Genomic DNA, 230686 nt, shown 5'->3' on the forward strand with positions numbered 1-230686 from the left:
AGGCTTGTCCAATGTTGTCGAAATCACACCTTCTGAACCATTGACCACTTTGTCAGCTGTTGCAGGCAGTCAACGAGTTACCTTGAAATTCCCTGCTTTAACAGGGGCATCTGGTATCGTTGTTGAACAATCTACAGACGGTATCACATTCACTCCGGCAACGACATCGGAGACGTTGGATGCTGCTTCTACGAGCGCAATTGTAACTGGATTAACGAATGGAACAACGTACCATATCCGATTGTCAGTCGTATCGGGTGAACATGCAGGCTTGTCCAATGTGGTTACTATTAAACCAGTTGCACCTCAATCTTCCGGAGGTGGAGGTGGAGGGCTGCCTACAATAAATACGACGAAAGTTATTGTTTCTGACCAAGCCAACGGTGGTAAAGTCGTTCAGGAAAAAATTACACAATTAATTGGAGACAACTTAAAAGTATCAGGGAAAATAAAATCGGCAAACGGCCAAGAGCTTAATGTGCCGAATATTGAGATGAATGAAGATGGAAGCTTTACGCTTCCGAAAGTTGCACCTGGCGAATATAAATTGTCGTTGAACGTTATCGCGCCCAACGGAGAAAAGCTAGCTGGTCCTGCTGGTAAATTAATTGTCGATAGTAACGGAAATGCAAGCTTATCCGTTGATCTGGTTGATCCCTATGGTACGATTCTCGATACGATAACAGATCAGCCGATCGCTGGTGTGAATATGAAATTATACTGGGCAGATACAGAGCTGAACCGTTCCAAAGGTAGAGTCCCTGGAACTCAAGTTAAACTGCCTGAGCTGCCGGATTTCTCGCCAAACAAAAACCACAACCCGCAAAGTAGCTCAGACAAAGGCGAATACGGCTGGATGGTTTACGCAGATGGTGATTACTACTTCTTAGGTGAGAAGAATGGATACATCGTTTTTGACAGCCGTGACGATAAACGTGAGATGAGCTATGGGGATGATAGCTATATTAAAGGCGGGGTCATCCATGTCGGTCAAACGATCGTAAAATTCAGCTTCTCCGCACAGCCGAAAGTGAAAGCCACAGGCAATCATAGTCCATACATGATTGGATATCCTGACGGGACTTTCCAACCGGATCGTGGAATTGCCCGATCTGAGGTCGCTGCGATCTTATCCCGTTTGTATACATCTTCAGCGAGCTCTAACAAAGTATCATATTCGGATGTGAGCGCAAATTATTGGGCTGTGGATGCTATCAAGATTGCAACCAATAATAAATGGATGGTCGGTTCCGGCAACAATACATTCAAGCCGAAGAATCAGATCACTCGAGCGGAATTCCTGCAAATACTCACGAATGTGTATAAATGGGACGTCGTTAAGGAAAGCACATACTCTGACATAACGGGACACTGGGCTGAAAAAGCCATTGCAACGGCTGAGAAGCAAGGTCTGCTGTCTGATTTTACGGAGAAGACCTTCAGTCCGAACCAACCTATTACGAGAGTAGAAGTTGTCCGGATCTTTAACCAGCTGCAGGAACGCAAGCCGTGGGACATCCATGTTGGACTGAAATGGACCGATGTTCCGGAAAGCTATGAGCATTATTCAGACGTTATGGAAGCTTCGATTCCGCATCCATTCGAGCAATTCGAGACCGGAATCGAAAATTGGAAGGAATAGAATCAATTCAATGTAAACTTATAAACAATTGATTTAGTAGGACTTTGGGGACGGATGAGAATAACAGCTCAATGTGCTGGGCCACATCGTTTGAATCCCATGTCGTTTAGAAGCACTGACCAATGTGACTGTTACTGAAGAACAAATTAATGCCTTTGCCCTCTCAGGGTGTCAGCAACCGAGAAATTCAAGATCATCAATAAATTTAATTTAGGGTGGCATAATCGTCCGTTACAGGATGAATATGCCACCTATTTTCTTGGTGTAATACATCAAACGGGATGGGCTATTGAAGAAAAAGCAGGGTACTTGGTCATCGGGGTTGATCTGGATGGTTGCAAGTATGTGCTTGGGATGTGGATGAGGAAGACGATGCTAAGTTCTGGATCGGTGTTCTCAATGACCTGAAAACCATGGTGTACAAGATATTCTCACCATGTGCGTAGACATCTGGAGGCTTCACACAAGTGATTCAGCCTTTTACTCCAAGACAGATATTTAGAAGTGTGTTATCCACCAGATCCGAAACTCCACCAGATTTGTCTCTTACCAAGATCTTAAGAACGTGTTATTTCGCAATTCTCATTCATTAACTCAATGGCTCTGTACACTTAAAGATTCAATATATATCAAGTAAATGAATATTAGGATTACTATAATAATTATATTGGAATTTCTAAATATAAAACAATATTACATAAAGAAGGAAGTATTTAAGAAAGTGTCGAATTAGTTCAAATGACCTAATTTTTCATCTTAAATAAAGCAACGAAATTTCTATATAAATAATTTTTTTTAGTAGGGTGGTTCTCTGACAAATGCGATCCCGATTCCCTTAGGTCCATTTTTAGAGCCAAAGGAAATACAGTCATGATATATGTTTATTATTAATCGAGCTGGTATGAGGTGAATTAAGGTCTGTAAAATTTATCTCACTAAGGGGATACATTATGGCACTTATAACGAAAAAAAGAACTCGAAAAACTATAAGAGACAAGGCTAAAATCCATGATCAAGTAGACGCGACTTTTTTTAGTTTCTTAGATATGGCTGGAAATAGGTATCTCCAAATAGATACATATGGGAGAGAAGAACGGGTTATACCAAATAAGATTAGCCAATCATTCCAAATTGATAGGGAAGCTGCGCTATTTCTGATTGAGTTACTTCAAAGGGAGTTTCAAGAATAGATATTTGGAGGATTTATGAGTAAAACTTATGAGCTTGTCAATCCATTTGCGGATGCTATTGTTGAGTCATTAAGAGCCGTCGGTTATAGCCTAGAAACGGCTATTTCAGACATTATTGATAATAGTATTTCAGCCGGCGCTAAAAAGATCCAATTAACATTTTTTTGGGACGTAGAACATTCGTATATTCGAATTGAAGATAATGGACGAGGAATGACGAGAGAGGAACTAGTCGAAGCAATGAGACTAGGAACGCGTAATCCTCTACAAAGCAGAAGTGAAAGGGATTTAGGCAGGTTTGGACTGGGATTGAAGACTGCCTCATTCTCTCAATGTAGAAGACTTACTGTAAAATCTAAGACTTGTAGCACGATTAATAATACACGATGCTGGGATTTAGATTTTATCCAGTTAGAAAGATCATGGGCACTTCTTGATGAAACGTTCAATGAACAATCCGAAGAAAGATTAGCTACCACGATGAACAACGAAGCAGGTACCATTATTTTATGGGAAAATATGGATAAGGTATTAGGAGAGAAAATCAATAATAAATCACACGATAATTTTTTGAAAAAAATTGAACGCACTGAGAAACATATAAGTATGGTGTTTCATCGATTTTTAAAAGGCGCACATGCCATAAATATATTCATTAATGGGAACAAGATTGTGCCGTGGGATCCGTATATGACTGATGAGATGACTACGATAGAATTTCCGGAACAATCATACTCGGATGGTAAAGGTATCATTACCATAAAACCGTATCTATTGCCTCACCATTCAAAATTGACTAAAAAGGCCTATATACTTGGTGAAGGTACTAAAGGTTGGAACGAAATGCAAGGCTTCTATATCTATCGGAACCAACGACTATTAGTAGCCGGTGATTGGCTTGGATTATTCAAGAAAGACGAATCTTGTAAGCTAGCAAGAATAATTGTAGATATACCAAATAACCTGGATGTTGCCTGGGACATTGATATAAAGAAAGCTTCAGCTAGACCACCTGATTTCATCATAGACGAATTGGCACTAATTGGACGACGGGTAAGAGAAGCGTCAACAAAAGTATACTATCACAGAGGGACTACCGTACAAAAGAGGTTAAATCAGGAAGTGATCAGTACTTGGAAGCAAGTGCAACAACACGGTAATATCTCATTTAGAGTCAATAGAGATCATCCTATTGTTTCCTCACTATTTAAGAATAATACTCAGGTTAAAAAGGAAGTTGAAGCACTACTATCATTAATAGAAGAAACAATTCCAATTGATCTTATTTCTTCCCACAGCATAAGCAACCACCAACAAGTAAGAGACGAAAAAATAAAGTTAGATGAAATCAGATATGTACTGAGCGAAGTAATTGTAGCATTAAAAGAGGGTGGTCTAGGAGACGAAGCAATAAGAAATCAAGTGTCACGAATGGATCCATTTAACAAATACCCAGAAATCATTGCAATGCTCATATAACTCTAAGGAGGTTCTCAATTCAACATGGGACAATACAAAAGTGCAAGAATTATCGCATTAACCTTATATGAACAAGAGTATAAGCAAACCCAAGATATCGATCAATCGATTAAGAATGCTGTTGAAAAAGCTATAACGCTGTTTTCAGATGTAGACAAGAATCTCCTTATAAGTGATCTTAAGGAGTCAATCAACATATCTGTTGGAAACTCATTCGTATTGCAAGGTAAAGATATTGATTATAAGCCGTGGCTAACAGCGGAAAATAAGACTCAAACAAAATGGACATTATGGGAGAGATACCGAAGATATCTATTAGAGGAGAAAAGATGGGGTACTGAGGTGGTTCAAAGTTTAGATAATACCACCGATGATATTCTTGGCCTTATTCAGAATCCAAAAGTCGACCATCCATTTGACAGAAGAGGACTTGTTGTAGGATACGTACAGTCGGGTAAAACGGCTAATTTTACAGGAGTAATAAATAAAGCGATTGATGCAGGATACAAACTGATAATTGTTCTTGCAGGCATGCATAACAGCTTAAGAAGCCAAACGCAAATGAGATTGGATGAAGAAGTTCTTGGATTTGAAACTAGCAAAAAAATAGTGGGTAAAATTCATGAAGCTGTAGCTGGAGATAAAAGAATTGGTGTAACAACACTAACTGGCGAAAATTTTGTGAATGTCGGCTTTTTGACATCGAGAGATGAAAAGGGTGATTTCAATCGTAGAGTTGCAAATCAAATCACAATTCAACCAGGGAGTATCCCGTTTTTATTAGTTGTTAAAAAGAACGCCAGCGTTTTGAAAAATTTATTAGATTATTTTCGGGATGACAGCCCATTGGCGAAGCATGATGCTAAGAGCAACTTGAAATCGGTTAGTAACGTTCCATTGTTAATTATCGATGATGAGGCGGATCAAGCCTCAGTTAACACTGGGGATATAACAGATGAGGATGGAAGTATTCTACAGGATTATGAGCCATCTAAAATCAATAAATTAATACGGGAATTATATGTAACTTTTGACCAGAGAGCATATATCGGATACACAGCGACGCCATTTGCCAATATTTACATACATGATACTGCGGTTCATGAACAATATGGAGCCGAACTGTTTCCTAGCAGCTTCATAATTAGCCTTCCCAAACCTTCGAGTTATACTGGACCTGCTGAAGTATTTGGTTTATCTGAAGATGATGATTCTGAAGAGCAACCGATCATTCGAATAGTAGATGACGGAGAACGATTGATCAAAGAGAGTCATAAGAAAACAGATGTTCCAAATATATTACCCGATTCGTTAATAAAGGCAATGTATTCATTCTTATTATCAACAGCAATCCGTCGAGTCAGAGGACAAAAAAAAGTCCATAACTCCATGTTAATCCATGTAACTAGATTCAATGTTATACAAAACAAGATCACATTAATGGTTGAGGAACAAAAGAATAAGATAAGAAGACAACTACGTTATGGTGAAGCAAGTGGAAATTCTCTTGCAATTAAGGATGAGCTGAAGTCATTATGGGTCCAAGATTACCTACCTACCAGTAAGAAAATGAGGGGAGATAAGTCTACAGAAGAGTGGGAGGATATTGAAAAGGAACTTCTTCCTGCCATGGAAAGTATCATTGTAAAAGAAATAAATGGATCTGCTGGTGATGTGCTAGATTATAAGGATAACAGTGAAGATGGTATTAACGTTATCGCTGTTGGTGGAGACAAACTGTCTAGAGGGCTTACCTTAGAAGGACTGACTGTTAGTTACTATTTAAGAGCAAGTCGTATGTACGACACTCTTATGCAAATGGGCAGATGGTTTGGTTATCGGGTAGGATATGAAGATCTGTGTAGGCTCTATACAACTAAAGACTTATTCAAGTGGTTCCGTCATATTGGTGTCGCAATGGAGGAGCTACGAGCTGAGTTTCAGTTGATGGCGTCAAGAAAATCGACACCGGATGAGTTTGGACTCCGGGTTAGGGCGCATCCAATTATGGAGGTTACAAGCCGACTGAAGATGAAAACAGGTACTCCAATGAAGATGTCGTATAAGTGTAGTATTAGTGAGACAACCATTTTTAACATGGATGAGGATGTACTTGATAGAAACTTTTCTGCAACTGAAACATTTTTACGTACATTAGGTCAGCCAGATAAAGATTTCAAGACTAAGTTAGGTCATGAGAAGAATGATAGCCATTATTTTTGGCCAAATGTTGATGGTGCCAGAGTGGTTCAATTCTTGGAGCAGTATACAACGCATTCGGATGCAGTTCGTGCAAACAGTAGACTCTTGGCTAATTACATCACAAATCAAATTGGTTACCAAGAGCTAACAGACTGGACGATAGTATTGATATCTATTAATGAGACGAAAGATTTTTACCAGAAGAGAATTGCTGATCTTGCGGTAAACTGTGTTACTAGAAACTCTGATAATACATCAGATAGGTACAATGTAACTAGCATTAGAAGGCTTGTAACTCCGAGTCATGAATTGTTAGATTTTGGCCCTGATCAGTTGGAGAATATAAAGGTGAAAAGTGATGGCGACAAGATCCAAAATATTATGGCTAGGAGAGAAAGAAGCAGCGAGAAAGGTCTGCTAATGATATACTTGTTGAATCCAACTAAGTTAGAAGTTAGTCAAACACCTGTAGGAATTGCATTAAGCTTTCCTGATAGTGAGACCGCAGCGCAGGTTGACTATGTAGCCAATAATGTTTATATGGAGAATGAGTTGTTATGACTGAATATAAACAGATATGGTCAGAGTTGGATCAAGACAAACGTATCAAGGAAAATAAGGAGTTACTCGCTAGATTAGTTACTGATCGATCGGAGATCAAAATATTCTTCGCTACAGAAGGATATCTAGGCCATCGTTATATTTTAATTAAGCTACCCAATAAGTGGTCAAATGATATTGTTCAAAACCTTCCCATCTGGAAGGGGATTTCTATCGAACAAGCGTCAATGAATATATTAGATCATAATATTTCATGGTACTTGATTATTAAGAATAATTTTGAAGAAATAAAGAACATTTTTGAGGCATTCATTGGAAATGTATGTGACAATTTACTTCAGGCAGATGAGGAAGTAAAAATCCTAGAGATAGTAGAGCAAACATTGAGTCATTGGAAGTCATTTTTTGAAGAGTATGGTTTTACGGGGTTATCGGATTCAGCTCAGCGTGGACTATATGGCGAACTATGGTTCCTGAGATGTCTAATTAAAGAAAGTCCGTTATCAACAGTTAAGCTAGTGGAGAGATGGAAAGGACCAAACCGGAAAACTCATGATTTTAGCAATAAATCCATTGCTGTTGAAATTAAGACATCTACTGCGAAAAAGCATCACAAGTTTCAGGTGTCTGGAGAAAAACAGCTGGATGATAGGGGGTTAAAAAAATTATATCTTGTTTTTTTATCCTTTGCTGAAATGGAATCAACTGGAGAATCCTTGAATGGAATAATTGAATGGCTGATAGTCTCCCTTGATGCGTTTCCTGCGGCGCAAAATCTGTTTAAGGAAAAGCTGTTTCAAGTTGGTTATTCTATTGCACATTCTTCTCTCTATACGACCGGTTTCATTAATAGGGAAGTAAGGACGTTTTTGGTGCAAGAAGGCTTTCCTCGACTATTATCTGAGAATTTGCCTGACGGTCTAGGTGATCTTACTTATTCTGTCGCTGTAGCATCATGCAGAGATTATGAAATTCCTCTAAATTTAGCTATAAGCGATATTTCGGGAGATGATTAAGAATGTCAGTTGAAAAATTCTCGCAGGATTTTTTAGAAAATATATTGTTAGAAGCCGAGGCTAATGGAGAATTCCATGAAAATATATTCACTCAGCACTTTTTGGAATATTTGATTGAGGCTGATGAGTGCATAGAGCCACAAATATGTCATTATAAGAAGCCAGGATTAAAGCTTAACGCTTATGATTTACATGAAGATAATGATACTTTACTTATCTTTGTTTCAGTATTTGATAATCTATCGTACAACAGTAAAATCTCCAAAAAAACTCTTGGAGATGAATTTGAGCGCGGAAAAAGGTACTTCGAGAAGGCAATTAAGGGCTTTGGTTCTACTATGGAAGAATCAAACGAGATATTTGATACAACAAATTTAATATATACCCTTAAAGATGACTTGAAACATGTGAAAATTTATATTATCACAAATGGGATCGCTGTTCCTGAAATCTTTCCTGATAAAAATATAGGTGATATCACATTGTCTTTTCATATTTGGGATATCGAAAGATTGTATCAGTTTACAAATAGCGAGGGTGGTAGAGAAGAGCTCGTTATTGATTTTGAAAAGGAGTTTGGTGGTGTCATCAAATGTCTGAAGGTAGCCAAGGAAAATGAAGTTTATAATGCCTACCTAGCTATAATGCCAGGTAATGTATTAGCAAATATATATGAAAAATGGGGACAGAGGTTAATTGAAAGGAATATTCGATCTTATTTGCAGGCAACAGGAAATGTAAACAAAGGAATGCGAGATACTATTCGAGATAATCCCTATATGTTCATGGCATATAATAACGGCATATCTACGACGGCTGAAAGTGCATCCTATAAAGATCATGAGGATGGCTCTATTGATTTGATTTCGTTGACAGGATGGCAGATTGTAAATGGTGGACAAACTACTGCGTCGTTATATCAATCGCTAAAGAATAAAAATGATTTAAGTGATGTTTTTGTACAAATGAAGCTCACAATACTTAAGGATAGTGAAAAGACAAATACAATTGTGCCATTGATCTCACGTTATGCAAATAGTCAAACGAAGATTAATATTTCAGACTTTAATTCCAATGACAGTTTCCATATTGAACTTGAAAAACATTCGCGTGAGATATGGGCCCCTAATAAAGACATTAGAGGAAAGGCAACAACAAAATGGTTCTATGAACGTGCTAGAGGACAGTATATGGTTGAATTGGGCAGACTCAATACCCCAAAGCAAAAATTAGAGTTTAAAAATCAACACCCAAATAAACAAAAATTAGTGAAAACTGCTGTTGCTAAATTTGAAATGTCGTGGATACAGGAGCCCCATATTGTCAGCAGAGGAGGAGAGACGAACTTTGCGCAATTCACAATAAAAATCTCAAATGACCCTGCGAGCTTTGTACCTAATGAGCAGTATTTTAAGAGATTGATAGCAAAAGCAATATTGTTTCAAACATGCGATGATATTGTAAATAAGCTTGATTTTGGTGGGTATAAGGCGAATATTGTTACTTACTCAATTGCCATTTTATCATATTTAGCCTCCGATAAAATTAACTTAGATTTGATTTGGAAAAAACAAGTAGTAAGTGATGACATCCAGAAAGCACTTCGCAAGATAGCGAATTTTGTATTTAAGCATATTACCAATCCCCCTGTAGCTGGAACTAATGTCACTCAATATTGTAAACAAGAAGTTTGTTGGATTAAATTGAAAAGTAAGACTGAGCAACTAAATTTGTCTTTCACCGATGTTAAAGAGGAATCAAGTATTGAATCGGAAGAAGAATATGTAGAAGTTGAAAGTGTGATAGCTTCAGCAAGTGAGAATGATGAAATTTATACAGCGGCTTCGGATATTTGGTATGACTTATTTAAATGGGCAAGAGCAAATAATTACTTTAATGTCTGGGAACGCAATTTTATTTATTCAATAGGCAGAATCATATTGGATGGAAAGCAACTTACAAATAGACAACTTGTTCAAGCAAAAAAGATTTATTCTGAGGCGATAGTGTTAGGATTTAAAAATTAATAAAGTAAAACAAGAGGATTATTCAAGTTACTGTCGAATTTATTCATAGGAACAAACGTTCGGTCGAGGGTGGGCTATATGAGAGAAATGCTAATTGTGGATTTATTTTCAGGTGCTGGTGGTATGAGTTTGGGGTTCAAACAAACAGGAAAAATTAAAACTTTATTTGCTGTAGAAAATAACCCGAATGCAAAAAAAACTTATAAGCACAATCACGGCGAAGATTTGCTTGTACTGGATAATATTATTAAAGTTAATTTTGAGGAGTTAGCATTAACATTATCAAACAAAGAAATGTCGGTCGATATTGTTATTGGAGGTCCTCCTTGTCAGGGGTTTTCTAATGCAAATAGACAAAAAAATACATTGATTTCAAGTAATAATCAACTAGTGAAACATTACTTGCGAGCCATAGAACATCTTAGACCTAAAGCCTTCGTTATGGAGAATGTTAAAATGATGGGTTCACGTACTCATAAGTTTTTCTATAGTCCAGAAGATTTAAATGAGCTTCAATGTTTGGGGTTTGAAAAGAAGTTAAAGTCTGAGGAGTATCCGTTAGCCAAAAGCACACAATTTGATCAGGAACTACTACAGTTTCTTAACAATATATTGGATTGTGAGAGATATTGTCTAAAAAAAGAAATTCACCAAAAACTCGTATCAATTCTCAAAAATGCATCAAGTGAGACAAAGTTTAATAATTATATTCAGAAAAACAAATCTATGATTGAATTTATTTTAAGGTCATGGGATGAATACCATAGAGATATCTGGTCAGATACTTACAGGGAATATTGGAACGCGACAAAAGAATCTCTTACGAATTATGTGAACTCATCAGTAAATTACGTTGGTGTAATTGAATCGATTAGAACAATAGTTGAAGTACAGAAAGTGTTCTATAAAATGCATGAAATTGAACAGAACATGATTGAATATCAACCTATTAAAGAATTACATGGTGAACTAGTGATCAATCTACGTACGTATAATGTGCTGGAATATGTATTGGCCAAACTTAAGTCACTTCAATATGAAATTGAAAAAGGAGTCCTGAATTCAGCTCATTTCGGAGTTCCACAAGAGCGGGAGAGACTCTTTATAATTGGAGTTAAGAAGGAAAGTATTGCACCGACAAAACATGTGAAATTACCTGAAGGATATCTAAAAGAAAAAAATCAATATAATACTGTCTATCATGCTATCCAAGACCTCGAAAAATTTGCGCCGAAAACGAATTGTGATGCCGAACCGATTCCTAAGGGAGACAGAGTATCGAGTCACCCGTTGACACGCTATTTAGATGATAATGACACTCTTAATAATCATGTCATGACAGATACAAGAGACACGGCACTTCAGAGGTTTGAAAAAATTAGCCAAGGGCAAAACTTTCATAATTTAAGCGATGAGGATAAAACGACTTACTCCGATCCAAGTCGTACACAAAATACTATCTATCAAAGATTAAATTACAATGCCCCCTCAGGAACAGTGTTAAATGTAAGAAAGTCTATGTGGATTCATCCAATAATTAATAGAGCAATTAGTATTAGAGAGGCAGCGCGTTTGCAGTCTTTCCCAGATAGTTTTAGATTTGTGGGATCTAAGGACTCGCAATATCAACAGATTGGTAACGCGGTTCCCCCATTACTTGGGCGAGCCGTCGCTGAACAAGTGTTAGATATTATGGGAATTGAAGTTCAAACTAAGTTAGCTGATGAGTTGCAACTAAGGGTTACACAAATAACAGTATAAAAAGTAAAAGCCAAGTTGATGTTAGAAATCACAATGAGGCTTTTACTTTTTATTATTTGAAAATAAGCCCTTGAATAATAGCGATTCATATTTGGTTTAATTTGTTCACTATGAAGATTCAATCGTTATGAATTAAGTAGGCGATTTATGATTACACAGCACTATTCTTAAGGTTAGAAGGTTATTGCAGGTAAGCACCTCGGAAAGTCAAGTCTGCTATAGTGTTTGCACGTCTAAATTATAATTAATATTGAATTTCATAGTGTAATCGTTAATTAAGTTACAACATTATTCAAATTAAAAATAATGCTTTGGCCTTTGGGAAATTTAAACATGGGAATCCAAAACCGTTCACCTTCCCAATCCTTTGATTTATTTCCAATTAATCTATATAGAATGAGCATTGGAATAGTATCTACTGAATTATGCTTTATAAACTCATTTACTTCTTCAGACAAAATAGCCCCAATACCCTCTCGTTTTTCACTATACCCAATATCATTGTCAAGTGAATAATAGAAATGTCCCTTTTCTATATTATTCTCAGATAGCCAATCTAGGTATTGAACAATTACTTTACTATTCCAGCCTCCATTTTTAATAACAGGTATTTTATTCAGGAGTTGAATAATATCTTTTACAGAGATATCGTATAGTTTTTGTGATTCAGGGAATTTTCTTGTGACAAAGTTATCGATTTCTTTGGTAATCCCTTCTACAAAGCCTCTGCGGAATTCCGGAACTTTAGGAAAGTAAATGGATCCAGCCTGAAAGGCACCAACTGCTTTTGGTATAACATTGGGGCGTGTAGGTTTTAATTTATTGAAGTCTAGATATAGAGTGTTTTGTATTCCATTTTTATCGATTATCTCTCTCTGTGTTTTATCATGAATAGAAACAGTCTCAAATAAATCAGCGAGATCATTAGGGATAAAGATACGTGTGACATCTAAATCTCCTGATCGATAACCACACATTCTAGCATGTTGTATGAGTGTATCCACTTGTGGAGATGTTGAATGTCGTCCATAGTAAGTAGTGAGTAGTCTAGGAATTGTTAGCCCCCTACTGAACTTGTTACCCCCAATTAAAATGTTATATCTATAGTTTGAATTTATCTCATTATCAGTAGAAGAATTAAGAACTCTTATACTACTGTTAACAAGATTTCGAGAAAGCATTAATAAGACATGCTCGAAATCGACCTTTCCATCAACATTAAATGTTTTAGTCAAGTCTAAGTATTCTTCTCTCAATAGAAAATATATATCATTATTTAATTTGTTCTTAATTGTCAACTTCAAATCGGTTTTAAACCTGTCTATAAAATATTTGATTTTCTCGTGTACCTTTTGTAGCGGACTTATATGACATAAGAAGCTATAGCTCTGTGGCTTTTTCGTCAATTGAATTTCTGTCAACATCTTTAAGGTGGCTGCTACATAAAAAGAGCATAAGGCTTGTTTTATACCGATGGGCACATTGTAATCGATAAAATTTTCAATTTCATTATCGGTAAATAAGGTGAGTTCATCCTTTTGTAATTCTCTAATTACATTTTCCCTATTTTCAAGAAACAAAGTTTCTAATCCAATATATCCATTACCAACAGTAGCCAACTCTACAAAACTGGGGGATAAAAAGTCTGTTTGCAATATTATTGCTTGTGGTGTTGCTGTTACCTGCAAAAATAAATTTAGCTTTTGTTTTGATATAATGTTTTTGAGGTGCTGATTAATAGTGCTGGGCGGTTTATCTTCAAAACGCTGATTAGTATTTAATCCAACAGCATCTGCTTCGTCATCTATAATTAAAGTGGGAATAGTACATGCTTCATACTGATCAATGAACTCTAGTAACTTAGTGAGGTCTGAGGGATTCTTTTTACATATTACAACTACGCCTTCATCATCTAATGTTTCCTTTATATACTCATAGGGTTCATAAAGAATTGTACTTATGTGGTTAACATACATTCCTTGTAAAGATTCTTGAGATCGATTTAGGGTTTGTTGCTGTAAATCATTATTGTTATCTGTAAGTAGTATGAAAAACTTATAACCATTATCTGAAGCAATTGCAATTGTCATGTTTATAATATTTGTTTTTCCACTCTGGACTAACCCGTAAAGGAGACCTAGTTTACTATCATTATCAAATTCAGGACAAGGAGCATGTTTAAATATCCTTTTAGCGGTGGAGATTAAATCTGATGTAGAGTTTTCGCCAATATCCTCAACTAATAAACTCTTGAAATTATTTACATGGAAGCCATCTTCAATAATATCTATGTAGCTCATTATTAATGGACCCCCTTAATATAGATTCTACCTACTCTGTATAATATATGGTATCATTTTACTCAGGTAAATAGTAGTAAAAAGGGGACAAGCTTTGATGACAGTCAATGCAAATGATGATTGGAGACCAGAGGTAGTTAATCATCTGAATACCTCAGTATTTTATAATGAATTAATAAGTAGACAAGGAGCAAACTCGGCTGTTGGTTCTTTAATAACTATTATCAACGATTCTTGCTATTATGCATACCAAAGAACAAAAGTAATAATTAGATATATGGAACAATATACATTGCATGATGGTGATCATCTATTTAGAGTTTTGAAGTTAATGGAAAAAATTGTGCCAGTTGAGGAAGTAAAGGAACTCGGTAATCTTGAATTAGCCTTATTGATTTTAAGTGCATTTTTTCATGATATAGGTATGGCACCAGATTCAAATGAAGTTGAAATTTGGCTCGGTCGCATTAGTAGTAATGATATGACCCCTGAACAAAGACAACAAAAATTTAAGTATGAGAAATACTGTTCTACAAGTCCTTCACTTCAAAGAAGGGTGAATAGAAATATCGCGACTGGAAACCATCAGCAAGTAGTACTTCTTGAAAAACATCAACTATCTGAATGGATAAGAAAAACACATGCTGATAGAGCAAGAGAAATTGTCAACTCACAGAGAGCAGACTTTAAGTATAAAGATTGTAATTTCGCTTCTATTTTAGGAGAGATTTGTGTCAGTCATAACGAAAATCCCTACTCTTTGCTACGGGAAGACAATAATATTAACCCAAATTTATTAATCTCCAATGGAGAGTATGTAAATGTTCCATATATAGCAATAATATTAAGACTTGCTGATATACTTGATTTTGATTCGAAAAGGACTCCAAAGGTATTGTTTGATCATATTGGAGTGAAAAATCCTATTAGTCTTGCTGAGTGGCAAAAGCATAGATCAATAGATGGTTGGAACATATCTTCAGAACAAATAACTTTTTCAGCTACATGTGACCATCCTGCGATTGAGAGATCGATTAAAGACTTTTGTAACTACATTGAGCAAGAAATTGCAAGTTGTCATGGTGTCCTAAGAGAATTGAACTATACCTATGATAGAAGGCATCTGAGAGAAAAGTATAATATCAATGTATCAGCTCCTGTTAAGCCACAGATAAGAATTGCAGAAGACGATTTTGGGAAACCTAAGTACCACTATATTGACGCATATTTTAAACTTAATCAGTCAGAGATTATAGAGCTATTGATGGGGACGAATCTATATGGAGATACATCATTTGCTTTACGTGAATTGATCCAAAATTCGCTAGATACTTGTCGTTTCCGTTCAATAAAAGAAAACGATTGGGGTAATCTCTACCGGCCTCAAATAAGTATCAGGTTTAATCGTGAGGATTCCGTTGACATATTGGAAATCGAAGATAACGGTATGGGAATGGATGAAGATATAATAAAAAAATATTTTTCGAATGTCGGTTCTTCATATTATAGATCCGATGAGTTTTATCAAGATATGGCAATTGCATCCAACTCTTTCACTCCTATCTCGAAGTTTGGTATTGGCTTTTTGTCAGCATTTATGGTGTCTGATTCAATTGAAGTAGATACTGTAAGGAAAACAGATCGCTATCAAATATCCGAACAACCATTAAATATCGAAATAGAGGGAGAATCGGGGATATTCTTGGCCAAAATTGGTTCGAGGGAACATCCAGGAACTAAAATTAAATTGTATTTGAAAGAAGGGCATCCATTTGGATATCCAAATGAGAAACAAGCTGACTCAAGGTTATTGAAAATATTAAATGAAGTTATTCGATATAATTCAACTGAAATTGTCGTTGAGACTGATGAATTTATAGTGAATTATGATTCTTATGGAGAAGAGATTGAAGTATTTATTACTGAGGATATTGCCGAGTATACTAAAGAGATTCAACTGCCGCTAGATGGTTTAATAGATGGGCTATCAGGTACACTCAAATGTATTTTTTTGTTTGATGATAAAGTAATAAAGGAAATAAAAATGCCTAAAAAGACTTATACAGATGAAAATGGACAAATCACAGAATATTCAAGAAGTTTTATTTGTGAAATGGGTTCTATTAATGAAGTTACGAATTTCGTTACAACTACTACAAAGAAATCCATCTCATCTAGAGGATACTTAACAATGGGAGGTATTAGTATAAGTGATAAATTGTTTGTTAATAACAGTGAAAAAATAAATAATGATAATAATTTAGGAACATTCATATGGCCATTCCCTGTTATTTACGACATTAAACTTTCTAATGAAGTGGTAATTAACTTAACTGCTTCCAGGAATAATATCATAATTGATGATAAGTGGTCGGAGTTTAAGGATATTTTATGCAAAGTCGTGGCAATTAGATTAATTGAAACTATCGAGGATGAAAGTATTATTGGAAGTTTGATTCAACTTGTCTCAAATGGTATTGAAGCAGAAGAATTAAAAAGGCACTTAATTTTACAATACGGTGAGTATGCTTCCAAAACGGCAAAGGAACGAATTGGTGGTAGCCCTATTTAGTGGGAGTTGGAAAAAGTCGAAATTGCGGACTGGCTCGTGATATTATCCCCTTCAAGTAGACACTCGAAAAAACCTCATGATATCATTGGGGAATGGGTGAACTTGGAGTAGTTTTTGTATGGGTAAAAGGACAATCTCCTGTTGTTTTCTTAGGTGAGGCAGAGTGAGTGAGGCATGAGGGAGGTCGTCCGATTAGTTTCGTGTGGAGTGACAACGATGATTGATGTCGCAGCGGCGATATAGAGAATAAGGATGGCAAGATATTGATCGCCCGTCGACGAGAAGGGAAGCCCCAAGCTGGATTGTGGGAATTCCCCGGTGGGAAGATTGAGGCTGGAGAGACTGCGCAGACTTGCTTAATTCGTGAGCTTCAGGAAGAGATGAACATACGGATTGACCCAGGTGAGCTTTTTGGAATCAATGAGTATGATTACGGCTCTATACAGATCCGACTTATTGCTTACTGGGCAGCATTCGTTAGTGGAGATATTCGACTCGTCGATCATGACGAATATGCTTGGGTGAAGAGGGACGAGCTCGGGAGTTACATTTTCGCTCCAGCGGATGTTAATTTTGTAGAAATGTTACTGTGAATAATGATCACTCGAAAGTCGCTGATGCCTAGAGCATTGGCTTTTTTTTATATGGGAGTTTGATTTGGATCAGCAAACCGTAGAACCCAAGGCAGGGGTAAGACAAACAGAGTTATTGGTAAGCCAATTTTTCGACATAAATTAAATAATTTCGTCAATTTAAAAATACCGCGAAGGCTGGATGCTACGCGGTTTTTGTCTATTTTTTGGCCGAATCTTTCATTATTCTTTTATTTGACTTCAGTAGACTTATATAAATGATGATTTGAAGTTTACTGAACTTATAGCTGGATTATTGATGGGAGCGAGATGTAAATGAATAGAAAAGTAAAGCAGACTTATCGTAAAATATTAAGTTTCATGCTGGGGATGCTGATTTTTTTGTCAGGAGTACCCTATATGGGCGCTCCAATGGTTGCCCATGCGGCCACTGTACAATGGGCTGATGTAGGCTCCGCCGGTTTTTCGACAGGTAATGTAAATTATACAAGTATAGCTATCGACAACAGTGGCACGCCCTATGTTGTGTATCAGGATGAGGGCAATAGTTATAAAGCAACTGTAATGAAATATAACGGAAGCTCATGGGAAAATGTAGGCTCTGCCGGTTTTTCGACAGGTAGTGTAAGTTATCCAAGTATAGCCATCGACGGTAGCGGCACGCCCTATGTTGCGTATCAGAATTTGGGTAACGGCAATAAAGCAAATGTTATGAAATATAACGGAAGCTCGTGGGAAAATGTAGGCTCCAACGGTTTTTCCGCAGGTGGAGTAGAATCTACAAGTATAGCCCTCGACAGCAGTGGCACGCCCTATGTTGTGTATAGGGATGCGGGTAGCGGCGATAAAGCAACCGTTATGAAATTTAACGGAAGCTCGTGGGTGAATGTAGGCTCCGCTGGTTTTTCGGCAGATGCCGCAAGTTATACGAGAATAGCCATCGACAGCAGCGGCATGCCTTATGTTGTGTATATGGACGATGCTAACAGCTTTAAAGCAACCGTTATGAGATATAACGGAGGCGCGTGGGAGAATGCAGGCTCCGCCGGTTTTTCGGCAGGTGCTGCATTTCATACAAGTATAGCTATCGACAGCAATGGCACGCCTTATGTTGTGTATCAGGATGGGGGGAACAGCAATAAAACAACCGTTATGAGATATAACGGAAGCTCGTGGGAGAATGTAGGCTCGGCCGGATTTTCGTCAGGCAGTACAAGTTATACAAATATAGCCATCGACAATAGCGGGACGCCTTATGTTGTGTATCAGGATGGGGGCAGTAAAGCAACCGTCATGAAATATAACGGAAACGCGTGGGAGAATGTAGGCTCCGCCAAGTTCTCGGCAGGTACTGCCATTTTTACAAGTATAGACATCGACAGCAGCGGGGCGCCCTATGTTGTGTATAAGGATTTAGGAAACGGCTCTAAAGCAACCGTTAAGAAGCTTACATTAACATACAATGTAACTTATAACGGCAATGTCGCTACGACCGGAAGCTCGCCGACGGATAGCACCATGTATCGGATGGGAGATACGGCCACGGTTCTGGGCAACACGGGAAGCTTAGTGAAAACGGACTATACGTTCTCGGGCTGGAATAAGAAGGCGGACGGAACTGGGACGAATTACGTGGCAGGCGACCCGATCAGCATAAGCTCAGACGACGTGCTACTGTACGCGAAGTGGAAAATAACAAACGCGGCCGCACCGAGCATCGGGACGCAACCGACGGGGGCAACGGTGAACGAAGGAGCCAGCAGTCCGAGCTTAAGCGTAACAGCTACGGTGAGCGATAGCGGAACGCTTAGCTACCAGTGGTACAGCAACACGATCAGCAGCAATAGCGGCGGCACAGCAATCAGCGGGGCAACAAGCGCATCGTATATAGCGCCGACGACAACGGCGGGCACGAAATACTACTATGTCGTGGTGACGAATACGAACAGCAGCGCGACGGGTAACCAAACGGGCACGGCAACGAGCAGCGCGGCGACGGTAACGGTGAACGCGTTGATTAACGCGGCTACGCCGAGCATTGGCACGCAACCGATGGGGGCAACGGTGAACGAAGGAGCCAGCAGCCCAAGCTTTAGCGTAGCAGCTACAGTGAGCGATAGCGGAACACTGAGCTACCAGTGGTACAGCAACACGACCAGCAGCAATAACGGAGGCACAGCAATCAATGGGGCAACGAGTGCATCGTATGCAGCGCCGACGACAATGGCGGGAAAGACCTACTATTATGTCGTGGTGACGAACACGAACGGCAGTGCGACGGGCAACCAAACGGCCACGGCAACGAGCAACGTAGCGACGGTAACGGTGAACGCATTGACTAATGCGGCTACACCGAGCATCGGCACACAGCCGACGGGGGCAACGGTGAACGAAGGAGCCAGCAGCCCGAGCTTAAGCGTAGCAGCTACGGTGAATGACGGAGGAACGCTGAGCTATCAGTGGTACAGCAACACGGCCAGCAGCAATAGCGGCGGCACGATAATCAGCGGTGCAACGAGCGCATCGTATGCAGCGCCGACGACAACGGCGAGCACGACGTACTACTATGTCGTGGTGACGAACACGAATAGTAGCGCGACGGGCAACCAAACGGCCACGGCAACGAGCAACGCGGTGACGGTAATGGTGAACGCGCTGATCAATGCGGCCGCACCGAGCATCGGGACGCAACCGACGGGGGCAACGGTGAATGAAGGAGCCAGCAGCCCGAGCTTTAGCGTATCAGCTACGGTGAATGACGGAGGAACGCTGAGCTATCAATGGTACAACAACACGACCAGCAGCAATAGCGGCGGCACAGCAATCAGCGGGGCAACAAGCGAATCGTATGCAGCGCCGACGACAACGGCGGGCACGACATACTACTATGTCGTGGTGACGAACACGAATAGTAGCGCGACGGGCAACCAAACGGCCACGGTGACGAGCGGCGTAGCGACGGTAACGGTGAACGCGCTGACCAATGCGGCCACGCCGAGCATCGGGACGCAGCCGACAGGGGCAATGGTGAACGAAGGCTCCAGCACGCCTTTGAGCGTAGCAGCTACGGTGAGTGATAGCGGAACGCTGAGCTACCAGTGGTACAGTAACACGGCCAATAGTAATAGCGGCGGCACAGTAATCAATGGGGCAACGAGCGCGTCGTATGCAGCGCCGACGACAACGGCGGGCACGGCCTACTACTATGTCGTGGTGACGAACACGAACAGCAGCGCGACCGGTAACCAAACGGCCACGGCAACGAGCGGCGTAGCGATGGTAACGGTGAATGCGCTGATCAATGCGGCCACGCCGAGCATCGGGACGCAACCGACGGGGGCAACGGTGAACGAAGGAGCCAGCGCGCCTCTAAGCGTAGCAGCTACGGTGAGTGATAGCGGAACGCTGAGCTACCAGTGGTACAGCAACACGACCGGCAACAATAGCAGCGGCACTTCAATCAGCGGCGCAACAAGCGCATCGTATGCAGCGCCGACAACAACGGTGGGAACGACCTACTACTATGTCGTGGCGACGAACACGAACAGCAGCGCGACGGGCAGCCAAACGGCCACGGCAACAAGCGACGCGGTGACGGTAACGGTGAACGCGCTGACCAACGCGGTCGCGCCAAGCATCGACACGCAACCGACGGGGGCAACGGTGAACGAAGGAGCCAGCGCACCTCTGAGCGTAGTAGCTACGGTGAGCGATAGAGGAACGCTTAGCTACCAGTGGTACAGCAACACGACCAGCAGCAATAGCGGAGGCACGGCAATCAGCGGAGCAACGAGCGTATCGTATGCAGCGCCGACGACAACGGTGGGAACGACCTACTACTATGTCGTGGTGACGAACACGAATAGTAGCGCGACGGGCAACCAAGCGGCCACGGCAACGAGCGACGTAGCCGGGTTGACCGTCAATGCGGTAGTGATATCAGCACCTGCGGCGCCTACGGGGCTTACAGCAATAGCTGGGAATGGACAAATTGATCTAGCCTGGAACGGCGTCTCGGAATCAGTCACTTATAGTGTCTATGAGGGCACGGATTCCGGCTCCTACAGCTTAACCCCCATAGCGACAGTGAGCAGCGCAACCTACAGCTACACCGCAACGGGGCTGACGAACGACCAGACCTATTATTTCGCAGTAAAGGCGAGCAACGCGGGAGGAAGCAGCAGCTACTCTAACGAAATCAGCGCAACACCGAAAGCAACACCGAGTGGATCCAGTAATGCGAATTTGAGCAGTATGGCAGTATCAGGAATAACGTTGAGTCCGTCGTTTGATACGGGTACATTTTTTTACAACGCGAGTGTAGCGAATGGTGTATTGTCGGTGACAGTGACACCAACAATATCGGATAGCCATGCAACGGTGAAGGTGAACGGAGCGGTAGTGACGAGCGGACATTCTTCTGGGGATATCAGCTTGAACGTGGGTAACAATACGATCGACGTAGAAGTGACGGCACAAGACGGGAATTCCATGCGGACGTACACCGTGAATGTAACTAGAGCAGAATTAATAACGGCCAGTTCATCTGCACCGATTCAGGTGACGACTGACCCTGTTTCCATTATCGTCCCAGCGAACGTAGCGAATGCCGAGATAGAGGTTGCAACGACAACGTCAGGATTGAACAAAGAAGCGACGCTCCCATTAGTGGATGTACTAGCGATTACGACTTTGGGCAATGTGAGTGTAACGATTCCAGACGGAACGACAATTACGGCTCCCGCCAATTGGGACGGCACAATCAAGCTGCCACAAGTGCTAAGCAACGGCAGCGTAACGATAAGTAGCGGCATCGCGAGTGCTGTCATTGAAGTCGGATCGACGGATGTATCGATTACGTTCGACAGAGCGGTACGTATACTGTTCCCGAACCAAGGGGGCAAAAAGGCTGGCTTCATACAAAACGGCGTGTTGACCGAGATTACGGGCACGGTAACCTCAGACACCCAAGCAGCGGCAGACAACGAAATTGCTGCAGGCGGAGACGCCAAATTAACGGTTGGCGGCGATATAGTTATTTGGACAAAACACTTTACCCAATTTGTCATCTACACGCAAGTCAACTCTACGAGCAACACCAATACCGGCAGTGGAGGCGGTGGTGTCGTAGCCAACTCAGCAACGATTGTAGCTGCTAGCGGGGGAACGATAACGCTGAATGGAGCCACAATCGAAGTTCCTGCCGGAGCGACGGACAGTAACATTCAAGTTACGGTAGATATCGTTAGCGACGCCTCGATTCTACCGATGGACAGCGCCTTGCAATTGGTCGGCAAGGTGTATGAGATTAAGAAAGACAAGGCCGGTGAATTTAACAAGCCGATCGTTATTACTTTACCTTACGACAAGACGCTGGTGGACTTTTCGAAGCAAACGGTAGACGTATATTGGCTGAATGAACAAACCCATCAGTGGGTGTTATTAGACAGCCGGAAAGTCGACAAAGCGAACGGAACGGCATCCGGATCGGTGAACCGTTTTGCGAAATTTGCCGTTCTGGCATTGGATAAAGCGAAGACCGAGCAGCCGCAAACGAACGAAGCGGACTTTACTGATATCATAGGGCATTGGTCCGAAGCGAACGTGCGGGCACTGGTGAAGCTCGGCGCAATTAGCGGCTATCCTGACCACACCTTTAAGCCTAATGCGAACATCACAAGAGCGGAATTCGTGACTGTCATCGTTAAAGCGTTCCATATTGAGGCACAAGAAGGCAAAGCCTTCGCCGATACGGAAACTCACTGGGCCAAGAACGCGATTACGACAGCCGCATCGGCAGGTATTGTTACCGGGTATAGCGACAACAGTTTTGGACCGAACGATTTCATTACCCGCGAGCAAATGGCTGCGATTGTCGTTCGCGCGGCCAAGCTAGCTGCCGCTGACAAGAGCATCAACTTTTCGGACGGTGCCGATATATCCGAATGGGCGATCACGGCTCTTGCAACGGCGACAGCTAATGGCTTGATCAACGGTTATGTAGACGGCACAGTGAAACCGAAAGTGAACACGACCCGCGCCGAAGCGGTCACGGTCATTTTCAAAGCAATCCAAGTGATTTCCCGATATCAATAAGTATGATTACGGCTCCATAAGATCCGACTTATTGCATAAGCACCAGCGGATATCAAGTTTGTTGAAATGTTATTGTGATTAATAATCTCTCGTCTCTCGAATGTCGCTGATGCCTAGAGCATCGGCGATTTTTCTATAGGGTCAAAATTATTAATAATAAATACTATATTTAGTTTTCTTGATATGATTAAATAAGTAGTCGTAACAAGTAAGCCTGTTTGCTGCGGGAATGAGGAGATACATCTTGAGAATAACATTAGCAAGCTATTATTTTTTGTTTTATTTGGCCATGTCTGTTTTTATGCCATATGCGGGCCTATATTTTAACGAGAGGGGCTTTAGCTCCACCACAGTTGGTCTTATCTTGTCATTATGGGCGATGGTTAGTATTGTTGCTCAACCCGTTATGGGCATGATTAATGATCGGTTTAACAATCCTCGTAAAATATTGATGATTTGCGCCATAGCCGCTCCGATACTAGGCATGGGGTTTGAAATCGTAGAGGGAATTGCTTGGATTGTGGTTCTGTCAATCTTCTTCGCATGGTTCCAATCCGCTGCTGGACCGATTGGTGATTCAATGGCTGTGGAAATTGCCAGCAGTAAAGGATATTCCTTCGGCAGCATTAGGCTGTGGGGAGCATTAAGCTATGCGGTTGGGACATTCATTACGGGCATTCTATACGCTAAATACGGCTATGACAATATCTTTATCTATTATTTAGTCGTTAGCTCAACGATATGCTTGGTGATTTTATTTTTTCCTAAAGCCCAAGCCGCTCGTCAAAAATTCACGTTATTCGGTCAGATGAGTGAGGTCGTTCGGAATAAGCCCTTTGTTATATTCGTGGTCACAAGTATGCTCATGATGATGTCCGCCGCCATTAATCTGAACTTTTTGCCGCTGTACTTCAAGGAAATGGGTTTTGATAAAAGCTGGATCGGGAGCGCATATGCGATTGCCGCCATTCTTGAGGTTCCGATGTTCTGGGTAGCGACCAAGCTGAGCAGAAGAATAGGTAGATATCAAGTGTTGTGTCTGGCTGCTGCGATTTATGGCATTCAGTATTTCACCTTGTTTATGGTCGACAATGTCTCTGTGACGCTAGCGGTTCAACTGCTGAATGGAATTGCGTTTGCATTCGCCGCAGGTACGGCTGTTGAGGTTGTACAGAGTTACTCCACCAAGGGGACAGCAGCGACGATGCAAACCGTGTATGCGGCTGTGACCTGGGGAGTTGGAGGTATTGTTGGCAATGCAATGGGGGGCATAGTCATTGACCGTTGGGGCGGCCCCATGCTTTATTTGATCTTGTGCTGTTTATGTACGTCTGCTTGCTTGCTGTTTATCGCGAACAAGCACCATCAGAAATTGGTTAATGAGAGTTATGAGGTTAGTGCTTCTTAGTGAATGAATGTGGAATCACTTATGATAAAGTGTTATCACACTCAATAAAATCAATGATCTCCCGAATGTCGCTGATGCCTAGAGCATCGGCGATTTTTTCGATATGGGCAAAATTAATGTTAGCGCGCTTACCATTTGCAAGCTCACTCAAAGCAGCATGTCTCACATCGGATAAGCGGGATAGTTCCCTCAAAGATATTCCACGTTGCTTGATTAGACCGGATATTTTAACGATTACTTTTTTGGACAAAAGGATCACTCCAGCTGGTTAATGACTATACGCAAAAACGTACCATATAATGAATTATGTCCTGGTACGTAAATACGTAACGTGGAGGCTGAAGTTTAGGAGTGACATGCATGGACGGTTGGATTAAAGTGGTAATGTACATATGGATTATTGAAGCAATGGATGGAACTGCATGGCGAAATGGGTTCACTCCAAAAACAATGGCTATACATCAAAGGGGTTCAAGATGTCTACCCTACGAGAGCGTGATTGTTTGGTAAAGCTATCGTCAGGGGACTACCACTACCGCCTATTTCTGGCTTTGTTCATTTGCGAATAAGTTAGAAGAGCTGCAATCATCATGGCAGCAAAACCAATATTTTCGGCCGTTTCCGGCGTAGCTCCAAATAAAATACATATTTGTGTGGTTAGTATTCTAGAAAGAAGTGCGATCCCAATGATCAGTAAAGGTCGGGTAAAATTAAATCTACGCATGAGATAAGTCCTCCATATGTGACTAATTAGATTATAAGTTAATAAGTTGAGTCTATCATATAAACGCTTCCATATCCCAATCCAATCAAAATACACTGAATTCCGTTCATTCGTTATATTCCAATTCGTCGGGGATGAGATTGTCGAGCAACGCTTCACCATCAAGCAATATCATGAATATCGCCGGGGAGAAAATGTACTCACTATAGAGGACTGAAGCGGGATCTACCTTTACTACTTAAGCGAGCAAACTTACGTGATCCTATGTATGAATTGACTGGGTATTGAGCTTCATTATTACCCCCAACCAACTCGACAATCTCCCAAGATTGCCGAGTTTTTCTCGTCAATCCCCTCTTCTCGAAACCGTTTGTCGAATTTTGTTGACAACTTTTATGTATTGGTTTAATATTTCGTTAATACATTATTCCAATAAGACAACTAGGAATTATGAGGTTTATTATTTTCAAGCTAGTTGTCATGAGCAAGGTTTCGAAAATAATGATGGGTTACAACAGGGGGATTACTTATGAAGTTCAAGAAGATTAACGTACTGGTATCTGTAATTATATTGTCTATCTTGCTCGCCGCATGCAGCAGCAAGAATAATACAAATGAAAAGGGCGCAGAAGCATCAGCGAGCCCAAGCGCTACACAGAAGGAACAGAAGGAATACAAAAATGAATTGAACATCGCACTTACAGCACAACCGCCAACGTTGGATTCTGCAGTGACTGTGTCGGCTGTAGCGCTAGATACTGCTGGGAATATTTTTGAACAACTGTTCACTCTCAATGCCGATTATAAGCCTGTACCAGTGCTTGCGGAATCGGTAGAAATTAGCCAAGACGGTTTGACGTATACGTTTCCGCTTCGTAAAGGTGTTAAGTTCCATAACGGCAAAGAGATGACATCTGAGGATGTCGTGGCATCGATGAACCGCTGGTTAGCGATATCTTCACGTGCGAAGGTCCTTTTGGTGAATGCCAAATTTGAAGCCATCGATACCTATACAGTGAAATTAACGGTAGAGAAGCCCTCTTCCGACGTCTTGATTCTCATCTCTTCCCAAGCACAGTTCCCATCGATTATGCCTAAGGAGATCATTGATACCGCACCGGCAGATGGAGTTACGGAGTATATCGGAACAGGGCCATACAAGTTCCAAGAATGGAAGCAAGATCAGTACATCCACTTGGTGAAATTCCAAGACTATCAATCCTCGCAAGAAAAGGCAAGCGGATTTTATGGCAGGAAGGATGCTCCTACAGAAAATCTTTACTTCCATTTCGTAACGGATCACTCGACGCGCATTGCAGGTGTGAAGACTGGCAAGTACGACATTGCTGATAGTATTCCAATCGAGAATTACGACGAGCTTGCAGCCGATAAGAATCTTGAATTGCTTTCCTTCCCTGGTGGTGCTTTAACGGCATTCTTGAATACAAGCGAAGGATTGTTATCCGATGTGAAATACCGTCAAGCCATTCTAGCTGCACTTAATAACGAGGAAATCATGTTAGCAAGCTTCGCTAAGCCAGAATTATACTCTCTTGCGCCAGGCTACTTAGGTGCGAACCAGGTGCAATGGGCTAATGATGCGGGAGCAGAATATTACAACCAAGCAGACCCGGAAAAGGCGAAAAAATTGCTTAAAGAAGCAGGCTATAACGGAGAAGAAATTACGTTGCTTACGACTAAGGATTATGCGGAAATGTATGCAGCAACATTGGTTATCCAAGAGCAGCTTCGTCAGATCGGCATGAATGTTAAAGTCGTTAACTATGACTTCCCTACCTTCTTGGAAACTAAGAACGATCGTAGCAAATGGGATCTGTTCGTAGCGAGCACGGGTTATCAATTAACACCGCCGCAGCTGTTAGCTGTAAATCCGGATTGGGCTGGATTGAACGACGACAAAGTAAAAGCATCACTGGCAGCGATTCGCGGAGCAGCGACTCCAGAGGATGCTAAGAAGGAATGGGAACAACTACAGGGCTACTTATATGAAATCGGTTCTTCCACCGTTATTGGACATTACAACGGAATTGTAGCTGTTAACAAGTCCATTGAAGATTTCGAACTATTCGAGGCGCCGGTCGTGTGGAATGCTAAAATAGCAAAATAATCAGCATAGAGGTGGGTGTTACAAGTTACCCGAGTAACTTAGCTAACGCCCTCTTTTCTTTTCGGTATATACAAAATAGTTAAATGAGGGGTTTTAGTGCTAGCTTACATTACAAAAAGACTCTTATCGCTAATTCCTGTACTGTTTGTCGTTACGATCGCTATCTTCTTAATTATTCATATAACTCCCGGTGCTCCCGCTGCCGTGATTCTGGGGATCGAAGCCTCAGAAGCTGAAATAGAAGCGCTCAACGAGGAGCTTGGCTTAAATCGCCCGATATACGAGCAATATTTCAACTGGGTCGGGAATTTATTGAAGGGCGATTTGGGGCAATCCATTTCGATGCATCAACCCGTCGGTCAAGCGATTGCCGAACACATCGGACCGACTCTCTCTTTGGCGATATTAGCCCAGATCATAGCGCTGATACTAGCCATTCCCTTCGGAATTATTGCCGCCTACAAGAGAGGAACTGCAGTGGATTATTCACTCATGGGCGTATCCTTGCTTGGAATGGCGATACCCAGCTTCTTACTAGGATTATTACTCATGCTTGTCGTAGGCGTTAAGCTTCAGTGGTTGCCTGTGGCTGGTTATGAGTCGCTGAGTAATGGCTTGTGGGCGCACTTGCAATATTTAATTCTCCCAGGGATTTCATTGGGGACGATCCAAGCGGCTCTGATTACGAGAATGACTCGATCGTCCATGCTTGAAGTGTTAAATCTGAATTACATCAAAACAGCTCGATCCAGAGGGCTAAGCGAGACAAGGGTGCTGCTTAAGCATGCGTTTCGCAATGCATTTCTACCCATTCTCACGGTCATCGGGCAGACGTTCGGCGTATTGGTGACAGGAGCAGTCGTCGTGGAGTCTATTTTTAATATTCCCGGTTTAGGACAATTAATCTTGAATTCAATCGCAAGAAGGGACTTTGCCGTTATCCAAGGCGTTGTTCTTATCGTGACGGTTATCTATGTAGGATTAAATTTAATCATCGATTTACTATACGGCTTTGTCGATCCGCGTGTACGTTTGGACCGCAAATAGGGAGGGGGGTTCAATATGATTACGCTCCAGAAAAAAGAAGATATTGCTCAGATCAGCGAAAGATTGAAGAAAGAGCAACGCACCTTACGCTTTCGTCGCCTGAAATCCAATTACGGACTATTAATCGGCGCGACCATTATTATTTTATTAATCGTATTAGCGATTATCGGCCCGTTATTCACCCCCTATGGTCCATACGGAATGAAGGTATTGGATCGGTTGCTTCCGCCTAGCGCGGATCATTGGCTAGGGACGGACGAATTCGGACGGGATTTGTTTACCAGAATCATCTACGGCGCAAGAGTATCCATCAGCATAGGTCTCATCGTTGCGCTGCTATCCTCGTTTCTCGGATTGATCATTGGGGTTTATGCGACTTATTACAAAATATTAGATCATATTTTAATGCGAATTTGCGATGGTTTAATTGCGATTCCGGGTATATTGCTTGCCATTGCTTTGATGGCTGCGCTTGGCGCTTCCTCATTCAATGTCATTGTGGCGTTAACGGTTGTTTTTACCCCGAACATTGCGCGAATCGTGAGATCCACGGCACTAGTCGTTCGTGAGCAAACTTATATTGAAGCGATGCATGCTCAAGGCGCAAGCAACTCGCGTATCATATGGCTGCATATCGTTCCCAATACGTTATCGCCTTTACTTGTACAGGCTACGTTCGTGTTCGCCGAGGCGATTATTTCGGAAGCTGCTTTAAGCTTCCTGGGAGCTGGCATTCCTGCTCCGGAAGCGAGCTGGGGCAATATCCTGCAAGCGGGTAAGCTGGTTATCTATAAAGCCTGGTGGATGGTCGTATTTCCGGGCGTAGCGATTATTATTTCTGTTCTCAGCTTAAATTTATTCGGTGACGGCTTACGGGACTACCTAGATCCTCGTGTGAAGCTTAAACAAAAGAAATCATGATACGGATCAAGTTGGAGGTGTTTCTATGAACAGTGTGCCTCTATTGGAAGTGAAAAATTTAAAAACACATTTTCATACAGAGCGGGGAAGAGTAACGGCAGTAAACGGGGTCAGCTTCACGATAAACAAAGGGGAAATTATCGGAATTGTCGGGGAATCGGGCTGTGGGAAGAGCGTAATGTCTCAGTCTATTATTCGGTTGCTGGAGCATACGGATTCAATTGAGTATGAAGGAGAAGTTCGGTTCGATAATCAGGAATTGCTCTCTATGCCGATATCCCAGCTTCGAGCTATTCGGGGCGATGAGATCGCGATGATTTTCCAAGATCCGCTTTCTTCACTTAATCCTGTCTATACCATCGGCAACCAAATCGTAGAAGTGCTGCGTCAGCATCAGAAAATATCGAAAAAAGAAGCGCACAAAAAAGCGATCGAAGTGCTGAGAGCCACGGGTATCCCGTCTCCGGAAATAAGAGTGAACGATTATCCTCATCAATTATCGGGCGGGATGCAGCAACGCGCAATGATCGCTATGGCGCTGTCCTGTGAGCCAAAGCTCTTAATTGCGGATGAGCCGACAACTGCGCTAGACGTTACGATTCAAGCGCAAATCATCGAGTTGATTATGGAATTAAACCGGACAATGGGAATGGGTGTTTTATTTATTACTCATGATCTGGGAGTCGTTTCTGAGATTTGTACGAGCGTGAAGGTTATGTACCTCGGACAAATTGTAGAGGACACGACGACAGAAAGGTTATTCGCGACGCCTCTGCATCCGTATACGCAAGGGTTGATCAAGTCCATTCCGAGAATGGATGGGAACCGCCATGAGAAGCTGCATGTAATCGAAGGGACAGTTCCCTCTATTGCGGATATTCCGCGGGGCTGCAGTTTTTCGACTAGATGTCCTTATGCTGATGAACGGTGCTTCAACGAGGAACCTTTAATGGAAAAGGTGAACGCCGAGCATAGTGTGAAATGCTGGAACTATGCAGCCATTAACAACTTAGAGGGGAGGGCCTGATGTGAGGAATGAAACGACTGCTAATCAACCGATTCTGGAAGTGATCTCGCTCGAGAAGAAGTTTCCGGTGTATGGATCCTTCGGCAAATGGTTTGGGACGAAGTCCTATGTGAACGCCGTGACGGATGTATCCTTTCGCTTGTATAAAGGAGAAACGTATGGATTGGTTGGAGAATCAGGATCAGGTAAAAGCACAACAGGCCGCACGATATTAGGGCTTACTCCCGCAACCTCTGGGCAAGTGCTGTATGAGGATAAAGATTTAGCGAAGCTGACGAGAAATGAATTACGCAAGTTCCGCAAGGATATTCAGTTCGTATTTCAAGATCCATTCTCCTCCTTGAATCCAAGGAAAAGAATCGGCCCTATTCTAGAGGAGCCGCTACTCATTCATAAGATGGGGGATCAGAAGCAACGCCAGGAGCAAGTGTTTCGCATATTAGAAATCGTCGGATTACAGCCAGAGCATTATTTTCGATATCCGCATGAATTTTCCGGGGGACAACGGCAGCGGGTTGGCTTGGCAAGAGCACTCATTATGAATCCGAAAATCATCGTATGTGACGAGCCCGTATCGGCGCTGGACGTTTCCATTCAGTCGCAGATTCTGAACATCCTGAAGGAGCTGCAGAAGGAGCTCCAACTAACGCTTTTATTCATCACGCATGATATTAGTGTTGTTCGCTACATCTCTGATCGCATCGGCATTATGTATTTAGGGACGATTGTCGAGGAAGCTTTAACAGATGATTTATTTAACGAACCGTTGCACCCTTATACGAAGGCGCTCTTCTCAGCCGTTCCTGATTTCACTCGTAATCGGTTGAGCGAACGGGTCATTCTCAAAGGTGAAATTCCATCTCCATTATCTCCACCTTCGGGCTGTGTTTTTCATACGAGGTGCCCTTATGCGACGGACATATGTAAAGCGGAAGTACCCGGCTTAAAGGAAGTACGTCCTAATCAGCGTGTGGCTTGCCACCTTATTTCAGCTCACTAACATCTCATTAAAGGAGTTATAAACCATGACAACAATTAAAATCGTAGAAGGTCAAAATGAAATATCTAATGAAGCGGGCTTACAGATCATTGGCAGCACAGCGCCAAACCAAAGCGGCTTGTCTCCAAGAGAATTACTGGAAGCGGCTCTAGGCTTGTGCGTATCGATATCTCTGCAAAAGATCATGGACTACGACAAGGTTGAATACGATAAGTCCTCGATCGGCGTGGAAGTGAAGGCGACGAAGGCTGCGGACGGAACGAACAGATTCTCTAACTTCAATGTGCAGGTTAAGCTACCTTCGACGTTGGACGAGACTTACAAGAAGAAGCTGATGAGCGTGGTGGAGCGGGCATGCACGATTGGCAATACGCTTAAAGAAGGCGCAGTTATTGAGACGATAGAAATCTAATGTTAGTCTAGGGTAGGTAGTATAGTGCGCTATTGAATTTCAAACCGAGGACGGATTTGCGGGGGAACTCGTCTATCCGTCTTTTTCGTATGGTTTTTTGTTGATCGAAACTTCAGGGATACGCTTTCTCAGTTTGGCATTTGGGAAGAATGGAACAGCTTTGAGCGCCAATATGCCATGTAAGAAATGAAACAGTGGATGGAAAGAGATAAACTTCCTTACGATGAACTGGCCGAACTCTACAAGAGTAGTTTACAACGTTTATTCAATAATCAAAGTTAGTATTCTCCTAGATTTAGGAAGCGATCAGTTTCTATTTTTGGTAAAATAGATGTATACATAAAAATAGAGAACCGGGAGAGTGGAAGAAATGCCGATTAGAGCAGTCGTATTCGACTTCGACGGTACGTTGATGGACACGGAATCATGTGCTTACGACACGATCTGCAGCATCTACGCTGAACACGGGCAGGAGCTTCCATTGGAAACTTGGGCGGTCTGCATCGGAACGGTCGGAGGCTTCGATCCTTACCGCGATCTGGAAATGAAAACGGGACGGACTTTGGATCATGAGGAACTGCGAAACTGCTATAGAACGAGGCATATCGAAAATGTAAAAAGCGTCTCGCTCCGCCCCGGAGCATTGGATCGGCTGGAGGAAGCACGGCGCCTGGGATTGAAGATCGGTCTGGCTTCCAGCTCGGATCGCGCTTGGATCGAAATGCACTTGGAACGGCAGGGGATCCGCGACTATTTCGAAGTCATCCGATCCTCGAACGACGTGAAGCGCGTTAAACCGGATCCGGAGTTGTACAGATTAGCCGTGGAAGCGTTGGGCGTAAGCCCAGAGGAAGCGATCGCCGTCGAAGATTCGATGAACGGACTTCGCGCTGCCAAAGCCGCGGGACTTCACGGTCTCGTCGTTCCTAATCCGGTCACGGCACAGATGGATTTCTCCGAAGCGGATCTGCTCCTCGAGAGCTTGGAAGGGTCGACTTGGGAAGAAATCATGCAGCTGGTGTTAAGATAGCGGCTGACTGATTATATAAAGCAGGTGAATATCATTGATTTCGCCGCAACTCGGATCGAGGATTCGTACTTTACGGGGGTTGTAATCGGATATGTGCCGAAATGATGACCATTTTGCAGGTCGCGGAAACCCTTCTTGATTACAAACTAGCTTTTGACATTCATATATTGGTGTTGTTGACAGTTTGAGCGATAACTACCCCCGCCGTCCGGCTATGCTGGATGAGCTTGAGGGGGTAAGAAGGAAGTTGAAGTAACGATAGCCGACGAATGCGGTGAAAAGATCATAGAGGAGACTCGAAAATGAGAATAAGTGCCAATAGCGGTTCCACGCTACCTAATCTATATACTGCGACAGCGACTTCCGACTCTCCTAGAATGGAAAGCAGCGACCTATCGCAGCTTCTTCGCCACGATACCGTGGAGCTTAGCGATGTCGTTTCCCGTGAACTGCCAATCGGAGTGATCGAGCATAAACCTGCGCAAATGTACTTTAATGAAGAGATCAAAGCTTCTTTAGACAAAGTACTTGCCGGGAAAGGCCCGGAAGTCCGCGAAGCGGTAGATCGTCTGATTGAATCCAATTTGTTTGCTGCCAACGTAGATTATAGCTCCGAGGAGCGATCTGCTTTAACAGAAGCGGGTCTTACTCAAGCTAAGTTTCTTGCGGACAATTATATGCAACCCGAAGAAGGATCGGAATTCTTGGATACGATCAAATTGTTGGCCGCGGTTGCCACTACCCGACAGATCGATCCGGAGACAGGCCGTGTATCCTACGTTGAATTACCTCAAAAACCCCGCGGAGCGCCGGAGGATTATGTGAGCGCAGGGGATTTGATGAAAAAGTATGATCCTGAATCGTACTCGAAATTACAAGAGGCAATCGTCAGCGGTGGAAATACGGGGAGCATACACATTCAATTTGCAAAAAAGCTGCAGCAAAATCCAGACTGGGTAAAGGCTTATCGCGAAGATCAGGATAAGCTCATGAAGGGTTTGCGATCAACCCAAATCGATAACCGATTTGAGAGCGTAAATGCAAGTAACATAAATGATTTCGTAGACTCGATGAAAAATCAAATCGCAGGGTCGTCTTTATCCAACAAGGATCTCATTTTGGCTAATACATTGGCTTTTGCCCGAACGCTGGGAATCTAGCAAATTCGCCGCTCCCGAGAATAACGGGGTGGATAATCATGCTAAATTCGTCTATTAAATCTGCATTTAATAGACTCTGCACCAGATCGGCGCTTCCCGGAACGATAATGTTGCCTTCGATCTCCCTTTTAAGCTCGGTTATACACGGTTTCAAATCACCGCTAAGCAGTGAGATCGTATCGCCGTAATCACCCCAATGCACTTCCTTAAGTTCACGATAAATTAAAGGGATTGACCTTCAGATCATCTCCTTTCGTCCCCTTAGATCTCTTTCCCCAATAAGGTAATAGGGTAATCTCCTAGGTCGGTTCTGACCTTCTGAGATTACCCTATTTGCGTTGAGCAACCGAGCATTTCCCGATTCACCGAAAGTCGCATCACCTGCTCCAACTAAGGTCTAGGAAATCGCTCTACTTCGGACCATTACAAGTAGAATTGCCAATGTTTATAATTCACTGAGAGGTAATATTTGGTTTAAGTTTCACGCAAACCCATATGACCAACGTTGCAATTAGGAGGTCGGAACATGCGACTAGAGATCAATCAAGTTGGCAAACAATACGAACGGAACCGTTGGGCACTAAATGAAATCAATCTACAATTGGTGCCCGGTATTATCGGCTTACTTGGACCGAATGGAGCTGGGAAGTCGACGCTAATGCGCATTCTCGCAACGATATCCAAGCCCACAAAAGGAACTGCATTGTGGAATGGAATCGATATCGCCAAGCATCCTAATGAACTAAGAAGTACCCTTGGATACTTGCCTCAGGATTTTGGCGTATATCCGCATCTGAATCCTGTCGAGTTCTTACAATACATAGCTGCTCTTAAAGGCTTAAATGTTCGCTATATGAAGTCTCGAATTCTAGATTTACTTGAGCTCCTGAATTTACACGGTGCTATAAAAAGGCCAATCGGTAGCTTCTCCGGTGGGATGCGCCAGCGAATTGGCATTGCGCAGGCTTTGCTGAACGATCCACGGCTACTTATTATCGACGAGCCGACCGTAGGCTTGGATCCGGAAGAACGGATACGATTTCGTAATCTTCTGACGGATTTGTCTGGTGAACGGATTATCATTTTCTCTACACACATCGTATCGGACATCGAAGCGACAGCGGATCAAATTGCAATCTTATCCCAGGGTAACCTGCTGGCGAAGTCGAATCCTAGCCAGCTCTTGAGCAGGATGCAAGGTAAAGTATGGTCGGTTGTCATCTCCGAACAAGAGCTGCAGGATGCGCGATCACGCTGGATGATTAGTGGTACCATTCGACACGAGGATGGAATGCTGCTTCGTATTGTCTCAGATATACCGCCGTTGCCGCATGCAGCTCAAGTTTCTCCTAGTCTAGAGGATGCCTACTTGTACATCAGATCAGCTCAGGAAGAGGGCGTAGGATGAAGGCCCTCCGAACAATCTATCACATTGCTCGTGCTGATTTCTTAGAGCGAGTAAGACAGTTTTCCTTCCTAGTCATTCTCGGACTCAACATGCTAGCAGCGTACTTCTTCGTCCCACCATCTGATGCAGGTTATGTGACACTATACATGGATGAATACCGAGGGATATATAATTCGGCTTGGGTAGGAGGTTCAGTCGCAATTTCCACAACGCTCTTTCTCACCTTATTTGGATTTTACTTGGTGAAGAGCAGCATACAACGAGATGACAGAAACAAAGTGGGACCGATCATCGCAGCGACTCCTGTGGAGAAGCTTCACTATTTGCTTGGTAAGGCATGCAGTAACTATACAGTTTTGTTTACCATCGTGTCGGTCATCATGCTAATGTCATTGACCATGCAGCTTGTCCGGGGAGAAGTGATGCAGGTTGAACTGTGGCCGTTGCTGTCTCCATTCCTGCTATTGACACTACCGTTTATGTTTGTCGTAGCGGCTCTTGCTGTCCTGTTCGAATCCCTTAAAGTGTTGCGCGGGATGCTGGGCAATGTTATTTTTTTCATCCTGTTTATCGGCTTTAGTTCAAGCTCATCCTTATTCGGATTTGGAACAGATGTGATTACGTCAGATATGAGAAATAAGCTCGCCCTATTGCATCCGGATTATTCGGGTGATTATGGGAGTGGCATTCTTATTCTGGATAAGCCGCTTAAGTTGTTTGAATGGAACGGTGTGGATTGGACGAGTGGACTTATTTTGCAGCAGCTATTACTAATCCCTGCGGCATTTGTATTCGTTGTTCTTGCTGCTTTATTGTTTCGAGGCTTTCGGGGGTCTTCCTTCTCAGCAGGTTCTGGCGGTGACGCAGCTGTGAAGAGACAATCTGTGAATATATCTGACGACACGGTTACAGCTACAACTACATCTGCATCAGCTTCATCAACCGAGTCGGAGCGGACTATGTTACGGGCAACTTCACTGGCTCCAGTGCAGCTTCAAAATTCAATTGTCCCACTGATTCGGGCAGAGCTTCGCCTAATGATGAAGAGCGTTTCGCTTGGCTGGTTTGTTATTGCGGCAATTCTCGCTGTTCTCTGTCTTGTACTCCCTTTTACAGTGTCTATGAATTGGATATGGGCAATGACCTGGATATGGCCTATCGTCCTCTGGTCAGAAATGGGAAGTCGAGAGGTTCGATTTCGGACACATACTCTTGTCGCATCAAGTCCCCGTTTCGTCTCTCGTCAATTGCTCGCGGTATGGATCGCGGGATTAATGTTGACCGGCCTTACAGGAAGCGGCATGCTCATTCGGCTTTTGCTGGAGGGAGATACAGAAACCCTCATTTACTGGCTTTCCGCTGTCATCTTCATTCCAAGCCTAGCGCTTGCAGCGGGTGTACTGACGCATACGAAAAGAACCTTTGAGGTGCTCTATATGATCTTGTGGTATTTGGGACCTTTCAATAAAATGCCACTCCTGAATTTCTTGGGGGGCGAGTCTAGCTCATGGGTTAAGGGGACGCTGTACATTTTGATAAGTATAGGATTCCTGTTGATTACTTTCCAGGCGAGAAGACGCTTAGCGCAAAATGGTTGAGTGATTGCGAAATTTCATGGAACAATTTGAGGAGGAATTGAGATGGTTAGAAAATCATTTGGTAAATTTTCCGCGCAATATATGATTTTATTCGGTCTAGTTGGGCTATGTATTGGGGGAATTCTATTTATCTAGAAGTAGCCGGAGTGGATATCGCTATTGTTATCGGCACAACATCTTACGAGGGAACGACAGCAGGACTTATTTTTCTAATCGGTGCTCCGATCATTCTTGTCCTATTAGGCTTTGTAATATCATTATTCACCTATTCATGGAGTAGAAGGTAAGCGACAAACAGAGGGGAGTTTGATTTATTCCAGTGTTCTCTATCTTGACCCCCTATACGTACAGGGATATGATTATAACTTCTGCTAGAGGACAATAGGCATGGCATCCAGTGAGCCATTCAGGGTGTAGTTATTAATTGCCATTTGACTACTTTGGTTGGAATCCATTAAAGTGAAATGCACACTATTCCTATGTGGCAAATTAATATAAAGGGGCACATCATGAAACGCACATATTATTCCCTAACACTCCTATTGATTCTGGCATTCGTCGTAGCTGGCTGCGGAAATGCAAAGAATAATAATACAGGTGCTGATGCTCAAAACAAGCTTAAAGTCGGCATTATGTCCGGTCCTGAAGAGGATATTTGGAAGGTTGCTAAAGAGGTTGCAGCCAAAGACGGATTAGAGCTTGAGCTTATACTTTTCAACGATTATGTACAACCTAATAAAGCTTTGGAAGACGGCCAACTGGACGCGAATTCATTCCAGCATGGACCTTACTTGGATACGTTTAATCAGAATAACGGCACGCATGTTGTGAAGCTAGCTGATACGATTAACTACCCGATGGGTGTATATTCCGAGAAGATTAAAGATTTGACTGAGCTGAAGGATGGCGACGTATTAGGCTTGCCGAATGACCCGACTAACGGTGGAAGAGCCTTGATCCTGTTTGAAAGTGCGGGCCTCATTAAATTAAAAGATGGCGTTGGAGTAACAGCAACGATTCGTGATATTGTAGAGAACCCTAAGAACTTGAAATTCAAGGAGCTGGATGCAGCTTTTATTCCTAAAGCATTGGGCGAATTGACAGCTGCCGTTATTAATACAAACTTTGCAATTGATGCGGGCTTGAGTCCAACTAAGGATTCGATTTATAAGGAGCCAAAGGATTCACCGTGGGTTAATATTATTGCAGTTCGCGAAGCGGATAAAGATAAGCCGATCTATCAAAGATTAGTGAACGCTTTTCAATCGTCTGAGGTTAAAGCGTTAGTCGAGGAGAAGTACGGCGACTCGATGGTTACGGCTTGGTAATAAAAGCGCAATTCACGGACGCAGGTCTCTCTGATTAAAGGGGAGGCCTGTCGTTCTATTTAAATGCTAATTGCAATGATGAGGGAAGGTAGATATTTTTGATTCAATTAGACCATATATCTAAGGTTTTCTATCAAGATAAACGGAAGATCGAAGCCGTCAAGAACGCCACGTTACAGGTGAAAAAGGGTGAGATTTTCGGAATTATTGGATACAGCGGAGCGGGTAAAAGCACATTGATTCGCTGCATTAATTTTCTGGAGAAGCCTACCCATGGCGTTGTTCGAATTAATGGCGTAGATTTAGCAAGCTTGAAGGAAGCAGAGCTACGGGCGACTCGCAGACGTATCGGGATGATTTTTCAAAGCTTTAACCTGTTATCGTCTAATACGGTTTTTGATAATGTGGCAACCCCGTTGTACCTAGTGAATGCGCCGAAAAAAGAAATCGCCAAGAAGGTGCGCGAGCTACTGGAGCTGGTAGGTCTACAGGACAAGGAAACTTTCTATCCTTCCCAGCTATCTGGTGGGCAGAAGCAGCGAGTGGCTATTGCGCGCGCTTTGGCAAGTGATCCGGAAATCTTGCTATGTGATGAGGCGACCTCGGCATTGGATCCGCAAACGACGGATTCGATTCTGGATTTGCTGCTTGAAATCAATCGCAAATATAAGATTACGATAGCCTTAATTACTCATGAGATGCATGTCATTAAGAAAATATGCGATCGGGTAGCTGTGATGGAACAAGGCGAAGTGGTTGAGCAGGGCAAGGTGCTGGACATTTTCTCCAACCCGCAGATGCCCATTACCAAAAACTTTATTAAGAGCATCTTTGACGTCAATCTTCCCGAGCATTTGTGGAATAAAATACAGGATGAGGATTATCCGGGGAAAATTCTACGTATCTCATTTGTTGGAGATCATGCGGGCGAACCGATTCTGGCTGATTTGGCGACCAAATACAATTTGCGCCCGAATATTTTGTACGGGAATATTACGCAAGTGAAGGATACAACGTTTGGCTGCCTTATTATTCGTGTATCCGGTGAAGTGTCGTCTATCGATGCGGGTATTCAAGATTTAATGACACAACAGCTGCAGATCGAGGTGATTGAACATGCTGGCTGATTATATCGATAGCTTAACGGAATACAGCGATTTGTATTGGACCTCCATTAAAGAGACGGGAATCATGGTTGGCTATGGGCTAGTTATTTCCACAATTATTGGTCTGTTTCTAGGCATTGTTCTCGTTGTCACTCGGGCAAATCACATCTACGAGAACAAAGTCATCTACCAGGTGCTGAATATCGCCATTAATATTTTACGTTCTTTACCTTTTATTATATTAATGGTCGCCATTATTCCGTTTACGAAGTTTATAGTAGGAACTAGTATTGGGGTAAAAGGTGCGATTGTGCCGCTTGTTGTGTATACGGCTCCATATCTTGCGCGTCTAATGGAATCAGCTCTCTTGGAAGTAGACAAAGGTGTCATTGAAGCGTTCCAAGCGATGGGAGCCACGCGGAATCAGATAATCGTACGGGTATTGCTGAAGGAAGCGCGACCGGCGTTGATTCTAGGGTTGACGATAGGGACAATCGGCTTAATCGGTGCATCGGCGATGGCTGGAGTTATTGGAGCGGGAGGCTTGGGAGACGTCGCTATTCGATACGGCTACCAGCGCTGGCAGCCTGAAGTGATGATCACCTGCGTTATTCTCCTCGTCGTTGCTGTGCAGGTGGTGCAGTCTTTAGGCACGGTTATCGCGAAACGATTGCGTAAGCGGTAGTTGGCAATAGGTTAGTTGAATGGAGAAATCCACCCTGCAACTTGGGTGGATTTATTGTTGCTTTAGGTTATATAGCACTAGGTGACGCCGCTGTAACGTCACCTAACTAGAAACTATCTTTACACTAACTCGATATACGGTTCACCTAGAATTTCTTTGAACGAATATGCATCAGGCGAAAGCTCCTTATGAACAAAGGCTTGAACCTCATGAGGTTGAAGATCATACATGATTTCAATTTCTTTCGAGAACAACAGAATTTCTTCTCCAAGGAGTTTTGTTAATGTTGGGATTGTTTTAGCTTGAAGAGGCTGTGTTCCCAAGGCTTGCTCCAACGCCTGAACGTAGTTATCCAGCGGACGTGCGCCGACGATTTTTACACCTTTATTGTCTTCATTAACGATTATGATCGTTGGGAATCCTCGAACACCAAGTGATCCAGCAAGCGCAAAGTCTTGCTCCATCAGCTGCTGGCCTGTTGCAGATTCTGCTTCTCGCACAATGGCTTCTCCATCGAGACCCATCTGATTAACGATATCAACTAATACCGACTCATCCCCGATGTTCCGATTAAAGGCAAATACCGCTTCTCTTGCACGACGCAAAAAAGTCCTTCCTAGCTGCTCATCCTTCTGCTGAACGATCTTTAACACTCGGGAGGGTGGGTAAGACGATTGGATGTGATTATCAAGCCATAATGAACCGTCGATCGGCATACGGGAGTGCTCCCCAACTTCTCTCCAGTGTCCCGCTACATCTGAGGGCTTACCGATCCCATTTTTGACATCAGCAAATCCATCCCAACCCTTCAGCAATCCCCCGACCACAGTATGGAACTTGAAGTATTGTCCATATTGCACCTCGAATCTCCTGATAACCGGTTCAAGCGCCCAGCAGTGGGAGCAGATTGGATCGGTGACATAATACAGGTTAACTTTTTTCTGAGGTAGGTTCAGATCGATAATTTCCATTACGTCATCTCCAGCATCACCGCAAACCCCTGTTGTAATATCGCAAGCCATTGGATTGTTACTCATCCTTATTCCCTCTTTTCTTTAAGCATCTTTATGGATTTGGGCCCATTTCTGGATCGGTTCTAAGGCTACAGTCAACGATCGACCCTTTTCCGTTAAAAGATACGAAGTGGTCACTTGAGGCTCGACTGTTACTTTCTTTTCGATTAATCCATACTGGGCGAGCTCGGTTAATTTGATGGAGAGTGCCCTTGGAGTAATGTCTGTAAGATCTCGTTTGATTTCTGAAAAATGGGCGGAGCCGCTCGGACAAAGGGAAAGGTAATGCAGAATTAATCCGTTCCACTTTTTCCCTAATATTTCGAATGAAAATTGTAAATACGGGCAAATGTTAATCGTAATCACCACCTGATATAAAAAGTATACCACTAATATAATTTATATCAACTATATAAAAGTAATTAATTAAAAATAACTCTTTCGAGTGACTTTTTTCGTCTTTTGCAGGGGAATGTAACAAGAACTCGAAATAAGGTAAATACGACTTAGATGAGGAGGATGTAGGATGAAGCCATTTGTGCTCATTACGAAGCATGTGTGTGAAGAGGTTGAGAAGTATCTTCAAGAGCATGTGGACTATAAAATACTAGATCACCGTATAGGAGTTACGCGGGAGCAGGTGCTTCATGAGGTGAAAGAGGCCGATGGCTTGATCACAAGCTTCATGGCCATTGACCGCGAACTGCTGGAGACGGCAAATCGCTTGAAGGCTGTTAGTAATGTTTCGGTGGGCTACAACAATTTCGATCTTGCTGCAATGCAGGAGCGCCGAATCATCGGAACAAATACACCGGGTGTGTTGACGGAGACGGTAGCGGATACGATATTCGGCTTGATGCTTAGTGTGGCCAGAAGAATTCCGGAGCTAGATCAATATATCAGGCAAGGACGTTGGGTGAAGGGCGACGAAGAGACGTTGTTCGGAACGGATGTGCATGGTGCGACGCTTGGTATCATTGGAATGGGCAATATCGGTGAAGCGGTCGCGCGAAGAGCTGCATTGGGATTTGGGATGAAGGTGCAATATTATAATCGCAAGGAGAGGGATTATAGCAAGGTCGGATACGAGCTTCGTTATACGATGATGGACGAGCTTCTTAGAACCTCTGACTTCGTCGTTCTAATGACACCACTGACTGCAGCTACTCATCATTTGATGGGACGGGAGCAATTCCGTCTCATGAAACCGACGGCTTTCTTCATTAATGCTTCACGTGGAGCCACTGTCGATGAACCAGCAATGATTGAGGCATTGCAAGCGGGCTGGATCAGTGGGGCAGGTCTGGATGTGTTCGAGCTTGAACCCATTGACGCGGCTAATCCACTGCTATCCATGAACAATGTAGTTATGCTTCCGCACATCGGCTCGGCTACTAAACAGACGAGGGATGCGATGGCGATGCTGGCAGCTCGCAACATGGTTGCCGCATTGAAGGGTCAGGAGCCTCCGAATGTGGTGACTGAGTTAAAAGGGTTATTGTAGGAATTGGGAGAGAGATCAAACTTGAGCTTGGCTTGGCTTGGCTTGGCTTGGCTTGGCTTGGCTTGGCTTGGCTTGGCTTGGCTTGGCTTGGCTTGGCTTGGGTGGGTTTGGTTTGGTCTGTGTTGGTTTGGTCTGGTTTGGGTTTGGCTTTGCTGTGGAAGAATAGCGTTACGGCATCACTCTATTGACCGAAGAGTGGACTTAAACACCCTAATAACGTTGCGCCATAACGCTATTGGCTTCGGATCCGCGTTTTGGAGGTAGATTTGGAAGAATAGCGTTACGGCATCACTCTATTGTCGGAATAGACGGCTTAAGCATCCCAATAACGTTGCGCCATAACGCTATTGGCTTCGGATCCGCGTTTTGGAGGTAGATTTGGAAGAATAGCGTTACGGCATCACTCTATTGTCGGAATAGACGGCTTAAGCATCCCAATAACGTTACGCTGTAACGCTATTGGCCCCGGATTCGACAGCGCAAGTTGAAGAGGTGAGTTTGAAGGATGCGACCTATTCATACAAATGGGGCAATCACAGAGAGTCTTTATAGACCTTCTGTGATTGCCCCATTTTTAGTTATTTAGATCAGAAAGGATTTAGAACATGGAAGAACACATTCGGTGAAGCCATGCGGTAATAATAGCTGCACCAGCCAATTCCTTTGTTATTAAATCGGTTAGAGGAACTGAAGATTAAGCGCTCTTGCTCGAGCTCTTCGATTCGATTGATCCGACCATCAACGTAGTCGAGAAGCCTGAACGAAGCAGTATCCAGTCGACTGATGACTCCGCCGTAACGGATGTCGATGACTTCCCAGCCGAATGACTTGAACATACGCAGCCATTGGGTGCGGTGTGCCAAGCGAAGCTCGCGAACAGCTTCCGCGATCGCTGGCAGTTCGTCCGTCGCCACGCGTCTCAAAGTATCCATATCCTTAGCATCATAAGCCTGCTTCAGCACGATACCGATCTCGCTTTTGCGTTTAAGCACAGCAGAAAGCTTCTCAGGTACCTCGAACAAATAATCTAGCTCGGCATCAGCGTCACGTTTATCGTGAATTCGTTGTTCCAATGCGGCATAGTGGGCAGCAATGTCCAAGCCTTCAATTTGCTTATCGAACTGTCCGAGCAACACATCTTGATAGAGCAGGAACTTGGAAGGATTGCTTTGCTTGCGGTTATTCGGCTCGGAGCCTGGTGTCTCGTCCAGATCCTTCATCAGCATGAAAGTGTCTGCTTCAATGCCCGTACAGAATTTTACCCGTTCTGCAAGCTGCTCCCAGCTTGGCTTATCCTCTGAATACGCATGTTCCGCATAAAGTTGCAAACCGAGTAACGCTGCGAATGGATTGCCCTCGTTACCGTCATCGCCCCACATCGTCGCGTATACCTCGCGGATGCCTTCCTTTTTACACACTTGCAGCGCTACGTCCGAAGCGTTCAGCGACATACCGTAATTTACGCCAAATGTGTTGAAAATCCATACCGCACCTGCGAAGACCAGATTGCAGCCGATCGGCCTGTGATTAGCAATGACCCTCTCGTAATCCTCTGGCTCCATATGGACGTAATCCCAATACACCATATCGATGTCTTTAGGGATGCGACGAGCCATCTCCTCGGGAATTGTAGTGTTTTTATCGTAATAGTTGCTTTCTGTTCCGGCATTCCCAACAGCTAGCTTTAAGAACATATCGCTCCACATCATCGGCTTCAAGCCGAGGCGACGCGTAACGACGAGCACCTTCTCCAGATGCGCGGTCATGATGTCGAAGCGGCTCTCGTAGCCGTTACGGTCCAAATATTTGCCGCGGCCTAGCTCTTCCGCTTCGTCCATGCCGACATGAATTTTACGGCTGCGGAACGGCGAGCTAGCTGCCAAAATCATTTTCTCAACTAGTGCATCCGAGCGTTCATCCCCGACTAACAAAGCACCTTTCGTATCGCGATAGTGTCGCACGGGCTCCCATTTCAGGAACTCCTCTAAGTGCGCCAGCGTCTGTATGCTCGGAAAAGCCTCAATACCGAATTGGTCGGCGTAATCGTCGATTTCCTTCAGCTCTGCTTGCGAATAACGACCGCGCATGTACCCGAAGTACGGCTCATCATCGACTTCATAGGTATCCTCCATATATAACATGACGGTGTTCATCCCCATCAGGGCCAACTTGTTCAACATGACTTTGAAGCTGTCCAGCGTGAGTATCGCGTTGCGAGACAGATCGAACATCGGTCCGACCTCATCGAACTGCTGCTTCTCCCGAATATGGAAGGATTCACCCTTGCGACTATGTTGCACAAGCAAGCCAAGCGCTCGGAAAAATTGATGCTTCTTTCCGTAACGAATATAGGCTTCGCCTTGTTCTCGGCCGACTTCAAGATCGCCTTCTGACGGTTCTACCCGAACAAGTAATCCATCTTCACTCAACTCGATTCCAAGCTCTGGCAATAGCATCTCAATACCAGACTGTACAGCGGATAAGTCGCCATCGAAGCGCAAATTCATTTGTAAATTCCTCCTGAACCTCATTGGGTGTAGGTAAGACTTATTTCGATACTAAAAACATTATAACGTTATGTTGTTATTGTTTCTATGTTATTTTAATGGATCATAATTTGATAATTCAGTATGAAGATCGAGATCCCTGCGATAAGGCTGACCTGATAGGTGGGAAAGGTCATCTTCCTTGTGAAATCACCAAAAGAAGATAAATCTCAACCGAATCAAGAAATCAATTTGCAACGATATTAACTAGAATATGATAGTGATCCTGAAAAAAATAAGAGAAGTAAGCATGAAGCGTAAATCATAATTTAAGTAAATTGGAGCAATACGATATGATCTCATTTCCGAAGTTGCAACCCGATCGGCTTCTTGAACGTCTGGTAAACCCCAAAGGGCAAATTCGTATGGTTCTGGATACGGATACCTACAATGAAATCGATGACCAGTTAGCAGTGGTCTACGCGATGAAATCCCAGGTCTATTCTCAGATAATCGCTCGAAAAAAGATAAGTCTCTTAAGAGAATAAACGAAAATCTATTAATAACAGAGAGATCGAGAGAATCCTAGAGTAAATACTACCCCTATTTTATTATTTGAATAGTCTGAATATTTGATCTATTCATTGAGTAGAGTTATGATAGGGACATCAAACGAACACCATCTTATCTCTCTTACAGCTCGATTATCCAGCTTCAGGCGAACTAATCGTGACCAAACGGCGATTCAAGAAAGACGAATCGGCCCGGCTCACACCCAATAAATCATCGCCTGGACTGCATAATACACATTTGACACAGAAGGGAGAATCATCCGATGACGTAGCGTGAGGCGAAGCATGCTAGATAACCTCCCAGCATGTGGGTATCCGATGTAAGCGAATTTACGTAAGAAGTTAAGTGATAAGAACGACTTAATACGAACGAAGTAATATGATAGATTAAGGTAAGTAGTTATATATGAAGTTAAGTAATTGAGTTTAAGTAAGGTAAAGTAATTGATGTTATATTAATGAAGTGAAAAATCTGAAACGATGTGCGTGAGAAGCATATACCGGAGGTTTCTTTTTAACAAATGAATAGCGTATCGAACTATTAGCCCCGTTCATGGACATCCATGGATGGGGCTTTGATGTTGAAAATTTTTACATATGTGCAACTTTATTCTCTATTTATCGTTTAATGATTAATGACACAGTGATAACTTCTTAGAGGAATTTAATGATAACTTCAGCAATGGATTGTGTCTAATCGTTCTTCAACGAGAGGCTAGGTGTAATTTTTATGTCAATTATTCGTTCCAAGTCTGTGCTATTCAGAATGTTTGTTTTAGCTTGTAGCTTGTTTCTCGTTATTCCTGCTGTAAATACATTTGCCGCTGAAAAAGATAGCGTCTCCACAAAGCCAGTATTGGTGGATGCTGTAATCAAGGTAGGAAGTACGACGGCTGTCGTTAATGGCAAGAAAATGACCATTCAGCCGATCTACGATAATAAAGGTGTGATGATGGTGCCTGTAAGTCTACTAATTAGGGCATTTCATCTCAATTACAGCTATGATCGGTCGGATAAGACCCTTAGATTTGATACTCGCATGTACTCCTATCACCATATCACTGCGCAAATTGGAAAAGTAAATGGTTCGGATAATAGCAAGGGAGTTAAGCTTTCTGCCGCTCCAGTAGAGAAGATGGGCTCCATTATGGTCCCACTGCGAAACATGGTAGAGCTTCTTGGAGGAACGGTAACCTATAAAGCTTCAACGAAGGAAGTCCGTATTCTAGCCTACGAGAATCCTATTCTTGATGCTGAGAAGCGGACAGGTGACAGTCGCTATTCTTGGTCCATGAGTGCCTTGAATCAAATGGAGGTAGTACCTCAGACTGAACCCGATGAGTGGCAGGTTATTAAAGGGAAATACAATAAAGGTAATATAGATGGTTTCAGTGTCTTCGTGAAGGTTACGGAGAAGAACGAGGATCTGACGCTCGAAGGCTTGAGGCAGCAAGGAATTACTCTGATTGGTGAGCAAATCTTCAAGCATCCAGCCGGCGACTTCATCGTCACATCAACAAAGTACCAAATTGCCGACCCTTGGGCGGGCTCCAAGATTGTAAATGAACAGACATGGAGATTAGAGAAGGACGGACACTATTACTATATTAAGTTCTATCAAGAGAACAATGGGATGGTAGAGAATTACTATGCCGAGCTGGAGCGTATTGCTCATAAAGTAATGGAAACCTTTCAAACAACGATAGACGTCAAAGATTCTAATCTAATAGATGTTGCAAGCCCAGCTAAAAGGTAAGAAGAGTGACAAGGGATAAATGGTTATAAAGAAGGGGCGCTTGTATGGCGCAACCTAGGGGTATTCCGAAGACTGCTAAATTAGCGGTTGTGGGAATACCTTATTTTTTTATAAAAAATGTAAATTTGTCATATGACAAAGTGATGACAGCTGTCACTAGGCGATTTGGGGTGATTTGTATATATTTGTTGATATGCCTATGGATGATAGGTCAATAGGTCTAATTGATATGGTCGAGAAGGAGATTACACAATGCCAACAAGTATGTCTATAAGAAAGAGTTTAGTTCTGTTTTTATGTTTGGCTCTAATCGTAAGCTGGGGTGTAACGCTTAAGCCTGCCTCATCCCATGCAGCAGACCCTTCCTTAGCGTCTCCGTTGTTGGAAAGCCCGGTAGATGGTTCTTTCATTAATTCTTCAGCATTTACCCTTCAATGGAGCGCAACGAACGGAGCTGAGTATTATTACTTGATGGTTGCCACTGATGCCGACTTCGATGACTTGGTGTTTGACCGTGGACTTCAGCAAAATTCCTTTGATGTTACAGGGTTGGTGAGAGGAATAGAATATTATTGGCAAGTCGAAGTGTATGATGCTGATGATAATTTCTTATCGGTATCTGATGTCTCTCGTTTCAAGGTGTTTACCGATAGTGAGGCAAAGCCTATGAATCAGCCGGTGGAGACACTGTATTCGGGTACAGAAGTGACTCTCGATGGGGACAAGCTTGAATACACTGATGATACTACTTACGATGTCATCGAGCTTCCATTTCCGTTTACTTTCTATGGGGAGACCTATGAGGATATCTATGCTACTTCCAATGGCTATCTCTTGTTCGATCCGGACATATCGGTCTCAAAAATCGCTCCATTTCATTATGATCTATATGTGACTACAAAGAGCAAAGTCGTATATACGACTATCGGAGACGCTCCGAATCGGAAATTCGTGATGCAATATACGAATATGCTGACCTACAATAAAAGGAACAGTACTACCCCCTTTGGGACCTTCCAAATTATACTATATGAGTCGACGAATAATATTCAATTTCAATATCCTTATCTTGTAGGACTTACTCATGGTTATGACGCATTTGGCGCCAATGCCCGGATAGGGATTTTTAGCGACACGGACGCTGTTAAATTTTCCGATGGACAGAAGAGCTTAAGGGAGAAGCAAGCGATTAGGTTTACACCATCTACGGATGAAGGCAGTTATATGATGTCAGGTGATGCCGATTACGAATCTATATTGTTGATCCCTGATACATTCCCTGACACCTCGTTATTGGGGAGTCCAGCGGATGGTTCATATGTAACTAGTGTATCCCCGGCACTTAACTTCAATTGGGCTAATGAGAGCGATGCAACCAAATATAGATTATTAGTATCCACGAATGCTGAGTTTATGAACGTTGTTAAAGATGAAGTAGGAATTACGAGCACTTCCGTCGACCTAAGCGGATTGGAGGAAGGCACGAAGTATTATTGGAAAGTCGTTGCTTACAATGCAACTGGCAATTATACGTTTTCCAACACGAATCAATTTGTGACGATAGAATCGAATCCGTCGATAACCGTTGAGACTGACAACGCAAGTTTGATAACTTCCATGACGGCGACAGTCGGAGGAAATGTTTCCGCTACTGGCATTGCACCGGTTGCAGAGCGGGGAATTGTATATTCCTTAAATGCCAATCCGACTTATAGCGATAATAAAGTCGCAGCCGCCACAGGCGGAACAGGCGTCTTTACGGTTGATCTCGCTGGACTTCAATCCAATTCGACCTATCATGTTCGTGCGTATGCGATTAGCGAAGGCAGAATTACTTACGGACAAGATGTTTCTTTTACTACATTACGCTCTACAGCGAGCTTGAGTTCGTTGAGCCTGAGCGGAGTCGCATTAAATGAATCTGTAAGCGGAAGCGTTTATTCGTATACGGCAAGGGTGCCTTACTCTGTGTCTAGCACCGCCGTGACAGCTACGGTGAACGAGGCGGTTTATCGTAGCGTAACCGCGAACGTGTACAATAGCGGAAATTCACTTGTGTTTGGTCCGATCAACTTGGCAAGTGGAGTAATGAGCAGCGCAATTCCACTTAACGTGGGTATGAATAAAATCGAAATCGTCGTCTTGTCCCTGGACGATACGGGCACCACCTACACGGTAACTGTAACTCGTGCTGCGGCAGCTACTCCTCCAAGCGGAGGCGGTGGTGGCGGCCCGAGCACGGTGACATCGAAGAATGGGAAGCTCACTCTTCCAGTAGGTAAAGCAGGAGAAGTCAGCCTGGATAATGAAATCGAGTTAATCATTCCGGCTAATGCTTCCAAGAAGCAACTGGAGCTTACAATCGAGAAAATGTTGAGCACACAAGGTTTACTTAGCAATAAAGAGATTCTAGCGAGCTCAGTCTTCGAAATTCTGAAGAATTTCACGGAAAACTTCGATAAACCGGTCACAATTACATTATCATTCGACCCATCGAAATTGAAGAGCGGCCAGACGGTAGCGATCTTCTACTACGATGAAGTGAAGAAGGTTTGGGTAAAAGTCGAAGGTGGCAAGATCAGCAAAAATCGCATCAGTGCAGACGTTAATCACTTCACGAAGTTTGCAGCACTCGTTGTAGATGAGAAAACAGGCTTGCCTATAACGGAGCAATCGACGGAACAACCGAAAGATACGACAACGGAAGTTAAATTCAGTGACATCAAGGGTCACTGGGCAGAAGTAAGTATCAAGCAAGCCGTATACAGCGGCATCGTGAAAGGCTACACAGACGGCACGTTCAAGCCGAACGCGACTGTAACACGCGCTGAATTCGCAGTAATGCTGATGAACGCGCTGAAGCCATCAGGTAACGGTGCGGAATTAAGCTTCTCAGATAATGCGAAGATTGGAAGCTGGGCGCAGAAAGCGATCGCGCAAGCGGTACAAGCTAACATCATCAAGGGCTTCTCGGACGGCACGTTCCGTCCGAACGAACAATTGACACGCGCCGAGATGGCATCGATTATCGCCAACGCGCTCAAGCTGACTGCTGAAGCGAATGCTACTACTGGATTCGCCGATGACAGCAGCATCCCAACATGGGCGAAAGGCGCAGTAAGCGCATTGAAGAAGCTTGAACTCGTATCAGGCAAAGGCGGCAACAAGTTCGATCCTAAAGCGACAACAACAAGAGCAGAGGCTGTAACTGTGCTTCTGAAAATGCTAGAGCAAGCGAGTAAGAAATAAGCAATTAATAGAAGAGGTTATTCCAATGGTGCCGTAACAGTCACCGTAGGAATAACCTCTTCCTCTGCATTTTATACCATTAAAATACAATTTGTCATATGACAAATCGATGACACCAGTCACTATTCGACAATGGAAATTTCCATTAGAGTTATATCCATATGAATGAATAGAGAAGTCATTCAAAGATTGATCAACTGAGGAGAAATGGATATGAACAATATTAATGGAGGTAATAGAATGAGAAGTTTCAAAAAATCAATAGCTTTATTCCTTGCAATCTTATTGCTGATAAATGTGTGGGTTCCCTCGAAGAGTTATGCGGCAGGGGGGAGCGGGGGTGATAACCTCTTTGACGTGTATTCTCACGGGAGTAGCATATATGGCTTTGTGCTTGACAGCCAAAATAACATTTATTTTATATCAGGTGCTACAATTCAGAAGTTTAACACGGCTACAGGGAATGTCATACACATCGCAGGTAAAGCTGGAGGCAGTACCACGAACGGCGCACTGGCAAAAGATGCCGATATAGGTGCCCCCAATGGATTAGCGATTGATAAGCTCGGTGATTTATATATTGCGGATACCTATGGTCATCGTATTCTTAAGCTCACTTTTAATGGTGCTAATGATACGATCGAGACGATTGCAGGAGTTTATCAGAATTCCGTATCGAATTCGTGCCTGGCTGGTTCTTCGGTAAAAATACAGTCTCCCATCGATTTAGCGATTGGTGTAAATGCGGCTGGAGATGATATTTTATACTTCACGGGAAGTTCCAAGTGCGTTCAATCATTGAATCTCAACTACGGTCCTACCAATGGCTGGCCCGTCGAGGCGCATGTCACGTATACGAGAGGTCTGAATCAACCGAAAGCAATAACAATGGGTCCCAACAAAGAACTGTACATTGCGGATTCTGGGGATCGTACGGTTAGAAAATATGATCCTTCAACGGACACTCTTTCTATAGTTGCGGGGATAAGTGGCTCGGAAGGTGATAGTCTATTTTCCGGAGAAGGCTCGCAGGCGACTGCTGTTGCTTTAAAAAGCCCAGCGGGCGTTGCGGTAGACAATGCTGGAAACCTCTATATTACCGATTCGGCGTATCACATGATCTTTAAGGTAAACACAAGCGGACAGATTAGCAGATTCGCGGGAACCGGAACGGCTGGAACAGCTGGTAATGACGGTCCAGCGATTGACGCTCAATTGAACACGCCTAAAGGACTTGAATTTGGAAGAAACGGAGAGCTTTATGTCATTACTTCGAATAAAGAAGTCAAGGTTGTTCAAAAGGGTTTTAAAGTCCTGTATAACGGAAACGGCAGCACTGGGGGAAGTGCACCGGAGTCTAAAATTTATAATCACGGTACGGTGGTAACGGCATCGGATAAAGGAAGTCTCGTAAAAACGAATGCTACTTTCGAAAGTTGGAGTACCCAGGCGGATGGTAACGGAACAACCTACATGGCAGGAGCCCAACTACCCGCGCCAGAGAGTGCTTTGACGTTGTATGCCAAATGGAAGCTCAACGGGTATGCGCTGAATTACGTCGCGGGGGAGGGCGGAACGATCACGGGCAATCTCTCCCAAGTGATTACTCATGGAGGAAGCGGGACTGCGGTAACAGCAAAAGCGAATACGGGGTATGTTTTCGAGAAGTGGTCCGACGGGAAGACGACCGCGACTCGTACCGACAGCAACGTAACGGGCAATCTCAATATTACTGCCCAATTCAAAGAACTCAAGTATAAGGTCACCTATATCGTTAACGGAGGCGTTGAAATACCGGTTGAAGATGTTGGGGTAAACGGTTATGCTTCCAATCCGACGCCAACAAGAGAGGGCCATGCGTTCAAAGGCTGGTTCGCAGATAGCTATTTAATGACTACAATTCATTTGCCGTCCGTGCCGATCGTAAAAGATACGACGGTATACGCTAAGTGGGAGATTAACCTATACTGGCTGAATTATTCGGCGGGTGAAAATGGAACGATTACGGGGAACCTGACTCAGCTTAATTTGCCTTACGGTAGTAATGGGACTACTGTCACAGCGGTACCGAATTCGGGCTATGTATTCCATAGTTGGTCCGATGGTAATACAGACGCAATACGCACAGACAAGAACGTATCAAAGAATATCTCCGCAGGCGCAAGTTTTGTAAAGGCGTACAACGTGACATTTGCTGTCAATGGGGGCACTGCAGTTCCGCCTCAGTTAGTTAGAAACAACGGCAAGGTTACGGATCCGGGTACGACTAGAGAAGGTTACGATCTCGTTGGCTGGTACTCTGACAGCGCCATGCAAATCCCATTCGACCTTGCGTATAATCAAGTTTTACGGGATCTCACTTTGTATGCGAAGTGGAAGATTAAATCCTATACGTTAACCTACACGGCGGGACCAAATGGTAAGGTGAACGATGCGCCATTCGTTACGCGTAACGTGAATCATGGCGCGAGCGGCCCGGTGGTTACGGCCGAGCCGGATCAGGGTTACGTGTTCGTTAAGTGGAGCGATAACAAGACAGAGAAATCTCGTACGGATCTGAACGTGACTGCGAATCTGAACGTGACGGCAAACTTCGATCTTCTTAAACACAAAGTAAGCTTTGTGAGTAACGGGGGCACCCCGGTTGAGAGTCTGGACGTAGTCGATCAAAACACTGTTGAATTGCCAACACCTCCAACCAAACCGGGACATGGCTTCGTAGAATGGTATACGGATATAGAGCTGGAACATAAGTTTGTTTCTACGACGCCGATTACTAAGATCACGACCTTGTATGCCGGATGGAAGGCTAACGAGTACACGCTGAACTATACTGCTGGTGACAATGGAACGCTTACCGGAACCGCGGTGCAAACCGTGGAGTATAACAAGAATGGTAACCAAGTAACGGCGGTTCCGAATACAGGTTACGAGTTCGAGAAGTGGTCTGATGGAAAGACAAGCGCAGCTCGACAGGACAATAATGTAGCTGGAGATATTAGTGTAACTGCACAATTTGCCAAGCTGTACTCTGTATCGTTTATTGTTTACGGAGGCACTCCGGTAGCGGCTCAGAGCGTCGCTAACAATAAATTCGCAACTGCACCGACGATAACGAAAGAGGGCTATGGCTTTGCGGGATGGTACACAGACAGTAGTTTTAATACGCCATTTAACTTAGCAACTATGCCGATCGTCACGGATACGGTATTACATGCGAAGTGGAATATTAACCAATATACGCTGAGCTATGCATCAGGATTGAACGGTACGGTTACCGGAAAGTTGATGCAGAACAATATAGACTATGGTGCGGACGGGACACCGGTCACAGCTGTGCCGGATGAAGGTTATGCCTTCAAGACGTGGTCAGATGGAGTGACAAGTGCAACTCGAACGGATACGAATGTAACAGATGATATTAACGCAACGGCACAATTTGTAAAGCTTCATACGGTTAGCTTCGAAAGCGGTGGTGGTAACGTAGTTGCTGATCAGATCGTAATGGACAACGAGCTAGCTGCAGCAGTGGTGATGACGAAAGACGGTTACAGCTTTGCAGGATGGTACTTAGAAACGACTTGGGATACACGGTATGACATTGATACTACGCCAATAACTAAGGACACGATCTTGTTCGCGAAATGGGTAGTGCTGATTCCTGGCGCTCCGGTTGTTCAATCAGTCGTTCCGGGTAATGCAACAGTGACCATTCAATGGGCAAGCGTTCCGCATACTACGGGTTATCAAGTATTTATGAGCTTGACATCGGGTGCGTATGACCCACAATCGGCGATATCGGTTGGGAATTCTGTCTATAGTTATCAAGCGACAGGACTAGTGAACGGAACGACATACTACTTTGTCGTGAAGGCGATGAATGAAAGTGGTGAAGGCATCGATTCGAATGAAGTGAGCGCTGCGCCAAAAACCGTACCAGGGGCACCAACGGATGTAGTTGCGACGGTAGGAAATGGTCAAGCAACGATCCAGTTCACGGCTCCGGGCGATAACGGGGGAAGCCTGATAATGGGGTATAAAGTGACTTCTACTCCAGGCAATATCGTAGCCATAGGTGCATCAAGTCCGATTACAGTAACGGGGTTAACGAATGGAACGGCTTATACATTCACAGTAGAAGCGATCAACGTTGCTGGCAATAGTGCAGCTTCGGATGTTTCTAACGCAGTGACACCAATCGCTCCGGTAACTCCTCCGTCTGTTGGAGGCGGCGGTGGTGGAGCACCAACATCGACGACGGACGGTAAGCTCACTCTTCCTTCGGGTAGCGCAGGCGGGACCAAGCTGGGAGACGAGATCAGTGTTTCTATTCCAGCGGGAGCAACGGTTCAAGAACTGAAGCTGACGGTAGAGCAGGTTCTGAATACAGCGAATCTTGCTGAACAGGGTGAAATCATTGCCAGCCCAGTATTCGAATTGCTTAAAAATTTCTCGGACAACTTTAAGAATCCAGTTACTCTGACGCTCAAATTTGATCAGACCAAACTGAATAGTAATCAAACGGTTGCGATCTTCTATTATGATGAAGTTAAGAAATCATGGGTAAAAGTTACAGGTGGCAAAATAAACGGAAATCTGATTAGTGTAGATGTGGATCATTTTACGAAGTATGCGGTTCTTGCTGTTGACAAAGCCACAGGAGAGCTTGTAACGGAAAAGGTAACTGAAGGTACAACAGAAGGTGCAACGGAAGTGAGCTTCAACGACATCGCCAGCCACTGGGCGGCAGCAAACATTAAGCAAGCTGTTCAGCAAGGTATAGTAAAAGGCTACACCGACGGCACGTTCAAGCCGAACGCGACTGTAACACGCGCTGAATTCGCAGTGATGCTGATGAACGCGTTGAAGCCAGCGGGTAGCGGTGCGGAGTTAAGCTTCGCAGACAATGCGAAGATCGGAGCTTGGGCACAGAAAGCAATCGCGCAAGCGGTACAAGCTAACATCATCAAGGGCTTCTCGGACGGAACATTCCGTCCGAACGATCAATTGACACGCGCAGAGATGGCGGCAATTATCGCGAATGCACTCAAGCTGACCCCTGAAGCGAATACTGCAACAGGCTTCGCCGATGACAAGGACATTCCAGCATGGGCGAAAGGCGCAGTAGGCGCTTTGAAGAAGCTTGAACTCGTATCAGGCAAAGGCGGCAACAAATTCGATCCGAATGCCACAACAACAAGAGCAGAGGCTGTAACTGTGCTTCTGAAGATGCTAGAGCAAGCGAGTAAGTAAGTAATAGGCGTTAATAGGAGTAAATAGAAGCGAATAGAAGAGGTTATTCCAAGGGTGTTATAACGATAACCTGAGGGATAATCTCTTCTTGCCAAGTAGATCAAATTTACTAGAACCGATGATATAATAGGCGGAAGGGACTTGATCATGAGAGATCCGACAATCGATGCAGCCAGGGAGTTTGACATGATGTTTGAATTGCAGGGTTATCGAACGATAGAGATGCTCGGAAGCCAAAGGGATATCAGCTTATATCGGTTGCAACGTTACGAGGATCGGCTGAGTGTCATTGCCATGACGACGCGTGATGGGTATCCGGACGAGAAACAGGTTTCGGCCTTTCATCATCAGTACGATATGCTTCGTAAGCTGGACGGCAAGGGAGCGCTGGAAGCGTATAGCTTGGAGACCGAATCAGATCGTCCGGTCTTGCTTCTTCAAGATATCGGGGGGAACACACTCGATCAAATCATACGTTTGCGTGGAGACGATGCGGGGTTATCCGATCTTCTTCGCGTTGCAATAGCCGTTGCTGATAGTCTGATGCAGATTCACCGTGAGAAGGTTACGCTCCATGAAATTACACCTAGTCATATTCTAGTCAATCCAGAAACCTGCGAAGCTAAATTCGTCGATATTCGGTTATGCTCGGATGGCTCAGATAAGAGTCCACTTTCTTCGTTAACGGACCGTCCGGACTTCGTTCTGCCCTATATCTCGCCCGAGCAGACAGGCAGAACCGGGGGGACGCCGGACTATCGTTCGGATTTCTATTCGCTAGGCGTCACCTTATATGAATGGTTGTCCGGCAGCTTGCCGTTCGAGATAAAAGACGTGATGAACATCGTCTACCATCATCTTGCGATTGTACCTCAACCGCTTCACAATAAGCATGCCTCTATTCCTAGGACAGTATCCGACATTATCGGCAAATGTATGGAGAAGAGCCCCAATACTAGATATGAGAGCGCCTACGGGCTCAAGTCGGACCTGGACACCTGTCTGGCCATGCTGGAGAGAACGGGGAGGGTAGAATCGTTCCCACTGGCCGAGCGGGACATTCCGAATCAACTGACCATTCCGTCGTGGATCTACGGTCGAAGCTCCGAGCAAGCGTGCCTTCTCAATGCGCTGAAACGCGCGGCAGAAGAAACGGTAGAGTTGGTCGAGGTAAGCGGAGGAGGGGGAATCGGAAAAACCTTCTTCGTCATGGAAACCCTTCGCAAAGCGGTGCCTAAGGAAGGGTTGTTTGCCAAGGGGAAATTCGATCCTCATCGTGCTCCCCCCCCTTACGACGTATGGATTCAGGCGATCGGTGAATTGGTTGGTCAACTATTGACGGAGAGCACGTTACAGATCGAAGTATGGAAGCTACGTATTCTGGACGCTTTAGAAGGCTATGCGCAAATCCTGGTCGAACGGGTTCCTAAGCTGGAATTGTTGATCGGACCACAGCCGTTTATACAGCCGTTACCACCGCTTGAGGCTCAACGTCGCTTCCATCTCATTCTGAATCGGTTTTTCCAGCTGTTCGCGTTCCGGGATAGACCACTTGTCCTGTTTCTTGACGATCTTCAATGGGCGGACGAAGCCTCGCTTCAATACTTGGCTCATTTGTTGGAAGATTGGGAGACGAAACATCTTCTTGTCGTTGCGGCTTATCGGGAAGAGGAATTTAGGGTGCCACATACACTAAGTCACATGGAGACTCGATTGGCGAAGCGAGGCGCGACGATGAGCCGCATTCATCTGAACCCGCTCCTATCCGCGGATCTGAAGCATATGCTGAGCGATACCATGCGCGATATCGAAGTGGATACCGATGATCTGGTCTCAGTTCTGCTACAGAAAACGGATGGAAATCCTCTGTTTCTCAAGCAAATCCTTCAAGATTTGTTCGAGGCAAAATTGATAAAATTCGATGAATATAGCGGACGATGGCTATGGAGCTTATTGCACATATCCGAGACTAACGTTGCTGATAATACCGCTGCTTACATATCGGTAAAGCTTAAGCATCTGCCTTCTTCCACCGCACGTGTGCTGAGTCGAGCCGCATTTTTAGGAAGCCCATTTGCATTAGAGAGCCTGCTCCCTTTTGTTGAATACTCCGCTGACGAATTATCGGGCATTTTGGATTATGTCGTACGCGAAGGATACCTGCAAGTATTCAGTGAGGTAGACAAGCAGTACAAGTTTCAGCACGATCGGATTCAGCAAGCAGCTTACGCGTTGCTCGATGATTACGATCGCTCCGACCTGCATCTGCGAATAGGGATGTCGCTGGCGCAGCGTATGAGAATGCTTGGAGACGTCAACGAGTTTGAAGTCGTCAACCATCTGAACCGGGCATTGAATCATTTTGAGCGTCCGGAACAAAAGCTGGAATTGGCTGACTTAAATTTGCAAGCGGGATTGAAAGCCAAGCAATCTACCGCATACGAGACCGCTCTGGTATACATGCGTCACGCCATGGAACTGCTGGTGGATGTCGATTGGGATAAAAACTACACGCTCGCTTTTCGCGTTTTTCGGGAGCGGGCGGAACTCGAATTTCTATGCTCAAATTTCGACGGGGCGAACGAGATGTTCCAGTTGCTGCTGACGAAAGCGACCTCCAATATGGACAAAGCGCTTGTCTACAACATCATGATTCGATTGGAATCCAGCAAGGACAATTACGCGGAGGTCATCTCCTTGGGACTTCAAACGTTGGCTTTGTTTAATATCAGGCTCCATCGCCAGTCGATTCAACTGCTGCGCCAAGGGCTTCGGTTGAACCGCAAGCTTCGCAAGCATACGATCGAATCGATTACCTGCTTGCCCCCCATGACCAACGAAGTTAGCAAGATTACGATATCAACTTTAGTTCACACGAGCAATGCATTGTTCTTCATGGATAAGAAGGGGTGGCTAGCGGCGACATTCATGATGGTCGAGATGACGTTGGATGAAGGGATGTCGCCCGAGGCATCGATTGGTTTTGTCGGATATGCCATGTACCAATGCTTTTCCTTCCATCGCCTTGAAGAAGCATTCAAATGGGGCATGCTGGCTTATGAATTATCCAGGCCGTACCCGATTTTGCACGTTAAGACGCTTACCGCGTTCTCTCTTTGTCACGACAGCTGGCGCAAATATAAGCCGGAGCTACTTGATACGTTCAGCGAACATGCCGGCAAAGTCGGGCTGGAGTCGGGAGATCTGTGGCAAGGGAATCAGAGCGTGTTGATCAGTTGCGGGTTGATGTTTCAGTTCGGGTATCCGATTAGGGAAGTTTATGATCGGATGCTTGCGTCTTCCGGAGCGTTTCGCCGCCATAACAACGAGCTTCTATGGAAGCAGGCGACTATTCTGGTTGCAACGTTTGAGCGACTTACGGGATTTCGTGCAACCGGAGATCCATACCCGGTCGATGAAGTAGGCAAGCCCGGCTATAGCGAATCGGTTCATGGCGATAACCCCCAATTGATCGAGGAACTGGTCTGTGGGTATCACTATATTCCGGATTATATCTTTGGCCGTTATCAAGAGGCGAACGAGTGGTTGAAGAAGTCAGCAGCGATACTCGCATCGCGCCCACCCGACATTGTCAATACTCATCAATTCACATACGAGGCGCTTGTCTGGGCACAGCTATTCGAGGAGCTTCCTACGAAGGAACAACGGGCATGCTGGTCTGGCATGCGCGAACGTCTGAAGAGATTACACGTGTTTGCTAAGCGTTGTCCTGAAAGCTATTGGCATAATTATTTGCTAATCAAAGCCGAAATGGCCCGGCTGAAGGGGAAAAGCCGACAAGCCGAACAATTATACGCTGAATCGATTGAGTGGGCTAGAACCTACGGCCAAATCCATAGTGTAGCCATAGCTGCGGAATGCTGTGGTAAATATGGACTTCGTCAAGGTAAACTGCATTTGGCGAAAATTTATTTAACGGAAGCGTATGAATCATATCTTCAATGGGGGGCAACCGTGAAAGCGGCCGATATGGAGCAACAATACGGCCATCTTCTGAACATCAAGCGGGAGTCGGGGATAGAACGCATTGATTATTTGTCCGTGGCTCAATCCGCGCAAGTATTGTCCGGCGAAATGGAAATGGGTAATTTGCTGGACACGATGATGCGTACGATGCTTCAGAATGCCGGGGCGGATTTCGGAGCGCTCTTATTCGAGCAGGATGGAGGATGGACGGTCGAAGTGTTCGGGACGGCAGAAGAGCTTAATATCGGGTCCATTCCGATCGAGTCCATCCCGATTGAAGAGTTTGACCTAATGCCCGCAGCCATTGTTGGATACTCAATCAGAACGAGAGAGGAAGTCGTTCTGCACGATGCAGCCAAAGAAGGGATGTTTACCCGTAATCCGTACGTGAGGAACAATGGGGTGAAATCCATCCTTTGCCTACCGATCATGCATCAGAATAAGTTGATTTGTGTGCTCTACTTAGAGAATAAGCTATCGCCTAACCTATTCACTTCGGAACGGCTGGACGTCTTGAAGCTGCTCGCAGCGCAATCCGCCATCTCTATCGCGAATGCCAAGCTGTTCACGGGCATTCAAGAGCTGAAGAATAGCTTGGAAGACCAGGTGGAGGAGCGGACGCGCAGCCTGGAGCGCTCGATGCTTGAGACATCCGCTGCGCTGGCCGAAGTGTCCGTCTATGAGGAACGAAACCGTATTGCTCAGGAAATTCACGATATCGTCGGACATACGCTTACCTCGACGGTTATCCAGATTGAAGCGGGCAAACGACTGATGAGTAAGGATGCCGGGGAAGCCACGCAACGGTTAAAGGAAGCGCAAGATCTCGTCCGCCATGGCTTGAACGAGATCCGGGGCTCCGTTCATATGTTGAAGGAAGACAGGTACTCCGATCTTGCTACGATGCTGAATCAATTAATGAGAGATACTGAGCGTAATACGGGAGTGGTCATCTCATCGGAGCTGGAGGAGCTAATCGAACTGCCGACAACTCACAAGAAGACGATCTATCATGCGTTGCAGGAAGGCTTGACGAATGGGATTAGGCATGGTGGAAGCGCGGAATTCCGATTCAGCCTGCATAGCGTCGATTCGAATGTGTGTTTCAGGCTTGAGGATTTCGGGAAGGGTTCAGAAATGATCAAGATGGGCTTTGGCTTGAGAGCGATGAATGATCGTGTGGAGCAATTGGGCGGAACACTCGCGATCGACTCCCGGCAAGATCAAGGTTGCTTATTAAAGATCGATTTACCCTATCCATCACGGAAGATTGGGGATATGAAATGAAGAAAATCAAGCTTGTCATTGCCGACGATCAGATGCTAACGCGGGAAGGACTTCGGACGATACTGGATTTGGAAGACGACATGGAGGTCGTCGGATTGGCCAAGAACGGCGAGGAAGCTTGCATCTTAACAGAGGAGCTTCAGCCGACTCTAGCATTGCTAGATATACAGATGCCGGTAATGGACGGCATTGCCGCGCTTAAACGGATCAAGTCGAGCTGTCCTGACACGCTCGTCTTGATTCTAACGACCTTTATCGATACGGATTACATCGTCGAAGCGATGGCTAACGGAGCCAACGGCTACATGCTGAAAGACATGGACGGGGACAAAATGATCGCCTCGATCCGCGATACGGCTGTCGGTCAGTTCGTTCTTCCGGCTGCCGTCGCGGCCAAGCTGGCAGTGAGAATGAACCAGATCGCTGGGGTTCATGATCATGGGCATAAAAAATCAAGCCTCGATGGGATCAAGCTGACAGAAAGAGAAGAGGAGCTGGCCAAGCTCATTATCAGAGGGTTGAACAACCGCGAGATTGCGGAGTCTCTGAATGTTGCTGAGGGTACAGCACGTAACTATATCAGTACTCTTTACAGTAAGCTCGAAGTCGTCGATCGTGCGCAGGCGATGATCCGTCTACAGACCTTGCTTTAATATCATTGATTACTCATAGCTCCATTATAGTAGAAGCACAGCATCGCCAAACGTATCGGCGGGGTGTGCTTTCTTTGTGTTTACAGGACGGAATGAACTTTTAACTTACCAGAAAAGTCTAAATGATATACGCATTCCAATACTTTACAGCGGATAGAAAGGAGAACCGTCTATGAAATTGAACAGGAAGGTTATGATTACTGCATGTGCGGCGTTTATGTTTTTATCGGGATCGGTTATCGCCACTGCTCCTGCAACCCGAATTTTTATTAATCATGTAGAATTTTCTAGTAGTACCTTCAAGTTGAATGTGGATAAGGGAACAACGATGGTATCCTTGAGATCCATAGTGGAACAGCTCCGTGGAAAAGTGAGCTATAAGGATAATAGTATCTATGTGACTATGCCGGAATCCTCTACTCTATCCATGCAAGTAAATAGCTTGGAAAATGCACTAAGGTCTGGATCGCCTGAAGAAGCCATTCAAACATGGATTAAGGGAGTGCAAAGAAGAAGTGGTGCGATGCAGTACGCAGTCTTATCGCCAGATCTCCGTGAAAGCACTAAACAGGAATTCGAAGGAAATTTTTGGGTAACCGGTGGTTCTAGCCCGCGCATGGGTAACGTCGAGCAGTTCAATACCAAGAAAATAACGCCAGATCAAGTTCTAATCTCATTTGATTATCCGCTTGTGGTAATGACTGAAACGATTGGAACAGGGCATGCCTCTATTACGGTGAACAAGATAAAACGGGAATCGAACGATTACTGGGCCATTTCGGATATTATTCTGAAGGACCCTGAGGATACTGGAATAATGATTGGAGCAAATGATCCGAGTCAATTATCCTAAATATTTCGTTCGGATCATTTGCATATGGTGTGTTTCGTGACCAGCGATGAAGAACGCGGCTGCGCGAGCGCTGAGGGGATATTCATTGAATTCACCTTGACGAAGAAGGGCATCCTCCGTTAGGCTGTCGACGAGTGTGATCGTAGATTTCCGGACGGCAGAGTAATCCGCAATCACATACGAAGCAGGGAGGAGTTCGAAGGGTGAGTTGTCGGTGAAGACGTCCCGGTTATATCCGGATAGGACTTGGGAGTCGCCGCGTGCGATCCGTAGTATCCGGTAATTCCAGAGCCGTTCGACATCCGCAATATGTCCAACAACTTGCTTGATGCTCCATTTTCCTTCGGCATATCGGTAGGAGGCCTGTTCCTCTGACAAACTCTTCAGAACAGCCAACGTGTCATCATGCTGCTGCATCATAATCTCGACCAAGTTCCCTTCTGGAACCAAGCTCAAATATTTTTCAATCAATGGAATATACTCGTGGGATTCAGGTCTTGCTATCATCGAAAGCCCTCCTTTGTTAATCATCACTCTTTTACAGTATCATACTATGAGAAATTGTAGATTTGCACAATATCCTTAATCATCCTTAAGTGAGTAAAGTACAAATAGGGTTATCTCTCAGGTTCAGCTTGAACCATCGGAGATATCCCTATTTGCGCTAGCTAGTCAACGCATTAACTTACATTCTAATTATTCGTTTTCAGAGGAACGATTGGAAGATTGATTTTGTTCAAAAACCTCAGCGGCTTCCTCAGCGGAAAACTCCGTGTCATCCTGTCCCGGGACAGGCAATTTGTTTAAAGGAGTTGTTTGTACTTCTGCTTTAGTCTGTTCATTCTGATTATGGGTCACAGTGGGACCTCCCTTCATTTGCTGCATTTTATGCATACGAGGTTAGGTTTCCACATTAGGAATATTTTATTCCAGAATAACAGAGGATAAGGGACGGAGTAAGAGCATCAACTGATTCAATAAGCGTTTAAAGGCAGGAACTCAAATGAATAATCAGAAATCCTTACATAACAGCCAAAAAACAGATTCCAAGGAGCGCTTTACTTCAAAGGGCTTTATTTTGTCGGCTATAGGTAGCTCGGTCGGGCTTGGCAACATGTGGAAGTTCCCCTATGTGACAGGTAAATTTGGCGGTGCAGCCTTTTTCCTGCTGTTTATTATTTGTTTGATTATTGTGGGCTTACCGATTTTACTTGCAGAAATGACGATTGGTCGCGGGGGGAGAGGGAATGCTTCTGTATCCTTCTTCAACCTGTCGGGAGGGAGTAAGTATTGGGGAGCTTTCGGATTACTATCGATCCTTACTGCCTTCATGATCATGTCCTACTACTCCGTTGTTGCGGGCTGGACGCTTCATTATACGGTACAGTCGTTTACTGGCCTTTTGTTCGAAGAAGGTTCGAGCTATAAAGAGAAGTTCGAGTCGTTCACATCGGGCTACTGGCCTGTTTTGTGGCAGGGCATTATGATGCTCTTTACCGGTGGGGTTATTGTTAAAGGGATATCCGGTGGTATCGAGAAATTCAATAAAATATTAATTCCTGGATTTCTCATCATTTTGCTTGTGCTCATGTTTCGTTCGCTCACGCTTCCAGGGGCGGCAGAAGGGGCATCCTTCTTCTTGAAGCCTGATTTTTCCAAGCTGAATGCAGAGTCTGCGCTTGTTGCTTTAGGACATTCCTTCTTTTCTTTGTCTCTTGGGATGGGGTGCATGTTAACGTATGGCTCTTATGTAAAACAGACGCAATCGCTAGGCAAGGCAACGCTAGCCATTGGCTTCGGTGATCTGTTGTATGCGCTCATTGCGGGCTTGGTCATTTTTCCTACGGTATTCTCCTACGGACTTGAACCTGGTGAAGGTGTAGGCTTGGCTTTCATGGCACTGCCTGCGGCATTCTCGCAAATGTCTTTTGGATTTTTCTTTGGGGGGTTATTCTTTCTGCTGCTAGCGATTGCGGCATTCACCTCAGCACTTTCGATCTTGGAGGTTCCGGTTTCTTATGCGATGCATAAATGGCAATGGAGCCGCAAAAAATCCGCGATTCTCGTATCTATATTATGCTTTCTAGTCGGTATCCCCTCAGCGCTTTCTGTGGGAGGTGTTCTAGGGGACTTCGCGCCAGGAGGTAAAACGATTTTTGATTGGATGGACTTCATTACCTCGTATGTTCTAATGCCCTTCGGTGGATTACTTGTGACTTTGTTTACGGGTTATGTGTGGAAGAAGGCCGGAGATGAGGCGGGGTTGAAGGGCTTCTCGTATAAAGCATGGATATTCTTATTAAGAGTAGTGGCTCCAATTCTCATCGTATGCGTGTTCTTGTACTCGGTAGGATTAATTCAGTTTACTTAGACCTGCAGTAAATTAGTATATTCGACAAAGCGTTCGACTAAAAGAACGTTTTTTTGTATTTGTGCGCAACTTTTTTTCCATAGAGGGGGTCTAATCCTTATAGGTAACATCTACTAACTAGACAAAGAAGGTAAATAACTTGAAAAAATGGATAATGATTTTATTAGTAGCCATCATGCTCGTTCCTACTACAGCTCTCCCAGCTTCGGCTGCATCAACAACTACAACAGCAAAAGCTGATCAAGATGTCTTGGTCCTTACACGCAACTCGAACAAAGTTACGCTAAACGGGAAAGCAGGCAAATTAGCTCAACCTCTTGCTGAGAAGAAGGGTGTCACCTATGTGCCAGCAAGATCCTTGGCGGATCAAATCTATGCAAAAGTAAGCTATGACGCCAAGAAGAAAGAGTATACGATTAAGAATGAAGTCACAGACATCCGTCTAACTGTTGGTCGTAAGAACTATTCCGTTAATGGTACGGTTTATCAAGGGAATGCCGCTTATGTAGAGAAGGGGACATTAATGGTTCCTTTACAGCTCTACGTAATGAATTTTGGACTTAAAATGGATACGAATAGTAAAGCTAAGACGATCACTTTGATGTGGAATGTATTACCCGTAGCCAAGTTTGCTGTAACCCCAACTGAGGTTTATGCTCAGCAGACTCCAGTTAGCTACAAGAGTATGGCTTACCATCCCAAAGGTCTGTCTATCGTAGATGAGCGTTGGGAAGGTAACCTAGAAATATTTGATCAAGCGGGTGAAGCTAAGATCACACATTGGGTGCAAGATGCGAAAGGTGTCTGGAGCGAACCTTATACCGTTTCCATAACAGTAAGACCTCCTAACCAACCGCCAGTTGCTAATTTTGTAACAGATAAGACCTCTTATAAAATTGGTGAATGGATTAATTACAGCGATCTAAGTACGGATGATGAGAACCGGATTACAAATGTAAGCTGGGTTAACCGCGAGGACGGCTTTTTCCAAGCAGGGGAGCAGACGGTTTCGATTATCGTAACAGACGCTCATGGAGAAGTTAGCGAGTACAGCCAGAAGATTATGATTGAAGATGTCGTACTCCACACGAAAGAGCAATTCCCGATTGTGTATAGTAACGTTGGAGATAAAATTGAGATGAACGGGAAAGCTGTCGTGGATTTACCTACAATTCCGTATACGGTCAATTCTTATCATCAAACGCTAATGCGCAGTAACAGTCCTGAATTAATTAAGGAAGATGGTATTTACTATACGGATACCGCAACTGATAAAGTACGCTTTCTCGTTCATAATGAGAACAGTACAACGGTAGCTAAGCGAGTATACGTAATCGCAACGAATAATAATGCGGAAGCTGCTGAAGTTTATGTGGACAATGTTGGAGTGGGTGGACCTAGTCTCTATGTGTCTAGTACGGGTAAGCAGGCTGTCGGCAAATTCCTTGAATCCCGTCAGACGATGAAGCCTTCTGTGAAGATTGATATTCCTGCAGGTGAGAGTCGTATGCTGTTTCCTGAACAGAGCGCAAATCCACTTAATCCTGGGTATGTCCTGACTCTGTATGGAGATGTTCATACGGATTCCATGATTCAATTTAGTGTTGTAGTTGTCGGTGCGGATGAAGATGTGATTAAGCGACTACCCGAATTACCGTTGTTGAATCGGGATGGCAAGCACATTCGGGGTACGTTCGAAATGGCTAATCGCAGCATCGTAGTCAACAAACCTATCGGTGAAATCAAAGAACGGATGATTGTGGCTGACAAGGTTGTTGATTCTCGACTATCCGGTACGGATATGACGAATGGTGATACCATGTCGAACGATGGAAATAATGGAGCACTTTACATGATGACGTTCACCAATGTCCTGCCGAATACAGCAATTCTCATCAATCCACGCGGTGGACACTATTCCGGTGCATTTAACGTCAATGGGCAAATCGTATATACGACGGCAAAAAGCATACTAAAAAATGCCAACGAAAGTGCCATTCTATACAAAACCGGAGATGTGGCGGAGAATGTATCGATCGTATTCACCCCGGCATCGGGCAGTAATCTGCCGATCAATCTGTTATTTATTCCTCTTGCCGGTGAACAGCCGGTTAAAGCTGAGGGTGAACAGCCGATTAAAATTGGAGAATAGGCAAGCTTCTCGGATTCGAATTGTTCTCTGGAAAGGTTTTTTAGCTAGTAGAAGATATCCCTTTTTGGTATGCTATTAAGGGATTCCTGATGTCCTGGGAGTTGTGAGAAGAGAGGGTGTTACCTTTTGATTGGAAAAGTGACTGCCAAGCTGCTTGTGAAGCTGCTGGTTATTGGTTTATTACTTCAATCTGTAAACTTCAGCACGGTAGAGGCGGCATCTTCGAAGAAGCTGATGAAGATAGAATGGATGGGACAAACGTCTGTTAAGCAGCAAGAGGTCTTATTCACTAATAATACCTACTACGCCTCAGCTGAACTATTGAAGCAATGGGGATTGGGCGTATCCTTTAGTAACAAGAAGATCACCTTAAGACAAAGTAAAAGTGCAGAGAAATTGACATTCAATCCTGTCTATTATGACAATAAAGTCATCGTCCTTATGTATCACAACATTACAGAGGGGCCGGAAAGACAGAGCGAGCTACCGGTTGCCATGTTCCGTAAGCAAATGGCGGCACTAGCGGATAACGGCTTTCATGTCATTAGTATGGATGAGTATGTTGGTTTTATGCTGGAAGGTAAAGCGATACCGTCCAACGCTGTATTGATTACGTTTGATGATGGGTACGAAACCTTCTATAAATACGCGTATCCAATTCTTAAAGAGTACAAATTTCCAGCGACTAACTTCGTCATTGTGAAATGGGTCGACGAGCCTTTCGGAAGACCGAAGATGTCGTGGGATCAAATGCGTGAAATGCAAAAGGACGGTATGAGCTTCTATAGTCATACCTATGAAAGTCACGTGTATAAGCCTGTCGATGGTAAAGGGAAAGAAAAGCCAGCATTAGCGAACCGACTGTATAATAAGAAAACGAAAACAATCGAAACCTTGTCCGAGTATCGTGCTCGCGTGAAGAGCGACTTAGAGAATGCAGAGCGTCGACTAAAGGCAGAGCTCGGTAATAAGCTGGGAATTATCGCATTTCCTTATGGTGCATACAACGATGACGTCCTAAAGCTGTGCAAAGAGGCTGGCATTAAACTGATGTTCACAATCAAGCCGGGAATTAACACCCAGAAGAACATCAATGCCTTCCGGATTAATGCCGGTGATAAGAATAACGATGGTAAAGTTATGGTAGCTAAGATGAAGAATGGGATGACTCAGCGGGTTGAACCATCGATCAAGGTTATTTTTGAGAATCGACAAATTAACTTCCCAAGCCAGCAGCCGATCATCCTTGGCAATCGTGTGTGGTTTCCACTTAAGGAAACGGCAACGATGTTTGGATTGACCTACACGTTGGATGAGGAAAATAGGACGTTGAAGTTTAACAAGTAAGCTGGGTAATTGATACGGATAGGATAACAAGTGAAAATGCACCTCCCCACGAGTGGGGGGTGCATTTTGTGTTAGGGCTGATTCTGGCTTCGAAACTCTGACGGAGTTAGGCCAGCTATGAGTTTGAATACTTTGGAGAAATAATGTCGATCCATATAACCGACGATTTCTGATATGTCCTTAATCGGAATTTCTGGGTGATCTTTAAGCAGTTCTTTCGCTTTGGCGATGCGGAGATCTGTGAAATATTCTACAAATGAACTGCCGCAGTATATACGAAACAGATTACATAAATACGTGCTGGAGATGTTGAATTCCTTCGTTAAGATGAGGAGATTCAAGGGCTCACCCAAGTTGTCCATAATAAACTTCTGGATGCGATGGAATAAAGCTTCGCCCTTCTTCTCACTTGGCTGATCTGCAGCCTGAACGAAGGATTGGAGCCAATCAACGAAAGCTTCTCCCGCTTCCGTGAAGTTCGAGGAGGAGAATAATAGATCATGAATGGAATGCTCCATTTCTTTGCGCGTTAACGGATCTTGATGACTGAGTAAGATTCCGATCGCATCCACGACCTTCCTCAAATTCATCTCGATATTGACGGAGGGACAGCGTTCAGCTTCCCAAACAGAGAACAATTGAAGAACAGCGTCTCTGATCCCCTGCCAATCCTTATTATTACTGAGGTAGTTAAAAGTCTTCTCCTGTACAGAAGACAGGACGGTGTACTCCACACTATTGTTCTTCTCCATGTGATTAGGAAGGAGCAAGACATTCATCCCTATGACTTGATGCTTATTCAGGCTTCGAGATAACTTCTTGATGGCTTCTCTTATATCTGCCGCCTCTTGCACCAGAGAGGAGATCGCTGCAATAGCGGAGGATTGAGGGGTAGAATAGCGGTTTAGAAGGTGTTCTCCAATGCTCTTCATCTTGAAGCCGTCGTAATTCTGTAAAGCGAATATAAACAGAAGACCTTGTTTATTCGCATTCGGAAATAGCCAGACCTCATCCCCTTTATTCAGCATACTGCGAATGGGCTCGGTAGTGTCAGAATCCATTCCAATATGGGCGTCGTAGAGTAAGGGGTTGAACTGGAATTCACTACTGTTTACTGCGATAACTCCGTAATGGTGGGAAGGGGATAAACCATCCGTAAACAGCCCGTTGTCTTTAGTATAGGAGGAGGCTTCTCCCTTCTCAATGAGGGTCTGTAGAAGGTCCCTTTGTTGTTGATAAACGTTGTGATTCATCTGGTCGAGGGTTTGGGTCAGTACTTCTAATACGGCATTGGTTTCTATAGGCTTGATTAAATAATCCACCACGTTTGCTCTTAGGGCAGAGCGAGCATAATCGAAGGAGGGATAACCGCTTACAATAATCACTTTGATAAGGGGCCAATCCTCACGGATTTTTTGCGCAAGCTCTAATCCATCCATCGCATTCATCCGGATATCTGTAAAGATCAAATCGGGTAGGGTTACAGGAATTTGTGCTAGAGCTCTCTCTGCACTGTAGCATTCGGATACAAAATTCGCTGCACATTCCAATTGTTCGCAACAGTCTTGTATGATCTCTTTTAAGTGGTATAGGAAGACGGGTTCGTCATCGACAAGCATAATTCTCATGTGATTTCCTCCTGCTGTGTGGTCAATAAACCTTGGAAAGCTACGTATGCCCCACCTTCTGAATGGTTTCCTATGGAATAGAAGAAGTTATTTTTATATAGGAGCTTCAGTCTCGCGAGCGTGCTGATGAGCCCCATGCCGCCTAGGACTAAGGATTGGGAAGGCTCGGTGTGATGAATCTCAAGGTGATCCATGTAATCTTGGATTCTATGATTAAGCTGCCTAAGCATTTCTTCGGAGAAGCCTTTGCCATTATCACGGATTTCAATCTCCCAGCGGTCGAAGATTACCCTTCCCTTAATGGTAATACAAAGCTGTTGGATTTCTTCGTGAAGACCATGATGAATACAATTCTCGACTATCGGTTGAATAGTCAGCTTGGGAAACGAGAGTTCAATCATATCCGCAGGAATATCAAGGTTATAATCTAGCCTGTGCATATATCGGGACTTCATTAAGTTTAAGTAATTTTCTGAGAAAATGATCTCCCGTTGAAGCGGTGCGGTAGGAGAGTCCGTAGAGATGGCATATCGCATAAATTGAGAGAGCTTCCGGCTAATCTCTGCTACAGAGGACGAATCCTTTTTGTCAGCCATTATCGTGATGACGCTTAACATATTAAATAAAAAGTGAGGATTAATTTGCGCCTGCAAAGTCTGGAAATGGGATTGAAGCTGTAAAGTTCGGAAATGGAGCTTATCATCCATAGATTGCTTCAATCGGGTATTCATCTTTTGGAACGATCGACGTAGGGATTCGATCTCATTCATTTTGTATTTGTTCTCGATAAGCAGCTCTTGTTCATCATCTATCGTGACCCCATCCATGACATGCTTTAAAGAGGTGATCGGGCGAGTCAATAGCTTGGCTAGTAAGTAATAAAAGGCGACCGAGATCACAATTAGAAGAATGACCGCGAGAATCATAACGTTACGGAAAACGCGTAAAGGCGTAAATAATTGCTTTTCCGGAACGAGGGTGACTACCGAAAATGCTGGGATTTCCGTCCGTTGTGTAGCTGCAAATAAGCCATTTACCTGAATGGTGTTTGTGTCACTATTGCGAGCAGTTAACTGACCGAGATGATCTATAGTCTTATTTGCTTCATCAAGCGTGCCTTTGCTCGTATATATAACCTTCCCTTGATGGACAATATAAATGGAAGATCCCGCTATTGCATTTGACTTTTCGAAGTCAATCAGTGTATTAGGCTTAAGCACGGCTTCCAAATAACCTAAATCGAACATCCCCCATTGTAGTTTTCGCATGAGAGAGAAAGTAGGGGGTGAACCTTTGCTAGTCAATATCGCTCCTCCCTTAGCGGCATCGGCTTCACTAGAAGTTTCATGGGTTTGTGAGATTCGAATAGACGACTCCGCCTCGAACTTAGAGAAGAGTACGCCGTTTTCCGTGTACAAATTCAGATGGTCTATACTTTTGTATACGTTGGTAGAAATCATCATGAAGTTATCGATGGACTTTCTGGCCTGCAGAGCGACATTCGTATTATCCATATCCCGTTGAATTCGCAAATATTCTGCTAGTGTGGAACGAGAATTATCATAACTGTTGTATAACTGAAAAGTCATATTATTGAACATATTAAGCTGCGAGGATAGATTACTAGCCGTGCTGCCTGACAACTGCTCGACGCTTGTAACGATACTTTGTTGAATATTATTTTTGAAATAAAAGTACATAGGGAAACTGATCGATAGCATTAAAGTAATCAACGTAAGCGAATACACAAAGAATAGTTTGGTGCGGAAGCTTCTCAAGCTGTTCACTCTCCTTCTTCCATCATATCAAACTTTCGCAGGGAGTTCGTTTAATATATTCCCCCTCTTTGTGTAAGAATCGCCATTTACGTTGTTGTCATGAAAGGGCTATCATTGCTATGCAAGCAGCGAATAATATTAGGGGGAAACAACAACATGAGAAGCAAGAAGTTTAAAAGGATGTTTGCAACAATTATGGTTATTGCCCTGATTACCGTTCTTACGGCATGCGGCGGGAATGACAATAACGCGGCTACCAGTTCTCAGCCAGCGAGTCAAAGCAATGAACCAACTGGCAGCGCGACTCCAACAGAGTCTGTAAAAGTCAAAATGCTTGGACATACCACTTGGTTTGTGCAAGGGATGGAAGCAGTTATTCCAGAAGCTAAAAAGAATGGCTTCGAACTGATTATAGAAAAAGTACCCGAAGGTGACGATGGCGCGAATTTGATGAAGACGCGTTTCGCAACTAACGATAAACCGGACATCCTGTTCTACCAAAGTGGATTAGGAGCAAAATTCGGGTTCGGTAATCCAGCGGACGTGTTCGTTGCTCAAGATGATCAACCTTGGATGGCAAACTTCGATAAGGTTGCCTGGAAGAACCAGATGGACACGATTGATGATGGACACTGGTATGGTGCACCTTATGGCGGAACGGACATGGGAGTTGTTCTGTATAACAAGAAGATGTTTGATGAATTGAAGCTGCAAGTTCCAACGAATATGGACGAGTTCTGGGCAGTTGCAGAAGCGATTAAAGCAGCTGGTAAAACTCCGATTTACTTCTCAGGTCAAGATGCATGGACGGTGCAATTGCCTGTTCTACTATCCAATGCGACACAAGCAGTAGCAGAAACTATTCCGTTAATTAATGAGAATAAAGCCAAAATGACAGATTTGACGGATCGTAAAGTAGGCATGCAGTTTATCCAAGACGCCGTGTCCAAAGGCTATGCCAACAAAGATATTCTATCGTCCACGTATGATAATGCTCAGAAAGCATTGTCTAGTGGGGAAGCAGGAATGTACCACATGGCGACTTGGGTCATGAATGAGATCGTATCCAAGTATCCTGAGGGTGTCGAGAACATTGGGTCATTCATTATGCCTTACAAAGGAAACGGACAGGATCTAGCTGCAATCTGGTCCCCGAAATCGTTGTATGTCGTAAAAGGTGACAATCAAGATAACGCTCAGAAATTCGTGAACTGGTTTGAGCAACCGGAAGTACAAGACATTTTCTTCGCTAAACAAGGCGGGATTCCTACAATCAAGGGGGTTACCCAAACCAGCCTTACACCAGCTGAGCTGGATGCGAAGAAGTTTCTAGATGAAGGTAAAGCAATGGGGAATTCGCCATACCCATTCCTCTACAATGGTGATGGCAATCTACCGACTTATGTACAAGAATTGTTCGTGAAAAACGGTAAAAATCCAGATCAAGTTCTAGAAGCCCTGCAAAAGGATCTAGAAATAGATGCAAAAGCTAAAGGCGATGCGAATTACAAATAAGAAAAATAGGATAATGGGGGAAGGAGTTTCTTACAATAAGAAGCTCCTTTCCCTGAGTTAAGGAGTGTTCAGGAGCAACCATGTTAAAAAAACAATACTACTCCTACTGGCTACTGTTCCCAGGTATGTTGATTTTCTTTGCCTTTTTTGTCGTGCCATCTCTCATGGGCTTTTACTTTGCATTTACAGATTTAGATGCATCCTTTAAGGTGTCTCGGTTTGTCGGCTTCGATAATTTTGTCACTCTCTATGAGAATCCAAGCAACCTGCTTGCTTTTAAGAATACGTTAATATTTGCAGTAGTCACGACTGTATTCAAAATATCATTGGGTCTCTTACTCGCTATTCTAGCTAATCAGCAGTTAAAGAGTAGACTAGTGCTACGTTCGGTTCTGTTCTTCCCTGTTATCCTAAGTACGATTGCTGTAGCGATCGCGTTTAAAGCGATCTTCCATCCTAGCACCGGAATACTTAACGTATTCTTGAGCTGGATCGGACTTGATTCCTTAGCGATGAGCTGGCTGACGGATCCTGATCTCGTCATGTATTCCGTGTCGTTCGTCGAAGTGTGGAAATGGACGGGATTCTCGATGATGCTTTTCTTAGCGGCTCTACAATCGATGCCACAGGAAGTAACTGAAGCAGCGAAAATAGATGGTGCTTCACCTTCGCAGCATTTCCGGTATATTACGTTACCGATGTTGACGCCGGTACTCAACACCAATGTCATTCTAAGCGTAATTGGTGGACTGAAAGTGTTTGACCTCGTCTATGCGCTCACTGGGGGCGGCCCTGGCTATGCATCTAATGTTATCAATACAGCTGTATTTAAGGCGTTTGCTGCGGGGCGCAATGGAGAAGCTACTGCGGCCAATCTTGTTCTGTTTATTGTCATCTTAATTACTGTACTGTGTCTTAATAATGTTATTAATCGAGAAGCAAAAAGGTGAACTCTATGAAAAAAGGAACGAAATGGTTATGGGAGCTGCTCTCTGTCGTATGTATAGCGATCATTAGTGTGCCGTTATATTTCGTTATTATTAACTCTTTCAAGACGAAGTCGGAAGCAGCAGATATGAATCTTGCACTGCCTGGCAAATGGAATATCGTAGAGAACATCAAGGAAGTATTTGCATCTGCTAATATTCCGCAGGCATTCTGGAACACGACGGTTATTACGTTTGTCAGCGTTCTGCTCATTATTATCCTTTGCTCGATATCGGCCTTTGTCATTCAAAGACGGGATACTCGGCTAACGAAAATCATAACGCAAATTCTGATTATCGGTTTGATTCTGCCGATGATGATCATCACAACCTACTATGTCGTTGATTTTTTTGATCTAGTGCGGACTTATTCAGGAGTTATTTTATTGTTTATTGCGGGTAATTTTCCTTTTGTCACCTACTTATATATTTCCTTCATGCATGGGATTCCGAGGGATCTTGATGAGGCGGCGGTTATTGATGGGGCAGGCAGATACCGTTTGTTTTTCGGGATTATATTTCCGCTTCTGCTCCCGGTTAATGCTTCCGTGCTGATCTTAACGTCGATGAATATATGGAACGACTTCACGATTCCGTTCTACTTCCTGAATTCAGCGGACAATTATACCTTAAGCTTGTTGATCTATTTCTTCTTCGGTCAGAAGGCCGCAGATTGGAATCTGGTCTTTACCACGATCTTGATTGTGTCTTTGCCTGTCATCTTGCTGTATCTTTTCCTACAACGCTATATCGTCGCCGGTATGACATCGGGTGCGGTTAAAAGCTAAAGGCTGCAGAATATATTGAAACAGAAAATTGTTGGTGCAGGGGGGAGACTCCAGCGCCAGCAATTTTTTTGTGACAAATTTGAAATTGTAATGTGAGAAAACCTACATCCCTATTGGATATGATTGTATAGACTGTATGATATAATTTTTTTATATTGTGCTGGATGGGGGAATACATACAATGCTATCGATGGTTCTGACTTTAACTGTATTGGCTCTCGCGTCCGCGTTATTTATTTCGGGTAAAGTACGTTCAGATCTCGTTGCGGTGGGATCATTAATTATTCTGATGTTATTTGATATTTTATCCCCGAGTGAAGCACTTTCCGGATTTTCCAATTCTATCGTCATTATGATGATTGGTTTGTTCGTGGTTGGGGGCGGAATATTTCATACGGGCTTGGCGAAAATGGCTAGTGGAAAGCTGCTACAGCTAGCAGGTACGAACGAGACACGTCTGCTTATTATGGTTATGCTCGTCACTGCTGCTATCGGTGCCTTTGTAAGTAATACGGGTACAGTGGCCGTGATGATGCCGATCGTTGTTAGTCTAGCGATGAGTGCTCGAACAAATCCAGGCAGACTGCTCATGCCGCTTGCCTTTGCTAGTAGTCTTGGTGGGATGCTGACCTTAATCGGGACGCCTCCTAATCTTGTTATTCAAGAAACATTAATGAACGCAGGGTACAAGGGGCTAACCTTTTTCTCCTTCGCACCGATTGGTCTTGTGTGTCTAGTAACGGGTATTATTGCGCTGCTCTTCTTACGCCGTTATTTGCCGAAGAATGAGGAGAAGGATGGTAATAAGCAATTTGGACTCTCACTTATGGAGCTTGCAAGGAAGTATCAGCTATCGCAAAACCTATTTCGTATTCATGTGGGAGCAAATTCTGCTATTCAATCGAAGAAGCTAGGTGAGCTAGACATTCCAGCCGAATTTGAGCTGACTGTCATTGAAACGCGTCACAAAAACTCGGTAAAAAACCAAGTTCTCAAAACGATAAATCAGGAAATTGCCGGACCAGAAACCATCATTAAGGAAGATGATATTCTGTACGTCAACGGTTCCCTAGAGCGGGTACAGCAGTTTGCTCAGAAGTATGGATTAGATATCCTTGATCGACAAGAGGTGGAGAGCCAGCCTCCTGAAAATGCAGAGCAATATGCGACAAGTGATGTAGGGATTGCTGAAGTGATGCTGACGCCTAACTCAGGTTTAATCGGTCAACTCGTGAAGCACTCGGGGTTTCGTGAGAAGTTCAGATTGAACATTCTTGGGATACATAGGAAGGAGGATTACATCCTTCACAACCTGAAAGATCACAAGATGCGCTTCGGCGATGCGCTTTTGGTGCAGGGGACTTGGCAGAGTATATCCTTACTTGCCGCTGAACAATCTAATTTCGTTGTTATTGGACAACCCATTGAGGAATCGCGTAAGGTGACAATGGATCATAAAGCCCCCATTGCGGCAGGGATTATGCTCTTGATGGTCATTCTCTTAGTCACAGAATTCATTCCTGCGGTTGCTTCGGTTATGATCGCGGCGGTATTGATGGTTGCATTCGGGTGTCTGCGAAATATGGAGGAAGCGTATAAGACAGTCAATTGGGAAAGTATTGTGCTTATAGGCGGAATGATTCCAATGTCGATTGCAATTGAGAAAACAGGCGCTGCTGCACTGCTATCTGATGGGCTAGTTAGCTCGTTAGGTGGCTATGGCCCAATTGCGTTGCTTGCAGGTGTGTATTTTACGACCTCGATTCTCACTTTGTTTATTAGTAACACGGCTTGTGCTGTACTATTCGCACCGATTGCTCTCTCAGCAGCGATTGGTATCGGGGCAAGTCCGTATCCGTTCTTATTCGCTGTCTCGGTAGGAGCAAGTATGTGCTTTGCATCACCGTTCTCGACACCTCCTAATGCTCTCGTTATGTCAGCTGGCCGATATAGATTCAGTCATTACATTAAAGTGGGTTTACCGCTCCAGATTATTATCGGAGTGGTCATGATTGCAGTGTTGCCTCTGTTCTATCCCATGTAAGGAGGAAAGACGAATGAACCTCTATCAGATGAAATCAAATCCAAGTGGGATCGACCGCATGGGGAATTATTTGAAGGACAATTTTGTGAGTATTGGATGGCCTGGAATTGGGGACTTGGATAACGTGTCCAGAGATGAGCTGGAGGAGAGACTCATTCAAGCTTATCCCAATCAGATCCAGCAGCTTAACGAGCCAGTAAATGATATCTCGACTTTCGTGCATGGGATGCAGGATGGGGATTATTTGTTAATGGCCCATAGGGATGCCGTCTATGTGGGCGATGTTGGAGATTATTATTATGTCGAGGCGTACGATTCAGAGACGGAGGGAACATGCCACAGGCGAGGGGTGACTTGGCTGACTGCCATTCGGCGAGAGGAACTGAACGCTAAAGTACAGGAGCTACTGAGTCATCCAGAGATGATTACGAAGTTCACTGAGGCATACGCGGCTGCTCAGCTTGAGGGATTCCTAATGAAGCCTAGGTCGTCAATAGATGATTCTGTGGCGCAGGGAGCTCCTGCTACAGTGGCGGCAGCTCCCGTACCAGTGGACAAGCAAACGATCCAGGAGGCACTCCATATTCTAAAGGAAGCAATGGGAAGTGAAGATGCTGAACGGCGTGAACGAGCTGCTGTTGCGATTCTTCAATATGCGAAAAGTGGGTCGTGAGAATGAGCAGGCATTAGATGACATTCGTTAAGAGTTTGGCTGCTCAGCTTATTGATTAATGAGAACAGCATCGATTAATCCGTAGTTAACGCCTTCCTCGGCAGTCATGAAGTGATCCCGATCGGTGTCTTTGGCGATGACTTCTATGGACTGTCCTGTTTGCTGTGCGAAGAGCCCGTTTAATTTATTTCTTAACTTCAGAATTCTTCTCGCGCTGATTTCAATGTCGGATGCCTGGCCGTGAACCCCGCCTAGCGGTTGATGAATCATGATCTCGCTATTCGTTAATCCGAACCGTTTGCCTTTAGTCCCACTGGATAATAGGAAGGCCCCCATAGACGCTGCCATTCCAATACAAAGCGTACTAACATGGGCTTTAACATATTGCATAGCATCGTAGATCCCCATGCCAGCAGTAATTGAGCCTCCTGGGCTGTTGATGTAAAGCTTGATATCCTTATCGGGATCTTCAGCGTCTAAATAGAGCAATTGGGCGATCACCGTATTGGCTACTGCATCAGTGATTTCCCCCGAAATAAAAATGATGCGATCTTGGAGCATTCGGGAGTAGATATCGTAGGCACGATCACCCCTAGAAGTATTCTCCACTACGTAAGGAATTAAAGTCACGTTGTCATCTCCTTGTTATCCTTCTATTCGATACTTCTTCTCGAGATCCGAATATTGTTCAGGATGAAGCTGCACGCGTTTGAAGGTAGAATAGCCGGTCTGCTCTTGCGAGAGTTCATCATCTTCACGTTGTAATTGTTTAATCTTGCTAACAACTTCTTCATCTATAATGATGTTGTCCATGTCTTCTTCATTAACAATGTTTATCGGATATAACTGTTCGACTTGATGGAGGTTTCCATTATTACTCGCATAGGTTAATACGAACGTAATTGTTTTCTCCCCGTATAGGATCGCTTCTTGAGTATAAATTTCAATGAAAATATCATCAGGAATGTTGGGCTGATAGATGAGGATTGCACCTGCGTCATCCTCCTGGAAATGATTGAGATTACGACGACGATGAATTCCTGGTGGAACCGTAATTTGCAATCGCACATTATCGACATCACCGATAGGAGAGAGATGAATCCAAAGATGATTCAAGCCTTCTTCATTTTCAAGCTTGGACTTCGCCGACCTAATGGTAATCATTAAGAGGGATCTCCTTTTAATAATTGGCTGACAGTATCAATCATCTTTGTTTTCATTTCTGGAGAAATACGAGCGCTTATCGAGATGATGACATCCTCATTCACCACGTAGGTTTCATGTTGGAGCATTTGCTCCGACTGATACAAGGGGAGCTTTTCTCCGATTTTTATAATTTCCTCCATGGGGCGGTTTTGTAGCTTCTCTTGGATGTGGGCTAAAGTTTCACCACTCTTCGATAACGTAAGAATAGCTCTGAAATAATGAAGGTGATTGTCGGTATACACCCGTTTATTTCCGACTAGCTCAAGAGGGGGGATAATCCCTATCTGGGTATAATATCTGACTGTTCTTAAGTTCATTTGTGGATCTTCATGTTGAAGAGTTTCTGCAAGTTGCTTAGCGGTGTAATTGTTCATTGATGTAGTCCTCCTTAATCTAAAGGTAAAGGTATTAAAGTGATCAAAGCGCAGCACAACACATGCATTACAGTTAAGTGTATTGTGTACAGTATACTGTAACGGTATTCGGATTGTAAAGAAGTTGGTGTTATTCGTGATACAATGTGAAATAAATCACATAATAATGATGAAAGTTAGATTACAATAAGGGTGTAGAAACATTGAAGGAGTGATTATCATGAGAGACAATCAAAATACGATAACAAACAACTACCTACAGTTTTGCTATACATGCCAAGAAGCTCACCAATGCGAAAATGAAAAAAAATGTTTAGCTTGCTGGGAAGAGAAGGGGATAGCGGCTAAGGAAGAGTACGCTCAAACTACGACCACAGAGGATTTTCTAAGGCTGTATGCAGAGTAGCTTGTTCCTCTTCCTTTAGATCTCAATTAAACATCATTAGTAATGACGGACATCGGCCACAGTAGGCTGATGTTTTTTTGCCATTCAGAAAGGACGCCGAGTTTTGAGTACTCTGATTTAGGGGGTTTTTGAGATATACTTAGATTTATAAGTAGGTTGAATAAGGAGAGTTTCTACATATACAATCCAAGAGGGGCGAGTAAAGTGAAGGTTAGCTTGGATACGGAAATATGCCGAATATTTAATATCCGATACCCGATTTTCTTAGCAGGAATGGCGGGAGGTCCGACAACAGTCCAATTGGTGGCAGCGGTGTCTAACGCAGGAGGACTTGGAACACTCGGAGCTGCATACATGGATCCGGGTGCGATCCGTGAAGCTATCCGGAGGATTCGCCAGTTAACGGATGCTCCCTTTGGAGTTAACTTATTCTCAGACCACGCTCCCGACGATAATACCCGAATCGGGGAAGTCCAACAAGAGCTTAACCGGATGAGGGATGTACTTAAAGTACCGCATGTTAGCGAGAAGCCTGTGACCACTCCGGATCTATTTGCAGATCAGATTACTGTACTCATTGAGGAAAAGGTACCTGTAATCAGTACGGCTTTCGGCATTCTACCAGAATCGTGGATGAGGCAAGCCCAGTCGGCCGACATCCGAGTCGTTACCATGGTGACGACTGTTCGTGAAGCGCTATTGGCTGAACAGGCAGGCTGTGATGCAATCGTTGCCCAGGGAAGTGAAGCGGGCGGACATCGGGGGACCTTCGATATTTCGGAGCATCCACTAGGAGCAAACATCGGTATGATGGCATTAATCCCGCAAGTGGTTGACCACATTAAGATTCCCGTCATTGCTGCCGGAGGAATTATGGATGGTAGAGGTGTTGTTGCCTCACTAGTTCTTGGAGCACAAGGCGTGCAGATGGGGACGCGGTTTCTAACCGCAGATGAGTCTGGTGCGCACGACTCTTATCAGGAGGTACTGCTAGTAAGTACCGAGGAGAGCAGCGTAATTACGAAAGCCTTCTCAGGTCGTCCAGCAAGAGCAGTTCGCAATCCATTCGTTCAACAATGGGAGGAATCCGGTCTCAATCCGCTTCCTTTTCCCACACAGAATACCGCCACCCGCGATATTCGGAATGCCGCTGCGGCGCAGAGTAATCCGGATTATATGTCTCTTTGGACAGGACAAGGCGTAAGGGGGCTAACATCGGGACAAAGCGCGGAAGCCATCGTTGAGGAGATTGTTCGGGAAGCCATAACGCTATTGTCATAGCTTAGGGATGTACCCTAAGAATGAGATGGGGATGGCGCAGAGACGCAGAAGCATTCCGTCATCCTTCCACCCCATATCGCGCTAACGCCTTCTCGGAGGATTCTCGCATCCGGCGCTGCAGCTGCTCACCTTCCGCAATTTTTACTCGTGTCCCAAGAAAACGGATCTTAGATAAGACGAATTCGCTCTCATCTTTCTGAAAAGTGAGTCTGATCTGGTATCTATCTGTTTCTTCGTCGTAAGCAACCTGCTTCTCAAAGCAGGCAAAAGCATATAAAATCCTCGATAGCTCGGCATTAAACGTGCGTATGACTTCAATAACCGCACATTCCTTGCGTGACCCCAATAGATCAGCTAGCTTCACTCTCAACATTTCTGCCCGATCAGCAGGAATCTCTTTGTGTTCCACGGTTACGATATTGTGTAGCTTCGTGGACATGAGCGTATGGTGACGAGTATTGTACCAGAGTAAATACCATTCACGCTTAACCATCGAGTATTCCAGCTTATAAGGGAAGCCGGATTGGTTGCTTTTCACTCCGCCATGTTTAATCCGATACGTCACTAGAATACCTTGACCATGCATCATCATACGACGCAACGAACGGAGGAGCGGATGGTAGACGTGGCGTACTTGGCTGCTAGCCTTCTCAAGGATAATTTCTTGAATATCCATAAGAGGCTCCATCTCAAGAAGCTGCTGAAGCTTCTCTCTCGTTCCCGTGCTAAATGCGTCATTGGCGGAAGGATGCTCTAGCATCATTCTCAGCCAGCTCCGTTCTTGGGAAGTGAGCGCGAAGGAGCCCGACTCATCCAGCCGGGAGATGACTTGATAATTAAAGATCTTCTCGAACAGGTTCATAGTAGCCGTTAATCTCCTTCCATTCTGCAATGAACTCTCGACGAAGCTGAATCGGTTCCAGAACCTCGCAGCTAGAGCCGAAGCTGCGCAGCCAAGGCTTGAGCTCTGACATCCCATTGACGCTAATCTCATAGACGAACGATTCCTCGTCCTCCTCCGTAATGCTTCCCCACTGCCCTTGAAGCAGCACACGATCCCGAACAAAGTTAGCCGGCGAGCCAGTAGGATTATAGAACCTAGCCCGCACCTTTACGAGCTTTCCCGTATCCGTTACCCAGCTAAACTGCATTTTTTCCTCGACGTTTCGGAGCTTCTGGATGAATTCCGCCTCGGGTACGACATCCCCTTCCTCAATCTGCGTTAACCCTTCCATTCGGAACTTCATCACTCCTTGCCGGGCGTTGTAGCCGATCAGGTACCATCTACCGTACTGATGGTCGTATACCACACGCATAGGAAGCACTGTTTCAACGATGCCTTCGGTTTCGCGCTCGAATAAGGGGTTCGTATTTTTAGAGGCATAACCCTTCTGCTTCTTAGGCGATAAGTATAAAAAACGCAGCTTTCGTCGCTGCTTAATGGCATGAAATACCGTATACAAATGGGCTTCGTCGAGAATTCGAGAGTGATAGTGGTATTTGTACAGAAAAGGGTCCATATGTCCTGCTCCGAACCCGCGTTGACCGAGAGCACTCTTCAGATTATCACGCATGAGATAGCCTTGAACGGAGGGTACCTGCGTATTGGCCATTACATCTACGAAATCGTACAGATCCATGAGCTCGTCATCTGTTAGCTGCGTGATCAGATCATTATGAATGCTGTAGCGGTAAGGACGATTGCCTGGAGCTTTGCGGATAACGCCAACTTCCTCCAAATATTTAAGGTCGCTTCGAATCGTTTTCTCATCGGGAAGGGGCATGTCAGAGGGGATGTCCGCAGAGCATGCATCAATCAGTTCCATCGCAGTCAGAGATTGGTTTTGCAGCAACGTCATAATAAGTGATAGTCGATGGCTTTCGGATTCCCTAACAGATTTCGCTCGAAATAAGAATAGAAGTAACGGATCTGCGGACTCGTAATAGTTCAACTGCAGCGCCTCTTCGAATGCCTTTCCTTGTTCCTCGGGAAGCTTCTTGGAGGCTGTATTCATAATGTCTTTCATGTATCGAAGCGTCTTGTCGAACGTATGGACAGAGATGCCTAGCCACTGTGCGAACTGTTTGCGATTATAAGCACCGCCTGCCAGCGCAAGCATCCGGAGAAACTGAATCTCTTTATCGAAGCTTTCTCTAGCCAACTCGGTTTCCCCTCCAACGTCATCTTAATCCGAAACCGTATTCCTTTGGTCTATTGTAACAAGGAATAGATGCAGGGAGTATGGAAAAGTTTCCGTGTCGTCATACTTCCACCATGTTCGGTCCTCCTCAAATCAGCGATGATAGGAACAAGAAAAGCAACGTCTAAGGCGGGCTGATATCCAGGAGGCAATCCCATGACCCAAATACATCAATCCATTCTTCATGAGTTAAGTCGAATAGAACAACAAGACGAGGTACAAATTCTATATGCTTGCGAGTCAGGAAGTCGGGCATGGGGCTTTCCATCTTCGGATAGCGATTACGATGTGAGATTCATATACGTTCGGAAGCCAGATTGGTATTTATCCATCTTCGACAAGCGGGATGTCATAGAGCGACCGATCAGTGATTTGCTTGATATTAACGGCTGGGACTTGAGAAAAGCTTTGAACCTGTTCCGTAAGTCGAATCCTCCTTTGCTAGAGTGGTTACAGTCCCCGATTGCCTATTGGGAGAAGTTTTCCACGATTGATCATATTCGCGGAGTATCCCCATTAACCTTTTCGCCGAAATCCTGCATGTACCATTATCTCAATATGGCGAAGGGAAACTACAGGATGTATTTACAAGGGGAACGTGTGAGGCTGAAAAAATACTTCTACGTCCTGAGACCCATACTTGCCTGCGAATGGATTGAGAAATACGAATCGATGCCACCAATCGAGTTTGATGCTCTGGTCGAGGATTTGATCCCGAAAGGTAGCGAGCTGAAGTGGACAATACGAAACCTGCTTGAGCGCAAGAAATCAGGTGAAGAGCTTAGCGATGAGCCTAGAATAGATAGGATCAATGAATTTCTCGAACAGAAGCTGGCGTACTATGAGCAATCCGCTGCAAGTATGAAAGGCGCAGACGGAAAGCTGGATCGCCAATTGGATTCGTTGTTCCGCTCTTCGTTGCTAGAGGCGTGGAGTTAGAGAGGGACTTTATAAGGGCTGTAACCACAAAAATGTGCAATGAAAAAGTAAAATAATTAGAACGGCGTCCCCCTACTTGAATTTGCTATAATAGAAAACTAAAAGCTTTTGGGATACCGCCTTCGGTTTCCAAGAGCTTTTCGTTTTATTCGGAGAGGATGTGAGGGTATGCGCCGAATTCCACTATTTACGCGCCGCAATCTGTTGTCTATTGGTTTGTATCCTAAGATCGTTCTTATTTTCATGGCGGCTATTATCCCGATTCTATTCGTCGGTTCAATGCTTGTGGTTAACGGAGAAAAGGCGATCCGCAGAGAGGTCGAGAACTCGCTGTCATCGCGGGTTCATTTCTACGTTGCAGAATTGAGTACGGCTTTGGAGCACATCGTTAATTTGAAGCGGGAATACATATTTGATCAGGACATCCAGCGGTTCAGCACAATGTCGCCGGTCATGTCGGATTATGAGCGCAGGGTAGAGGTGCTTGCGCTTCAGAAGAAGATGCAGACGCTCAAATCGTCCAGCGCCTATATCGAGAACGTGGCATTATTCATGGTTTCCGAGCAAAAAATCATTTATCCGAACCGGATAAGCTATAGCATTAATAAAGAAGAAACAGATATACACCAGCTTCTGAATCATAAAGCAACGCCGATTATTGTATGGAACAATCAACTGATCCAAGCTGAGCGCTTCCCGACGGGAACTTATGAGGATAGCTTACCTGCTTACTGGATTGAAATTACGATAAACGAACAGAAGATCAAATCTATGCTGTCGCAGATGCTGACGGAAAATGGGGGCAACGCTATTTTGTCCGACCTAGAAGGAAATTGGATGCTTTCTGGGGACGATAGTAACGATCACTTCCAACGCCAAATGACCGAGATGCACCAAATGCATTCTGAACCGTCTGGGCAGAACGTGACGAGAGTCGATGAACGGGATTACATCGCTGCATTCGAGCGCTCCCCTGAGCTGGGAATTGCATTAACGCTCTATATGCCCGAAGAGGTTGTTTTGCAGCCATTGGCGGGATATCAATGGTGGTTTCGTATTCTGATTGCGACTGCGGTCGTTATTATTTTACTGTTCGCATACTGGATCTATTTATTTTTACAGCGGCCCCTTCAAAGGCTGGTCAGGGCATTCCGCAAAGTAAGCGAAGGCGCCTTCGACGTCCAATTGAAATCGCGCGGCCGCGACGAGATCGACTATTTCTACGAGCAATTTAACCGGATGATGGGCACGATCCAATCGCTAATCCATGATGTCTATGAGCAAGGCATTCGGTCGCAGCGCGCCGAGCTGAAGCATCTGCAAGCACAGATCAATCCGCACTTTCTCTATAACACTTATTACCGTCTGCACCGAATGGCTCAGAACGAGGATACGGACAATATCAAGCTGTATACGCGACTGCTAGGTGATTATTTGAAATACATTACCCGGAATGGGCAGGAGGAAGCGACCTTGCGGATAGAAGTAGACCACGCTAGAACATATGCCGATATTCTGAAAATGCGTTTCCGCGACAAGCTGACAATTGAGTGGGGGGAGCTGCCACCGGAATGGGAAAATACGTTGGTTCCTAGGCTCATCGTTCAACCCATTGTTGAAAACGCTTTTATTCATGGGCTTGAGGAATTGGACGGTCAGGGTATTCTCAGGTTTACCGTGAATTCGGACAAGCAATCCTTGTCTCTCATTATTGAAGACAATGGTAATCTCCTTACAGACGACAGGTTGGAGGAGATTGCTAACGAATGGCAATCGCCTTCGGAGCATATGGAAACGACCGGCATGCTGAACGTGCATAGAAGATTAGGACTGAAATACGGAGCATCGTCCGGTCTTCGCATTTCTCGTAGCGAGCTTGGGGGAATGCGCGTGGATATTATTCTAAGGTCGGGGGAGGAAGCTTAATATGAATCGGTTGCTCATCGTAGACAATGAGGATTATGTGGTAGAGGGGCTGCTGGAAGTATTCCGTCAGCTCCCGCATTTCGATCTGGAAGTGATTGGCGCTTACTCGGCTAGAGAAGCATTGGAATGGATGCAAAGGACGAAGATTGACATCGTCGTATCCGATATCCGTATGCCGGGTATGGACGGTATTACATTGCAAAGAGAAATTGTGCGTTATTGGCCCAAATGCAAAGTTATTTTCTTGTCTGGGTTTAATGACTTTGACTATGCCCAGAATGCGATACGAGGTGGAGCACTCGATTATGTCTTAAAAACAGACGGTGATGAACGCTTAATTGAAGCGGTGGAAAAGGCTGTGGCGAAGCTCAAGGATGAGATAGAAATCGAGCAATTAATCGCCAAATCGAAGCAACAAATGCGAATGGCTTCAGAGGCTTTACAGCAGGATTTCATGCGTCAGTTGCTACATGGGGAACGGATCGGAGACAGCGAGCTGACCCGACAATTCGCTAATTTGCATATCCCGCTTCAGCCGACGATGACCGTTCTTCCCATCATCGGGCGCGTGGACGAATGGATGGGAGACTTATCCCACTATGACCGTTATTTGCTCCTCTATTCTATCCGCAATATCGCAGGGGAGTATTTGGATGCGACGGTTACCCTGCTGTCGATCCCGATGGATCCATTTAACATCGTCTGGTTGATCCAGCCGAAGGGTATTCATCCTGATAGTCCGCAGCGGGTGCGGGAAGATACCTGGAACATGATGGTTCGGTTCGTACAGGGTACGTTCGAATTAATTCAAGGGGCTTGTAAGGATTTGATCAAGTTGGAGCTATCTGTGATTATCGCCGATACACCAGTGCAATGGGATGGGCTGGGACGGAAGTTCGCTTCACTAAAAGGGAACATGCTATGGGGCTTAGGCTCCGGTCGTGAAATGTTGATGGTTGATCAACATTCGCCCGGTGAAGCCTCAGCCGAGGGAGCATTCACACGGGATGCGGCGACCTTGATCGGCAGTCTGGCGTCGATGCTGGATAACAACCGCCGTGAGCCCTTCTTCGCTTTGTTGGATGAGTTGCTCGATCAACAGGATACCGATCATCTGGAGAAGCATTATTACATGGCTGCCTCCGTTATTCTTTCTTTTCATACGAAGGAGCAGCGCTTAGCCGGAACCGAGGAACGATGGGATGTAAGCCGTCTGATTCGTCTCGATCCTCAAGAGGAGCCGCAAGAAGCGGTCGAATACTTGCGCCGATGCGGGGCATCAATCTTCGATTGCAGGGAACGGTTACGGGGAGAGAGCGAGAACGAGCTGATGACGAATGTGAAAGCCTTTATTGCCGATCATCTCTCCGATGAGCTCAGCTTGACGGCAATTGCGGAGAATACGGGTCACAATTCCTCCTACTTGTCCCGATTGTTTAAGCAGAAGAACGGCGTCGGTATCGCGGAATATATCACGGAATGCCGCATTCGGATAGCCAAGGATCTGCTCGCGGATCAAAGGCATCGCATTCAGGATATTGCCCCTTCGTCCGGATTTACTTCTGTCCAATATTTCTACCGTGTGTTCAAGAAATCGACGGGAATGACTCCTCAGGAATGGAGAGACAGGTCCTCTCGTCGGTGAAGTTGAATCTATTGTGCAATCAAAATGTTACAACGCGAAGTAAAATCTTTGGAATAGAGTCGCCCCAATCGGCGTTGCTATAATCGGTTTGCAAGACGAAAATACGATCCAACTTAATGGAGGGGGCAAGGCTATGTTAGGAAAAAAAGGGTGGACGATGCTGCTTATCGTTGTGCTAGCGTCGAGCGTACTTAGCGCGTGCAGTGGCAATAAGGCCAACGAAGCTAAGGGAGCAGTTGAAACGGAGAAGAGTGAGGGAGCTGCTTCGGCCACAAGCAGCGCGGAAGCAAAACCTGAGGGAGATAACAATCCATTCGGCAAGATCGATCCGCCTATTACCATAAAGTCCGTTCTGGGAACGGCGGGTTGGGCGACCTTCCCGGATGGCGAAACGTGGGACAACGATAATCGTTGGACGAAGCTATATCGGGAAACGTTGGGTATTCAATTAAAGTGGAACTGGCTCGTTGATTCTACGCAATACGACAATAAGATGAACGTGTCCATCGCCTCTGGCGATATTCCAGACCTGATGGTCGTTTCCAAGAAGCAATTGAACCAGCTGGTAGAGGCAGACATGGTTGAAGATCTGACGGAAGTGTTCGACCGTTATGCTATGCCTTATCTGAAGATGCAAGTCGGGGAAGCTTTAGCACCTGCTCAGAAGATGGCGACATACGACGGTAAGCTTATGGCGGTCCCGCAATACGGTGGAGATCCTCGTGATTCCCTAGTCTCTCTCTATATCCGATCCGATTGGCTCAAGAAGTTGAGTCTGAAGGAACCGACGACAATAGACGAATTAGTGAACGTGGCAGATGCTTTCGTCAAGCAGGATCCCGACGGTAATGGTAAGCCGGATACGCTCGGGCTTGGAATTCTGAGCGCGACAATGGGTGGAGGTTCAATGGGCGGATTCTTAAATGGTTTCCATGCATCCCCTGATATTTGGGTTGATGATGGAGCGGGTCAACTCATGTACGGCAGTACGACACCGGAGATGAAAACAGCGCTCGGCAAACTACAGGAAATGTACAAGGGTGGTTTGATCGATCGGGAATTTGGCACGAAGGATTACAACCGTCTGAAGGAAGACGTCGTATCCGGCAAGCTTGGTATCTTTTACGGCACGATTTCGGAATCTGCATTGATTGCGGTAGATCTCATTAAGAACGATCCGAAGGCTTCATGGATTGCGGTTCCTCTCCCGTCCGTTGACGGTACTCCGGCTAAACCGAGTGTAGGTGTCTCTGTTGGCGGCTTCCTGGTCGTCAAGAAAGGCTTCTCTAATCCAGAAGCAGTTGTCAAGATGATGAACTTATTTATCCAGAAAGTATACGGTGAAGATGAGTTTGGTACGAACGGCGATAACAAAACTTATGCTTGGGTAGACAATGCGAAATACGCGATGCACGTTCTATCACCGGTCCAAGGCTATATCAAAGACTACAACTACAGACTGGTTCGCGATGCGCTCGCTTCAGGTGATCCTTCCAAGTTGAATGAAAGCCTCAAAGAGACCTATGATCTTGTATTGGGTACGGACGGCTCGGATCCGGAGAAATGGCAGCAATGGTGGATCCATCAGCCTGCGGTTAGCCCATTCGAGGTGCGTGATCAGTATCAACTACAGCCAGATGGGGTTGTCATCGATAAGTACTTCGGTGGTTCAACGAAAACAGCGGATGAGAAAATGTCGACGTTAGCTACAATGCAAAATGAAACGTTCGTAAAAATCATTATGAATGCTGCACCGATTAGCGACTTCGACAATTACGTAGCAAATTGGAAGAAGCTTGGCGGAGACAAGATTACGCAGGAAGTCAACGAATGGTACGCATCGAATCGTTAATGAAGGATTATTCCGCAGATGAGGGACGGATGCTTAATATCCGGTCCCTTGTGGGCGGCGGGAGGTGAAGACGACCGTGTTCAATAAAAAGTGGAGACAGGAAAGTGCTAACCACATCATGCTACTGCCGGGAGTCTTGTTTCTCTTCCTGTTCTGCTATGTCCCCATGTTCGGCATTATCATTTCTTTCCAGAAGTATTATCCAACCAAAGGATTTTTCAAATCTGAATGGGTTGGATTAGAGAATTTTCGCTACATCTTCGAATTGCCTGATTTCAACAGGGTGTTATGGAATACGGTATTTATCGCATCTGCAAAAATCATCCTGCTCTTGATCGTACCTATCATAACGGCGTTACTGCTAAATGAAGTTCGGAATGTACTGTTCAAGCGTTCGGTACAGACGCTTATCTACTTACCTTATTTTCTATCTTGGGTTATTCTTGCCGGTATTCTAATGGATGTTCTGTCTCTGAAAGGCATTGTCAATCAGATGATCGAAGGACTTGGGATGCAGTCTATCTTCTTCCTTGGGAACAATAATTGGTTCCCATGGACGCTCATTGTATCAGATACGTGGAAGCAGTTTGGATTTGACACCATTATCTATTTAGCGGCACTCACTGGAATAAATCCGACGTTGTATGAGGCGGCCGTTATCGATGGAGCAAGCCGCTGGAAGCAGACGCTTCACATTACGCTTCCTGGGATGGCTCCGATTATCGTACTCATGTTGACACTGAGCCTAGGGAACGTGCTGAACGCCGGCTTCGATCAGGTATTTAACTTATACAGTCCTCCAGTGTTTGAGAGCGGCGATATTATCGATACGATGATCTATCGGATCGGACTGCAGGATTATCAATTCAGCGTATCTGCAGCGCTTGGTCTATTTAAGTCAATTATCTCATTTGTACTCGTCTCTGTGTCGTATGCTATGGCGTATCGATTCGCCAATTATAGAATTTTCTGATTGGGGTTGCTGTCGGATGATTAAGACGACGTCCTGGAGCAGAAGAAGCTTCAATCTGGTCAATTACACATTGCTGATCTTGCTGTCGGCGCTTTGCTTTCTGCCGATTGTTCACGTGTTGGCGCTATCGCTAAGCTCCAAGATACAAGTGACGGCAGGCAACGTGTTATTCTGGCCGCGCGACTTCACTTGGGCTTCTTATGAATATGTTGCCTCGCAAGGGCAGTTTTTCCGCTCGATGGGCATCACGCTGGAGCGTGTAGCACTCGGCACCGTAATTAATCTCGGATTGACGCTTTTATGCGCGTATCCGCTGTCGAAGGAACGCCGAGATTTTCGCTTTCGGTCCGCTTACGTTTGGTATTTCGTAATCACGATCCTATTCGGTGGCGGACTCATTCCTTGGTATTTAACCATTAAAAACCTTGAGCTATTGAATTCGATTTGGGCGCTCGTGCTGCCTGGTGCGGTACCTGTGTTCAATATCATACTGTTGCTTAACTTTTTCCGCAGGCTTCCGAAAGAAATGAACGAGTCGGCTCGAATCGACGGTGCGGGCGATTGGCGTATTCTGTTCAGTATTTATGTTCCGTTGTCCATGCCCTCGCTCGCGACAATCACGCTTTTCACGGTAGTGGGGCATTGGAATTCGTGGTTCGATGGGCTGCTGTTAATGAACAACCCGGATCGATATCCGCTGTCCAGCTACTTACAGACCGTCATAACGATGCCTGATTTGTCCAAGTTCACCGACCCGGAAACCGCGCGGGTGTTCAACCGAATATCGGACAGAACGACACGTGCCGCTCAAGTGTTCGTCGGTATGTTACCGATTCTGCTCGTCTATCCCTTCTTACAGCGTTATTTCATCCATGGCATCGTGCTTGGCAGCGTGAAGGAATAGGTAGTGCTATTAACTAGATTAATAATTAGGAGGGATCGATAATGACTCATCAATATTCCGTCATTCTATCTAACGTTGGTAGCTGCTCTGACCGTTATGTGACCGGAGGGTATGCGGAGCCGTTCACGATTTCCGAGCTATTCGGTCGAGTGGCTCAGATTCCTCAGGTCACCGGAGTAGAATTGGTTGGCTCTTGGCATGTCACGGAAAACAATGTGAAAGAGCTGAAAGGTCATCTGGAGCAACACGAGCTCAAGCTTGTCTCCATCATTCCCGATCATTTCGGACAGATGAAATGGAAATACGGTAGCTTTGCGGCCAAAGATCCGGCGATCCGCAGGGAAGCTGTCGCTCATACGAAAGAGATGATCGATGCGGCAGTAGAGCTGGGAGGCGATCTCATCTCGTTATGGCCAGGTCAGGACGGCTACGATTACTTGTTCCAAGCGGACTACATTCAGGAGCGTGACTGGTTTGCGGAAGGTCTCAAAGAGGTGTGCCGCTATCGACCTGATGTAAGGATTAGCTTGGAGTATAAGCCGAAGGAGCCTAGAACCCACAGCTACTTGAGTACTGCAGCTATGTCCATATTGATGGCTCAAGAGACCGGTACGGACAATATCGGAGTGACGATCGACTTCGGCCATTCGTTGAATGCGTATGAGACACCAGCTGAATCCGTTGCGTTATTGAAGAGATATGGGAACAAGCTGTTTCATGTTCATATGAACGATAACTTCCGTCATTGGGATGACGACATGATCGTAGGCAGCGTCCATACGATAGAGACGTTGGAGTTTTTCTATTGGTTAAAGCGGACAGGGTATAACGGCTGGTTGTCGATCGACCAATATCCTTACCGGGAGGACGGATTGGAGGCAGTACGGGAGGGCGTCAATGCTATGGAGTCATTCGCTCGCCTCGTGGATTCGATCCCTAATGAAGAAATCGAAGCGTTACTGAGAAGTGGCAAGTCACCGGAAATTACTGCTTATTTGCGCAAGCTGTTGTTATCTCTAGATCGCTGAACAGCAAGGAGTGAACAATCAAATGATAACAATAGGCAAGATGACCGTCGATTATGAGACGAATCCGCTTGGCATAGATAATAGCTACCCGGCCTTAAGCTGGCAGATGGATGCCGGCCGCCGAGGTGAGTATCAAACCGCCTATCAGATTTTGGTTGCGGATAGCATCCAGGAACTAGCTCTGGATCAAGGGGATTGCTGGGACAGCGGAATCGTGGCTTCTCGTGACTCGCAGCACATCATTTACGGCGGAAGTTATCTGCAGTCTAGCACTCGTTATTATTGGAAAGTAAAAGGTTGGGACCGTGAGGGCAAGGAAAGCGATTGGAGCGATATCGGCTATTGGGAAATGGGACTGTTAATGGATGAGGAGTGGAGTGGGCAGTGGATTACTGCCCCATTCCTACCTGATCCACAACCGGAGCCGGATTTGCTGAAGGGCGTTCCTGTTCTTTGGGATAGAATGAGCGAAGAAAATCCGGTGCGCGAAGAAACACCTACCGGAGTTAAGGACAAACGATATTTCCGACTTTCTTTTACGATCGATAACGAGCTTCCGTCGGAAGCGAAGCTACATGTATTCGCTGTCGACTCGCTCCAAATCTATGTGAACGGTGAAGATGAGGGGCTATATTACCCGTATTTGCAGTCAGTTGTTCTGGATGTGCAAAGCTTGCTGCTTCAAGGTCTTAATAGTATTGCTTGCAGTTCTGACGGAGAAAAGCAAGGCTTCGTTGCTGTACTCCACTTAGCTTATGCGAATGGAACGACCCGGACCTACGCTGCCGATTCCAATTGGCTCGTCACCGATAAGCCTGACGGGGATTGGACTTCTGCTGAGATGGACGAAAAGAATTGGCAAGCTGCAATTCCGATCGGTACCTTCGGAGAAGGGGACTGGGGCGTATATAAACGAATTCTCTATCCTGTGAATACCGCATATGGACCCAATCCTGTCATCGGTCGGTCCTTCCAAATTGACAAGCCTGTTGCCAATGCGAGGCTGTATATTTCCGCTTTAGGAATTTATCAGAGTCACATGAACGGCAAGCCGATTGGGAGTGATGTATTCGCTCCCGGCTGGACGGATTATCGCAAGCGTATTCCCTATCAAACTTACGATGTGGCTTCGTTATTGCAAGAGGGCTCCAACAGGCTGGAGGCCGTTGTGGGTTCCGGCTGGTATGCGGGACATTTAGGGATATGCGGCCCCTATCATTATGGCACGAAAGTCGCTGTACGAGCACAGCTCCACATTGAATACGAGGATGGCACGAGTGAGATAATCAGGTCGGACGAGGACTGGCTCTCTGCGAGAAGCCCGGTCGTGTCGGCGGATATTTATATGGGAGAAACTTACGACGCAAGGCTGAAGACTTTGAATCCCTCGGATTGGCAGCAGGTGCAAATCCTCGAAGAAACAATAGGTGGCCACATGACTGCTCAGCAAGGCCCTGCGATTAAGCCTGTTCGTGAACTCGTCCCCAAATCGATCCTACGAATCGACGAATCACGTTATATCGTCGATATGGGGCAGAACATGGTGGGGTGGCTGCGATTGAAGTTTTCCGGAACATCGGGTCAACGGATTACGATTCGGTATGCGGAACGGCTGGATCAGGATGGTCGGGTATATCGGACGAATCTTCGTACAGCCAAACAGACGGATACTTACATTTTCGGTGGGATCGCTGAAGAGCAGTACGAGCCTCATTTTACTTACCACGGTTTCCAATATGTCGAGATTGAAGGCTATTCAGGCGAGCTGACATTGGATCAGGTGATTGGTATTGTCGTCCATTCTTCCGCAGAGGAGACATCGGAGGTTCACACGTCACATGCTCTTATTAACCGCCTGCTAGAAAATATCAAGTGGAGCCAACGGGGTAACTTCTTTGGCATTCCGCTCGATTGCCCGCAACGGGATGAAAGGCTTGGATGGACGGGAGACGCGCACGCTTTTGCCCGGACAGCAACATATAACATGAACTGCGCGAGCTTTTACACCAAGTGGATGACGGATATTCGTGATGCACAGGGTGAGGACGGTGCATTCCCAGATGTTGCTCCGTTCGTCGAGCATTTCGGCAGGGGACATGTGTTCTTCGCAGACGGAGGGGTAATTCTACCCTGGACTCTATATCGAGTGTATGGCGATCGAAGGTTTATCGAACATAATTACGAGGCCATGACACGATGGATAGAGTGGATGGAACGAGATTGCGAGGAGGGGCTAATTCGCCGTTCCGAGAGCTTCGGAGATCACCTTTCCTTCGGTGCTGAGACGCCTAAAGCACTTATCAACGCTGCCTTCTTCGCTTACAGCGTCAAGCTAATGGCACGAATGGCGAGCGAGATCGGCAAGGACGAGGATGCGCTTCAATACGCGGACCTGTTCGAGCGGTTGAGGCAATCGTTCCAGCTGCGGTTTGTTAAAGAAGATGGCCGAATAGAAAGCGATACACAGACGGCCTATGTCCTTGCCCTAATGATTGGCTTGCTACCGAAGGAAATGGAACGGGCATCCCTGCGACGGTTAGTTGAAGATATCCGTAATCGGAATTGGCATATGACGACAGGATTTATGGGCGTATCGTATATTTTACCCTTGCTAACCGAATACGGGGAGACGGAGGCCGCCTATCGTTTGCTGCTGCAGGAGACTTTTCCATCATGGCTGTATCCCGTACAAAATGGAGCGACGACGATTTGGGAGCGGTGGGATGGCTGGACGGAAGAGAAGGGCTTTCAAGATCCTGAGATGAATTCCTTTAATCACTATGCTCTCGGTTCAGTGGGGGAATGGATATATCGCTTCCTGTTCGGCATCGATTTGGACGATCGCGAATCCGGTTTCCGTACGTTTAGAATTCAACCGTTGCCTGGAGGTGAGTTTACTTCCGCCAGATGCAAATATCACAGCCTATATGGATGGATCGAAAGCGATTGGGTAATCGAGGGAGACAGCCTCGTCTTACGAGTCGAGGTTCCGGTGAATTGTACAGCAGAGGTTCGATTGCCTGCGAAGGCGGATTCGGAACTCTGGATAGACGGTGTTTCGATTTCGACTGACGGTGAAGTAAATAGCCCAAGCGAGGAATGGAAGTTTATCCGCCGTGATGTCTGGTCGGCTTACTTCCGGGTCGGTTCCGGTCGTTATGAGTTTAAGGTGGCGAGATGGTAACCTCGGAAGAAGTTAGTGGACCATGGGATATGGAAAGCTTGATGGAGTCGCCGTTCGTTCAATGGGGGGCGACAACGCATCATTCGGATTATTCATTAACGCCCCTCTATTATGAGGGCGAGCCTTATCGCGGCAAGACGACTCGCGTGTTCGCCTATTATGCAACGCCCAAGGAATACACAGAGCCACTTCCGGCTATCGTTCTCGTCCATGGTGGAGCAGGAAGGGCGTTCCCCGAGTGGGCCGGACAATGGGCATCACGAGGATATGCAGCTATTGCAATGGATTTGTTCGGTAACGGGCCGGATGGCGAGCGGCTGGAGGACGGTGGACCCGATCAAAGCGAGGAGTCGTTATTCTTCAAGGTGTCCCCGGATTCCTTGGGGGAGATGTGGTCTTATCATTCTGTTGCTGCCGTTATACGCGCAATCTCGCTTGTGGCGTCGTTGCCGGAAATCGATACAACGAAGGTTGGCCTCATGGGAATATCGTGGGGAGGCTATGTGACCGAGATTGTGACGGGCGTGGATCCGCGTCCGGCTTATGCGATGACGGTATATGCGGCGGGTTATTTTCAGGAAGGCTCCTGTTGGATGGACATTATATCTCGTATGGACGGTATTCAACAGCGTTTGTGGGAGGATACATTCGATGTCAGTCGGTATATTGGCCAATCAAAAACGCCAATGTTATGGGCGACGGGGACTAACGATACGTGCTTCGATCTGGATTGCTGGCTAAAGACTCACAGGTCGGCCAAAGGACATAAGACACTCCGGCTCATGAAGGACTGGGAGCATAATTACGAGGTGCCTTGGAATACGAATGAGTTTTTCACTTATGCGGATTCTCAGGTCAGAACGAGTAGACTATTACCGGGAATTCGCGATATCGATGAGGATTCAGACGGGATGGTTTGGGCGGCATACGGAGCATCAGACGTTATCCTTTCGGCGGAACTACTGTATACGGCCGACACGGGACGGTCGCCAACCCGAGTGTGGACGACAAGCCCCGCAGTCGTGTATCCTGAAACCTGCCGCGTTGCTGGGAGTGTTCCTAATGAAGCAGTAATGTACTATTTTGCGATAGAGGATGAAGAAGGAAATATCGTTAGCTCGGATGTGCGGGACCGTTCCGGGACGAATATACGATGAAGCCTGAGTGGAGGCTTTACCAACTGTGAGGGATAGCGACATGGCAAATAACGAACAAGGACCGAACTGGATTTGGTATCCGGGCGATTACGAAATATGGCTTCACCAGAAAGCATCCGTACGAAGGCAGTTCAGAGGCTACATTTGTCCGCCCTCCTGGCGACTTGATGGAGCTTACACGAGCATAAAGTTTCGCAGGTTGTTCGAGCTTACCGAGCCTGCGGAGCTGACTCTGTCGGTTCAGGGGGAGTTCGTTCTTCTCTTGAACGACGACATGACACCGCTTCGATATGAGCGTAAACCGGTTACTTCAGTTACTCTCCCAGCGGGTAAGCATACGCTTGCGATTAACGTCTATAATGATCGGGAGATTCCAGCGCTGTATACGACAGGAGCGGGTTGCGACTCAGGTGAAGGGTGGGAGGTAACTGCACTGAATGGCAAATGGGTGCCTGCCGCCTATTGGAATTTTAGCGATATTGAACAGCCTCCCGCTTCGTTTCCATTTGCATACGAGGAATACGATCCGGTGAATACGGAAGCGCTAGATGGCGGCGGGATTATCGTGGATTTCGGCCGCGAAACCTTTGGTTATGTTGAATTTGGCGACGTAACGGGCACTGGAAGCATTCATTTGTATTATGGTGAATCGCGGGAAGAGGCGCTGGCTGGCGAACTCGCCGAGACGTTCGAATCCCTGTCCGTCGACGGCAATGCCGCAAGTAGCTGGCGTACACCGGTTACTAGAGCATTTCGATATATTCAATTGAAAGCTGACGAGGGCGTTCAATGGGGCAATGTGAAGCACCATTATGAGTATGTACCGATGGAGCTCAGAGGCTCCTTCCGAAGCTCAGACCAGCGGTTGGACGACATCTGGGAGCTATCCGCTCATACGCTTCAGTTGAATATGCGGGAATTTTTGTACGATGGGATGAAACGCGACCGTTGGGTATGGAGTGGTGACGCTAATCTCGGATTTCTAATTAATAATTACGCTTATTTCGAGCAGGATGTGACGAAGCGGACGCTCGTCGCACTGCGGGGTAAAAACCCAGTTGAGATCCACATCAACACGATTATGGACTATACGTTCTACTGGTTCCTTAGCTGCTATGATTATTATTTGTACACAGGTGATCTAGAATTCGTTCGCACTCACTATGCGAATATGCTGAGCTTGATGGAATTCTGCCTGAAGCGTTGCAACGAGGAAGGCATGATGGAAGGCTATCCAGAGGATTGGGTATTTATCGATTGGGCACCGATGGAACGCAGGGGGGCATTAGCTGCCGAGCAGTTATTGTTATGTAGAAGTATGGAGACGATTGCTTGCTTTGCTGCTGAGCTTGGTGATACAGACAATGAGCGAAAGTACTCCAAGATGGCTGATGGTCTTCGTTCACGGATATTTGAAGCGTTCTGGGACGAGGAGCAGGGCGGGTTCATTCATGGAAAGCTGAACGGTGAGCTGCAAAAGGATATTCTCAAATACCCAAGCGTATTCGGTATCCGGTTTGATTATTTGGATGAGGAGCAGCGTGAATCGGTCAAACGAAACGTACTCATGAATAGCTCCATTCAGAAAATTATTACGCCGTTTATGCGCTTTTTCGAGCTGGAGGCTTTGTGTGAGATTGGAGAAGAAGCACATGTCCTGCGTGAAATAAGCAATTATTGGGGCGGGATGATCGACTTGGGCGCAACCTCGTTCTGGGAGGAATTCGATCCCTCGTTACCACCGGAGCTTCAATATGATATGTATGGCGATAAGTTCCGCAAGAGCCTCTGTCATGCATGGGGTGCTGCTCCAATTTACTTGCTTGGCAAGTATGTGCTTGGTGTTCGTCCGATCGAACCCGGGTACCGTCGCTATCGGGTTGAACCGAAGCTTGGGGAACTGGAGCAAATCGAAGGTAAGGTTCCGACGCCACATGGCGACATAACTGTTTATCGAGATAAGGATAGAATAGTCGTGAAGACTTGCGGAGACGGTAGCGGTATTCTTGTATTCACATGCGAGGGAATTCCCCAGAGCAAGGATGGATTGTTGACGCAAACTCCAGATGGCCGATATGAGCTTCTATTGGAGAAACCTGGAGCTGTCTATGAGGTTAATCTGAGCAATTAAGTGAGAATGAAATCAACCTTCAGAGTTGAAAATGACCCTGACTTGACGTCGACGACGTCTTGTCGGGGTTTTTGCTATGCAATCAGCAGAAACAGTCCATTTTTTCATTGTCGTCATACTTTCACCATGTTCGTTACGTCCCAAATCAGAGAAGATGAGAACAAGAAAAGCAACACTCCAATTGGATTCACTATTCCGAACATTAGGGTCTACGATCGGCTCCATCCTGCGACCGTTGGGATTTCCGAATAATCCCGCAGTGCCGAGGCGTTTGCTTCCGGTATGCTGCAGCAGATGGGCGGCTTAGACCCTCCAATACGAAGGTTCGACTCCTTCTGATCACCTTTCAAGTGATGCCATGGTAGGCACTCGACTAGGGCTCGAGAGATCAAAATCTGAACTGCCTGATCTAGAATTCTCAGCGGTCGCCCTTAGGCAATCGCACCTGAACCAAGCTTTGCAGTTCGTGGATACCGGTATGAGTTAAGCAGCTCCCGCGTTTCTATCCGATGTCGACGAGTCGCCGATAAGCAAGGGGATCGGCACTCCCTACGGAGGCTACAACATCGGGCATGCATGAACTCCTACCTTAAGCGTGACTTCCGCTTCTGTACGGGGAGGATTCTAGACCTGGCAACCCATTATTAACAAATCGAAATGAGGTAAATCCCTATGAAAACAATCGTTCGCTCCGACGAAAGAGCTTTACTGTTCAAGGACGGCAATTATATGAAGCACCTGATGCCAGGTAACTACAGATTCTGGTCATTCGCTGACTATCAAGTGACTACACTGAATGTAAGTAAACCGTTCTCCGTACCTGACAAAGACATCAACCTGTTCCTGCAAGATGAGGAGCTGTTGAAGGAATTGACTGTTGTGGACGTAAAGGATTACGAATACGTACTCCACTTCGAGGATGGGAAAATCACACGTCTATTGCCTACGGGCAAATACGCGTTCTGGAACGTCTGGAAGCGACACGAGTTTATTCGGGTGGATGCACGGAACCCAGAAATTCCTGCTGACATAGACGTATCCGTTCTCGCACGGTTGAATAGCACTTATTTGCAATCTTACGAGGTGGCGAACCACGAGACGGGATTGCTGTTCATTGATAACACTTACCGTAAATCGTTGAAGCCAGGTAAGTATTATTTCTGGAAAGGCCCAGTCACAGCACAAGTAAAGACAGTCGATCTAAGGCAACTCCAGCTGGACATGACTGGCCAAGAGATGATGACCGAAGACAAAGTGACTCTACGTTTGAACTTCGTCTGCCAATATCGGATCATAGATCCGCTGAAGGCGCTGGAAGTGAAGTCGTTCGAGGATCAAGTGTACGTCATGCTACAGCTTGTGCTTCGTGAATACGTGGGTACGATGAAACTGGATGAGCTACTGCGAGCGAAGCAAGAGATCGGGACTTACGCAATTGGGAAGTTGAACGGTCAAAGTGGCGACCTTGGGATTAGCTTCCTATCCGCAGGCGTTAAGGACATCATTCTTCCAGGAGACGTAAAGGAAATCCTCAATACCGTATTGATCGCTGAGAAGCAGGCACAAGCTAACCTGATCACTCGCCGGGAAGAGACAGCTTCGACTCGAAGCTTGCTTAACACAGCTAAGCTGTTAGACGAGAATGAGACGTTGTACCGGTTGAAAGAGCTTGAATTTCTGGAGAAGATTTGCGATAAGATTGGCAATATATCTTTGACTAATGGTGGGAACATGCTGGAGCAATTGAATTCCCTATTCTCCGCCAAAGGAAAGTAAAGGAGTAGATCGAATTGGCTATTATGCAAGTGAAATCGACCAACCCAAAGTTCTCGTTCCTGATTAAGAAAAATCCGGGAACGGGAATGCTGCTTCGAACGATACGTAAGGGAATGGCTTACGGCTGGTATACGGATGATACAACATTTAATGTCCTCTTTAAGGACGCGGACAATGTAATTTCTTACAAACAGAACAAAGAGGATAACTTTGAATACCTGAATGTCTCGCGATATAACACACCCTTGTTTCCTCTTAACGCAATTAACGAATTTTACTCGACGCCTTTGAAGGAGCAAAGCGAGCAAGATACGGACGAGTACGAGCATACGGTGTTCATTAATCTCATCCATATCGAGCTAGTTCGGTACATTGACTTCTTCGCAAAGCATCTGAAGGAGTATACCTTCGAGATCGATCATCAAGCGCATAAGAGTTATTCTTTGAAGGTCACGACGCGGAGGAGCTTGTATCAGCTGCTTCATGTCGTGAGTGTACTTTGTTTGTTCCTGTCTATGTTCGGTGATGAGTACATCGATATTTCCGATGATATTTTGGAGAAATATATGAAAAGTGTCAACGTTATCGATGCGCCGTTCTATATCCGTAGCTTGTTTGCAAGAAACTTCCTGTCTTCCAAGGAACGGTTTAAGAAATACAGGGCGGAGCTTGAGAAAACAGAACGTTATGAAATCAGATTCGATTTTGGAGGAACGGCGTTTCAGCGGAGAAGCTTCATTGGTAGCACCCTTACATTCGATAAATCGATTCTCGATATTGGCTGCGGAGAAGGCTACTACGCCATTCCCTTTGCTAAGAAAATAGAGAGCAGCTACTATGCCGTCGACATCAATGAGGAATTACTGGAGGTCGTCAAGCGAAAGGCGGATGCCAAGCAAGTGGATAATATTGTAGGCTTCGACTCTATTGACACCTTCCTGGAAGCTTACAATGGAGAACAAGTAGACGTGATTTTGACGGAAGTCATCGAGCATATGAGTCAGGATGAGGCGAAGCAGCTTATCCGTCAAATATGCAAGCATGTCATCTTCGACAAATTTGTCATTACGACGCCGAACTCTGATTTCAATATGTACTATGAGCTGGAAGGCTTCAGGCATGACGACCATAAGTGGGAGATGGGCAATGATGCGTTCCAGCAATGGTTCGAGGATGTCATGAACGGGTTGGACCTGACATATGAATTCGTTGCCATCGGTGATGGGGTCAATCACATTCAAACGACGCAAGGTGTTATTGTGCGGCAGAAGGGGGAATAAAGTTGGAGATCTCTACGAAAGTCCATACCATCTTCATGATGGTTGGCTCGACGGAATGCGGTAAAACAACGTTTGCCCGACAAGTCTTAATGCCTCAATTAAGGTTTAGGGACGAGGGTAAAAATATAAGCTTCAACATCCAGTATTTGTCATCTGATAGCATTCGGCAAGAGGTTCTGGGCTACGATTACGATAAGTATGATCAAGTTATGTTAGAGGCAAGCTCGCAGGCATTCCATCTCTTGTTCGAGAAGCTGAAGATGGTTACTTCTTTTCCGATCAATGCCGAATTCGTCATCGTAGATACGACGGGTTTAGCTGAAGATTTCCGGGAGAAGGTACGCGATATCGCGCGTGACAATAACTATAACCTAGAAGTCATTCTGTTCGATTACCGCAAACGGGAAGATTATTATGCCTCCGAGCGCTCGAAGAAGTTAATCACTAACCATATTAATCGTTTGAAAAAAGATGTACTAGGCACGCTGTCACGGGAAGGCTACTCTAGTATTCATAAGGTGCGAGCGAAGGATTTTTACTCGGGTGCGGACGATCAAGCTAATCCAGAGTACCGGGTGCTCATCAAGGACTTGCCCGAGTACATATCTACGGTTCTGCCACAAGAGTGGAAGTATATCATCGTCGGTGATGTTCATGAATGTATCGATGAGCTGCAAGGCTTACTGCTTAGCTATGGTTATAGAATAGAAGCGGGTAAGCTAGTGGTTACGGATAAAGTGAGTGACACGAAGGTTATTCTTGTCGGAGATTGGATTGACAAAGGCAAGCACACGAAAGAAACGATAGAGTTTCTATACGAGAATCAGGCACATTTTCTATTCGTCTTGGGTAACCATGAGAACTTCGTGGAGAAATATATGCGGGGTGAGATCAAGGGGGTTGACCAAGAACTGCTGCATACGTATTTTGATTCCACCGAAGTGCTACGCAATGATTCCGAGCTGCTGACGAAATTTAATGAACTGGTTGCAGTAGCTAAACCATTCTACCGATTCAACGGGGCTAGAGGACCATCCTTCTATGTGACACATGCACCTTGTAAGAACAAATACATCGGTAAGCTAGACACTAACTCTGTCCGCAACCAGCGTAATTTCCGCATTGATCGGGAAAATGCTCCATTAGAGGAGCAACTGGATTTTCTCAAGCAGGAAGCGGTGGGTAATCATCCCTATCATGTATTCGGACATGTGGCTACGAAGAATGCTTTCCGTATCAAGAACAAAATCCATGTGGACACAGGAAGCGCGCATGGGAATGTTCTGACAGGTGTAAGTCTTGCAGCTAAGCCTTTCTTTAAGTCGCATAAGTCTGGGCAAGCCGTGATGACGGATGAATTAGTTACGCTGTTTCAATCGGCTAAGAAAGTATCTCTTCAAGATTTGGCTGAGGATGAAGTACGTAGGCTGCACTATTGCTCACGCAACAAAATCAACTTCATCTCCGGAACGATGTCGCCAGCCAACAAAGACGACGCCGCTCACGATCTAGAGTCCTTAGAGCAGGGACTAAAATATTTTGCGGAGCGTGGAATGACTCAAGTGGTTCTTCAGCCGAAATACATGGGGTCGCGCTGTAACGTCTATCTTCACAAAGATATCGATCAATGCTTCTCTGTCAGCCGTAACGGCTACAAAATCAAATCGGTGGAGCTGACAGTCATCTACGAACAGCTGCTGAAGAAGTTCAGTGAGTATATGCGGACGAATCACATAGAGCTGTTGATTCTGGATGGTGAGCTTCTTCCATGGAAGGCGATGGGGGATGGATTGATCGAAAGACAGTTCAAGCCGATCGGGAAGGCGTTAGAGACGGAATTTGAGTTTCTGAAAATAAACGGATTTGATGAAGCTTTTGGGAAGCTATCACAAGAATATGAGGCAAGTGGATTCGAGAGAGATCAGTTCACAGTAGCCAAGTCTGCATTAAGTGACAAGTACGGTGCGAGGGTGTATCAGAACTATAAGCATGTTCATGGTATACGGCAAGCTTACTTGCCGTTAGCGGATCATTTGGCCGCTTATGAGATTTATAAGAGGCAGTTGGAGCTGTATGCGGAGGATGCAGAGCTGGAATACAAGCCGTTCGCGTTGTTGAAGATCGTATATGAGAACGGGGAAGAAATAATTCCAGATTGGAAGACATCGGATATGTACGGTTTTCTGTCGGAGGATGAGTTCGTTACATTGGATTTGGGAGATTCGAGCAGTTACGAGCAGGCGGAACAGTACTTCGCTAAGTTAACCGTTGAGAACCATATGGAAGGTGTGGTTATCAAACCCGAACAAGCTCAAAATGGTGCCATTCCGTATATGAAGGTTCGGAATTCACAGTATTTGTCGATCATCTATGGCTATGACTACCGCTTTCCACATAAGTACAGCAAGCTCATGAAACAGAAAAATATCAACCTGAAGCTTCGGACATCTGCAAATGAGCACCGTTTAGGGACGGAGATGCTCAAGGTGAAATTTAATGAGATTGCGCCGGACAATGCTACCTACCAAGGAACTGTTGCGAATCTGCTCTTCGAAGCGTCGAACGAGAAAGAAATCGATCCAAGGCTGTAGAAGAGAGTGGAGTAATCGTGAGAATGCAAAAACACTGACCCATATGCGGTCAGTGTTTTTGTTGTGGAGCCGATTAACGTATCTTGTACTCATAAGTTGAACCGTTGATGGTGATGAATGCCTTTAAGGGCTCGGTACCTTTTTCAACTTCAGTAGGAACTTCAGCAAGGAATACTAATGTTCCGGATTTTAAGGGCTCAATACTCGTGATATTAGTATAGGTAAAGTCCTCTCCACCCTTGTCCTCAATCGTCGAGAACGTCCTGTAATCATATTTATCGTTGAATTTGATAGAGACATCTGCGAACTCATCGGCGCCTTTAGCTGATGTGAGCAAGCTCTTCATTTTTATTGTGATCGCCAGGTAAGTCGTTCCTTCTTCTTTGGCTTCATAATACGTATAAAAGTCACCGGGCTTCGATGGAGTGATCTTTTTGGCAAATTGATGCTTAGTCAGGGTCATTTCCGCAAAGTCAGCAATTGTGATTGCTTTATTTTTCTCCACAATGAGTTGATTTTCCTCTGGGGCAGGCTCAGCAATCTCCTCGGGAGCTTTCGACGGTTCCACTTCATTTTCTGCAAGTGCTGCGATTTCTTTCTTCAGCTTGGCATTCTCTTCTTTAAGTGTAGTAATCTCACTCTTTAATTGATCCATTCCTTCGGAAGAGCTGCTGTTGGATGAACAGCCTGAGAGAACCCAGGTTACTAATAATACAGCCATACAGATCTTAATCGTTTTCATTACGCACCCCTACTAGCACATTTTTCCTAATAGTATAGCACTGGGAGGTGACATAATACGACGATATTTTTGCTTGCTGTCGAAATTCTCAAGAATAATAGAATTCAATACGAAGGATCTTGTCATCCGCGGTTGTTCGGGTGAAGTCCTCGTACGAATATCGATACTTAGAAAGCCCCTTCTGAGCGGAGAATGCCTTCTTCATATCCGACTCAACAGTTGATCCCTGTGTATAGCGAAGGACTAATTCCTTCCGTCCATTTTTTACGGCTACGCGTATTCTGCTCGTTAAATCTTGTAAATTTGTTGCTGTATATGGAGCAGTGAGATAGATATAACCTAATTGCTCGTAGAGAGTATTGTAGAAGTCCGCTTTAGGCTCACCCTTTACTGTCAAAGCAGTCAACGTTTGATTATACGAAGTAACGGCTGTCGGATATCGTGTTGAAGGCTCCCACGTATGATCACTCCGAAGCTCAGCATCCGGGAGGTTATAGTAGTTATAGACGACTCTCCCGACAACATCAGGAACGGGATCATCCCAGGTAGTATCAAGATGGTACCATTCATCGTCTATTTGAACGAGGTTCCAGGTATGAGCAATATTCCGCGATGAACCTTCTACGATTTTTACAGGAATACCCGCTTGCTTCATCATCTCGTAAGTGAGCAGGGCGTAGCCTTGGCACACCGTACTGCCATTTACAAGTCCATCATAAGCTGAATACGAGATAAGACGCGTATCGTAAGCAACGTTGGTCACGATCCAGTCATGGATCGCTTTTTCCTTCTGATGGTCATTCATGCCAGGTGTCAGAATCTGTTTGAGGGCTTCGGCAACGCGCTTCTTCACTTCATTTGTCTGAGACAGGGTTTCCCAATAAGTAAAGCTGAAGGTAATCGTCGCAGTAGTTCCCGTGATTTTCGCATTGTAGCCATAGGTCTTAACGATATAGTGCAAATAATCGTCCGCGTTAATGGCATTATTCAGAATATCCTTGATGTCTTGCTTTAATGTATCTTCAGTGCCTGAGTATGTGACCTCAAGGGTATCGAGGCGCTGGGAAAGAGCATTGACAATCTCTTCATGAACTTGAGTTTGCGGCATTGCGCTAGTTGCGTTAGTTGTCTTAGTTGCCGTTTGTATAGATGCGATAAGATCACATCCTGTAGCAAGAGGTGCAGTGCCCACGAGAAGCGCGGAGGCGAGCAGTGCTCGTATTTTATTATTCATAGCAGATCTATCCTCTCTATCTGAGTAGACCATAAAGTCTATGTAAGTATATCATCGGTAATTCTATTAGGCTCCTATTCATGCTTAACCCATAATTATTCAAAGTGTATAATAGGCAATATAGGCATAAGCAACCAGAATGGGAGCACACAAGAGTATGTGATTAGACTAAGTAATGAAGGTTATGGGAAAATCCATATTGTTAATGTGAAGGTGAATGGAGCGGATAAACCTGATCTCGTGAACTTGGCGTCACTTACGATTCAGGTAGAATGGTGCAAATTGTACCCGATCTCGATCCAGCGAAAGTATTTGGGCTTTACTAAAAAGAAAATCATCACAAGGTGGTTCAAGGATGGAGAGTTATAGCTATGCAAATTGAGTTTGCTACGGAATCAGATTACGAATACATCGTCGAGAACGATCATCATATCTTAAAGAGTCTAATAAGCGCAAAGATACAAGGAAAAGAAATATTCATCATACGTGATGAGCAGCAAATGAATGTGGGATGGATGAGATACGGTTATTTTTGGGACAACACACCTTTTATGAATATGATATGGATTGATGAGCGGTATCGTGCGAAAGGCGTAGGGAGTCAAGTGGTTCACTTCTGGGAAAATCTTATGAAGCAGAAGGGCTGTAAATGGGTGATGACCTCAACCTTGGCGAATGAAGAAGCGCAGCATTTCTATAGGAAGCTTGGCTATAAAGATGCCGGATGCTTATTACTAGAGAATGAACCTACGGAAATCATTTTTACTAAATCAATATAGGGATTGTGATGATAAGGACGTTATTTGGAGAATAGGGAAGGATGTTTTTGAAAACCTTGCTTAGAGTAAAGCTCATAATTTTATAGGGTGGCTAATCGAATGTAAGGCCTCTATATGAGGTTTTTCATGAAAACGGATATTCGCTAAACTTAAATAGAGAGGTTAACAGCGATTATCCGGAGGTGGATTGAATTGACCCATATTGAAATGCTAAGACGTCGGAGTGAAATTCTGAAACGTAACATCGGATCGATGATCTTGAAGGGAAATAAGCGGGAATTGAGTGGTCAAGAGAGCTTTTTCTACAACAATATCGTGAGGAAATGGCATCAGAATGAGCATGAGATCAACTCGGTGAGCAAGAAGGTTTGATTTAGAGAGAATAGCCCCAGCTAACTGCGACGAGCAGCTTGTTGGGGCTTTAAAGCAATTAACTGCACTAATATAAATATCTCTGCCGGAGCTTAGCGCACATGTCCTCGATCACTGCTTGTTCCGGTAAAATGAGCCGATGTGTTCGATTAGCTGCATAGGAATCCGTAAATTGTTGTTCCTGCAATGTTCGTATGACTGCACTTGTGAAAGCCCCAGAATCAAGGAGTCCGGCGAAAGCACCCGATTCACCAATTCGCACGGAGGTTCGCTCCTGAAGGCTTGTCATCACATGAGGCTCAACCTGAGGGTATTCCCCTGAATCTGCTCCTACGCCCGCGCGGTCATAGAATGCTTTGACCAACTCCGCTCGTGCCGCTCCCGAGCCTTCTACAATAATAAAGGCTTGAATAATCATCGCCCTTACTTGCCTACGTTGGGCAATTCCGCAAAATTTGAGCCCCTCGATATGCAGATCATAGTCACCGGGGCAATACGAGCCTACGACTTCTCCCCTTTGAATGGAATACCCATGCCCTGCCAAAGCCTGACGAATCATTACGTACATCCGCTCGAAGTCAGCGTGGAATCCTCGTGTGTCTTTCTCGTCGATTGGCATAATCAGTGAAACATTGATCACTCCAAGATCGAGCGGCACTGCAGCCCCACCGGAGTTGCGCACGAGAACGTCATACCCCCGATCCTTGAGCCAACGAACCGCTTCAGCTGCTCCTGTTAACCGACTGTCTTTCGTCCCGATGACGAAAGCACGTGGATGGCGCCATAGATGGCAGACCGAAGGTCCACCGGCTCCTGTTTGTCTACCTAATAGCTCGTCCAAGGCAAACGGATAAGCGACATCTGAATGAGCCACTTCCTGCGTACGGTCGAGTATGTGTATGTGGCTAACCTCGCTGACTTCATATTCCATCGTTGACCAATCCTCCATGACACAAGTAAATCACCGAACCGAACTATTGAAGCTTAGCTTTGCTGCCAATGCTTCCGGTACACCAACGGAGTAAGAACCTCCCGACTCCGGAAGAGGTTGATAAAATGGCTGACATTGTCGACGCCAACGGCTGTGGCGATTTCAGCAATAGGCATGTCTGTAAATCGGAGCAATTCTTTAGCACGTGTAATCCGTGTGTTAATCAAATACTCATTCGGAGAGAATCCGGTATATTTCTTGAATTCCTTCGATAGATGATACTTGTCGACCGCGAAGGTCGAGGAGATATCGTCAAGAGTCAGCCTTTGAGGGTAATGGCGGTCGTAATGCTTCATGACTTCCCTTACGAAGTCGGGAATACCAGGTCCGGATATTTCGCGATATTGCACACTGAGTAGCAATTCGGTAAGTAGATCGACGATTAAGCGGGAGCACGACAATTCCGTTTGGATCGTTTTGTGCTCGTGCAGAATGACGATTTCTCGCATCAGATCTGGTATTCTGGATTCGTCTGGGATGGATATTGTCGGAGTGCCTGTATCCGCAAATCGTTCGTAATAGGCAGGGGAAGAGCTCCCGTTAAAATGGATCCACATCATCCCCCATAGATCCTCGGGGTCTGTTTTATAATACTGGTATTTTCGACAATCGATAAAGAAGAGCTGATTAGGGGTAACCGTATAATTCGTATCGCCATAAGTCAAATATCCGGTGCCTTTCGTGGTGTACACGATCAAATAGGAGTCTAGATTTTCCCGCTCTGTGAAATAGGAAGTCATTGTACGGAAGTGTCCGGCCTCCTGTATGTAATACAAAGAGGCTTTGGCGAAGGAGGAGGGGGTAGCCAGCATGCGAACGGAATCATCCGTCCAGTCGTGCGAGGCTTTTTCTCGAAATCCGTTCATGCTTACCAGCTCCAAGATTGTATGATTTTTAACCAAGATTTTGGGATGTGTAATGAAATGAATGCATCTACAATGAGACATATAGCTATTATTTCACACGTTAACGAGGTGGTAAAGATGTCATTCCTTCATCCCATTAAACCTGCACGCAAAGCTCGCATCGGCTTATATAGTGTGGGACTGAGAGCCTATTGGGAACAGTTTCCCGGTTTACGTGATCGTCTGGCCGAATACGGTAAATTCATTGAAAGCCGCATGTCAGAGTGGGCTGAAGTCTATTATTACGGTCTAGTAGATACAGAGATCGAAGGACGGAAAGCCGGTGAGTGGCTGAATAGTCATAATGTTGAAATGGTATTCTGCCATGCCGCTACTTACTCTACAAGCGCTACCGTGCTTCCTATTCATCAACAATGCAAAGCACCTGTCGTATTTCTTAATCTACAACCGACGGACCGCATTAATTATGAGCAGTCGACAACTGGAGAGTGGCTTGCGCATTGCGGAGCTTGTCCGGTACCCGAATTCGCAAATGCTTTAAATCGCGCTGGGATTCCGTTTAAGGTCGTTAATGGCATGCTTGGACTTGATTATACGCCGGCCATCTCTCTTACGAATGAAATTACCCATAACCGGATGGAGGCCATTCGTGCTTGGAAGGAGATTGAGGAATGGATTCGTGCGGCTTCGGTTCCGCGTACGTTGAAGCACAGTCGCTTCGGTTTCCTTGGCAACACCTATAGTGGAATGTTGGATATGTATAGTGATTTTACGATGATTCAGGCTCAGACCGGCTTGCATGTGGAAGTGCTGGAAATGTGCGATTTAGATCGCATGGTGAGAGAAGTAAGTGCCCAGGATGTGAAGAATAAGCTAGATGCCGTCCATGATATGTTCCAGATTAGCGGAGATTCTCCTTCTGATCCGATTGCTAGAAAGCCTAGTGATGAACAGCTGGAATGGTCTTGTCGGGTTGCGGCAGCTCAAGAGAGGCTGGTTCGAGAATTCGATCTGGATGCTCTATGCTACTATTATCATGGTGCCCCAGTAGGGGAATACGAGAAGCTTCAAGGAGGCTTTATAGTCGGTCATTCGCTGCTCACCGCCCAAGGTATCCCGTGCGCCGGAGAAGGCGATCTCAAAACAGCAGTAGCGATGAAAATCTGTGATATTGTCGGTACAGGTGGTAGCTATTCCGAGATTGTCGTGGTAGATTACGTGGATGGAACGATTGTGCTTGGCCACGATGGCCCCTTTCATACCGCCATAGCGGAAGGCAAACCGATCTTGAGAGGTATGGGACTGTATCACGGTAAGCAAGGCACAGGGGTTTCCGTGGAGGCTAAAGTGAAAACGGGACCGATCACAACGCTTGGCATGACCCAGACAGAGGACGGCAAGCTGAAGATGATCATCAGCGAAGCAGAGTCTACGGATGGTCCAACGATGAGAATTGGAAATACCCAAACACCCGTTAAATTTCCGATGCATCCAGATGAGTATATGACCCGTTGGTTTGCCGAGGCACCTACCCATCATTGTGCAATGTCCATTGGACATAACGGTTCTTTATTTTCTAAAGTTGGACAATTAATGCAGTTGAAACATGTTAATATATAAAAAAACATGCGGTTATGAAGGTGGAGGGTCTGTTGTACCGAACAATCGTGGCACTTCTCATGATCACTTTAATGATCACCTCCTGCCAGTCTGGGTCAGCCACTCGATATGAGCTGGTTTACTCGATGGAATCGGGAACCTCCTCCGGCCAACAGCTGGATCAGACAAATGTATCCGGAAAGAGGTACAAGATTGCACTTGTACCGAAGGGGCTCGAAATTGACTATTTCAATTATGCAGCAGTAGGCGCGATGGAAGCAGCCCGCAATCTTGGGATTGATGTTATTTTCCAAGGTTCGGCTATTGCCGATGCTGATCTTCAGATTAAAGCTGTGGAGCAATTGATCGACCAGAAGGTCGATCTTATTGCCATATCTGCGAATGATCCTGTTAAGCTGGTACCCGTGCTGCAGAAGGCGATTGACCAAGGGATTAAGGTCATTACTTGGGATGCGGACACAGAACCTCAAGGTAGACAATTTTTCGTTAACATGGTCGAGCCGGAAGTGCTTGGCAGGCACCTGCTTGACACCCTTGCCTTAACGATGGGTGAGAAGGGCAATTATGCAATCATGACCGGCTCATTCTCCGCTGCAAACCATAATGAGTGGTTGAAATGGATTAACATTCAGCAAAGCGAGTATTATCCGGACTTAAAACTCGTAGAAACTGTGGCAACGGATGATGATGTGGGCAAGGCTTATGAGGTGGCTAAGCAGCTGCTTGTTGATCATCCTAACTTGGATGGCATCATCGGCAACTCCTCCGTCGGTCCTCCAGCTGCGGCTCAAGCGGTTAAGGAAGCGGGTAAATCAGGAGTCGTGAAGGTAGTGGGATTGTCGAGCCCTAATCTTATGCGACCGTATTTGCATGAAGGCTCCGCTCAAATTGCGACACTCTGGAGTCCGAAGAAGCTCGGATTCCTTACGATTGTGCTTGCTTACAACTATTTGAATGGGCATATGCCGAAGGATGGACAGAATATCGACGGTGTCGGAAACATTCGCTTGATTGGGGATATGGTCATTATGGGAGAGCCATTAGATTTCACAGCAGAGAACGTGAACCAATATGATTTTTAAACGCTGGCGTGGACTCAAATTTCGAAATTATCCCATTGCGTATAAATTGATCGTGACTTATATTCTCTTAACGGTTGTTCCTATGATGCTACTCGTCTATATTTCCTATATCCAGTTTGCGAGATCGGTTGAAGAACAGATCGGTGAATATATGCCTAAGTTTCTCTATCAAGCGAATGCGGACATTGAGAAGCATATCGATGAATTAACAACCCTCCCAGAAATTCTGTTCAACTCTGATAATATCTTGGGCATTCTTAGGAAAACATCCTATGCGAAGCGGTCTGACTTGAATAAGGACCAATACAATATGAATAGCTATTTGGCCCGAACCTTTACGAACGGCAGGAATGCCGATGTACTAGGGGTGTTCGTCGTTTCGAACAGTCGAGTGTTTAACAGCTCCAAGGTCGGCTTTATGGAATCTAACTGGAGCGCATTGTTAAGCGCTTATGTCCAAGATTATGAGCAAGATGGCAAGGCCAAGATTATTCTTCCCAGCGAGATGAACCTCCAGCTTGAAAGCGAAGTCCCCTACGTATTTATCCTTAAACAAATTAACGACGATGATAATCGGAAGAATCTAGGCACGATGCTTATCGCTGTAGACCTATCTTTTATAGACAATATCGTGCACAACTTCGAGAAAAATGAGAGAGCGGATTTATGGGTTATGAATCCTTCCGGCAAAATTATCTACCATACGAATCGCGAGCTCATTGGAACAGTCGATGAGGACAAGAATCGATATCCGGTTCTTAACGGAAGCTTCCGGGCTAACGTAACCGGCGAACAGAAGCTCATAAGCGTTAATGAATCCTCCGAACGAGGCTGGATACTTGTCCATGGGATACCTTTACATGATTTAACGAAGAGAGCGGATCTCGTCCGGAACGTCACGGTATTCGTTATTATCGGAATCATTCTTCTTACTTCAGTGATTGGCGTTATTATCTCCTACAGCATGACTCGCCCGTTAAAGAAGCTAAGTGGGCTGATGAAATTAGTTGAAATGGGAGATTTGCAAGTCGATCTGAAGGTCCAGAGCGGGGATGAGGTCGGTACTCTAGCCCGAAGCTTCAATTCGATGATTGCGACGATTCGAGAGTTAATTCAGAAAAACTATCAGATAGAAATTCGTCAGAAAGAGGCTGAGCTCTACGCCCTACAGTCACAAATCAATCCGCATTTTATGTACAATACGCTAGAATCGATTGGAATGGCTGTTGAGGAGGGCGAGACGGAGCAGGTCGTCGATATGGTAACACTCCTTGGTCGAATGCTACGTTTTTCTGTATCGAATCAATCTAAATCCGTGTCCATTGCGGAAGAGGTTCAGCATGTGAAGGACTACTTGACGATTCAGAAGTTTCGGTTCGAGGACCGGGTGCATTTTGAAATCGTGCAGGTGATGGATGACCATGATTTCATTGCTCTCTATAGTCCCAAGTTTATTCTCCAGCCTATTGTTGAGAACGCTATCAAATATGGACTAGAGAGCCGCAAAGGGCTCGAAATCCACATTGCAATCAGTCAGGAATTCGGAGCGAGATCTGGTAAACGGGACATTGTGTTCCGCATTCGGGACAACGGTCCCGGAATTCCAAATGAACGCTTGAGCGAATTAGAACAGTCGTTGAAGAAGATCAGCTTCGAAGGTCGGAGCTCCCACTTTGGCTTAATTAATGTTAATGCCAGAATCGTGATGATGCATGGAACGGATTATGGCTTGCAATTACACAGCATTATCGGCAAGGGCACTGAAGTTATTATCCGGATTCCGATGATTCACGAGGAGGTGATCCCGAATGAAGAAGATTAGAACCTTGATTGTGGATGACGAAGCACGTATTCGTCGTGGCATCGAACGATTGGTTCATTCCTGTGGAGACGACTGGGAAGTCGTAGCGACGGCATCCGACGGGAAGGAAGCACTGGAGTATTTCCATAAGGAACATGGGGCTATTGATTTACTCATTACGGATGTGAAGATGCCGGAGATGGATGGGCTGACCTTGATCAAGGAAGCGAAGCGGCTCTATTCCTTCTATCCGTTGCTCATAAGTGGTTACGATGATTATACGTACTTGCAGACCGCTTTACGGGAAGGTGCATTGGATTATCTTCTGAAGCCAGTCGATCGCGAACAATTTCGCCTACGGATGGCGGAGATCCGCACGATTATTTCCAATGGCCGATATGAGAGCCTTAAGCGCGGAGAGATGGAGCGGGAATCGGAGCAATTGAAGAAAACCCGGCAAATCCAAACCTTAAGCTACATTACTTCGATGGGAATTGACATGACCACCTTAGGGTATTGGGTGGACGAGTTCCCGAGAGGAGCCTACGTTCTATTATCGATTCGGTTGGATACGCTTCCAGTGAAGACGAGGAGCTACAAGCCTAGCGATTGGAAAGCTTATTTCTATGTCCTTGAGAACATTATGGGAGAGATATTAAACAATCAATTCAAGCATACCGATCGACTGGGGTGGAGCTGGAGGGGAGGGGAATCGGATTTCTGGATGTTATTATTTAGCCCCGATCCCGAATTTGACTGGGAAACGGTTACGCATGACCTAGCGGTCAACATCCGTTCTTCCATTCAGACGTATACCCCCTTCTCGGTATCGATTGCCTACGGGGATAGCATGGAGGACTTATATTTACTGCCTGAATCGAAGCGCCAAGCAATTGCCCTGATGAATTATCGGTTCCTCTACGGGGGGAACCAAGTGTTCAGCCCTCGACGGACAATGACTGAGGAAGAAGGAAAACCTTCGAATTCAAATTCGATGAGTAAAGATCTATCGCCAATCATTCAGCAGCTTAAGCGTAGTGTCGAACAAGGGAATTCGGATGAGGCAGCGGAGAATGCAAGACTGTTTTTCACTCAACTAGATCAGTTAGATTCTCCCGTGCACTTACGTAAGGCGGTTCAAAATGCCATCATTCTGATTCATACTGCAGCGCTAGAGAGTCGCAGTGGTTTTGCGAGCTTACTGTCTATCGAAGATGAGCTGCAGAAGGTAGAGAGAGCAACAAATTTGCAAGAGCTGAAGCAATTCGTGAAGCAGTTGATGGAACGTGTGATCGGAGAAGTTCTTAAAGCACGTGAGAGCAGCAACATGAAGCCCGTTGAACAAGCGAAAAGCTGGATCAATGATCATATGGAGCAGGATATTACGATTAAGAAAATTGCGGATCAGGTATATCTGAATCCGACCTACTTCTGCGAGTGTTTCAAAATTCAAACAGGGGAAACGGTGCTCGACTATGTAACCCGACAACGAATAGCACGAGCGAAGGAGCTGCTAGGTGATCCGCGTATGAAGCTGCAGGATATATGCGTAAGGATCGGCTATCAGGATGTCAAATATTTCAGCCGCTTGTTTAAGCAGTGGACGGGGCAAGCTCCATCGAAATTCAGGGAGCAGTTTATTATTGTTGGAGGAGATGAGCCGATTGGAATCGAGTAAAAAGTTTGCATGGGTGTGGAAGATTAGAGAAGAATGCCTAGATGAGTATGTGGAGCTTCATTTGAATCCTTGGCCGGATATTATGACCGAGCATAGCCGTGCGGGAATTCGGAATTATTCGATTTTTCAGAATGGGAATCAATTTTTCTACTGCTTTGAGTGTGACGATGTCGAAGCGGCATTCCAGATCATCGCGGAAAGCGATTCCTGTAATCGCTGGAATGCGATCACCTCTAAGATGGTCGAGGGGTCCTTCGACTTTAAGGAAGCCGAGCCTATTAAGCCTCTTCGTGAGGTGTTTTATTTGAAGTAGGAGATCACACATCAGTCCAATTCACCACCAACCGCTGTCTCACTAGGCGGTTTTTTTGTTTTGCCAATGACCCGTGTTTTATCCCCCCTACCTGAATAATGTCACCTATGGAGATAGCTTCATCCCCTGTATCTTTAGTTTACAAGAGCGTGAGACATCTAGAGAGAAAGGGGAGAAGCGGAAATGTCAGAAACAGAATATGTATTAGAGCTTAAAGGCATCACCAAAATATTCCCTGGGGTCAAGGCCCTGGATGACGTCTATTTCAAATTGAAGCCCGGCGAGATTCACGCTTTGATGGGCGAGAACGGTGCAGGTAAATCGACCTTCATCAAGGTGATCACCGGCGTTCATTCTCCTGAGGAAGGCGAGATGGTTTTGAACGGACGGAAGGTGCAGTTTAACCATCCGACCGATGCCCAGAAGGCGGGAATCGCCGCTATATATCAGCACGTCACCTGCTATCCAGATTTAAGTGTGACGGAAAATATTTTCATGGGTCATGAGAAAATTCAACGGGGAACAAATCGCATTCTATGGAACGAAATGCATAAGGAAGCGGACACCCTTCTACAGCAATTGGGGGCGGGCTTCAGCCCGAAAACCTTGATGGGCGCACTGAGTGTAGCCGAGCAGCAAATTGTGGAAATTGCCAAGGCGCTTTCTGTTGATGCGAAAATCATCATCATGGATGAGCCGACGGCTGCCCTTACGAAGAACGAGAGCGAAGAGCTATACCGGATTACAGAGCGGCTGCGTGATCGTGGAACGTCTATTATTTTCATCTCTCACCGGTTCGAGGATATGTACAGATTAGCAAGTAAAGTTACCGTGTTCCGAGATGCCAAATATATCGGGACCTGGAACGTAGATGAAATCTCAAATTCAGATTTAATTATAGCTATGGTCGGACGTGAAATCTCGCAGCTGTTCCCTAAGAAAGAAGCAGTAATTGGAGAGGAGCTTCTTCGTGTGGAGGGGATTGGAAAGACAGGGTATTTCGCCGATGTTTCTTTCTCTCTTCGCAGGGGAGAGATTCTAGGACTCACTGGTCTTGTTGGAGCAGGAAGGACAGAGGTGTGCCAAACGCTGTTCGGCATCGAACAATATGACAAAGGGACTGTTATTTTCAAAGGGAAGGTGCTTAAGGTCAAGACCCCCCGAGAGGCTATGCGGCTGGGAATTGGCTACTTGCCGGAGGATCGGCAGAAGCAGGGCCTGGTGCTCCAATGGGAGATTGGCCGCAATATCACATTACCTACGTTAAGCAAATTTGCAAACAAAGGGATCGTTAATTCCCGCAAGGAGCTCGACATCGCGAAACGGTTAGCTGAGAAGGTTAGCGTTAAAGCCAAGAGCGTGTTTGACTTGGTTAGCTCCTTATCGGGAGGTAATCAGCAGAAAGTTGTATTTGCCAAGCTGTTGACGGCAGAGCTCGATGTGCTCATCTTGGATGAACCAACCAAAGGCGTAGACGTTGGAGCGAAATCGGCGATCTACGAGATGATCAGTGATCTGGCTTGTTCGGGATATGGCATCATTCTCGTCTCATCAGAAATGCCGGAAATTATCGGGATGTGCGATAGGGTGGCTGTTATGCGGGAAGGTCGTGTGACGGCGATGTTGGATCGACAAGGTTTGACGCAGGAGGCCATTCTGGAAGCGTCGATGGATGATGGAGCGAGTGCGCCAAATACAGACGGTAAAAGGTGGGCGGGAGCATGAAACAGACAACAACGGAGTCCGCCGTATTGCAAGGGTCACAGATTAGCCAAGACAAACAGAAGCAATCAGCAAGCGCGATGATCGCAAAATTCAGAGAGCTTGGCTTGTTAGCGTTCATCGTTTTGCTTTCCATTGGTGTGCAGATCCGTAACCCGAGCTTCCTAACTTGGGAAAATATTAACGATATTGCAACGAATACGGCAATCCTCAGCATTCTAGCGGTTGGGATGATGCTAGTCATCATTACAAGAGGAATCGATCTTTCCATAGGGGCTACCTTGGCTCTATCTGGAATGATCGCTGCGTTGACGGTGAGCCATTATCCGGACTTACACCCCTTACTAGCGATTGCAGTAGGTGTGGGTATCGGATTGGTATGCGGAATAGTGCTCGGCTTCCTAGTTGCGTGGGTTAATATTTTACCGATCATTGCCACTCTAGGAATGATGAACGTATTTCGTGGGTTAACTTTCGAGACAAGTGGAGGAAAATGGGTTAGCGCGCATCAGATGCCGGCCAGCTTTAAGGGAATCGCTACAGGATCATTATTTGGAATTAACAACCTTATCCTCATTGCCATTGTGATCTACATTGTTGCTTATTACTTTATTAGCCACACTCGCACCGGCAGAAGGATATACGCTGTCGGGAGCAATCCAGATTCGGCGGAAATTAGCGGAATCCGGACAGGTAGAGTTTTGTGGCTTGTATACACGATTATGGGCGGCTTGTCTGGGCTCGCTGGTGTCCTATGGGTATCCAAATTTGCTTCGGCTCAAGGAGACACCGCATCCGGTTACGAGCTCAGTGTTATCGCTGCATGTGTACTTGGTGGCGTTAGTATTGCTGGTGGAGTCGGCAAAATCTCCGGCATCGTGCTGGGTGCGATCCTGCTCGGAATTTTGAATAATGCGCTACCGATGATTAACGTTTCACCGTTCTGGCAGATGTTTATCCAAGGAACGATCATCCTCATAGCCGTGCTGGTCAATGCTCTGGTCAAGCGGGGAATCGACCGCAATCATCTGATGAGGAGGAAAATATAAGCCATGAAACCAAGGTTGTTAGAGAACAAGAAGGATTTTACGCTAAAGGACTTTTTCCTCCAATGGGAATGGCTGCTGGTCGTCCTGATTATGGCTGTGTTCATTATGAACACGAACTTGTCTGAATATTTTCTGGACTACGATAACTTAAGGGACGCAACGATGGGTTTCCTTGATAAAGCATTCATGGTGCTGCCAATGGTGTTCATCATTCTCATGGGAGATATCGATATTTCTGTTGGGTCGATCGTGGCCTTGTCGTCTGTTATTATGGGGGATTTGTATAACCACGGTATGCCGATGGAATGGGCTATGGTTGTGTGTTTGGCAGTCGGAGCGCTGTGTGGATGGATTAACGGACTACTCATCGTCAAGTTCAAGGAATTGTCCGCAGTTATCGTAACCTTGGCGACAATGATCATCTATCGCGGAATTGCTTATATCATTCTGGAAGACCAGGCTTCAGGTAAATTTCCGGAATGGTTCAAGTTTCTTGGGTGGGATTATGTGGGCAACATTCCTTTCATTCTGATTACCTTTGCAGTGTTCGCCGTCGCTTTCGGATTTCTACTTCATAAGACTACGTTCGGAAGAAGGGTATATGCGATTGGCAACAATGCAACCGCAAGCCGCTACTCCGGGGTTCAGGTCGATAGAATTAAGATTATCGTATTTACTCTCGCCGGATTGATGGCTGCTGTTACTGCGATATTCCTGACTTCGAGAATGGGAAGCACGCGGCCGAACATTGCAACAGGCTACGAGCTGGAAGTCATAGCTATGGTTGTACTTGGAGGGATTAGCACCGCTGGAGGTAAAGGAAGAATGATCGGGGCTATCCTAGCGGTGTTCTTGATCGGCTTCCTGCGTTATGGGTTGGGTCTTGTAAATGTATCTGCCCAAATGCTGCTTATCATCTTGGGACTGCTGCTCATTTTCTCCGTGGCGATTCCTCAGCTTAAGCTTCGCTTCACCACAGGACGTAAGGCCTGAATCGTGTTACATGACAGTCTCTAGACTGTTTTGTATAGATAAACCACAGATGAAAAGGGAGGAAATGAAATTGAAAAAGATTTTAATCACTTGTCTGACGGCCGTATTACTGATGACGTTAGTCTCAGCTTGCGGAGGCAAAAACTCCAATAACGATGCAAGTCCAGCGGCATCCAAAAGCTCTGATGCAGGTTCTGCGGATGCGGGTGGTAAGAAGAAGTTCGCTATTATTTTCAAAAATACAGGTAACCCGTACGGCGAGAAGGAAATGGAAGGCTACAAGAAAGCGATTGAAGAGCTTGGCTATGAAGCGATTCTGAAAGCACCAGATCAACCGACTGCTGAAGCTCAAATTACGATGATCGATGAGCTAATCTCACAGAAGGTTAATGCAATCGCTATGGTAGGTAATGACCCAGATGCCCTGCAGCCTGCTCTGGAAAAAGCGATGAAAGCCGGAATCAAAGTACTTTCCTTAGACTCCGCGGTTAACGCGAAGAGCCGTCTAGTGCATATTAACCAAGCGGATCCGGAGCGCATCGGTCGTACACTGATCCAAGGTGTCGTCGAAATGATTGGCGGATCGGGTGAAATTGCAATCCTGAGTGCGACTTCCCAAGCGACAAACCAGAATCTATGGATCGAGTGGATGAAGAAAGAATTAGAAGATCCGAAGTACAAAGACGTTAAGTTGGTCAAAGTCGCTTATGGCGACGATCTTCGTGACAAGAGCGTATCCGAAGCAGAAGCTCTGCTGAAATCCTATCCGAATCTTAAAGGAATTATTGCTCCGACAACTGTCGGAATCGCGGCGGCAGGTAAAGTGTTAACGGACAAAGGACTCAAAGGAAAAGTACAATTGACTGGGCTAGGACTGCCGAGCGAGATGGCAGAATACATCGAAAGTGGTATTTGTCCTTGGATGTACCTGTGGAATCCGATTGACGTTGGTTACTTGGCGGGTTATGTTGCTGATGCTCTAGTTAATGGATCGATCACAGGTAAAGTAGGAGACAAAGTAACTGCGGGCACTATTGGGGAGCGAGAAGTTATTCAAGACGGCGAAGGCACGCAAATCATGCTCGGTGACCCGTTCAAATTCGACGCTTCTAACATCGCAGAGTGGAAATCTGTATATTAAGAGTATTCATTTATTAATAGTAAGAACAAAGAAGGAGAGACCAGCCCTGTGCTGTTCTCTCCTTCTTTGTTGTAGCCATCTTGGATATAGCACGCTCTAGCGTGACTATACATTCACACAAATGCCTAATAATACTTAGAATCTATTATATTGTGAGGATAAACATTTGATATTATAGTGTTTACACCTTATCCTTAGGTAAATATAACCAAAAATCACATCAAGAAGCTTGGGAGAATGCATCATGGGAATGAACAAAGCTGGAAATGGATTTAGATTTAGCATAAGGAATAAATTACTAATTGTTTGTTCTGTTCTTCTCATCGTTCCGATCGTAGTATTCGGTGGGGTGATCTATCAGGTAACAAAAACCGAGACAACCGCTCTGATTGAAAGTGGATTGAAAAACAATGTGAAGATGGCCAGCGAAATGCTGACTTCACTTGAGAAATCGGTGCAGAACGGATCGCTGACAAAGGAAGCAGCTCAGGAACAACTGCGTATCATTCTTCTGGGGGAAAAAGAGGCCGACAATACTCGTCCGATAAATCAAGCTTTTGACTTGGGAGAAAGCGGGTACTTTTATGTCCTGGATGAGAAGGGGACATTATTAGCACATCCACAGCTCGAAGGCCAAAACATTTGGGATAAAAAGACTTCCAACGGGATTTATTACATACAGGAAGTTGTGAAAGCTGCACAAAACGGAGGTGGCTCCACTTATTACGATTGGCCGCTCCCCGACAGTACCAAAGAAGCGCGTAAGATTGTATATGCGGAGCTTTCATCCGATTGGGGATGGGTCATTGCAGCCGGTTCCTATATGCAGGACTACAACGGTGGGCAACGTAATATTCTGTTAACGATGGTCATTACTTTGGGGATTTGCTTAACAGTCGGAATGGTTGTTCTGACCCTCTTTGCCCTTCATATTTCGAAGCCAGTCGTTCGGATCTCGGAGCAAGCGCGGCGAATGGCGGAAGGTGACTTGAGTGGTAATCAGATGGTTACCGTCACCGGTAAGGATGAGATTGGACAGTTAGCTGCGTCGTTTAACAGTCTATCTCACAATCTCCGGGAGCTCGTTGGTAACCAGCACCTTAGTGCGAGTGCGCTTGCTGCTTCTTCAAATAATCTATCGATTATTATCGGGGAGACGGTACAAGCGGTTCATCAGTCCTCCGAATCTTTAGCGGAGTTGGCTGTCAATAACGAAACACAAGCAAGCAGCATCGAAGAGACTTCGAGGGCGATGGAAGAGATGACGGGCGGTATTGACCGGATTGCGACTTCAGCGACAACGACCTTCGAAGCATCCGCTGCAACTTTGCAAGAAACGGAGACAGGGAATGAATTAATTGTCCAGTCATCGGAGCAGATGGCTAGTGTTAGTCTCACAGTAAGTGATCTAAGCGCGGTTATTAATCAGCTGGGCGCTCGTTCTCATCAGATCGGAGACATTGTCGTAGCCATCAGAGAAATCTCCTCGCAGACGAACCTGTTGGCACTGAATGCTTCCATTGAAGCAGCCAGAGCGGGAGAACACGGTAAAGGCTTTGCTGTCGTAGCGGGTGAAATCCGCAAGCTTGCAGAGCGTTCTGATGAGTCTGCCGTACAAGTGGCTGAACTTATTCAAACAATTGTTGATGATATTGCTCATGCAGGTAATGCTATGGCTAAAGGTGAAATGGAAGTACTAGCAAGTACAGAATCGATCCATAAGACAGGTGAGGCATTAGAGAAGATTCTTAATGCAACTCGTAGCGTTGTCAGTCAGGCAGAGGAAGCTTCTGCGGCAGCTGAGCAAATGTCGGCGAGCGCGCAGGAAATCTCGGCTGCGTTGCAACAGATGGAGAACGTATCCTCGAATTCAGCTGAAGCAGCAAGTAGCATCTCAGCCGTATCAGAAGAGCAGCTAGCATCTTTAGAGGAAATTTCAGCTTCCGCCCAGAGTTTAAGTCAGATGTCCGACAATATGAAGCAGCTGTTGAATAAATTCAAGATATAATTGAGGTTTGCAAAGGATAGAGCTAACATTTACAATCAATTCAACTGACAATCATGTATCAGCTTGAAGGGAGTACCTCTATAGTGGAGTCCGCTTTAATCGGCAGTATCATATCGGCCATGGCTACAGTACTCGGAGCTGCTCCTATATTTTTTATAAAGAAGCTGTCTGAGAAATGGAAGGATATTCTTATTGCCTTTACGGCTGGGATCATGGTATCCGCGTCAACCTTCGGATTAATGCCGCAGGCGATTAATGAATCTGGTATTATTGGTCTAACTTTTGGCATTATTGTTGGTATTTTAGTTCTAGATTTAATTGAGAAAAATATACCGCATATCGACGTAGAGAACGACAGCCGCATCAGTTCCTTTGATTCCAAATCCTTGCTTGTTATTATTGCTCTATTCATACATAACATCCCTGAGGGCTTGAGTACGGGATTTAGTTATGCAAGCCAGAATGAAGGCCTTGGTCCCATGGTTGCGATCTCAATCGGTGCTCAGAATATGCCGGAAGGTCTTGTTCTCGCGATCTTCTTAATTAATTCTAAAGTGAGTAAGCTGAAATCCTTTGCTATTGTTTTCTTGACGGGATTAGTGGAAGCTGTCTCGGCGATCGTTGGGTATCTTACAGCAAGCAGTATTCAGGGCTTGATTGGTTTCGGTTTAGCTTTCGCGGCAGGTGCGATGCTGTTCATCGCTTACAAGGAGTTAATCCCGGAAAGCCACGGTCATGGCTATGAACGCCCTTCTACTTATTCGTTTATTTTCGGGCTATTGATCATGGTTTATATTAGTCATTGGTTTGGATGAAATAGCTGACCTCTGTCATAAGTGGAGAAAGGATCTCTCGGGATCGTATAAGGAAATCAAGCTAAGGGGAAAATACCCCCAACTCGTAAGATGTCGAAGGTGATGAGGGTGATTTGATGGAGGAGCTTAAGTTTGTCAAGGAAACTCGTTGTTTCAAGGTTTCCAGAGTTTTTCCGACAGACGTGAATAATCATAATACGTTGTTTGGTGGTAAGCTGATGTCTTATATTGATGACATCGCCTCAATCTCCGCCTCCAAGCTATGCCGAGTCACATCTGTTACAGCATCTACGGATTCTGTTGATTTCCTCTATCCGATCCGACCTACCGATTCCGTATCGTTAGAATCATTCGTTACATGGACAGGGCGTAGCTCTATGGAGGTTTTCGTAAAAGTCATTCGAGAGGATTTAAGAAGTGGAGAGCGGAAAATCGCGGCAACTTCATTTCTGACTTTTGTTGCTTTGGATGACGAGAATAAGAAGATCTCTGTGCCGCAAATTGTACCTGAGACGGAAGAAGAACAGAAGTTGTTCGAAACAGCGGAGCATAGAATGGAAATGCGAAAGCACCGCAGAGAAGAAAGTAAGAAATTCGCAGATTATCTGCTTACGCAATATCCATGGGAATAAAGTGAAATTGAATATGGGGTTGTCCCAAGAGGTCTGTAGAGACCAAGGGGACAGCCCCATTTTCTGTTCGAATCAAATCGTGGTATAGGTTTAAGGCACTCGATACTTGTCCATTCTAGTAAAGAAATCTAGTCTACTAGAATGGGTGATTATGATGCTCTTATTAGGATTAGCCGGATTATTGACTTCTATAGCCTGCGCGACAACCGTCGGTACAGGACTACGTTCTGACATAGGTAAAGTATTAGGAACCGTGGTTGCGGCAATTGGAATTACATTAGGCTACACTGTCGGTACAGTCGTTTACAGTACAAATACAACTGTGCTTCTGGCAGCTTCTATTGGCATTATAACAGGATCGATCACTGTGATTGTAGGCAATATAGCGGTCCGAAGGTTGATTAAGAACGCTAAGATAGAGAGAAACTTCTAATCCATTCGTTACCGATTCAGAAAGTAAAAAATTCGCTATCCTTGCCCGATCATATCCCGCCGTAGTGTAAAGAGATCCTTCAGCTCGTCCGTCGACAGCTCAGTTATCCAACCTTCGGACGAGGAGATCACATTCTCGCTTAGCTGCTGTTTGCTCTCCAGCATTTCATCAATGCGTTCCTCCAGCGTACCCAAAGAGATGAATTTGTGTACCTGTACATCGCGTGTTTGTCCCATGCGGTAAGCGCGGTCTGTCGCTTGGTTCTCGACAGCCGGATTCCACCAGCGGTCGAAGTGAAAGACGTGATTCGCTGCAGTAAGGTTAAGACCCACTCCCCCGGCTTTAAGGGAAAGAATAAATACGTTTGGTTGCTCGGGAGTCGGGGGCTGTTGCTCTGATTGAAACGACTCGATCATACGGTCCCGAGCGGCTTTGGAAGTACTGCCGTTCAAGTAAAGAACGGGCTCTTGAAGCTCCTTTGCAAGCACCTGCTTCAACATATTCCCCATACCAATATACTGTGTAAAGATCAGGCAGCGTTCGCCTTCTGCTCGTAACTCTTTGACCATATCGAGTAGCCGCTCCAGCTTGGATGAACGGCTGATGATTGTTTCGGTATCGAGTGACTGGCCATCTATAGGTGACACTGTAGTAGCATCTTCGTTACTCCCGATTCCCGGCAATGCTTCCTTCGTCAATAGAACCGGATGGTCGCACAGCTGCTTTAATTGAGTAAGCGCAGCGAGTATTGCCCCCTTGCGTTCGATCCCCTCTAGCTTTTGCATTTTCTCCAGCAGATTGTTAACGGTTTGCTCGTAGAGAGCACCTTGCTCAGCAGTTAAATGGATATAGGTTTTCATCTCATTCTTGTCTGGCAGATCTAACTGGATGGCAGGATCCTTCTTCTTGCGACGCAGCATGAAGGGCTTAATTAATTTCTGGAGATCCACAGTGCGCTGATCATCCTTGTCTTTCTCGATCGCAACGGCGAACTGGCTATTAAATTCGCGCGAGCTACCGAGATAGCCTGGATTGATATAGTCGTACAGTGACCATAGCTCCGAGAGTCGATTCTCTATAGGAGTTCCAGTGAGGGCGATCCGGTGCTTCGCGGGAATACTTTTTACGACTGATGATTGCTTCGTTTGGGCATTTTTAATGTTCTGTGCTTCATCAAGGCTCAAGGAGGTCCAAGTCAGACCCTGTAGAGTTTCCTGATCGAGCGAGCAGGTTGCGTAGGAGGTCAGCACGACATCAGCCTGTTTGGCTTCCTCGATGAAGGACTCCCCGCTGAGACGTTTGCTTCCGTAATGCAACATGACCTTCAAGGAAGGTGCAAAACGGCTGATTTCCTTCTGCCAATTGCCCAAAACAGAGGTCGGGCAAATGATCAGGGAAGGGAGCTTGCCGGCTTCGGAGTTTGCAGGCCCATTCTCTTGGATATGCAGCAAGTAAGCGATCAGCTGTACCGTTTTTCCAAGTCCCATGTCGTCCGCGAGACAAGCGCCAAGGCCAAAACGGCGAAGGAAGGAAAGCCATGCATACCCTTCCTGCTGATACGTGCGAAGCTCAGCCCTGAGTCCGGATGGTACCGCTAGCTTTGGTTGTCCTGTTTGTTGATTGAGCTGGCCAATCAGCTTGATGAGATGCTCGTTAAGCTCGACTTCGAGTCTAATCCGCTCTTCCTGCTCTGCTTTCTCCTCAGCCGAGTGGTTACCCTCTCCATCCGTAATGGCACCTTCTCCACCGAGAAGGTGGAGCTGAAGCACGTCCTGAAAAGATAATCCTTGCCCCTTGTCCACGGATGCCATTGCCTTGCGGATCTGAGCGAGCAAAGCAGGATCAAGCTGGACCCATTCTCCGCGGAACCGAACTAGGCGGACATTACGTGCGACCAATTCAGCAAATTCCGCTTCGGACAAGTCAATTTCACCGATGGCAATCCGCCAATTAAAATCGATAATGGAATCGAGACCGAACAGGGATTCGCTCGAACGACTTCCTTCACCCGAGCTAACTTTAGCACGTAGTCGGGGTTTCTTCCGGCTGGCTGCTTCCCACCAAGCGGGGAGAAGCACTTGCCATCCGGCTTCTAGTAAGCGTTGGCTGTCCACAGTTAAGAATCTCCATGCAGCTTCGTCATCCAGCGGCTCTGCAAAAATATCGTCACGTGCCCCGTTGAATCGATCCTCGGGCAAGCTAGCGCGTAGTCTATCCAGCCAGCTTGCTGAGCGCGACCTAACATGCTCAGTCCAAACACTTGGCCATGAGCCTAGTACTTCGCCGAAAGCGGTCATCCGAATAGGAGAGATGCCTGAGGCATCTCGTTTATCCTGGAGGACCAGCTGTATCCGCCAAGTTGACTCTTCTCCATCGGGCTCTAGAAGCTGTAAGGCAGGTCGGAAAGGGGCATTGTCAGATTTCCAGCCCACTGTAACGAGCCATTGTTGCTCATCCATCCCCGTATCGACCGTATTTTTTCTAGAAAACAATAGGGGATACTCTCTTCTCAAATCTGCAGCTGCCGTTTCCGTGCCATAATGCTGTTGAAAAACTGCGGCTGAGAAGGCCAGGCTTAACCCGTTAATAAAATCAGTATTTTCCTCGTTTGAGCTTAATGCAGTAAGTTCATCTAACTCAGCTATGTCCACATCCCACATCCATTGCAGCTTACCGGATTGGAAAGCAGTGTAGCTAGGGATGTACTGCTTTTCATGCAAACATGTAGCAAGATAAGGGGCGAACTTAATTAATTGCTCCGCAAGGTCATCCCATACCCATTCAATGTGTTGGAGGAGCTTTAACTCGGCGAAGAAAGGGATCACCATCTCGGCAGGAAGAATAACGATGTCTAGCCCTTCCATATTGCGGGTTTCCAGCTCAGTCCCATAGAAGGATGGCTCGTGCCAAGCGAATAAGGCTTGTTTGAGGGAAACTCCGGTTGCAAAGTCGCTTTCATTATAATAACCATAGAATACGGCTTCCCCATGGCCACCAAGGAGGACTCGTATGTGTATCTTTTCTGCGTAGTTGCTTATTGTCATGGTACTAGCTTCCCTTTCCGAAGCTCCTCTTGCAACGCACGAAGCCGACTGTTGCGGCTGATGAACGAAGAGAGGAAGAGCTCCCAACGAGGCTCCTGCTTCAGTTTTTTGTACAATTTAGCGAGCCTTTTCAATAGTTTCACTGCTGATTTATAGTTGTCCCTATTTTTCAAAAGCACATATCGTTCAACGGCCTGATGATAGAAGGGGAGCAGCACCTCAGGTGCATTTTTCTCTAAAGGCTGCAGCTCTGTGACGCGAAAATCCAATGGATCGCTATCCATACTAAGATGGTAATCCATCCAGCGCTCCCATTTTCCGTTCACCAGTAGCTTTTCCTCGTAGAGGGCTCGAGAATGAGGGAGTAAGGAGACTAGAGTATCCCACATCTGCTGTTCGGCATCCGGTACATGCTGAACGGCTAGATCCCAGTATTCCGAATAAGGGCGAATGTTGGTGTTCCGGCGCAGATTAAACAGAGGGGCAATTTTGCTGAGCCAAGCGACTAAACGCGTCCATTGCTTATTCTGTGAGAGATAATCCAAGAAAAATAATAAATAACCCGCTGCATTGTCGGACTTATACTGAGCAGCATCGAGGTGGTTCCAAGCCTCTTGATCATCAGATTGATACAAGTACATACTCGCTTGAGCTAATCTACAAGCAAATGGAGAAAGAGATGAGCCCGATTCATCGGCTGTCGTCTCCAACAGTTGAAGCTCATCTGTAAAGAGGAGTTCATTAGAATTCGTTGGACATATCCAGTGGCTCCAAACACTTAGATAATGGGATAGAAAATAATGATTTTCGTTGGCTTCCACCAGCATCTCTGTGCGTAAGTGGGTCAAGGTTTGATTAGTTAAACGAGAGTTAGCCTCGTCCTCTGCCAGAGAAGTTAACTGTATTAAGCTTTGTACAATCGTCTCTTGAAGATCAGAGGCAGCATGATGGATATGGAAGGCAAGATAGGAATAAACATATCCAGACTGGTCCTTGGGTTGTTTCGTTAGCTTCGATAGGACAAATAGTTGAGCATGCAGGGAATAGAACTGATCGATAACAGTAGGTAATGAAGGCTTTATTCGGAAAATAGCTTCCAAGGCGTCATGGACGAACTGCGTATTCCTTGAGCTCTGTGTTAATTTCAGAGTACAAAGCTCGAACAGCTCATGCCACTCCATAATGCTCATAGTCGGAATTAGCTGGGATTGTTCTCGAAGCAATGCCTCGTTCTCAGCTGCTTTCTTGGCCTCAAGCTGTTTGGCCTGATTATAGGTGCTGGCGTAGGAAGCAGGCTTAGTGGGTGTTGGCTTTAATTGAGCGGTTGTCTTAGCGTTCACAAGCGTGTGAACGGAGCGATTGTGCAGGTCTGCAAATTTAAGGATTGCAGCAAATATATGCTTGCAAGCGCCACTAACCGGACAATTACAACGATTTGCAGTGAAGAGGTCAAGATTGATCTCTACTTGGTAGATTTCATTCCCTTCTACGGTCGCTTTCACAACTCGTTCGGAGGGAATCGTAAGCTTAATGACACGGCCTTGCTTATAGTATTGGAAGCCCCGGCTAAGGGTAACATCTCCAAAGTTATCGGCTACATCTTGGACGAGCATATTCCATTGATAATCATCTAATTCATAAGTAGGTATCATCCACAAAACTCCTGAGAGATTAGATCTATATTTAATGACTTAATTATATCATGATCCAGTATGTGCGGCAGTTTTTGTTCCAATGCAGTACGTGTCTCGGAATTATATTTTCTTCCATTTCAACATGATATAATAAACAAAGACGCCAATACGGAAGCACCGATGGAGCGCGGCATTTGCCAACTATCCATACGGGAGAGTGAAGGTATTGGGTGTAAATCGGTTAAAACCAAAAAATGATTTTGTGTTTGGGTGTCTGTTTGGAGAGAGCCTCTGAGGATAGTTTGAAGGCGTTGCTGAATGCGATCTTAAGGCAAGATGGTTTGAATCCGATCGTGAAATTAAAGGTGATCGAGAACAAGCAGCTTAAGAAGGACATGCTAAGTGACAAGACCGGTCGACTTGATATTCGTGCTGAATTGGCCAGCGGCGAACAGATTAACATTGAAATGCAGATGATCAATCAAAATAATAGGGTAAAGCGGACATTGTTTTATCTGGCTAAGCTGTTCACGGCTTCTATTAAGTCGGGAGAACCTTACGAGAAGCTAAGGAAGACCATCACAATTAATTTACTAAACTTTGAATTGTTTCCGTATGAAAGATTTCATAGCACCTATCACTTTTACGAGGATCATGACAAGAATGTAATCCTAACGGATGCACTTGAAGTTCATTTTATCGAATTTCCGAAATTTGAACGTTCTAAGCAAGATATCACTATCGCTTTGCACAGGTGGTTGCTGTTCATGGATGAAAAGCTACCTGAGGAACAATTAAAGGAGCTGATGATTATGGATCCTATGATCGGGAAAACAGAAGAACATCTCGAATTATTAAGTGGCAATGACTATGTTCGCGAGCTGGCAGAGGCGAGGGAGAATGCCCTTAGGGACTGGAATTCTTCCATATCGGGTAGCAGAGCAGAAGGCAGAGCTCAAGGGAAAGCTGAAGGAAGAGTAGAAGGAAAATCGGAAATGGTCTTAAAGCTGTTAGCTAAAGGGTTGGATGTTTCGGTGATTTCTGAAGTAAGCGGAATGTCTGTAGCAGAAATTATGCGACTGGCCGAGTCCAAGATGATGGATCAATGACAGTAAAAGCTTAGAGGAATAAACCCGATAGCCCAAAGAACCCCCTCACAGGTCGCATGATGCGTCTCGTTAGGGGGTTCTTTCATTGCTCAGCAACTAGGGGCTTAGTGTGGTGATCGAATGCATTTCAGCATGGGTTCCACGAGTATGATTTGTCCTCGTCGCATGGTTACTTTTTTTAGTATACGCCTTCGTTAAGAATTGTGAAGTGTTCCCTATGCTTGTCATAATCGGTTTCTCTGCACGTAAGGATCAGCCGCGTACCGTCCTCCTCATGACTCATCGAGTGAATATGGGCATTCTCGTTAAAGTAAGATACAAGCCTGCCCTGGTCGTAAGGGATCAAAATCTCATATTCCTTGTAATCTGTGAAAATACGTTCACTAATTAATTGAACGAGTTCCTCGATTCCGCTGCTCCTATGGGCGGATAGATAGAGGATGTTATCTTCGACCCTCGGGTACAATTGGTCCGTCTTTAAGTCCGCCTTATTGTATACGTACAAAGAAGGGATCTCACCGGCTCCCAACTCGTGCAAGGTTTCATTCGTGACCTCGATTCGTTTACCCTCTTCGGGATCGGAACAGTCCACCACATGAAGGAGCAGATCAGCCTCCGTGACTTCCTCCAGAGTGGATCGGAACGCTTTTATGAGATGGTGGGGCAATTGGCTAATGAAGCCAACTGTGTCAGCCAAAAGGAACGTTTTGCGATCAGGCAACTGAATGCTTCTTACGGAAGTTTCCAGCGTAGCGAATAGCATATCTTTGGCCAGAACTTCTTTCCCCGATCCTGGTGTATATTTCTGAATCAGAGCATTCATAAGGCTCGATTTGCCGGCATTCGTGTAGCCGACCAGACAAACGACAGGAACCTCATTCTTACTCCTCTGCTTGCGCTGGATTTGTCGTCGGGAGACAAGCTTCTCCAGGTCCGCTTGCAATGCTGCAATCCGGTCCTCGATTCTTCTTCGGTCGAGCTCCAGCTTCGTTTCTCCCGAACCTTTGTTACTAAGACCGGAGCCGCCACCGCCACCTTGACGCCCGAGCGATTCCCGAAGACCGATTAAGCGAGGCAGCATATACTGCAGCCGGGCTACCTCAACTTGAAGCTTGGCTTCCCGTGTCTTAGCCCGGCTCCCGAATATATCTAGGATTAAGATCGTGCGGTCGATTACCCTGCAATCGAGTTTAGCCTCTAGGTTGCGAATCTGGGAAGGGGACAGTTCGTCATTGAAGATAGCGACGGTGGCATTACTCTCAGCCATTACCTCTTGTAATTCTTTGATTTTTCCGCTTCCCATGTAGAGGGAAGGGTTTACCCGCTCGGCTTTCTGAGTGAGCTCGCCTACGACCTCAAGCTCACACGCGTCCGCGAGGCTACGTAGTTCTTCCATGGCGCTTGGGAAGTCGGGACGATTATTCAGTTGTACTCCAACGGTTACCGCTTTATCTCTCAATTGTTCCATCAATTTCTCATCCTCCAAGGGTTTAAATACAAATAAAAACACAGGCAGTGCTCTGCCTGTGTGGTCATTAACCAGTAGAGGATATCGGGAAAAAGCGCAAGCCAACGAAGTAAATCGATGCTTGCAGATCAGACCTATTCCTTGGGTGTAACAACCGGAGAATACCCGAAATTGAATAACGGGATTGCTCCCGCCATCCATCATCCATTTCAAGCTTAGCCGCTCATTAACCGATATAAAGGGTTCATAGGACAGACCTATCCTGAGTCCTCCGCCCACAGGCAGAGCCTTAAGCGCTATTCAATTAGCTGCGCAAGGATCTAACTCGGATGTAGTCTATCACACGTAACCCTCCATTCCTTTAAGTAAGGGTAGTGTAACATAGGACAGGCTTTCGGGTAAAGTTGAAGCAGTAGTCGTTAAGAGGGATAAATCGCTGGATGTGTGTTTACCTTAGAGGCAATTCGAAACCCGTACTTAACCAATCCCGTATTAAATGAGATAATAGACTACAGTTCGACTCTACGTATCATAATGAAAGGAAGTTCGATGTGAATAAATCTAAAAACCGATCTCTTTTGATGGGAATCGGTGTGTTCTTATTAGCGAAGTTCAAATGGGCTTTCGCACTGTTGAAGTGGACCAAGTTCGGAGGCACTTTCATCACGATGATGGTGAGCTTGGGGGCATATGCAGCTATTTACGGCTGGAAGTTTGGAGTCGCGCTTGTTTACTTGATTTTTGTTCATGAGATGGGACATCTAGTCGCAGCCAAACGCAAAGACATTGCGACTTCTCCGGCTTTCTTTATACCGTTCGTAGGTGCGCTCATTTCCATGAAGGAGCGACCTAAAGATGCAGCAACTGAAGCTTATCTAGCCTATGGTGGTCCTTTGGCGGGGCTGATTTCTTTCTTGCCTGCCGTAGTCTTATACGAGATGACTGAAGAACCGTTCTGGGCGTTGGTCGTTTTTATGGGGGCAATGATTAATCTCTTTAACCTCATTCCTGTTTCCCCGCTTGATGGTGGACGAATCGTATCGGTACTTTCCACGAAAATTTGGTTTGTCGGCTTGCTAATACTTGGCGCATACTCGGTCTTCTCTTCTAGTCCCTTGATCATTCTCATTCTCATCATCGGTATCTTTAGCTGGTGGAATCGCGCTAGGGAGGATTACAGAAATTCGGTGCTCTCTTACGAACAACAAAAATTGATCGAATACCGAGATGCGATCAGACAATGGCCTAGGCTTATGAGCACGTGGGAGCTCAAGCAATCTCTGTTAGCCCAAGCTAATGATGCGTCGCAAACGGAAGCGAGCACGCGTAAACGGCCTATCCCTTTCCTGCATGATGATGAACGGCTTGCCCGTGATCAAGCTCGGATAGATCGGCAATATGCGAATCTTACTCTTGCTTTGATCCAAGAGTGGGAGCACCAGCCTGTACAATATGAGGATATGGATCCTTCTCGCCCGATTCCTTCGACGTTATTAATGGAGGCGGAGGCAAAAGCTGACGAAAGAATCAACCAGCTAGAGGAAGAGCTTCAGCATACTCGTTCGTACTACAAAGCCCCAGCCTCTGTGAAATGGAAGGTGCTAATCGCGTACCTTGTTCTGGCGGGCGTATTGTCATTGTTCATGGTATATGGTCATCGCATTATGGAGCTTTATAGATAGATGAAAGCCATAGAAAAGGCGCTTCTCCTTAGTTGGAGTAAGCGCCTTTTGTTGTGAGGATCGGATGGGCCGACCTTATATATTAATCGGAGCGTTTGTTCAGCATATCCTTAACCGATCTCCACTCTGCAAGATGCTTTTCTAAGTCTTCGATTAGGGTATCTACGTCCTGAACGAATTGCTCTCTCTCAACACCTTCAAGGATGGGTAAGTCTTTGGGTGAGAGAGGACTAGGAGCGGGAAGAGTGGAGAACAATAGGTTGAGCATGCTTTCAATGAAGCTCTCGGAATCCTGCTCGGTGGATTGTTCATCCGGACTACGTTCCACGGATTGAATCAAGGCTCCCAAGCTTATCGCAGGTGTTGTCGTACCCTCCCTAGCCTCATTCCCATCTTCTAGCTCGTTATGTAATTCCGGTCTGAAAGCACTCCTTAAATCAAGGCTAAGTTCCTTTGGCTCGGGCTTCTCCTTAATGACTTCTTCTTTAGGTTCTGCGCTCTTTGCCCGCTCCTTCTTGTTGTGCTCGAACGTAGACCAGGTTTCTAGCAGCTGCGGCCCCGTCTTGAACAACAGCTTTCCTTTCGTACTGTCCGTGATTTCTTTGTCTTTGAATAAGCGCGCAATCCGTTTGACATCAGGGACAGGCATCTCGTCTTGAGCCATAATTAGTGCTAGTGAATCGCGATACTCCATCGACAAGTCCTTAAGAGGCATTAATTGATCCTCGGTGAGCTTGTCTTTGCGAATTTCTGTACCATATACAATGAGTGAGCGAACGGTCTGGCTAAATTTAAGTAAGTCTAATTTGTTCTTAATATAAGCTTCCGGTTTTCCGAGCTTACTAGATAGGTACTTGATCGAGCTACTGAATTTCGAATCGGTTAGAAGCTTATTGAACGCCTCCGCCTCTTCAATCGGAGAGAAGCCTTGACGCGTTAAATTTTCGGCGATTTGCTCTAGGTATATTTCCATTTCGTCCGTAACGTTGGACACAATACATGGGATGGTCGGTAGTTTCAGTGCCGTGCAGGCTTTGTACCGTCTATTCCCATAAATAATGGTGTACCGGCCACTATTCATCGTTCTTACTTTAATGGGAGATAGCAAACCTAGCTCTTCAATACTGTTCATTAATTCTTGAAGAGCCTCTTCGTCAAACTGATATCTCGGTTGATCTTTATCTTCATCAATTAAATGCGTGGGAATTTGTATGATGTCCATGCGTGGTCTCCTATCGTTATTTTCGTTAAAGGATGCGCCAATGGGAACATATGTATTATATAACAGGGTTTGCTTCATGGGAACAAAGGTTTGTTAAGCAGATTGGCGTTAGGGGCGGACAAAGGCAGTAATATACTTATTGCTGTTTGAATTCTAGTTATAATATGATAGGGGGATGTTAAGCTAAGGTCAAGAGCTAGAAAGGTGTAATGAAATGAATCAACATCATGGAAAGCTAGCAATCGATGCACAGGATACAAAGAAAGCAAGCGTTGTATGGTTAATTATCCTACTGGGATCGCTTTCTGCCTTTGGGCCCTTATCGCTTGACTTATATTTGCCGGCATTACCCAAGCTGGCTGAGAATTTGCATACCAGCTCCTCATACGCCCAGTTGAGCTTAACGGCATGTATGATTGGATTGTCGGTAGGACAACTATTTGCAGGCTCCTTTAGCGATTTTTATGGACGTCGCCTGCCCCTGTTGATTGGTCTTCTCGTATACGCTGTTTCTTCTATTCTTTGTGCGTTTAGCCCATCAATCGGTGTGTTAGTACTGCTACGATTTATACAGGGATTAGCGGGCTCTGCAGGTATTGTCATCTCTAGAGCCGTGGTGCGGGACATGTATTCCGGGCCGGAATTGACGAAGTTTTTCGCGATGCTAATGCTCGTTAATGGTGCAGCTCCTATCTTCTCTCCGGTCCTTGGTGGACAACTGTTAAAGGTGACTCCGTGGGAAGGATTGTTTGTTGTTTTGGCGGGATGGGGTGTGCTGACTTTGCTCGCAGTATGGTTTGGTTTGCCGGAAACTTTGCCTGCTAATAAGCGAATGACCGGTGGACTTCGTGAAACATTCTCGACTTTTCGACGCCTTCTTAAGGACCGTTCCTTCATGGGGTATGGACTAGCTCAAGCTTTCGTTTCCGCAGCTATGTTCGCTTACATTGCAGGCTCACCTTTCGTCTTGCAAAATATATACGGCGTATCCCCACAGATGTTTAGCGTATTTTTTGCGATTAACGGAATAGGCATCATTATCGCAGGTCAATTGACGGGACGACTTGCTAGTAGAGTCGGAGAAAAGAAGCTATTCCTTAGCGGAGTTGTTATAGCTTCCATAAGCGGGAGCTTGCTGCTGGTGATGATTATAATGTCGGCAGGGTTAGCTGCTATCCTCGTTCCGCTATTTTTCGTTATTTCTAGCGTCGGTATTGTGAGTACGACGGGCTTTTCATTAGCAATGCGTAATCAGGGGCATACGGCAGGAAGCGCGTCCGCTTTACTTGGACTTCTTTCCTTCTTGTTCGGGGGCGCTTTGGCTCCGATCGTGGGAATCGCGGGGAGTGCGAATGCACTGCCGATGGGTATCATTATTGCAGCGACGGACATTGCCGCTTTGGTCTGTTATTGGGTAATGATAAGGAATAAGCGAACTTGATCGGATAATACGTTAAGACACGGGATTATTTAAGGAGGACTTATGGAACATCAGGCGATATTGGCTCTTGCCGTCTTTCTGTTAACCTATGCCATGATTATCGCGGAGAAAGTGCATAGAACGATTGTCGCCATGCTAGGTGGGCTTCTTGTTGTCGTACTTGGTATTGTAGATGTGGAATCAGCGATAACACATCACATTGATTTCAACACGCTAGGACTCCTTATCGGTATGATGATCATCGTTGGCGTAACGGCTAAGACAGGGCTGTTCAGTTATATTGCAATCGTTGCCGCGAAAAAGGCAAAAGGGGAGCCGATTAGGATTCTGGTGGCGTTAGCAGTCGTTACGGCTGTGGCTTCGGCATTCCTAGACAATGTAACAACGGTATTGCTCATTGTGCCAGTGACGTTCAGTATCACGAGGCAGCTACGTGTTAATCCGTTTCCTTTCTTATTTACACAAATATTAGCTTCTAATATCGGGGGTACGGCTACCTTAATTGGTGACCCTCCGAATATCATGATTGGAAGTGCGGTTAAAGAGCTTACCTTTATGGCATTCATCGATAATATGGCGCCAATTGTTATCGTTATCATGGCGGTTCATATTCCACTATTCGTACTTCTATTCCGCAAGAAGCTTCGTACCTCAGAGGAGTACAAACGAGGAATTATGGAAATGAATGAACGCGAGCTGATTTCCGATCGTCCGATGCTGCGGAAGTGTTTGATTATTCTTGGCTTAACGATTGCAGGCTTCTTCCTTCATCAATCTTTGCATGTAGAATCTTCAGTGGTGGCACTTACCGGCGCATTTCTCCTGTTATTGCTAGCCGGAGAGCATGCCATGGAGGAAGCCTTCACTCGTGTGGAATGGACAACGATCTTCTTCTTCGTGGGTTTGTTTACACTGGTAGGTTCTTTGGTAGATACCGGTATTATTAGTGACCTAGCTGTTAAAGCTATTGATCTAACGGGTGGAAATCTCACGGCGACAGCCATGCTTATTTTATGGATGAGTGCGATTGCCTCTGCATTTATGGACAATATTCCTTTCGTAGCAACGATGATTCCTCTCATTCAGGAAATGGGCAACATGGGCATCGACAATCTCCAGCCGTTATGGTGGAGTCTTGCTCTCGGGGCTTGCCTTGGAGGGAACGGAACATTAATCGGAGCGAGTGCAAACTTAATCACGGCTGGCTTGGCCGCTAAGGAAGGGCATCCGATTACATTCATTAAGTTCTTAAAATATGCATTTCCGCTAATGCTGCTCTCCATCATGATTTCAAGTGTTTATGTTTACTTGAGATATTTGTTGTAGCGGCAGTTATCCATTTCATAATAGGCTGTCCCAAAAAAATAACTATACTTTTAAAAAATGGAAGTGTCGAGCAACAATTGACCAAAATACGAAATGGGTGGTACAGGAATGACTCCCTGGACCACCCATTTCTCCCTTTAAAATTCGCTATTATTTTCTGAAACGACTCCGACACGCGGGAGCCCTTTTTGCTTGATTCCGCAAGCTAGTCTTGAATTGGTTAGGAGAAAAGAGGTAAGGTTAGTTATACAAGAGCTAAAAGCTAAATAATAGACAAGCTAGATCAATAAGCCAACCTAATTATAGAGGGAGAATACAATGACAATACAATCTCAGGAAGATATTGAGCAATTAATGAAGATAGGTCGAATTGTCGCCACTACAATTGAGGAAATGAAGAGAAGCGCTAGACCGGGTATGACAACAAGGGAGCTAGATCTCATTGGGAAGGAAGTTCTGGACCGAAACGGAGCTACCTCAGCTCCGATGAAGGACGTTGATTTTCCAGGCTACACTTGCATCAGTATTAATGAGGAGGTGGCTCATGGCATTCCCGGAAGCCGCATCTTGAAAGCTGGTGATCTCATTAACGTTGACGTATCAGCCGAGCTAAACGGATATTATGCGGATGCAGGGCAGTCATTCCAGATTGCACCGATCGCGACCGAATTGTCCAGCTTATGCCATTATACTCATGCAACGATGATGAAGGTGATCTCAAACCTGAAAGCTGGCGTGAAGCTGAATCAAGTCGGTAAAATCATTCAAACGGAAGCAAGAAAAGGCGGATATCGTGTAATTGAAAATCTATGCAGCCATGGAGTCGGAAAAGGGCTGCATGAGGAGCCTTTTGAGATACTCCCTTATTTCGATGCACGGGAAAAACGGATATTGAAGGCGGGCCAAGTCATCACAATTGAGCCTTTCTTATCTACGGGTGCTAATCACGTTGTGCAGCAGGCAGATGGGTGGACTCTGACTGTGCCCGATCGTAGCCGCGTTGCGCAATTCGAGCATACGATAATCATTACGAATAATAAGCCCATTATTGTGACCGCATGCTAATTACTAATTAGATTGATCGGCTTTAGTCTTCCATAAGAAAGAGGTAAAGAATAGATGGCTAAACAGAAATATTACGTCGTTTGGGTAGGCAGAAAACCCGGTGTTTACGTGAATTGGGCAGAATGCCAAGAACAAATCAATAAGTTCGATGAAGCTAAGTTTAAGTCTTACGAGACGAAGGCTGCGGCGGATTTAGCTTATAAAGAAGGCTGGAAGAAGCATTGGGGAAGTGGGAAGAAGACAAGCACCAGTGGAAGCTTCAAGCCTAAATCTACAGGCATAGAGACGACTGAGGAAATCGACTACAACAGCATTTCTGTGGACGTCGGTACAAGTGGAAATCCGGGTCCTGTCGAATATAAAGGTGTGGATACGCAAACGGGCGAGGTTATTTTTTCAGTGGGGCCTATTGCCAAGGGGACGAACAATCTAGGAGAGTTTCTGGCGATTGTTCACGGTTTAGCTCATTTACAGAAAATAGGGAGTAACAAAACCGTGTACAGCGATTCGGTTAACGCGTTGAAATGGGTCAAGCAGAAGGGGGTATCCTCGACGCTTGTGAAGGACGAATCTACTAAGGAGATATGGGAGTTAGTTGATCGTGCAGTCCTTTGGCTTAAGAGTAATACCTATTCAAATAAGGTAGTGAAGTGGCAAACTAAACAGTGGGGCGAGATTAAAGCCGACTACGGACGCAAATAGATTCTAATGTGTAATGTTAGCTCATTTACCTGACGAAAGCCTTCGAACCAGTAAGCAAACTGGTTCGAAGGCTTTTTTTGACTCGTTTTCGGAGCTAACCTCCTCTATTTGTATGTGGTTGAACTGCTATTTTTTACAAACTATACCATCGGGGTTAATCTGACGGAAATACATCAGTTTTATAGTAGTGAAAGGTGGAAAACAACAGGAATAATGAGACACTCCACACATAACCACATGGGAGGAAAGAGAAATGTTGAAAAATGGGTTAAAGAAACAACTTGTCGTGGGGCTCATTCTTACCTTGCTTGTCGTGTTGCTAGCTGCTTGTGGGGGTGGCAAAAATAATAATGCTGCTGAGAACTCTGGTGCTCCAGAGCTATCACTCATCGAGATTGAAAAGAAGGCAAAGGAAGAAGGCACTGTTGTCAGCGTGGGGATGCCGGATTCTTGGGCGAACTGGAAAGATACGTGGACGGATATGCAAACGAAATACGGGATCGCTCATACGGACACAGATATGTCGAGTGCTGAGGAAATCGCTAAGTTCGAAGCTGAGAAGGAAAAACCGACTGCGGATATCGGCGATGTAGGAATCGCGTTTGGCCCAGTGGCTATTGCTAAAGGTGTTACTCAGCCGTACAAAACGTCTTATTGGGATGAAATTCCGGATTGGGCGAAGGATAAGGACGGACATTGGGTTATCGGGTATCAAGGGACAATCGCGTTCCTGACGAATACGAAGCTCGTATCCAACCCACCTAAGAGCTGGGACGATCTGAAGAACGGTAAATATAAAATCGTCGTAGGTGATGTCACGAAGGCTGCCCAAGCACAAATGGCTGTGCTGGCTGCAGCAATTGCGTTTGGTGGAGATGAGTCCAATATCGAGCCTGGTCTAGCTTTCTTCGAGGATCTGGCGAAGAACGGACGTCTTGCTAACGTAGAAGCCTCACTGGCTAATATCGAAAAAGGCGAAGTAGAAGTGACTTTGCTGTGGGACTTTAATGCCCTTAATTATAGTGATCAACTAAACAAGGAGCAGTATGCTGTAGCGGTTCCGAAGGAAGGTAGTGTCGTCAGCGGCTATGCGACGATCATTAACAAGTACGCTCCGCACCCTAACGCGGGTAAGCTCGCCAGAGAATATATTCTGAGCGATGCAGGACAAGTCAACCTGGCCAAAGGCTACGCAAGACCGATCCGCGATAGCGTTAAGCTTCCGGATGATGTAGCTGCGAAGCTGCTTCCGAAGGAAGAATATGCGAATGCGAAGCCAGTTAAAGATTATAAGGTTTGGGAAGAAACAGCGAAGAGCATCCCTGAGCAGTGGCAAGAGCGTGTTCTCGTTCATATCAACTAATTCATCGATCTATCAGCTGGAAGCAACAATGGAGCGCCTTCGTCCGCACGTCGAAGGCGCCCGTTTTATTCCATCCTAGGAGAGTGTAAGGCATGAAACACAGAACCGGTTGGATCCTGCTAGGCTTGGCTCCCTTTGCGATCATGGTGCTGGCGTTCCAAGTTGCACCGATCTTGTCCATGCTAATGGGCAGCATCAGTAAGCCTGGGGTTCCAGGCTTTACGCTTAACCACTACGATAAAATCTTCCACAGCGCTTATTATTTGCAAGCAATCAAGAATAGTCTTCTCATCGCTGTCTATTCCAGTCTTATCGGAATCATCGTGGGGCTCTTCTGCGCGTATTCGATTACTCGCTTTACGACAAAGATCCGAGACAGGCTGCTTATGTTGTCGAACATGACCTCGAACTTTGCGGGTGTTCCGCTTGCATTCGCTTATATTATTCTGCTGGGTAACAACGGTGTGTTTACCCTGTTGTTTAAGCAATGGGGCTGGGACGTATTCGCAGATTTTAACTTGTATAGCTGGTCCGGACTTGTGCTAATTTATGTGTATTTTCAGGTGCCACTGGCTTTGTTGCTATTGTACCCATCCTTCTACGGGATTCAAGAGCAATGGAAGGAAGCTGCTGCATTGCTAGGAGCTCGTCCATGGCAGTTCTGGAGAACGGTTGGAATTCCGATGCTCACCCCTGCGATTTTCGGGACACTTGGCATCCTTTTCGCTAATGCGATGGGGGCGTATGCTACAGCTTACGCGCTCGTCGGTGGTAACTATAATTTGTTAGCCATCCGAATAGGCTCACTCGTTGCGGGAGATATCGTGAATCAACCGGAGGTAGGCAGCGCATTAGCGGTTCTGCTTGCGTTATCAACTTTACTAGCTGTCTATTTGAATCACAGAATGTCCAAGCGCTCGCAACAATTCACCGCTTCGTATGCTTCCGGTTCTAGCTCCAAGCGTATCCGTTCGCGCAAGCAGCAATGGAACGCGACTAAGGAGGAGGTAGGCACATGAACCAACGAAAAGTAGGCTGGACACACCGTTCTCTCATGCTATTACTGATGATCTATTTGTTGCTTCCTTTACTGGGAACGTTCTTGTACGCCTTCGCTAAGGAATGGCAGACTACGGTACTACCCGAAAGCTGGACCCTGGAATGGATACGTGAGATGTTCCGAGATGCCCGATTTCTCGATGCGCTATGGACTTCATTATACCTTTGCTTGATTAGCGTAGCATTGAGCCTCGCAGTTATGCTTCCTGCCGTATTTGTTATCACTGTGTATTTTCCGAAATGGGAGACGTTTATGAAAGGCCTTGTTGTGTTGCCCTATGCTGTTCCTGGTGTTGTGGCCGCGGTGGGGTTGATCCGAACCTATTCCTCCGGATTTATCGATATTACAGGTACAGCGTATATCTTGATTGGTGCTTACTTTATCGTCATTCTTCCTTATATGTATCAGGGAATCCGCAATAGTCTGCTTACCGTTTCTGCTGTTGAGCTGCTGAATGCGGCAGAACTACTGGGGGCGTCACGAATGAGGGCATTCGTCACGATAATATTGCCGAATATATGGCCGGGTGTCATTATCTCGACTTTGTTGAGCTTTTCCGTTCTGTTTGGGGAATTTGTGCTCACGAACATGCTTGTTGGTGGCCATATCCAGACGATTCAGGTGTATTTGTACCAACGGGTTAATGAAAGCGGGCATTTGGCCAGTGCGATTGCGATCGCTTACTTTGTATTTATTCTTATCGTGTCTACAGTGCTTATGAAGCTTGGCAAAAAGTTCAATAAGGTGGTGGGTAGATGAACGCGTCCTACTTGGAGCTACAAGGTATTCGAAAAACGTTTGGGGATACAATCGTGCTGAACGATGTGGATTTAACGATTCGAGAGGGAGAGCTGTTAACGCTGCTTGGCCCCTCGGGTTGTGGGAAGAGCACTTTACTACGTTGTATTGCTGGACTTACGGAGTTGGATGGCGGTCGAATTTTATTGGGTCAGAAGGATATTGCCAACCTGCCGCCTCGAAATCGTGAGATCGGAATGGTGTTCCAGTCCTATGCCCTATTTCCAAATCTAACTGTCTTTGAAAATATTGAATATGGACTGAAGATGCGCGGTGTGGCGAAGAAGGAACGAATAAGCCGATGTGAGGAATTAATTGCACTCGTTGATCTGGGAGATAAACGAGATGCATATCCTCAGAATTTATCCGGGGGACAGCAGCAACGGGTCGCTCTTGCCAGATCAATAGCCGTAAAGCCGAAGGTGCTGTTACTTGATGAACCACTCAGCGCGCTTGATGCCAAGATTCGTAAAAACCTACGGAGCGAAATCAGAGAGATCCAGAAGCGGTTTAAGATGACAACCGTATTCGTTACCCATGATCAAGAGGAAGCGCTCACTCTGTCTGACCGCATCTGCATTATGAACAATGGTCAAATTGTGCAGGACGGAACACCGGAATCACTATATTCAACACCACGTACGGAGTTCGTTGCACGATTCATGGGTAGCTACAACGTGCTTTCTCATATGGAAGCAACTCGGCTGTTCGGTGAAGGGATAGGCTCGGCAGCAAGCTTTGCCCTAAGGCCGGAGTCGGTCAGGTTACTGTCTGTAAATAAGAGTACGAATGAGTATGACGAAATTGCGGCTGGCAAGCGAATCATAGAGGGAACGATTGATTCTGTTCATGTGCTTGGCAATGTTATTCGTTATGTCGTTGAGACGACAGGTGTCCGATTGACGATCGATATTCTGAATGACGGCCGCTCCTTGAGAACCGATGAACAAAGAGTTGTCCGGTTAGCACTTGATCCTTCCCAGCTGTTGCAATTGGAGAAGGAAGGAGCTTGAAGGATGTCTATTTCTTCCGAACAACGTAAACGAGTTATTGATGAGCGATTAAAGCTGGAAGGGCAAGTCAAGGTGTCCGACTTATCCTTACGTTGTGCCGTCTCGGAAGAAACGATCCGACGGGATCTCGTTTCATTAGAGAAGGAAGGACACCTGAAACGTGTATACGGTGGAGCTGTCCTGGCCAAACCGGCGAATTATGAGCCTCCCTATTTGCTCCGACAACAGGTGAATTCCGAGCAGAAGGCGTTAATCGGCTCGAGGGCTGCAGAGCTGATCTCTTCAGGAGATACGATTGTCATTGACGTGGGTACGACAACGCTTGAGCTAGCTAAGGCGATCTCAGGGAAGGAGCGCCTAACCGTACTGACCAATTCGATTGCAGTTGCTTATCATCTGATGGAGTCCTTAAATGAAGGGAGATTTTCGGGTAAAATCATCGTCATCGGCGGACAGTTAAACCCGGAGCAGCAATCCTTGTCTGGAGCATTGGGTGAAGAAGTGATGGCGCAGTTCAGGGTAGATAAGGCGTTCATATCGGTTGGTGGCTTGTCCATGAAGCGAGGAATTAGCGATTATGATCTGAATGAAACGATCCTCTCACGGAAAATGATCGAAGCGGCTGACCAGACCATTGTGCTGGCTGATGAATCAAAGCTTGATAAGGAAGCATTCACTGAGATTACACCTATTCACTCCGTGAATACGATTATCTGTAATGTGTCTCCGCCTAAAGAATGGCAAGCAGCGTTAAGGACTCATCACATTCAGTGGATTGAAGTCCAAAAAAAAGGGCTTTCTCAGGGGTCTGGATAGACCCTTTGAGATAGCCCTCGATTATTTGATCTTTTTTTTGTAAACGACTAAGATTGCGCTTCTTTGTTCGCTTTTGTTGGTTGCTGTTGTTTTGCTAATAGATCCGTAGCAAATATTAATGACCTGATCATCATCTAGCTCAGCTAGGAATTCATTCACTCGCTTCTCGGCTAATGACATGTCCGTATCGACAAACTCTTTAACTTGTATCATGGTATAGCTCCTTCACGCATTATTCATACCCTAAGCATTTATAATTCATCGTAAAATGCCAGGATGCGTTCAACATAGCATGGAGTGAAACCGGTGTCAACCTAATAAGGGCAAAGGGGAGTGCCCTTTTTCTCTGTAGGTTCGGCTTGTTGGCTATTCCGTCATCTTTGAAGCTTTGTTCTGTCCCCGAAGCGTATTCCGATCCCAGAACACTCCTTCCGAATAGCCCTGAATCGAGGAGTCGCTATCTGCAAGCGCAAGCCGTTTCTCGGTTAGGCAGCAGTACGTATCATCGATCTCAATGCCGACATAACGTCTATTTAATTTTTTGGCTACGACGGCCGTCGTTCCCGCTCCGCCGAATGGGTCAAACACGACGTCGTTCTCGTCTGAGCTCGCAAGAATGATCTTGGCGAGAAGCTTTTCCGGCTTCTGGGTCGGGTGATCTGTATTTTCGGGCATGGACCAGAACGGAACCGTAAGATCCGTCCACAGATTGGAGGGATGCGTAAGCCTGAATTTTCCGTCGGTATCATCCTCCCAATCTTTTGGGGCGCCCTCCTCGGTCCGATAAGGAGCAATGACCTTTCGCTTCACCTTTACACGATCCACGTAAAACTTGTAGTCGCTGGATTTTGTACAATGCCATATATCCTCCGAGGCGTTCTTCCAATTGGAAAGCGCTCCTCGGCCTTTTTCACGTTCCCACGTAATTCGGTTAATAATGTGCAAGTATTTCGAGGCGACCTCGAAGATCGAATGGCTTGACCGCCAATCGCCGCAAATATATACGGTTGCATGAGGCTTCAATATACGAACAATTCGCGAGAACCAACCATCCAGCCATTGTGTATATTGTTCATTATTCATTTGGCTAAAGGTTTTTCCGTTAAAGGTTTTCGTTAGATTATAGGGAGGATCGATGAACAGCAAATCGACAAATTCATCTGGCAAATAATCGAGTGCTATAAACAGGTCTTGATTAATTGTACGGTTGATGATCGCTTCCGGCTCCATTGCTGTTGTTAACGTAATGAGCTTTGCACCATACTGGAGTCTCTCTGATTCATCAAGTGTAATCGTACGATTTCTTTCAGCCCGCTTTTTGTCTTGCACCTGCAACACCGCCTAATCTATTTCTATAAGATATTTTCATTGTAATATATCATTGTAATAGAAACGTAACACTTTATGAGGCTCAAATCCTGAACATTTTTTGCCTTCGTTCCGTCTATTAGGGTAAGCATAACCCAAACCACTCTATCAGAACAGAGGGAAGGAACAATCCAAATGGACAAAAAGAATGCTAGAATGAAACAACTTAAAAAAGGGATAATTGCACTGACGGTTACAGCAGCTCTTGTATCGGCTCCTTTAGTATTGCCCGCGAAGCACGTGAATGCGGCGTCAGTTTCTTCCTATAAGATCATAAACCAAACGATTAATGTGGATGGTGTGAAGACACAGTTACCGGCAATTAGCACAGATAGTACGACTTACATCGCGTTGCGCAGCTTGAACCAAAGCATCGGATTAACGACGAAGTGGGATAAAGCCAACAATACCGTTACTGTAACAGGTCGCGATCGGGTGCTTGTGCTTAATCTGGGGAGTGGTGTCACCCTATTGAATAATCAGCAACTGTATGGATTGCCGGCTATCGTTCAGAACAATACGACTTATGTTCCGATCCGATTTCTACTAGAGCGGATGGGTTACGGAGTTTCCTATGACAAAGTTACGAAAGGGATTGGGATTGAAGCAATTAAAGAGAACGATCTCAAGATTTCGACAGCTGTCATCAAGGAGAATGACGTTAAGCAAACGATACTTGTTAATTACCCGCAAATATCGGGTTTCGCTAACGAAGCTGTGCAGAAGAAAATCAATGATAAGTTGAAATCAGAAGCCGAAGCGAACGTAGAAGCTACCCGAGGCTTGCTCAAAGAGGCATTGGGGGATCCGATAGATGATTCCCTGCCAGACGTTTCTTTCGAAGGGACTTATACGATTACCTACAATGAACAGGGAAAGCTTAGCCTATATGTGAACTATTACATCTATACAGGTGGTGCACATGGTTCGACTGCGCGCGTGCCTTATACGTTCGATCTTGCAACAGGCAACCAGTTAACGTTGAAAGAAGCAGCCGGTGGTAATGCCAAGTACGTATCGATCATCAATAATGAGATTCAAAGCCAGATTAAAGCACGCGGAATTGGGCTATTGAATCCATTCAAGACAATCGAACAAGATAGGGAGTTCTTCTTGAAGCATAATGGGGTTGTTGTCTACTTCACACAGTACGAATATACACCGTACTCAGAAGGCATGCCTGAGTTTGAAGTCCCGTTCGTGGCTTTTAAGTAATAATGCTAATAAAAAATGGTGTAACCGTTCAGATTATTGAGCGGTTACACCATTTTTTTCATAAAATCCAAGTTTTTGTTGCCAAGTTAATTTACAAACTGATAAACTCATAATAATTTGAATAGTCTAAATACTCTATCAAATACTTTCTAGGAGGAACCGTGATGAGGAAAGCATGGTTGATCGCTTTGGTTGTTGGTCTTGTACTTGTTCTAGCTTCTTGCGGCGCGAAGGAAGACAAAAGCGGCTCCAAGAATGACGAGGGTGGGGCAGAAGTGAAGGTGTACCAATTTGCTACTGATGCGACTTACCCTCCGATGGAAAGTATGGACAAGGAAACAATCGTTGGCTTTGATATCGATTTTCTGGCAGCGGTGATGGAAGAAGCGGGTTTAGAGTATGAGATAAAAAATATTGGTTGGGACGCATTACTTGAAAGTGTGAAAACTGGCTCGGAGTTTGATGGAGGAATATCATCGATCACGATTTCTGAGGAGCGGAAGCAAACCTACGATTTCTCTATTCCTTATTTCGAATCTACTAACATGATTCTTGTTAAGGAAGGAAGCGACATTAAGAACGCTCAGGATCTTAAGGGGAAGAAGGTTGCTGTTCAAGGTGCAACGACTGGCGATAAGCTGATGACGGGAATTATGGGTGAGGGCAATAATGATTTGAAGAGATTCGAGAGTAACGCGCTAGCACTGCTTGAAATGGAGAGCAATGGGGTAGATGCGGTTGTGGCGGATAATGCCATCATACAAGAATACACGAGGAACAATCCGGATAAGAAGTTCGTGACTATTTATGACAGAGAAAACTTTGAATCCGAGTACTACGGCATTGCTTTTCCTAAAGGCAGTGAATTGAAAGCGAAGCTGGATCCGGCTATTAAGACTGTGCTGGAAAGCGATAAATACAAGGAAATGTACAAGAAGTGGACTCAGAGCGAAGCGGATATGGCTGGACTACTGAGCGCACAGTAAATGAAGAGCATGCGTAATGGGAACGTTACGCATGCTTTTTTTACGATTCAGAGCAGGGTTGAGGTGATCGGTTGAGTGCGACTAGAATTCAGATTTGACATCATTAGTGATTATTTTCCCTTGTTTATGCGCGGAACATTATACACGCTAGGAATCTCTCTGTCGGGTATTATCCTCGGATCGATTCTAGGGCTTATTATCGGCTTCGGCAATATGTCGAAAAGATGGTATCTGCGTTGGCCAATGCAAGGCTATATTCATCTCTTCAGAGGTACGCCACTCTTTTTGCAAATTCTAATCGTGCACTTCGGAGTTGTCGTCATGGTCATAGGTAAAACGGATGCGATCGTTGCCGCTATTACTGCGCTAGCCTTGAATGCTGCAGCTTATACAGCTGAAATCTATCGAGCGGGAATACAATCCATTGATCGAGGACAATCCGAGGCCGCTTATTCCTTAGGGATGACAAAGTCGAAGGTTATGCGTTACGTCGTATTACCGCAAGCGATTAAACGAATGATTCCAGCCTTCGGGAACGAGTTTATCGTGCTGATAAAAGATTCATCCTTAGTAGCAGTAATCGCTGCTCCTGAGCTTATGTATTGGGCTAAATCTGCAAATGCCCAGTATACAAGGATATGGGAGCCTTACTTGGCTGCGGCGGCGATCTATCTTGTCCTGACCTATTCCTTACATAGATTATTGATCTATCTAGAAAGGAAAATGTGACATCATGAACCCGATCATTCAAGTGAAAAACCTATCCAAGTCGTTCGGAGCTAATGTCGTACTGCAACATATCGAGCTTGAGATTGAAAAGCAGCAGGTAGTTGTCGTCATAGGACCGTCCGGATCTGGGAAGTCGACGCTACTCAGGTGCTTGAATCTACTGGAAAAGCCTGAACAAGGTGAGGTCTGGATTGAAGGTCGTTCGCTAATGGATAAAAAAATGAAAATCGAGGAAATTAGAACCGAAGTTGGAATGGTGTTTCAGCAATTTAACTTGTTCCCGCACATGTCGGTTATCGATAATATTATGCTTTCCCCTATGAAGGTTAGAAAGTGGAGTTCGTCTCAGGCTCGTAAGAAGGCGATTGAGCTGCTCCACAAGGTTGGATTAACGGAGAAAGCGGAAGCTTATCCAAGCTCACTATCAGGTGGACAGGCTCAGAGGGTGGCCATTGCAAGGGCACTAGCTATGGAACCGAAGATAATGTTGTTCGATGAGCCGACCTCCGCGTTGGATCCGGAGATGGTTGGGGAAGTGCTGGCCGTTATGAAGGATTTGGCCAATGAAGGAATGACCATGATTGTCGTGACACATGAGATGGGGTTTGCCCGCGAAGTCGGAGACGAGATCATTTTCATGGAGCAGGGTCAAATTGTGGAGAAGAGTTCACCACAGCAATTGTTCGACAATCCGAAGCATGAACGCACGAGGGAGTTTTTGTCCAAAGTATTGTGAGGATATGCATTCCAACATATTCACGTAAAAATGGCTGTACAGGAGTGTTCTTACTCCGTACAGCCATTTTTACTTGTGATTCTTACTTAATGATTTCTGGCTCGGGAGCATCAACTCCGCGAGTATCTACAGTAACCTTCTTCATTACGGGTGGTGTATCTGGGCGGTCACTTTTGTTTCTAGGTAATTTTACGATCTCGTTGACAGCATCCATACCTTCAGTCACTTTACCGAAAGCAGCGTATGCTCCGTCTAGGTGAGGAGAGTCAGCTACCATAAGGAAAAATTGCGAGCCAGCGCTGTCTGGACTTTGTGCGCGTGCCATGGACAATACTCCAGGCGTATGCTTCAGGTTGTTCTCGAAGCCATTTTGCGTGAACTCACCAGCGATGGAATAGCCTGGGTCACCCATTCCTGTTCCTTCTGGGTCACCGCCCTGAATCATGAAGCCAGGGATGATGCGGTGAAAAATGGTGCCATCATAGAAGCCTTTTTTCACGAGGGAAATGAAGTTGTTCACTGTGTTAGGAGCGACTTTCGGGTAAAGCTCAACTTTGATGATGCTACCGTTGTCCATTTCAATCGTAACGATTGGATTATCGCCAGATGTGTCTACGTCTTTCATTGGGGAAGCCTCCTCAGATGGTGTTGGTGTAGATGCAGCACCGTTATTAGCCGTTGCATCGGATGAGTTTCTTGCTTCTTCTTTAGCTCCGCATCCCGTTACGATAAGCAGGAGTGTGAAGAGTGTAAGAAGTGAAACCGTTATTCGTTTTTTTGCGACGTACAATTTCGAATCCCCCTTATTCTCTATATCCTTTTGTATCATAACAAATGATGGAGGAGGAATCCACCGATGCCCCATGAACAAATCTTAATAGGACCTAACGTCTCTGGAGAGGTTGTCGTGTGGTCCATCTGAATTCACACAATTTCGTAGTGAGCGCGGCAACGTTCTATTAAAGAACCTGTATCCATGCAGTATTGAGAGTTAACCGACATTCTATTTACGTAATTATCGTTTTGTAATTGCGAGTAAAGATCGTTAAGTGCTGACCGTACCAATCCCGCTTTCGTTCTCCCCCATTTGTCATGGAGGTGATCTACTGTATCAAAGGCTTCTTTCAATGTAGGCTTATTAAAATATTGTAAGAAGGATGCCCATTGAACAAGATCAAAATACTTTATGTTTTCAGATAGAATACATTCGCCCCATCCGATGTGACCGCAACACGTTATTCTAAGCAATCCATACCGGCATTTCGCAGGTTCGTTGGTACATTCTCCATCTGGTAATCCATAGGGATCATCAAATTGGTACAATTGAAAGCTCGTTATCCTATCTTCCTCAACCATGTCACGCACTCCTTGATTCTCTCTTATTGCGCTTACGAGGTTAGCTGTCGGATTCGGGCCTGAGAGTGGCCCTACTTGTGGATTTTGCAATCCTTCAAGATTCACCCCAGCGGCTGTGCCGCGTTGGTTCCCCCGCTCCCCCAAAGGGAATTCAGCGATAGACAAATCCGAATATAACGCGGAGAGCCATCATTTGTAAAATAGAGACTGATCCAAAAAAGTCTATAGGTTGGCAATTTCGCTTGATTTACGGTTAATTAATGCTGTAAAAGAGCCTTTTTCGCGTATTCGGATAGCTCAAACTCGCTCTAGCTTATATTTTCATTATTGGCTGTGCAGATGTGAAAAAAAGGAGAATATGTGATTTGCGCAAATTACAAAATCCTGAGAGATAGAGAGTATTCAAGAGCTTCCTAGAGATCCTAAAGGTTGTAAGCGGTACGATCTACCTCTTTGCCATAATTTGATGCACAGCCACCATTGGTAATGCTTTACAAAGATTTGTGTCAGGCGTAGTATTCGATTCATGAAATCGATATTGTTCCATTCGTAATCGCTGAGTTTCCGTAACTGGAAAATGGGGGAACCAATTGGCGGTGTAAGGATCGGCGTGAGAGCCGAGAATACACCGTCCGGGGTGAATCCCGAAGCGGCCGCACCTAGGATGCAGCCACTTCGGGTAGGGCGACTCTCACCGCCCGAATCCGACAGCTAACCTCGTAAGCGTTGATGGGCGCATCCTATGATTTGATAGAGGGATGCGTGCAGTGGAGAGAGGATGATGAGCTTGTGACCGATGCGGCCGCAGGGTTAACCCTCTGCGGCTTTATGATGTCTATTTATCGCTGAATCCCTTAATGAATAGGGAGCGGGGGAACCAAAGGAATTCCAGAATGATGGAATCCATGGGGTGAATCCGGAAGGCTGAAGCTATGGCTTCAAGCCGGAAGGTAGGGCGACTCTCAGGCCCGAATCCGACAGCTAACCTCGTAAGCGTACCGAGAGAGGCAACGACAATCGTGAGTGGAGACGGCTATTTAAGCCGCACCCTAGAAGCCACGAGAAGAGTACCTCTTCCCAAGGCTTCTTTTTTGTTGCCTCCTCCAGGGTTCTGAACAGGGGGAGAAAGGTTATGGTTAACAAGGATGTCGTGATTGTATCGGCTCCTAATATAGCAGGTGAACGTTTCATGAAGCTGCTGAAACAGAGACAAATTCCATTCGCAGCTATTGTGAATAATTCAGCGGAGTACAAACGCATTGCCGCACTTGGAGCGGAGCACATCATCGTCGTGAATACAACGAAAGAAGATTCATGGCTTATTCCCCAAATTGAGGTAGGCAAAGTATTTCTGTTCGAGAAAAGCTTGAGCTTATGCTGCCGGTACGTTCAGATTTGCCGGAGTTGGACCTCCAAGCCGATTTATGTCATTACGGGAAGCTACAATCCTCGGAATGTCTACAAGGGCTTAGGTGTCGAATACGTCATTCATAGCAATGCTCATGATTATGCATTTCTGATTACCGATGATTTGATATCGAAAACGTAAAGGAGGCTGTTCCATGCTCGATCTATATATGGTTCTAATCTTGGCGGGAACATTCGCGTTATTCTATGGCTTCTTGGCATGGTGCAATCGGGTAGTCGATGAGGCGGGAGGAGATCGAAAATGATTATCGTATCGATTTTTACCGTACTTATCTTTCTATATTTGATCTACGCCTTGGTAAACCCGGAGAAATTCTAAGGTGCGAGTGTCGATCGAGACGCTTGGTTGTCATAAAGATTGAGGAGGAAAGTCAATGGGCATTTTGCAAATCATCATTGTCCTAGCGGTTCTTGTACTGCTCGTGAAACCGGTCGGGACTTATGTATATCACGTATTCTCTAATGAACCGAATCGTCAGGATCGAATCTTCGGACCGTTCGAGAAGTTCATCTACTGGCTTATTGGTCTCAAGAATCAAAGTGGGATGACGTGGAAGAAATACGCTTTAAGCTTCCTATTAACCAATATCGTGCTCACTGCCGTCGGTTACTTGATTTTACGGCTGCAGAAATACTTGCCGTTTAATTCGAGTGGCATCGACAACATGGAGCAGACGCTTTCTTTTAATACCATTATCAGCTTTATGACCAATACGAACTTACAGCATTACAGCGGCGAGTCAGGCTTGTCTTACTTCTCGCAGATGGCTGTCATTACGATGATGATGTTTACATCGGCTGCTACAGGTTTCTCGGTCGCTATTGCGTTTGTAAGAGGAATTACGAGCAGGGGAGAGACGATCGGGAACTTCTTCCAGGACTTCGTCAAAGCACATACCCGTATTTTCATTCCAGCGGCCGTTCTCGTCACGCTACTACTAGTAGCACTACAAGTGCCGCTAACGCTCGACCCGACAATAACCATCACTACGGTTGAAGGCGCAGTGCAGAGTATTGCTCTCGGTCCGGTGGCCGCGCTTGAATCGATCAAGCATCTGGGAACGAACGGTGGTGGATTCTTCGGAGTGAACTCGGCGCATCCCTTCGAAAATCCGAATTCGCTGACGAACATCGTTGAAATTTTATCTATGTGGGTCTTACCGGCCTCGCTGCCCTACGTATTTGGTCGGTTCGCGAAAAACCGTAAGCAAGGCTGGGTCGTATTCAGCGCGATGATGACATTGTTCCTGTTATTCCTTTCGCTGATTTATTTCTCCGAGCTTCGTGGCAATCCTGCTATTAATGCGATGGGGATCGATTCCTCGCAAGGAAGCATGGAAGGCAAGGAAGTCCGCTTCGGCATTCCGCAGTCCTCTTTATTCTCCGCAGTAACGACAGCGGCGACAACGGGGACGGTCAACAATATGCACGATACGCTCACTCCTCTCGGTGGTCTTGGGACTCTCGGGGAAATGATGTTGAATGTCGTGTTCGGGGGCAAGGGTGTTGGCCTCATTAATATGCTGATGTATGCGATGCTCGGCGTATTCCTATGTGGCTTGATGGTTGGTAGGACTCCGGAGTTTCTGGGACGGAAGATTGAACCTAGAGAGATGAAGCTGATTGCTATCGCGATTCTCGCTCATCCTTTCATTATTCTGGTCCCGACAGCCATTGCGTTCATGACTGATCTTGGTCAAGGAGCCATCACGAATCCAGGGTCTCACGGCATCACGCAGGTTCTGTACGAATATACGTCATCTGCTGCCAATAACGGTTCCGGGTTCGAGGGATTGGCTGATAATACGCCATTCTGGAACATTACGACGGGGCTAGTTATGTTGTTCGGGCGTTATGTTTCTATGATCGCCATGCTCGCTGTTGCCGGATCACTTGTACGCAAGCAATGGGTTCCTGAGACGGTCGGTACGTTCCGGACGGATAACAAATTGTTTTATGGCATATTAATCGCCACGGTATTCATTATCGGTGCGTTAACATTCCTGCCAGCCATCGTGCTGGGACCGATCGCAGAGCATTTGAAGTTAGGCTAAGGATGAGGTGAACCGTTCATGAATGCTAATCGTAAATCCATGCTAACCTCCGCGATCGTGAGCCGTGCGATCAAGGATAGCTTTATTAAATTAAATCCCGTAAGCATGATGAGAAATCCAGTTATGTTCGTTGTTGAAGTGGGTACGGTCGTCGTTCTGCTGTTGACGCTGTTTCCTGGATATTTTAATACAAGTGACGATATTGGGTTTAATCTAACTGTGTTTTTTATTCTACTCTTCACAATCTTATTCGCGAACTTTGCGGAAGCGTTGGCTGAGGGTAGAGGGAAAGCACAAGCGGACTCACTCAAAAATAGTAAAAAAGAAATTCAGGCAAACAAAGTGGTTGGAGGCAATGTGAAAGTGGTCCCTTCCACCGAGTTGCGCAAAGGCGATATCGTTGTTGTGACTCAAGGAGAGATGATTCCTGGAGATGGCGAAGTGATCGAAGGGCTCGCTTCCGTCGACGAATCGGCTATTACTGGCGAATCCGCACCCGTTATTAAGGAAGCAGGCGGAGATTTCAGCTCCGTAACCGGAGGCACTCGCGTCGTCAGTGACAAGATTACGGTACGAATTACGAGTGATCCCGGAGAGTCGTTCATTGATCGGATGATCTCACTTGTCGAAGGCGCCAAGCGGCAGAAAACGCCAAACGAGCTTGCTCTTAACACCTTGTTGACAAGCTTGACGCTCATTTTCCTTATTGTAGTTGTAACGTTAGGACCCATCGCGGGTTATCTGGACATCGAGCTGAAAGTGCCAGTGCTCATCGCACTGCTCGTCTGCCTTATTCCGACGACGATCGGCGGGTTGCTCTCCGCGATTGGGATTGCGGGTATGGACCGGGTTACGCAGTTCAATGTGCTGGCGATGTCCGGTAAAGCCGTGGAAGCGGCAGGGGATATTAACACGATGATTCTGGATAAAACGGGTACGATTACTTACGGGAACCGGATGGCTAGTGAATTCGTACCTGTGGGTAGCGTAAGCGTACAAACGGTAGGGGAATGGGCAGCTATTAGCTCAGAGCACGATGAGACTCCAGAAGGTCGTTCGGTGCTTGAATTAATGAAAAAGCAGGGAATGGGATATGATGCTTCACTCGCTACCGGCGCGGAGTTTATCGAATTCAAAGCGGAAACACGGATGAGCGGCGTAGATTTAAAGGACGGACGCAAAGTACGGAAGGGTGCTGTGGATGCCGTTAAGAAATGGGTGACGGCACAAGGAGGAAGCGTTCCAGTTGATTTGGATACAAGTAGCGATTCCATTGCCCGCGAAGGTGGAACACCGCTTGCGGTCGCCGTTGATAATCGGATATACGGCCTTATCTATTTGAAAGATACCGTTAAGCCAGGCATGCGCGAACGGTTTGAACAGCTTCGTCAGATGGGGATAAAGACGATCATGTGCACGGGCGATAATCCGCTGACAGCGGCAACGATTGCGCGTGAAGCCGGAGTAGACGATTTCGTTGCGGAGAGTAAGCCGGAAGATAAGATCGCGCTCATTCGTCGAGAGCAAGCTGAAGGCAAGCTAGTCGCTATGACCGGCGACGGCACGAACGATGCGCCGGCACTAGCTCAAGCGGATGTAGGACTTGCGATGAACAGTGGGACGATTGCTGCCAAGGAAGCCGCCAATATGGTGGACTTGGATTCCGATCCATCCAAGATTATCGAAGTTGTCTCTATCGGTAAGCAACTGCTCATGACGCGAGGTGCACTCACGACATTCAGTATCGCGAATGATATCGCCAAATATTTTGCTATCATTCCCGCTATGTTTATCCTGGCGATTCCTGAAATGAGCGTTCTTAATGTAATGGGGCTAGGCTCTCCGATGTCAGCTATTTTATCAGCATTAATATTTAATGCCATTATTATTCCACTACTTATCCCGTTGGCTATGAAAGGTGTAGCCTACAAGCCGATGAGCGCCTCGAAGCTACTAAGTCGCAATCTTGTCCTCTATGGCCTCGGCGGAGTTATTGTGCCGTTCATTGGGATTAAGCTGATCGATTTAGTTGTCCATCTTTGGATTTAATTTGAATTTGCACGATCATGACGACCTACCCGTGACACCTTGGATGCACTTCGTCAGATCGCATTGTGACGACCGACCCATGACGCCTGAGGCGCATTAAGTCGGATCGTACTAGAGAGGAAGGAATTGTTTATGAACAACAGCTCAGCTAGTGTCCCCGGTGCAACCGGGGCTTCCTATGCATTAATCGCCGTTCGAGCCAGCCTCGTGTTTATTATTTTATGTGGAATCATTTACCCTCTAGCGACTACGGGGATTGCCCAGCTTATTATGCCGCATAACGCAAACGGCAGTCTTATTAAGGATTCTTCAGGAAATGTGATTGGTTCCGAGTTAATTGGGCAGAAGTTCGAAGATCCGAAGTACTTCCAAGGCCGTGTGTCGAGTATTGATTACAATGCAGCTGGCTCAGGATCGAACAACTATGCGCCATCCAATCCTGATATGTTACAGCGGACGCAGGATTCCATCGAAGCTTGGAAGAAGCTTAATCCGGATGTTCCGGTTTCCAAACTGCCGATTGCTCTCATCACGAATTCCGGTTCAGGGCTAGATCCGCACATCACGCCGGCATCTGCAGAAGTTCAGATTCCTCGAATCAGTAAGCTGACGGGCTTATTAACAGCTGATCTAGAGAAATTAGTCGATAAGCATACGGAAAGCCGCGATTTGGGCGTCTTTGGCGAACCTCGTGTCAATGTGCTGAAGCTGAACCTCGCGTTACAAGCCTTGATCAAATAATAGAAGGTTAAGTGCGTAGAGGTAATAGAAGTGATCATGCGACATTGATATCCATAGAGTGGTGGTTAATCGGAATGTCATTTCCGCTTAATCACCGCTCATACTTGATTTTTAATGCTGAGAGCAAGTGATTGGACACGAATGAGGCACTTTAATAGAAATAGTGTTAGTGAGTCGCTAAGCATGTTGAATCCGATAACCGGCAATCGTACAAAGGAGGTGGCATCTACGAATGGAAGGCTTTCGCCGCAAGACGCCGGAAGAGCTCTTATACTCGATTTTCAAAATCCGGACCGGCCGGTTGAAAATATATATAGGCGCCGTCAGTGGCTCCGGTAAAACTTATCATATGCTGCGTGAGGGACAGACTTTAAGAAATCAAGGAATCGATGTCGTCGTGTGTGCCGTTTCCACGATGCGCCGACCAGAAACCGTGGAGCAGCTTGAGGGTCTTGAGAGAGTCCCAAGCATTCATTGGATGAAGGGTGATGTTGAGAAAAAGGATTTGAATCTCGAACAGCTGCTTGAGCGAAATCCTGAGGTCGTATTGGTTGATGGGCTTGCGCATTGGAATCGTCCGGGTGCCAAATTTGCGACGCGGTTGGAGGATATCCAATATTTACTCGGACGTGGTGTTAGTGTGATTACGACGGTAAATGTTTATGAGCTTGACGGAGTGACTGAGCTTGCTCAGAAGCTCACGGGCATTGAAGCGGAAGCAACCGTTCCCGCCGATACTCTTGAGCTTGCAGACGAGGTTCGACTTATCGATGTCAGTCCAGAAACGATTTTGAAGCGATTGAACGAGGGGAACATTCCGAACCTAAATCTCAAGGATCCAAAGTTGTTACAAAGAGGGAATATCGGTAAGCTGAGAGAGCTTGCTCTGAGGCTCATGGCCGAGGATGTCAATGAGTCGTTGGAGAAGTATCGGGAGAAGGAAGGGTTAGTCGGTCCATCTGGTGCAACTGAACGCATCCTTGTCGCTGCACAGTATCATTGGAACGGCTCTATTCATATTAGACGAGGACAGCAGATTGCCAAGAGGCTAGGCGGCGATTTGCAAGTCGTTACTTTCGCGAATCCACACCAAACGCTATCCAAAGAGTCTGCACAATTCAAGCGTTCAATAGAGAAGCTAGCGGATAAAGTAGGCGCGGAGTTCGAGGAATTGCCTTTGACGCACCGACGTCGATTACCTGCCACATTAGTCCGTTATGCGACTTTGAACAATGTAACCCGGATCGTGCTCGGACATTCGAAACAAAGCTTCTGGCAAGACTTCTGGCACGGTTCGATTGCAAACGGCATTCTAAGGAAAACAAAGAATGTTGACGTATTTTTCGTCGCAGACCGAGCGGATTACGAAGGGGAAAGGGTGCTGCCGACCAAATCATCCCCCTCGCTTCCAGCAATAGAGCCTTATCGTAGATTAAGCTCAGAGGAAATTGAACAGAAGATTGAACGGATTAAACGCGGTAAATTCAAGGTGTATATTGGCGCAGCACCCGGCGTCGGGAAAACTTACATGATGCTACGAGAGGGCAACGATCTAAGGAAGAAAAATATCGATGTAGCCATCGGACTTCTGGAGACACATGGGCGTGAGGAAACGAGTGCACAGGTGGGTGAGCTTCAGACGGTTCCCCGAGCGAAAATCAGCTACAAAGGCACAGAGCTTGAAGAGATGGATGTTTCAGCGATTTTGCGCAGAAACCCTGAGGTTGTATTGATCGACGAGCTTGCCCATACGAATGTTCCAGGTAGTTTGAACCGGAAGAGATATGACGATATTTTGCAGGTCCTAGAGGCGGGCGTATCCGTCATCTCGACGATGAATGTGCAGCATTTGGAGAGCCTGAATGATTCTGTTGAGCAGATCACGGGAGTGCGTGTTCGGGAAACCGTACCAGACAGTATTCTGGGAATGGCAGATGAGGTAGAGCTGATCGATGTCGCGCCAAAGGCTTTGCAACAGAGATTACGCGAGGGCAAAGTGTATGCGATGAACAAAGTGGCGCAGGCGCTGGGGAATTTCTTCAAAATCGGAAATCTGATTGCCTTGAGAGAGTTGGCTCTTCGAGAAATCGCCGACGATGTGGATGAACGGTTAGAGTCGTGGGAGCGCAATGGTTCTCTTCGGGGACCCTGGCGGAGACGAGAGAGCATATTCGTATGTATAACGATTAGCTGTAACGCGGATCGACTGATTCGACGGGGCTTTCGTATCGCTCATCGACTGAAAGCGGATTGGCATGTCATCTATGTCCATGTAGGTCCTGTGATCAGTGAGGAAGTTCAGAAGAGAATTCAGGTTTTGCAGGATTTGACGGGCAGATTAGGTGGGAAATACGAAACCCAGCGTGCGGAGTCTTATAAACAGCTGCCGGAGGTCATCCTAGAGAAGGCTGCCCAGCTTCATAGTACTCAGATGATCGTAGGCCAGTCGGCGCGAGGCTTCTGGCAATCTCTTTTGCGTAAATCTGTTGTAAGGTCGATTTTGCGGCACGGACGTCATATGGATGTGCTTATCGTAGCCGATTTTGATCCCCATATGCGAATAGAGAATGAATAATAGGGTTCCCAAGCAAGCGTGATTATGGGTAAAATAGAAAGTAGGGATATGTAGAATATGACATACACAACTTAGATAGCTACGAAGGGCGCTATTTCACCGGAGGACACGGAATGAAACAAATTTTCCTTTTTATAAAAACGTATCGCGTAGCTGCTATCATGGCGATCTTCCTCATGCTGGTCGAGCTAACGGTAGAATTAATTCAACCCTTGATCATATCGAAAATTATTGATGACGGAATAGCGCGGGATAGCACGGAAGTCGTGCTACTATGGAGCGGAGTACTGATCGCTGCCTCATTATTTGCTTTTGCTGCGGGGATAGTAAGCTCTTTCTATGCGGCGCATGTGAGTCAGAGTCTTGGCTACGATATACGGGAAAAGCTGTACGGTAAAGTGCAAGCGTTCTCCTATGCAGTCTTTAATCGATTCGCTACCTCATCGCTCATTACTCGTCTGACGAACGACATTACTCAGATTCAAGAAACGACATTCATGGGTCTTCGGTTCATGCTACGCGTACCATTAGTCGTTATCGGAAGTTTAATTATGGCCCTCGTCGTGCACGCGGGGCTTGGTTTTCTGTTGCTATTGACTGTACCTGCGTTGTTCTTCGTTATTATTTGGATCGTGAAGAAAGCGGCTATTCTATTCCACAAAGTCCAACAGAAGCTAGATGCTGTAAATGGAGTCATGCTAGAAAATTTGTCAGGTATGCGTCTTATTCGCGTATTCGTTCGTCGGAAGCAAGAGGCAACGAGGTTTGCTCACCATAGCGGGGAGTTGATGCAGAGCTCCACCTCAGCGCTACGTCTTACTGAAATTACGCAGCCCTTCATCGTGCTCATTATGAATGCGGGAATCATTGCGGTACTCTGGTTCGGGCAAATTGAAATTCACGTGGGTTCAGCAACGACGGGTGAAGTAGTGGCCATTGTGAATTATTCACTTCGAACCGCAGGAGCATTATCTGCGTTATCTATGCTTGTATCGGCATTCTCAAGAGCAAGAGCTTCTGCGCAGCGTGTTAGCGAAGCGCTCATGACGGACAGCGGCGTGCTTGAAGGCGAGGGGGCTCCGAAAGCATCCGGTAGCATTGAGCAAGGAAGCGTACAATTCGAGAAGGTTACCTTTCAATACCCGACGATACATACTCCTGTGCTCGAAAATATTTCTTTCCAAGTAAATCCCGGTGAAATGGTTGCCATATTGGGTGCGACTGGATCAGGGAAGTCATCGCTTATGCAGCTTATTCTCCGTTTATACGAGGAGGACGAGGGAGTTATTCGCATAGATGGCCGTAACGCTCGCGATTGGGATACTAGGCATATTCATGACTCCATTGGCTATGTGCCACAGGAGGTTTTGCTGTTTACGGGAACGATACGCGACAATATCGAGTGGGGGTCTGTTGACGTAAGCTTCGATCAGATTGTTGAAGCAGCTAAGCTAGCGCAAATTCACGATACAATTATGCAGCTTCCTAACGGCTATGACACAATGCTAGGACAGCGAGGGATTAACCTATCTGGGGGGCAGAAACAACGGATTTCCATTGCCCGTGCGCTTATCCGTAAGCCCGTTATTCTACTCTTGGACGACAGCACCAGCGCATTGGATGTGCAAACGGAAGCTGCATTATTGCAGGGGATCAATAGTATGGCCTGTACAACCTTCCTCATTACACAGAAGATCAGCTCTACTATGAACGCTGATCTCATCCTATTGTTAGATGAGGGTCGACTCATTGGTCAAGGGAACCATGCTCAGTTAATGGAAGCAAGCACCTTATATAGACGCATCTATGAATCGCAATTCGGGGAGGAGGGGTCACATGTGGAAAGCTTTAAGTGAACCCTTCCGCTATAGGAAGTCGACAGCAGCTGTTCAGGTAGTTGATGCACAGAACCCCCAAAATGTGAACCGGAAGAAACAGAAAGCGAAGGATTGGCAGGCGACCTTGAAACGGATATGGCATTATCTTGCGCATCACAAGGGGCGGTTGAGTCTTGTGCTATTCATGGTCATGCTAAGCTCCGTTCTAACTCTTCTTGGTCCTTATCTCATTGGTAGAGCGATCGATCAATATTTGGAGGGACCAGGGGGATCGCCTTGGCTATTGTTCCTTGCCGGTCTTGCGGCAGTATATGTGTTCAGCTCGTTGGTCAGTTGGCTGCAAAATATATGGATGATTGCAATCGCTCAGGAAACGGTATACCGAATGCGAGTGGATTTGTTTGGCCATCTGCACAAGCTGCCTATCCCGTTCTTCGCTAAGCGTCAACGTGGAGAATTAATGAGTCGCATGACAAATGACATAGATAATGTTAGCTCCACCTTGAATAGCTCCGCGATCCAAGTATTCTCTAGTGTACTCATTCTCGTGGGTACGGTTGTTGTGATGCTACTGCTGAGCCCCTTGCTTACGTTGCTGACCTTCTTGGTCGTACCGCTAATGGTGATCGGTATGAAGTGGATTACGCGGAGAACCGGCGTTCTATTCAAGGAGCGTCAACGCAATATGGGGGAATTAAACGGTTTTATCGAAGAGACGTTGTCTGGTCAACGTATTATTAAGGCTTTTTCCCAAGAAGAGAGGGTCATTGGCACGTTTCGTGAACACAACGCACGAATTAAGCAGTCGGGTTTCTGGGCACAGACGATATCGGGCTTCATCCCGAAGCTGATGAACGGGCTTAACAATTTAAGCTTTGCCATCATTGCTGGCGTTGGAGGCATTCTTGCTATTCGGGGTGCAATAACCGTTGGGGTTATCGTTGTATTCGTCGAATATGCCAGACAATTTACGAGACCGATTAACGATCTTGCGAATCAGTGGAATACGCTATTGTCTGCTATCGCAGGTGCGGAACGGGTGTTCGAAATCTTGGATGAAGAAGAGGAAGCGATTGACGAAGGGGCAGCAAGAGAGCTTGAATCGCTCCAAGGTGCGGTTTCATTTTCCCATGTCTCCTTTTCCTATAATAAAGGGGAAGAAACGTTACAGGACATTAGCTTTGAAGCAAGCCCAGGGGAAACGATTGCCATTATAGGGCCCACTGGTGCAGGTAAAACCTCGCTCATCCAGCTGCTTTCTCGGTTCTACGAAGCAGACTCGGGGAGCATAACCGTTGATGGACATGAGATTACAACGATCCGAAGGGAAAGCCTTCGTTCTCATATGGCGTTTGTACTGCAGGATTCTTTTCTATTTGAGGGGACGATCCGAGACAATATTCGATATGGCAAGCTAGAGGCAACCGATGAGCAGGTCGAGGAGGCCGCGAAGCTAGCGAATGCTCATTCATTTATCGTGCGGCTAGAAGGTGGATATGACAAGATCTTGCAAGGAGACGGCAGTGGGATCAGCCAAGGACAGAAGCAGCTATTGGCCATAGCACGGGCGATTCTGGCTGATCCGGCCATTCTTGTGCTAGATGAGGCGACGAGTAGTATTGACACTGTGACAGAAATAAAAATTCAGGAGGGGCTGCAACGATTGATGGAGGGACGCACCAGCTTCGTTATCGCACATCGGCTGAATACGATTCGTCGAGCAGATCAAATTCTCGTCCTTCAAGAGGGCCGCTTGTTGGAGAAAGGCTCTCATGAACAGTTATTGGAGAGACGCGGGCTATATAGTAACCTTTACCAAGGCCGTATGCAGCTACAATAACGATCTTAATCATGATCAAGCTGATTATTCGAGGTGAATCATGCTATAATAGAAGGAATTGAGAAAATTGAACGGCCCTTAAGCCTGAAGCTTAGGACCCGACAAGCAGAAAGGGTGTTTCATAATGCAAGTATTCGAAGATTGGAACCAAAAAGCGAAGAAAACCTTTAATGCCACTAGTACGGAGGAAGTTCTTACGCTGACAGAGGCGGGGGATTTGTTGGGGCTGTCCAAGGATCAAATGAAAATATATGTAGACAAGCATAGACTGACGAAGATGAGCATCAAGAGAAGCGTTCATCGTTACTTGCTGCTTAAGAGCGAGATCGATCGAATCGTAGGATAAGTAAGGAGTGGACTGTGATGAGCTACACAGCTGATCAAGTTGCGGAATGGATGTTCAATGAATTAAGAACTATTGGGGTTCTGTATCAAGCCGAAGCCGTAAACTATATTAAAGGCCATTTCGGTGAATCTTTTATTTATACCAATGAAGCGGGTCACACCTCCATCGACAAAGAGGTAAAGAAAGCGTTCAAGAAGCTTCACGGCGGCAAAGCAGCTTGGGATCGTGATGCTTTCTACTGGGGCTGGACTTCGTCGATCAAGGTGTGATTTTCCCCTCGTGCTTGATATTAACACAATAAGAAGCAAAGTCCCCTAAGAGCTATTCGATGCTCGATAGGGGATTTTTTATTGTGAACGTTATGGCATGGGTCATAGGTCGTTATTATGATCAGGTCGACGGAAAGTCTCGCCATTATTTCTGGATAAGAACTGGTGTAGAAGTCTTGATCTGATCATAGAGCCAGCGAACTTCTTTATTATGCATTCGTATACAACCGGCAGACACATACTTGCCTATCGATTTCTCGTTGTTATTGCCATGTATCCCGTAGGCAAAGGATGTCTTGCCATTGAGGGTGACTTCCAAGCCGAGCCAACGGTCGCCGAGCGGGTTTTTGGGATCTCCGCCTTTGATTTTTTCTTTATAGTACGGCCGGTTTTTGATTTTTTCATGAATCGTAAACAAGCCTTCCGGTGTATAGGAAGGCTTCTTTCCTGTCGCTACAGAAAACGATTTGATCAACTCACCCTTCTCATAGAAATAGAGCATGTTGGCCGATTTATCGATTTTGATAAATTGCTCGTATTTGATGAATTTCTTCTCTAATTGAGAAGAATTGGCATGTACGGTAATGACTGCAGGAATAAGTATTAAGCCTAACAGGATAATCAAGGTGCGACACCAAAGCGCGATCCGCATGAAATAAACCCTCCCCGAAAGTTCTGCCCTAATATATATGCAGAACCTCGGGGAATAGTGTTATTAACGCTTCCTCAGCTCGAAAAACTCGCAAGCTTCTCTAGCGTGATATGCCATATCACCAACTCCAGATTGAATGACAATGGTTTGGCTATCGTAGCGAACAATAATTCCGCCCGTATCGATAATATGGTCATTCTTGAAGACGCGCAATTGCGCTTGACGCAGCATCGCTTCTTCGAAATCTTGATCTGTTAACAATCGAATGCTTTGTGCCACAGGGATAGGACTCCTTCTTCGTATCGGGTGAAGGTAGTTCCTTCTTCGCGATAGGTTATTGGAGTTTATTATACCTTTAATTGAGCCGGGGTTATAGGAAGTGAGATTTGGTTTTGTGAATGATATCAGAAATTTTTACTTCAAGTGTATAGATTTTCTGCTGCTGCTCCACAATCTGACGAGCAAGCAGGACGAGGGTAGAGAGTGAATCTAGCGTACCCTTGACTTCTTTTTTTTTAATCGCATACTTGAAATTTTTCCACACGGGGGACATACTGCTGCGGGGTAAGTTTGCCGCGCTTCGTTGCGCTTTAATTTGAACCTTCAGCGGCTCGATCGTGGAGAGTAAATCTCGGGCAGCTTTGATTTTGAGGGAAGTGGCTGTTTTCTCTGTCTTGAGCGCGGCTTCTTTGGCTTTAATATCCTCACGAGCGAATTGGACAGACAGCTTGAGTACATCGGCTTGGGCACGCAGAAGGGCATTTAGTGTTTTATTCTTTAACGATTTAGCGGCGGTAATTTGCTTATTAACTGAAGTGTAGGAGTTGAACAAGGGTTGATGACGCTCTTTTGTTTGTTGGAGTTGAACTGTCAGCTTGTTTAGCGCAGTCGAATTAATAGCACTAATTTGTTTGCGGAGTGCAATGATAGCTTCATCGTTGTTGTAGTGGAGTGCTTTGATCTTTGATTCGCTGCTCAGGTCCTGCTTAAGCAAGTCTCCGAAACTAACGTAGAAGGTGCTCAGCTTTGCGGCGGTTTGTTTGTCTGCAACAGTGACAGTCTTGTCAAAAGAAGCTTTGACGGATGAGGTTAGTTCTACGGTTGCCGCGGATACAATTGTGGCAGGAGAAAGGGCGAAGATAGCGGACAGGAGCATTAGAATCAGGATAAATGAGTTCGGTTTTCCTTTCGACATAACGAATTCCTCCTTTGATTTGGACGACAAAAAAGCACCTGCAAGAAAGGCTGTTAATAGCCTTTGCTTACGGGTGCTTCCATCGTAAGGGTTGAAAATTTAGTTGTGTTTGTACAGCATACCGGACGGATTGCACAGTGTCAAGAGACTCCGCATAGCTCACTTCGTTATAGGAAATCCTCTTCTTGTTCGGTGTCTGTACCGTTAAATACAGCAACAAGTACGATGCTAAGCTCATCACTAATATTGATAACTCTATGAGGTGTACAAGCATTCCAGCTAAAAGAATCGCCTTCCGTAAGGATAGCCGAATCTTCTCCCTGTTCAGCAACGACCGTACCTTTGATGACGAAGTGGACTTCTTCTCCAGGGTGAGCATGAGGAGCATCACCTGTTGAAGCGCCGGGTGGAAATTCAACAATTCTTAGCTTCAAATTCTTAGAGAAGCTTAAGTGCTCAACCTTCAAGCTTTCACTGCCACTCGTTGTTACTTTTCGCTCCTCTTTGCGGACAACGCTCATACGGTCTTCCTTCTTCATGAGCAAATAGGGGAGAGGGACGTTAAGGGCTTTAGCAATATTATCAAGCGTAGCAATTGAGGGTGATGTTTTATTCGTTTCAACCTGGCTCATGAAGCCTTGGGATAAGCCTGTTTCTTCGCATATTTGGGCGATCGTGATTTTTTGTCGTTTTCTAATCGTCCGGATCGTGGAGCCGATATCCATCGAATTCCCACCTTTTGAAAAATATTTGTAATACTAACTATAGTTTGATATTAACAATTTTTGAATTGACAATCTAGTGTCTTCATAATATATTACTAATATAAAATAAAATATTGTATGACTAATATAATTACTTCGAAAACAGGAGGGGAACTTCATGATAGAAACAGCAGACTACGAATATGAAATCCATATGCCCCCGAACTGGGACACAAACAAGAAATATCCGACGATATTCACCCTTCACGGGAAAGGCTCTAATGAGCGCAATATGTTTGGTTTGGTATCGGACTTAGCTGACGAATTTATTATTATCGGAATTCGCGGCAACCTGACTTTAGGTGCTGGATATCAATATTATGAGTTGAAAAGCATAGGAAATCCCGTTCGTGAGCAATTCGATCAAGCGGCTAAACAATTGGAAAGTTTTATTCACTACGCGACTGAGAAGTACCCGATAGATCCATCCGCGCGTTATTTGCTTGGTTTTAGTCAAGGTGCGATTTTGTCCATGACGCTGGCACTTACGATGGGAGAGCAATTGAAGGGAATTGTGGCGTTAAACGGATACGTGCCCGATTTTGTGAAGACAGAATATACGCTGCTTAAGGTTGACGAATTATCGGTATTTATATCCCATGGACAATATGACTCTGTATTTCCGATTCGGATAGGGGAAGAAACGGCCGCATATTTTCGAACGCAAACGCCGCACCTCTCATTCACAATTTATCCGACGGACCATGGAGTGTCAGAAGACAATCAACGAGATATTATCAAATGGATTAAGGAGCGTGAACAACAATGATGCCATCTTATTTTATTGCCCATGGGGCACCTTCACTCGTACTTGATAACAATGACTATACGAATTTTCTCAAGGCTTTCGCGGCTTCTACACCTACGCCTAAAGCGATTGTTCTGTTCTCCGCACATTGGGAAAGCCGTACGCAAACAATTAGCGCAGTACCCAGCACCTACTCCACAATTTATGATTTTGGCGGTTTCCAGGATGAATTGTATCAGATGACCTATCCAGCCAAAGGAGATCGTTCCATTAGTGAGGAAATCGAGCAGTTATTCAAGCAGCATGATATTCAAAGCGCGATTGATGTTGAGAGAGGGCTGGATCATGGAGCTTGGGCGATTCTGAAGCTGATGTATCCGGATGCGGATATTCCGGTCATCGCTTTGTCAGTCAATCGGTATCTCACGAACGAGGAGCAATACCGAATGGGTGCGGCTCTAGCGGAGTTAAGAGAGAAGGAAATTCTAATCATCGGCAGCGGGGGCACCGTTCACAATTTACGTAGAGTAAACTGGCGGGCGGAAGGTGTGGAAGATTGGGCGGAATCGTTTGACAAGTGGTTGGAGGAAAAGCTGATCGCTTGGGATACCGAGGCTTTGTTTGAATATCGAGCATTAGCACCTTATGCAGTCGAATCTGTTCCAACTAACGAACACTTCATCCCGCTTCTTATTGCAATGGGTGCTGGGGATCGTAATCGCGAAGCGAAGCTATTGCACCGTAGCTATCAATATGGCACTCTAAGCTTAAGTTGCTGGCAATTCAACTAAAAAACTAGCCTCCAACAGATTAGCGGAAAGGATGTCTCTAATGGATTTGATGTTAGCAGGTAAATCCGTATTCGTGGCGGCGGCGAGCAAAGGCTTGGGTAAAGCAGTTGCGCTTGAATACGCGAAGGAAGGTGCACGCGTGACGATTGCCAGTCGGAGCTTGGAGCAACTGGCGCAGACTCGCGACGAGATTCGTGCACGGACTGGGGTTGAGGCTGCAATCATACAGATGGATGTATTGAATGGCGATGAGATTCGCCATGCGATTCAATCGACAGCAGCGGCTGGGAATGGTTTGGATGTATTGGTTGCGAATGCTGGGGGACCTCAAGGAGGTTATTTCTCCGATATGGAGGATTCTGATTGGATGGGCGGATTCGAGCTAAGCCTCCTTAGCACGATCCGGTTAATTCGCGAAGCGTTACCTTATCTTAAGTCCGCGGGTGGCGGAAGAATTGTGAACCTGGCATCCACCTCCATTAAACAACCGATTGATGGACTAATCTTATCTAATGTATTCAGAGCGGGTGTACAAGCGTTAACCAAAAGCTTGGCATCGGAATTGGCCCAAGACGGGACGCTGATTAATACCATTGCACCAGGTAGAATCGCAACGGACCGAATTGCGGAATTGGATCGGAAAAAGGCAGCGGATCAGCAACGCTCATTCGAAGATATCCAAGCTGATGCCATCAGACAGATTCCTCTGGGTAGATTGGGTACTCCTGAGGAATTCGCGAAGCACGTTGTCTTTTACGGCTCATTCGCTAATACCTATGTAACCGGACAGTCGTTGCTAGTCGACGGTGGGATGGTTAAGGGGCTTTAATAATCGAATAGGACACTCCCACTTATCAAAATAAGATCATCTGCTCCTCGATGCATTCCGCCGTGTCATTCTTGACGTTTCCGACAAGTGGAGATACCGGATAGGCCCGCATCGCATTGGCCGAGTAGGGGAGCAGTAAGCTCGTTAGTTGCTCGATATCGTCATTTTCTCGGTGTAGCCAAGAGGCTTCATCTTCAGGCTTGAGAATAACCGGCATCCGATTATGGATGTCGGCCATTAGGCTGTTCGGAGTTGTGGTAATAATTGTGCAGGTGCTAATCTTGCGCCCATCAGGTGCTTTCCATGTATCATACAGCGCAGCCATGGAGAAAATAGCTCCGTCCTTCATCGTAATTCGCATCGGCTGCTTCTTATCCCCGAGTGGCTTCCACTCGTAGAATCCATCAGCAGGAACAATCGCTCTTTTACGTCGGATTAGAGTCTTGAATGAGTTTTTCTCCAGTAGAGTTTCCGCGCGTGCGTTAATCATCTTGCTCCCTAGCCTATCATCTGAAGCCCACGCAGGAACGAGACCCCATCGTAGCTCTCCAAGCCTGTTTTTCTCACCGTCATGGATGACCGCCATAACATTCTGCATAGGAGCAATATTGTAGCGAGGGGTATGAAACCGGTCAGCTGGCGTCTCGCTCATATATCTTAGCATTAGCTCTTCCATGGAAACCACGATTGTATATCTTCCGCACATCGCTTATCCCTCCTTCTCTCCAGTATAAACTTGAAAATAAGAAATGGACAACATCACAAGCGGTTGGGATGTGAGACCATAGACCTAATTTTAAAACCTGCTTGTTGCTCGATTATGGTATAATGGTCTTGAAATAACGCTTTCACGTTAGAATTAATTGTCGGAGGCCCAATCCATCATGTTCGAAAGAGAACTGCCCCCCATTCAGACATATGAAGCAAGAGACGGAAGATCATTATGCTACCGCCATTACGAGGCGAATTCGAATAAAATTATAATTTTGCTGCACGGGATGTCCGAAGATGGACAATATTTGCATCCGTTGGCTGAATTTATTTCTAAGAGGCAGCTAGCGCAAGTGATCGTGCCGGACTTAAGAGGTTATGGGCTTCACCCGATCCGCAGAGGCGATGTGGAATATATCGGACAATATGATGACGACATAGAGGATTTAGTGAAAAGGATCTGGTCGCGTGCTGTATCTCCATACACGTTGATTATCGCAGGACATTCTGCAGGTGGAGGGAATGCGATCCGTCTTGCTCTTCATCCGTTGGCTAAAGAAATCAGTGCCTTTCTTCTGTTAGCCCCTGCCGTGCATCCGAAAGCGCCTATCTCCCACCAGAAGGATCCGTGGAGCACAATGCAAATCGCAACACGTAAACTTACGCTTCTCAACGTACTTAATCGGGTTGGACTCCGGTTTCTGAATAAGTGGATTGTTATGAACATCGACAAGCCACTCGCGAATAGGAATGGACGCGAAACTTTAAATTTAAGCTACCGATTGTTTAAGTCCAGATCACTGAAAGCGAGATACGATCGTTACTTGCGGGCGATGACTCAACCTACACTCGTATTAGTTGGAGAGAAGGAAGAAGTATATATCCCAGGGCAATACGCGCCAATGTTCGCTGAGTACAATAAAGCCAAGGTTGAAATGATTCTCGATTGCGACCATGACGGCATTCTAACGAACGAGGAAGCTTTCCGGGAAGTGGAAAGCTGGCTACGAGCCTTATGAAACATACATGAAGTGAAATGAAACGATTAAGAGGAAAATCCGATGCTTGCGTCGGTTTTTTTTGTTATCGAGGGATATCATTGAATTGCCAAAAAAGTGCCTTCCCCCCCGCTTTGTAGAAGTCTAAACAGAATCAGCCTTGCATCAAAGGGAATAGCATGATATTATCTGTTTGAACGTTCATTCAATCGAGCAACGAATAAAGAGCAACGAACAACGAACAATAATTAATCTAATAAGTTCAATCCGATAGGATGGCAGGGAGTGTGCCGATGACAGACGCAGATAAGAAAGACAGAATCATTTCGGCCGCTTATAAAGTGTTATCAGAGAAAGGCTATGATAAGGCCTCGACTAAAGAAATAGCAAGCACCGCCGGCGTTGCGCAAGGCTTAATCAATTACTATTTTCCAAGTAAGGACCTGTTGTTCGCAGAAGTATTCCGACAGGAGACGCAAAGGTATTGCAACTCGTTCTATCCGTTGCTGGAAGGCTACAACAACTCAAATGGAATTTCCAATGTTACGATAGCGAATATACTTGAGCTCCCGAAGAGCAAAGCTATCCAGGATCCAGACTGGTTTCGACTGCGGTTCGAGTTATTCGCCATTGGGTTAAGGAAAGAGAGTGCGCTTGAGACGTTGCGGGAAATGCTCGCTGCGGAGCGCAATTATATTAGTAATACAATTGAGTCAATAAGCGGATTACCCCGTGAGCAATCAGACACCATAGCGTCTATTTTATATTCGGTTATCGAAGGTTTGGGGCTGCAGAAGATTGCGGATCCTAGCTTCAATTACGACGAAGCCTATAACACGCTTACTGTTATGCTGGGTGCTTATTACGAAGCCTTGAATAAGAAGAATGAATCGTAAATTCGATTCCTTCTTTTTACCACCTATTGTTTGAATGATCAAACAAACAATGGCATAGATTAGATACAGGAGAAAAAAACCTAAAAACAGAGAAAGACGGTGGAGAGAGATGCATGGTTTACTACGCGGTTGGGGAAAAGCGCTATTCAAGGTGAGATGGGTCGTAGTGGTGATTTGGATCGTATGTGCAATGTTCGGAGGCTATGCTTTTGGTAAAGTTACTCCTCTCCTGAGTGGGGGAGGTTGGGAAGTATCGGGCTCGCAGTCGCTGAACGCAGGTAAGCTGCTAGCATCAGAATTTGCCGGAAGGTCTGAGAGCTCCTTAACACTTGTTCTTCGCGATCCACAGCATGCAGTAGGTTCTCCGGAATATAACGAGAAGCTGCAGACGATCGTCACGAGCTTGAAAGCGGAAGAAGGAGTATCTGGAGTGTTTAGCATTTTGGACGCTTCGGCGGGAATTGGGTCAGGGTTAGTCGGTAAGGATCCTAATCTAAGCATCGCCTTCGTAGATATGGATATGGAGCTTGATTTCGTCATTAATAAAATACCTGATTATCAGGAACGGATAGTTGAGCAAGCCTCCAGCCTTGGAGCAGAAGCTTATTTAGTTGGCGGAGCGGCCTTCTGGGGGGAAAGCAGCGTCCAGAGTCAAGAGGGTCTAGTCAAGGCGGAGATGATTGTTTTTCCACTCATCATTATTATCCTTCTCCTTGTGTTCCGTTCGCTCATGGCCACAATTACTCCGTTGATTGTAACAATAGCATCCGTGCTTGTCGCCATGGGAATTATCTATTTGGTTGCCTTGGAGGTGGAGCTTTCGGTATTCGTAACGAATTCGGCTATGATGCTGGGGTTAGGCGTGGGTATCGATTATTCCCTCTTCATGGTTAGCCGATTTAAGACGGAGCTTGCCGTCAAAGGAAACACCAAGCAGGCTGCAATAGTGACAACGATGGCTACGGCAGGTCATACGGTGTTTTTCTCAGCACTCACTGTCATTGCAGCGCTCTCCGCGCTATTTATCGTACCATTGGCTGCCATAAAAGCGATCGCTTTCGGTGGAATCGTTGTTGTGTTCGTGGCTGGATTAGCGAGTCTAACGTTATTACCCGCAGTGCTTGTCATTCTGGGAGCCCGTATTAATAAGGGAAGTATTCCTTTCTTACGTACTCGTGAACCTACACGGACGAGTGGTTGGAAAAGATGGACGAGTTCGATTATGCGTCGTCCAGTATTGTTCTTGGTTATTACATTAGTGGGATTGGGAGCATTTGCTATCCCAGCGCTCGACTTGAAGCTAGACTCACCGGATATTAGGACGCTTCCCGCGGACACATCTGTACGACAAGGCTTTACGCTTATGGAGAAGGCGTTTGGAGTGGGTGCATCTAGTCAAATCAGCATCGTGCTTCATAACGAGAACAGTGAACTAAGCTCTCCAGAAGCGCTCGTTCAGATTACTGCGCTTCAAGATGAGCTTGGTAAACAAGAGCATGTCAAAGGCGTAACCTCTGTAGCCTCCTTTTTCCCAGGCGTGGATTCAAACGTCGTATCGGGATTGTTGACTGCAGGAAATGGTGCTCTACCTAGTGATGTCAGCTATATGATCAATCGCTATGTGAGTATTGACAGGCATACTGGCGTGCTTGAAGTCGAGCTCGATCAATTCGGATCAAGCGACATCAGTAGGGACTTCGTTAAGTATTTGCGGGATTCTTACTTGCCAGCGGCTGCTTTACCGGCAGGGACCACCTTCAATATTGGTGGGGAAACGATGAATGGTATGGATACGTCCAAAGCGATTAACGACAGCTTGCTGCCAGCGCTGGGAGTTATGCTCGTCCTTATTTTCTTAATCCTCGTTTTATCCTTTAGAAGTCTACTATTACCGCTTAAAGCGATCGTCCTTAATCTATTCTCAGTAGGAGCGACTACCGGCATTATGGTGCTCGTGTTCGCTCACGGATACGGTGCGGAAATCTTTGATGTAGAAACGAATGGATATATCATTCACTTTGTCCCGGTGTTGCTGTTGGCGCTGCTGTTTGGCCTAAGTACGGATTATGAGGTGTTCCTTGTCAGTCGAATTAAAGAAGAATACGATCGGACTGGAGCACATGAGGATAGTATTGCTGAGGGAATGGAGAAGACAGGTCCTCTCATCACAGGTGCTGCCGTATTAATGGTTGCTGTATTCTCAGGCTTTGCGTTCTCCGGAGTCCTACCCATTCAGATGCTCGGCTTCGGCATGGCTGTTGCTATTGCGCTGGATGCTACCGTTATTCGCATGCTGCTCGTGCCGGTTACGATGAAGCTACTCGGACGGGCAAGCTGGTGGTTTCCCGGTCGGTCGAAAATAGAGCCTAAAAATTTGCATAAACGGAGTGATAATTCAGCACCGCTTCCGAATAAGTAATAGTAGCGGTTACAACAGGTCAGTCTGAGCAAATGGGAAGGGGAGGCTGCCCCGTGAGCATAGCTACGATTCTAGTAGGGCTTGTCGCTTTGGTGCATGCGTACTTTCTAATTATGGAGATGTTCTTGTGGACGTCGCCCGGGATTCGGAAATCTTTCGGAATGACATCGAGCTTTGCCCGCGATTCCAAGCCGCTTGCTGCAAACCAGGGACTGTACAATGGATTCTTGGCTGCTGGACTTGTCTGGGGGTTGCTACATCCGAACGCTTCAACAGGGTATCAGATTCAGACCTTTTTTCTCATTTGCGTCTTGATCGCTGCCATCTATGGAGGTTTGAACGTTAAGAAATCAATCCTTTACGTGCAAGGAATTCCTGCCGTAGCTGCATGGATCGCTGTCATGGTTGCTTGGTAAATCACGTTTAGGACTAGAGGAAACGGAAGCCTATTCTTTCGCGAGCTATTTTCGCTGAGGGTAGGCTTCTTTATTTTGTAAAAAAATAACATCGTTGATTTCGTATAACAATCGTTAATCGCTTGCGTAGAAAATGGATTCGACATCCTTTAGCATAAAGGTACAAACAAAACGAAGCGGGTGATGAATTGAAAGGCGACACAACTTCTCCGCTGCACGATAAGGGAACACAATCGCTGCCTCGGTATATCGGAAAAGAAGATTCTGGGGTTTGGCGCAAGTTTATCAGGCAGTGGGACTACCAATTGATGATTCTTCCGTCTCTCGCGTTCATCATCGTATTTAGCTACATCCCGATGTGGGGCGTTCTCATTGCATTTAAGGAGTACAACTTGTTTACCGGATTCAATGCGAGTCCGTGGGTCGGATTTGACCATTTCAGAATGTTCTTCGATTCTCCGGAGTTTTGGAACATTATGCGTAATACGCTGGCCATAAGCCTGCTGAAGCTGCTCATCGGCTTCCCGGCGCCGATTATTCTAGCCCTCATGCTCAATGAGGTACGGAACATGGCATTTAAGAGAATTGTTCAGACGGTAACCTATATTCCGCATTTTATATCTTGGGTAGTCGTCTCGGGTCTCGTATTCTCGATGTTGGCGGCGGATAACGGGCCCGTCAATGATGTGATGCAGAAGTTTTCCTTGATTGATAAACCGATCAACTGGCTATCGGTGCCTGAGTATTTCTGGGGCATTCTCGTATCGGTCGGGGTATGGAAAGAGATCGGCTTCGGCTCAATCGTCTATATGGCTGCCATAGCCGGGATCAATCCGGATTTGTACGAAGCCGCCGCAATGGACGGAGCCAATCGATTTAAGCAGATTTTCCTGATTACGATACCGAGCATCTCACCGGTTATTATTATCTTCTTGATTCTAGGCGTAGGCAATATCCTAAATGCGGGCTTTGAAGACATCCTCTTGATGACGAAAAACCTATCCAACGGAATCGTCATGCCTTACGCGGAAGTCATCGATACCTATGTATACCAAATGGGGATCAATAACCAACGATACTCCTACGCGACTGCAGCCGGATTGTTCAAGTCGATTATTAGCGTCATTCTATTGTTCATAGCGAATGGCATAGCCCGTCGTTTAGGGAAAGCAAGTTTATGGTAGGTCAAGGCAATTTTCAGGAAACGGAAGCGATACGATGAAACTCAACTTCTCGGATAAGGTCATGCAGGCCATCATTTATTTCATACTCGTCGTGTTGGCGTTCCTGGCGTTCTATCCCTTCTGGAACTCGCTCGTCCTCTCGTTCAATGTGGGCAGTGACGCTTCGCTAGGAGGGGTTACATTCTGGCCAAGGGCGTTCACGCTGGAAAACTATGAGATTGTATTCAAAGAAAAGCGAATCTTTAATGCTTACCTAATTACGATAGCCCGTACCCTTATCGGTACGCTGGTATCCATGTTCTTCACGGCGCTCTTCGCTTACGGCTTGTCCAAGAAGGGAATCGTGTTCAAGAAAGGATATATGATCATCTGCATCGTTACGATGTATTTTAGCGGGGGACTGATCCCGTACTTCGTTCTCGTATACAACCTGCACTTATATAACACGTTTACGTTCCTGATCGTTCATGGTTTGGTTAATGTTTACAACATGATTATTTTCAGAACGTTCTTTCAAGAGCTCCCTGACGGCTTGGAAGAATCCGCACGTATTGACGGCTGCTCAAACTTTGGAGTGTTCTTCCGAATCGTACTGCCGATATCGGGACCAGTCGTGGCGACGTTATCACTGTTCACGGCGGTTGGCTTGTGGAATGACTGGTTTACCCCAGCGGTGTTCATCAGTAACCAGAATTTAATTCCGCTGCAAACGCTACTCGTGCAGATCGTGAATGCGGGACAGACGGCGACATTGATCGAGAATCTGAATAGTTATGCGCAGAGCACCGTTGAAGATTCTAGCACGGTGAAGGCACTACAGATGGCGACGATGATGGTCGCGACACTGCCGATCCTCCTTATCTACCCGTTCCTGCAAAAGTATTTTGTTAAAGGTGCATTGGTAGGCTCTTTGAAAGAGTAGTTGCTGGTTATTCGCGGAGTCAGCATGCGACATCCGCTTATGACATATATAATGTGAATATTAGAAAGGGGAAAGTACATGAATATCAAGAAAAGTACAAGCTTGGTCACTGGTAGTTTACTAACGATTAGCATGTTGCTATCCGCATGTTCCGGTAACAGCAATAACAGCAGTAGCCCTGCGGCTTCCCAGCCAGCAAGTCAGGCGGCGGAGAGCCAGCCAGCCGCAACCGAGAGCGCTTCGCCGAGTGAAGCTGCGGAAGGTGACGTCCAAGCTAAAGTTAAACCCGTGAACTTCTCCTTATTTGTTAATTATGATTGGTATACTGCACCAGCATGGGCAGAACGTCCGCATGCGAAGTGGATTACAGACAATCTGAAAGTCACGCTGGAGCCCGTACAATCGAATGGTGCGGCAGCACAGAAGCTGAACACAATGATCGTATCCAATCAGCTTCCTGATGTCATCGTACTTGATCGGGGTAAAGACGTAGAGCGCTTACAACAAGCAGGTAAGCTAGTGGCGCTAGATCCTTACCTTGAGAAGTATCCAGAGTACGTGAAAGCTGTCGGAGAGCAAACGTTGAACATGCTCAGAAGCAGTGACGGCAAGCTGTACCAATTGCCGAACTGGTTCATTAACGGAGATAAGGGTAACGGAAATGCCGGATATCTTGTCGAGAAGAAAATCTATAAGGCACTTGGATCTCCAGCGTTAGAAACTTGGGATGATCTTGAAGCCTACCTGAAATTAGTGAAAGAGAAATATCCTGACGTTGTCCCTCTTGACTTCGGTGAAGTTCGTGGCGAAGGTACAGATGTGCAAATGATGGGTATGCTCTACAGTGGTGCGGCTGAGAACTTCACGGGCGCTTTCATTTCACCGGGTGGTAATTACGGAGTTCCAAACGGCAACGCCCTGACTTCCATCTATCAGGATCAAGCGTTTAAGGACACAGCCCTGTACAGCAGCAAGCTGTTCCGCCAAGGGTTGACGTCCAGCGACATGTTCACGCAAACGCGTGATCAAATTCTCGAGAAGCTGAAAAAAGGTAAAATCGCAGTATTTGGCGCATACGATGCTGTCGTCGAGGGTATCGGGCGCGAAGCGAACAATCAACTCAAAGCCAAAGATCCAGAAGACGGCTACGAAATCGTGTGGCCGTTCCACAAAGGCGGTGTTGATAAGAACAAGGTATTCCCATCAGGATTTAACACGCTGGGTTGGAATGTCAACGTCATCACGACGAGCGCAAAGGATCCAGAAGCGATCTTCTCTTATTACAACTGGGCATCTAGCCCGGAAGGCCAGCAAGTGATCTTCTTCGGACCTCCGGGATTGTTCTATGATTCGGTAGAAGACGGAGTACCTATTCCGAATGATGCATATATCAATCGCGATCCGAAGAAATACGATGAATTGAAAATCGGTGAATTCAACTGGAGCGGAAACACGGCATACGTGGATTCCACGAAAGGCAAACGCGAGAAGCTATTACCGATGGAAGCGCAAGACTGGACGACGGTTAGCCAAGCTAACGTTTCGTTCGTTACGTCCATGGATGTAACCGAGTATTCCAACCTAGAGCCAGCGCCGAACTCTGAGGAAGGAATCGTCCTGCAACGTCTAAGAGATATGCATAAGCAACTGATTCCGAAAATTTTCTTCGCGAAGAGCGACGAGGAAGTACTTAGCCTTATCGAAAAAGCCGATAAAGAAGCGACGAAAATCGGTTATGAGAAAGCACTGAAATGGAAATCCGATGTATGGCAAGCCAACCTGAAAAGTATGAAAGGTCAATAAAAATGCACCTATAACTTAGTGTTTAGAGAGGGTATACTCAATATACCCTCTCTTTTCGCCATGAAGGAGCACATGATCAAATGTACAAAGCCGTATTAGTAGACGACGAGAATTACGACTTAGAAGGACTGCGACAGCTCATTCCGTGGACAGAGCTCGGGATCGAGGTTGTATGTAGCGAGAATCGCTCGTTATCGGCTATGAGCTATATCGACCAACATCCGGTTGATATTCTTGTAACCGATATTAAAATGCCAGTATTAACTGGTTTAGAGCTGTCACGGAAGGCGCTGGACAAAAATCCGAATCTCAAAACGATCTTCATAAGCGGTTATCAAGATTTCGAATATGCCAAACAAGCGCTTAACCTGAAGGCGGATGGTTACCTCCTCAAGCCGGTCGATGATGACGAAATCGTGGAGCTGCTTCGTAAGGTTGTCGCAGAGATCGACGATACACGTAAGAAAAATAATGAGCAGTCCCACTTCACTGAATCGTTCGCGTTTATCAAGAGTGATTTCCTGCAGCATCTGCTTGAGGGAAGAATCAATCAAGAGGCGCTACCCGCATTTTTAGCGCGGTATCCTTTGGATATCCCTACTGGAACTGCCATAGCAGTAATTATTGAATTGGATGATGTGCTCTGGAAGAACAAGCTAATGCCAGATGCAGGACAAGCAGCATTACGTGCTGCAACGACGATAATAACGGAATATATCGATGATCATAAGTTAGGTCCGTGGTGTAAGCTCTCTTCTTCACAGTTTGCCCTAATCTATCAAGAAGAGGCTGCTCGGCTAGAGGATGCTTTAGCGGATCTGAATGAATACGTACAACGTAATACCTATTTTACTCTCACCTCGAGCTATGGAGATTTGGTCGCTTTTCCTGATCAGATTACCCAATCATTTACACAAGCTAAAGAATTAATCGGTAACAAAATGTTTCTAGGTAAAAATAGAATCATTCCTCCGAGGCTAGCCAAGCTTCAAATCGCCAAGGATGCTAAGGATCTGAATGCAATTCTAGATGCGATGTTCATGGCAGTTGCCAGCTATGATCTAGTTAAAATTTGCGACGGTATGGATGACTTGTTTGATAATGTAAGAACATTCGAGCATCCTGTGAAAGTATATAGCTTTTCTATTCATATCGCTTCCAAGCTGGAAGCGTATTTGAACACCGTTAACGAAACGTATGACAGCTTACTTGGCTGGGAGTTCGAGCATCTGGATGTCATCCGACAATTCGAGACGACAGAGGATATCAAATCGTGGCTCCGCAAGACGGTGTTCGAGATTTCGGAAAGATTGTTCTTAAAAAAGCAAAGCAAGAGTCGTCGAATAATTGAGCCGATAGAACAGTATATTCAAGCTCATCTAGCCGAAGAAATTACGCTAAGGGAAATCGCAAACAAGTTCTCCTACTCCGCCAATCATATGGGCTTCTTGTTCAAGGAGCAGACGGGGGAGAGCTTTAACGATTATTTGGTGCGCAATCGGATGGAAAAGGCGAGAAATCTTCTACAAGAGCCAACACTTAAAATCTATGAAGTGGCTGATCAAGTCGGTTACAAAAGTCTAGCTTACTTCAGCAGGCTGTTTCGTGAGCATTATGGTATTACTCCGGGAGACTATCGAAAGCAGAGTTGATATTCGTGTCCATAGTGACTCATGTATCTAAGACCAGATCCAAGGCCTATATTCCACTTCGTTATAAGTTATTGATCTCTTACCTGTTCCTCGTCTTGACTCCCGTTATCGTCATTGGGAGCTATTCCTACGTCTCTTCAGTTAAATCAAGCGAGGAGCATACCCGCAGCAATCTGGAGATCGCGGTCAAGCAGATCGGGAGTAATGTGGACTATCGGCTGGCGGACGTCATTCGTGGAGCCGATGATATTTTTTCGGATCAAGCCTTGTCGAGAATTTTCTCGGGATACTATTTGGATTATGAGAAATATACGATTACAACCCAATACATCATGCCCAAGCTAGAGTCAGCGGTAAATTTGCCGTTATTGGATGCGAAGCTTTCGGTCTTTCTAAGCAATAAAAATATTAGCGAGTTCTATTACATAAGCGAGTTTTATTTCGATGAGCAAAAGGGTAAGGGGCAGGAGACTAGTGGGCGGCAATATTCTATTTTTCATATGGATAGAATTGAGAATAAAGAATGGTTTAAGTCTTTGTCAATGACTTATGAAACCAAAGCGTGGAAGCAGATCGAGGATGACGTCGCCAAGGGCAGCATTTCGTTCCTCCGCCCTATTATCAATTATGAGACGCTTTCTCCCATTGGATTAATCAATATGAGCGTGAAGCTCAAAGATGTTTTCTACGATGTGGACTTTACGAAATTAGGCGATAATAGCCTTTTATTCGTTATCGATGACAACAATAATCTACTCTATACGAGTTCAAGATCCCAACCTAATTTGAATTTTCCCTCCGTAGCTAAAGACGGATTCGTCAGTCAATCGAATGACTATATGCAAATTAAACATCGGATTAACAACATGAACGCTAGCATTGTGGCCTTAATTCCAACAAACTCCTTCCAGGAAAATTCCAAGCAGGTTCGTAACTTGACCATTCTGATCTGCATGGTTAGCTTGCTCGTGCTTACGTTGATAAGTTGGCTAATGTCTCGATATTTCTCCAAGCGGTTTATGAAATTGATCCGATCCCTTAAGGCGTTCAAAGAAGGGGATTTCCACAAACGGATGGTCGTACCCGGTAAGGATGAATTTTCGCAAATCGGCGAAGCTTTCAATGATATGGCGTCCAATATGGAGAAGCTGATCGATGAAGTGTACTTAAGTAAATTAGAGAAGAAGGAAGTTGAACTGCAAGTTCTTCATTCGCAGATGAACCCTCACTTCCTCTATAATACGTTCTCCTCGATTAGCCGGATGGCGAAGCTGGGGGAAATCGATAAGATGCATGAGATGGTTCGCGGTTTGGCGAAGTTCTACCGATTGTCGCTGAATAAAGGTGAGATGATCATCTCCATCGATAAGGAAATGCAGATTATTCAGTCCTATGTGGACATTCAACGAATCAAGTTTGCGAATCGGATCATTGTACAATATGACATCGACGAGGAAGTTTTGGCGTATGATACGGTCAAATTCATTCTTCAACCGTTTGTTGAAAACGTCTTGGAGCACGCTTGGTACGATGACGAAATCCACCTATCTATTAGCGTAACTTCGGAAGGTGAAGATGTGGTCATGCAGGTTCAAGACAATGGGATTGGGATGAAGGAGGAAATGATCGAGCAGGTGCTAGACCCATCGGAGAAGGGGATAGGATACGGTATTCGCAATGTCGATCAGAGAATCAAGCTACAATTCGGCAAAGCATACGGGGTAGCCATTACAAGTTCGATCGGGGAAGGCACAACCGTGCAAATCCGGTTTCCGAAGTATACGAGATAGTGTTAGTGGGTGGAGAGCTGCAGTTCGATGGGAACGAACTAGAGCGTCCTAAAGGATCTACTATATTATTCCCCAGGAGCCAGGAGCTTCAACGACAATCATTCCGCGCTATTATGGGGAGTATTGGCTCAATAGAAGGAAAATCGTACGCTAACAACCGTAAGTGGACCTTACTTGAAATCAATCCATAATGTAACATTCCATATGAACAAGTAAGCGTTAACATTACTATTACTGGGCTATGGGGTGGTACATCATGAGTGGAATGAAGCTTAAATATTCGCGTCCCGCGACGAGTTGGTCGCAGGGGCTTCCCATAGGGAACGGAAGAATCGGTGCTGTCGTTCAAGGTGGTATAGAGAGAGAAAAATGGAGTTTAACAGAAGTGACTTACTGGTCAGGTCAGTCTGAGAAGATCGACAGCTCATCTCAAGGAAAAGCCGATCTAAAGCGGATGAGGGATGCTTTCTTCTCTGGGGACTATCGTCAAGGAAAGCAACTGGCTCAACAAGTTCTTCAGCCTGCTAAGATAAATTTCGGTACGAATTTGTCACTCTGTGATCTTACGCTGCGATTCGACTCGCAGGGGGATCAATTCAGGCGTGAGCTTGATTTAGAAGACGCTATTGTTCATCATTCCTATCAGGTCAATGGAATGAGCTATACCCGCGAAATCCTCGCGTCCCATGCAGATGGCATTGTAGCTTCTCGATTACGCAGCGAACAACCAGGAGGCGTATCCTTCGTTCTTGCGCTTCAAGGAAGGACTCCGAGCTTTACGACATCGGTTACGGAAGAAGGGACGATTCTCTTCGCCGGTCAAGCGACTGAAAGCATGCATAGTGACGGAAGCTGTGGAGTCTACTCCCGAGGAGCGGTCAAAGTCGTCGCCAAGGGAGGAACGGTCGCCGAGGAAGCAGGAGCGATTATCGTCAATGACGCTGATGAGGCGTTCATATACTTCGCCGTTGCAACCGACTTTGAACAAAGCGACGAGGGCTGGAAGCAGGAAAGCATCAAGCAGTTGGATCAAGCACTGTCTAAAGGATACGAGCTCATAAGAGCGGACCATATTGCCGACTATCGCAAGCTATATGCGAGAGTGAGTCTTGAACTAGGAAGTTCCGATCGTTCGGAGATCTCGGTAGAAGAAAGAATAAGGCTGCTTATGGAAGAACAAGGGGATGACCCGCAGCTATTCGCTTTATTCTATCAATACGGTCGTTATCTCATGATAGCAGGCTCTCGGGAGGATTCTCCCTTGCCGATGAATTTGCAGGGATTATGGAATGATGGAGAAGCAAACCGTATGCAATGGAGCTGCGATTATCATCTCGACGTCAATACGCAGATGAATTATTTTCCGACGGAGACAGGCAATTTGGCGGAATGTCACGTTCCGCTAATGACATTCATCGAACAACTGGCAATAGCGGGGAGATCAGCGGCTAGCCAATTCTACGGCTGCGAGGGCTGGGTAGCTCATGTGTTTACGAATGTATGGGGATTCGCCTCGCCGGGCTGGGAAACCTCTTGGGGACTGAATGTGACCGGGGGCTTGTGGATCGCAACACACTTGAGGGAGCATTATGAATTCAGCTTAGACCAATCATTCTTAAGAGAGACGGCCTATCCCGTTCTGAAAGAGGCGACTGCATTTTTCCTGGATTACATGACTATACATCCGCAATATGGGTGGTTAGTTACCGGACCTTCTAATTCACCGGAAAACAGCTTTTACTTAAACAATGATCAAGAGAATGCAGATAACGAATATCAGCTTTCGATGGGCTCCACGATGGATCAGATGCTCGTGAGAGACTTGTTTGAATTCTGCTTGGCTTCTGCCGAAGCATTGGATACGGATCAAGAGCTTCAGGTTAAACTAAAGCATTCGATCGCATTGCTTCCGCCCCTACAGATAGGGAAGAGAGGGCAACTGCAGGAGTGGCTGGAGGATTATGGGGAAGCTCAGCCCGATCATAGGCATTTGTCTCATCTTTTCGGTCTCTATCCGGGAAATCAGATTACGCCGCACGGCACTCCGGAGTTAAGTGTAGCGGCTAGAATGACACTGGATAATCGCATGGGACGCGCGGAGCTAGAGGATGTCGAGTTTACGCTTGCGATGATCGCGGCGAGCTTTGCCAGATTAAGAGACGGTGCGAACGCGCATAAGCAGCTGAAATATTTAATAGGCCGGCTATGCTTCGACAATCTGTTTACTTACTCCAAGGCCGGAATTGCGGGTGCGGAAACGAATATTTTCGTAGCGGATGGCAATTTCGGAGGAACGGCGGCGGTTGGAGAGATGCTACTACAAAGCCATGCGGGTGAAATCGATCTCTTGCCAGCTCTACCCGTTGAATGGAAGACTGGCAACGTTTCGGGCCTTAGAGTTAAGGGGAACGCGGAGGTAGATATGGTGTGGGAGAACGGTGTATTGATCGAAGCTACCATAAAAGCTTTTGTAGCGAGACGAGCAGCTTTAAGATATGGAAGTTTAACGGTTCATCTTGATTTAGAGCCAGGGTATATATATAAGCTGGATGGTCAACTACGTACTCTATAAATGAAATAAAAAGAATTTCCGATCTAGGCACTGACAAGCAACTACGGTGAACTTTTATCGGTAGTTGCTTTTGATTTTTATGAACAAACTTGTTTTTTTATTTTCGATCGGTTATGATAGCGCTCTCAATCTTGGAAGGAGGATGATTCATGCCCAAGTATTCCAAAGTGTTCAGGAAATTTCTGTTCTCTTACATCGTCATCCTGATCATTCCTAGCATAGCCGGATTTATGTCCTACCGAACTTCTATTACAGTTACGCAATCGGTTTCGATAGAGAACAGCGTGACCCAACTGCAGAAGAGCAAAGAAATTCTGGAGCGAAGAATGGCCGAGGTAGAAGGGTTTACTAGACAGCTGGCGATTAATCAGGACCTAAGCATCCTGATGAATGAGAAGAGCTCTAGCGACAATTCTAATGTTTACGGGATTTGGAAAATGATGAGGGATGTTTTGACCTTCGGTCAAACGAATGATTTTCTTCAAAATTTTTTCATTTATTTGAACAATTATAATGTTGTGCTGACACCGGGGTCTGCATATTTCCGGCCTGAGCATTATTACGAGAACTTTCATTATACAGATATGTCCTTCTCGGAATGGAGGCGGACGATTCTAGGTAAGACGCATAGAAGCGAGATTCTACCACTTAGCTCGTTCGTCAGCAAAGGAACGGAAACCTCCGTTGTTACTTATATGCAATCGCTGCCGCTGGATAGCTTTAATGGTTCATCGCCTGCGATTGCGGTCGTCATTATTGACCAAAAGACGATATCAAACCTATTGTCCGGAATAACCGACCGCTACGGCGGCTGGGCACATATTACCGATGCCCAAGGACATACGATCGGCTTGCAGGGAATCGAAGAGCAGGATGTAGTAGCCTTGTCCTCGGATAATCGATTTGATAAAGAGAAAGTAAGTCAGTTTTATAAGGACGACCTCGTCATAACGATTCGTTCCAGTACGAATGACTGGGTATACCGTGCCGGCATTCCAAGAACGGTGTTAATGGAGAATGCGAATAAGATCAAGTTGATTACTTGGTCCGTAACCGGGAGCGCGCTAGTCATTGGACTGTTGGTTGGTTTATTGCTGTCATATCGTAACAGTGCGCCAATCAACCGATTGATCGGCGTTATGAAAGAGCAATTTGGTCAAGATGGGCAAGCGGGGCATAATGAGTACGATTTCTTACACGGAAATATATCCGAGATGATTACGAATAACAAGCGGCTGGAGTCTGAGCTTCATCGTCAGCTTCCGCTCGTCAGAGATGCGTTCCTTAAGCGGCTTATCGTTGGTGAATTTCAGACGCGAGAAGAGATTATTGCCGCGGCTGTCCAAGCGAACGCAGGTTTAAACGGAAATACAGGTTATGTCGGAATTATGCAGGTCAACGGGTATTCAAGTATGGATACGGTGGAAATTCTTAATGAGTTGAATGCAGCGAGGCTCATTCTCAAGCAAGCGTTGCTTGATTCGGGAAGCTCAGTTCGGATGACCGATATTGGGTCGGACAAGATCGTGTTTCTATTTGCTTTCGAGGATATGGGGACAGTAATTCAGTTAGGTAAGGAGGAAGTTGATAAGACGCTTCATCGTATTTCCCAGTTTGTATTTGATGAGTATCGAATTTCTGTGACAGTGGCACTGGGGGATCTGTTCGACACTGTGACGGAAGTTAGTCATTCCTTCGAGCAGGCCAAGCAAGCTTTGGAGCACTTCGTTCATTCGAACAAAAAGGGAATATTCTGGTTTGAAGACACAAGAACGGAGAGTGCTACCTATTATTATCCTTTGGATGTCGAGCTCAGGCTGATTGGTACGATTCGCGCGGGTGAGCTAGAAGAATCTAAGAGAATTGTGCAATCCCTATTTATGCAGAATACTGAGCTTAGAGAGCTTTCTTTTGAGATGAAACAGCAGCTGGTCGGCGAGATGAAGGGAACCTTCCTTAAGCTGCTCGATCAGAAAACGTTCATGGAATCGGAGCTGTTCGAAGGCGTCAAAAATCGGATTATCGAAATTCAAGCATCGGAATCATTCGATTCTATTCAAGAAGAGATTCGTGGTATTATGGAGGCTTTATGTGGGCTCATTATGAGCAAGAAAAATGATAGTCATACGCGAATGGTTGAACAGATTAAAGCGTATATCAAAACCACTTACGCAGACCCTGATCTCACGCTCTATCGAGTGGCCGAGCAAGTTGAACGGCCTGAGAAGTATATCTCGCAATTATTCAAAGAGGTGACCGGCATGAATTTATCCGATCACTTGGAGAAGGTTAGAATGGATCATGCGGCATCCATGCTACGGGATAACGAATACACGGTCGATGAAATCGCATCGCGGGTTGGCTATAATAGCTCACATTCCTTCCGGAGAGCGTTCAAAAGGGTAATGGGCATTTCCCCAAGTGCATTCAGGCAATCCGTAGAAGATTAAGGAGGTAGAGTAAAAGTGAATAAAAAAATCGGCCTTATCCTAACAGTCCTTATTCACTTTCTCCTATCCGCATGTCGAGCAGAATCTGATTCTGGTGAAATAAATGCACAAGGTTCTAACGACGCGCTTAAAATCAGAGTTTTCGCCCAGCAGGAATCGACTCAGGACCTTATAACGAACGATTTTACAAAGGAACTGGAAGAGCGATTTAACGTAAAGTTTGACTGGAACATCGTTCCATATGTGGGTGCCAAAGAAAAACGACAAATTTCGTTAGCCAGCGGCAAATATGAGGATGCGTATATTTTAACGACATACATTGATCAATTCTCGCAGGCGGATGTTCTACGTTACGGCAAACAAGGAGTGTTCATTGCCTTAAACGATTTAATCGATGCTTATGCGCCGCATATCAAGGCAGCAATGGTGAAGGATCCAACTCTAAAGGCTTTTAATACGGCACCAGACGGTCATATTTATGGCTTGGTCTCGTATAGTCAATGCTTTCATTGCTCCTATCCCAATAAGATGTGGCTGAACACCAAGTGGTTGAAGCAATTGAACCTGGATATGCCAACAACGACGGAGGAGTTTAAGAAAGTGCTGCAAGCCTTCAAAACGCGGGACCCTAACGGCAACGGCAAAGCGGATGAAATCCCATTGAGTGGCTCGACGGAGGATTTTGGTGTTCGGATCATACCTTATCTCATGAACGGTTTTATCTATGATGACGATAAGAATTATCTGATCCTGACGAACGGAAAAGTAGATACCGCAGCCAATAAGCCGGAATGGAGAGAGGGCTTGGCTTATATTAAAGACCTTTACGATGAGGAACTCATAGACCCTGGGGCATTTACGCAAAATTCCGATGCATTCAAGAAAATCGGCGATAACACGGGGGTGCAGATTCTAGGAGCAGGTGCTGCCATGCATCCCGCGATTTTCGTGGATACTGGACCAGACAACAAACACGGAAGTGATTATAATCCTGTCCCTCCGTTAGTCGGGCCTCATGCTTCCAACGCAGTATTTAATACCATCGGCGTGAGTCCAGGAGCCAAATTCGTCATTACGGATAAAGCGAGTAAGGAAGCACAGATTGCCCTCATTAAAATGGTCGACTACATGTATACACCGGAAGGACAAGCATATGCTGAGGTAGGGAAGGAAGGTTTAGATTGGAGAAGGCCGATAGAAGGTGAGCTGGCTCTGAATCCTAAGGTTAGACCGGAGTTCACTAGAATTCCACTCAAAGAGGGAGAAAAGTCTAATAACGCCGGATGGGGTGGGATGGGGCATTTCTATATGCCGAAAGAATACAGAGATAGTTGGGTACAAGGAACAGATATTTATGGCCCTGATGGCTATGAGCGCAGGCTTTATGAGGCCACGTTGATCTATGAAGGAAAAGAGCCTGAAGAACTGTTTCCGATTTGGTCGGTTTGGATGGATTCGGATGAAGCTGATGAAGCGAATGTTCTTCATACGAATATTAAAAATTACATTGAAGAGAATGCCCTCCAGTTCATTACGGGGAATAAAAGCTTGAGTGAGGATTGGGACGCTTACGTAAAGAGGCTGGATGACTTACAGATTAATCGTTATGTAGAGATTATGCAGAAGGCTTACGACAATTCGATTAATGTGCATAAGGATAATTAATGAATAAATCCCGACGCCAATGAATGCGACTTCGCCAGCAAATGACGCGAAGCGCATTTTCTTTGTCTTTTCGGCTATATGTAGGGGGATATGGACCCGAGACCGTAAATTGCCCCTTTGGAGGAGGGTATACTGTACGCTAAATGACCCAAATGTACCTATGCCGAATCCCCCGAATTCTACTATGATCGATCTTGTGGTAAGCGCTATCATATATAACAATCGAAAAGGGAGCGAGAAAATGAAAATGAAAAGGAAAGCATCGGGTTTGCTGGCAGGTGTAATGATCTTAGGATTGGTACTGTCCGCATGCTCCAATAATGAGAAGAACACGGGTTCCGCTTCAGCAACGTCGTCTGCATCGCAACAAGGGGCTGCTACAAATGCTACGACTTCGGAGAAACCGGTGGAAATAAGTGTATTCGCAGTTCAGGAAAATGGAATTGAACTGAAAACAAATGGCTTTACCAAGTTAGTTCAAGACAAGTTTAATATAAAATTCGATTTTCAAACCGTGCCTTCTGATGGTGCCAAAGAAAAACGTCAAATTTCTTTAGCTAGTGGAGATTACCCTGATGCTTACATTTTAACAGCCTACGTGGACCAATTCTCACAGGCTGATGTTCTCAAGTACGGAGAACAAGGGGTTTTCGTTCCTTTGAACGATCTGATTGATCAATACGCGCCGAATATTAAAGCTGTTATCGAGAAGGATCCAACCTTTAAGGCGTTTAATACCTCGCCAGACGGCAGCATCTACGGTTTAGCGGCGTACGCCGAATGCTACCATTGCTCGTATCCGAATAAAATGTGGGTGAATACGAAATGGTTGGAGAAGCTGAAGCTTGAAGTACCTAAGACGACTGAGGATTTCAAAAAGATGCTGCAGGCATTCAAAAATGACGATCCGAACGGCAACGGCATCAAGGATGAATTACCGCTCAGCGGATCAACAGAAGATTATGGTGTTCGTCTAATTCCATACTTAATGAATGGCTTTATTTATAACGATGACCGCAATTTTCTGAATTTATCGAATGGAAAAGTGGATACGGCGGCTAACAAGCCAGAATGGAAGGAAGGATTGGCTTACATCAAGTCGTTATACGACGAAGGCTTAATTGACCCGGGAGCCTTTACCCAGAATGCTGAAGCATTCAAAAAAATCGGAGAAAATGCGAGCGCACAAATTTTAGGCGCAGCAGCTGCGATGCACCCCGCAATATTCGTTAATATAGACGCGGGGAACGCGCATTCGAGCGATTATAGTCCGATTCCACCGCTCACGGGTCCTTATGGCTCTTATGCGACTCATGATGCGGGAGGAATTACAGCGGGTGCTAAATTCGTCATTACGAACAAGGCTAGCGAAGAAGCCAAAATCGCATTGATTAAGATGGTCAACTACATGTACAGCCCAGAAGGCCAAACGAACGGCGGTAGCGGGTTGGAAGGCATCAGCTGGAGGAAGCCGGAAGCGGGAGAACAAGCTCTGGGTAAAGACGTAGAAGCCAAATTCGCCCCAATCCCAGCGAAAGAAGGAGATGCACCTACCAATTCGGGCTGGAGTGGCATGGGACACTTCTATATGCCCAAGGAATATTATGACAGCTTCGTATCCGCTACTGATATTTATGCACCAGAAGGATATGTACGTAGACTAAATGAGGCAACAGATTTGTACCTTGGTCACGAGCCGAAGGAGCTGTTCCCGATCTGGGCAGTCTGGGTAGATCCAGCTGAATCAGACGAAGCGAGCATTTTGCAGACGAATATTAAAAATTATGTACAGCAAAATGCACTTCAGTTCGTAACAGGAAACAAAAGCTTAGACAAGGATTGGGATTCGTACGTGAAGGGCTTGGATAGTCTTAACGTTGCTCGTTATCTTGAAATTTTGCAAAAAGCGTATGATGCGACTTCAAAATAAGACTTAGAAGATCCCGGCTGTGGTAGCAGTCGGGATTTTTCATGGATGAGATGCTCTTCCATGGAAAATTGTACGCGTAAACGGCGATATGTCCCCCATGAAATCGGCGCAACTGTACGTAAAAGTACCGAAGTGTACCTATTCGAATGGGCTTAAAACCGAATAAGATCAGGGTGTAGAAAGCGCTATCATACAACAGTGGAAATAAGGACTAGGAGGGATTGTTCTGGAGAGCGAGATCGTATTGAACCATAAATCGACGATTCGTAATAACAAGAACAGGCGGTCATGGACCGCAGAAGCAAGGAAAAGCTTTAAGAAACATTGGCAGCTTTATTTCATCGTTATTCCACCAGCATTGTTTTTCCTCATTTTTAAGTATTACCCGATGTTGAATACGGTTCTTGCCTTCAAGGATTACAACGTGATTAAGGGAATATGGGGAAGCCCTTGGGTAGGAATGAAATATTTCAATTTGTTTTTCGAGAATCCGATGTTCTGGCCTCTCGTGAAGAACACGATCTATGTGAGCGGCTACTTATTGCTCGCCGGATTTCCGATTCCGATCCTACTCGCTCTAATGCTCAATGAAGTGAGAAATGGACGCTTTAAGAAGCTAGTACAGCTCGTCTCCTTCGCGCCCTATTTCATATCTACCGTCGTAATGGTGTCTATTATTATGCTGTTTTTGGCTCCGCGGCTCGGTTTTGTCAATGTCGCTTTGAACTATTTTGGTCTAGATTCGATTAATTTCCTCGGGGAACCGGGAATGTTCCGTTCCATCTATGTCTGGTCGGATATTTGGCAGAATGCGGGATATACAGCTGTAATTTATTTGGCAGCGCTAGCCGGCATCGATCCTACACTATACGAAGCCGCCAAAGTAGACGGGGCGTCCCGGCTGCAGAAGATCATTAACGTCGATCTCCCGGGCATTCTTCCAACGATTATGATCATTCTCATTCTTAACGTGGGAAGCGTCATGGCCATTGGCTTTGAGAAAATTTATTTATTACAGAACCCGCTTAATCTAGTTAATTCCCAGATTATCGCCACTTACGTCTATGACATTGGCTTAAAGAATGCCAATTATAGCTTTGCGACGGCGGTAGGATTGTTTAATTCCGTTATCAATCTCATTTTGTTGGTATCGGTGAATAGCTTGGCCAAGAGGTTCTCGAATAGCAGCATTTGGTAAAAGGGGAGTGTCGGTATGATAAAGGTGCAACAAAAGATAAAAGATTCGGCAGGCGATAGGCTATTTATGATCGGGATTTATGTCATTTTGTTTGTGATCCTGATCGCCATTTGTTATCCGCTTATTTATGTATTTAGCAGTTCGATCAGCAGTCCCGCAGCGGTAACATCAGGACGGGTCTGGCTATGGCCGGTAGATATATCCTTTAAGGGCTTTAAGGTATTGCTCAATACACCGGAAGTGACGACGGGGTATTGGAACTCCCTTTTCTATACTGTTTTCGGGACGATAATTAGTGTGGCGTTGACCATCATGATCGCTTATCCTCTATCCCGCAAATCGTTCTTCGGCCGTAACTTTCTAATGATTATGATTACGTTCACACTCATTTTCAGCGGTGGATTAATCCCGACGTATATGGTTGTCAAAGAGATGGGATTGATTGATTCAAGACTAGCGTTGCTCATTCCGAATGCGATCTGGGTATGGCAGGTCATTATTGCCAGATCGTTCTTCCAATCGTCCATACCGGACGAATTGTTCGAGGCTAGCGAGATAGACGGGTGTAGCGACATCCGATTTTTGCGAAGTATTGTTGTTCCGTTGTCCATGCCGATTATTGCAGTGCTTGTGCTGATGTATGCCGTAGGTCAATGGAATGCTTATTTCGATGCTCTTATCTATCTGAAATCTGCGAATTTATTCCCACTTCAGTTAATACTGCGGAGTATTATTATCCAAAATAATTCAGCCGGAGGCATGATGGACGCGATGAAGATGGTAGAAAGGCAGCAGCTTGCTGAGTTACTCAAATACTCATTGATTGTAATCGCTACTTTACCAGTACTTGTTATCTATCCGTTCGTGCAGCGTTATTTCGTTCAAGGGATGATGGTTGGATCGGTTAAAGGTTGATTGAATGCGGACACTTCATTTAGGAAGGGAGGAGATTCGGATGTAGCGCTTAGCTGCTTGCCAGTCTACCGTTCGAATATTCCAAAAACGATGAAAAGGGAGTGTTCAAAAATGAAAAAGAGATTACTGAGCTTACTGACTTTAGTTCTAGTGACAAGCGTAGTACTTGCGGCATGCGGGAAAAATGACAAGGCTAGCAGTCCATCGGCAAGCGGAAGCGCACCAGCATCTGAAGCAGTGGAATCGTCCGCTGCTGCACCTACGGCACCGGTCGATATTAGCGTGTTCGCGGTACAAGAAAATAATATCGATTTGAAAACAAATAAATTCACGGCATTCGCGGAAGAGAAGTTTAACATCAAATTCGACTGGGAGCTTATCCCTTCCGATGGAGCGAAGGAAAAACGCCAAATTTCATTAGCTAGTGGAGACTACCCTGATGCGTACATGCTTACGCATTACATCGATCAGTTCTCGCAAGCAGACGTTATGAAGTACGGTCAACAAGGCGTACTCATTCCGTTAAACGATCTTATCGATCAATACGCACCTAACATCAAAGCTGCAATGGAAGCTAAGCCAGATATGAAAGCGCTTAATACAGCTCCTGACGGTAATATTTACGGGTTAGTTGCCTATACACAGTGTTTCCACTGCTCATACCCGAACAAAATGTGGCTCAATACGAAGTGGTTGGAGAAGCTGAACCTTCAAATGCCGACTACAACAGAAGAGTTCAAAAAAGTGTTGCAAGCGTTCAAGAATGACGATCCGAACGGCAATGGTAAAAAAGACGAAGTTCCTTTGAGCGGTTCGATCGAGGAATTCGGCGTACGGGTTATTCCGTTCTTAATGAATGGATTCGTATATGATGACGATCGCAATTACTTGAATTTGTCGAACGGAAAGGTTGAATCCGCGGCGATCAAACCGGAATGGAAAGAAGGCTTGACTTACGTTAAGTCCTTGTACGATGAAGGATTAATTGATCCAGGCGCGTTCACGCAAAATGCAGAAGCATTCAAGAAGATCGGTGAAAACGCGGATGCGCAAATTCTCGGCGCGGGCGCGGGCATGCATCCAGCTATCTTCGTTAACATCGATCATGGCAATAAAAATGCAGCGGATTACAGTCCAGTTCCTCCATTAACTGGACCTCATGGTTCTCTAGCCACTCATGATGGCGGTGGAGTTTCTCCGGGCGCTAAATTCGCGATTACGAACAAAGCCAGCAAAGAAGCGCAGATCGCTCTGATTAAATTAGTGGATTATATGTTTACGTCGGAAGGCCAAACGAACGGCGGTTCGGGAATGGAAGGCATCGATTGGGAGAAAGCGAAACCGGGCGACGTTGCGCTGGGTAAAGGCGTAGAACCTAAGATTAGACCGATTCCCGCGGTGGAAGGTGAAGCTCCGCGTAATGCGGGCTGGAGCGGAATGGCTCATTTCTTCATGCCGTCGGAGTACAGAGATAGCTTCGTTCAAGCCGGCACGGATATTTACGACTCGGCCAATTACGAGCTAAGGCTTCATCAAGCGACTCTCCTATACCAAGGTCATGAACCGAAGGAATTGTTCCCGCTCTGGTCGATATGGCTAGATCCTGCCGAGACAGACGAAGCCAGCATTCTGCAAACGAACTTGAAAAACTACATCGAACAGAATGCGCTGCAATTCGTTACCGGCAACAAGAGCTTGGATAAAGATTGGGATAGCTACGTAAAAGGTTTGAAGGACTTGAAGGTAGATCGTTATCTAGAAATTCTTCAAAAGGCATATGATTCTTCCAAAAAGTAAAAATTCTTAATAGCAATCAGGTGCTTTATTGCGAAATAGAGCACCTGATTTTGTTATAGGATGGGAGCGTAAAAAGTGAATACATGGGAACTGGCAAGCAAACATGCGATTCGTTGTGATCGGCCGGCTGCGGACTTTTTTGAAGGGGCATTGTTGGGCAATGGGGGCATGGGAGCAGTCGTGACAACTCGTCCAGATGCTGTTGTTATTCATTTCGGACATAACAACGTTTGGGACATTCGTATTGCTGAGAATCATCAGGATCAAATCGGAACCTTCGAGGATCTATTTTCTAAATTAAAGGATATCCCCTCGCACTATTCCTCTTTAAGCGAGGACGATTGGTACCGGGAATATGTAACTATGACGAGCGAAAATTACGACTTCCCGTACCCGCGTCCGATGCCCTGCGGCTCCTTACTGCTCGGCTTCGACCGGAGGACGACAGAAGTTCTTGGACATAAACTGGCGCTTGAGAACGGATTGTGCGAAATCTATTTTAAAGTCGAAGGCACCGATGTCACGTTGCTTGTATTTGTTGATCAGCATTCCGATCGGCTGTGGGCAATGCTTCAATATGTAGAGGGGAAAACAGAAGCTGCGAATATTTTCAATCGGGTAAGGTTGATTCCAGATCCTCATACCCCTCAAGAGCTTCCTAAGTTCGAAGCCTCTATCGATGTTACTGCTAAACAACTCTCCTTCCGTCAGACACTTCCTTTTTCTCTAGAGGCAGCAGGATCGGAATTAGAAATAGTCAGAAATCGTTCTAAGAATAAGGCTTTCCGCTTATCGGCTCGTCTTTCTTCGACTATAGCTACTATTAAAGATCCACAGCAATTGGAAGCCAAGTTAAGTGAGGGGAAGAGTACCGATTCAGATTTCATCGTGTGTGTTGAATTGCAAGAAGGCATGGATGTAGATGTCGAATCAGAGTTAAAGGTGATCGAAGCTCCCAGGCGGGATTCGTTTGCCGCCGTATTCGCTTCATCTGTGGAGGTGTGGGAGGCTTATTGGTCCCGCTCAGGCGTGTCGCTGGAGGACGAATATCTAGAGCGAATATGGTATCGGAACTTATATTTCTTCCAATGCTCTGTGAAACCCGAAGCGACATGTCCAGGATTGTTCGCGAATTGGAGCTATGGCAAGATCGGGTCAGAATGGCATGGAGATTACCATATGAACTACAATACGCAGCAGCCCTTCTGGCTGGCTTTCACGAGCAACCATGTCGATAAACACTTAGCTTACGTAAACATGGTGGATCACGTTCTCCCAGTTAGCCGTAAGTGGGCTCAGGATTACTACGGCTTGCGTGGAGCCTATTACCCGCATTCGGCATATCCCGTCGAGATGAACATGATGCCTTATCCCGTTCCCCATTGGGGCTGGGAAGTATGCGAAACACCTTGGACCGTACAAAGCCTATGGTGGCACTACTTGTACACAATGGATAAGGGCTTCTTAGCTGATCGTGCCTATACACCGATCAAAGAAGCGGTGCTGTTCATGGTTGATTATATGACAAGAGCCGATGCGCACGGTGAGAGCTGGGGGGACGATCGATATCATATCTTTCCAACGGTCGTACCTGAGCTGTATGAATTAACACCCGGCTTCAAGAAGAACAGTGACTGTATCGTGGATTTGACATTAACGAAGTTCCTGTTTCGAGCATTTCTGGATGCCTGCGAGGCTCTTGGACGGATTGAGGAGGAAGATGAGCTTCTAACCGAGGTCAGGAATATTTTAGATCATTATCCCGAGTATCCGACGGCGGAATCTCAGCGAGGAACCGTATTTGTATCCGTTGCGGGCGAAGACCCGGAGGTGGTGTACAACGTCCCGAATGGGATATCGACTGTATTCCCCGGAGAGGAGCATGGCCTACATTCATCTCCTGAGCAATACCGAATCGCGGTCAATTCGTATCATAACCATCGCAACGAAGGCGGGAACGAGCTTGTATTCCTAAATCTCGCCGGTGCACGGCTAGGGCAGCTCGACTTGGAACGGTTCAAGCGCCAAATCGACTATTGTTTACTTCCGAACGGCACCTGTACCGACAAACTACTCGAGTCGGGAGGCAGGTATTCGGACACGACCTCCTTCGATTATATGGGACCAATGGGCATCTGGTTCGAGAATTTCGCGTTGCCAGCCGTAATTAACGAGTGTCTCATGCAGAGTTATAACGGAATTATTCGCTTCTTCCCTAACTGGCCTTTGGACAAGCGTGCGGAGTTTCGCACGCTCCGCGCTGTTGGCGGATTCCTCGTAAGTGCGATAACCGATTCGGGGAAAATTGAGGAGATAGAAATCTATAGCGAAGCCGGTTCGACACTGCGGATCTACAACCCGTGGAGCTTGGCAACAGCCATCCGGAAGAGCGGAAAGGAGGAGTTAACAGAGGAAGTATTGGTGTTGGATACAGAGATGGGAGAGACAATCCGACTAATACCCTAAGGACCCTCCCGGGTGATCGGGAGGGTTTGATCTTGGGTTGGTCACGAGGGTGCATTTAATGAAAGGAGTGAAATGATTTGGATAATGCGAACATGAACTTACGAGGAGGATTGCCTCGCTTTAAGGAGAAGCTGGACGGGAGTGCGCAGGTCGTCGTTGCTTATCTCGGAGGATCGATCACGGAGGGAGCGGGGGCGTCCGATGCGGACGCGACTAGTTGGAGGGCACTGACCGATCGATATCTAAAGGATCGGTATTCGGAGAAAAGGATCAAATGCATTAATGCGGGAGTCGGGGGTACGAATTCTACGTTTGGCGCCCATCGTCTGTATGAGCATGTTTTCTCGCAAGGCGAGATCGATTTGCTATTCGTGGAATTCAGCGTAAATGATGGCGAAGATCGAATGGAATCCATCCGTGGGATGGAAGGAATCGTGCGGCAATGCAGGAGAATATCGGCACAAACGGATATTTGTTTCGTCTATACCGCGGCGGATAAAAATTTGTCGGAGGAGCTGCCATTCAACGTAGCTGTACATGAAGAAGTAGCTAGCCATTATGGTATTCCATCGATTAGCTTCGCGGCTAGAATAAGACAAAGAGAGTACGCAGGGGAAGGAAGCTGGGGGGAGCTCGCGAACGATCGCGTCCATCCTAACGATGCGGGGCATGCGCTATACGCGGAGTATATGAGGGAAATGCTAGAACTTGTTTTAGGGGATGCCGAAAGAAGTGAAATTGGCGATACCGAAGGTAGTGTTAGCTTACCGAAGCCTCTCATTGAGACTAATTTTGAACACGCCGCCATGCACGGCTTGAGAACGGCTACCGAGTCGAACGATTTTATATTGACGGGAACTTATCCGGGACCGATGATGAATTGGAGATATAAGATCGATCATTTGCACTCCGATTCGCCTGATGCCGGGCTAACCCTCTCTGTTACCGGACGAAGTGCAGGGTTGTTGCTACTATGTGGTCCAGACAGTGGAATCTTCGAATATTCATTGGACGGAATTACATTTAACAAGGTTAATCTATTCGATGAATGGTGTCTCATGGCGTATCGCCCTATCATCGTGTTGTTTCCACTTCTAGAGGAAGCGACGGATATGCGCATCGTGGTGCGAAATAAGGCGATGAAGGATGAACGAAGCACCGGAAATGGTTTGCGGATCTTGAGGATATTGAGTAATTAAGTAACGAAGAATGGATAGGGCTGCGAATGGGAATGTTTCCTGTGATATACTGAAGCCAAAATCCTGCGGAAAGTTACAGAGGATAGCGGAAGAGGAGATCAGGAATGAGAATACATATTGTCGTTGCGGACGATGATGCTTCGATTAGAGAGCTGCTTCGGCTTGTATTAAGCAAAGAGGGTTATCTCGTTCTAGAAGCTGAGGATGGTGAACAGGCTTCTAAGCTATGCGAAAATGAACAAGTTCATTTGGCAATTGTAGATGTAATGATGCCGGGAATGAATGGGCTTGAGCTATGTCGTGAAATTCGGGAGCACTATGATATTCCTGTTGTCATGCTAACCGCTAAGGGACAGCTTACAGACATGGAGCAGGGTTATTTGGCGGGCACAGATGACTATATGGTGAAGCCGTTTGAGCCGAAGGAACTCCTGTTCCGAATCAAAGCATTGTTACGGAGATATCGGCTAGTTTCGTCGGAAGTCATTAGGCTCGGTAATGTGAGTATCGACCGGAAAAGCTACGAGATCCGCGTTGGCGAGAAATTAGTGACGTTACCGTTGCGGGAATTCGAGCTATTGTCTCAATTGGCGAGCCAGCCGGGGCGAATCTATACACGGGAGCAATTAATCCAGCTCATCTGGGGGGCTGATTATAGTGGGGATAGCCGCACGGTTGATGTTCATATTAAAAGACTACGAGAGAGGTTTGTCGATCGGCAAGCCGATTTTGTTATCACGACGATTCGCGGGCTGGGGTACAAGCTTGAGGTGAAGGAAGAATGAAAACATTATATGTTCGTATCGTCCTGACATTCATGATCGTTGCTTTCATTAGCGGAGTGATCGGCGTGTTGCTGACTAGCTTGTATTATCAGGATAAGTTAAAGCTGAATAACGAGCAAAAGATATTAGAGATGGGCAAGAGCATTCGGTCACTGTACGAGCAGGACTCCGAAATCAACCTAGAAACATATCTTACGGGTATTGCTGCGTTAGGCTTTCAAATCTATGCCGTCAATGACCACTTAGAGGGAAGGGTATATGGAGGAGCATTTAAGCATGGAAGGCTTAGCACTTCGGAGATCCAAGCAGTACTAGATGGCGAGATCTATCATGGGATGAAGGAAGAGAATAGCCGGCTCCAGATTTTCTCCTTTTTCGAGAATAGTATTCGGAACACCGTCGGGATTCCTTTGCAGACAAAGGAAGGTAATGCAGCTCTATTCATTCGCACGGATTTAGAGAAGCAGATAGGTGAAATTCGAATTATCGTTGCGGTGCTGCTAGGCTTTACTTTCTTAACAAGCCTCGTCCTGATTGTCATTCTAACTCGTTTCATCGTTAATCCGCTTAAAGTATTGAAGAAGGCTACACAACAAATCGTCAAAGGAAACTTCAATGTCGGCTTGGAGAAATCTTGGAAACGACAGGATGAGATCGGCGACTTAGCACATCATTTCGCGCAGATGGCGGAGTCGATCCAGCAGCTGGATCGTATGAGACAGGAGTTTGTTGCCAACGTTTCGCACGAATTTCAGACCCCGTTAACTTCAATTCAAGGCTTCGCTAGAGCCGTTCTAGATAAACAAGCTACTCCTGAGCAGTCTGAACAATATTTGAAGATCATCGAGCAGGAGAGTAAACGGCTTTCTTCCTTAAGCAAGCAGCTCCTTAAGCTTGCTGCGTTGGATAAAGAAGATCAGCAACTACATTTGACGAATTTTCGTCTGGATGAACAAATTCGTCAAATCATCATTATGCTGGAGTGGCAATGGTCGGATAAACAAATGAATCTGGAGCTGGAATTGCCAGAGGTATCGATAACTGCAGACTCCTCGTTGTTATACGAGGTATGGCTGAATTTGATCTCGAATAGTATTCACTTCTCTGCGCAGGGCGACACGATCAGCATTGAGATCAGAAATTACGACGCTGACACCATCATCATCGAAATCCGTGATACAGGCAGTGGTATACCTGAAACGGAACTTCCGTTTATTTTTGAACGGTTTCACAAGGCCGATAAGACCAGAAATCGTAATCGATCCTCCTCGGGCAGTGGCTTAGGCTTGTCCATCGTGCATAAGATCATTTTACTGCATCAAGGATCTATTGAAGTTCAAAGTGAAGTTGGAAAAGGGACAAGCTTCGTCGTCTACCTCCCCCGTTTGTAATGTTCGTTTAGTAATTGCACCAGCGATAATGAAGCTGGAGTCGGAAGTGTTCTAAGGAAGAAGTGGAGTCGAAAGCAATGGATTGGTTCATTTATATGATTCTATTTATCTCGCGCTCTGTGATGGAATTGAGTATTGGACAGCAGACGAACGACTCATCAACTCAGTTAAGGTATCGGGTGCTCACATACGCTTGTTAAGTGAACATTAAATCCTTCCGATCCAAGATGTAGTATAATAATGAACGTAGCGAAAATACGCGAATTATGATTTCTGATCGGAGAGGAACGAGGCTTGTTGAAGACGTTGGTCATAGCGGAGAAGCCGGATATGGGCCGCAACATTGCCGCCGTCATAGAACCTAAGGCACAGAATAGGCGCTCTTACTTAGAGGGTGACAACTATATTATTACATGGGCGATTGGTCATCTCATCGGGCTGGCAGAGCCAGACTTGTATGATGATAAGTATAAGAAATGGAGATTCGGCGATCTGCCGATTATTCCAGATGACTTTAAGCTGCTTCCGAATCCACGTACGAAGGACCAGCTCCAAGTGATTGAAGAGCTGGCTACGCGTAGCAATGCGCTCGTCAACGCATGCGATGCTGGGAGAGAAGGGCAGCATATTTTCTCCTTGATCGTGCGTCATCTTCATCTGGAGCAGCCAGTCAAGCGGTTATGGATTTCTGATCTCACGGCGGAGACAATTCGTAAAGGCTTCGATCAATTGAAGGACAATACGGAGTATGACAACTTGACGCAGGCCGCCCGGGCACGGAGCGAAGCGGATTGGCTTATCGGCATGAACGGTTCGCGTGCATTCACAACGAAGCACAACGAATTGCTGTCCGTTGGTCGGGTGCAGACACCGGTGCTTGCGCTAATCTATGATCGCCAGAAGCAGATTGAAGCGTTCGACTCGTTGAAATTTTACGATATTACAGGTTTGTTTGCGCAGCAGGATACCCAATATCGAGGCATTTGGCAGGGGGAGAGGCTTACCGATCCCGAGAAGGCGGAAGCCATCGCTGCTAAGGTGAAGGGGAAGACGGGGACGATTGCGAGCTACGAAGTGAAGGATACGAAAGAGTATCCTTTCAAGCTATATGACTTGACGTTACTGCAACGGGAAGCGAATGGGAAGTTCAGCTTCTCGGCGAAGAAGACGTTGGATACAGCGCAGGCGTTGTATGAGAAGCATAAAGTTATTTCATACCCGCGTACGAACTCTAACTACGTGAACGAGCAGAACATTCCGGAAATGCACAAGATCCTCGATGCGATGCGAAGCTCGCCTGATTATGGGGATTTCGTGAAGGATGCGAATAAGAAGTTTGTTACCACGAACAACAAGAACGTATGCAATCCGTCCAAAGTCGAAGATCACCACGCGATTATGCCGACGATGAAGAAGCCGCAAGGGCTGAGTCCTGATGAACGCAAGCTTTACGATCTGATCGTAAAGCGGTTCTTGTCTCACTTCTATCCGGCGGCTGAATATAAAGTGCATACAGTCATGACTGAGGTGGAAAAGGAAAGCTTCAAGACGACGGTAAAGCAGTTAATTTCTTTGGGCTGGAAAGTGATCTATAGTGCGGATTCGTCGCCGTCACCGAAATCAACGACGACGTCTAAGGATAACGGTAAGGATAAGGAAGATGGACCGGGCTCGGCGGAAGACGAGGAACAAGAGACGGATGCGCCTTTCGAGGTCGATCCACAGCAGCCTGTTATCTGTAGCGATGTTGAGGTGAAGGCGAAGGAAACGCAGCCTCCGAAGCATTTTACAGAAGGTACATTGCTGAAGGCGATGGAAAGCGCGGGGAAGCAGATCGAAGATGAAGAGCTGCGAGATGCGATGAAGGATTCGGGGCTCGGTACTCCAGCTACGCGGGCGGCAACGATTGAACGACTGAAGCAGGTCGGGTATGTGGACATGCAAGGGAAGCGAATAGTCATAACGCCTAAGGGGCGCACGGCGATTGAACTTATTCGAGGAGCGGGAGTTGAGCTGCTTACCTCCCCAGAGATGACCGGACAATGGGAGCGACGTTTGACGGAAATTTCGCGTGGACAAGCTTCAGCGGATGCCTTCATGGGTAACGTGAAGAAGTTTACGTGGGCCATAATTGATAAGGTTAAGCTTCAACGACCGGCTGCTAAGAATGCTTTCGCAAAACCAGAACCTCCGGCTAAAGAGGCGAAGGGTAAGAAGAAGGCGGGAACGGATGGGGATGCGGCGCCGAAGAAAGCGAGAAGCTCGGCATCATCTTCGTCAAAGGCGAAGGGAGCATCTGCAAATTCGACATCGACTGCTGGCTCGTCGCAGTCCCCTGCTCAACCAAGCACGATCGGCATCTGCCCAAGTCCGGGATGTGGTGGCCATATTTTCATGGGGCGCAAAGGCTATGGCTGTAGCCATTACAAGTCCGGCTGCGGCTTCGTTATCTGGAAGGAAAGCTTCGATCGCACGTTAACGGATACGATGGTGAAAGCCTTGATCGAGAAGGGCAAGACCGGTAAGCTAAAGTTTGGAAAAGGCGACGAAGAAGCCTATGAGGCACGAATCGTTCTGAAGAATGAAGCGACTGGTGAGCTTGAGCTGGAGCGGGTTTAGATGTAACCGCTACGCTAGCATTTCTATAGTAATAAAGAAGTCAGAAGTCAGAAGTCTCAAATCCCGCTTCACATATGCGGAATTATGAGACTTTTTTCTGGATAGGATTGAAGTATCCGTTGATGATGCTTGGATGTTGAAGATTAATCGGGGGGAACTGTATCATAAGTAGGGCGAAATTTTGATTAGCCATTGGATCAACTTGACAATATGGGGAGAACTGAAAAAATCCAATCAAAGGGGTATGCCCATGAGAAATAGAAAGTCAAAGGTGTTTCATGTTGTGATTGCTGCAAGTGAAACTGCGTGGGCAACAGTGGTTAGTGATGTGGCATCTGGGTGTGCCGGGCTGTCCTAATATTATAAGTTAATGGTGATTTTTAGAGACTCTTTAAGATGAGGGGCTTCTCCGAACAAAGGAAAAGCCACTTTAGCGTGCGCGATCAGGTTCCAGCGGGCTAACCCCCCGTGGAGGTTCGAGTCCTCTCGTCTGCACCATTTTAACAAATAACGGGCTCCTGAACTTGTCCTTGTGACGGTCCATGAGCTTTTTGTTTGATTGGGATTTGTAAAAATGTTGCTCTGACTTGTAGAACGTGTGAACAGTAACAGGGTTCCCATCGCGCAGTGCGCAGGGGGGACCCTGTTACTGCGCGAACTTCTCGGCGAAAGCCTTAATCCGATCGACGAAAATCCCTTGCAACTGATCGGTGCCTTCCTTTGGTGCTTTGTAGGCTTTATAGCCTCCGAATGATTCAATGCAGAGCGCCGCTTCTCTGAGGTCGGCTGGAATATTCCTCTCGATAATCTCTTCCGTCTCCTTGGGCTTCTCGTTGCAAATAAAGTATCCCATGCCTTTCTTCAGGAACTCGTCATGATTTTTTTTGATGAAGTCCCGAATCGGCTTGTATATTTTCCCGTCTCTTACTCCCGCCCCCAGAATGATACGGTCGAATTCTCCTATGGCGGGCTTGTCCGTCTCCAAGTTGCATGTCGTGCAATTCGACAGTTGCTCCGACAATACGTTTACGCATTGCGCCGTTGCTCCGGTTTTTGTTGCGAATAGAACGAGTACAGCCATTTTTTCTTCACCCTTATCTCGTTATGATTTGTTACGCGTATTCGAATTAAGATGATGGATCTGATCCTCCAGGACCGCGCTTGCTTGGCCAAGGAACTTTGTTATGAGCGCGAGCTCTTCATCCGAGTAGAAAGAGGTTAGCTTTAGCATCTCCGCATGAAGCTGAAGATATATTCTGCTTACGTCCTCCTTATTCTCGTATAGCGGGACGATAATCACCTTGCGGCGGTCTTGCGGATCAGGCTGTCTTTGGACAAAACCGTTTTTTTCTAACCGATCGATTAACGCAGTAACGCTCCCTGTCGTGAGCCCGGTTAGCTTCGAGAGCTCGCCTGCCGTGATAGGGCCTTTCTCGTGTAAGATATCGATGGATAAGAAATCATTATTGTATAACCCGAGAGCGGTCGCGACGCTTTGCTGATAGAGCACCGTTCGAGTTCCTAAGCTTCGCATGCGCAACGTGAGATTCTCTTGCTGCACCGTAGGCTGTATTTGCCGATCACTTGACAACTGTCAGCCCTCCTCATAGAACGTAAAGTATCTTGACAATCAAGATACTTTACGTTCAAGATACTTTACAATCAATATACTTGATAATGCGTTATAAATCAACTTTCTTATCGGAGGGAAGCAAAGATGGCAAAGGGAAATAAGTTGGGCGATCATCCCGGCGCTCATCGCGCTTGCGGCAGCTTTCTTCATGAGCAGTGAGAAGTTCGATCCGGCCTCCGAGATGGATGAATATGTGGCTTCTCATTAATCTGGTTCCTTTAGATGGCCACATGATCTCATATCTGTCGGGCATGTTGAAGGTGTGCTGGATTTGACGCTTACGCTACACATCGAAGGCACCTAATCGGGTGCCTTCGATTTCGCTCTATAGATGATACGGTGAACTGTATCATAAGTAGGGCGAAATATTCGTAAAATATTGGGGATTTACTTTACCCGGCTCGGGTTTGGGATAATAATTCTTACTAAGTGGAAAAATGGGATCATGGCGTTGGGGCATTACTTGACGCTGTTGACCCATTTTTTATTCTTTCCGCTAGCTTTGCAATCGACTTAATGTAATGAATTCCTCAACACAAGTCTGCGCTTTTCCATCCTCGTCAAATGATGTGCCGTCTGCCAGAAGTGCGTTGCAAACGCGAACTTAAAGTTTTCTTTACATTTCATACGTGGGATAATCCACCATGATAAGATAGAATCACTATGGTATTTAGTATCACTTTTCGTAGAGTGACTAAATTAACCTGGAATCACGGCGTTCATAGCAAGGGCTGTCTTACTGTGGACAGGCAAGGGTACAGGATAATCTGCAATAGGCATTATTAATAATCTATTTCATCAAAGAGGAAGGTATATGAAATTGAAAAACAAAAAAATGAACCGAATTTTCGCGTGGCTCATAATCGCCGCAATGCTGAGCGGAATGCTGCCGACAAGCGTGTGGGCTGTTACACCTGCACCGCAACTGAACGGGCTTAACAACTATGTCGTGGAGTTAAGCTCAGATCCATCCACATCCACAAGACCATCTACCTTCGGCACTGCGTCCGATGACGGCCGAGTGTGGGCGGACAAGTCTGTTTCCGTGAACGGAAATCAATTTGACGTAACGCTGTCGGCGTTCGCACAGGAATACGTTCGCACATCTACCATGGGAACACGGGCACAGGCAGCGGCAGACGTAGCGATGGTTCTGGATATGTCGGGCAGTATGACTGCGGATCGTGTTACCAAAATGAAAGATGCCGTAAACAAAGGTATAGAAACGATTATGGCTGCCAATCCGAGGAATCGTATCGGAATCTATTATTTTAGTCTTGCTACCGGAAGCACCAACGGCAATCCTAACGTCGACACGTTGTTTCCGCTGGCATCCTATTCTATGTCTGCAACTGGTGATAAATCCAGCGCTGCGGATCGTTATGTGACCAGCAGCGGTCAGACCATAACCAGGAAGGCAGGATTGACCCAGAAATATCTTGACGGAGCAACTGTGACAACGACAGCCCTAACGATATCTACAGCTAATGGTACTGCGACACAATCTGGGCTGTACACAGGCATCAATGCTTTAATATCAGATGTTAAAAACCGTCAACCGAGCAGCGATGACACGGAAAGGGCTCCGTATGTTCTGCTCCTTACCGATGGTGAAGCAAACAGAGCCTATCCTAACTGGTATAACAGTCCGCCGAACGGAACAGAAGTAGCGGGCAGCGGTGCAAACGGTACGGCTCAGATTTCGGCGTTGACCATTTTGTCAGCGGCAAAGCTGAAGGATGAGCTGAAGCAGGCGTACAGCGTACTTAGCGGCGGTAAGGATGTTGTTTGGTTCAATGTTGCCTTTGGTCTGGATGAAGGTGATAATCTGGCCACAGCATTATTAAAGCCGAGTAAACTGGCGTCGGCTAAAACAACCAATTTGAAAAATGTATATACCTCGCTGACCTCACTTACAGCCAGCGCGGACGCTGCTTATAAAAAGTATGGTATAGGCGGTACGCCCGGCTACGTGTATGCAAATGAATATATTTACTTTGTATCTACGAATGATCTAACCAAGGTCGATGAGGCGATTGGGGATCTGTCATCATTGGTAGAGGCGGCTACCAGCGAAAAAACCATACCGTTTGAACAGACAAATGGGTCCGGCGAACCGCTGAATATTGTAGTCACTGATGTATTAGGCACTGGAATGGAGTTAAAAACAGCGCCCAAAATGGGTACAGTGACCGGAACGGTAAAATCATCATCCGTGTCAGTTACAACATACGGTTTTGCAGACTTGAACACAACTGTCGTGTATAACAGTGCTACTAGGGAAGTAGAATGGATAATCCACCCGAAGGAAGTGCCGCTGATTACGTTCAGCGACCGCAAAGCTCCTACGCCGGGCAATTATTCAAATCGTGATCTACTCCCTGTTCAGCTTACTTATACTGTGGGATTAAAAGATGCTTATGCGTCCGGCACTATGTACAGTAATGAGTATGCGGGTGCGGGCGTCGCAACGGCAACCGCGCGCTTCATACCGGTGGCAGATAATCCGTATTATTATAAAAACATTACCGAGGTTGACCGCAACATTGTAAGTACCCGCAAAGTGCTCGGCACCGACATAACGGCATCCGTGTCGAAAAGCAGTAATACCACCGGTACTGCTATCGCTTCCTATGCATATGAATGGGTTGTTGAAGGTGCAGAAAATGTGTTCCTCACCAAGCTGGGCAATAACGGTAAGATTGTACCGAAACTGAAAATCGATAAGGCCCCGGATTCCGGTTCAGTGCCTGCCGGTGAGAATGCAATCTATCATATAACCGTTACCAATCTGACCAGCAGCGATATCTCTAATGTCATCGTTAACGATGACATACCAAGCGGCCTGACGTTTGTGAGCGGCAGTATTACAGAGGGCAGCGTCTCTAAGCCAGCCACGACTTTCCCTTATACGATAAGCTCCGTTCCCGCTAACGGCAGTGTTGAATTGACATTTAAGGCTGCTGTGCCAACCAACGCAACGATAGGAACGGAATATATTAACCGTGCAACGATCACATCGGTTGAGGGTACATCATTAAATACACCGGCATCTGTTAACAGTGGTAAGGTAACCGTAGCCAATACTTTTTCTCCGAGTGTAACAATTAAGCTTGACGGAGCGAACTATATCGGCCAAAGTGTTGCGCTTTGGAAAGAAGGCGCGAGCAAATACACCTTAACAGCAAGTGGAGCTATACATTCGGCTAGCGGCGTAACGCCCGGTACCTATGACATCTATGTCAATGGTGTGAACACCGGGGTACAGCTTTCTGGTTCCGACGCGAACAAGGTAATCAATTATTACAGCGTATCCTTTTATGATGGAGCCCAGAAGTATAGTACTCCTGCCGAGCAAACGATCCTTTCCGGCGGAAAAGCTGTCTTGCCGACAGCCCCGACGAAAGTGGGAAATACGTTTGACAAATGGGTAACAACAGACGGCGGCACCACAGCATTTAATTTTAATACGGCAATCACATCGACCACCGATATTTACGCTGCATGGACACCGAGCACCAATACAGCGTACAAGGTCAACCACTATCAGGCGGAGTTAGACGGCAATAATCCCACAACCCCGACGCTGGTTGAAAACCTGACCGGAACGGCCGGGGGCACCACAAGTGCTGTGGCAAAGACCTACACCGGTTTCACCGCCGTAGCGTTCACGCAGGGAACCATCGCAGCGGACGGCAGCACGGTCGTAAATATCTACTATACGAGAAACCAGTATGACATCACCTTTGTGATCGACCCGACCAAGGGAACGGCCACAGGCGATACCGCGCCGAAGGTTTACTACGGGGCAACGCCGACAGCACCGGTCATCACCGCTACGCCAGGGTATACGTTCACCGGCTGGAATAAGACGATTGCACCTGCAACCGGCGACGAAACCTATACGGCACAGTTCAGTCTTACCAACTTCGCGATCACTTACGATCTGGACGGCGGCAGCGTTGCAACTGCAAACCCTACCACCTACACGGTAGAAAGCGCGGGCATAACGCTGAACAACCCGACCAAACAGGGATACACATTCGGCGGTTGGACGGGCACCGGCCTGAGTAGCCCGACAACTGCTGTCACCATCGCGCAGGGTTCAACAGGCACAAGAAGCTATGTCGCACAATGGACAGCAAATACTTCTATGGTGACGTTGGATGACAACGGCGGCAGCGGCGGCAGTGGCAGTGTGACTGCTACTTATGATCAGCCTATGCCGGCTGCAACAGCACCGAGTCAGGCTGGGTATACATTCGTCGGATATTTTGACCAAACAAGCGGCGGAACGAAGTATTACAATGCGGACATGAGCAGTGCGCAAGACTGGGATAAAACCGATTCATCCGTGACCCTCTATGCAGTGTGGACTGAGATCGGTCATGTAACGATCCAATATGCCGCCAATAATACTGCTTATGGTACAGTTAGCTCTAGCTATGAATCGTTGAACCCCAAAACCGGTACGGCAACGGGTTCAAATGCAACTGCAAAGCCAGGGTATCGCTTTGTAGAATGGAAGGGCGCAAACGGTGATACGGTCAGCACGAGTGCAATCTTTGTTCCGCAGAAGGATTCAGGCAGCTACACGACAGCTACCTATACTGCTATCTTCGCAGCTGAAGCTTACAATATAACGTATAATCTTGACAGCGGAACGACTGCTTCATCGAACCCGACAACCTTTACCGCCGAGGATGATGGCTTTACCTTAATCAACCCGACAAGGCTAGGGTATACCTTCACGGGATGGACGGGGACGGGGCTGTCAGAACCAACTCTTATTGTTAGGGTAGAAAAAGGTTCTACAGGAGATCGCGTCTACACCGCGACATGGCAAGTCGTACCGTCAACTGGAAACTATATCGTAATCGGCACCGTGATTGACGACGATACTCCTCCCGATAGCATTCCGGGAGCAACCGTTGAGATCGTGAAAGGCAATACTCAATACGGAGATACGGCGGTTACTGACGCCAACGGCAAATTCACGATCCATGATGTACCGGCAGGCATTTACAACCTGAAAATAACTTTAGGTGAGAAGACTGCAATTATTGCGGTTACAATCGGAGGGGATGCACAGGTCGTACAGCTTGGCAATGTCATTTTCCCGTACAACGCTAGCAGCGCATTGAAGCTGAAAGGAAGCGGCACTCCGCCAATCGTAATCGATAATCTGCATCCTGAGGCAGTAGACTACCTGTTAAATGATTACAATAATACTGGCTTCGCCAAGGTTGAGATAGTAATCGAAAGAATCGATGAAACGACGAACGAATCCGACAAACTAGAAGCAATCGGAAAAATCAATACTATGGCGCGGAACAATAATTTGACAATTGGTCTCTATCTGGACATGATCATTGAAAAGTTTTATCGCGTTACTGAAGTTGTTAGTTGGAATTCTGAGGGACTTATCGAACGAACGAATGGGTTAATTAAAGTAATTATTCCTATTCCTTCGGAATTGCAAGGAAAGTCCGGTTATATTGTTTATCGCTATCACGGTAACGCAGTGAATGTCATCAGCACGGTTCCGAATGCAGATGGAGAGTATCTCGTACTTGATCAATCCGATTGGACGCTAACGCTCTATGTTAAAAACTTTTCAGTCTACGCCATAGCTTATAACACTCCGCTAGTGCAGAACCCGCCAGTCATTGGCGGAACGCCTAATTTTGATATAACCTTTAACGGGGACGGGGGCACCCCATCATCAACAAAGCAATCTGTAGCCTTAGGAGATCTGTTATCGAAGCTCGCAGATCCAGTAAGAACCGGTTACACTTTTGCAGGTTGGTATAAAACCGATGGCAGCGAGTGGAACTTCGGAACCGACAAGGTGTTCTCAGATCTTACACTGACTGCAAAATGGACAATTGCAAAAACGAATATACCTGTCCTTGATAAGGTAAACCATTTTGCTTATATGCAGGGATATCCTGACAAAACCTTCGGTCCCCAAAAGAATATGACAAGAGCGGAAGTTACTGTCATGTTTGCGCGTCTTTTGGTAGAGAAAATGGATGTAGACAAAAAATATTCATCCAAATTCAAAGATGTTGATTCTGCGAGATGGTATGCAAATGCCATCGGATATATGGAGCAATACGGCATCATTACGGGGTACACAGACGAAACCTTTAGGCCGGATGCGCCGATTACTCGAGCAGAGTTTGCAGCAATTGCATCTCGATTTGATGAACTGATCACAGGCGAGCCCGTTATTTTCACAGATGTTACGGATAGTTACTGGGCAAAAGATTACATTTCCTCTGCTGCTGCCAAAGGATGGATCAAAGGGTATCCAGACGGAACTTTCAAACCTGGGAACTACATCATACGTGCTGAAGTGGTAAGCTTGATAAACCGTATGCTTGAGAGATCTTCCGACAGAAGTTATGTAGACAGCAATAAAAATAAGCTCAATCAATATGTAGATTTAACAAGTAAACACTGGGCTTACTACGATATTATGGAAGCGACGAATAGCCATGATTATGTAAAGACTTCAGACAGTGAAACTTGGAAAAGTCATACGAAATAGTTGAGAATATCTTGCAGCACGAGTAGTAAGGTTCGTAGCTAAAAGCGCTTTTGCACCTTTCCGTCGAAGTATTTATTAACTGGAAGTTGTTTAGAATGGATAACTTGGATAAATTATCACGGAAAAAGTAAGAAGGAGCTTGTCGCGGCGCGACAAGCTCTTTCTTACTTTTCGCCGATAGACCCGTTAACCTGAACCGTATCATAAGTAGGTATTAGCGGTTCTGGCGCTCCCAGAACGATACCGCAAGCGCCTACGGACGACGCAAGCGTAGAACATATGAACGGGGAATCTACCGGCGCGAGCGCGTGATTCGCATCTTTTTTATTCGCGAATTGCTAGAACACCTCATCGGCGGAAATGGATGAGAAGTGGGCATCAGGCAAGACATATCTAGAAATGTCTGACCATTTTACATGGCGCTCATCCAACACGATTAAACGGCAATCTATTGTCATCAGAATTGGATGAAATTCTTATACTGCTTCACTCGGGAAACTTCCAGTATTTCCTGTCGAAACAAGAGGGGTTTTGGAAGGTAGGGGAGAATATTAATGGTTTGAAAGGTTTTATTGCTCCATGTCAAGATGCGAAACGGCAGCTCGTTCAATCAACTAGGAGGTGTACCTATTGAAATAAATATTAACAGTGATGTTGATGGTCCTGACTTTTTAGGTGCTGGGGTTGGCTGTAGTAAATCAAGTGATGATAAACCCTGAACTGTGGAAAATCAGAATTCTGAATTTTTATCCCGTGAACTCCAAAAGTGTGATGAAATATTGAAGAAGGAGAAGATACCATGGTAGCTAATTTCTGCTCGAGCTGCGGCAACAGACTTAATCAAGAAGATTCCTTCTGTTCTGTATGTGGTAAAAAGATTGAGAGAATCCAATCTCCAAAGGTAAATATTCAAACGCAGCAGGAACAAGATGATCTAAATAATATTTGGAACAAAGTTTCTAATAGTGATTCTGCAAACAGATACAAATACATTGTAATAATTATCGGGATGTGTATTGGTTTATTTATTGGAAGTGTAATCGGGTACAGCCTGGCTCCTGCAAGTAAGGGTAGTAGTGCTCACAAGCCAACCTTAACTGAATTATTGAAGAATGAGTGGAAAAACATTGGCGGCACCGTTACAGTCACATCAAATACTCCAAACAATTACATGGCTAAGGCATTGTCTAAAGGAAGAACAATGTTAATCCTGTTTGGGTTTGCAGGTTTGGCTGGTGGTGGGCTTGTTGGTGGGTATTTGGTGAGAATTCGAAACAAATGATCTGATTTCCAAAAAATTCACCATTAGATTGATACGGTGAAACTTACCATAAGTGACGGCGAAAATTTCGTGGGGGGAAATGTTGCGGAATGTTGGTGGGAAGTGTGGAATAGTGTGATTTCAAAGGAGCGAACAGGTAATTGTCTGTTCGCTCCTTTGGTTGGGAAGCTCATTTCCAAGTGAACTGATTTGATCCATATAAGAGTTCAAAGACTTCATCGCTGCCAGTTGAGCTAAACTGCACGGTATTGGCGTTAATATAATTGATTTTGGATGTATTAGGTCATTTTCCACATAAGTTGTACACTTCCCGCACCAATTGCCATCCTCTTTATGTGTGCCTAAAGAAACAAGTTCCGTCAATCTTCTTCTGTAACCATAGATTTCACATTTGGCTTAGCATTTAAGCCAAAATACATTATTTTTACGATGATACACAAAAGGGACAATACTACAAAAAGTAAACCGCACCAAACGACTTCTCCTACTCCTAATCGTGATATAAACCAACCTCCTATAGCCGCACCCATCGTGACGCCTAAGTTTGAAAAAGACACATATAAACTGTTGGCAAATTCTGGAGCTTCTGAAGCTTCCGATGTCAGCCAAATTTGACTTACAATAAGTCCACTCGTATGAACAGCTCCCCACACAATGATAATCCCACTAATGAGAATAAGGGGTGTTTCCACATAATAAAGAAGTAAATAGCATATTCCTAAAGCGATAGGATATAGCAGCACTGTTTTCAACATACGATGGCTTAATAGCTTTCCAGCATACCAATTTCCTGCCACACCGCTAATTCCAAAAATCACAAGCATCACACTAATAAGTTTCCCACTCATGTCAGACCTCTGTCCTAAATATTCTGCAAAATAACTATATACAGAAAACATAGCAGCAAATATGAAGCAAGCAGCACCGCTATTTAACCATAAAGAGGGTTTTCGTAATATCGCAAGCTGTCTTCCAAAAGAGGTTTTCTCCCTTCCCGACATGGCTGGAACCATTACCCCGATTCCAACACACGCAATGACATTCACAAGGGCAGAAAATATAAATGAGGTACCAAGTGAAAATTGATTGGCAATGTAGGAAGTAAGCGGAATTCCGAGCACCATGCCCATGCTTACTCCAAGAAATACCTTTGCACTCGCCTTCGCGGCTTCCTCCTTTACTGATAATTCAGTGGCTAGTACAAAGGCAATAGAGAAATAAACCGGATGAAAAAAAGCTGGAATCATTCGGAGAGCCATAAGTATATAAATATTCGGAGCAAAAACTGACATCAGATTGGAGACGGCAAAAATAATCAGAATGCCAGTCAATGCAGTTTTACGATTCAATCTTGACAGCAATAGCGTCATCCATGGACCAAAAAGGGCAATAATAAGTGCAAACGAACTAACAAGTATTCCAGCTAGTCCTGCGGTAACGTTATACTTCTCCATGACCATGGGCAAAATTCCGACTACACCAAGTTCGGTATTTATAATTCCAAATATACCTAGAGCAATAAAAAATAGTGGACTGATTCTTTTCACGTTACGTTTCTCCTTGTAAACATAATACTTTTACTTATTTCTATATATCTATTAATCTAGATATTTAATCGAAAAGGTAACCCTATAATTATGGCTACCTACATTTTATTCTTGGTATATTCGGCAAATTTACGAATGGTTTCTTCATTTCTTCTATAATAGGTCCACTGTCCAAATCGCCTTGATTCTAAAAGTTCAGCTTTCTTCATGATCATTAAATAGCTGGAAATCACGGATTGTGCCAATCCCGTTTTTTCCTGAATGCTTCCTACACAAATCCCTCCTTTAAAGTCAGCATCCGTAGGTAAATACAACTGTGGTCCAAAATTTTCATCTGGATTTCTTAACCATTCCAAAATTTTAACGCGGGTATCATTAGACAAAGCTTTAAAGATCATTATGGTTTCCATAATTACATCATATCTAATTATATAGATATGTCAATTTTCATATACAAAAATACCGGTTAGCTTGATAAGAAAATTTAATAGAGGTAAAAAAAACGGCATCCTTACCGCCGTATGATTTGAATACGCCCCAGCCTCCTCATGCCATGCCAGTTAAAGGCGCTGTACGATGTTGTACGAACGAAACGCTTGGTTCTACGATATTGCGCTGACGCAAGCCTACAATGTTTCAGATTTAATCAATAAGAATCTAACGCTGTATGCGAAATGGACGGCTCAAAGCGCAAATGCGCTGTGCGGCGCAGCTACGTTGAGTGATGGGGTAATCGTTCTGGTTATATTATCGAAAGCATCCTGCCAGTTTTTTGGGATGATGTTTCCAATGTAACCGTCAGGTCGTATCAATACCAACATGTCACTGGTAATACCGTATATTCTTTGCAGATTGCCTGTGTTGTCTTTAATAGAAGTGTCGTTGACACTTTCATTGCCTACAATGTATCGGCGCAATTCGGCACCAGTGGTAGGCCAAGTCAGCTCAGGAAGTGCCTTGGCGGCATTGGCTCCGAAGGCAAGTAGAGTGAAGTGGGGGCCTTGGTATAGTTCAAAGAGTCGTCGTGCCCCACCGGGGCCGATGCAAGGTGCGTCCGGTGCTCGGTCTCCCACTTGCAGGGTCTTGGTGACCGCGGTGTCTGTGGGGGCGAGTGGCCCGGTATGGTATGAAATTCCGAGCTGTCGTTCCTCATCTCCACGCTTGAGGCTGGAGAGACGGCGCTTGTCTAGGCCAGAGTAGAGCTCGCTTGATTTACCAAGAACACGAGCAGCAATCGGCTGGCGTTCGGCTTCGTAGCTGTCGAGGAGGCTGTCGGGGGCTCCGGAGATGACCTGCCCTAATTTCCAACCGAGATTGTATGCATCCTGCACGCCGGTGTTGAGCCCCTGCCCTCCGGCTGGTGTATGAACGTGGGCGGCGTCGCCCGCCAAAAAGACTCTGCCTGCTCGGTAGTGCTTTGCGAGCCGAATATTGGGTCGGAACACAGAGGACCAGGTGATGTCGTGTAACCGGAACCTAGTGAGAGTATAGAACTGAGCTGTCAATGTGGCTTCATCGAGGACAGGCGTCTCGTCCGTTTTCAGCCGAATCATGATTTGAAATTGGTCGGAATGAGGCAGTGGGCATACTGCGACCGACTTACCATGTGTGCGTGGCCACATATGCCATCGGTTGCGTGACAGCTTGTCTACCTTACCATCGACAATGAGCCATTTGTCGGATTCGTTGGTCTCTCCGACGAATCCAATACCCGCTGCTTTGCGAACAGTGCTTGAGCCTCCGTCGGCCCCAACCAAATATCTGCAGCGGACCTTCTCCCCGGAAGAAAGCTTCGCAATCACACAATCGGAATCTTGTTGGAAACCCTCAACGGCGGTGCTGAACTCAATTTTAAGACCGAGGCGATCGATCAGGCGATGCAAGATGGCGTCGGTGCGGAGCTGCGGCAGCAATAAGGTGTTTGGATAGGGTACGCTTGGAGTCGGTTTATTCCGCTGTATCATACGCCACGGCAATGTGAACGGTCCGATATGGAGGCCAGCAAGGGGGTATGCTCCTCCTTCAGCGAAAGCCTCATCTAATATCCCGAAGTCTTCAAAGACTTCCAAAGTACGAGGTTGAACTCCCTTTGCACGGGAGCCTTTGAATGCATGTGGTGCCTTGTCAATCAGTCGGACACGAAGGCCGCGTCGTAGAAGGTCGGCTGCCAGTGTGGATCCTGTTGGGCCAGCACCGGCGATTAGTACATCGATATCCTGGTGATCGGTATTTGATGACTTGCTTATAAGTTCAAATTTGGTCATGGGTTTAGTTTCCTCTCTGGGTAAAAATAAATACAAAATTCTTCTTATTGTTTCTATGAAACATTATGTTTCATAGAAACAATAATATATGAAAATTGCTGTTAACGTCAATAATGTTTCATGGAAACTTTAATTGCGTATTTACTCTTGATATACTGGTTTTAGCTTAACCAATATCGGAGGAAAGCAAATGTTAAACGAATCGGGGAAACAAACTAAGGATCGATTAATTAAAGATTTGATTGTGTCAGTAAACGATCTACAAAATAAATTCCAAAGAGACGATGGCCAAGAGAAACAATGGCTTATTCATAATAGTTCTACTCCTGTAATCGCTCAGCTGGTGAAAGATATGACTGTTAAGATGCTGCATGTGCTTAGTGCCATTGGTGAGCTTGAGCCTGTTAATGGTATTACCATTTCAAAACAATTCGGATTCTCAAAAGGGAATGTCTCTAAAATCACGAGAAGACTTGCAGATAAAAAAATGATTCATTTTGAATTTCTCCCTGATAATAGAAAGCAAATCCTGTTCCGCACCACACAATTAGGAAAAGAGATTAACCTTTTGCATCGAACCCTACATGATCAAATTGATATCGGGGTCAATCATTTCTTGCAACGGTATAACGAAGAAGAATTGCGTTTTCTAGTCAATGTTTTTCAAGAGACTTTGCACACATCATGGATTCATTCGGAGATAAATGAAGAATCAATCGCACTCAGTAATAGAGCGTCGCACACAAAAGTAGAGTCAGACACTGACAAGGCAATAACAGATTCCGATGGAATGAACGAAGTCATTGAGTTGCTCAATAAGCTGGATTCCCGTAGCTTAAAGAAAGCGAAAGCGATTCTTAACGATGTATTTTTTTCAGTGTACGAGGATTAAAGTTCCAGCAAATAAAGCAAACAGCGGCACGAAGATCCCAGAAAATACCTGTCATATATAGGATGAAAGTGTTATTGTATAACAAATTTAATATTGGGCATGCCTTGGCCGCTTCTGGCGGCAGGGAGAATGGGGTGTAAAGCCCCGCGAGTCGGTCACTGTGAAGCCTCTTTGGAGGATAAGTCAGAACACCCGAAGGCTGCCTGTGTTTCTGCCGGAACCGGGAACTACATTTGTTCGAACGCGCAATGCGTGTTCGGGTTGTTGTATTGCATCTGTTTGCCGGTTCCGGCAGGCAGATTTTTTTTATTTTGGAGGAGAGAAAATGAAACAACGACTGTTATCTCTATTACTAATGCTGGTGTTGGCGGTGAACCTGATTCCGGCGATGGCGCTCGCAGCGAGCGACTGGAACGGCTCAACTGTAAGCCAACCAGTAGCCGACAATAACGGCGTATATCAGATCGGTACAGCGGCTGAGCTGGCGTGGTTCAGGGATCATGTAAATGTAGACAAAGCCTATACCGCCAAAGCGGTTCTAACGGCGGATATTGATTTGAACGGTTACAACTGGACGCCGATTGGTGGAGGAAGTGGTTTGGCCACCCTCTATTTCGGAGGCAGCTTTGATGGCCAGGGGCATGTTGTTAAAAACTTTACGATAAACGCCAGCTATAATTTTGCGGGCTTTTTCGGGTATGTAAAAGGGACAATCGCCAATCTGCAGATCAAAGATGCAGACATTTCCTCTAGTAGCAACAATGTTGGCGGCATTGCCGGAATGATTATTGATGGGGGAATCACTAATGCCTCCTTTTCCGGAACGGTTACAAACAGTAAATCAGGCGGATATGCGGGTGGTATTGCCGGATATGTGGGAAATACAAATGCCACCTCCCCCACGATTCAAAATAGTGTAAACTACGGAACGATTTCTAGCGCATATGCGGGCGGTATTACCGCTTATGCCAAATTCTCATCGGGTATTATAAATTGCTACAATGCCGGAACGATTATAGCACCAGACACATCAACCGGCCGTGTAGGCGGTATTGTTGGACAGGTGATGAATAACACTCCGATTGACAATTGTTATAATATCGGAATGGTCAGCGGAACCAAAAATACCCCCGGCGGAATTACAGGGTTTAACGGTACTTCAATCAGTAACTGCTATTGGTTGAATCCGGAGTCTGGGGTCGCAGGGGGTACAGGAACAACAAGTTCCGTCACAAGAATCACCTCCCCCGATGGCTTGCTCGAGAAGTTGGGCAGCGCTTTTGTAGCCGATACGGGTAATGTCAACGGCGGTTATCCGATCCTTGCGTGGCAGGCGACCGGCGTTACGGGGTCAGATACAACACCGTCAATTACCCTCAAGGGCGGTACGACCCTCTATGTTCAGCAGGGGGCGGGCAATAACTATACGTTGCTGACAGCCGTTAAGACGAATATGGATGACCTTGATACGGGTGTTGTGAACTGGAGCATCCAGAAGAAGGGCGGCGGTGACGCCGCTAAGATTGCAACGATTGAGCGAATTGAAAATACGGCTGACAGCATGATCGTCAGGGCGGTAAGCGGCGGCGTTGTGATCGTCACCGCAACGGTCGATGTGGGTGGAGTAGCCTATTCGAACTCGCGCGACATTACGATCATTCCACAGATTACAACAGCGTCGATTGCAAACATGAATAAGCTTGGCGCGGTTGCCGTCGGACAGACCGTTAAGGCGACCATATATGTAAGTGGCGGCGAAGAGTACGATTACAACAACGATCCGTCGTTAACGTATCAATGGAAATATCGTCCGGCAGGCGGAAATATGATTGACATTCCGAACGCAACCAATCAGACCTTCACCATACCTGTGACGTATAACGAGTGGGATTACCTGCATGTAGAGGTCAAGTCTGGCAGTACGTTGGTTGTAGACGGGGCTAACGTATATGTCAGTATTCGTGCTGAGAATTACGGTAAACTCTATCCGGTGGCTTATGATCCAACCTTTACCCTTCCCGTCGATAAAAAGGACAACACTATGATGGCTTTGCCTGCCACGCATACAGTCGATGGTGTGGCCGCGAGCATCACATGGACTTCCAGCAATACCAACGTAATCAACGTTGACGGCACGGTGATACCGCCCAAGAGCGGTAAGGAAGCCGTAACGCTAACAGCGAAGTTTGCATATGGCGGAAGTTATGCAAACCGTACGTTTCCTATCATGGTTTGGTCGGAATCCGCAGTGGCTGAGGATGCGGCTAATCACCCAACATACCTACAAAAAGCCGTAACTGCTCTTGGTAATGGGTACAGCTTGACTCCTGTTTACGGAGCCGATACGAATGTCGCAGCTATGTTGACCGCTGATTTTACCGCCAAGGGTTATGGGGATGTGTCGGTGGTTGTTAAAGCTTCGACCGAGGTGTATGGCAATTGCGGCATTGCCTCGAACGGCGACATTACTTATTTCTATGCCGATCCCAATGGGACGCGGGCGTTGTGGTTCGGACGATACAACGTGTCTTATGTACTGACTAACGGCGATGAAAGCCTGGATCTTAACGATGTGCCCGTTACGATTCACTGGGATGCTAATGAAGTCAAGACTGTCATGAGCAGCGAAATCCTAAGTGGCGTGAACGAAACCGCCATTCTTGGGGCGAATACCGACAAGGATAACGTCACATCGAATCTAATCCTCCCTAAAGTGGTGGACGACAAGAAATGGTCGTTGATCTCATGGACGTCCTCCGATGCAGGCGCTATTGCCATCAGCAATGAAAATCAAAGCACAGCTGACACACTGTTCTCCCCTTACATTGGAAAGGTGATTCGAGGCACGGAGGACAAGGACGTTACTCTGACTGCCGCCTTTACCTTCCAACGGACCAGCAATGAGCCGCCGATCGTGATGTATAAAACTTTTACCGTCACGGTTAAAGCGCTGAGCGGGGCCGAAGCGGATGCCATACGGATAGGGCTTATACAGAAGTTGGACGCGGGTTTTGCATCTGCTGGTTTGAAGGATTACGTTACGGGGCAACAACTGAATGCGGCAGACGGCGTATATAGCGCCGTGAACGATATTCAACTGCCAACGACCCGGAATTTCGGTGTGGATGGGAAGTATTACCCGGTTACGATTACGAGCAGCGATACGGAAACGATTGTTGCGCCGGATGTGGCGAATGCCGCTCGCGTGATGGTTTATCGGCCGCTTGTGGGGGAACCTGCCCAAACCGTTACTTTGACGGTTACATTGACCGATAAGCAAAAGGGTGTAGCGGCCTCAAGGAAGTTCACAATTGAGGTACAACCGCTCACACAGGCGGAAATTGACAACGCACTTGCGTTGATGACTGTGGCGAAGGAAGGATATTTCGGCGGCCTGAACAATGGCAAATATGAGGATTCTTACTCGGTTACCGGAGACTTGAGCTCATTCAAGGAAGCGGTATGGAACGACGCGCATAACGCCGTCGCTTGGGTATATACCGAACAGAACAGGCTCCGAAACGGCATAACCTCTGACGAGCTTGATCATTGGGAGGAGCAGGAGGCGTGGCGGGCGTTCCGCTCAAGCGATCCAGCAATACTAGCCCATGAGTCGCTTCATTTAGTCGCCAAGCCCGAAGAGGATACCTTTGTACGCGTAAATAGCGTACTTACGCACGAGGTGTTCGGGAAGTATTGGAGTAAGTTTGCCGGTGCCCCAGGTTATGAAGTGTTTGACTCGCTGTACAAACAGCCAGTATCTGCATATATCATGGTGGAAGGGAAAAACCACCAGGAGCAGTCCCAAGAAACCTTATTGGCTATGCATAATTTGGCGGTTGAACGAATTGATGCGCCGATACAGGTCGGATTTACCTTACAGAGCACCGGTAGTGTGTTGATACAGACAACGGTAAGCAGTCTTAAATCGGGGTCAACTGTTTTTGAGGTGTTCCGTACAGCGCTTGCGAAGGCGGGATATACCTATACTTCGATGGGCAGTTACGTACAAGCCATTACCGATGCAAACGGAAACACGCTATCAGAGAAAGACGGTGGCCCGAACTCCGGTTGGATCTACAAGGTGAATGGTGTTATGCCTTCGATCTACATGAACGGATTTTCTTTGAAAAACGGCGACAACATTGTTGTATCTTTCACACCGGATTATACAAAAGAAGGTGGCTCGATTGGCGGTGGTCCGATAGACGGTGGTCCGATAGGTGGTGGTCCGATAGGTGGTGGTCCGATAGGTGGTGGTCCGATAGACGGTGGTCCGATAGGCGGTGGTCCGATAGGCGGTGGTCCGATAGGTGGTGGTCCGATAGACGGTGGTCCGATAGGCGGTGGTCCGATAGGCGGTGGTCCGATAGGTGGTGGTCCGATAGGTGGTGGGCCGATAGGCGGCGGTGCTGTGCAAGGCGATAAACCAGTAGAGTCCACCGACGGCAAGATTATCGTTCCTGCAGACAAAGCAGGTGAGGCTTCACTAGGTAATGCGATCCAGGTATCAATTCCTGCAGATGCTACGGAGCAAGAGCTTCGTCTGACGATTGAGCAGGTGAAACAAATCGATGCTTTAGCGAATCGTGGCGAGGTATTCGCCAGCCCGATATTTGAATTGTTGAAGAACTTCTCTGATAACTTCAAGAATCCGGTTACTTTGACCTTGATGTTCGAAGCTTCGAAGGTGCAGCCAGGACAGCGTGCCTCTATTCACTACTATGATGAAGTGGGCCAGAAGTGGATTGAAATTGGCGGAACTGTGAGTGGCGATACGATATCGGCAAAAGTAGATCATTTTACAAAATTTGCTGTTCTTATCGTAGATAACAAGACTAACGTTCCATACTTGGATATCTCTAAGCACTGGGCAGAGGCAAATATTACACAGGCGGTACAGCAAGGCATTGTGAAAGGCTATCCAGACGGAACGTTCAAGCCTAACGGGGCGATTACCCGTGCTGAATTCTCTGTGATGCTGGCAAACGCATTAAAGCTGACGGGCGAAGACGCAGTAGCTAGCTTCAGCGATGAAGCGGAGATTGGCGCTTGGGCGAAGGACGCTATTGCACGAACTGTAGCTTCGAGCATAATATTAGGCTACACGGATGGCAGCTTCCGTCCGAATGCCAATATTACACGAGCGGAACTGGCAGTTATGATTGCCAGGGCGTATTCACCAGAATTTGAGTCTAAGGCTTCGAATGGTTTTGTTGATGAAAGTGACATTCCCAACTGGGCTACAAACGCGGTGTCCTTCGTCAAGGAGCTGGGGATCGTCAACGGCCAGTCTGGCAACAAATTTGCGCCGAATGCGACTGCCACAAGAGCTGAAGCTGTCACGATAATAATGAAATTGCTGCAATTAAAGAAGTAAGAGATGATGACGCAAAGAAGCAGACCTATGGGCCATAGGCTGCTTCTTTGCCATGCAAAGTCAATTTAATAAGGCTGTATCACGGACATACAATCCCTTATTTGGACAAACCCCCTCAATTTTCGATAGATACGGACATACGTTCCGTTATTTGCAATAAATCATAGAAATAGAGGGCTATTGCCCCTAAATAAAGGCTCTCATGTCCGCTTCACGCCTAAAACCCTATTGCAATTTCAAATAACGGATCTGATGTCCGATCAGACTCTGCGGAAAGTCTCCCTAGTGGACGCCGCTTCCAAGCTGGTTTCTCAGATCTCACACTATATCAGCGCCTCAGAAACTTGCATTCCTGCTTGAGTAGATTCGCGATCTTCCACTTACCTTCCATATAGCAAAGATATTTTTATTTTTACCAAATATGTAATAAGGATTACAGTTAGGGTCAGTGTTTATGTTATATAATGGCGATTATTGGAGCTAAAAGTAAGTTGGCAAAGTAGTTGACTTAGAAACCTATCATAATACCCAAGTCATCAAGTATAGTCTCGCTAAGAATTAACCCTATTCCAATGATAAACGAGCTATTGTAATGAAAATATGAGGTAGAGGTGAATGAATTGTACAACCAGATTAAACAAAGGGTCGCCAATAAGGTTAGCTGTAATCCTTAGCATTGCTATTGTATTCAGCTCATTTAGCTTTCCATTAGCTCCAACAGCATCGGCTGTTGACGAGATATTCGAATTTAAAAGTCAATATCACATCTAAATGTAACGCGGCATCAAGAGCGGATGGTTGAAAGGACGGTCTTTGTGTGGCAAAAAAGAAAAAAGTGAAAAGAATCAACAAGATTCTCCTGACTGCGATAGCGGGAATTACGCTTATTTTGGGCGGTTTGGTGGGTTATGTTTATTTTTTCATACTTGAAAAGCCTGCTGAACCGGATAAATGGGTTGCTGCGGAACGCTATGTCTGGAATAAAATCAAGTTTGACCAGGATGCACAAGTCATTTCTGCCGACGGTTCAGAATACTATTTACTTGCCAATAAGGGAGCAGTTGCTGAAAATAAATTGATTATTTATTTTTCTGGGGGCGGTGTGGCCTGGGATGCGGTGACTGCCGCGCAGCCGATCAGTCTGAGTAATGTAATGAAGAACGGTGAGATCAAATATTACTTTCCGAACATTCCATTCTTCAAAGTAAGTACGCTTGGCGGCCTGTTGAAAAATAATAACCCTGACAATCCGTTCAAGGATTGGAATATTGTATATATCCCTTATTCTACTGGTGATTTGCATATTGGGAATGCATCCAAGGAATATACGGACGCCAAGGGCAAACCGTTTACAATGCGTTACAACGGTCAAGCAAATACGCGCGCAGCACTGGAATGGATTGCAAACCATTTCGCTGCGCCGGAAAAGATCCTCGTTGCGGGAGAAAGCGCCGGAGGATTCGGGGCTGCTTTCTGGGCGCCTGAGATTGCGAAACGCTACCCGGATTCCCGCATTTATCAATATTCGGATGGCTCCTACTTAAATGCCGACCGCTGGCCGGAAATTATCGATAACGAATGGAAGGCCAACTTTGCAGCAACCTTTGGTTATGAAGTCCACGGCGATTTGATTTCGTCCGTATTCGCGGCGAACCGCAAGCTGCTCCCGGACAACGCGGTACTTTTGCAGTCCAATACGCTTTATGATGAGCTGCTGTTCGACTTTGAAAAGGATCTGAATAATGACGTTTCGGACGATGGCGAATATATACATCGCTGGTCGGCCCGCATGCTGCAATCTGCCGGAGAGCTAACTGAAGAATTGCCAGGCTACTATTATTACATTACTGATTACAGTCTTAACGAGAAGACGGGCAGGACACCGCATACACTCTCCCCATTAAATCATTTCTACAAAGCCGAACAGGACGGTGTGAAGCTGATGAAGTGGCTGGACGATGCCGTGAATAAGGATGAATACTACTCCGTAGGGCGACATTTTCTTCCTCCCAAGCACCTTCACCGATGATCGCCGGCGCGTGAAACCCTATCATAAGTAACGGCGATTAACCTATATGAGAATGAAGAAGGTCCGTACAATTACGTTCGCAGTAATTGGCGGGCTTTTTTGTGTCTATGTGCAAGATAGGCAATGTGCAGCTATTAGACTATCCCTTTAACCAGAGCGTTTATTTTATTGGAAATAGCCGTATGCTAAAAAAAATTGTAGCAATGAAAAATATGAGGGCTCTCAGTTGTATTCATAGTGAAAGGGGGCTGAGGTGTACAGTTCATTAGAGCTCAATGAATCAGTACAGCAGGCCTTGGATCTATATTCACAAAGCATGATCAAAATTGCCTTTGCGTATTTGAAAAATATAGCTGACGCAGAAGAGGTGACTCAGGAGGGACGGTAGGGACATGACTTGCAAGAGGGCGCTTTATCTTAAAAGAGAAGATTGGAGGCTTAAGTGGGTACAAAATCTTATTGCAAATTGGATATTGATGGTATAAGTTATAAGGAGTTGAATCGCATATAAGAAACGGGTGCTTGATGAAGTCAGGCTGAGATTGCGACCGTATGTCGCTGACCGTCGATCTGATCTGGGTAATGCCAGCGTAGAGACACTTTACATTTGTCGTGCATCTTTCTTTGATGCCGCACGCTGCCTACCCTCTACGGGTGGGCTTTTTTATTACCCGTTATGCATTCGCTAAATTCTAGTTTGGCGGAAGGAAGATGTTGGAGTATGGCAGCAGAAACAGTACAAGGACAGGGACAAGGAACAAGATCAAGAGGGTTGAAGCTGACCGACATTCTGGTCACGATTGTGATTGCGGTCGTATTCGGGATCATCTACAAGGTGTGGGGTCCAATGTATGACGTTGTAAAACCGCTAGGAGTGCACGCTGAGCAGACGATTTACGGAATGTGGTTCATCGCTGGGACCTTTGCATTTCTAGTTGTCCGTAAGCCGGGAGTAGCCGTATTAGCAGAGGTAGCTGCCGCAAGCATAAGTGCTCTTCTAGGGAGCGAGTGGGGGATTTCGACCTTGTATTATGGTGTGCTACAAGGGCTTGGCGCCGAAATCATTTTCGCCATCTTCCTATATCGTAACGCCTCTGTGTGGGTTGTATCTTTGGCGGCAATTGGAGCGGCAGCGGGTTCTCTCGTATTGGATTTCGGTTACGGATATATTGAATCCCTGTCGACATGGAATTATACATTGCTCATTGGGCTTAGAGTGCTTGGGAGTATCGTCATTGCGGGAATCTTTGCCTACAGCTTGTCGAAGGCACTTGAGTTGACGGGTGTGACGAAGGTGTTCAGACCAGCTAGCAAGAAGGATTACGAGGCATTGAACAGGGTATGATGTCTGCACCCGAGATGGCGACTAGCGTGTCTAACCTAAGGCTTAAATTTTCTGGAGAGGACGCCTTGTTATTTAAGGGCGTTTCTCTTGCTTTTCGTAAGGGAGAAAAGGTGCTACTGCTTGGACCGAGTGGCTGTGGGAAATCGACCTTTCTTCAGGTGCTGAGTGGACTGATTCCAGGGTCTATTGAGGTACCGATGATAGCAGACGATATTGTCATTCCTGAGCGATGGGGATATGTGTTCCAAGATCCAGACACGCAATTTTGCATGCCTTATGTGGATGAAGAGTTGGCATTCGTCCTTGAAAATATGCAGATTTCCCGTGAGGAGATGCCGACCTTGATCCGGCGATACCTAGATCAGGTTGGCCTTAATCTACAGGGGAGCCACGTCCTCATTCAAACGTTATCCCAAGGCATGAAGCAACGGCTTGCTATCGCTTCCGTACTTGCAATGGCTCCGGATGTTCTATTCCTAGACGAGCCAACAGCTTTGCTGGACAATCAAGGAACGGAGCAGATATGGGCAACGATTAGGTCTATCGCTCAAGACAAAACATTGATCGTAGTCGAGCACAAGATTGAGGGTGTTCTCGATCTCTTTGATCGAATCGTGGTGTTTTCTCCGGAAGGAGCTGTTATTGCGGATGGTGCTCCACTACAAATTTTCCCACAATATAGAACTGAGCTTAAGGAATACGGCATTTGGTATCCAGGTGTTTGGGAGGATTACATTGAACATAAAACCCCAAGGGTACTGAAGGATGACCGCATAGCTAGTGTTCGATCCGAACCTCTGCTTGAGATGAACGGTTTTCGCGGTAAACGTGGGGATGCTTCTGTGATAGAGATAGAGGAGGCAACTGTTAAGCCTGGGCAATGGATTGGTATCATAGGAGACAACGGGGCGGGTAAGAGCTCCCTATTACTCTCCATTATGCGTCTCATCAAGACGGAAGGGATCTGTAAAGTTAACGGCCTGCAACTAAATCGAGTAGAGCAAGCAGCTGAGCATATCGCGTTCGTGTTTCAAAATCCGGAGTTTCAGTTTGTCACACATTCCGTACGTAACGAGATAGAATATTCCCTTCTGATAGAAGGGATAAGCCCCGCGATTCGTCAGGCAAAATCGGATGAACTTATAGAGGGGCTACACTTACAGGCTGTCGCGAGCTCTCATCCTTACCAGCTGTCCATGGGGCAGAAGCGTCGCTTAAGTGTCGCCTCGGCAATGATACGTGGGCAGCAAGTATTGCTACTCGATGAACCAACCTTTGGATTAGATGCGCGAAACACGTTCTCCTTGCTAGAGAAGCTGGAGCAACTTCGTTCTGAAGGGACGTCTATCCTCATGGTTACCCATGACTCTCGCATTGTGGAGCATTTCTGCACGGAGCAATGGCATATCGTAGACGGGAGACTTACCGATGCAATTAACCTTTCCCCATAGAGAAACCTGGCTCCATCAAGTGAATCCGACGCTTAAGATTGTTCTCTTCTCGTTATGGTTTTTGGCGGTTATCCTCATACACAATTTTAACGTCATGCTGAATGTAGCTATCGGATCCTTGCTGCTACTGCCATGGTCCGGTCATCCGTGGAAAAGGCTACTTCTGTATGCTACACCCTTCTTACTCGTTTTCGTATCTACTTCGACGGGGATGATGTTCTTCGGCAAGGGGGAGACGGATTGGTTTCGATGGGGATTAGTGAACATTACGGAAGAAAGCTTCTACCGCGGATTGCATCTTGGCTTCAGGGCACTTAGTATGGCGGCAGTCGGACTTTTGTTCGGTTTAACTACGCGTCCGGTTCGATTATTTTATTCGTTAATGCAACAGGGAAGGTTGGCACCCAAATATGCCTACAGCTTCTTGGCTGCATTACGATTGGTACCCATTATTATCGACGAATTTCAAACGTTACGTCATGCATTGAAGATCAGGGGAATGCGCAAACGAGGATGGTTCATCGGCTTTTACCAGCTTGTGCATAGATACGCTATCCCTCTGCTCGCGCAAAGTATACGTCGAGCCCATCGTATAGCAGTGGCAATGGAAGCTAAGGGATTTGCCGGAAGAGCCAAGAGGACCTATTATTATAGTATTGGATTTTCCTACAGAGATATCGTGTTTGTCACCTATACGCTCGCTGTGTTTGGGGTGGCGTTTCTGGCGGGGACCTATTGGCCTTACTTAGACATTATCGATGTACGCTAAACGAATTTCTATGCTCGTAGGACAGTTGGAGGTCATAACGAATGATAATTATGAATGAGAAAATAAAAGCATCAGAGGTACTGCTAACAGGTGTTAGAGGTGAGGATCTGGGAGTTGTATCGAGGGATGAAGCTCTGGCTTTAGCTCGTAAGCTGAAGGTCGACCTCGTGTGCACTTCTTTGTTCAGCAGTCCTCCTCCTTGCAAGCTGGTTACGCGAGGTGCTGCCAAGCAAGAGGCGGCGAAGGGGAAACAGGACGAACGGAAGAAGGATCAACCACTTAAGTTGAAAGAGATTAGGGTGACGGCCAATATTGAGGATCATGATTATGATACGAAACAACGACAAGCTCAGAAGCTACTTGCTTCAGGCAATGCAGTTCAATTGATCGTTAAGATTCAGGGCAAAGAGGGACCGAAGGCCAAGGAATTGCTTGAGCGATTATTGAAGGATCTTGCGGCTAATGGCAAGCGAGAGTCGGGTATCCAATTGAGCGGAAAGCAAGCTGCCGTTCGGGTCAATCCGCTGTGAGATGGTGAAATGGTAATTTGAAAAAAGGGGATAACAACTATGATTATAGATAAGCTCATAATTCCTGAACATATTGTCAATGAAGTGCGTAACAACGTAGACAACAACGAAAATGCGGGCAGGCTTACACCGCAAATATTAGAGTATATATATGAAGCGAAGTTATTCAAGCTGTTCGTTCCGGAAGCTTTGAACGGACTTATGCTACCTTTACCAGAAGCTTTACGTGTATTCGAGAAAGCAGCTTGGATCGATGGGAGCTTCGGATGGTTGGTCACGATTGGCTCTGGGGGTGGATTTTTCGCGGCAACGTTGCCGCCGGTGCAATCAAAGCTATTATTCGAAGGGGCAAATGCTGTCGTTGCGGGTAGCGGTCATGCAAACGGAATCGCAAAGCCGGTTGACGGGGGATACATCGTAAGTGGGCAATGGAAATATTGCAGCGGCTCCACCTATGCAAGCTTGTTCACCGCGAATTGCCGACTGGAAGATCAACAGGGAGAGGAAGTTGGAATTCGCTCCTTCGCCTTCCTGCCCGAACAGGTTAATATTATCCGTGATTGGAATTCCTTCGGATTAAAGGCGACGGAAAGCCATTCGATATCGGTGAAGGATGCGTTTGTTCCGTTAGAGCGCACATTCGATATTATGAGTACTCCTAACTATGAGGATCCCATTTATCGATATCCGTTCATGCCGTTTGCTCAAACTTCTTTTGCGGCCGTATGCCTCGGTATTTGTCGTCACTTTCTGGAGGAAGCACGCGCTTTCGCGGTGGCCAGACAAGAAGATTGGGCGCAAACACGCCCTCAACGACTAGAAGCCTTGTGTAGCCTTGTTCAGGAGTCAGAGAACTCCTTAGAGACTGTGGCGCGGAAGTTCTATGAAACGGTGGATCGTACATGGTCTGAATTTGTGAGAAACGGGACGATGTCGGAGCAGCAACAGCTTGAAGTCGGACAGACCTGCCAAGCATTGGCTAGAAATACATTAGACCATGCGCATGCGATTTTCCCGTTCCTCGGGATGACGGTATTAATGGAAGATACCTTGATGAATAGGTTGTGGCGGGATTTACACACGGCTACTCAGCATTCGGTACTGGCATCGGTATAACACGTTAGAGCTTCTCCATGTCCACCCGAGTGGAGAAGAAGGTTGCCCCACCGCCCATATCGGATAACCTCTGTGATGTCAGGCTGTTGATTGCCTGAACACCTTCATTGCCGTGCTCCCACCATAAGCCTTGGGTGACGAGCACGCCGGGCAATACGTTATTCGCGACTTTGACGACAATCTCACATTGTCCACGATCGTTCCATATACGAACCCGATCCCCATGCTGCAGCCCTCTGGCTGCGGCATCTTCAGCATTCATATCCGCCATCGGTTGCTTCTCCAGCTTCTTCAGTCGATCCTGATTCCCGAATGTCGAATTGATAAAGCTGTGATTCGGCCCAGACACGAGTAAGTAAGGGAAAACCTCAGGCTCCTGGAGTGGGACGTATTCAGGAACAGGAGGGAGACCCGCACGTAG

At 45.7% G+C, this 230686-nt stretch carries 170 protein-coding genes and 4 riboswitches (2 of these 174 running past the window's edge); of the genes, 131 read left to right on the forward strand and 39 right to left on the reverse strand.

The genetic code is table 11. The annotated features are described in order from the left end of the window. From M1K58_RS09000 to M1K58_RS09030, 7 genes are all read left to right on the forward strand, one after another. Nucleotides 1-1642 carry the final stretch of an S-layer homology domain-containing protein gene (locus tag M1K58_RS09000; protein WP_256758440.1) on the forward strand. The gene continues 1970 nt to the left of window position 1, outside the view, so the window shows 1642 of its 3612 coding nt (coding positions 1971-3612); its start codon lies off the left edge, out of view; it ends in the stop codon at nucleotides 1640-1642. Nucleotides 1643-2592: 950 nt separating this feature from the next. Beyond that, nucleotides 2593-2832, forward strand: coding sequence for a hypothetical protein (locus M1K58_RS09005; protein ID WP_256758441.1), 240 nt, complete (start codon nucleotides 2593-2595; stop codon nucleotides 2830-2832). Nucleotides 2833-2847: 15 nt separating this feature from the next. Continuing rightward, nucleotides 2848-4311, forward strand: a complete 1464-nt coding sequence (locus M1K58_RS09010; RefSeq protein ID WP_256758442.1) for an ATP-binding protein — start codon at nucleotides 2848-2850, stop codon at nucleotides 4309-4311. A gap of 24 nt (nucleotides 4312-4335) precedes the next feature. Then, the gene (locus tag M1K58_RS09015) at nucleotides 4336-7074 is read left to right on the forward strand and encodes a Z1 domain-containing protein (protein WP_256758443.1); all 2739 of its coding nucleotides are present in this window, start codon (nucleotides 4336-4338) and stop codon (nucleotides 7072-7074) included. After that, nucleotides 7071-8090, forward strand: a complete 1020-nt coding sequence (locus M1K58_RS09020; RefSeq protein WP_256758444.1) for a PD-(D/E)XK motif protein — start codon at nucleotides 7071-7073, stop codon at nucleotides 8088-8090. Before M1K58_RS09015 ends, M1K58_RS09020 begins: the two co-directional genes overlap by 4 nt. A gap of 2 nt (nucleotides 8091-8092) precedes the next feature. Further along, nucleotides 8093-10117, forward strand: a complete 2025-nt coding sequence (locus M1K58_RS09025; RefSeq protein ID WP_256758445.1) for an AIPR family protein — start codon at nucleotides 8093-8095, stop codon at nucleotides 10115-10117. A gap of 78 nt (nucleotides 10118-10195) precedes the next feature. Then, entirely contained in the window at nucleotides 10196-11878 is a 1683-nt protein-coding gene (locus tag M1K58_RS09030; protein WP_256758446.1) for a DNA cytosine methyltransferase, read from the forward strand. A gap of 275 nt (nucleotides 11879-12153) precedes the next feature. Here the strand turns inward: M1K58_RS09030 and M1K58_RS09035 are convergent, their stop codons facing one another. Continuing rightward, nucleotides 12154-14178 carry a Z1 domain-containing protein gene (locus M1K58_RS09035; protein WP_256758447.1) on the reverse strand — a complete coding sequence of 675 codons (2025 nt, stop codon included), beginning with the start codon at nucleotides 14176-14178 and terminating at the stop codon, nucleotides 12154-12156. A 97-nt stretch (nucleotides 14179-14275) separates the two neighbouring features. Here M1K58_RS09035 and M1K58_RS09040 point away from each other — a divergent pair, with 97 nt between their 5' ends. The 4 genes from M1K58_RS09040 to M1K58_RS09055 all read left to right on the forward strand — a co-directional run bounded on the left by M1K58_RS09040 (nucleotide 14276) and on the right by M1K58_RS09055 (nucleotide 24847). After that, nucleotides 14276-16750: an HD domain-containing protein gene (locus M1K58_RS09040; protein ID WP_256758448.1), complete on the forward strand. Its 2475-nt coding sequence runs from the start codon at nucleotides 14276-14278 to the stop codon at nucleotides 16748-16750. A 263-nt stretch (nucleotides 16751-17013) separates the two neighbouring features. Further along, the gene (locus M1K58_RS09045; protein ID WP_256758449.1) at nucleotides 17014-17343 is read left to right on the forward strand and encodes a (deoxy)nucleoside triphosphate pyrophosphohydrolase; all 330 of its coding nucleotides are present in this window, start codon (nucleotides 17014-17016) and stop codon (nucleotides 17341-17343) included. 315 nt (nucleotides 17344-17658) lie between these two features. Continuing rightward, nucleotides 17659-23439: an S-layer homology domain-containing protein gene (locus M1K58_RS09050; RefSeq protein ID WP_256758450.1), complete on the forward strand. Its 5781-nt coding sequence runs from the start codon at nucleotides 17659-17661 to the stop codon at nucleotides 23437-23439. Nucleotides 23440-23683: 244 nt separating this feature from the next. Further along, on the forward strand, nucleotides 23684-24847 hold the full coding sequence (locus tag M1K58_RS09055) for an MFS transporter (protein WP_256758451.1): 1164 nt from the start codon (nucleotides 23684-23686) through the stop codon (nucleotides 24845-24847). Between the two features lie 19 nt (nucleotides 24848-24866). Here M1K58_RS09055 and M1K58_RS09060 read toward each other — a convergent pair whose 3' ends face one another. Continuing rightward, nucleotides 24867-25097 (reverse strand): helix-turn-helix domain-containing protein, encoded by a 231-nt coding sequence (locus M1K58_RS09060; protein WP_256758452.1) that lies wholly within the window; start codon nucleotides 25095-25097, stop codon nucleotides 24867-24869. 282 nt (nucleotides 25098-25379) lie between these two features. Further along, nucleotides 25380-25571 (reverse strand): hypothetical protein, encoded by a 192-nt coding sequence (locus tag M1K58_RS09065; RefSeq protein ID WP_256758453.1) that lies wholly within the window; start codon nucleotides 25569-25571, stop codon nucleotides 25380-25382. 529 nt (nucleotides 25572-26100) lie between these two features. Here M1K58_RS09065 and M1K58_RS09070 point away from each other — a divergent pair. From M1K58_RS09070 to M1K58_RS09105, 8 genes are all read left to right on the forward strand, one after another. Then, entirely contained in the window at nucleotides 26101-27699 is a 1599-nt protein-coding gene (locus M1K58_RS09070; RefSeq protein ID WP_256758454.1) for an ABC transporter substrate-binding protein, read from the forward strand. 96 nt (nucleotides 27700-27795) lie between these two features. Continuing rightward, nucleotides 27796-28746, forward strand: coding sequence for an ABC transporter permease (locus tag M1K58_RS09075; protein ID WP_256758455.1), 951 nt, complete (start codon nucleotides 27796-27798; stop codon nucleotides 28744-28746). Between the two features lie 15 nt (nucleotides 28747-28761). Then, complete coding sequence (locus M1K58_RS09080; RefSeq protein ID WP_256758456.1) at nucleotides 28762-29667, forward strand: ABC transporter permease; 906 nt, start codon at nucleotides 28762-28764, stop codon at nucleotides 29665-29667. Nucleotides 29668-29692: 25 nt separating this feature from the next. Beyond that, the gene (locus tag M1K58_RS09085) at nucleotides 29693-30694 is read left to right on the forward strand and encodes an ABC transporter ATP-binding protein (protein ID WP_256758458.1); all 1002 of its coding nucleotides are present in this window, start codon (nucleotides 29693-29695) and stop codon (nucleotides 30692-30694) included. A gap of 1 nt (nucleotide 30695) precedes the next feature. After that, nucleotides 30696-31694, forward strand: coding sequence for an ABC transporter ATP-binding protein (locus tag M1K58_RS09090; RefSeq protein WP_256758460.1), 999 nt, complete (start codon nucleotides 30696-30698; stop codon nucleotides 31692-31694). A gap of 25 nt (nucleotides 31695-31719) precedes the next feature. Beyond that, complete coding sequence (locus M1K58_RS09095) at nucleotides 31720-32106, forward strand: OsmC family protein (protein WP_256758461.1); 387 nt, start codon at nucleotides 31720-31722, stop codon at nucleotides 32104-32106. Between the two features lie 370 nt (nucleotides 32107-32476). Next, nucleotides 32477-33136 (forward strand): HAD family hydrolase, encoded by a 660-nt coding sequence (locus M1K58_RS09100; protein ID WP_256758462.1) that lies wholly within the window; start codon nucleotides 32477-32479, stop codon nucleotides 33134-33136. A gap of 302 nt (nucleotides 33137-33438) precedes the next feature. Then, nucleotides 33439-34296, forward strand: a complete 858-nt coding sequence (locus tag M1K58_RS09105; protein WP_256758463.1) for a hypothetical protein — start codon at nucleotides 33439-33441, stop codon at nucleotides 34294-34296. On the opposite strand, the gene M1K58_RS29645 is transcribed toward M1K58_RS09105, so the two are convergent. After that, nucleotides 34259-34498: a dihydrofolate reductase family protein gene (locus tag M1K58_RS29645; RefSeq protein ID WP_372339136.1), complete on the reverse strand. Its 240-nt coding sequence runs from the start codon at nucleotides 34496-34498 to the stop codon at nucleotides 34259-34261. The two genes, M1K58_RS09105 and M1K58_RS29645, sit on opposite strands and share 38 nt — an antisense overlap. 324 nt (nucleotides 34499-34822) lie before the next feature. On the opposite strand from M1K58_RS29645, the gene M1K58_RS09110 reads away from it, so the two are divergent. From M1K58_RS09110 to M1K58_RS09135, 6 genes are all read left to right on the forward strand, one after another. Continuing rightward, nucleotides 34823-35704 (forward strand): ABC transporter ATP-binding protein, encoded by an 882-nt coding sequence (locus M1K58_RS09110; RefSeq protein WP_256758464.1) that lies wholly within the window; start codon nucleotides 34823-34825, stop codon nucleotides 35702-35704. Continuing rightward, nucleotides 35701-37302, forward strand: coding sequence for a hypothetical protein (locus M1K58_RS09115; protein WP_256758465.1), 1602 nt, complete (start codon nucleotides 35701-35703; stop codon nucleotides 37300-37302). The genes M1K58_RS09110 and M1K58_RS09115 overlap by 4 nt, the downstream gene beginning before the upstream one ends. Before the next feature lie 146 nt (nucleotides 37303-37448). Beyond that, nucleotides 37449-37589, forward strand: coding sequence for a hypothetical protein (locus tag M1K58_RS09120; RefSeq protein WP_256758466.1), 141 nt, complete (start codon nucleotides 37449-37451; stop codon nucleotides 37587-37589). 222 nt (nucleotides 37590-37811) lie between these two features. Continuing rightward, nucleotides 37812-38630: a MetQ/NlpA family ABC transporter substrate-binding protein gene (locus M1K58_RS09125; protein WP_256758467.1), complete on the forward strand. Its 819-nt coding sequence runs from the start codon at nucleotides 37812-37814 to the stop codon at nucleotides 38628-38630. Nucleotides 38631-38728: 98 nt separating this feature from the next. Then, nucleotides 38729-39757 (forward strand): methionine ABC transporter ATP-binding protein, encoded by a 1029-nt coding sequence (locus tag M1K58_RS09130; protein ID WP_256758468.1) that lies wholly within the window; start codon nucleotides 38729-38731, stop codon nucleotides 39755-39757. Beyond that, entirely contained in the window at nucleotides 39747-40421 is a 675-nt protein-coding gene (locus M1K58_RS09135; RefSeq protein WP_372339138.1) for a methionine ABC transporter permease, read from the forward strand. Before M1K58_RS09130 ends, M1K58_RS09135 begins: the two co-directional genes overlap by 11 nt. Before the next feature lie 119 nt (nucleotides 40422-40540). Here M1K58_RS09135 and M1K58_RS09140 read toward each other — a convergent pair whose 3' ends face one another. Next, nucleotides 40541-41458: a DsbA family oxidoreductase gene (locus M1K58_RS09140; RefSeq protein WP_256758469.1), complete on the reverse strand. Its 918-nt coding sequence runs from the start codon at nucleotides 41456-41458 to the stop codon at nucleotides 40541-40543. Between the two features lie 18 nt (nucleotides 41459-41476). Next, the gene (locus M1K58_RS09145; protein WP_256758735.1) at nucleotides 41477-41791 is read right to left on the reverse strand and encodes a winged helix-turn-helix transcriptional regulator; all 315 of its coding nucleotides are present in this window, start codon (nucleotides 41789-41791) and stop codon (nucleotides 41477-41479) included. A 169-nt stretch (nucleotides 41792-41960) separates the two neighbouring features. Here M1K58_RS09145 and M1K58_RS09150 point away from each other — a divergent pair, with 169 nt between their 5' ends. Together M1K58_RS09150 and M1K58_RS09155 are read left to right on the forward strand one after the other, a co-directional pair. Continuing rightward, nucleotides 41961-42938, forward strand: coding sequence for a 2-hydroxyacid dehydrogenase (locus M1K58_RS09150; protein ID WP_256758470.1), 978 nt, complete (start codon nucleotides 41961-41963; stop codon nucleotides 42936-42938). Nucleotides 42939-42970: 32 nt separating this feature from the next. Then, nucleotides 42971-43126 carry a hypothetical protein gene (locus M1K58_RS09155; protein ID WP_256758472.1) on the forward strand — a complete coding sequence of 52 codons (156 nt, stop codon included), beginning with the start codon at nucleotides 42971-42973 and terminating at the stop codon, nucleotides 43124-43126. 399 nt (nucleotides 43127-43525) lie between these two features. Here the strand turns inward: M1K58_RS09155 and M1K58_RS09160 are convergent, their stop codons facing one another. After that, nucleotides 43526-45445: a family 20 glycosylhydrolase gene (locus tag M1K58_RS09160; protein ID WP_256758474.1), complete on the reverse strand. Its 1920-nt coding sequence runs from the start codon at nucleotides 45443-45445 to the stop codon at nucleotides 43526-43528. Between the two features lie 1281 nt (nucleotides 45446-46726). Between M1K58_RS09160 and M1K58_RS09165 the strand changes: the two genes are divergently transcribed. From M1K58_RS09165 to M1K58_RS09190, 6 genes are all read left to right on the forward strand, one after another. Beyond that, nucleotides 46727-47752, forward strand: a complete 1026-nt coding sequence (locus tag M1K58_RS09165; protein ID WP_256758476.1) for a stalk domain-containing protein — start codon at nucleotides 46727-46729, stop codon at nucleotides 47750-47752. Between the two features lie 252 nt (nucleotides 47753-48004). Continuing rightward, nucleotides 48005-51001 carry an S-layer homology domain-containing protein gene (locus tag M1K58_RS09170; protein WP_256758478.1) on the forward strand — a complete coding sequence of 999 codons (2997 nt, stop codon included), beginning with the start codon at nucleotides 48005-48007 and terminating at the stop codon, nucleotides 50999-51001. 240 nt (nucleotides 51002-51241) lie between these two features. After that, nucleotides 51242-56254, forward strand: a complete 5013-nt coding sequence (locus tag M1K58_RS09175) for an InlB B-repeat-containing protein (RefSeq protein WP_256758480.1) — start codon at nucleotides 51242-51244, stop codon at nucleotides 56252-56254. Between the two features lie 147 nt (nucleotides 56255-56401). Continuing rightward, complete coding sequence (locus M1K58_RS09180; protein WP_256758482.1) at nucleotides 56402-61528, forward strand: AAA family ATPase; 5127 nt, start codon at nucleotides 56402-56404, stop codon at nucleotides 61526-61528. Beyond that, nucleotides 61525-62181 carry a response regulator gene (locus tag M1K58_RS09185; protein ID WP_256758483.1) on the forward strand — a complete coding sequence of 219 codons (657 nt, stop codon included), beginning with the start codon at nucleotides 61525-61527 and terminating at the stop codon, nucleotides 62179-62181. The genes M1K58_RS09180 and M1K58_RS09185 overlap by 4 nt, the downstream gene beginning before the upstream one ends. Before the next feature lie 172 nt (nucleotides 62182-62353). After that, a complete protein-coding gene (locus M1K58_RS09190) occupies nucleotides 62354-63034 on the forward strand; it encodes a hypothetical protein (protein ID WP_256758484.1) in 681 nt (226 codons plus the stop codon). Here the strand turns inward: M1K58_RS09190 and M1K58_RS09195 are convergent. Together M1K58_RS09195 and M1K58_RS09200 are read right to left on the reverse strand one after the other, a co-directional pair. Then, complete coding sequence (locus M1K58_RS09195) at nucleotides 63026-63541, reverse strand: DinB family protein (RefSeq protein ID WP_256758485.1); 516 nt, start codon at nucleotides 63539-63541, stop codon at nucleotides 63026-63028. The two genes, M1K58_RS09190 and M1K58_RS09195, sit on opposite strands and share 9 nt — an antisense overlap. A 189-nt stretch (nucleotides 63542-63730) precedes the next feature. After that, a complete protein-coding gene (locus M1K58_RS09200) occupies nucleotides 63731-63892 on the reverse strand; it encodes a hypothetical protein (protein ID WP_256758487.1) in 162 nt (53 codons plus the stop codon). A gap of 145 nt (nucleotides 63893-64037) precedes the next feature. On the opposite strand from M1K58_RS09200, the gene M1K58_RS09205 reads away from it, so the two are divergent. From M1K58_RS09205 to M1K58_RS09215, 3 genes are all read left to right on the forward strand, one after another. Further along, entirely contained in the window at nucleotides 64038-65405 is a 1368-nt protein-coding gene (locus M1K58_RS09205; RefSeq protein ID WP_256758488.1) for a sodium-dependent transporter, read from the forward strand. A gap of 139 nt (nucleotides 65406-65544) precedes the next feature. Beyond that, nucleotides 65545-67557: a copper amine oxidase N-terminal domain-containing protein gene (locus M1K58_RS09210; RefSeq protein ID WP_256758489.1), complete on the forward strand. Its 2013-nt coding sequence runs from the start codon at nucleotides 65545-65547 to the stop codon at nucleotides 67555-67557. A 126-nt stretch (nucleotides 67558-67683) separates the two neighbouring features. Further along, entirely contained in the window at nucleotides 67684-68904 is a 1221-nt protein-coding gene (locus M1K58_RS09215; RefSeq protein ID WP_256758490.1) for a polysaccharide deacetylase family protein, read from the forward strand. 71 nt (nucleotides 68905-68975) lie between these two features. On the opposite strand, the gene M1K58_RS09220 is transcribed toward M1K58_RS09215, so the two are convergent. Together M1K58_RS09220 and M1K58_RS09225 are read right to left on the reverse strand one after the other, a co-directional pair. Further along, entirely contained in the window at nucleotides 68976-70532 is a 1557-nt protein-coding gene (locus tag M1K58_RS09220; protein WP_256758491.1) for a response regulator, read from the reverse strand. After that, nucleotides 70529-72310 (reverse strand): sensor histidine kinase, encoded by a 1782-nt coding sequence (locus M1K58_RS09225; RefSeq protein ID WP_256758492.1) that lies wholly within the window; start codon nucleotides 72308-72310, stop codon nucleotides 70529-70531. The genes M1K58_RS09220 and M1K58_RS09225 overlap by 4 nt, the downstream gene beginning before the upstream one ends. Before the next feature lie 156 nt (nucleotides 72311-72466). On the opposite strand from M1K58_RS09225, the gene M1K58_RS09230 reads away from it, so the two are divergent. The 5 genes from M1K58_RS09230 to M1K58_RS09250 all read left to right on the forward strand — a co-directional run bounded on the left by M1K58_RS09230 (nucleotide 72467) and on the right by M1K58_RS09250 (nucleotide 78316). Further along, on the forward strand, nucleotides 72467-73825 hold the full coding sequence (locus M1K58_RS09230) for an ABC transporter substrate-binding protein (RefSeq protein WP_256758494.1): 1359 nt from the start codon (nucleotides 72467-72469) through the stop codon (nucleotides 73823-73825). An 80-nt stretch (nucleotides 73826-73905) separates the two neighbouring features. After that, the gene (locus tag M1K58_RS09235) at nucleotides 73906-74775 is read left to right on the forward strand and encodes a carbohydrate ABC transporter permease (protein WP_256758495.1); all 870 of its coding nucleotides are present in this window, start codon (nucleotides 73906-73908) and stop codon (nucleotides 74773-74775) included. Nucleotides 74776-74780: 5 nt separating this feature from the next. Continuing rightward, the gene (locus M1K58_RS09240; RefSeq protein ID WP_256758497.1) at nucleotides 74781-75599 is read left to right on the forward strand and encodes a carbohydrate ABC transporter permease; all 819 of its coding nucleotides are present in this window, start codon (nucleotides 74781-74783) and stop codon (nucleotides 75597-75599) included. A gap of 190 nt (nucleotides 75600-75789) precedes the next feature. Next, complete coding sequence (locus M1K58_RS09245; RefSeq protein ID WP_256758736.1) at nucleotides 75790-77643, forward strand: SLC13 family permease; 1854 nt, start codon at nucleotides 75790-75792, stop codon at nucleotides 77641-77643. A 13-nt stretch (nucleotides 77644-77656) separates the two neighbouring features. Further along, entirely contained in the window at nucleotides 77657-78316 is a 660-nt protein-coding gene (locus tag M1K58_RS09250) for a hypothetical protein (protein WP_256758499.1), read from the forward strand. A gap of 48 nt (nucleotides 78317-78364) precedes the next feature. Here M1K58_RS09250 and clpP read toward each other — a convergent pair whose 3' ends face one another. From clpP to M1K58_RS09265, 3 genes are read right to left on the reverse strand one after another with little or no spacing between them, the layout of a single operon-like run. Continuing rightward, nucleotides 78365-78946 carry an ATP-dependent Clp endopeptidase proteolytic subunit ClpP gene (gene clpP / locus M1K58_RS09255; RefSeq protein WP_256758500.1) on the reverse strand — a complete coding sequence of 194 codons (582 nt, stop codon included), beginning with the start codon at nucleotides 78944-78946 and terminating at the stop codon, nucleotides 78365-78367. Nucleotides 78947-78961: 15 nt separating this feature from the next. Beyond that, a complete protein-coding gene (locus tag M1K58_RS09260) occupies nucleotides 78962-79480 on the reverse strand; it encodes a hypothetical protein (protein WP_256758501.1) in 519 nt (172 codons plus the stop codon). Further along, the gene (locus M1K58_RS09265) at nucleotides 79480-79896 is read right to left on the reverse strand and encodes a MerR family transcriptional regulator (RefSeq protein ID WP_256758503.1); all 417 of its coding nucleotides are present in this window, start codon (nucleotides 79894-79896) and stop codon (nucleotides 79480-79482) included. Before M1K58_RS09265 ends, M1K58_RS09260 begins: the two co-directional genes overlap by 1 nt. 220 nt (nucleotides 79897-80116) lie before the next feature. On the opposite strand from M1K58_RS09265, the gene M1K58_RS09270 reads away from it, so the two are divergent. Continuing rightward, nucleotides 80117-80302, forward strand: a complete 186-nt coding sequence (locus M1K58_RS09270; RefSeq protein ID WP_256758505.1) for a hypothetical protein — start codon at nucleotides 80117-80119, stop codon at nucleotides 80300-80302. 204 nt (nucleotides 80303-80506) lie between these two features. Next, a complete protein-coding gene (locus M1K58_RS09275; protein WP_256758507.1) occupies nucleotides 80507-81583 on the forward strand; it encodes an NAD(P)H-dependent flavin oxidoreductase in 1077 nt (358 codons plus the stop codon). A 58-nt stretch (nucleotides 81584-81641) separates the two neighbouring features. Here M1K58_RS09275 and M1K58_RS09280 read toward each other — a convergent pair whose 3' ends face one another. Next, on the reverse strand, nucleotides 81642-82445 hold the full coding sequence (locus M1K58_RS09280) for a WYL domain-containing protein (protein WP_256758509.1): 804 nt from the start codon (nucleotides 82443-82445) through the stop codon (nucleotides 81642-81644). Continuing rightward, nucleotides 82420-83745 carry a helix-turn-helix transcriptional regulator gene (locus M1K58_RS09285; RefSeq protein WP_256758511.1) on the reverse strand — a complete coding sequence of 442 codons (1326 nt, stop codon included), beginning with the start codon at nucleotides 83743-83745 and terminating at the stop codon, nucleotides 82420-82422. The genes M1K58_RS09280 and M1K58_RS09285 overlap by 26 nt, the downstream gene beginning before the upstream one ends. Before the next feature lie 195 nt (nucleotides 83746-83940). On the opposite strand from M1K58_RS09285, the gene M1K58_RS09290 reads away from it, so the two are divergent. The 13 genes from M1K58_RS09290 to M1K58_RS09350 all read left to right on the forward strand — a co-directional run bounded on the left by M1K58_RS09290 (nucleotide 83941) and on the right by M1K58_RS09350 (nucleotide 105170). Further along, complete coding sequence (locus M1K58_RS09290) at nucleotides 83941-84723, forward strand: nucleotidyltransferase domain-containing protein (RefSeq protein ID WP_256758513.1); 783 nt, start codon at nucleotides 83941-83943, stop codon at nucleotides 84721-84723. A 168-nt stretch (nucleotides 84724-84891) separates the two neighbouring features. After that, a complete protein-coding gene (locus tag M1K58_RS09295) occupies nucleotides 84892-86649 on the forward strand; it encodes a sensor histidine kinase (protein WP_256758515.1) in 1758 nt (585 codons plus the stop codon). A gap of 1 nt (nucleotide 86650) precedes the next feature. Then, entirely contained in the window at nucleotides 86651-88294 is a 1644-nt protein-coding gene (locus M1K58_RS09300; protein ID WP_256758516.1) for a response regulator, read from the forward strand. Nucleotides 88295-88427: 133 nt separating this feature from the next. Next, nucleotides 88428-90146: an extracellular solute-binding protein gene (locus M1K58_RS09305; protein ID WP_256758517.1), complete on the forward strand. Its 1719-nt coding sequence runs from the start codon at nucleotides 88428-88430 to the stop codon at nucleotides 90144-90146. 76 nt (nucleotides 90147-90222) lie between these two features. Further along, on the forward strand, nucleotides 90223-91119 hold the full coding sequence (locus tag M1K58_RS09310) for an ABC transporter permease (protein WP_256758519.1): 897 nt from the start codon (nucleotides 90223-90225) through the stop codon (nucleotides 91117-91119). A gap of 16 nt (nucleotides 91120-91135) precedes the next feature. Further along, a complete protein-coding gene (locus M1K58_RS09315; protein ID WP_256758521.1) occupies nucleotides 91136-92023 on the forward strand; it encodes a carbohydrate ABC transporter permease in 888 nt (295 codons plus the stop codon). 41 nt (nucleotides 92024-92064) lie between these two features. Then, nucleotides 92065-93051: a sugar phosphate isomerase/epimerase family protein gene (locus tag M1K58_RS09320; protein WP_256758523.1), complete on the forward strand. Its 987-nt coding sequence runs from the start codon at nucleotides 92065-92067 to the stop codon at nucleotides 93049-93051. Between the two features lie 22 nt (nucleotides 93052-93073). After that, nucleotides 93074-96235 (forward strand): family 78 glycoside hydrolase catalytic domain, encoded by a 3162-nt coding sequence (locus M1K58_RS09325; protein WP_256758525.1) that lies wholly within the window; start codon nucleotides 93074-93076, stop codon nucleotides 96233-96235. Continuing rightward, nucleotides 96229-97392: an alpha/beta fold hydrolase gene (locus M1K58_RS09330; protein ID WP_256758527.1), complete on the forward strand. Its 1164-nt coding sequence runs from the start codon at nucleotides 96229-96231 to the stop codon at nucleotides 97390-97392. The genes M1K58_RS09325 and M1K58_RS09330 overlap by 7 nt, the downstream gene beginning before the upstream one ends. A gap of 40 nt (nucleotides 97393-97432) precedes the next feature. Then, on the forward strand, nucleotides 97433-99523 hold the full coding sequence (locus M1K58_RS09335) for an alpha-L-rhamnosidase-related protein (RefSeq protein ID WP_256758529.1): 2091 nt from the start codon (nucleotides 97433-97435) through the stop codon (nucleotides 99521-99523). A 672-nt stretch (nucleotides 99524-100195) separates the two neighbouring features. Then, nucleotides 100196-101299 (forward strand): slipin family protein, encoded by a 1104-nt coding sequence (locus M1K58_RS09340; RefSeq protein ID WP_256758531.1) that lies wholly within the window; start codon nucleotides 100196-100198, stop codon nucleotides 101297-101299. 14 nt (nucleotides 101300-101313) lie between these two features. Further along, a complete protein-coding gene (locus tag M1K58_RS09345) occupies nucleotides 101314-102579 on the forward strand; it encodes a class I SAM-dependent methyltransferase (RefSeq protein WP_256758533.1) in 1266 nt (421 codons plus the stop codon). A 2-nt stretch (nucleotides 102580-102581) separates the two neighbouring features. Next, a complete protein-coding gene (locus tag M1K58_RS09350) occupies nucleotides 102582-105170 on the forward strand; it encodes a metallophosphoesterase (protein ID WP_256758535.1) in 2589 nt (862 codons plus the stop codon). A gap of 73 nt (nucleotides 105171-105243) precedes the next feature. Here the strand turns inward: M1K58_RS09350 and M1K58_RS09355 are convergent, their stop codons facing one another. Together M1K58_RS09355 and M1K58_RS09360 are read right to left on the reverse strand one after the other, a co-directional pair. Continuing rightward, nucleotides 105244-105912: a bZIP transcription factor gene (locus M1K58_RS09355; protein ID WP_256758537.1), complete on the reverse strand. Its 669-nt coding sequence runs from the start codon at nucleotides 105910-105912 to the stop codon at nucleotides 105244-105246. An 88-nt stretch (nucleotides 105913-106000) separates the two neighbouring features. Beyond that, on the reverse strand, nucleotides 106001-107146 hold the full coding sequence (locus M1K58_RS09360) for a transglutaminase domain-containing protein (RefSeq protein ID WP_256758539.1): 1146 nt from the start codon (nucleotides 107144-107146) through the stop codon (nucleotides 106001-106003). Nucleotides 107147-107305: 159 nt separating this feature from the next. Between M1K58_RS09360 and M1K58_RS09365 the strand changes: the two genes are divergently transcribed. The 3 genes from M1K58_RS09365 to M1K58_RS09375 all read left to right on the forward strand — a co-directional run bounded on the left by M1K58_RS09365 (nucleotide 107306) and on the right by M1K58_RS09375 (nucleotide 108297). Beyond that, the gene (locus M1K58_RS09365; RefSeq protein WP_256758541.1) at nucleotides 107306-107515 is read left to right on the forward strand and encodes a hypothetical protein; all 210 of its coding nucleotides are present in this window, start codon (nucleotides 107306-107308) and stop codon (nucleotides 107513-107515) included. A 2-nt stretch (nucleotides 107516-107517) separates the two neighbouring features. Further along, nucleotides 107518-107925 carry a GNAT family N-acetyltransferase gene (locus M1K58_RS09370; protein WP_256758542.1) on the forward strand — a complete coding sequence of 136 codons (408 nt, stop codon included), beginning with the start codon at nucleotides 107518-107520 and terminating at the stop codon, nucleotides 107923-107925. Nucleotides 107926-108117: 192 nt separating this feature from the next. Beyond that, nucleotides 108118-108297, forward strand: coding sequence for a hypothetical protein (locus M1K58_RS09375; protein ID WP_256758544.1), 180 nt, complete (start codon nucleotides 108118-108120; stop codon nucleotides 108295-108297). Nucleotides 108298-108364: 67 nt separating this feature from the next. On the opposite strand, the gene M1K58_RS09380 is transcribed toward M1K58_RS09375, so the two are convergent. Together M1K58_RS09380 and M1K58_RS09385 are read right to left on the reverse strand one after the other, a co-directional pair. Beyond that, nucleotides 108365-109228 carry a lipoate--protein ligase family protein gene (locus tag M1K58_RS09380; RefSeq protein WP_256758546.1) on the reverse strand — a complete coding sequence of 288 codons (864 nt, stop codon included), beginning with the start codon at nucleotides 109226-109228 and terminating at the stop codon, nucleotides 108365-108367. A gap of 53 nt (nucleotides 109229-109281) precedes the next feature. Continuing rightward, on the reverse strand, nucleotides 109282-110154 hold the full coding sequence (locus M1K58_RS09385) for an AraC family transcriptional regulator (protein WP_256758548.1): 873 nt from the start codon (nucleotides 110152-110154) through the stop codon (nucleotides 109282-109284). A 117-nt stretch (nucleotides 110155-110271) separates the two neighbouring features. On the opposite strand from M1K58_RS09385, the gene M1K58_RS09390 reads away from it, so the two are divergent. The 13 genes from M1K58_RS09390 (at nucleotide 110272) to M1K58_RS09450 (ending at nucleotide 125441) form a co-directional block, all read left to right on the forward strand. Beyond that, nucleotides 110272-111774 carry an L-fucose/L-arabinose isomerase family protein gene (locus M1K58_RS09390; protein ID WP_256758549.1) on the forward strand — a complete coding sequence of 501 codons (1503 nt, stop codon included), beginning with the start codon at nucleotides 110272-110274 and terminating at the stop codon, nucleotides 111772-111774. Between the two features lie 32 nt (nucleotides 111775-111806). Continuing rightward, entirely contained in the window at nucleotides 111807-112856 is a 1050-nt protein-coding gene (locus M1K58_RS09395; protein ID WP_256758550.1) for an autoinducer 2 ABC transporter substrate-binding protein, read from the forward strand. Beyond that, the gene (locus tag M1K58_RS09400; protein WP_256758551.1) at nucleotides 112846-114678 is read left to right on the forward strand and encodes a sensor histidine kinase; all 1833 of its coding nucleotides are present in this window, start codon (nucleotides 112846-112848) and stop codon (nucleotides 114676-114678) included. The genes M1K58_RS09395 and M1K58_RS09400 overlap by 11 nt, the downstream gene beginning before the upstream one ends. Beyond that, nucleotides 114665-116335 (forward strand): response regulator, encoded by a 1671-nt coding sequence (locus M1K58_RS09405; RefSeq protein ID WP_256758553.1) that lies wholly within the window; start codon nucleotides 114665-114667, stop codon nucleotides 116333-116335. Before M1K58_RS09400 ends, M1K58_RS09405 begins: the two co-directional genes overlap by 14 nt. Then, entirely contained in the window at nucleotides 116313-116648 is a 336-nt protein-coding gene (locus tag M1K58_RS09410) for an L-rhamnose mutarotase (protein WP_256758737.1), read from the forward strand. The genes M1K58_RS09405 and M1K58_RS09410 overlap by 23 nt, the downstream gene beginning before the upstream one ends. A gap of 183 nt (nucleotides 116649-116831) precedes the next feature. Further along, complete coding sequence (locus M1K58_RS09415) at nucleotides 116832-118373, forward strand: sugar ABC transporter ATP-binding protein (RefSeq protein ID WP_256758555.1); 1542 nt, start codon at nucleotides 116832-116834, stop codon at nucleotides 118371-118373. Then, nucleotides 118370-119419 (forward strand): ABC transporter permease, encoded by a 1050-nt coding sequence (locus tag M1K58_RS09420; RefSeq protein WP_256758556.1) that lies wholly within the window; start codon nucleotides 118370-118372, stop codon nucleotides 119417-119419. Before M1K58_RS09415 ends, M1K58_RS09420 begins: the two co-directional genes overlap by 4 nt. Nucleotides 119420-119422: 3 nt before the next feature. Beyond that, nucleotides 119423-120412 carry an ABC transporter permease gene (locus tag M1K58_RS09425; RefSeq protein WP_256758557.1) on the forward strand — a complete coding sequence of 330 codons (990 nt, stop codon included), beginning with the start codon at nucleotides 119423-119425 and terminating at the stop codon, nucleotides 120410-120412. A 64-nt stretch (nucleotides 120413-120476) separates the two neighbouring features. Further along, nucleotides 120477-121553, forward strand: a complete 1077-nt coding sequence (gene rhaS, locus M1K58_RS09430; protein ID WP_256758558.1) for a rhamnose ABC transporter substrate-binding protein — start codon at nucleotides 120477-120479, stop codon at nucleotides 121551-121553. Nucleotides 121554-121797: 244 nt separating this feature from the next. Then, nucleotides 121798-123561 carry a methyl-accepting chemotaxis protein gene (locus tag M1K58_RS09435; RefSeq protein ID WP_256758559.1) on the forward strand — a complete coding sequence of 588 codons (1764 nt, stop codon included), beginning with the start codon at nucleotides 121798-121800 and terminating at the stop codon, nucleotides 123559-123561. A gap of 83 nt (nucleotides 123562-123644) precedes the next feature. Further along, nucleotides 123645-124376, forward strand: a complete 732-nt coding sequence (locus M1K58_RS09440) for a ZIP family metal transporter (RefSeq protein WP_256758560.1) — start codon at nucleotides 123645-123647, stop codon at nucleotides 124374-124376. Between the two features lie 116 nt (nucleotides 124377-124492). Then, nucleotides 124493-125008 (forward strand): acyl-CoA thioesterase, encoded by a 516-nt coding sequence (locus M1K58_RS09445; RefSeq protein WP_256758561.1) that lies wholly within the window; start codon nucleotides 124493-124495, stop codon nucleotides 125006-125008. Between the two features lie 151 nt (nucleotides 125009-125159). Continuing rightward, nucleotides 125160-125441 (forward strand): hypothetical protein, encoded by a 282-nt coding sequence (locus M1K58_RS09450; RefSeq protein WP_256758562.1) that lies wholly within the window; start codon nucleotides 125160-125162, stop codon nucleotides 125439-125441. A 35-nt stretch (nucleotides 125442-125476) separates the two neighbouring features. On the opposite strand, the gene M1K58_RS09455 is transcribed toward M1K58_RS09450, so the two are convergent. After that, nucleotides 125477-128479, reverse strand: a complete 3003-nt coding sequence (locus M1K58_RS09455; protein WP_256758738.1) for a DEAD/DEAH box helicase — start codon at nucleotides 128477-128479, stop codon at nucleotides 125477-125479. 2 nt (nucleotides 128480-128481) lie between these two features. Beyond that, nucleotides 128482-130137 (reverse strand): SWIM zinc finger family protein, encoded by a 1656-nt coding sequence (locus M1K58_RS09460; RefSeq protein ID WP_256758563.1) that lies wholly within the window; start codon nucleotides 130135-130137, stop codon nucleotides 128482-128484. Nucleotides 130138-130397: 260 nt separating this feature from the next. Between M1K58_RS09460 and M1K58_RS09465 the strand changes: the two genes are divergently transcribed. Further along, on the forward strand, nucleotides 130398-131228 hold the full coding sequence (locus M1K58_RS09465) for an Rpn family recombination-promoting nuclease/putative transposase (protein ID WP_256758564.1): 831 nt from the start codon (nucleotides 130398-130400) through the stop codon (nucleotides 131226-131228). A 178-nt stretch (nucleotides 131229-131406) separates the two neighbouring features. Here the strand turns inward: M1K58_RS09465 and hflX are convergent, their stop codons facing one another. Further along, a complete protein-coding gene (gene hflX / locus M1K58_RS09470) occupies nucleotides 131407-132696 on the reverse strand; it encodes a GTPase HflX (RefSeq protein ID WP_256758739.1) in 1290 nt (429 codons plus the stop codon). Nucleotides 132697-133277: 581 nt separating this feature from the next. Between hflX and M1K58_RS09475 the strand changes: the two genes are divergently transcribed. Further along, complete coding sequence (locus M1K58_RS09475) at nucleotides 133278-134378, forward strand: site-2 protease family protein (RefSeq protein WP_256758740.1); 1101 nt, start codon at nucleotides 133278-133280, stop codon at nucleotides 134376-134378. An 82-nt stretch (nucleotides 134379-134460) separates the two neighbouring features. Here the strand turns inward: M1K58_RS09475 and M1K58_RS09480 are convergent, their stop codons facing one another. After that, nucleotides 134461-135600 (reverse strand): ParB/RepB/Spo0J family partition protein, encoded by a 1140-nt coding sequence (locus M1K58_RS09480; RefSeq protein WP_256758566.1) that lies wholly within the window; start codon nucleotides 135598-135600, stop codon nucleotides 134461-134463. 214 nt (nucleotides 135601-135814) lie between these two features. Between M1K58_RS09480 and M1K58_RS09485 the strand changes: the two genes are divergently transcribed. The 9 genes from M1K58_RS09485 to M1K58_RS09525 all read left to right on the forward strand — a co-directional run bounded on the left by M1K58_RS09485 (nucleotide 135815) and on the right by M1K58_RS09525 (nucleotide 145184). Continuing rightward, nucleotides 135815-137041, forward strand: coding sequence for a multidrug effflux MFS transporter (locus tag M1K58_RS09485; protein WP_256758567.1), 1227 nt, complete (start codon nucleotides 135815-135817; stop codon nucleotides 137039-137041). A gap of 42 nt (nucleotides 137042-137083) precedes the next feature. Next, a complete protein-coding gene (locus tag M1K58_RS09490; RefSeq protein ID WP_256758568.1) occupies nucleotides 137084-138367 on the forward strand; it encodes an ArsB/NhaD family transporter in 1284 nt (427 codons plus the stop codon). Nucleotides 138368-138685: 318 nt separating this feature from the next. After that, on the forward strand, nucleotides 138686-139432 hold the full coding sequence (gene map, locus M1K58_RS09495) for a type I methionyl aminopeptidase (RefSeq protein WP_256758569.1): 747 nt from the start codon (nucleotides 138686-138688) through the stop codon (nucleotides 139430-139432). Nucleotides 139433-139486: 54 nt separating this feature from the next. After that, nucleotides 139487-140134: a ribonuclease H gene (gene rnhA / locus M1K58_RS09500; protein WP_256758570.1), complete on the forward strand. Its 648-nt coding sequence runs from the start codon at nucleotides 139487-139489 to the stop codon at nucleotides 140132-140134. Nucleotides 140135-140387: 253 nt separating this feature from the next. Beyond that, nucleotides 140388-141497, forward strand: coding sequence for an ABC transporter substrate-binding protein (locus M1K58_RS09505; RefSeq protein WP_256758571.1), 1110 nt, complete (start codon nucleotides 140388-140390; stop codon nucleotides 141495-141497). A 92-nt stretch (nucleotides 141498-141589) separates the two neighbouring features. Next, on the forward strand, nucleotides 141590-142516 hold the full coding sequence (locus M1K58_RS09510) for an ABC transporter permease (RefSeq protein WP_256758572.1): 927 nt from the start codon (nucleotides 141590-141592) through the stop codon (nucleotides 142514-142516). Continuing rightward, nucleotides 142513-143316, forward strand: a complete 804-nt coding sequence (locus tag M1K58_RS09515) for an ABC transporter permease (protein ID WP_256758574.1) — start codon at nucleotides 142513-142515, stop codon at nucleotides 143314-143316. Before M1K58_RS09510 ends, M1K58_RS09515 begins: the two co-directional genes overlap by 4 nt. After that, complete coding sequence (locus M1K58_RS09520) at nucleotides 143313-144368, forward strand: ABC transporter ATP-binding protein (RefSeq protein ID WP_256758577.1); 1056 nt, start codon at nucleotides 143313-143315, stop codon at nucleotides 144366-144368. Before M1K58_RS09515 ends, M1K58_RS09520 begins: the two co-directional genes overlap by 4 nt. A gap of 3 nt (nucleotides 144369-144371) precedes the next feature. After that, nucleotides 144372-145184, forward strand: a complete 813-nt coding sequence (locus tag M1K58_RS09525) for a DeoR/GlpR family DNA-binding transcription regulator (RefSeq protein ID WP_256758578.1) — start codon at nucleotides 144372-144374, stop codon at nucleotides 145182-145184. Between the two features lie 21 nt (nucleotides 145185-145205). On the opposite strand, the gene M1K58_RS09530 is transcribed toward M1K58_RS09525, so the two are convergent. Together M1K58_RS09530 and M1K58_RS09535 are read right to left on the reverse strand one after the other, a co-directional pair. After that, nucleotides 145206-145397 carry a sporulation protein Cse60 gene (locus tag M1K58_RS09530; protein WP_256758580.1) on the reverse strand — a complete coding sequence of 64 codons (192 nt, stop codon included), beginning with the start codon at nucleotides 145395-145397 and terminating at the stop codon, nucleotides 145206-145208. Nucleotides 145398-145550: 153 nt separating this feature from the next. Beyond that, on the reverse strand, nucleotides 145551-146513 hold the full coding sequence (locus tag M1K58_RS09535; protein ID WP_256758581.1) for a DNA-methyltransferase: 963 nt from the start codon (nucleotides 146511-146513) through the stop codon (nucleotides 145551-145553). A gap of 174 nt (nucleotides 146514-146687) precedes the next feature. Between M1K58_RS09535 and M1K58_RS09540 the strand changes: the two genes are divergently transcribed. The 4 genes from M1K58_RS09540 (at nucleotide 146688) to M1K58_RS09555 (ending at nucleotide 150218) form a co-directional block, all read left to right on the forward strand. Further along, nucleotides 146688-147767 carry a PdaC/SigV domain-containing protein gene (locus tag M1K58_RS09540; protein ID WP_256758582.1) on the forward strand — a complete coding sequence of 360 codons (1080 nt, stop codon included), beginning with the start codon at nucleotides 146688-146690 and terminating at the stop codon, nucleotides 147765-147767. Between the two features lie 164 nt (nucleotides 147768-147931). Then, the gene (locus tag M1K58_RS09545) at nucleotides 147932-148753 is read left to right on the forward strand and encodes a basic amino acid ABC transporter substrate-binding protein (protein ID WP_256758583.1); all 822 of its coding nucleotides are present in this window, start codon (nucleotides 147932-147934) and stop codon (nucleotides 148751-148753) included. Between the two features lie 126 nt (nucleotides 148754-148879). Further along, nucleotides 148880-149482, forward strand: coding sequence for an amino acid ABC transporter permease (locus tag M1K58_RS09550; protein WP_256758741.1), 603 nt, complete (start codon nucleotides 148880-148882; stop codon nucleotides 149480-149482). Nucleotides 149483-149495: 13 nt separating this feature from the next. After that, on the forward strand, nucleotides 149496-150218 hold the full coding sequence (locus M1K58_RS09555) for an amino acid ABC transporter ATP-binding protein (protein WP_256758742.1): 723 nt from the start codon (nucleotides 149496-149498) through the stop codon (nucleotides 150216-150218). Between the two features lie 82 nt (nucleotides 150219-150300). Here M1K58_RS09555 and M1K58_RS09560 read toward each other — a convergent pair whose 3' ends face one another. Beyond that, nucleotides 150301-151008, reverse strand: coding sequence for a peptidylprolyl isomerase (locus M1K58_RS09560; RefSeq protein WP_256758584.1), 708 nt, complete (start codon nucleotides 151006-151008; stop codon nucleotides 150301-150303). Nucleotides 151009-151142: 134 nt separating this feature from the next. Beyond that, entirely contained in the window at nucleotides 151143-151574 is a 432-nt protein-coding gene (locus M1K58_RS09565) for a hypothetical protein (RefSeq protein ID WP_256758585.1), read from the reverse strand. 13 nt (nucleotides 151575-151587) lie between these two features. Beyond that, a riboswitch (cyclic di-AMP (ydaO/yuaA leader) is annotated at nucleotides 151588-151741 on the reverse strand. 377 nt (nucleotides 151742-152118) lie between these two features. Further along, a riboswitch (cyclic di-AMP (ydaO/yuaA leader) is annotated at nucleotides 152119-152315 on the forward strand. A 92-nt stretch (nucleotides 152316-152407) separates the two neighbouring features. Then, a riboswitch (cyclic di-AMP (ydaO/yuaA leader) is annotated at nucleotides 152408-152586 on the forward strand. Nucleotides 152587-152706: 120 nt separating this feature from the next. Here M1K58_RS09565 and M1K58_RS09570 point away from each other — a divergent pair. The 10 genes from M1K58_RS09570 to M1K58_RS09610 all read left to right on the forward strand — a co-directional run bounded on the left by M1K58_RS09570 (nucleotide 152707) and on the right by M1K58_RS09610 (nucleotide 164714). Then, nucleotides 152707-153123, forward strand: coding sequence for a hypothetical protein (locus M1K58_RS09570; protein WP_256758586.1), 417 nt, complete (start codon nucleotides 152707-152709; stop codon nucleotides 153121-153123). Between the two features lie 120 nt (nucleotides 153124-153243). Next, the gene (locus M1K58_RS29650) at nucleotides 153244-153321 is read left to right on the forward strand and encodes a potassium-transporting ATPase subunit F (RefSeq protein WP_372339145.1); all 78 of its coding nucleotides are present in this window, start codon (nucleotides 153244-153246) and stop codon (nucleotides 153319-153321) included. Nucleotides 153322-153376: 55 nt separating this feature from the next. Then, nucleotides 153377-155056, forward strand: coding sequence for a potassium-transporting ATPase subunit KdpA (kdpA, locus tag M1K58_RS09575; protein ID WP_256758587.1), 1680 nt, complete (start codon nucleotides 153377-153379; stop codon nucleotides 155054-155056). Between the two features lie 18 nt (nucleotides 155057-155074). Next, nucleotides 155075-157105 carry a potassium-transporting ATPase subunit KdpB gene (gene kdpB / locus M1K58_RS09580; RefSeq protein WP_256758588.1) on the forward strand — a complete coding sequence of 677 codons (2031 nt, stop codon included), beginning with the start codon at nucleotides 155075-155077 and terminating at the stop codon, nucleotides 157103-157105. A 132-nt stretch (nucleotides 157106-157237) separates the two neighbouring features. Then, on the forward strand, nucleotides 157238-157846 hold the full coding sequence (gene kdpC / locus M1K58_RS09585) for a potassium-transporting ATPase subunit KdpC (protein WP_256758589.1): 609 nt from the start codon (nucleotides 157238-157240) through the stop codon (nucleotides 157844-157846). A 232-nt stretch (nucleotides 157847-158078) separates the two neighbouring features. Beyond that, nucleotides 158079-160421 (forward strand): histidine kinase, encoded by a 2343-nt coding sequence (locus tag M1K58_RS09590; RefSeq protein ID WP_256758591.1) that lies wholly within the window; start codon nucleotides 158079-158081, stop codon nucleotides 160419-160421. Nucleotides 160422-160534: 113 nt separating this feature from the next. Next, nucleotides 160535-162277 (forward strand): ABC transporter ATP-binding protein, encoded by a 1743-nt coding sequence (locus tag M1K58_RS09595; RefSeq protein ID WP_256758593.1) that lies wholly within the window; start codon nucleotides 160535-160537, stop codon nucleotides 162275-162277. Then, complete coding sequence (locus M1K58_RS09600; RefSeq protein ID WP_256758594.1) at nucleotides 162258-164099, forward strand: ABC transporter ATP-binding protein; 1842 nt, start codon at nucleotides 162258-162260, stop codon at nucleotides 164097-164099. The genes M1K58_RS09595 and M1K58_RS09600 overlap by 20 nt, the downstream gene beginning before the upstream one ends. A 124-nt stretch (nucleotides 164100-164223) precedes the next feature. After that, complete coding sequence (locus M1K58_RS09605) at nucleotides 164224-164445, forward strand: DNA-binding protein (protein WP_256758596.1); 222 nt, start codon at nucleotides 164224-164226, stop codon at nucleotides 164443-164445. 17 nt (nucleotides 164446-164462) lie between these two features. After that, nucleotides 164463-164714, forward strand: a complete 252-nt coding sequence (locus M1K58_RS09610) for a DUF6953 family protein (protein WP_256758598.1) — start codon at nucleotides 164463-164465, stop codon at nucleotides 164712-164714. Between the two features lie 145 nt (nucleotides 164715-164859). Here the strand turns inward: M1K58_RS09610 and M1K58_RS09615 are convergent, their stop codons facing one another. From M1K58_RS09615 to M1K58_RS09630, 4 genes are all read right to left on the reverse strand, one after another. Beyond that, nucleotides 164860-165366, reverse strand: a complete 507-nt coding sequence (locus M1K58_RS09615) for a L,D-transpeptidase (protein WP_306220306.1) — start codon at nucleotides 165364-165366, stop codon at nucleotides 164860-164862. A gap of 63 nt (nucleotides 165367-165429) precedes the next feature. Beyond that, nucleotides 165430-165645 carry a hypothetical protein gene (locus M1K58_RS09620; RefSeq protein WP_256758600.1) on the reverse strand — a complete coding sequence of 72 codons (216 nt, stop codon included), beginning with the start codon at nucleotides 165643-165645 and terminating at the stop codon, nucleotides 165430-165432. 91 nt (nucleotides 165646-165736) lie between these two features. Continuing rightward, nucleotides 165737-166561 (reverse strand): hypothetical protein, encoded by an 825-nt coding sequence (locus M1K58_RS09625; RefSeq protein WP_256758602.1) that lies wholly within the window; start codon nucleotides 166559-166561, stop codon nucleotides 165737-165739. Between the two features lie 167 nt (nucleotides 166562-166728). Beyond that, entirely contained in the window at nucleotides 166729-167286 is a 558-nt protein-coding gene (locus tag M1K58_RS09630) for a helix-turn-helix domain-containing protein (RefSeq protein WP_256758603.1), read from the reverse strand. A gap of 157 nt (nucleotides 167287-167443) precedes the next feature. Between M1K58_RS09630 and M1K58_RS09635 the strand changes: the two genes are divergently transcribed. The 3 genes from M1K58_RS09635 to M1K58_RS09645 are packed head-to-tail and all read left to right on the forward strand — an operon-like array spanning nucleotide 167444 to nucleotide 169693. After that, nucleotides 167444-168094, forward strand: a complete 651-nt coding sequence (locus M1K58_RS09635; RefSeq protein ID WP_256758604.1) for an alpha/beta hydrolase — start codon at nucleotides 167444-167446, stop codon at nucleotides 168092-168094. Next, nucleotides 168091-168864 (forward strand): DODA-type extradiol aromatic ring-opening family dioxygenase, encoded by a 774-nt coding sequence (locus M1K58_RS09640; RefSeq protein ID WP_256758605.1) that lies wholly within the window; start codon nucleotides 168091-168093, stop codon nucleotides 168862-168864. Before M1K58_RS09635 ends, M1K58_RS09640 begins: the two co-directional genes overlap by 4 nt. 40 nt (nucleotides 168865-168904) lie before the next feature. Beyond that, the gene (locus tag M1K58_RS09645) at nucleotides 168905-169693 is read left to right on the forward strand and encodes an SDR family oxidoreductase (RefSeq protein ID WP_256758606.1); all 789 of its coding nucleotides are present in this window, start codon (nucleotides 168905-168907) and stop codon (nucleotides 169691-169693) included. Nucleotides 169694-169718: 25 nt separating this feature from the next. Here the strand turns inward: M1K58_RS09645 and M1K58_RS09650 are convergent, their stop codons facing one another. Beyond that, nucleotides 169719-170399, reverse strand: coding sequence for an SOS response-associated peptidase (locus M1K58_RS09650; RefSeq protein ID WP_256758607.1), 681 nt, complete (start codon nucleotides 170397-170399; stop codon nucleotides 169719-169721). 178 nt (nucleotides 170400-170577) lie between these two features. Here M1K58_RS09650 and M1K58_RS09655 point away from each other — a divergent pair, with 178 nt between their 5' ends. The 21 genes from M1K58_RS09655 to M1K58_RS09755 all read left to right on the forward strand — a co-directional run bounded on the left by M1K58_RS09655 (nucleotide 170578) and on the right by M1K58_RS09755 (nucleotide 203471). Continuing rightward, a complete protein-coding gene (locus tag M1K58_RS09655) occupies nucleotides 170578-171423 on the forward strand; it encodes an alpha/beta hydrolase (RefSeq protein ID WP_256758608.1) in 846 nt (281 codons plus the stop codon). Between the two features lie 272 nt (nucleotides 171424-171695). Next, nucleotides 171696-172298: a TetR/AcrR family transcriptional regulator gene (locus tag M1K58_RS09660; protein WP_256758609.1), complete on the forward strand. Its 603-nt coding sequence runs from the start codon at nucleotides 171696-171698 to the stop codon at nucleotides 172296-172298. Between the two features lie 109 nt (nucleotides 172299-172407). Then, nucleotides 172408-174717 carry an MMPL family transporter gene (locus tag M1K58_RS09665; protein WP_256758610.1) on the forward strand — a complete coding sequence of 770 codons (2310 nt, stop codon included), beginning with the start codon at nucleotides 172408-172410 and terminating at the stop codon, nucleotides 174715-174717. Between the two features lie 53 nt (nucleotides 174718-174770). Further along, nucleotides 174771-175133: a DUF1304 domain-containing protein gene (locus M1K58_RS09670; RefSeq protein WP_256758611.1), complete on the forward strand. Its 363-nt coding sequence runs from the start codon at nucleotides 174771-174773 to the stop codon at nucleotides 175131-175133. A 308-nt stretch (nucleotides 175134-175441) separates the two neighbouring features. Then, complete coding sequence (locus M1K58_RS09675) at nucleotides 175442-176317, forward strand: ABC transporter permease (protein ID WP_256758743.1); 876 nt, start codon at nucleotides 175442-175444, stop codon at nucleotides 176315-176317. A gap of 34 nt (nucleotides 176318-176351) precedes the next feature. Next, entirely contained in the window at nucleotides 176352-177239 is an 888-nt protein-coding gene (locus tag M1K58_RS09680; RefSeq protein ID WP_256758613.1) for a carbohydrate ABC transporter permease, read from the forward strand. A gap of 78 nt (nucleotides 177240-177317) precedes the next feature. After that, on the forward strand, nucleotides 177318-179042 hold the full coding sequence (locus tag M1K58_RS09685) for an extracellular solute-binding protein (protein WP_256758615.1): 1725 nt from the start codon (nucleotides 177318-177320) through the stop codon (nucleotides 179040-179042). 80 nt (nucleotides 179043-179122) lie between these two features. Next, nucleotides 179123-180694 carry a response regulator transcription factor gene (locus M1K58_RS09690; RefSeq protein ID WP_256758617.1) on the forward strand — a complete coding sequence of 524 codons (1572 nt, stop codon included), beginning with the start codon at nucleotides 179123-179125 and terminating at the stop codon, nucleotides 180692-180694. A gap of 5 nt (nucleotides 180695-180699) precedes the next feature. Further along, the gene (locus M1K58_RS09695; protein WP_256758618.1) at nucleotides 180700-182484 is read left to right on the forward strand and encodes a sensor histidine kinase; all 1785 of its coding nucleotides are present in this window, start codon (nucleotides 180700-180702) and stop codon (nucleotides 182482-182484) included. A 256-nt stretch (nucleotides 182485-182740) separates the two neighbouring features. Then, complete coding sequence (locus tag M1K58_RS09700; RefSeq protein ID WP_256758619.1) at nucleotides 182741-185056, forward strand: glycoside hydrolase family 95 protein; 2316 nt, start codon at nucleotides 182741-182743, stop codon at nucleotides 185054-185056. Nucleotides 185057-185205: 149 nt separating this feature from the next. Then, the gene (locus tag M1K58_RS09705; RefSeq protein ID WP_256758620.1) at nucleotides 185206-187506 is read left to right on the forward strand and encodes a helix-turn-helix domain-containing protein; all 2301 of its coding nucleotides are present in this window, start codon (nucleotides 185206-185208) and stop codon (nucleotides 187504-187506) included. Nucleotides 187507-187521: 15 nt separating this feature from the next. Continuing rightward, complete coding sequence (locus tag M1K58_RS09710) at nucleotides 187522-189171, forward strand: extracellular solute-binding protein (RefSeq protein WP_256758621.1); 1650 nt, start codon at nucleotides 187522-187524, stop codon at nucleotides 189169-189171. A gap of 247 nt (nucleotides 189172-189418) precedes the next feature. Beyond that, nucleotides 189419-191101 carry an extracellular solute-binding protein gene (locus M1K58_RS09715; protein WP_256758744.1) on the forward strand — a complete coding sequence of 561 codons (1683 nt, stop codon included), beginning with the start codon at nucleotides 189419-189421 and terminating at the stop codon, nucleotides 191099-191101. A 244-nt stretch (nucleotides 191102-191345) separates the two neighbouring features. Further along, nucleotides 191346-192299, forward strand: a complete 954-nt coding sequence (locus tag M1K58_RS09720; protein WP_306220307.1) for an ABC transporter permease — start codon at nucleotides 191346-191348, stop codon at nucleotides 192297-192299. Nucleotides 192300-192314: 15 nt separating this feature from the next. Continuing rightward, nucleotides 192315-193214, forward strand: a complete 900-nt coding sequence (locus M1K58_RS09725) for a carbohydrate ABC transporter permease (RefSeq protein WP_256758622.1) — start codon at nucleotides 192315-192317, stop codon at nucleotides 193212-193214. A 111-nt stretch (nucleotides 193215-193325) separates the two neighbouring features. After that, a complete protein-coding gene (locus tag M1K58_RS09730; protein WP_256758624.1) occupies nucleotides 193326-195011 on the forward strand; it encodes an extracellular solute-binding protein in 1686 nt (561 codons plus the stop codon). A gap of 75 nt (nucleotides 195012-195086) precedes the next feature. Then, a complete protein-coding gene (locus tag M1K58_RS09735; RefSeq protein ID WP_256758626.1) occupies nucleotides 195087-197477 on the forward strand; it encodes a glycosyl hydrolase family 95 catalytic domain-containing protein in 2391 nt (796 codons plus the stop codon). Between the two features lie 77 nt (nucleotides 197478-197554). Then, nucleotides 197555-198676 (forward strand): SGNH/GDSL hydrolase family protein, encoded by a 1122-nt coding sequence (locus tag M1K58_RS09740; RefSeq protein WP_256758628.1) that lies wholly within the window; start codon nucleotides 197555-197557, stop codon nucleotides 198674-198676. Nucleotides 198677-198780: 104 nt separating this feature from the next. Continuing rightward, a complete protein-coding gene (locus M1K58_RS09745; RefSeq protein WP_256758629.1) occupies nucleotides 198781-199461 on the forward strand; it encodes a response regulator transcription factor in 681 nt (226 codons plus the stop codon). Then, nucleotides 199458-200852, forward strand: a complete 1395-nt coding sequence (locus M1K58_RS09750; RefSeq protein WP_256758630.1) for a sensor histidine kinase — start codon at nucleotides 199458-199460, stop codon at nucleotides 200850-200852. The genes M1K58_RS09745 and M1K58_RS09750 overlap by 4 nt, the downstream gene beginning before the upstream one ends. Nucleotides 200853-201149: 297 nt before the next feature. Then, complete coding sequence (locus M1K58_RS09755) at nucleotides 201150-203471, forward strand: type IA DNA topoisomerase (protein WP_256758746.1); 2322 nt, start codon at nucleotides 201150-201152, stop codon at nucleotides 203469-203471. 646 nt (nucleotides 203472-204117) lie between these two features. Here M1K58_RS09755 and M1K58_RS09760 read toward each other — a convergent pair. Both M1K58_RS09760 and M1K58_RS09765 read right to left on the reverse strand, forming a co-directional pair. Continuing rightward, on the reverse strand, nucleotides 204118-204552 hold the full coding sequence (locus M1K58_RS09760; RefSeq protein ID WP_256758631.1) for a flavodoxin domain-containing protein: 435 nt from the start codon (nucleotides 204550-204552) through the stop codon (nucleotides 204118-204120). Between the two features lie 21 nt (nucleotides 204553-204573). Beyond that, nucleotides 204574-205005 carry a MarR family transcriptional regulator gene (locus M1K58_RS09765; RefSeq protein WP_372339146.1) on the reverse strand — a complete coding sequence of 144 codons (432 nt, stop codon included), beginning with the start codon at nucleotides 205003-205005 and terminating at the stop codon, nucleotides 204574-204576. Nucleotides 205006-205918: 913 nt separating this feature from the next. On the opposite strand from M1K58_RS09765, the gene M1K58_RS09770 reads away from it, so the two are divergent. Together M1K58_RS09770 and M1K58_RS09775 are read left to right on the forward strand one after the other, a co-directional pair. Then, entirely contained in the window at nucleotides 205919-211660 is a 5742-nt protein-coding gene (locus M1K58_RS09770) for an InlB B-repeat-containing protein (protein WP_256758633.1), read from the forward strand. Between the two features lie 799 nt (nucleotides 211661-212459). Continuing rightward, nucleotides 212460-212942 (forward strand): zinc-ribbon domain-containing protein, encoded by a 483-nt coding sequence (locus tag M1K58_RS09775; protein ID WP_256758634.1) that lies wholly within the window; start codon nucleotides 212460-212462, stop codon nucleotides 212940-212942. Between the two features lie 359 nt (nucleotides 212943-213301). On the opposite strand, the gene M1K58_RS09780 is transcribed toward M1K58_RS09775, so the two are convergent. The 3 genes from M1K58_RS09780 to M1K58_RS09790 all read right to left on the reverse strand — a co-directional run bounded on the left by M1K58_RS09780 (nucleotide 213302) and on the right by M1K58_RS09790 (nucleotide 216753). Next, entirely contained in the window at nucleotides 213302-214489 is a 1188-nt protein-coding gene (locus M1K58_RS09780) for an MFS transporter (protein WP_256758635.1), read from the reverse strand. A 98-nt stretch (nucleotides 214490-214587) separates the two neighbouring features. Continuing rightward, nucleotides 214588-214899 carry an ArsR/SmtB family transcription factor gene (locus M1K58_RS09785; RefSeq protein ID WP_256758636.1) on the reverse strand — a complete coding sequence of 104 codons (312 nt, stop codon included), beginning with the start codon at nucleotides 214897-214899 and terminating at the stop codon, nucleotides 214588-214590. A gap of 273 nt (nucleotides 214900-215172) precedes the next feature. Next, the gene (locus M1K58_RS09790; protein ID WP_256758637.1) at nucleotides 215173-216753 is read right to left on the reverse strand and encodes an FAD-dependent monooxygenase; all 1581 of its coding nucleotides are present in this window, start codon (nucleotides 216751-216753) and stop codon (nucleotides 215173-215175) included. Nucleotides 216754-216943: 190 nt separating this feature from the next. On the opposite strand from M1K58_RS09790, the gene M1K58_RS09795 reads away from it, so the two are divergent. The 8 genes from M1K58_RS09795 to M1K58_RS09830 all read left to right on the forward strand — a co-directional run bounded on the left by M1K58_RS09795 (nucleotide 216944) and on the right by M1K58_RS09830 (nucleotide 230265). Continuing rightward, nucleotides 216944-217645 (forward strand): MarR family transcriptional regulator, encoded by a 702-nt coding sequence (locus M1K58_RS09795; RefSeq protein WP_256758638.1) that lies wholly within the window; start codon nucleotides 216944-216946, stop codon nucleotides 217643-217645. A 325-nt stretch (nucleotides 217646-217970) separates the two neighbouring features. Then, complete coding sequence (locus tag M1K58_RS09800; RefSeq protein WP_256758639.1) at nucleotides 217971-223025, forward strand: S-layer homology domain-containing protein; 5055 nt, start codon at nucleotides 217971-217973, stop codon at nucleotides 223023-223025. An 817-nt stretch (nucleotides 223026-223842) separates the two neighbouring features. Beyond that, nucleotides 223843-225054, forward strand: a complete 1212-nt coding sequence (locus M1K58_RS09805) for a pectinacetylesterase family protein (protein WP_256758640.1) — start codon at nucleotides 223843-223845, stop codon at nucleotides 225052-225054. Nucleotides 225055-225558: 504 nt separating this feature from the next. After that, a riboswitch (TPP riboswitch) is annotated at nucleotides 225559-225668 on the forward strand. A gap of 107 nt (nucleotides 225669-225775) precedes the next feature. After that, nucleotides 225776-226399, forward strand: a complete 624-nt coding sequence (locus M1K58_RS09810; protein WP_256758641.1) for an ECF transporter S component — start codon at nucleotides 225776-225778, stop codon at nucleotides 226397-226399. Further along, nucleotides 226396-227850, forward strand: coding sequence for an ABC transporter ATP-binding protein (locus M1K58_RS09815; RefSeq protein ID WP_372339139.1), 1455 nt, complete (start codon nucleotides 226396-226398; stop codon nucleotides 227848-227850). The genes M1K58_RS09810 and M1K58_RS09815 overlap by 4 nt, the downstream gene beginning before the upstream one ends. After that, entirely contained in the window at nucleotides 227828-228619 is a 792-nt protein-coding gene (locus M1K58_RS09820) for an energy-coupling factor transporter transmembrane component T family protein (RefSeq protein ID WP_256758642.1), read from the forward strand. Before M1K58_RS09815 ends, M1K58_RS09820 begins: the two co-directional genes overlap by 23 nt. A 41-nt stretch (nucleotides 228620-228660) precedes the next feature. Then, the gene (gene infC / locus M1K58_RS09825; RefSeq protein ID WP_256758643.1) at nucleotides 228661-229149 is read left to right on the forward strand and encodes a translation initiation factor IF-3; all 489 of its coding nucleotides are present in this window, start codon (nucleotides 228661-228663) and stop codon (nucleotides 229147-229149) included. A 39-nt stretch (nucleotides 229150-229188) separates the two neighbouring features. Continuing rightward, the gene (locus tag M1K58_RS09830) at nucleotides 229189-230265 is read left to right on the forward strand and encodes an acyl-CoA dehydrogenase family protein (protein WP_256758644.1); all 1077 of its coding nucleotides are present in this window, start codon (nucleotides 229189-229191) and stop codon (nucleotides 230263-230265) included. Nucleotides 230266-230269: 4 nt separating this feature from the next. Here M1K58_RS09830 and M1K58_RS09835 read toward each other — a convergent pair whose 3' ends face one another. After that, nucleotides 230270-230686, reverse strand: the final stretch of a protein-coding gene (locus M1K58_RS09835) for a molybdopterin-containing oxidoreductase family protein (protein ID WP_256758645.1). Its footprint extends 1620 nt past the window's final position; 417 of the gene's 2037 nt are visible here — the last part of the coding sequence; its start codon lies off the right edge, out of view; the stop codon is at nucleotides 230270-230272.

The organism is Cohnella sp. WQ 127256, from assembly GCF_024519285.1.
Classification (GTDB): domain Bacteria; phylum Bacillota; class Bacilli; order Paenibacillales; family Paenibacillaceae; genus Cohnella.

Coding starts and splice junctions, on each gene's coding strand:
- M1K58_RS09005 (WP_256758441.1), top strand. CDS start 2,593: ATGGCACTTATAACGAAAAAAAGAACTCGAAAAACTATAAGAGACAAG.
- M1K58_RS09010 (WP_256758442.1), top strand. CDS start 2,848: ATGAGTAAAACTTATGAGCTTGTCAATCCATTTGCGGATGCTATTGTT.
- M1K58_RS09015 (WP_256758443.1), top strand. CDS start 4,336: ATGGGACAATACAAAAGTGCAAGAATTATCGCATTAACCTTATATGAA.
- M1K58_RS09020 (WP_256758444.1), top strand. CDS start 7,071: ATGACTGAATATAAACAGATATGGTCAGAGTTGGATCAAGACAAACGT.
- M1K58_RS09025 (WP_256758445.1), top strand. CDS start 8,093: ATGTCAGTTGAAAAATTCTCGCAGGATTTTTTAGAAAATATATTGTTA.
- M1K58_RS09030 (WP_256758446.1), top strand. CDS start 10,196: ATGAGAGAAATGCTAATTGTGGATTTATTTTCAGGTGCTGGTGGTATG.
- M1K58_RS09035 (WP_256758447.1), bottom strand. CDS start 14,178: ATGAGCTACATAGATATTATTGAAGATGGCTTCCATGTAAATAATTTC.
- M1K58_RS09040 (WP_256758448.1), top strand. CDS start 14,276: ATGACAGTCAATGCAAATGATGATTGGAGACCAGAGGTAGTTAATCAT.
- M1K58_RS09050 (WP_256758450.1), top strand. CDS start 17,659: ATGAATAGAAAAGTAAAGCAGACTTATCGTAAAATATTAAGTTTCATG.
- M1K58_RS09065 (WP_256758453.1), bottom strand. CDS start 25,571: ATGCGTAGATTTAATTTTACCCGACCTTTACTGATCATTGGGATCGCA.
- M1K58_RS09070 (WP_256758454.1), top strand. CDS start 26,101: ATGAAGTTCAAGAAGATTAACGTACTGGTATCTGTAATTATATTGTCT.
- M1K58_RS09080 (WP_256758456.1), top strand. CDS start 28,762: ATGATTACGCTCCAGAAAAAAGAAGATATTGCTCAGATCAGCGAAAGA.
- M1K58_RS09085 (WP_256758458.1), top strand. CDS start 29,693: ATGAACAGTGTGCCTCTATTGGAAGTGAAAAATTTAAAAACACATTTT.
- M1K58_RS09095 (WP_256758461.1), top strand. CDS start 31,720: ATGACAACAATTAAAATCGTAGAAGGTCAAAATGAAATATCTAATGAA.
- M1K58_RS09100 (WP_256758462.1), top strand. CDS start 32,477: ATGCCGATTAGAGCAGTCGTATTCGACTTCGACGGTACGTTGATGGAC.
- M1K58_RS09105 (WP_256758463.1), top strand. CDS start 33,439: ATGAGAATAAGTGCCAATAGCGGTTCCACGCTACCTAATCTATATACT.
- M1K58_RS09110 (WP_256758464.1), top strand. CDS start 34,823: ATGCGACTAGAGATCAATCAAGTTGGCAAACAATACGAACGGAACCGT.
- M1K58_RS09115 (WP_256758465.1), top strand. CDS start 35,701: ATGAAGGCCCTCCGAACAATCTATCACATTGCTCGTGCTGATTTCTTA.
- M1K58_RS09125 (WP_256758467.1), top strand. CDS start 37,812: ATGAAACGCACATATTATTCCCTAACACTCCTATTGATTCTGGCATTC.
- M1K58_RS09135 (WP_372339138.1), top strand. CDS start 39,747: ATGCTGGCTGATTATATCGATAGCTTAACGGAATACAGCGATTTGTAT.
- M1K58_RS09140 (WP_256758469.1), bottom strand. CDS start 41,458: ATGAGTAACAATCCAATGGCTTGCGATATTACAACAGGGGTTTGCGGT.
- M1K58_RS09150 (WP_256758470.1), top strand. CDS start 41,961: ATGAAGCCATTTGTGCTCATTACGAAGCATGTGTGTGAAGAGGTTGAG.
- M1K58_RS09160 (WP_256758474.1), bottom strand. CDS start 45,445: ATGAATTTGCGCTTCGATGGCGACTTATCCGCTGTACAGTCTGGTATT.
- M1K58_RS09165 (WP_256758476.1), top strand. CDS start 46,727: ATGTCAATTATTCGTTCCAAGTCTGTGCTATTCAGAATGTTTGTTTTA.
- M1K58_RS09170 (WP_256758478.1), top strand. CDS start 48,005: ATGCCAACAAGTATGTCTATAAGAAAGAGTTTAGTTCTGTTTTTATGT.
- M1K58_RS09175 (WP_256758480.1), top strand. CDS start 51,242: ATGAGAAGTTTCAAAAAATCAATAGCTTTATTCCTTGCAATCTTATTG.
- M1K58_RS09180 (WP_256758482.1), top strand. CDS start 56,402: ATGAGAGATCCGACAATCGATGCAGCCAGGGAGTTTGACATGATGTTT.
- M1K58_RS09185 (WP_256758483.1), top strand. CDS start 61,525: ATGAAGAAAATCAAGCTTGTCATTGCCGACGATCAGATGCTAACGCGG.
- M1K58_RS09190 (WP_256758484.1), top strand. CDS start 62,354: ATGAAATTGAACAGGAAGGTTATGATTACTGCATGTGCGGCGTTTATG.
- M1K58_RS09195 (WP_256758485.1), bottom strand. CDS start 63,541: ATGATAGCAAGACCTGAATCCCACGAGTATATTCCATTGATTGAAAAA.
- M1K58_RS09205 (WP_256758488.1), top strand. CDS start 64,038: ATGAATAATCAGAAATCCTTACATAACAGCCAAAAAACAGATTCCAAG.
- M1K58_RS09220 (WP_256758491.1), bottom strand. CDS start 70,532: ATGAGAATTATGCTTGTCGATGACGAACCCGTCTTCCTATACCACTTA.
- M1K58_RS09230 (WP_256758494.1), top strand. CDS start 72,467: ATGAGAAGCAAGAAGTTTAAAAGGATGTTTGCAACAATTATGGTTATT.
- M1K58_RS09235 (WP_256758495.1), top strand. CDS start 73,906: ATGTTAAAAAAACAATACTACTCCTACTGGCTACTGTTCCCAGGTATG.
- M1K58_RS09240 (WP_256758497.1), top strand. CDS start 74,781: ATGAAAAAAGGAACGAAATGGTTATGGGAGCTGCTCTCTGTCGTATGT.
- M1K58_RS09245 (WP_256758736.1), top strand. CDS start 75,790: ATGGTTCTGACTTTAACTGTATTGGCTCTCGCGTCCGCGTTATTTATT.
- M1K58_RS09250 (WP_256758499.1), top strand. CDS start 77,657: ATGAACCTCTATCAGATGAAATCAAATCCAAGTGGGATCGACCGCATG.
- M1K58_RS09260 (WP_256758501.1), bottom strand. CDS start 79,480: ATGATTACCATTAGGTCGGCGAAGTCCAAGCTTGAAAATGAAGAAGGC.
- M1K58_RS09265 (WP_256758503.1), bottom strand. CDS start 79,896: ATGAACAATTACACCGCTAAGCAACTTGCAGAAACTCTTCAACATGAA.
- M1K58_RS09270 (WP_256758505.1), top strand. CDS start 80,117: ATGAGAGACAATCAAAATACGATAACAAACAACTACCTACAGTTTTGC.
- M1K58_RS09280 (WP_256758509.1), bottom strand. CDS start 82,445: ATGAACCTGTTCGAGAAGATCTTTAATTATCAAGTCATCTCCCGGCTG.
- M1K58_RS09290 (WP_256758513.1), top strand. CDS start 83,941: ATGACCCAAATACATCAATCCATTCTTCATGAGTTAAGTCGAATAGAA.
- M1K58_RS09295 (WP_256758515.1), top strand. CDS start 84,892: ATGCGCCGAATTCCACTATTTACGCGCCGCAATCTGTTGTCTATTGGT.
- M1K58_RS09300 (WP_256758516.1), top strand. CDS start 86,651: ATGAATCGGTTGCTCATCGTAGACAATGAGGATTATGTGGTAGAGGGG.
- M1K58_RS09305 (WP_256758517.1), top strand. CDS start 88,428: ATGTTAGGAAAAAAAGGGTGGACGATGCTGCTTATCGTTGTGCTAGCG.
- M1K58_RS09315 (WP_256758521.1), top strand. CDS start 91,136: ATGATTAAGACGACGTCCTGGAGCAGAAGAAGCTTCAATCTGGTCAAT.
- M1K58_RS09320 (WP_256758523.1), top strand. CDS start 92,065: ATGACTCATCAATATTCCGTCATTCTATCTAACGTTGGTAGCTGCTCT.
- M1K58_RS09325 (WP_256758525.1), top strand. CDS start 93,074: ATGATAACAATAGGCAAGATGACCGTCGATTATGAGACGAATCCGCTT.
- M1K58_RS09330 (WP_256758527.1), top strand. CDS start 96,229: ATGGTAACCTCGGAAGAAGTTAGTGGACCATGGGATATGGAAAGCTTG.
- M1K58_RS09335 (WP_256758529.1), top strand. CDS start 97,433: ATGGCAAATAACGAACAAGGACCGAACTGGATTTGGTATCCGGGCGAT.
- M1K58_RS09340 (WP_256758531.1), top strand. CDS start 100,196: ATGAAAACAATCGTTCGCTCCGACGAAAGAGCTTTACTGTTCAAGGAC.
- M1K58_RS09355 (WP_256758537.1), bottom strand. CDS start 105,912: ATGAAAACGATTAAGATCTGTATGGCTGTATTATTAGTAACCTGGGTT.
- M1K58_RS09360 (WP_256758539.1), bottom strand. CDS start 107,146: ATGAATAATAAAATACGAGCACTGCTCGCCTCCGCGCTTCTCGTGGGC.
- M1K58_RS09370 (WP_256758542.1), top strand. CDS start 107,518: ATGCAAATTGAGTTTGCTACGGAATCAGATTACGAATACATCGTCGAG.
- M1K58_RS09380 (WP_256758546.1), bottom strand. CDS start 109,228: ATGGAATATGAAGTCAGCGAGGTTAGCCACATACACATACTCGACCGT.
- M1K58_RS09385 (WP_256758548.1), bottom strand. CDS start 110,154: ATGAACGGATTTCGAGAAAAAGCCTCGCACGACTGGACGGATGATTCC.
- M1K58_RS09390 (WP_256758549.1), top strand. CDS start 110,272: ATGTCATTCCTTCATCCCATTAAACCTGCACGCAAAGCTCGCATCGGC.
- M1K58_RS09400 (WP_256758551.1), top strand. CDS start 112,846: ATGATTTTTAAACGCTGGCGTGGACTCAAATTTCGAAATTATCCCATT.
- M1K58_RS09405 (WP_256758553.1), top strand. CDS start 114,665: ATGAAGAAGATTAGAACCTTGATTGTGGATGACGAAGCACGTATTCGT.
- M1K58_RS09410 (WP_256758737.1), top strand. CDS start 116,313: ATGAGCCGATTGGAATCGAGTAAAAAGTTTGCATGGGTGTGGAAGATT.
- M1K58_RS09415 (WP_256758555.1), top strand. CDS start 116,832: ATGTCAGAAACAGAATATGTATTAGAGCTTAAAGGCATCACCAAAATA.
- M1K58_RS09420 (WP_256758556.1), top strand. CDS start 118,370: ATGAAACAGACAACAACGGAGTCCGCCGTATTGCAAGGGTCACAGATT.
- M1K58_RS09425 (WP_256758557.1), top strand. CDS start 119,423: ATGAAACCAAGGTTGTTAGAGAACAAGAAGGATTTTACGCTAAAGGAC.
- rhaS (WP_256758558.1), top strand. CDS start 120,477: ATGAAATTGAAAAAGATTTTAATCACTTGTCTGACGGCCGTATTACTG.
- M1K58_RS09435 (WP_256758559.1), top strand. CDS start 121,798: ATGGGAATGAACAAAGCTGGAAATGGATTTAGATTTAGCATAAGGAAT.
- M1K58_RS09445 (WP_256758561.1), top strand. CDS start 124,493: ATGGAGGAGCTTAAGTTTGTCAAGGAAACTCGTTGTTTCAAGGTTTCC.
- M1K58_RS09450 (WP_256758562.1), top strand. CDS start 125,160: ATGATGCTCTTATTAGGATTAGCCGGATTATTGACTTCTATAGCCTGC.
- M1K58_RS09460 (WP_256758563.1), bottom strand. CDS start 130,137: ATGATACCTACTTATGAATTAGATGATTATCAATGGAATATGCTCGTC.
- hflX (WP_256758739.1), bottom strand. CDS start 132,696: ATGGAACAATTGAGAGATAAAGCGGTAACCGTTGGAGTACAACTGAAT.
- M1K58_RS09475 (WP_256758740.1), top strand. CDS start 133,278: ATGGGAATCGGTGTGTTCTTATTAGCGAAGTTCAAATGGGCTTTCGCA.
- M1K58_RS09480 (WP_256758566.1), bottom strand. CDS start 135,600: ATGGACATCATACAAATTCCCACGCATTTAATTGATGAAGATAAAGAT.
- M1K58_RS09485 (WP_256758567.1), top strand. CDS start 135,815: ATGAATCAACATCATGGAAAGCTAGCAATCGATGCACAGGATACAAAG.
- M1K58_RS09490 (WP_256758568.1), top strand. CDS start 137,084: ATGGAACATCAGGCGATATTGGCTCTTGCCGTCTTTCTGTTAACCTAT.
- map (WP_256758569.1), top strand. CDS start 138,686: ATGACAATACAATCTCAGGAAGATATTGAGCAATTAATGAAGATAGGT.
- rnhA (WP_256758570.1), top strand. CDS start 139,487: ATGGCTAAACAGAAATATTACGTCGTTTGGGTAGGCAGAAAACCCGGT.
- M1K58_RS09505 (WP_256758571.1), top strand. CDS start 140,388: ATGTTGAAAAATGGGTTAAAGAAACAACTTGTCGTGGGGCTCATTCTT.
- M1K58_RS09510 (WP_256758572.1), top strand. CDS start 141,590: ATGAAACACAGAACCGGTTGGATCCTGCTAGGCTTGGCTCCCTTTGCG.
- M1K58_RS09515 (WP_256758574.1), top strand. CDS start 142,513: ATGAACCAACGAAAAGTAGGCTGGACACACCGTTCTCTCATGCTATTA.
- M1K58_RS09520 (WP_256758577.1), top strand. CDS start 143,313: ATGAACGCGTCCTACTTGGAGCTACAAGGTATTCGAAAAACGTTTGGG.
- M1K58_RS09525 (WP_256758578.1), top strand. CDS start 144,372: ATGTCTATTTCTTCCGAACAACGTAAACGAGTTATTGATGAGCGATTA.
- M1K58_RS09530 (WP_256758580.1), bottom strand. CDS start 145,397: ATGATACAAGTTAAAGAGTTTGTCGATACGGACATGTCATTAGCCGAG.
- M1K58_RS09540 (WP_256758582.1), top strand. CDS start 146,688: ATGGACAAAAAGAATGCTAGAATGAAACAACTTAAAAAAGGGATAATT.
- M1K58_RS09545 (WP_256758583.1), top strand. CDS start 147,932: ATGAGGAAAGCATGGTTGATCGCTTTGGTTGTTGGTCTTGTACTTGTT.
- M1K58_RS09550 (WP_256758741.1), top strand. CDS start 148,880: ATGCGCGGAACATTATACACGCTAGGAATCTCTCTGTCGGGTATTATC.
- M1K58_RS09565 (WP_256758585.1), bottom strand. CDS start 151,574: ATGGTTGAGGAAGATAGGATAACGAGCTTTCAATTGTACCAATTTGAT.
- M1K58_RS09570 (WP_256758586.1), top strand. CDS start 152,707: ATGGTTAACAAGGATGTCGTGATTGTATCGGCTCCTAATATAGCAGGT.
- M1K58_RS29650 (WP_372339145.1), top strand. CDS start 153,244: ATGATTATCGTATCGATTTTTACCGTACTTATCTTTCTATATTTGATC.
- kdpA (WP_256758587.1), top strand. CDS start 153,377: ATGGGCATTTTGCAAATCATCATTGTCCTAGCGGTTCTTGTACTGCTC.
- kdpB (WP_256758588.1), top strand. CDS start 155,075: ATGAATGCTAATCGTAAATCCATGCTAACCTCCGCGATCGTGAGCCGT.
- kdpC (WP_256758589.1), top strand. CDS start 157,238: ATGAACAACAGCTCAGCTAGTGTCCCCGGTGCAACCGGGGCTTCCTAT.
- M1K58_RS09590 (WP_256758591.1), top strand. CDS start 158,079: ATGGAAGGCTTTCGCCGCAAGACGCCGGAAGAGCTCTTATACTCGATT.
- M1K58_RS09595 (WP_256758593.1), top strand. CDS start 160,535: ATGAAACAAATTTTCCTTTTTATAAAAACGTATCGCGTAGCTGCTATC.
- M1K58_RS09600 (WP_256758594.1), top strand. CDS start 162,258: ATGTGGAAAGCTTTAAGTGAACCCTTCCGCTATAGGAAGTCGACAGCA.
- M1K58_RS09605 (WP_256758596.1), top strand. CDS start 164,224: ATGCAAGTATTCGAAGATTGGAACCAAAAAGCGAAGAAAACCTTTAAT.
- M1K58_RS09610 (WP_256758598.1), top strand. CDS start 164,463: ATGAGCTACACAGCTGATCAAGTTGCGGAATGGATGTTCAATGAATTA.
- M1K58_RS09615 (WP_306220306.1), bottom strand. CDS start 165,366: ATGCGGATCGCGCTTTGGTGTCGCACCTTGATTATCCTGTTAGGCTTA.
- M1K58_RS09625 (WP_256758602.1), bottom strand. CDS start 166,561: ATGTCGAAAGGAAAACCGAACTCATTTATCCTGATTCTAATGCTCCTG.
- M1K58_RS09630 (WP_256758603.1), bottom strand. CDS start 167,286: ATGGATATCGGCTCCACGATCCGGACGATTAGAAAACGACAAAAAATC.
- M1K58_RS09635 (WP_256758604.1), top strand. CDS start 167,444: ATGATAGAAACAGCAGACTACGAATATGAAATCCATATGCCCCCGAAC.
- M1K58_RS09640 (WP_256758605.1), top strand. CDS start 168,091: ATGATGCCATCTTATTTTATTGCCCATGGGGCACCTTCACTCGTACTT.
- M1K58_RS09645 (WP_256758606.1), top strand. CDS start 168,905: ATGGATTTGATGTTAGCAGGTAAATCCGTATTCGTGGCGGCGGCGAGC.
- M1K58_RS09650 (WP_256758607.1), bottom strand. CDS start 170,399: ATGTGCGGAAGATATACAATCGTGGTTTCCATGGAAGAGCTAATGCTA.
- M1K58_RS09655 (WP_256758608.1), top strand. CDS start 170,578: ATGTTCGAAAGAGAACTGCCCCCCATTCAGACATATGAAGCAAGAGAC.
- M1K58_RS09660 (WP_256758609.1), top strand. CDS start 171,696: ATGACAGACGCAGATAAGAAAGACAGAATCATTTCGGCCGCTTATAAA.
- M1K58_RS09665 (WP_256758610.1), top strand. CDS start 172,408: ATGCATGGTTTACTACGCGGTTGGGGAAAAGCGCTATTCAAGGTGAGA.
- M1K58_RS09675 (WP_256758743.1), top strand. CDS start 175,442: ATGATTCTTCCGTCTCTCGCGTTCATCATCGTATTTAGCTACATCCCG.
- M1K58_RS09680 (WP_256758613.1), top strand. CDS start 176,352: ATGAAACTCAACTTCTCGGATAAGGTCATGCAGGCCATCATTTATTTC.
- M1K58_RS09685 (WP_256758615.1), top strand. CDS start 177,318: ATGAATATCAAGAAAAGTACAAGCTTGGTCACTGGTAGTTTACTAACG.
- M1K58_RS09690 (WP_256758617.1), top strand. CDS start 179,123: ATGTACAAAGCCGTATTAGTAGACGACGAGAATTACGACTTAGAAGGA.
- M1K58_RS09700 (WP_256758619.1), top strand. CDS start 182,741: ATGAGTGGAATGAAGCTTAAATATTCGCGTCCCGCGACGAGTTGGTCG.
- M1K58_RS09705 (WP_256758620.1), top strand. CDS start 185,206: ATGCCCAAGTATTCCAAAGTGTTCAGGAAATTTCTGTTCTCTTACATC.
- M1K58_RS09715 (WP_256758744.1), top strand. CDS start 189,419: ATGAAAAGGAAAGCATCGGGTTTGCTGGCAGGTGTAATGATCTTAGGA.
- M1K58_RS09725 (WP_256758622.1), top strand. CDS start 192,315: ATGATAAAGGTGCAACAAAAGATAAAAGATTCGGCAGGCGATAGGCTA.
- M1K58_RS09730 (WP_256758624.1), top strand. CDS start 193,326: ATGAAAAAGAGATTACTGAGCTTACTGACTTTAGTTCTAGTGACAAGC.
- M1K58_RS09745 (WP_256758629.1), top strand. CDS start 198,781: ATGAGAATACATATTGTCGTTGCGGACGATGATGCTTCGATTAGAGAG.
- M1K58_RS09750 (WP_256758630.1), top strand. CDS start 199,458: ATGAAAACATTATATGTTCGTATCGTCCTGACATTCATGATCGTTGCT.
- M1K58_RS09760 (WP_256758631.1), bottom strand. CDS start 204,552: ATGGCTGTACTCGTTCTATTCGCAACAAAAACCGGAGCAACGGCGCAA.
- M1K58_RS09765 (WP_372339146.1), bottom strand. CDS start 205,005: ATGCGAAGCTTAGGAACTCGAACGGTGCTCTATCAGCAAAGCGTCGCG.
- M1K58_RS09770 (WP_256758633.1), top strand. CDS start 205,919: ATGAAATTGAAAAACAAAAAAATGAACCGAATTTTCGCGTGGCTCATA.
- M1K58_RS09775 (WP_256758634.1), top strand. CDS start 212,460: ATGGTAGCTAATTTCTGCTCGAGCTGCGGCAACAGACTTAATCAAGAA.
- M1K58_RS09785 (WP_256758636.1), bottom strand. CDS start 214,899: ATGGAAACCATAATGATCTTTAAAGCTTTGTCTAATGATACCCGCGTT.
- M1K58_RS09790 (WP_256758637.1), bottom strand. CDS start 216,753: ATGACCAAATTTGAACTTATAAGCAAGTCATCAAATACCGATCACCAG.
- M1K58_RS09795 (WP_256758638.1), top strand. CDS start 216,944: ATGTTAAACGAATCGGGGAAACAAACTAAGGATCGATTAATTAAAGAT.
- M1K58_RS09800 (WP_256758639.1), top strand. CDS start 217,971: ATGAAACAACGACTGTTATCTCTATTACTAATGCTGGTGTTGGCGGTG.
- M1K58_RS09810 (WP_256758641.1), top strand. CDS start 225,776: ATGGCAGCAGAAACAGTACAAGGACAGGGACAAGGAACAAGATCAAGA.
- M1K58_RS09815 (WP_372339139.1), top strand. CDS start 226,396: ATGATGTCTGCACCCGAGATGGCGACTAGCGTGTCTAACCTAAGGCTT.
- M1K58_RS09820 (WP_256758642.1), top strand. CDS start 227,828: ATGCAATTAACCTTTCCCCATAGAGAAACCTGGCTCCATCAAGTGAAT.
- infC (WP_256758643.1), top strand. CDS start 228,661: ATGATAATTATGAATGAGAAAATAAAAGCATCAGAGGTACTGCTAACA.
- M1K58_RS09830 (WP_256758644.1), top strand. CDS start 229,189: ATGATTATAGATAAGCTCATAATTCCTGAACATATTGTCAATGAAGTG.